Source organism: Dactylosporangium sp. CA-139066 (genome assembly GCF_050936175.1).
Taxonomy (GTDB): Bacteria; Actinomycetota; Actinomycetes; order Mycobacteriales; family Micromonosporaceae; genus Dactylosporangium.
The window spans coordinates 279,594-505,782 of the sequence record NZ_JBNJNH010000002.1 but is presented as its reverse complement, the minus strand read 5'-3'; the positions used below and the strand labels follow the sequence as shown (position 1 = coordinate 505,782).

Genomic DNA, 226,189 nt, shown 5'->3' with positions numbered 1-226,189 from the left:
TGGGCTGAACGTGCTCTCTGCTGCGAAGGTCGACGCCGTGCTGCTACGCCTCGAGGTCGCCAACCATCGCTCGATCGGCGCCCCGGTCGAGCTCTCGATGATTGCCGTCGACGAGGACCGGCCCGCGGCGCGCAAGTTTGAGCTGCTCAATGAGCACGTACTGACAGTTGCCGGCGTGTACGGCGCCAACGCCTCCGGGAAGTCGAACGTGCTCGCCGCGTGTGCGTGGCTGTCGGACGCGGTTCGCCACTCGCTCCGGTCGTGGACCGACGTCATACCGCGGGAGCCGTTCAAGTTCGGTGAGGGCCCGTTCTCGTCCTCCAGGTTCGAGATCGACATGCTTGTGGAGGGCGTGCGGTACGCGTACCAGATCGAATTCGACGACTCGACCGTGCTGCACGAGGCGCTGTACAGCTACCCGAAGCGCCAGCCGCGCACGTTGTTCGAACGCGAGGACGCTGATCTGTCGCTGAGGCGCGGGCTGGGCCGGCTGTCCGGGGTCCGCGAGCTGCTGACGCCGACGACGCTGGTCCTGTCGGCGGCCATGCGCTTTGACGAGCCGGAGGTCCGGCCGTTCGCGCGGGCGCTGGCCGGCATCGGCACGCTCGGCCTCGACCGTCGACGCGCGTTCCACGCGACCGCGCAAATGTTTCCGGCCGAACCGGCCGGGCTGCAACTGCCCGACGGCTTTCCGATCGATGCCGCGTTGGAGCTGCTGCGATTCGCGGACCTCGGGATCAACGACATCGATGTCGGCGAGCGGCCGATCGTCAATCGCGACGGCACGGTCGCGACGCAACCGCACATCCGTCTCGTGCATCAAGTCGGCGAGCAGCTTGTGCCGTTCGACTCCTGGGACGAGTCCGACGGCACGCTGGCCTGGTTCGCACTCATCGCACCGGTCCTGAACGCGCTGGGCTCCGGTCAGGTGCTGCTGTTCGACGAGATCGACGCCAGCCTTCATCCGAAGTTGTCCGCCCGGCTGGTGGAACTCTTCCAGGATCCGGCGACGAACCCGGCGGCCGCGCAGCTCATCTTCACCACCCACGACACGAGCCTGCTCAACCACCTCAACCGCGATGAGGTGTGGTTGACCGAGAAGGGTCCGTCAGGGGCGACGAGCCTGACGGCGCTGGCCGAGTTCGGCGGCGACAAGGTCCGTCGCTCGCTGAACCTCGAGCGCGCCTACCTGCAGGGCCGGTTCGGCGGCGTTCCCGAACTCGATCAGCAGCGGCTGCGAAGAGCGCTGGGGCTGGTCGCCTGATGGCCCGCGGTCGGCAGCCACCGGCATCCCTGCGCCGCAGGGTCGGCGATCGCCGGCCGCGCAAGACGCTCGTCGTGCTGTGCGAGGGGATACGCACCGAGCCGGAGTACCTCGAGGCGCTCCGGCGTGATCCCGAGGTCCGCGATGCCGCCGCCGTCGACATCCGCATCGAGCGGGGCGCGAGCGGCGCCGTGCCGCTCACGCTGGTGCGGCGCGCCATCGAGATCCGCGAGCGGGCGCGACGCGAAGAGGGCGAGATCGACGAGGTCTGGTGCCTGTACGACGTCGAGTGGCCGGTACACCATCCGTCGCTCGCCGAGGCCCGCGACCTCGCGGCCCGGCACGGTATCAACCTGGCGGTTTCCAATCCGTGTTTCGAGCTGTGGCTCGTGCTGCATTTCCGGGACCATCGACGGTTCCTGGACAACGACGAGGCCCGCCGGGTCCGCCGCGAACACGACGGATCCGCGGACAAAGGGCTCGCCGGCGAAACCTACATGCCACGCAACGGGACGCCGCGCGTCGCGCCGCCGCGCTCGAGACGTACCACCGTAAGAACGGCAACCAGCCGCCGGACGACAACCCGTCCTCCGGCATGCACCGCCTCGTCGAGTCGGTCCTGCCGGCACCACCTGCAGCCTGAGTCAGGCGGCCTGGAGTACCTCCCATACGTCGACCCAGGTGCCGTCCTCGTCCGTTGAGCGCGCCAGCAGGTGGCGTCCCTCGTGGCAGAACGCCGTGCTCACCCGCCGGCCCGGGGTCAGGTCGGCGCGGAAGACCTCCGCCTCCGTCTCCAGGTCGCGCACCGACAGCGTGCCGTCCGACGCGGCCGCGCGCAGGCGGCCGTCCGGGCTCTCCATCTGGGCGGCGAAGGCGTCCGCGCGGCTCGTCTGCGTGTAGCCGGCGAAGCGGCGCGGCAGGTCCTCGCCGACGACGCGGTCGATGCGGGCGCCCGTGGCCAGGTCCCATACGGTGGCGACGTCCCGGCGGTAGCGGCCGACGCTCGCCGCGCCCTCGCCCGTGGTGACGAGGCGCCATTCGGATTCGTTCAGGAGTACCGCATCCGGCTTGTGAACGTCGGAGAAGCTGGTCATCAGGCGGCCCGAAAGCACGTCCCACACCGAGAAGTGGCCCTCGGCGTCCCAGGTGACGAGGGCCAGCTGGCGGCCCGGGCCCAGGGCGACCTGCGCGTGCTGCGGGCGGCCGGCGCCGCGGCCCGGACGCAGCTCCGTGACCAGGGCGCCGGTGTCGATGGCGCGGACCTTGACGTACTCGCCGGTGCGCGCCCACTCGACCAGCGCCCGGCGGTCGGGCGTGAGCAGCCAGTCGCCGGCCACGCGCAGGTGGTGGCGCTTGGCCAGCTGGAACCGGTCGGCGCTCGCCGGCTCCAGGCGCGCGTGCGCGGCCACGGCGCCGGAGACGACCATGTCGCCGACGGGGACGCGCTGCTCGAGCAGGATGCCCTCGACGCGCCCGGCGGTGAGGTCGTACACCTCGTCGTCCGCCGTGCGCACCTGCGCGATGGCGGCGCCGCCCGCGTACCCTTCGCCCTCCTTGACCAGCCACCGCACCAACCGGCCGCGGCCGCCGGGGATCGTCCACGACAGCGGCTCGACGCGCCACGACGGCGGGTCGGCCGGCACCGCGCGGGCCGAGCGGGCGCGGGCCCAGGCGGCGGCGCCGCGCAGCACGGCGAGGTCGGGGTCGGCGGGGCGGGTGACCGGGCGGCCGAGCCCGTTGTGCAGCGCCGGGCCGATCGCGGGCAGCCGCGACGCGCCGCCGACGAGCAGCACGGCGGCGATGTCGGCCGGCGTGAGCCCGGCCCGCGCGACGACCGCCCGGCAGCTGGCGACGAGCCAGCGGGTCGCCGGTTCCGTGAGCTGGTCGAGCAGCCGGCGATCCATCCGGTACGCCGGGACGCCCGCCTCCACCTCCTCCGAAGCTTCCGGGGCGTCGGCCAGCCGGTGCTTCAGGCGCCGCACGATGTCCAGGGCGTGCAGGTTGGCGCGCACACTCGTGTCGCCGCCGGCCGCGAACGCCGGCTCCACCCACTCGCCCAGCGCCGAGCGGAGGTCCGCGGCGAGCACCACGTCGATGTCGCGACCGCTGCCGGAGCTTTCCTGACTCAGCGGTACCGCACGGCCGCCCTGCATCCGCGCCACCGCCGCCGTCCACGTCGCGCCGAGGTCGCACACGAGCACGTGCCCGCCCTCGGCCACCTCGAGCAGCGTCGACGGGTCGAGCACGGCCGCGCTCGCGTCGCCGACGAGCTCCGCGTCGGGGAAGCCGGCCAGGGCCGCGGCCGCCACGAGGGTTTCCCTTCGGGGATCATGGCTGCGGTACCCCACGGGCGCGCTCAACACCAGCCGCCCGACCGGCCCGTGGAGGCGCCGGGCCTCGCCCGCGATCGCCTCCAGCGCCGCGCCGACCAGCTCCACGCCGTTGACGAGCTGGTCGCCGAGCCAGATCGGGGCGTTGGCGTCGACGGCCCGGCGGACGCCGTCGACGTACTGCCGGGGATGCTGGTCGCGGGCCTGCTCCGCCGGGACGCCGACGGCCAGCCGCGGCCGCCCGCCCCCGGTCGTGACGAGCGTGGCGCCCCCCGGCCAGCGCAGCGCGCCGGTGATGGGCTCGCGGATCGGGTGCAGCTGATCGGGCAGTACCACGGCGGCGGACAGGGCCCACGACCCGATGTCCACGACCAGGATCGGTTCGGTCACAGCGCTCTCCCGGCGTCGATAGCCGCCGATGCTAGGCCCCGCTCGTTGCGCCCGTGTTAACCGCTCCTGGTGACAACCTCGACATACTCCTTGCGCCTGTGCCCCGTGCTGGCTCTGCGCGGCTGTGTCCATTCGCCTGCGTCGGTGCGGCGTCGTTCGCGGCTGCGTCCATGCGGCTGCCTCGGCCGCGGTCTCGTTCGTGGCTGGGTCGACACGCTTCGTCGTGGTGGCCTCGGCACTTCGAAGAAGTGTCAGACCCCTGAACTACAGTTGTGCCCGTGCTGGTGATGGTGGTGGACACGGCGACGGCGGCGGTGACCGCGGCGCTCGCGCGTGTCGATGACGACGAGGTGACCCTGCTCGCGGAGCGGGTGACCGTCGACGCCCGCGGCGCCGGCGAGCTGCTGGCCCCGCAGATCACCGCGGCCCTGGCCGAGGGCGGTGCGACACCCGGCGACCTGACGGCGATCGTCGCCGGCGTCGGCCCCGGCCCGTTCACCGGCCTGCGCGCGGGCATGGTCACGGCCACCGCGATGGCCCACGCCCTGGCCCTCCCCGTCTACGGCGTCTGCACCCTCGACGCGATCGGCCTGCGCCTGCCCGGCCGCGCCCTGGTCGCCACCGACGCCCGCCGCAAGGAGATCTACTGGGCCGTCTACCAGGACGGCACCCGCCAGTCCGGCCCCGACGTCGCCCGCCCGGCCGCCATCGCCCTCGACGGCATCGAGCGCGCGGCCGGCGACGGCGCCGAAAAGTACGCCGAAGTGCTCAACCTCCCGCTCGCCCCCCTCCGCTACCCGTCCGCGCTCGCCCTGGCCGAGCTCGCCGCCGACCGCATCCGCGCCAAGTCCCCCGGCGAGACGCTGACGCCCCTCTACCTGCGCCGCCCGGACGCGGTGCTGCCCGGCGAGCGGAAACCGGCCCTGCAGTGAGCGTCGAGCTGGCCGAGCTGCGGTGGTTCCATATCGAGGAGCTGCTGCCGATCGAGGATGAGCTGTTCGGGGAGGAGCGCTGGTCGGCCGGCATGTTCTGGAACGAGCTCGCCAACGGCCACCACTACATCGTCGCCGTGGACCGCGCGCCTTCTGAGCATGACGCCTTGACGCCCGCGGACGCCGCGCCTTCCGTCCACGCCGGCTCGCCGGCCGCGGGCCGCGCGCCGTCTGACCACGACGTCTCGACGCCCCCGAACGCCGCGCCTTCCGATCACGCTGCTTCTTTGCCCGCGGATGGTGCGCCTTTCGTTGTCCGCTCCGTCGCTGCGGGACCCGCCGTCGGGCAGGGCGCCGCGGCCGGGTCCAGCGAGGGCCGAATTGTCGGATATGCCGGACTCGCGGTGATGCCGCCGGACGAGGCGTGGGTGCAGAACATCGGCGTGCGCTCGGATGCGCAGCGGCGGGGGATCGGGCGTCGCCTGCTTGAGGCGCTGCTCGACGAGGCCACCCGGCGCGGGGCGCGGCAGATCCTGCTCGAGGTCGCCGTCGACAATGCGCCGGCCCAGAAACTCTATGCGCAGTACGGGTTCGAGGCCGTCGGCATCCGCCGCGGCTACTACCAGCCCAGCAACACGGATGCACTGGTGATGATGCGTGAGCACTAAGACTGAACCGCTCGTCCTCGGGATCGAGACGTCGTGCGACGAGACCGGCGTCGGTATCGTCCGCGGGCACACGCTGCTCGCGGACGAGATCGCGTCGAGCGTGGACGAGCACGCGCGGTACGGGGGCGTCGTGCCCGAGGTGGCCAGCCGGGCGCACTTCGAGGCGATGGTCCCGACGATGCAGCGGGCGCTGGACAAGGCGGGCGTGACGCTCGCCGACGTGGACGCCGTCGCGGTCACGGCCGGGCCGGGGCTCGCGGGGGCGCTACTGGTCGGCGTCGCGGCCGCGAAGGCGTACGCGCTGGCGGCCGGCAAGCCGATCTACGGCGTCAACCACCTGGCCGCGCACGTCGCGGTCGACACCCTCGAGCACGGCGCCCTGCCCGAGCCGGCGATCGCGCTGCTGGTCTCCGGCGGGCACTCCTCGCTGCTGCGGGTCGACGACCTGGCCAGCGGGGTGGTACCGCTCGGCGCGACGATCGACGACGCCGCCGGCGAGGCGTTCGACAAGGTGGCGCGGCTGCTGGGCCTGCCGTTCCCGGGCGGCCCGCCGATCGACAAGGCGGCCCGCGAGGGCGATCCGGCGATTCAGTTCCCGCGCGGCCTGACCGCCCCGCGCGACCTGGCCGAGCACCGGTTCGACTTCTCGTTCTCGGGCCTGAAGACGGCCGTGGCCCGCTGGGTCGAGGCGCGCCAGCGGGCGGGCGAGCCGGTCCCCGTCCCCGACGTGGCGGCGAGCTTCCAGGAGGCGGTGTGCGACGTGCTGACCGCGAAGGCCGTCGACGCCTGCCGCGAGCACGGCGTGCACACCCTGGTGATCGGGGGCGGCGTCGCGGCCAACTCGCGTATTCGGTCGATGGCTCAGGAGCGCTGCGACAAGTACGGCATCACGCTGCGCGTGCCGCGCCCGAAGCTCTGCACCGACAACGGCGCCATGGTCGCGGCCCTGGGGTCGCACCTGGTGGCCTCCGGCGCGGCGCCCGGGTCGCTCGGCCTGCCCTCGGACTCCGCGATGCCGATCACACTCGTCACGGCCTGACCTCGGCCGCGACGCCGGCAAGCGCCGCTACCACGGCGACCCGGCCTGGCGGCGCCGAGCGGGATCGGGCCGCGGCGTGACCACGCAAGGTGGCCACGGCGGGTCCGTGGCCCGAGTCCGAGCCTGGCGACGAGCCGAGAGCCGTACGAATGCAAGCCGGTGAATGGCTGGCGACGGTCGACCATGGTCAACAGGGGGAGGCGAGATGGGAGTAGAGTCCAGCGCCGTGATCGTGCGCATGTGGGAGGTCAGGGCGCACCCGGAGGCGTTCGGGGAGCTGTTGTCCTGGGTTTGCGAGGCCATGCTGCCCAAGGTCGAGGTGCACCCCATGCACATGAGCAGCGAGGTGTACGCGTCGACGGATCAGCGGCTGGTCGTCGTGTCCAAGTGGCGGGGGAGCACGCCCGAAGGGTTTGCCGAGCCGCCGTCGCATCTTGTGTCGCGCAAGCCACAGTTCTGGGACTTCACGCAGGTCGACCGGTGACGGGCGCGAAATTGTAAGGCGCTTGGGGCGGAAGTCCAGTTACGGTCCATTACCGTGCGCAGACTGCCCCTCGACGACCCGCTGGAGCCAGACAGGCGGTCGGCCGCGCGGTACCTGCTCTGGCTCGCCCGGCAGCAGCTCTCCCTGATCGCGGGCGGGGTGGGCTTCGGGGTCCTCTGGATGGTCAGCCAGGCGCTCGTGCCGGCGGCGATCGGGGCCGGGGTGGACGCCGTCGCGCGGCGGGACAAGGCGGGGCTGCTGGTCGCGGCGCTCGAGGTGCTCGGACTCGGGATCGTCACCGCGATCGGCGGGACGATGCGGCACCGGTTCGCGGTGTCGAACTTCCTCAGCGCCGGGTTCCGCACGATGCAGGTGACCGTCCGCCACGCCGCGCGGCTGGGGGCGGCGCTGGAGAAGCGCGTGAGCACCGGCGAGGTCGTCAGCATCGGTACGACGGACTTCGACCACATCGGGTACTCGATGGATATCTCCGCGCGGGGCAGCGGCGCGGTGGTGGCGATCATCGTGGTCTCCGCGCTGCTGCTGCGGGTCTCGGTGCCGCTCGGGCTCGTCGTCGTCATCGGGGTACCGGTGCTCGTCGCCGTGGTCGGGCTGCTGCTGCGGCCCCTGCACGAGCGGCGCCGCCACCAGCGCGATCTGTCCGGGCGGCTGACCGGGCGCGCCAACGACATCGTCTCGGGGCTGCGGGTGCTGCGCGGGGTCGGCGGCGAGGCGGTGTTCTCCGCGCGGTACCGGGAGGAGTCGCAGCGCGTGCGCCGCGCCGGCGTGCGGGTGGCGCGGGTCGAGTCGCTGCTCGAGGCCGCGCAGATTCTGCTGCCGGGGTGCTTCGTCGCGCTGGTCACGTGGCTCGGCGCCCGGTTCGCGGTGGCCGGGCGGATCAGTCCCGGCGAGCTGGTGGCGTTCTACGCGTACGCGGCGTTTCTGATCTCGCCGCTGCGCACCGTGACCGAGTTCGCGGACAAGGTGACCCGCGGGCTCGTCGCCGCGCGCCGGGTGGTCGACGTCCTGCGGATCGAGCCCGATTTTCAAGAGCATCCGGATTCGGTACCCCTGGAGCCAGGCGACCTCGACGACCCCGACTCGGGCCTGGTCGTCGCCGCGGGCGCGTTCACGGCGATCGCGGCCGTCCGGCCCGAGGATGCCGCGGGCATCGCCGAGCGGCTGGCGCTTCTGGCGCCGGGGTCGCAGGCGCGGCTTCACGGGGTACCGCTGCGGAAATTGCGGCTCGAAGAGGTGCGGCGGCACATTGTGCTGGCCGACAACGACGGGCGGCTGTTCCGTGGGCCGCTGCGCGACGAGATCGGCGGCGGCGCGACCCTGGACGCGGCGGCGGCGCGGGACATCGTGGACGCGCTGCCCGGCGGCCTCGACACCGAGATCGCCGAGCGCGGCCGGGACTTCTCCGGGGGCCAGCAGCAGCGCCTCCGCCTCGCGCGGGTGCTCGCGCTCGACCCGCCGGTGCTGGTACTGGTCGAGCCGACCAGCGCCGTCGACGCGCACACCGAGGCGCGGATCGCCGACCGGCTGCCCGCCGCGCGCGCCGGCCGCACGACGGTGGTCTGCACGACGAGCCCGCTGCTGCTGGACCGGGCCGACACGGTCGCGTTCGTGGACGCCGGCGGCCGGGTCGCCGCGACCGGGCCGCACCGGGCGCTGCTGGACGGCTGCCCGGAGTACGCCGCGACCGTGACCCGCGGGGAGGACTGACCGATGTCGTTGCTGCCGATCGCCGGCCGCGCCGAGGTGCGGGCGTACCTGCGCGGGTTGTTCGCCGCCTACCCCGGCCGGCTGGCCGGCGTGCTGACGCTGCACCTGCTGGCCGCGGCGGCCGGCCTGGCCGCGCCGCCGCTGCTCGGCACGCTGGTCGAGCGCGTCGCCGCCGGCACCACGACGTGGACGGTCGACCGGATCGCGCTGGCGATCGCCGGGTTCGTGGTCACGCAGGCGGTGCTGGTGCGGTACGCGCGCCTCGCCTCCGCCAAGCTGGCCGAGCTGGTGCTGGCCCGCCTGCGCGAGGAGTTCGTCGACGGCGTCCTGGCCATCCCGCTGTCCACTGTGGAGCGGGCCGGCACCGGCGACCTGCTCAGCCGCGCGTCGCGGGACGTGGCGCTGACCTCGGACTCGATCCAGTCGGCACTGCCCACGATCATCGTCGGCGTACTGCAGATGCTGCTCACGATCGGCGCGATCGCGCTGGTCGCCCCGATCCTGCTGCTGCCGTCCCTGGTCGCGGTCCCGGTGCTGTACGCCGCCTCGCGCTGGTACTTCCGCCGCGCCCCCGCCGGCTACCTGCGCGAGAGTGCCGCGTTCGCCCTCATGGCCGACGGCCTCGCCGAGACGGTCGAGGGCGCCCGGACGGTCGAGACGCTGGCCCGCCAGGACGCGCGGGTGGCCCGCACCCAGGAGCAGCTGACGGGCCTGTACGCCGCCGCGCGCTACACCCTGAGGCTGCGCACGGTGTGGTTCCCCTCGACGGAGTTCGGTTACGCCCTCCCGCCGGTCGCGACGCTGCTGGCCGGCGGCTGGTTCGTCGTGGAGGGCTGGGCAACGGTGGGCCAGGTGACGGCCGCGGTCCTGTACTGCGTCGCGATCATCGACCCGCTCGACCGCGTCCTGTCCTACTTCGACCAGCTGCAACTGGGCCTGGCGTCGTTCGCGCGCCTGGTCGGCGTGCGCTCGGCGGCCACCCCGCCGGTGGGGCCGGGCCCGGACCCGGTCGACGAACGCCTGGTGGCCAAGGACGTCCGATACTCCTATGTGGACGGCCGCGACGTACTGCACGGCATCGACCTGGCCATCCGCCCCGGCGAGCGCCTGGCGATGGTCGGCCCGTCGGGCGCCGGAAAGTCCACGTTGGGCCGCCTGCTGGCCGGCATCCACGCCCCGCGCGCCGGCTCGGTCGAGCTGGGCACGGTCCCCCTGACCGAGCTCCCCCTCGCCGCGCTGCGCGGCCACGTGGCGCTCGTGACCCAGGAGCATCACGTCTTCCTCGGCACCCTGCGCGACAACCTGACGCTGGCGAGGGCGGACGCGACGGACGAGCAGCTGTACGCGGCCCTGGCCACCGTGGACGCCCTCGACTGGGCCACGGCGCTCGGCCTCGACGCGACCGACCTCTCCCTGTCGCCCGCCCAGGCCCAGCAGCTGGCGCTGGCCCGCCTCGTGCTGGCCGACCCGCACACGCTGGTCCTGGACGAGGCGACCTCGCTCATCGACCCGCGCGCGGCCCGGCACCTGGAACGCTCGCTGGCCGGCGCCCTCGAGGGCCGCACGGTCGTCGCGATCGCCCACCGCCTGTTCTCGGCCCACGACGCCGACCGGGTCGCGGTCGTCGAGGACGGCCGGATCACCGAGCTCGGCAGCCACGACGAGCTGGTCGCGGCCGGCGGCGCGTACGCGGCGCTCTGGCGCAGCTGGCACGGCCGCTGATCCCCGCCCCGGCCGCGGCCCCGACGCGCGTCCGCCCGACGCGAGCCCGGCCCGGCCCGTGCCTGCCCGATGCCCGACGGCAAACCCGTGCCCGGCGCCCGACGGCACGCGCGCGCGTGACGCCTGACGGCAAGCCCGAGCCCGGAGCCCGACGGCACGTCGTGCGCGGGTCAACCGCGCGCGCGGGCGTGAGGGCGTTGGAGGCAGGGGCTGAACCGGCTGAATGCTCCGGCGCCGTGCCCATGCCCCGATGAGCGAATCGGGAGGGCGCGAGGTCCGGTGGGGTGCTCCGCTTTGTTCTTTGACCACCCTAACAGGCCCGAAAAAACTGGATCATCGCGAAATTCGCACCGTCACCGGTGGGTTGCGCTGTGTCAGGGGTGGAAGAGGGCGTACGCGGTGCCGATCAGGGCCACGGCGACGATGGCCAGGGCGAACGTCCACAGCAGGGCGCGGCCGTCGTGGGGTTCGGGCGGCGAGGGGGGAGCCGAAGGGCGCGGCGCCACGGCGGGGAGGTCGACCACCGCGGCTCGCAGGTCGTCGAGGGTCTTCGCGGCGTACACCGAGCCGACGCGATCCGAGAACTCGTCCAGCGTCAGGCGGCCGGCCTCGGTGTGGTGTTGCAGCATGCCGATGACGCGGCGGCGGTCCTCGTCCGATGCCCGCACGTCGACCATCGTGTCAGTGGGTGGCGATCGGCGCCAGCGTGGCGCCGGTGACCTGGACCAGGTCGGCCGGCGTCAGCTCGATCTGCAGGCCGCGGCGGCCGCCCGAGACGTACATCGTGGACAGCTCCTCGGCGGAGGCGTCGATGACGATCGGGAGGCGGGAGCGCTGGCCGACGGGGGAGATGCCGCCCGTGACGTATCCCGTGGCGCGCTCGGCCGCGGCGGGCTCGGCCATCGCGGCGCGCTTGCCGCCCACCGCGGCGGCCAGGGCCTTCAGGTCGAGGGAGGCGGACACCGGCACGACGCCGACCGTGAGCTGGCCGTCGACCGTGGTGACCAGGGTCTTGAACAGGCGCGACGGGTCGACGCCCAGTGCGGCGGCCGCGGCCTCGCCGTAGGAGGCGGCGCGCGGGTCCACCTCGTAGGCGTGCGGGGTGAACGCGATCTTCTGGCGCGTCAGCAGTGCGGTCGCCGGGGTGCCCTTGCTCGCCACTGGCCCACAATAGCGGCATGCAGATCGGTGCCGTCCACTTGTACCTCGGCCACGGCCACCTGTTCCTCGGCGCGTCGAACGCGGTCGACCTGGCGGTGTTCGACGGCGACGGGGCGGTCACGGCGACCGAGCATCACGTGCGCATCGCCGCGCGGCCGCAGGTCGGGCCCGTGCGGGTGCGGCTGTGGCAGGGGGCCGGGCCGCGGGTCGGGCGGCTGGTGTTCGACGGGCTGCTCAAGCTGCCCGATGCGAAGTTCTGCGTGGAGGAGGGCTCCGGCGCGTCGCGGTACGTCACCAAGGTGAACAGCTACAGCCCCCGAGTGCTGATCGCGGTCGACGACCCGGGGCACGCCTCGCGGGTCGAGGTCGTGCTGGAGCCCGAGTTCGTGCCGCGCAGCGCGCAGGTGTGGACGGCCGGCGAGCCGCCGTTTCCGAAGCTGACGGTGTCGCCGACGGCGCCGCGGCACCGGGCCGACGCGTTCGCCGACGCGCTCGCCGGCTACGACTTCCCGCGCAAGCGGCTGGCCGCGGCGCTGCTGGTCGTGTCCGAGGAGCGGCGGCAGCGCAACTCCGAGCAGAGCGTGGCCTTCTACATCAACGACATCGTCGAGTGGCTGCGCTGGCTGAACGACCGCCTGACGTACGAGATGTGCCGCGACACGGGGCGCCACCTCCTCGGTCAGCTCGGGCTGCGCACGCCGGACCTGCTGGCCGAGGACGTGCTCAGCGACCTGCAGCGGCGGCTGGGGCATCCGCTGGTCTGAGCAGCAGGGCGGCCGGCTCGCCGGCGATGCGGGTCAGGGCGAGCACGGCGTCGCGGGAGCCCTCGAGGCGCAGCTGGCGGCGCAGTTCCTCGACGTCGTGGGCGGAGCCGCGCTTGAGGATCTGCAGGGAACCGACGTCGAGCGCGCGCAGGGCGGCGCGCAGCTTCTTCAGCGCGATCGGCAGCCGCTCCTCGACGAGGTAGCAGCGAGCAAAAGGTACAGAAGTCGCCACGGAGGTGGTCACGTACGCGATCGTCGGGTCGAGCAGCGTCCCGCCGACCGACGTGGCGAGCTCGGCGACCAGGTGGGCGCGGACCACGGCGCCGTCGGGGTCGTAGAGGTAACGGCCGAGCGGGCCGGCCGGGGCCTGCTCAGAGCCGGAGCCGGTGAGCTCGTGGACCTCACCGCCGCGCAGTACCGTGGCCCGGCGCGGGGCGCGAGCGAGCGGGCCGCACCACAGCGCCGCCTCGACCAGATCGCCGTCGACCGAGACCCACTCGGCCTCGGCGCCGGGCGGCAGCAGCGCATGGTCGATGCCCGGCGCCAGCTTGAGCACCGTGTGCGGGACCCGCGCGGGCAGGGACATCACGAAGTCCCAGGGCGGGGAGTAGGCGCGCGGGTCGAACACCCGCCGGCCGCCCGACGTGCGGCGGGCCGGGTCGCAGAACACGGCGTCAACGGCGTCGAGCGGGGTTTCGGTGGCGTCACGGGCTTCCAGGTGTACCGCATCAGCCAGATCCAGCGCCCTGACGTTGGCCTCCGCCACGGCGGCCGTGGCGGCGGATGCGTCGACGGCCAGCACCCGCAGGCCGGCTCGGGCGAACGCGATGGTGTCGGCGCCGATGCCGCACCCGAGGTCGGCGACGTGGCGGGCGCCCGCGGCGGCCAGGCGGGCGGCCCGGCGGCGGGCGACCGCGGAACGGGTCGCCTGCTCCAGGCCGGCGCGAGTGAAGAGCATCACGGCGGCGTCCGGGCCGAACTTCGCGGCGGCCCGGCGGCGCAGCGCGGCCTGGGTCAGCGCGGCCGCGGCGAGGGCCGGGGCGAACCCGCGGGCGCGCAGCGCGGAGGCCGCGGCCAGCGGGTCGCCGTCGGGCAGTTCGGTCGCCGCGGCGAGGGCGGCCCGGCCGGCCTCGGTGTCCAGGGCCAGCACGTCGTCGAGCTCCACCCGACGATTATCCCGGCGGTGAGCCCGGGGTGATTTCGCGGCGTGTCTGGCACTCTAGTTGACGGAGTGCTAGCCGCCGACATAACCTCCGATTAGCACTCTCGTGTCGAGGGTGCCAGTCAACCCGGCCGGGGCCGGCACCCGCGACGACGGCTTCACCGGGCACTCGATAAGCAAGCTCGATACCCCAGGAGGGTATGCCCGTGACTACCGCGACGCAGGTTGCGATCAAGCCGCTCGAGGACCGCATCCTGGTCCAGGCCAACGAGGCTGAGACGACCACCGCCTCGGGCATCGTCATTCCGGACACCGCGAAGGAGAAGCCCCAGGAGGGCACTGTCATCGCGGTCGGCCCGGGTCGCATCGACGACAAGGGCAACCGGGTGCCGATCGACGTCAAGGTCGGCGACACCGTCATCTACTCGAAGTACGGCGGCACCGAGGTCAAGTACGCCGGCGCGGAGTACCTCGTGCTTTCCGCCCGCGACGTGCTCGCCGTCATCGAGAAGTGATCAAGTCCAAATAAGCAGTGGCCACCGCCCCGGACCCGTGCGCAGGCGCGAGGCTGCCGGGGCGGTGTCGCTTTGAAGGGAATCCACAAGCATGGCGAAGATTCTGAGCTTCTCCGACGAGGCGCGCCACCTGCTGGAGCACGGCGTCAACCGCCTGGCCGACACGGTCAAGGTCACGCTCGGCCCCCGGGGGCGCAACGTCGTCCTCGACAAGAAGTTCGGCGCCCCCACCATCACCAACGACGGCGTGACGATCGCCAAGGAGATCGAGCTCTCCAACCCGTACGAGAACCTTGGCGCGCAGCTGGTCAAGGAGGTCGCCACCAAGACCAACGACGTGGCCGGTGACGGCACCACCACGGCGACGGTCCTGGCCCAGGCGCTCGTCCGCGAGGGCCTGCGCAACGTGACCGCCGGCACCAACCCGGCCGGTCTCAAGCGCGGCATCGACGCGGCCTCGGCCGCCGTCGTGAAGGCGCTCAAGGACAAGGCCACCCCGGTCGCGAGCCACACCGAGATCGCCCAGGTCGCCACCATCTCCGCGCAGGACGCCACCATCGGCGACCTCATCGCATCGGCGATGGAGCGCGTCGGCCGCGACGGCGTCATCACGGTCGAGGAGGGCTCGACCCTCACGACCGAGCTCGAGGTCACCGAGGGCATGCAGTTCGACAAGGGCTTCATCTCCCCGCACTTCGTCACCGACGGCGAGGCGCAGGAGGCGGTCCTCGAGGACGCGTACGTCCTCATCACCACCCAGAAGATCTCCGCCATCGAGGAGCTGCTGCCCCTCCTGGAGAAGATCGTCCAGAACAACAAGCCGCTGCTGATCATCGCCGAGGACGTCGAGGGCCAGGCCCTGTCGACCCTCGTCGTGAACGCCATCCGCAAGACCTTCAAGGTCGTCGCGGTCAAGGCCCCCGGCTTCGGCGACCGCCGCAAGGCGATGCTGCAGGACATCTCGATCCTGACCGGCGCCGAGCTGGTCGCGCCGGAGCTCGGCTACAAGCTCGAGGGCGTCGGCCTGGAGCAGCTGGGCACCGCCCGCCGCGTCGTGGTCACCAAGGACCTCACCACGATCGTCGACGGTGGCGGCGACCAGAGCGAGGTCGCCGCGCGCGTCGAGCAGCTGCGCAAGGAGATCGAGGCCTCCGACTCCGACTGGGACAAGGAGAAGCTCAACGAGCGGGTCGCCAAGCTCGCGGGCGGCGTCGCGGTCATCAAGGCCGGCGCCGCGACCGAGGTCGAGATGAAGGAGCGCAAGCACCGCATCGAGGACGCGATCTCCGCGACGAAGGCCGCGGTCGAGGAGGGCATCGTCCCCGGCGGCGGCGCCGCCCTGGCCCAGGTGCTCCCGGTCCTCGACGGCGACCTCGGCCTCACGGGCGACGAGAAGGTCGGCGTCTCCATCGTGCGCAAGGCCCTGGTCGAGCCGCTGCGGTGGATCGCCCAGAACGCGGGCTTCGACGGGTACGTCGTGGTCGGCAAGGTCTCGGCGCTGGACTTCGGCCACGGCCTGGACGCCGCCACGGGCGAGTACGTGGACCTGGTGAAGTCCGGCATCGTCGACCCGGTGAAGGTGACGCACAGCGCCGTCTCCAACGCCGCGTCGATCGCCGGCCTGCTGCTGACCACGGAGAGCCTGGTCGTCGACAAGCCGGCCGCTCCGGAGCCGGCCGCCGGCGGCGGTCACGGCCACTCGCACGGTCACGGCCACTCGCACGGCCCGGGCTTCTGATCCCGGCAGCAACGCGCGACACAGCGAGCCCCGGGCGTTTTCGCTCGGGGCTCGCTTGTAGAAACATTAGGGACCCATTACCGGGCTTGGTGGCGCAGGGATGATCGCCGCATGCTAGGGGCGTGCAGACTCGCAGGTTCGCCGCGCTGGCCGGGCTCGCCGCCGCCGGTGTCGCGCTCGGGGTCGCCGAAATCGTGGCGATCCTCACCGGGGCCACCACCTCGCCGCTGGTCAGCGTCGGTGGCGTCGTCATCGACAGCGTGCCGGCCGGGGTCAAGGACTTCGCCGTCCGGGTGTTCTACACGTACGACAAGCTGGCCCTCAGCATCGGCACGATCGTCCTGCTCGCAGTCTTCGCCGCCGTCATCGGCATCCTCGCCGCGAGACGCGCATATATCGGGTACATCGGGTTCGCACTCTTCGGGCTGATCGGCATCCTCGCCGCGATGACCCGGCACAACGCGCCCTGGTACGCGTTCGTGCCCACGCTCGTCGGCACCGTCGCCGGCGCGGCGGTGCTGCGGTGGCTGCTGCAGCACGAAGCCGGGGAGAGCGCCACCGAGGAGCAGCGGCGCTGGTTCCTGCGGACCGCCGGCTACACGCTGCTCGGCGCCGTCCTCGCCGGGTTCGCCAGCCGCTGGTGGTCCACCCGGCGCGGCGTCGAAGCCGACCGCGCCACGGTGACGCTGCCCACCGTGCCGCCGAACACGGTCGCCCCGCTGCCGCCCGAGGCCGACGCCGCCCTGCCCGACCTGGCCCCGTTCGTCACCCCGAACAAGGACTTCTACCTGATCGACACCGCCCTGGTGGTACCGCAGCTGACCAGCGGGGACTGGAAGCTGCGCATCCACGGGCAGGTCGAGAAGGAGATCACCGTCACCTGGGACGAGCTGCTCAAGCGCCCCATGATCGAGCGGTACATCACCCTCGCCTGCGTCTCGAACGAGGTGGGCGGCGGCCTCGTCGGCAACGCCAAGTGGCAGGGGGTCCGCGTCGCCGACCTGCTGGCCGAGGCGCGGCCCAAGGCGGGCGCCGACCAGGTCGTGAGCCGCTCGATCGACGGGTTCACCGCGGGCACCCCGACGGCGGTGCTGCAGGACGGCCGCGACGCGATGCTGGCCATTGCCATGAACGGCGAGCCGCTACCGATCGAGCACGGTTTTCCGGTGCGGATGGTGGTGCCGGGATTGTACGGATACGTGTCCGCGACAAAATGGCTCGTAGAACTCGAGCTGACGTCGTTCGCCGATTTCGACGCATATTGGATCAAGCGCGGGTGGGCGGCCAAGGGGCCGATCAAGACCGAATCGAGAATCGACACCCCGCGCGACGGCGGCAGCCCACGGGCGGGCGACGTCATGATCGCCGGGGTCGCCTGGGCGCAGCATCGGGGCATTTCCAAGGTCGAGGTGCAAATCGACCAAGGACCGTGGCAGGTGGCGACGCTGCTGCCCGTACCGTCGATCGACACGTGGCGGCAGTGGACCCTCAAGTGGTCGGCCACCCCCGGCCGGCACCGGCTGACCGTGCGCGCCACCGACAACGGCGGGGACACCCAGACCGACGCCGTGGCGCCGCCCGATCCGGACGGCGCCACGGGGTGGCACTCCATTGAGGTACAGGTCAAGTAGCCCTTAGCGGGCCGCGGTACGCGACCGGGAGTTCCCGGCCGTGATCTGCGGCCGGCGCTGCGACGGCACGCCCGGGGCCGGGTGCGTCGGCAGCGGGCGGCCGTTCACCGCGCGCAGCGGCTGCTGGGCGCCCGCGTTCACGGCCGGCGCCGGCGTCGGGCGCAGGCCCAGCTTGGCCTCGAGGCGCGTTACGTCGACCCGGGTGCGGCGCCGGTCGGCGGCGTCCTCCCAGCCCAGGGCCAGCAGCCGCAGCCGCTCGCCCTCGGTGAACCCGCCCCACACCCCGTACGGCTCCCGCGTGGCCAGCGCCTGGGCGGCGCATTCGGCGCGGACCGGGCAGGCCCGGCACACGTTCTTGGCGGCGGTCTCCCGGCGGCCGCGCGACGCGCCGCGCTCGCCGTCGGGGTGGAAGAACTGCGCGCTGTCGCGTCCCCGGCACAGGCCGAGCCGCTGCCAGTCCCACACGTCCGCGATGGGACCGGGCAGGCGAGTCACATTCGTCATTCGCTCCTCCTTCCAGGCGCGCGGCCTGGAATTCGCGCGTCGCACATTTCCGGTACAACGCGCGAGACCGCCGCGGGTAACGGCATGTCTTCGGTCAATTTCTCGTAGGCCAATCGCGGCGAAACCGCGTCTAGATCTCGCCTTTTCGTGTTTCTCTCTTTGAGAGAGAGGAGCACGACGGTGCGGACGATTTTGGTGTGTGTGCGAACACAGGTCGCGGCACAGACGGTTGCCGCAGCCGCGGCCAGACTGGGGGTGGCACACGCGGTGCGGACCGCCGTCACGATGGTCGAGGCCTTGGCGCGACTCAGTGAGCAGCCGGCCGACCTGGTGCTTGCGGATCCGTCGCTGTCCCGCCCGGACAGTGCGGAGTTCTCGCGGCGGGTCCTGGCCGTCGCGCCGGGGGCGACGGTGGTCTTCTTCGGCACGGAGGAGCCCCGCGCCGCCGCCGCCGCGATCGCGGCCGGGGCCAGGGCGGTCATCCGGGTCGACACGGCCGACCCGGTGACGACGCTCGCGAAGGCCGTACTGCTGGTCCTGAGCCAGGTCGGCCGCGGCAACGGCGAGCCGGTGCTCCAGGCGCGCGTGGGCGCGCCGAGCCAGGCCAACGGCGGCGTGCTGCAGGCCGGCCGGTTGCCCGCCGGCGCGCGCACCGCGGTCGGCGTGCCGGGGGCCAGGGTCGCCGGCGCCGGTGTACCGCAGCAGCGCGGGGACGTGCCCGCCGAGCCGCCCCGCCGCCGCGTCGAGCTCACCGAGCGCGAGCTGCAGGTGCTGCGCGGCATGGCCGACGGCAAGAGCAACGCTGAGATCGGGCGCGAGCTCTTCGTCTCCGAGGACACGGTCAAGACGCACGCTCGCCGGCTGTTCCGGAAGCTGGGTGCACGCGACCGGGCACACGCCGTAGCTGCGGCGTTTCGCGCCGGGCTCGTGAGCTAGGCGCGCTCACCACGGCGTTCGGGCAGGCCATCGAGGGCATGCCGCAGCGGTACCCGCCGCGCGCGAAACCTAAACGAGAGCCTGCTCAGCCGTCGTTGTCGTCGGTCGCGCTCGCCAGCGCGTCGTGAACACCGTCAGCGTAACCCCGCGCGTACTCCCATGTGACGTAATGGTCCGGGTCGGGGTCGAAGGCGGGCTCGTGCACGCGCGGCCGGCCGGACGTGAGCAGGTGCTTCAGGTTTCCCCGCAGCAGGTCCCAGTCGAAGTAGTGCGGCTCGTGGCAGTCCTCGCACTCGATGACCAGCCCACGAACGCCGATCGCCGTGAGCAGCGCCTGGTAGATCTCGAGGTCGGCAAGGTCCTCGAGAACGTCCTGGCGCTCGGCGGCGGTCAACGGGTCGTCGCTCCCGCTGTCGTCGAGCTCGGCCGAGGGATCGGCCGGGTCGCCGGCGAACGGGTCGATGGGCTCTTCGTGCACGCCTCAACGGTAGCCCTAATCAGCCCCGGTGTGGGCCCGGGCACGGCTCTGCCATGGCGGACGGGTGTGGCGCCCGGGCGGAAGTACGATGAGACGCACCCGCCGGACGACCGAGAGCTGGGATGCGCTTCATGGATTTCTCGCGACCTGACGTGCTGCCTTTGGGCCTGACCTTCGACGACGTGCTGCTGCTTCCGGGCGAATCGGACGTAGTGCCCAGCGCGGTGGACACCTCCAGCCGGGTCACCCGCAATATCACCCTGCGCATCCCGCTGGTCTCCAGCGCGATGGACACGGTGACGGAGGCCCGCATGGCGATCGCCATGGCGCGGCAGGGCGGCATCGGCACCCTGCACCGCAACATGTCGATCGAGGACCAGGCGCAACAGGTCGACCTGGTCAAGCGCTCGGAGGCCGGCATGGTCACCAACCCGGTGACCTGCTCGCCCGACGCCACGCTCGGCGAGGTGGACGAGCTCTGCGGGCGGTACCGCATCTCCGGCGTGCCGGTCACCGACGCCGAGGGCCAGCTCGTGGGCATCGTCACCAACCGCGACATGCGCTTCGTGTCCGACCCGTCGATCCGGGTGCGGGACATCATGACCGTGGCCCCGCTCATCACGGCGCGGGTCGGCGTCAGCAAGGACGAGGCCCTCGCCCTGCTGCGCAAGCACAAGGTCGAGAAGCTGCCGATCGTCGACGACTCCGGCCGGCTGCGGGGCCTGATCACCGTGAAGGACTTCTCCAAGAGCGAGAAGTTCCCGCACGCCACCAAGGACGAGGCCGGCCGCCTGCGCGTGGCCGCCGCGGTGGGCGTCGGCGACGACGGCTACAAGCGGGCCCGCGCGCTGATCGACGCCGGCCTGGACATCGTGATGGTGGACACCGCGCACGGGCACAACCGCATGGTTGCCGAAATGGTCCAGCGGCTGAAGAAGGAGACCGCCGTCGACGTGGTCGGCGGCAACGTGGCCACCTACGAGGGCGCCAAGGCGCTCGCCGAGGCGGGCGCCGACGCCGTCAAGGTCGGCGTCGGCCCGGGCTCGATCTGCACCACCCGCGTCATCGCCGGCGTAGGTGTGCCGCAGATCACGGCGATCATGGAGGCGTCCCGCGCCTGCCGCCCGCTCGGCGTTCCGGTCATCGCCGACGGCGGCATGCAGTATTCCGGCGACATCGCCAAGGCGATCGCCGCCGGCGCCAGCACCGTCATGCTGGGCAGCCTGCTGGCCGGGTGCGAGGAGAGCCCCGGCGACCTGATCTTCATCAACGGCAAGCAGTTCAAGACGTACCGCGGGATGGGCTCCCTCGGCGCCATGCAGTCCCGGGGCCAGGCGCGCTCCTACTCCAAGGACCGCTACTTCCAGGGCGACGTGAACTCCGACGACAAGCTGGTGCCCGAGGGCATCGAGGGCCAGGTGGCGTATCGCGGACCCCTCGCCGCGGTCGCCCAGCAGCTCATCGGCGGACTGCGCTCCGGCATGGGCTACGTCGGCGCGCCCACCGTTCCCGAGATGCACGAGCGCGCCCGGCTCATCCGGATCACCGCGGCCGGGCTCAAGGAGAGCCACCCGCACGACATCCAGATGACGGTCGAGGCCCCGAACTACCACTCGCGCTGAGCGGTGGACATTTCTCATCTATCAGGAGCTGACAATGCGTGACGTGGTCGAGATCGGGCTGAGCAAGAGCGCCCGGCGTGGCTACCACCTGGACGACATCGCGATCGTCCCGACGCGCCGCACGCGCGACGTCGACGACGTGTCGACCAACTGGCAGCTCGACGCGTACCCGTTCAAGATTCCCTGCGTGGCGCACCCCTCCGACGCCACCATGAGCCCGGCCACCGCGGTCGCGCTCGGCAAGCTCGGCGGCCTCGGCGTGCTCAACGTGGAGGGCCTCTGGACGCGGTACTCCGACCCGACCAAGATCCTGGAGGAGCTGGCCGACCTCGACGACGAGGCCCCCGCCACCCGGCGCCTGCAGGAGGTCTACGCCGAGCCGATCAAGCCCGAGCTGATCGGCGAGCGGGTCAAGGAGATCCGCGACGGCGGCGTCACGGTCGCGGTCCGCGTCTCGCCGCAGCACACGCTCGCGCTGGCCCCGGTGATCCTCGACGCCGGCGTCGACATCCTGGTCATCCAGGGCACACTCGTCTCCGCCGAGCACGTCTCGACGACGGACGAGCCGCTCAACCTCAAGGAGTTCATCGCCGACCTCGACCTGCCGGTCATCGTCGGCGGCTGCACCAACTACCAGACCGCGCTGCACCTCATGCGCACCGGCGCCGCCGGCGTCATCGTGGGCATCGGCGCCGACGAGTGGTCCACCACCGACCGCGTCCTCGGCATCCGCGTCCCGATGGCGACCGCGATCGCCGACGCCGCCGACGCGCGCCGCGACTACCTGGACGAGACCGGCGGCCGCTACGTGCACATCATCGCCGACGGCAACATCCAGACCTCCGGCGACATCGCCAAGGCACTGGGCTGCGGCGCCGACGCCGTCATGGTCGGCGAGCCCCTCTCTCGCAGCGAGTCGGCCCCGGCCGGTGGCGCGTGGTGGCACTCGGCGGCGAGCCACCCGAAGCTGCCGCGCGGCTCCTTCGGCGCGGCCGAGCCGACGCTGGGCAGCCTGGAGAAGGTGCTGTACGGCCCGTCGGAGGACCCGGACGGCGCGCTGAACCTGTTCGGCGGCCTGCGCCGGGCGATGGCCAAGTGCGGCTACCGCGACCTGAAGGAGTTCCAGAAGGTCGGCCTGATCCTCGACAAGTAGCTCTCTGTTCGAAGACCGCCACCGCACTTCTCGCCGGTGGCGGTCTTCTTTTGTATCCGAAAAATCACGACGCTGGCGCGTCATAATTTTTCGGATTTTTCGCCTGACGGCGCACAAATCGGACACACGTCGTTTCGTCCGGTCCCGCCAGCGCCGCGGCCTTCAACGTGCCTGCCGGCGTTGACGGCCTTGGTGACACGCGTTGACCGGCCTCGGCGTTGTCATTCCGCGCGAACAGTTCCGGGTCGCACGATGGTCGGCCGCCGGGGCCGTGTGACGGCGGCCGGCCGCGCGGGTCGGGTGATGGCGGCCGGTCGCGCGGGTCGGGTGATGGCGGCCGGTCGCGCGGGTCGGGTGATGGCGGCCGGTCGCGCGGGTCGCATGATGGCCCGCCGGGCCGCGTTGATGGCCGGGCAGCAACCCGGGTGAAATCACCCGCGAGCGGGCGGCGGCGCGGCGAAGTGCGCCCACAACGATTCCAGGAGCAACGGCGAAAGCACGGGGACATCGCCACGAGCCGGCGATGACGGCGCTGACCAGCGGGTTCGGCAGCGGCACGGGCGAGGCGGACGGCGGCAGTCGGATTGAGGAGCCACCCGAGTGCAGGCGGCGTCGGAGCGCCGGCCGAGTGAGGGTGTGCGTGGTGGAGGACGGCGCAGCCTAGGCGGGGCGGCGCCGTCCGTGCCGAAGTACAAGTCGGTGAAGGTGGCGGTGCCTCGGCCGACGGGACGGATGGGTCAGCGGGGCAGCGCCTGCTGCAGCTCGGCCCGCAGCGCCGGAGTCAGCATCTCGCCGGCCTGCTTGGCCAGGCGGGCCATCTCGTAGCCGACCACGCCGATGTCCGCCTCGCGGCCGGCCAGCGTGGCCAGGATCGAGCCGTCGCGGATCGACATGACCAGGAAGAAGCCCTGGCCCATCTCGACCACGGTCTGCTTGACCTCGTCGCCGTCGAAGATCCGGGCGGCGCCGCTGGTGACGCTCACCAGGCCGGACGTGACCGCGGCCAGCTGGTCGGCGCTGTCGCGGGGCAGGTGGTCGGAGACGGCCACGAGCAGGCCGTCGGAGGAGACCACCACAGCATGGGCAATGCCGGGCACCCGCTCGGTGAACGCGTTGATCAGCCAGCTCAGGTCCCGTGCTTGTTGGCTCAGGGTCACGCCGTGCTCCCTCGATGTTCGTTGATCGGCACCGTGGGCACCTCGTCCTCGTTCGCGGCCCGGTGCACACCACTGTAGAACCGGGTGAGCATGCTCCCCACGCTAGCCGGATCCGGTTCGTTGTTGGTGACCGTGATCGCCTGCGTCTGCTCCGGCGGCGCCGCGGGCACCTGGCCCGTCGGGTCGCCGGGCAGCTGGGCGAGCGGCACCCGGATCGGCAGGCCCGCGCTGCTGGTGCCGGCCGTGACCGGCTCGCGCTGCGCCGGGATCGCCGGGGTGGGAGCGGGCGCCTCGGCGCCGCCACCGCCGCCGCGGGACCACCAGCGCGTGCCCTTCGCCGGTGGGGCACCGTTACCCCGCGACGCGGCGCCCAGGACGTCCTCGGCCCGGGCCGGCCCGCGCCGGGCGGCCGGACCGGCGTTCGTCGCGCGGTTCGCCGGTGGAGTGGAAGCGGGCGCCGCGGACACGGGCGCCGCCGAGACGGGCGCCGCCGAGACAGGCGCCGCGGACACGGGCGCCGCGGACACCGGCTCAGACGCGCCATCCGAAGCGACGTCGTCCAGCGCAATGTCTTCCGAAGCGGCGTGATCCGAATCCGAAGCGACGTCATCCGAGTCCGAAGCGGCGTCATCCGCATCCGCAGCAGCGTCGCGGGAGGCGACCGGCCAGGTCGTGACCGGCGACGGGGCGCCCGGCACCGGCAGCGCGGCGACCGCGGGCACGCCCGAGACCGGGTGGGCCGCGTCGGAGCCGTTGACGGCGGTGCCGTTCGTGCCGGCGCGGGCCGGCAGCGCCGGAAGCACCGCGGTCGGACTGTCGACGGGCGCCGGGCCGGCGGCCGCCGCCGCGGCGGCCTCCTCGACCGGGATCGGCAGGCGGGCCGCGCCCGCGAGCCGGTTGGCCGCGTTGCCGTAGAGGCCGACGCCCTCCGGCGGGGTGGCCAGCAGCCGGGCCGGCAGGGTCACGTACGCGGTGACGCCGTCGTCGGTCGCCGTCAGCCGGACGGAGACGCCGTGCCGGTCGGCGAGGTGGCCGACCACGACGAGGCCCATCCGCTCGGAGGCGGCCACGTCGATGGCGATCGGGCTGGTGACGCGCTCGTTCGCCTCGATGAGGCCGGACTCGGTCATGCCGATGCCCTTGTCCTCGATGACGATCGTCGCCTCGCGGGCCTGCTGGGCCGGCCAGCCCGTCACCGTGACCACGGTGTCCGGCGGCGAGAACGTGGTCGCGTTCTCGAGCAGCTCGGCGAACAGGTGCACGACGTCGGAGACGGCGTGGCCAACGACGTAGATGTCGTTGGAGACGTCGTGGCGGATCCGGGCGTACTGCTCGATCTCCGCCATCGCCGCGAGCATCACGGCGGACAGCGACACGGGCTGCGCCCACCGGCGGGTCGCCTCGCTGCCGGCGAGGACCAGCAGGTTCTCGTCGTTGCGGCGCATGCGGGTGGCCAGGTGGTCCAGCCGGAACAGGTTGGCCAGCTGGTCCGGGTCGGTCTCGGCCGACTCCAGCTGGTCCAGCAGCTGCAGCTGGCGCTCGACGAGGGTCTGCGATCGGCGGGCCAGGTTGACGAACATCGAGTTGACGTTGCGGCGCATGACGGCCTGCTCGACGGCCAGGCTGACGGCGCTTCGGTGCACGGCGGTGAACGCGTCCGCCACCTCGCCGATCTCGTCGGAGGAGCGGACCCGCGTCGTCGTGTCGACCGTGACGGTCTCGCCGCGCGGCAGCGTCCGCAGGCGCTGGATGGCCTCGGGCAGGCGGTGCTGGGCCACGTCGAGCGCCTGGGCCCGCAGCTGGCGCAGCGAGCGGGCCATCGACCGGCCGATCAGCCAGGACAGCAGCAGGGCCAGCAGCATGACCAGCACGATCGCCGAGGTGGCCAGGATCGCGTTGGTGCGCTGGGTGGCGCTGCGGTCGCCGGCGCCCTTGATGGCGTCCTCCAGCATCTCCTTCTCGATGCTGCGCAGGTAGTCCAGCTCCTGGGTGCTGGCCCGCCACCAGTCCTCGGCCGACAGCTGCACGGCGGCGCCGCGGGAGCGGGCGATGACGTCCTGCTGCAGCCGGGCGACGGTGGAGACGGCCGACTGGCGCAGGTTGCGGTCGTAGAGCGCGATGTGGCGCGGGCTCGCCGAGGCGCGGAAGCGCTCGATGGCGGCCACCTGCCGGGCCTGGATCTCCGAGAACGTCTCGAAGTCGTCGGGCGCGAACTTGCCGGCGCTGGCCGCGGCGAAGATGCGCCCGCGCAGCTGGTCCTTGAGCTCCTTGGCCTGGGCCAGGTCCAGGAGCGAGGAGACCTCGGCGACCGACTGGGAGTCGCCGCCGATGTCCGGGCGGTCCGGCACCAGGTCGAACAGGTGCTGGATCGTCACGGAGTACTGGTCGAAGACCGCCTCCTCGCGCAGCCAGCGCGACTTCACGCCGGCCCGCACGAGGGCCAGGTCCTGGAAGTCGGCGGTGACGCGGTTCTGGGTCTGGCTGAAGAGGGGGTTGCGCAGCAGCGGGCGGGCCTGGATGGAGAAGGCCTGCAGGGCGGCGTCGGTCGCGGCGTAGGCGGGGGCGAGCTCCTCGGCCGCGGAATTCGGGCCGGACGGCGGGCCGGCCGTGGTCGACTTGGCGAGAACTCCGGCCGTTCGGTCCCTTTCCAGCTGCAACTGGTAGATCAGATCGGTCAGTTGGCGGCCGACCTTGACTCCTTGGGCGAACTGATCCAGCTTTGTCGCGTCCTGCACTGATAGGTTGATCTGCACGCCGGCGATGACCAGGAAGGCCACGGCGGGCAGCACGAGGACGGCCGCCAGCTTCGTGGGCACGCGCCAGTCGCGCACCCGAAACAGCGATGCGCTGCGCCGCTGCGGCTCCCCGGGCCGCCTGCGGCGATGGCTGTTCACCTTCATCACGACGGCAGGGGCCCTCGAGGAAGGCGGCGAAGCGAAGGTCTGCACCCCTCCACACCTTTCGCATGCGTCATCGCGCTGCCGGAGCAGCGTGCGGCCCTTATCAAACCAGGGTTGCGACCGCAGGCCAACCGAGTCATAGTGGCGCAGGTCACAATACTCGAAGCCGGACAGCGGACTTGCTAGGCATTGATCAGAGAGGAAGGATACGGCCGTCCGACCTCCCGCGCGTCGCAAGGAGTCTTTCGCCGTGCTCACCCGGGGCCTCCGGCCCGCAGCGACCGCTCTGGTGCTGGCATCGGCGTTACTCATGTCGGCCTGCACCGGCGGGGGTGCCCCCGCGGCGCCGACGCCCTCGACCGTCGCCATCGGCCTGCTCGTGCCGACCAGCGGCGCCAACGCCCAGATCGGCCAGCAGGCGACGCTGGGCGCGAGGCTCGCGATCGAGCTGGTCAACCGCGACGTGCCGGCCCAGCCGCTGCCGCTGCCGCTCGGCCCCGGCGCCGGGCTGCGCAACGGCACCAAGCTGACGCTGATCACCGGCAACACCGAGAGCGCGCCGGAGAAGGTCGAAAAGGAGGCCAACCGGCTGGTCCACGACGGCGCCGCCGGCGTGGTCGTGGCCGACTCGATCGACGTGGCCATGACGACGGGCCGGGTCACCGATTTCCTGGGCGTCGCGCTGGTCGACGCGATGAGCACCTCGGACACGTTCGGCGAGCTCAACCGGGTCGGGCACTTCCGCATCCAGCCCAGCGACCGCAAGATGGTCACCGCTGCGCTGGACATGCTGTACCGCCAGCGCGACTCCAACCGGTTCCGGCGCATCGTCACCGCGGCCGGCGCGCCGACCGGAGCGCTGGGCGACGAGGCGGCGAGCCTCAAGAACTCGATCGAGGACCTCAGCCGGGCCTCCGGCTACGAGGTGGCCGGCAAGGACCACATCGTGCCGCTGTCGGGCCCCGACGCCGGGCAGCCCGGCGGCCTGGTCACCAAGGACGACGCGGTGCTCGCGATCGTGACCAGCCCGGCCGAGGCGAGCGTGGCCAACGACCTCGCGGTCCGGCTCAAGGGCACCGCCCCGGTGATCGCCATCGGGCCGGCCGTCTCCGCCCTGGACGGGGTGAAGAGCCCGACCGCCCTGCGCGCGTCCGGCTGGTCCAACGAGTTCGCCGCCCGCAACCCGATCGCCCAGGTCATCGGGGCGATGTACGAGCAGGCGTTCCACACCAAGCTGACCGAGGTCGCCGCCGACGCCTTCATGGCCACGCTGGTCATGGCGATGGCGATGGACCAGTCGGTCGACTACACCAAGCAGTCGGTCCGCAACGCGGTGCAGGCCCTGACGCTGCCGGTCACGCAGACGATCATGCCGTGGAACGGCGTGCGCTTCGACGGCAACGGCGTCAACCAGCTCGCGGCCGGCGTCGTCGAGCAGCGCACGCAGAACGGCTACCTCGTCGTGCATCCGGCCGAGCTGGCGACCAACCCGAGCCTGAGCCTCTGACGGCTGCCTAGCCCAGGTGGGCGCGCAGCGCCAGCGGGTCGCTGCGGACCAGCTCGTTGAGGTCGATCACGCCGTGCGGTCCCGCCAGGCGCCGGGGCAGCAGCGGGTGCTCGCGCCGCCAGCCCTGCCGCAGCATCGCGTACTCCACCACGACGGCCAGCAGCGCCGCCCCCATCCACGGCGGCGCGGAGGCGTCCTCGTCCCCCTCGCCGGCCGGCAGCCCCTTGCGGGCCCGCTCCACGTCGACCGGCCGGCGCAGCAGCGTGCCGGCCAGCTCGTCGCGGCCCTCGGGCGGGCGGCCCAGCACGGTGTTGACGGCCTCGACGTACTGCCGGGCGCGCCGCTCGACGTCGGGCAGGTAGGCCTCGACCGGCAGCTCGGCGAGGCGGACCCAGGGCTCGTCGGGGGCCTGGACCGCGGCCGGCAGCACCGCGGCGGCCAGCGTCTTCGCGGCGGCCGGCCCGAGCTCGTCCAGCGCGACGGCGTCCGGGTCGATCGTGACGAGCGGCCCGCCGGCGCCGTTGCGCAGCTCCTCGGCCAGCCCCGGGTGGAGCGCGGCGAGGTCGGCGCGCAGGGCGCTGACGTCGTGGGCCGGCGCGCCCCAGCGCGACAGCCGCAGCCGCCAGCCCTCGTGCAGGTCCTCGGCCCGGATCGGGCCCGCGGTGGGCAGCGAGCCGGTCGCGAACGCCGAGATCGTGCCGGAGGCGAGCGGGGCCGCGGCGAAGGCGGCGAACGCCCGCTCGGTCGCGGCCGCGCGCAGCAGGGCCCGGGCCGCGTCCTCGACCGCGGAGAGCCCGCCGCCGGCCGCGGTCACCGCCGCCGCGTCGCGGACCTGCTCGGCCTCGGCCCGCAGCGCCTCGGTGGCGGTGAGCAGCCGGGCGTGACGGGTGGCCGCCCGCTCCGAGTCCGGCGCGCGCAGCCGGGCGTTGAGCAGCCCGCGGACCAGCTCGGGGTGGCGCGACGGCGGCAGCGCGAGCTCGTGGGTGAGCACGACCCGCAGCTCGTCGGCCGACAGGCCCCACGCCAGCGGCAGCCCGATCACGAGCACCCCGTCGGCGGTGCTCACGGTGGCGGGGCCGCCGAGATGTACCGAATGCGGGGGCGGGGCGTCGGCGAACTTCAGTGCGTCGAGGACCACTGAGTGCAGCGCCGGGTGATGGTTGGCGTCGACGGCCGGCAGTGCGGGCCGGCCCCCTGGCTTGGACATTGCCGCGGCCGGGCTGCCGATCAGCCGCCGACCACGCCAGACGGCCAGCCCGCCGGGAAGTCTCGCCATGATGACAGTCTGCCGCAGACCGCTCTTCCCCGTAAGTTACCCGTGAGTCACTATGGGGCATGCGCTACGACGTTGTGGTCATCGGCTCCGGCTTCGGCGGCAGCGTGAGCGCGCTGCGCCTGGCCGAGAAGGGGTACTCGGTCGCGGTTCTCGAGGCCGGGCGGCGCTTCGCCGACGACGAGTTCCCGAAGACCTCCTGGGATGCCCGGCGCTTCCTGTGGGCGCCGTCCCTGGGCTGCTACGGCATTCAGCGGATCACCATGCTGCGCAACGTGCTCGTGCTGGCCGGAGCCGGCGTCGGGGGCGGTTCCCTGGTGTACGCCAACACGCTGTACCGCCCGCTCCAGCCCTTCTACGACGACCCCCAGTGGAAGGACATCGCCGACTGGCGGGCCGAGCTCGAGCCGTTCTACGACCAGGCCGAGCGGATGCTGGGCGCGACCACCTACGCCCGCACCACGAGCGCCGACCGGGCCATGCGCACGGTCGCGGAGCGGATGGGCGTCGGCGAGACGTTCCACGCCACGCCGGTCGGGGTCTACTTCGGCCGGTCCGGCGTCGACCCGTACTTCGGCGGCGCCGGCCCGCAGCGCCAGACCTGCGAGCACTGCGGCTCGTGCATGACCGGCTGCCGCGTCGGCGCGAAGAACACGCTCGTGAAGAACTACCTCTACCTGGCGGAGCGGCTGGGCGCCGAGGTCTTCGCGCTGACCACGGTCACCGCGGTGCGCCCGGCGGCGGGCGGCGGCTACACGGTCGAGACCCGCGGCACCGACCGCCGCGGCCGCCGAAGGACCTTCGAGGCCGGCCAGGTGGTCCTCGCCGCCGGCGCCCTGGGCACCCAGCGGCTGCTGCACCGCATGCGGGCCGGCGGCGTCCTGCCCAACCTCTCGCCCCGGCTGGGCGCGCTCACCCGGACCAACTCCGAGTCGATCGTCGGGGCCCGGTCGCTGCGCAAGGGCACCGACTTCACCGACGGCGTGGCGATCACCAGCTCGTTCCACCCGGACGCCAACACCCACATCGAGCCGGTCCGCTACGGCCCCGGCTCCAACGCGATGGGCCTGCTGCAGACCGTGCTGACCGACGGCGGGCCGTGGCGGCCGCTGCGCTGGTTCGGCGCCTTCTTCCGCCACCCGATCCGGCACCTGCGGGTCCTGTCGGTGTACCGCTGGTCGCACAAGACGGTGATCGCGCTCGTCATGCAGTCGCTGGACAACTCCCTCGACGTGCAGTACCGGCGCTCCTGGACCGGCCGGCGGCGGCTGACCACGACGCAGGGGCACGGCGAGCCCAACCCGGCCTGGATTCCGGCCGGCAATGAGGCCGTGCGCCTGCTGGCCGAGGAGATCGGCGGGCTGCCCGGCGGCAGCTGGTCGGAGGTCTTCAACATCCCGCTGACCGCGCACATCCTCGGCGGCGCGGCGATCGGGGACTCGGCGGCGAGGGGGGTCGTCGACGCGTACCACCGCGTCTTCGGCCACCCGGGGCTGCACGTGGTCGACGGCGCCGCCGTCTCGGCCAACCTGGGGGTGAACCCGTCCCTGACCATCACCGCCCAGGCCGAGCGGGCGATGTCGATGTGGCCCAACCGGGGCGAGCCCGACCCGCGGCCGGACCTGGGCGCGCCCTACACGCCCGTGGCGCCGATAGCTCCGTCACGTCCGGCGGTCCCGGCCGAGGCTCCGGCCGCGCTCCGACTAGGCTTTTCGACATGACCACGCCGCCGCCGGTACTCGTCGTCGACTTCGGTGCCCAATATGCGCAGCTGATCGCGCGCCGGGTGCGCGAGGCCCACGTCTACTCGGAGATCGTGCCGAGCTCGATGCCGGTCGCGGACATGCTGGCCAAGCGCCCGGCGGCGATCGTCCTGTCGGGCGGCCCGTCGTCGGTCTACGAGGAGGGCGCGCCGCAGGTCGACCCGGCCTTGTTCGAGGCGGGCGTGCCGGTCTTCGGCATCTGCTACGGCTTCCAGGCGATGGCCGTCGCCCTGCGCGGCGAGGCCGCCCACACGGGGCAGCGCGAGTTCGGCGGCACCCCGATCACCCTGTCGGCCGCCGGCGGCGTGCTGCTGCGGGACCTGCCCGGCGAGCAGTCGGTCTGGATGAGCCACGGCGACTGCGTCACCGCGGCCCCGGCCGGCTTCACCGTCACCGCCGCCTCGCCCGGTGCGCCGGTCGCCGCGTTCGAGCACGCCGAGCGGCGCCTGGCCGGCGTGCAGTTCCACCCCGAGGTCGCGCACACCCCGCACGGGCAGGAGGTGCTGCGCCGGTTCCTGTACGACATCGCCGGCATCGAGCCCACCTGGACCTCCAACAACATCATCGAGGAGCAGGTCGAGGCGGTCCGCGCGCGCGTCGGCGCGAAGCGGGTGCTGTGCGCGCTGTCCGGCGGGGTGGACTCCGCGGTCGCCGCCGCGCTCGTCCACCGGGCCATCGGCGACCAGCTCACCTGCGTCTTCGTCGACCACGGGCTGCTGCGCGCCGGCGAGGCCGAGCAGGTCGAGAAGGACTACGTCGCCGCGACCGGCATCAACCTCAAGGTCGTCGACGCCTCCGCGCAGTTCCTCGGCGCGCTGGCCGGCGTGACCGACCCGGAGCAGAAGCGCAAGATCGTCGGCCGGGAGTTCATCCGGGTCTTCGAGCAGGCCGCGCGCGAGATCGACGCCGAGGGGCACGTGGAGTACCTCGTGCAGGGCACCCTGTACCCGGACGTCGTCGAGTCCGGCGGCGGCACCGGCACCGCCAACATCAAGTCGCACCACAACGTCGGCGGCCTCCCCGACGACCTGCAGTTCCAGCTGGTCGAGCCGCTGCGGACGCTGTTCAAGGACGAGGTACGCCAGATCGGCGCCGCCCTCGGCCTGCCCGAGGAGATCGTCATGCGCCACCCCTTCCCGGGGCCGGGCCTGTCGATCCGGATCATCGGCGCGGTCGACGAGGAGCGCCTCGCGATCCTGCGCGCCGCCGACCTCATCGCCCGCGAGGAGCTCACCGCGGCCGGGCTCGACCGCAGCGTCTGGCAGTTCCCGGTGGTGCTGCTCGCCGACGTGCGCAGCGTCGGGGTCCAGGGCGACGGCCGCACCTACGGTCACCCGATCGTGCTGCGCCCGGTCTCCAGCGACGACGCGATGACGGCCGACTGGTCGCGCCTGCCGCACGAGCTCATCGCGAAGATCTCGACCCGGATCACGAACGAGGTCCGCGAGGTCAACCGCGTGGTCGTGGACGTGACGTCCAAGCCGCCCGGCACTATTGAATGGGAGTGAATCACCCTTCAGGTGGGTCTCGCCCTTGCGACGGCTTGTAAAAGCCGGACAATTTATCGACGTGACTCCTGCGTTACAGCCGCTGCGGCGCATCGCGGCCTACTGCGTGTGCGCCGACGGCGACACCTTCCTGCTGGTCCGGGCCTCGGCGAAGTCGGGCACGCCCGGCGCCTGGTCGCTGCCCGGCGGCGCCGTCGACCACGGTGAGAACCCGGTCGACACCGTCGTGCGGGAGACCGCGGCCGAGACCGGCCTGTCCGTCGCCGTGGTGAAGCTGAGCAACGTGCTCGCCGACATGCGGGCGGTGCCGGCGCGGGGGCTCACCATCCACACCGACCGGCTGATCTACGAGGTCTCGGTGCGCGGCGGCGCGCTGCGCGACCGCGTCGGCCAGCCCACCGACCTCGCGCGCTGGGTCACCCTCGAGGAGGCCAAGACCCTGCCGCTGCGCCGGTTCACCGCCGACGCGCTCGGCCTGCCCGACGCCGAGGCCGACATCCGCCCCGACGGCGTGCCCGAGGTGCCCTCCTTCTACGCCGTGCCCGGACCGGACGGCCTGCACCGCGCGCAGCGCTTCGCGGCCTACGCCGTGTGCACCGACCGGCGCGGCCGGGTCCTGCTCACCCGCATCGCCGACAACTATCCGGGCGGCGGCTGCTGGCACCTGCCCGGCGGCGGCACGGACTTCGGCGAGCAGCCCGGCGTGGCGCTGGTGCGCGAGCTGGTCGAGGAGACCGGGCAGGAGGGCCGCATCGTCGAGCTGCTCGGCGTGGCCAGCCACCGCGACGCCGCCCAGCTCGGCCCCGAGGGCTACCCGATCGACTGGCACGGCGTGCGGGCGTTCTACCGGGTACAGGTGGCCCGCTCGAGCCGGCCGACCATCCACGACGTCGGGGGCTCGACCGCCGAGGCGCGCTGGTTCGACCCGGACGAGCTCGGCGAGCTGCCATTGACGGAGGTCACGGAGGAAGCGCTTCGCGGCGTCGGCCTACGCTGATCACATGACGCAGACACGGGTGATCACCGTCTACGGCCGGCTGCCCGGCGCGACCGACGACATCGGCGGGCCGATCCGGCACGGGGAGAACCCGGCGTCCGCGGTGGTCCGGCTGTTCCGGGACCAGGCCGGGCTGCCGGTGGTGGTTTCGTCGGTACGCGAAGTGCGTGCCCTGATCGCCCCCGACCTCCACGAGGACCGGGTCGTCTACGACGTGGTGCCCGCCGGCGCGGGGGTGGCGGCGCCGGCCCCGCCGATTTCCGAGGGCGTGCCCGAGGGCGGGTCGGAGCTGCCGAAGGGGCAGCGGTTCGCGGCGTACGGCCTCGTCACCGACCCCGCCGGGCGGGTGCTGCTGACCGAGATCGCGAGCGGCTTCCCGGGCGCCGGGCGCTGGCACCTGCCGGGTGGCGGCACGGACGTGGGCGAGCAGCCGGCCGAGGCGCTGGTGCGGGAGCTGTACGAGGAGACCGGGCAGCGGGGCGAGATCGTCGGGCTGCTCGGGGTGACTCATCGGCGCAGCCATGGACTTGTCGGCCCGGAGGGGTACCCCATGAACTGGCACGCCGTTCGGGCGCTCTATCGGGTGCTGGTGCCCGAGCCGTCCGTACCGAGCGTGACGGAGGCGGCCGGCGGATCGACGGCCGCGGCGGCCTGGTTCGACCCCGCCGAGCTGCCTGGTCTGGCCACAACTGAGGTGGTCCAGTGGGCCGCGGCACTACAAGTAACGGGGGAGTGACCGACCTCGTTAAAATGGACTAGAGGTTAACAAATAACTACACTGAGTAGTTCCGCGGTTCGCCTTTGATGGCGGTTTCCTTTCTGAGGCATCGCCAACCGCGATCCGATATGGGATCGTGTAGATCGCGAGACGGTCTCGCTAAACGGACACCGAGGGGCAAAAGCCCCCGGAAAGCGACCGTGGGAACCTCGTTCCTACATGGAGGATCAGTGCCGAGCACACCTTGGCAGCGACGACGCGCCACGGACAGTCCGCGCCCCGGAGGGGGCCGGCAATGGGCGGGAAGGCTGCGGCGCAGCGGCTCCCTCGCCCGCCAGGTGCTCTTCGCCGGACGCGCCGGCCGCCGCGGTGACGGCAACATCGCCGGCGCGACGTCGCTGCTGGTGCCCCCCGCCGAGACCGACACGCGCACCGGCCGGGTCCGGCTGCCGCGCCTGCGGATGCGCCGCCGTGACGGACTGTCACGAGACCTCTCGGCCGAGGCGATCTCCGTCGCGCCCGTCAGCCCGGCCGTCGCCGGCCAGGCCGACACGGTCCACGCCGACGAGCCGGCGCCGCTGGCCATCCCGCTGCTGCCCGGCGAGCGCACCCTGGCCCGCCGCATCCGCTTCGCCCTGGTGAACGCGTGCACGCTGAGCAGCCTGATGCTGGGCCTCTCGGCGATCTTCATCGCGGTCAACCACGGCGACGTGCGGCTCGCGGCCGGCCTGCTGATCGCCTGCGTCGTCTTCGACGGGCTCGACGGCTTCCTGGCCCGCCGCCTGGGCGTGGCCAGCCCGTTCGGCGCCCAGATGGACTCGCTCGCCGACATGTGCTCGTTCGGCCTGGCCGCGCCCGTCGTGGTGTACGCCTGGCTCAACGGCTCGGCCCCCACGGGCCTGCTCGTGCCGGCCTGCGCGCTGGTCGCGGCGGCTGCGGCGATCCGGCTGGCCCGGTTCAACGTGTCGCCCAAGGACGGCCGCTTCTTCTGCGGCGTGCCGACCACGATGTGCGCCGCGGTCTTGGCCCTGAGCACGCTGATCGCGCCGCAGATGCCGCCCGTGCTGCGGGTGGCCGGGGTGGCGCTGCTCGGCCTCGCGATGGTGTCGAGCTTCCCCTACGCCAAGCTCGCCCGGCTGGTGAAGCTGCCGCCGTGGCTGCTGGTGCTGCCGCTCGTCGGCGCGCTGGTCGACTTCCGGATCACGTTCGTCGTGGTCGTGCTGGCCTACCTGGTCAGCGGCCCGCTGCTGTGGCTGCTCCAGCGCGGCAAACAGCACGCCTGACGCTTTCGCGGAAGGGCCCCACCGCACTGCGGTGGGGCCCTTCTTGCTGACTGAGCGCGGACGCCGCGGGCCCGGGAGTCACGGACCGGCAAGCGCAACTGGCGCTCGTTCCGCGCGGGCGTGCCGGGGGTCCCACCGCGGACGCCGCAGGCCCGGGAGTCACGGACCGGCAAACGCAACTGGCGCTCGCTCCGCTCGGGCGCGCCGGGGGGTTCCCACCCCGGACCCCCCATGCGCGCTCCGCGCGCACCAACCCCGGTCAGCTCCAGGTGGCGATGACCGTCTGGCCGCCGACGACCCGGTCGCCCGGCGCCACCGCGGGGCTGGCCTTGTCGGCCGGCAGGTAGACGTCGGTGCGCGAGCCGAACCGGATCAGGCCGAAGCGCTCGCCCTTGGCCAGCAGCGAGCCGATCGGCGCCCGCTGCACGATCCGGCGGGCGATCAGGCCGGTGCGCTGCACGACCGCGACCGGGCCGTGCGCCGTCTCCAGCAGCGTGTAGGCGGCCACGTTGTGCTCGGCCTCCGGCTTCATCGCCGCCGCGTAGCCGCCGTCCTCGACGAAGTAGTCGATGACCTTGCCGGCCACCGGGGACCGGTTGACGTGCACGTCGAGCACCGACAGGAACACCGAGATGCGCAGGAACTCCATGTCGCCGAAGCGCTTGTCGGGCATCCGCTCCACGCCGAGGACCTTGCCGTCGCTCGCGGCCACCACGGCCCGCGGGTCCTCCGGCACGTCGCGCTGCGGGTCGCGGAAGAACGCGGCGACCGGGGCGGCGGCCAGCGCCGGGACGAGCCACAGCTTCGACTTCGGCCGGGCCGCCTTGGCCAGCGCCGCGAGGCCCAGCGCGATGCCGGCCGCGGCGACGCCGTTGGAGTCGATGTTCATGCCGCGGGTCAGCGGCACGCTCGAGGGCCGCAGCGCGGGCAGCATGCCGGCCGCGGCGGCGTGGTCGGCCGGGGTGTGCCGCAGCCGGTGGATGCGCACCGGCGGCACGTTGCGCAGTACCAGGTCGCTGCCGACGCCGTAGAGCGCGGCCTGGCGCTCGACCTCGTCGGCGGCGCCGCTGGGCATGCGGGTGGCCGGCACGACCACGGTCAGCACGCCGCCGGGGGCGACGAGCTTGGCGAGGCCGGCGAGCACCTCGCGGGCGTCCTCGGCGCCGCCGGTGATCGCCTCGGCGTGGATCACGATGTCCGAGGGCTCGGCCGCGTCGACCGACTCCAGGACGCGGGTGCGCTCGGAGACCCAGCGGCCCTGGCGCTCCACGTGCTCGCGCAGGGCGGCCGCGGCGCCGGGGCCGGTGCCGACCACGGCGAGCCGGTCGTCCGGCAGCAGCGCGTCGATCGCCGCGGCCAGGGCGGCCGAGCCGGCCGACGCGCCGATCACCAGGCCGGTCTTGGGCCCGCTGTGGCGGGCGAGCTCCGAGGCGAGAACCCTTGCGGCTCGGTCACCGATCTGGATCGGGCGGGGTGCGCTCATCTTCTATGGGCTCCTCGAGAAGTAGTGCTGGCCGGCGGGGACACGTTGCCCCGCCGGCCAGCATATTCCGTGGCGCGATCGCTCAGTGGACGTCCAGGTCGTCGTCCAGCGAATCCGTGCCGTTCCCCCCTGCCTTGCCGCGCACGGACGGCTTGTCCGAGCGCAGCGCCCCCAGCAGGCCGAGCCCCCCGAACAGGATCAGGCCGACGGCCACGATCCAGCCCGCGTTGAGGTGTACCGAGACGGCCTGGTTGAACAGCCAGACCACCACGATGCCCAGAAAGATCAGGCCGAACGTCAGCGAGACGCCGTCCAGACGGTGTGGCTTCATCGGGTCACCCTCACATCGCCCCATTGCAGGTCCAGGTTGAGGTGGAGGTGCCCACCGCCCTGGCCGTCGGTGCCGTAGTCCGTAAACGAGCTGGTCTGCTTGAACCCGCCGCAGTTGTTGCCGAACACCTTGCAGTCGCCGCCCTGGATGTGCACGTCGACCGTGACGTCGACCTTCGGCGGCACCACGATCTCGATGTTGCCCGCGCCGACCCGGAACTCCACGTCCACGTCCTGCTCGGAGAAGTCCACCCCGGTGAGATCGGCGCTGACGTTGCCGATGTCGGTGTTGTAGGACGGGGCGAGCTCGTTCACCGACGTCGGCATGATCGTGATGTTCTCGCTGCGGTGCGGCACGGACGTGCCCGCCGCGGTCGCGATCGCCAGCGCGATGCTCAGCAGGGCGCCGAGCAGGATCAGCACCCGCGCCCGGCCGAGCCACGCGCCGGTGATCAGGCCCAGGGCGGTGATGGCCAGCGGTACCGCGAAGAACGTGCTCACCTTGAAGTCCGCCACGGTGACCTCGAGCGCGGCCAGGACGCCCAGCGAGAGCAGGATCAGCGAGAACGTGATCCGGCCCAGCTTCGAGCGCTCCTTGGGCGGCTTCGGCGGCGGCGGTACGGGCGCCAGGCCCGGGTAGGGCGAGATCGGGACCCCGGGCGGGACGCCGAGACTCGCCGCGTACGGGCTGCCGCTGCCGGCGAACGGCCCGTGCGGCGCGAACGGCGGCCGGTAGCCGCCCGGCATCGGCGGCAGTGGCGGTACGGGCGGCATGGGCGGGAACAGGGGCGTCGTCGGCGGCGGCTCTGGCGCCGTCGCGGGCTCCTGCACCGTGGGCCCGCCGAACGCCATGGGCCCGAATGACGGCGAGCCGTAGGAGGGCGAGCCGTAGGAGGGCGAACCGGACGAAGGCGAGCCCGACGGCGCCGGCCCGAACGACGGCGGCCCGAACGCCCGCGGCGGCGGCCCGAACGGCGCGCCGGCCGGCGCGAACGGCCCGGGCGGCGGGTTGGGCACCGCCGGCGGCGTGAAGGGCCCGCCCGTGGCCGGCTGGTTGCTGCCCTGCTGCCCGCGCACGACGAGGGCGACCACGCCGACGACGACCAGCAGGCCGATCATGGCGGCGCCGAAGTTCTGCGACATGACGAGCAGGAACGCGAGGACCGCGCAGACGCCGATGATGATCGCCAGCGGCGCCGAGGTGGCCGAGCGGCCGCGGCCGAGCAGCGCCTCCAGCGGGGAGCCGGTGTCGCCCTCGGCGGGCAGCAGCAGCCAGCCGAGCAGGTAGGCGACGATGCTCACGCCGCCGGCCAGGGTCAGCACGGCGAAGATCACGCGCCACAGCGTCGGGTCGGTGTTGGTGGCCCGGCCGATCGCCGCGCAGACGCCCGCCACGTATCGGCCCTGCAGCGGCCGGACGAGCAGCGCCCGGTTGAACCCGGCCCGGAACGGCGGCGGCTGCTGCTCCCCGTAGGGCGGAGGCGGCGGCATCGCGCCCGGTGGCGGCGGGGGTGGCGGGGGCGTCTGCGCGCCCGGCTCCTCGGAAGGCGGCGGGGGCGTCTGCGCGCCCGGCTCCTCGGCCGGCCACGGCGGGGGCGTGTCGTCCGAGGCCGTGGCGTAGTCGGCCTCGTAGCTGGGGGAGTCGTCCTCGCGCTTCGGCGGCAGTTCGGCGGTGTGGTCCGGGGGGTTTTGCGGCTCCGCGGCCCGTTCCGCGGCGGCGTTGTCGGCCGGCTCGTCGGCGGCAGGCGGGTTCGTCATGCTGTCCATGCTCGCGGACCGCGCCTGCACCCGCCTCCGGCGTCGACCCTGACACCACCCTGATTCTGCGGCTCCGGGGCGCTCGGAGTGGTCCGGCCGTCGCCATTCGTGTGACGATCTGAGGTACCGAATCCGTCAACCGAGACAGAAACGAGCGCGATGAGCAGCCCAGTCCCCGTCCGACGCCTCTACCGCGAGCCCGCCGACCGGGTCGTGGCCGGCGTCGCGGCCGGCATCGCCGCCCACCTGGGCGTGTCGGTGCTGGTGGTGCGGGCGGGCTTCGTGGCGCTCGCGGCGTTCAACGGGCTCGGCGCCCTGCTCTACGCCGCGTTCTGGGCGGTCCTGCCGGCGCAGCCGCACAGCCGCCCGGGCGCGCGCAACGTCAACCAGTTCTTCGCGTTCCTCGCGCTCGGCGCCGGCGTCGTGATCCTCTGGCAGCTGCTGAAGCCCGACGACAGCCTGCAGACCGGGATCGGCTGGCTCGCCGCGATCATCGCGCTCGGCGCCGGCATCATCTGGCACCAGGCCGACCCGAAGCGCCGCCAGCGCTGGTCGTCGACCGTGCCCGGCATGCCCTGGCTGGGCGTGGCCATGGACAACAGCCGCCGGTCGTACCTCGTCCGCTTCGTCGGCGGCGGCCTGCTCGTCGTCGCCGGGATCATCGGCGTGTTCGTGGCCGGCGTCTTCCCCCTGCGCGGCGTGCCGTTCTCCTCGATCGGCTACGGCCTGGGCTTCGCCGCCGTGGCCCTCGCGGGCGTCGGCCTGGCCCTGGCCCCGCTGCTGTACCGCATGTTCACCCAGCTCAGCGCCGAGCGCGAGGCCCGGGTGCGCGAGCAGGAGCGGGCCGAGCTGGCCGCCATGATCCACGACCAGGTGCTGCACACGCTCGCGCTGATCCAGCGCAACGCCGGCGACCTCAAGGAGGTCCAGCGCCTGGCCCGCGGGCAGGAGCGGACGCTGCGCAACTGGCTGTACAAGCCGACGGCCTCGCCGATGGAGAAGTTCAGCGCCGCGCTGGAGGAGGCCTCGGCCGAGGTCGAGGACACGTTCGCGGTCGCGGTCGAGACCGTGGTCGTCGGCGACGTGGACGTCGACGAGAAGGTCGGCGCGATCGTCGCGGCCGCCCGGGAGGCGCTGGTCAACGCGGCCAAGCACGCGAAGGTGCAGACCATTTCGCTGTACGCCGAGGTCGAACCCGACTGCGTCAGCGTCTTCGTGCGCGACCGCGGCGCCGGCTTCGAACTGGCCGCCGTCGACGACGACCGCCACGGCGTGCGCGGCTCGATCATCCTGCGCATGCAGCGCCACGGCGGCAAGGCCGAGATCCGCAGTACCCCCGGCGAGGGCACCGAGGTACGCCTGAGCATGCCGATCGAGCCCGAGAGCCGTCGCCGCCGGGCTGCCAATGCTTTTGAACAGAGCGCTAGTGGAAGCGGAGAGCGATGAGCACCGAAGAGACCCAGCGGCTGCGCGTCTTCCTGGTCGACGACCACGCGATGTTCCGCGCCGGCGTCCGGGCGGAACTGGGCCTGCACGTCGACGTCGTGGGCGAGGCGAGCGCCGTGGCCGAGGCGGTGCAGAAGATCTCCGCGCTGGAGCCCGATGTGGTACTGCTCGACGTCCACATGCCCGACGGCGGCGGCCGCGCCGTGCTCGAGGCGATGCGCCGCTCCCATCCGCAGGTCCGCTTCCTGGCCCTGTCGGTCTCGGACGCCGCCGAGGACGTCATCGGCCTGATCCGCGCCGGCGCCCGCGGCTACGTCACGAAGACGATCTCCCCGGACGAGCTGGCCCAGGCCATCCGCCGGGTCGCCGACGGCGATGCGGTCTTCAGCCCGCGCCTGGCCGGGTTCGTCCTGGACGCCTTCGCCGCCCGCCCCGACGCCCCGGTGGCGGACCCGGAGCTGGACCAGCTGACGAACCGGGAGCGCGAGGTGCTGCGGCTGCTGGCCCGCGGTTACGCGTATAAGGAGATCGCCAAGGAGCTGTTCATCTCGATCAAGACGGTCGAGACCCACGTCTCCAACGTCCTGCGCAAGCTGCAGATGTCGAACCGGTACGAGCTGTCGCGCTGGGCCGCCGACCGCCGCCTGGTGTAACTGCCCGCCCGCGCGCCCGCACCCGGCGGGCGCGCACGAGGGGGGAAGCGCTCGTCAGGCCGTGTGGAAGATCGAATACCCCTCGGCCAGGCGCCCGTCCGGCAGGCCGCCGGCCCGCGCGAACATGGCGTGGCGCTCGCGAAGCAGCTCATCGAACCCGTCCAGGTGTGACGTCTGCGACACGTGGGCCCGCAGGGCCGCCAGCTTGCGCGGGAACACGTCCGTGATGTCGACGTAGTGGTCCGGGTTGGGGCCGCCGCTGTACCACACCTCGCGCACCGTCCACGGATCCAGGCCGATGTCCGTGAACGTGAACGGGTTGCGCGAATCCGGATATACCGCGCAGGTCGTGGCCTCGCCCGCGGCCAGGTGGTCGGGGTGGCTCGGGCCGGCCAGGCGGTCCCAGCGGCGCAGCGGAGAGCTGGTCAGCACGCGGTCCGGGCGGAAGCGCCGGATCGCGGCGGTGATGTCCCGGCGCAGGGCGATCGTCGGCTCCAGGACGCCGTCGCGGTACCCCTCCAGGAACTCCACCTGCTTCACGCCCACGGCGGCCGCGGCGGCGCGCTGCTCCGACTCGCGCAGCAGCGGCATCTGCTCCCGGGGCGTGTCGTCGAATCCGCCGGCGTCACCCCGGGTCACGAGCAGGTATGCCACCTCGAGCCCGGCGTCGACCCAGGTCGCGACCGTGCCGGCCGAACCGAAGTCGACGTCGTCGGGGTGCGCGAGTACGCACAGGACGCGCTGCACATCGGTGAGCGGCGCGGCCGAAGGAGGAAAGGTCATGCCCCTATTACAGCGGACCGCGGCCCGCGCGCAGGATGAGCAGCGCCAGCTGCGTGCCGTCGGCGCCGAGCTCCGCGCTGAAGCGCTCGAGGATCTCCCGCTCGCGGGAGAGCACCAGCCGGGTGCCGCCGGCGGCGACGCGGGTCTTGCCCACCTCCTGCGAGATCGCCGCGCGCTCCTTCCAGAGCGCGACGATCGCCGCGTCGATCTCGTCGATGCGGTTGCGCAGGCCGGCAATGTGCTGGTCAGGGGTGGTCTGCTGTTCCATGGTGACGGCGGCCATCTCTCTTCGTTCCTTTTCGGTCGGGTCCGCGCGATCCGGGCCCGGGAACGCGAACGCCCCGGGCTTCGGGGCCCGGGGCGTCGGTAGGCTTTGCGATCAGGCGCGACCTACGGCTGCCGGACTCCGGTAGCCGTAAAAAAAGTAGGAGCGCACCTGCTCGATCACGTAGCCGAGTATGGCACGCCCGCGATCGTCGCGGAAAGTCCTACCGAAAGTTGGGACGCGTCGGTTTTCGGTCACCAGTACGACCGGGCATAGACTCGCCCCTGCGATGCAATCTCTCTTCGAGGTACCCCAGTCTCGCCCGCCCGCGCCCGAGGCCCCGGCGGCGCCGCCCCGACCCCCCAAGCGCGACCTGCTGGAAGGGCTCAACGGCCCCCAGCGCGACGCGGTGACCCACGAAGGCCAGCCGCTGCTCATCGTGGCCGGCGCCGGGTCCGGCAAGACCAAGGTGCTCACGAGCCGCATCGCCTACCTGCTGGCGGCGCGCAACGTGCATCCGGGCGAGATCATCGCCATCACGTTCACCAACAAGGCCGCCGGCGAGATGAAGGAGCGGGTCGCCAACCTGGTCGGCAACCGCGCCCGGCTGATGTGGGTGTCCACGTTCCACTCGGCCTGCGTGCGCATCCTGCGCGCCGAGCACGACCACGCCGGGTTGAAGTCGACGTTCTCCATCTACGACGCCGACGACTCGCGAAGGCTGATGCAGCTCGTCGCGCGCGAGCTCGACCTCGACCCGAAGAAGTACCCGGCCCGCGGCCTGGCGACCCAGGTGTCCAACCTGAAGAACGAGCTCATCGACCCCGAGACGTTCGCCGGCACGGCGAAGGGGCCGGCGGAGCGGGCGCTGTCGGAGGCCTACACGCTGTACCAGCAGCGGCTCTTCGAGGCCCACGCGCTCGACTTCGACGACCTGATCATGCGGGTGGTGCACCTGCTGCAGAGCCACCCCGAGGTCGCCGAGAGCTACCGCCGCCGCTTCCGCCACGTCCTCGTCGACGAGTACCAGGACACCAACCACGCGCAGTACATGCTGGTGAAGGAGCTGGTCGGGGACACCGGCGAGCTGTGCGTCGTGGGCGACGCCGACCAGTCGATCTACGCGTTCCGCGGCGCCACCATCCGCAACATCCTCGAGTTCGAGCGCGACTACCCCAACGCGCACACGATCCTGCTCGAGCAGAACTACCGCTCCACCCAGACGATCCTCAACGCGGCCAACGCCGTCATCGGGCGCAACAGCGACCGCAAGCCCAAGCGGCTGTGGAGCGACCAGGGCGCCGGCGAGCAGATCGTCGGCTACGTCGCCGACACCGAGCACGCCGAGGCCGACTGGGTCGCCCGCGAGATCGACCGGCTCTCCGACAACCAGGGCGTCCGCCCCGCCGACGTGGCCGTGTTCTACCGGACCAACGCGCAGTCCCGCGTGTTCGAGGAGATGTTCATCCGCTTCGGCCTGCCCTACAAGGTCGTCGGCGGCGTGCGCTTCTACGAGCGCAAGGAGGTCCGCGACGCGCTGGCCTACCTGCGCGCCGTGGTCAACGAGGACGACACCGTGAGCATCCGCCGGGTGCTCAACACCCCGCGCCGCGGCATCGGCGAGCGGGCCGAGGCGTGCGTGGAGGCCCTCGCCGGCCGCGAGCGGATCTCCTTCGGCGCCGCCCTGCGCCGCGCGAGCGAGGCGCCCGGCATCTCCACCCGCGCGGCCAACTCCATCGGCGACTTCGTGGCCCTGCTCGACGACCTGCGGGCCCTGGCCGAGACCGCCATGCCAGAGGAGGTGCTGGAGGCGGCGCTGGAGCGCTCCGGCTACCTCGGCGAGATCGAGGAGAGCACCGACCCGCAGGAGGCGGGCCGCGTGGAGAACCTCCAGGAGCTCGTCAGCGTCGCCCGCGAGTACACCGAGCGCACCGAGGCCACCGTCGCCGTCGCCGCCGAGGCGGGTGACGCGACCGCGGTCCCCGGACCCAGCGTCGCCGGCTTCCTCGAGCAGGTGTCGCTGGTCGCCGACGCCGACCAGATCCCCTCCGACGACCCCGACCACACCGGGGTCGTCACGCTGATGACCCTGCACACGGCGAAGGGCCTGGAGTTCCCGGTTGTGTTCCTCACGGGCCTGGAGGACAGCGTCTTCCCGCACCAGCGGGCGATGAGCGACCGCAAGGAGCTGGAGGAGGAGCGCCGCCTGGCGTACGTCGGCATCACCCGCGCCCGCCAGCGCCTCTACATCTCGCGCGCCGTGACCCGCTCGGCCTGGGGCCAGCCCTCGTACAACCCGCCGTCGCGCTTCCTGGAGGAGCTGCCGCCGGAGCTCGTGCGGTGGGAGCGCACGGACGCGGCGTACACGAGCTGGTCCGGCCGCGCGGGCGTCGGCGGCCGCGGCTCCGGCGCGACGCAGAGCCGCACGTCGTCGTTCGTCGGCGGCACCCCGAAGGCGTCGCAGCTGGCGGCGAAGCTGGGCCTGGACGCCTCGAAGCTGTCCACGGCGAGCGAGCTGCAGCGCGACGTGCCGTCGCTGGCGGTGGGCGACCGTGTCAACCACCAGCGCTACGGCCTCGGCCGGGTCCTGGCCGTCGAGGGCGCCGGCCCTCGCGCGCAGGCCCAGATCGACTTCGGCGACCAGGTCATGTGGATCGTCCTGCGCCACGCCGCGGTGGAGAAAATCTAAGACAAGGCCAACCGTCGTGGCCAAGATCCTACGAGTACGCGGTCTCTGAGTGGTGCTGGATATCGACGCCGTGGCGGAGCATGAACGCCAGCGGTTCGATCGGCTTGCCGTCCTGGCGCACCTCGAAATGTAGGTGCGAGCCGAACGAGTGGCCGGTGTTCCCGACCAGCGCGACCCGGTCGCCGGCCCGTACCTGCTGGCCCTCGTGGCAGAGCAGCTTCGACGCGTGCCCGTAGACGGTGACGACCCCGCCCCCGTGGTCGATCATCACGTTGTTGCCGTACCCGGCGTTCCACCGGCACAGCACCACGGTTCCGGCGGCGACGGCCGTGAACGGCGTACCCTCGGCCGCCCCGAGGTCCACGCCCGGGTGCAGTTGCCCCCAGCGCTGCCCGAACATCGACGTCAGCGTGTACTTGTGCATCGGCAGGATCCACACGTCCGGGGCCGGCTGGCCGGCCCGCGACGACGTCGACCGGCTCGCCCGGTCGCTCGAATGGGTGGTCACGTCGTCGTAGTTGCCGGCCGACTCGATCGTGAGGTCGTCGGTGTGCGGCTCGGGCAGCGCCGCCGCCGTGCTCAACGCGACCACCGCCGAGCTCACGACGGCCGTGGTCAGCAGGGCCAGGAACCGGTGCCGCGGCGCGGGCTGGCGGCGCCGTCCCCGATAGTTCGCGCGTTGCGCGAAGGCGCGGGCACGCAGCTGCGCGGGCGCGGATCTTGCATTCAACGCGGTGAACCTCCGATTCCCGGCGAAATGCGATTCGGCAGCGATTGTGCGGTATTCCGGTATTCGCCGGAAGCGAATGCGAATAGAAGTGCGCACAACGGGTGGCGCGTTTGTGCCCGGCCGGTTGGTTCTGCGTAACCGCGGCCGTCGCGCGGTCGTTGCCCGTCCGCTCCAGGTGCTGCGGTACCTTCGGACTGGGTCCGCGACGATGCGGATCCGAGCCCATGGGCCGCCACGAACGGCCAGGGCCGACAAGGAGGGACAGGGAGGACGGCAGGATGAGCGCGCGGACCCGCGTCGTCATCGCCAAGCCTGGCCTCGACGGACACGATCGAGGCGTGAAGATCGTCGCCCGCGCGCTGCGCGACGCCGGCATGGAAGTCATCTACACCGGGCTGCACCAGACGCCCGAACAGATCGTGGAGACCGCGATCCAGGAGGACGCCGACGCCGTCGGGCTGTCGGTGCTCTCCGGCGCGCACATGACGCTGTTCCGCCGGGTCATCGAGCTGCTCGCCGAGCGCGGCGCCGCGGACGTGACCGTCTTCGGCGGCGGCATCATCCCCGACGAGGACGTGCCCGAGCTGCAGCGGCTCGGCGTCGCCCGCATCTTCACGCCGGGCGCCACCACGCAGTCGATCGTCGAATGGGCTCAGGAAAACCTCAAAAGCTGAATTGTCCGCGCTCGATCGCGGCCAATGACCCGGAAAAGGCAAAGGGAGGGGCCGGACGCACCCCTCACACGTCCGGCCCCTCTATTGCACGATGCCCCGCCGCCACCCCTCGACCGACAGGGCATCGGCCGTTCTTGGTGCCGGCCCTACCCGCGGGCTTTCCCGTGGGCGGGCCGACACTGCACTCAACGACGGGCCGCCGTGGCGGTTACGCGCTCACCGCCGTGTCACCTGGAAGTGAGCATTCGCGGCCGAAGTGGGCCCAGAGTGGAATCGGGCACATCGCCGAACCCACGCGAAGCTGACCGACGGCGGCGCGGCTAGGCTGCGAACCGTTGAGCCGTCCTCGCGATGGGGCAGGCGGCACGGTTGACGGAACGGGACCAACTGTGGACCTGTACGAGTACCAGGGGCGCGCCCTCTTCGCGAAGCACGGCCTGCCCGTGCTTGGCGGCGGTGTCGCCGAGACCCCTGAAGAGGCCAGGGCGATCGCCGAGGAGCTCGGCGGCCGGGTCGTCATCAAAGCCCAGGTGAAGGTCGGCGGCCGCGGCAAGGCGGGCGGCGTCAAGCTGGCGGAGGGCGCCGACGAGGCGACCGCGCACGCGACCAACATCCTCGGCATGGACATCAAGGGCCACACGGTCCACAAGGTCATGGTCACCACCACGGCCGACATTGCCGAGGAGTACTACTTCTCCTACCTGCTCGACCGCGCGAACCGCACGTTCCTGTGCATCGCCAGCGTCGCCGGCGGCATGGAGATCGAGACCGTCGCGCACGACGCGCCGGAGAAGGTGGCCAAGGTCGCCATCGACGCCGTCAAGGGCGTCGACGAGGCGACCGCGCGGCAGATCGTCGAGCAGGCCAAGTTCCCGGCCGACGTCGCCGACCAGGTCGTGGCGATCGCGGTCAAGCTGTGGCAGGCGTTCGTCGCCGAGGACGCCACGCTGGTCGAGGTCAACCCGCTGGCGAAGACCACCGACGGCACCGTGCTCTGCCTCGACGCCAAGGTGACGCTCGACGCGAACGCCGACTTCCGCCAGCCCGACCACGAGGCGCTGGAGGACAAGGCCGCGACCGACCCCCTCGAGCAGGCGGCCAAGGAGAAGAACCTCAACTACGTGAAGCTCGACGGCAACGTCGGCATCATCGGCAACGGCGCCGGCCTGGTCATGTCGACCCTCGACGTGGTCGCCTACGCCGGCGAGGGGCTGGGCAGCAAGCCCGCCAACTTCCTCGACATCGGCGGCGGCGCCAGCGCCCAGGTCATGGCCAACGGCCTGGAGATCGTGCTGGGCGACCCCGACGTCAAGAGCGTCTTCGTCAACGTCTTCGGCGGCATCACCGCCTGCGACGCGGTGGCCAACGGGATCGTGCAGGCGCTGCAGCTGCTGAGCGAGCGCGGCGAGGCGGTCACCAAGCCGCTCGTCGTCCGCCTCGACGGCAACAACGCCGAGGAGGGCCGCCGCATCCTCGACGAGGCGGCCAACCCGCTGATCGAGCGGGTGGACACGATGGACGGCGCGGCCCGCCGGGCCGCCGAGCTCGCAGCGAGTGGGGTGTAACGACCATGGCGGTATGGCTGACCGAGTCCAGCAAGGTCATCGTCCAGGGCATGACCGGCGCCGAGGGCTCCAAGCACACCCGGCGCATGCTCGCCGCGGGCACCAACGTGGTCGGCGGCGTCAACCCGCGCAAGGCGGGCCAGCAGGTCGACTTCGACGGCACCAAGCTGCCCGTCTTCGCCAGCGTCGCCGAGGCGATGGAGCAGACCGGCGCCGACACCAGCGTGATCTTCGTCCCGCCGGCCGGCACCAAGTCGGCCGCGCTCGAGGCGATCGACGCGCAGATCCCGCTCGCCGTGGTGATCACCGAGGGCGTGCCGGTGCACGACACCGCCTCGTTCTGGGCCCACGCCTGCGCGACCGGCAACAAGACCCGCATCATCGGCCCCAACTGCCCCGGCATCGCGAGCCCCGGCAAGTCCAACGCCGGCATCATCCCGGCCGACATCACCGGCCCGGGCAAGATCGGCCTGGTCAGCAAGTCGGGCACGTTGACGTACCAGATGATGTATGAACTGCGCGACATCGGCTTCTCGACGGCCATCGGCATCGGCGGCGACCCGGTCATCGGCACCACGCACATCGACGCGCTCGCCGCGTTCGAGGCCGACCCGGAGACCGCGGCGATCGTCATGATCGGCGAGATCGGCGGCGACGCCGAGGAGCGCGCCGCCGACTTCATCAAGTCCAACGTGCGCAAGCCGGTGGTCGGCTACATCGCCGGCTTCACCGCCCCGCCCGGCAAGACGATGGGGCACGCCGGCGCGATCATCTCGGGCTCGGCGGGCACCGCCGACGCCAAGAAGCTCGCGCTGGAGGCGGCCGGCGTCGCCGTCGGCAAGACGCCGACGGAGACCGCCAACCTCATGCGGGACATCGTCACCGCGCTGTAAGGCACCCGCGGTGACGCCGTCACCGCGCTATATGCCGCGAAGTCCGGACGGCCGGGGTTAGTGACCGGCCGTCCCGACTTTGGCAAAGTGAATGCCGATGCCGACCACCCCAGACGAACACGACGACGGGGCGCAGACCCGGCTCGCCGACCGCGAGACCGTCCGCCTGCCGATCCAGCGGCGCTCGGTCCGCGGCAAGGACCCGTCCCGCCGCCCCGCCCGGCGCGCCCCGCTGGCGCTCGCCGCCGTGGTCAACTCGCTGTGGGCGGCGCTCGTCTCGCTGCTGCCGACCGCCGTCGTGGTCTGGCTCCTCTTCGCCATGGACAGCGGTGGCACCCCGTTCGGGCAGGTGCTCCGCCTCGGCGTCGCCGGCTGGCTGCTCGCCCACTGGGTACCGCTGCAGACCAGCATCGGCCCGGTCTCCCTCGCCCCGCTGGGGCTCACCCTCATCGCCGCCTGGCGGGTGTACCGCGCCGGCGTGCACACCGCCCGCGCCGTCGGCGCCCGGGCCCACCACCGCGGCCGCCCCTGGTCGCCGTGGCCGGCCGCCCGTGCCGGCCTCGCCGTCGGCGTCGTCTACGCCGCGCTCGGCACCGCCGCCGCGTTCGCCCTCGGCGACCAGGGCCTCGAGGCCTCCGCGGTCCGCGCCGCCCTTACCTTCGCCGCGTTCGGCCTGGCCGGCGGCTCGCTCGGCGCGTTTGCCGAGGCCCGCGGGATCGCCCGGCTGGCCGGGCGCACGCCCCGGGTGATCCGTGACGCCACCCGCACCGGCGCCGTCGCCGCGCTGCTCGTGCTCGGGGCGGGGGCGGCCACGACCGGCATGGCGGTCGCGTTCAGCGGCGGCGACGCGAGCCAGATCATCGACGACTACCACACGGGGATCGCCGGGCAGGTCGGCCTCGTCGTGGTCTGCGGGTTCTTCGCCCCGGACGTCACCGCGTGGGCGGCCAGCTACCTCGTCGGGCCCGGCTTCACAATCGGGTCGGAGACGTTCATCAGCGCGGCGCACGTGTCGGTGGGGCCCCTGCCCGCGGTACCACTGCTGGCCGGTCTTCCCTCGACCCCGGCGACCGGCTATGCGCCGCTGCTGCTCGGCCTGCCCCTGGCCGCGGCCCTCGTCGCGGGCTGGCTGCTGGCCCGGCGGTCGCTGCGCAACGACGCCGACCGCCCGTGGCTGCCGCTGCTCGGCGCGGCCGCGCTGGCCGGACCGGTGGCCGGGGTGCTGCTCGCGCTCGTGTGCGCCGCGGCCAGCGGCTCGCTCGGCGCCGGCGGCCTCGCCGACGTCGGCCCGCACGCCGGGGCGGTCGGCTTCGTCGCGCTGTTCATGATCTCGATCGGCACGCTGCTGTCGACGACCGCGACCAAGCTGGCCCTGCGCGCGAAAAGGGCGCGCGAGTAGCTCGCGCGCCCCTCTTCGCGAACCGGACCTATTAGTAGTAGGTCAGGTTCGCCATGTTGAGGCCGAAGACCAGGATCAGCCACAGCAGCTCAAGGCCGGCGCCGATGGCACCGCAGATGATGCCGGCGAGCGCCATGCCGCGGTTGTTGGCCAGGCCCTGCTTCACCTTGTTGAGGCCCAGGTAGCCGAGCACGACGCCGGCGATGCCCAGCGGCAGGCCGATGTAGCAGCACATCATCGGGATCGAGGCGATGCCCAGGATCATGCCGACGAGGCCGAGCGTGTTCTGCGGCTGCGGGCCCGCCGGGCCGAAGCCGGCCGCCGGGTAGGCGCCGCCGGAGGTGGGGTATGCCCCGCCGGAGGTCGGGTATCCGCCACCCGAGGTCGGGTACGGCGTGCCGGAGACCGGCGGCTGCTGCGCATACGGGTCCTGGTAGGCCGGCTGCTGCGGCTGCGCGTAGGGGTCCTGGTACGCGGGCTGCTGCGGCTGCGCGTAGGGGTCCTGGTACGCGGGCTGCTGCGGCTGGCCGTACTGGGGCTGGCCGTACTGCGGCTGGCCGTATTGAGGCTGCTGGCCGTAGGGGTCCTGGCCGGGCTGCTGCCCGTACGGATCCTGGCCCGGTGGTGGGTAGCCCATGGCTATGGCTCCTAAGGCTGAGGACGTTTCCTGGTACGTGGTGGTCGCACCAGGGTAATCCCGGGGGGATACGGAACCACGGCAGCCTACTTGCCCCGATCAAGTCCGGACTACATGTCGCCGGCATTTGTCTGTTTTTATGCAGAATGCGGACAGGCCCGCCGCTGAGCTGGGCGGACCCGGTCGATACAGTTTCGTGGTGACAGTTCGGCTTGTCGTGCTCGTGTCCGGTTCCGGGTCAAACCTGCAGGCCTTGCTCGACGCCGCCGAGGACCCGTCGTACGGCGCCGCGGTCGTCGCGGTCGGCGCCGACCGCCCCGCCATCGAGGGCCTGGCCCGGGCGGAGCGCCGGGGCGTGCCCACGTTCGTTGTCCGAGTGGGTGACTTCGCCACGCGCGACGAGTGGGACGAGGCCCTGCTGTCGCGGGTCAGCGAGTTCGAGCCCGACCTGGTCGTCTCGGCCGGGTTCCTGAAGCTCGTCGGCCCGCGGTTCCTCGGCCGGTTCGAGGGCCGTTACATCAACACACACAACGCTTTGCTCCCGGCGTTTCCGGGTATCCACGGCCCGCGCGACGCACTCGCGTACGGCGTGAAGCTCGCCGGCGCCACGCTGCACTTCGTCGACAGCGGCGTCGACACCGGGGCGATCATCGCGCAGGTCGCGGTGCCGGTCCTCGACGAGGACACGGAGGACACGCTCCTGGAGCGGATCAAGGAAGCCGAGCGCCGCCAGCTGGTCGACACGGTCGGGCGGATGGCGCGCGAGGGCTGGACCGTCAACGAACGAAAGGTCAGGCTGGGCCGTGGCTAACCGCCGTCCAATCAGGCGCGCGCTCATCAGCGTCTACGACAAGACCGGGCTCGAGGAGCTGGCGCGCGCGCTGGCCGGGGCCGGCGTCGAGCTCGTCTCCACCGGGTCCACCGCCGGCCGCATCGAGGCGCTCGGCCTCCAGGTGACGCGGGTCGAGCAGCTCACCGGCTTCCCGGAGACGCTGGACGGCCGGGTCAAGACCCTGCACCCGCGCGTGCACGCCGGCCTGCTCGCCGACCTGCGCCTGGAGACCCACGCCGCGCAGCTGGCCGAGCTGGGCATCGAGCCGTTCGAGCTGCTGGTCTCCAACCTGTACCCGTTCACCGAGACGGTCGCCTCCGGCGCCTCCGACGACGAGTGCGTCGAACAGATCGACATCGGCGGCCCGGCCATGGTCCGCGCGGCGGCCAAGAACTTCGCCAGCGTCGCCGTGGTCACCTCGCCGGCTTCCTACGCAGCGGTACTGCAGGCCGTGGCCGACGGCGGCTTCACGCTGGACGAGCGCCGCGGGCTGGCCGCGCAGGCGTTCGCGCACATCGCGGAGTACGACGTCGCCGTCGCCGCCTGGTTCGCCCGCGACGACCAGCAGTTCGCCGGCACCGCGCTGCGCCAGACGGCCACGCTGCGCTACGGCGAGAACCCGCACCAGTCCGCCGCCCTCTACGAGGACCCCGCGGCCGCCCCCGGCCTGGCCCAGGCCGAGCAGCTCGGCGGCAAGGAGATGTCCTACAACAACTACGTCGACGCCGACGCCGCCTGGCGCTCCGTGCACGACTTCACCGACCCGTGCGTCGCCGTCATCAAGCACGCCAACCCGTGCGGCATCGCGATCGGCGCCGACGTCGCCGAGGCCCACCGCAAGGCCCACGCCTGCGACCCGGTCAGCGCGTTCGGCGGCGTGATCGCCGTGAACGGCCCGGTCACGGCCGAGCTGGCGGCCCAGATCGCCGAGATCTTCACGGAGGTCGTGGTCGCCCCGGCGTACGACGACGAGGCTCTGGCCCTGCTGACCGCCAAGAAGAACCTCCGCGTCCTGCGCGCCCCCGCCTGGCGCCCCGAGCCGATCGAGCGCCGCCAGATCTCCGGCGGCGTCCTCGTGCAGGCGGCGGACCGCATCGACGCCGAGGGCGACTCCCCGAAGCACTGGACCCTGGTCACCGGCGCCCCCGCGGACGCCGACACCCTGCGCGACCTGGAGTTCGCCTGGCGCGCCGTGCGCTCGGTGAAGTCCAACGCGATCCTGCTCGCCGCGGACGGCGCCGCGGTCGGCGTCGGCATGGGCCAGGTCAACCGCGTGGACTCGGTGCGCCTGGCGATCACCCGGGCGGGCGAGCGCGCGGCCGGCTCGGTGGCGGCCTCCGACGCCTACTTCCCGTTCCCGGACGGCCCGCAGACCCTGATGGACGCCGGCATCCGCGCGATCGTGCAGCCCGGCGGCTCGATCCGCGACGAGCTGACGATCGAGGCGGCGAAGGCGGCCGGCGTCACGATGTACTTCACCGGCACCCGCCACTTCTACCACTAGACGGCTGTGCGCCCGGCCCTCGCCACGGCAGCGTGACGGGGGCCGGCTGTGTTAGCCGGCTCGCCGCGCTCGCCCGGGGGGAGCTTCGCTCCGGCGGCGCCGGTCCTACGCCGGGTCGTCGGCCTTCGTCACGGCAGCGTGACGGGGGCCGGCACCTTTGCCCCGAAGTACGTCGCCACCGCGTCGCTCACCGCGTGCGCCCCCTTTTCCAGGGTCCCGCCCGGCGGCTGCTCGTACATGGCCGACACCACGTAGCGCTCGCCGTCCCCGGCGAACCCGACGGTGTGCGTCATCCACACGTTCTTGCCGTTGACCGGCTTCTCCACCCACCCGTCCTTGTTGCCCGGCTTGAACCCGGACCCGGCCGCCCAGACCCCCCAGTGCTGGTTGCTCGCCACCTTGCGCAGGGTCGTCACGAGGTAGGCCCGGCTGGTGCCGTCGGTTTTCTCCAGGACGTACGACATCAGGTTTTGCAGGTCTTCGGCACTGCACCGAAGGTTGCGCCAGAACGTGTCCATGCCCTCGACAACGGCCAGGCTGCTCATCCCGAACCTGGACCGGAAGCGCTCGAGCATCCCGGCCCCGTCGTACCTGTTCCACAGTGCCGTGGCCGCATCGTTGTCCGAGTTGATCAGCGCCTTGTCCAGGTTCGCGCGATCGGTGGCGTCGAGCGTGATGAGCTTGGCCTGATTACGTTCGAGCAGGTCGGTGGCGATCGCGAGCTTGATCGTCGAGGCCGTCCAGGTCGTCGCCCGGGTGTCACCGGCCTTCCACACGTTGCCGGTCACGCGGTCCCGGATGATGATCCCGAACGTCCCCGGCAGCTTCTGCACGAACGCGGCGGCCTGCGCCGTCTGGTTCTTGGCGCTGGCCGCGGGCGAGGCCCCCCTGCTCCCCAGCCCCGCGACGGCCCCCGGCTCCCCGTCGACCTGCCGCCCCTGGCTCTCGCTCGCCCCCACGACGGGCTGCGGTTCGCTGGGCGGAGTGGCAGAATCGCCACACGCGGTCAACGTGATCAGGGTGAGAAGGGCTACTACCCCGCGCCGGACAAGCACGCACTGAACTCTAATGGCAGGATCGGAAGCCGTGACGGCAACGATTCTCGACGGTAAGGCAACGGCGACCGCCATAAAGGACGAACTGCGTGCCCGCGTGAGTTCGCTGAAGGCCGCCGGCATAGTGCCCGGCCTGGGCACGATCCTGGTCGGCGACGATCCCGGTAGTCACGCCTACGTGGCCGGCAAGCACCGCGACTGCGCCGAGGTCGGCATAGCCTCGATCCGCTGCGATCTGCCCGCCACCGCCACCCAGTCCGAAGTGGAGTCCGCGGTGGCGTCCCTGAACGCCGACCCCGCGTGCACGGGCTACATCGTGCAGCTGCCGTTGCCGAAGGGCCTCGACGAGCAGCGCATCCTGCAGCAGATCGACCCGGACAAGGACGCCGACGGCCTGCACCCCACGAACCTGGGCCGCCTGGTCCTGAACATCCCGGCCCCGCTGCCGTGCACCCCGAACGGCATCGTCGAGCTCCTGCGCCGCTACGACATCCCGATCAACGGCGCCGAGGTGACGGCCATCGGCCGCGGCACCACCGCCGGCCGCCCGCTGGGCCTGATCTTCACCCGCAAGTCCGAGAACGCCACGGTCACGCTGTGCCACACCGGCACCCGCGACCTGGCCTCCCACACGCGAACCGCCGACATCGTGGTCGTCGCCGCCGGCTCCGCCGCCTTGCTGACCCGCGACATGGTGAAGCCCGGCGCCGCGGTCCTCGATGTGGGCGTAACCCGCGTGGTGGACGAGTCGGGAAAGGCCCGCCTGGTCGGCGACGTGGCACCCGACGTGGCCGAGGTGGCCGGGTACTTGGCCCCGATGCCCGGCGGCGTGGGCCCAATGACGAGGGCCATGCTCCTGACCAACGTCGTCGAACTCGCGGAACGCCAGCTCACGGCATAGTTCGCCGCTCTGCCCTTGTGCTCGTGGCGCCGCGCCCGGGAGCGCCGCACTCGCGCTCCCGGGCCCGTCACGCCACGGCAGCGTCGGTCGCCTCGCGGTGCGGCGGTTCCCAGAAGTCCGTCGCGGTCGTCGCCGCCCATGGTGGCGGTCGCGGCACGTCCGCTCGTAGGAGTCCGTCGCGGTCGGGCTGCTCGGAACGTCTGTCGCGGTCGCCCGTTGATGGTGGTCACGGCGCGGCCTCTCGTTGAAGCCCGGGGAACCGGGCGAGCCGGACGCGCGGCGGAGGGCGTCGCCGTTCGGGCTCGCGGCGCCCGCCGGCCAACAAGGTCGCACACGCCGGCTAGACGCGCCGGTAGCCCGGTCGCGGCCTTGTCCCGCCTGCGCTAGCCGACGCCTTGGGTGGCGTTTGCTCCAGGGCGGCCGCGCGGTGCCTGCTGTGCGCCCGGCGCGGGCCGCGCTTCGGGTGGCCGTGCGGTGCTTGCTTCCGGGCGATACTGCGGCCGGTGCGGGCCGTGTCGGGTCAGGTGATGCTCAGGTACAGCTGCGTGGCCTTCTCCTCTCGAGTGGCGATCACGGCGTGGGCGCCCGACGCGGCGACGAAGGCTTGCGGGCAGCGGGTGTTGCACGCGATCGCGCGCTCCTCCTGGGTCGCGCCGTCCTTCGTGGCGACGGTCAGCAGGCGCAGCGCGCCGGCCCGGCTGCGCCACAGCACGTAGGCGTGGCCGTCGGCCGCCACGCCGGCGACCGGCTGGTCGCCGCCGAGGCCGGCCAGGCTCACGTCCCACTGCTTGGCGCCCGTGCGGGCCTCGACCGCGGTCAGGTGGGCCTGGGCGCTGCCGGGGTCGGCGTAGATCAGGCTCGGGCCGGCGGCCACGGAGAGCGTGCCCACCGCGTCGTGGCGGGCGCCGACCGAGCCGGTGATCGCGTCCATGTAGGTGGCCCGCTGTGGCGCCGCGCCCGTCAGCGTGACGAAGCCGGCGCCCATGGAATACACCCGGAGCTCGCTGCTGCCCCGCTGGATCGCGTGCCACGACCAGCGCTCCACGCCGTCCGCCGCGGCCAGGCCGACGGCCACGTCGTCGACGCCCTGCGCGCGGCAGCGCATCGCGACCGCGATCGTATCGGCCGTGCCGGCCAGGTCGGTCACGTCGCAGGCGGCGCCGTCGCGGGCCGGCGTCCACCGCCAGCGTTGCGCGCCGGTCCGCGCGTCGAGCCCGAGCAGGTCGCCGACGCCGACGCCGGTGCCCGACAGCACCGCCGTGCGGCCCGCGGCCCGCACGGTCGCGACCTTGCCCGACTGGTAGCGCTGGGAGAACCGCTGCGCCCCGGTCGCCGCATCGAGGCCGGTCACGAGCACGCCGTCATCGGTGCCGAACGCCACCACCACGCCGTCGTCGACCAGCCCGGCCGCCTGGCTGGGCAGGTCGGAGCGCAGATACTGCCAGGCCGTCGCGCCGTTGCCGAGCCACACCGCGCGGATTCCGTCGGCACCGCGCAGTACCGCCAAATCTCCCTGCACACCGACCAGCTCCACGCCGGTGTACGGCAGCGAGGTGACGACCGCCTGCGTCGCGGGCGCGGCCCCGACCGTCGTGGCGTCGACGAACCGCCCCTCGCGGGCCCAGTCGACGGCGAGCCCGCCGGCGATCAGCAGCACGACCACGACCCCGCCGACCCCGGCCCACGGCCGCCAGTCGCGCCCCGGCAGCTTGCCCGCGCCCGTGACCACCAGCGTCGCCCAGCCCACGACGAGCAGCGCGGATCCGACCACCGTGACCGGGCCGCCGAGGCCGATGCCCGCGCTCGGCTCGACCAGCCGCGCCAGCGCCGCCGCGATCACCGCCGCGGCCAGCCCGGCTACCGCCGCCACCGCGCCGATCCGCCGCGACCGGCGCGGCTCGGTGCGCGCATACGCCACGCACAGCGCGCTCAACAGCGGCCCGAGGAACGCGATCCCGGCGATGGTGACCAGGTCGGGGTGCCGGCCGCCGGTCATCGTCCACGGCAGCGCCAGCCCGGCGATGGTGGCGACCATGCCGAGTCCGATGACGACGATGCCTGCGGCGCGTGCGAGGAGGTTCACGAGGACAGGATGACGGGTGGGTACGACGATTTTCATCCGGGCTGGTGGCGGCGCTTCTGACGGTAAGCGGCCGACTTCGCTCTGTTCTGACAGGCGAGCGAACAGAAGCGGCGGCGAGGTAGTACGCGTCGCAGGCGTCGGCCGAGCACAGGCCGAGCCGGTGCGTCTGCCAGGTGCCGACCAAGAAGGCCAGCGCCGTCGCCGACTCCGCGGCCCACGCATCGACGATGGGCGCCTCGGCTGAGCAAGTTCGGGGGAGAGGACGACAGCGGCCCCACCCCCTGTGCGAGGGCGGGGCCGGTGCAGTGGTCGTGGATCAGGCGCCGAGGCGCTTCGAGAGGTTCTGGTCCAGCGCGTTCATGAACTCGTCCGTGGTCAGCCACGGGGCGTCGCGCGAGATCAGCAGCGCCAGGTCCTTCGTCATCTGGCCGGACTCGACGGTGTCGATGCAGACCTGCTCGAGGGTGTTGGCGAAGTTCGTGACCTCGGGGGTGCCGTCGACCTTGCCACGGTGGGCGAGGCCGCGCGTCCAGGCGAAGATCGACGCGATCGGGTTGGTCGACGTCTTCTCGCCCTTCTGCCACTGGCGGTAGTGGCGCGTGACGGTGCCGTGCGCGGCCTCGGCCTCGACGGTCTTGCCGTCGGGGGTCATCAGCACGCTGGTCATGAGGCCGAGCGAGCCGAAGCCCTGCGCCACGGTGTCCGACTGCACGTCGCCGTCGTAGTTCTTCGCCGCCCAGACGAAGCCGCCCTCCCACTTCAGGGCCGCGGCGACCATGTCGTCGATGAGGCGGTGCTCGTAGGTGATGCCCGCCTTCGCGAACTCGTCCTTGAACTCGGACTCGAAGATCTCGGCGAACAGATCCTTGAAGCGGCCGTCGTACGCCTTGAGGATCGTGTTCTTCGTCGACAGGTACACCGGGTAGCCGCGGTCCAGGCCGTAGCGGAACGACGCGCGCGCGAAGTCGCGGATCGAGTCGTCGTAGTTGTACATGCCCATGGCCACGCCGCCGCCGGGGAAGTTGGCGACCTCGAACTCCATCGGGGCGCCGCCGTCGGCCGGGGTGTACGTCACGGTGACCTTGCCGGGGCCGGGCACCACGAAGTCGGTCGCCTTGTACTGGTCGCCATGTGCGTGACGGCCGATGATGATCGGCTTGGTCCAGCCGGGGACCAGCCGCGGCACGTTCGACATGATGATCGGCTCGCGGAAGACCACGCCGCCGAGGATGTTGCGGATCGTGCCGTTCGGCGAGCGCCACATCTTCTTGAGCGAGAACTCCTCGACGCGCGCCTCGTCCGGCGTGATCGTCGCGCACTTGACCCCGACGCCGTGCTCCTTGATGGCGTTCGCCGCGTCGACCGTGACCTGGTCGTCGGTCTGGTCGCGGTACTCGATCGACAGGTCGTAGTACTTCAGATCGACGTCGAGGTACGGCAGGATCAGCTGCTCGCGGATCTGCTTCCAGATGATCCGGGTCATCTCGTCGCCGTCGAGCTCGACGACAGGGTTGTTTACCTTGATCTTCGCCATCGGCCGGGCGCTCCTCTCGCGCTGCCTGGGGGTCTCCGCCGCCGTGGGCAGTCCTCGCTGATTCCAGCACTCTTCGCTGTGCTCCACCGACGGACGTGCAAAGTCCCCGGCATCGCTTAGCAGTACGAGCGTACTGCATCCGCGGCCCAACCCCGGTCGGCCCCCCGTCGACCGTCCGCCGCCAAGGCTTCCCACGATCACTCAATATCATGAAATGTCCGAAATATTCGGCCTAGCGAAGCGGCCGGACATTTCGTGACGCAAACCACTAAAGAGACCAGGACGGGCCCGAGGGGGTGTCCTGGATCGTGACGCCCGCCGACGCCAGCGCGTCGCGCAGAGTGTCGCTCAAAGACCAGTCCTTGGCGGTACGCGCCGAAGTGCGCAGTTCGACCAAAGCGGACACCAGGGGCGTAAAGCGGTCCGGCCCCGCGAACGAACCCAGGCGCACGAGCATCTGGCGCAAAGCCGAGCGGGCCTGCTCGCGCTCGTCGGAGACGTCCGTGTCGGCGATCCAGTCCTGCAGGGCCTGCTCCAGGTCGAGCGCGGCGGCCACGCAACCGTCGGCGTCGCGGGCCTCGTGGCAGGCGTCGAAGCGGGCCGTCGTGGCCAGCGTCGACGCGGCCAGCGAGGTGAGCGGGAGCGGGTCATCGCGGTCGGCGGCGGCCGGCGCGGCGGGAGCGGCGGGGGCGAACGACGAGCCGTCGGTGAAGGCGTCGAACGGCAGCGTGGTGCCGGCCGGCCACCACTGCGAGACGCCCGCGCGGCGCAGGGTCAGGCCGCCGTTGCCGACGACCCGGACCGTCCGGGCGGCCAGGTCGAACAGGCCGGCCGTGTGCTCGTCGATGCCGATGATGAAGGCGTCGGGCGGCAGCGTGGGCTCCAGGGCGGACAGGCGCCGCTCGCCGAGGTAGCAGAAGCGGGTGTCGTGGTGGCCGCCCTCGGCGTTGTCATAATGCGGAATGAGCACCGCGGGCAGGCCGGTGACCTGGTGGAACAGGTCGAGGCCGGGGACCCAGTGCGGGTCGGTGCCGGCCTTGTAGATCTCGTACACCGGGATCGTGTGCGAGCCGAGGGTCAGCGCCGCGGCGCTTGCGAAGCAGACGACCTTTCCCGTGCCGAGGGCCTCAGCGAGTACACCTGGGAACTCTGTATCCGTCCACTGCCGCAGGGCATAGGTCGGGCTCCCCGGCCCGGCGAACAGCCAGCCGGCCTCGCGCAGGACGGCCAGCGCGCGCTCCCGCGGGAGGCCGGGCTCGGGTGCGGTGCGCCAGCCGACGACGCTGAGCTGCCGGCCGGTGCTGTCGGCGAAGTACTTGACGGCCTTGGCGGAGATGTCGTCGGCGTTTTCCTGGAAGCCGTACGGCGTGTCGATCAGCACGGCCGGGCGGTCACCGCAGCGCTGGAAGATCTCCCGGTGCGGCTTGACCATCGTGGGCGCGGTCTCGCCGGAGCCCATGATCACCAGCAGCCCGCTCATGCGAGGCTCAGCAGGTCGGCCGCGACGGACGCGGGGTGCTGGGCGTGCAGGTCGTGGTCGCCGCCGGGGTACGGGCGGATCTTCACGTCGCGCAGCCCGGCCAGGTCGGGCGTCTTGCTGCCGGCGGGGATTGCGAGGACCGGGGCGTCGATGCGGCCGAAGTACTGCTGCGGCGGGTCGTCCCACATGCTGCGCACGATCTGCATGTGCTGCGGGATCGGCAGCCGGCGGCTGAGGCGGTCGTCCGGCCCGGTGGCCAGGTTGAAGATCGTCGCCTCGATCGCCCAGGGCTCCCAGTCCGGATGACCGGATCGCAGGCGCTCGCGCAGGTGGGCGGCGGTGAGGCCGGTCACGTCCGGCGGGCGCAGCCGCGCCGCGCACGACTCCCAGTCGGGGAACTGCGCGGCGAGGTTGATCCAGCCCCCGTCGACGAGGGCCAGGCCGTGCACGCGTTCGGGGTGCCGGGCCGCCAGTTGTACGACGACATTGCCGCCCCAGGACTGACCGGCCACGACGGCGGGCGGCAGGGCGAGCTCGCCCAGCAGCGCATCGAGATCGGCGGCGGCGGTCGCGGTGTCGTAGCCGTCGGGCGGGCTGGGCGACTCGCCGTGGGAGCGCAGATCGACCGCGTACGCGGGGTGGCCCGCCGCCACCAGGTGGCCGGCCACCCCGTCCCAGAGCCGCGCGTTCGACGACAGCCCGTGTACGAGCAGGAATGGGGTCTTCGTGAGGTCGCCGCCGTGCACCCGAACGTGAAGCCTCATGGCGACGAGCCTAGATCCCGCGGCCCCTCCGGTGGAGGGCTCCGAGCACGCTTTCGACCTTGACGACGCCGGTCACGGCGGCCAGGGCGATCGCCGCGCGCGGCTCGCGCCAGTTGGAGCGCATCGCCGCCTTCGTCCACCGCCACGCGTCGCGGCGGTTGCCGGTCGCCGCCGACCAGCAGGCGAGCTGCCCGTACACGCGGCCGGCGCCGGTCGTGGACGCGGCGATCTCGGGGTGGCGGCCCATCATCCAGCGTAGGGAGGCCATCTTGGTGGCGTACTCGTACGCGAACAGCGACGACCGCCCCCACAGCACGCGCACGAGCGGCTCGTCGACGTGGACGATCTCGCCGCGCTTGACCGCCCGCAGCAGCAGGTCCCAGTCCTCGTTCTGGCTGCCCGGGGCGTCCTCGGCGACCAGGCCCAGCTCACCCCGGGCGAACGCGGAGCGGCGGACCAGGAACGTCGAGGAGTGCAGCATCGACATCCGCGAGCGGACCAGGTCGTCGAGGCCAACCAGCGACGCGCCGGCCAGCCGCGGGGTCAGCCGGTCGGCGAACTCGACCTCGATCGCCGACGTGCAGAACTCCGCCTGCGGGCGCTGCTGCAGGGCGTGCACCTGCCGGCGCAGCTTCGTGGGCAGCCACACGTCGTCGTCGTCGCAGAACGCGACCAGGTCCGTGTCGAGCGCGACGATGCCGGTGTTGCGCGCGCCGGCCAGCCCCGGCCGGCGCAGGTTGGGCAGCACGTCGAGCGGGCGCTCGCCGCCGCGGCACAGGCTCGCGTCGGTCTCGTGCTGGTCGAACACCACGATGGTGCGCACCGGCCCGGGGTAGTCCTGCGCCACGATCCCGGCCACCGCGCGCCGGAGCAGTTCGGGGCGGTTGCGCGTCGGGATCACGACGCCGACGCTCGGCCAGTGGGCGCCGGCGCTCATCGCGCGCCCCGGTAGCCGTACGCGCCGAGCAGGGGAGCGGTCAGCGCGCTCACGACCCGCCGCTGCCGCCCCGGCAGCGCCGTGCGCCAGGCGTCGTCGCGGCGCAGGGCCACCGGGCCGACGGTGAAGCGCATCGGGTTGCCGGCGGCGCTGTGGCAGGTGCCGAGGTGGGCCACGCCGTCGCGCACGAAGCCCATCTCGCCGGGCTTGATGTCGATGAAGTCGGACAGGTCGCCCAGCACCTTGGTCGGCTCGTCCAGCAACTCCTCGTACCGCACCCGCTTCACCGGCACGCCGCAGCGGTGCAGCGCCGAGAACGCGACGTTGTGCGCGTTCCACAGCAGGGCCGAGCGGCCCGGAGAGTACCGCGTCATCTCCTCGGCGTTGTCGGTCTCCGGGCGGGAGACCTTCTTCGTCCAGGAGTACGCCACCCCGCGGCTGTCGCGGACCATGTGCACGACGCGCAGGTCGATGCTCGGGGCGAAGCGCAGGCAGTAGGCGAGCGCCGCGTGCTTGGAGGAGTCGACGAGCACATCGGCGCCGGAGACGATCGCGGCGGCCTCGTAGAGGCGGGCGTACCAGTCGGCGTACTCCTCGACGAGCAGCCGATGCGCCGGGCTCATCCGCACGCTGGCCAGCTTCGGGATGTGCCGGGTCCGCTCGACCGCGTGCTTGAGGGCGAGCACCCGCCAGACGTCGACGTGCTGCCAGCCGCCGAACGCCTTCTCGCCGACGGCCTGCCAGAAGTCGCACTCGGAGAAGTGGGTGCCGCACGCGCAGCGCTCGTCGCCGGCGATGTCGCGCTCCCACAGGTGCACGACCTCCCCGAGCGGGCGCACGCCGGGCAGTTCCCCCAGAAGGCGTTCCAGCAGCGTGGTGCCGCTTCGACCCAGCCCCCCGAGGAACAGAACGCGTACCAAAGCGTCCTCCTTGGTCGTTTTGGTAGATATGCCAGTTTCGCTGGCATCTGGGTCTAACGAGGAATTGCGGACGAACGATGCTGCGCAGCTACACGCACACCCGGCGGGTCCCCGTCGGTGGCCTGTCCATCGACCCGCTCACCGAGGACGAGGTCGTGGCCCGCGTCCTGTCGGCCCTCGAGCGCGGCCGCGGCGGCTGGATCGTCACCCCGAACGTCGACATCCTGCGCCAGGTCGCCGCGGACGCCGCCCTACGAGCTCAACTCAGCGCCGCCGACCTGGTCGTGGCCGACGGCGCCCCGCTGGTCTGGGCGGCCCGCCTGGCCGGCCGCACCCTGCCGGCCCGCGTCGCCGGCTCGGACCTGATCTGGTCCCTCTCCCGGGGCCTGGCTCCTCGCGGCGGCAGCGTCTTTGTCCTGGGCGGCGCCCCGTCGACGGACGGCGAGCCGGACGGCGCCCACCGCGCGGCGGCGCGCCTGGCCGCGTCCTGCCCCGGCCTGCGCATCGCCGGCGCGTACTGCCCGCCGTTCGGCTTCGACCGCAGCCGGCGCGCGCTGCGCTCGGTGTGCGCCCGGGTGGTCAAGGCGCGCCCGCAGATGGTGTACGTCGGGATCGGCTTCCCCCGGCAGGAGCACCTGATCGCCTCGCTGCGCGCCGACCTGCCCGGCACGTGGTTCCTCGGCTGCGGCGCCGCGGTCAACTTCGTCGCCGGCGACGTGCAGCGGGCCCGGCCGGCGCTGCAGAAGGCGGGCCTGGAGTGGCTGGACCGCCTGGCCCGCGAGCCGCGGCGCCTGGCGCGGCGCTACCTGCGCGAGGACGCACCGTTCGCCGCGGCGCTGCTGGCTCGGTCGCTGCACCACCGCCTGACGCGCCGCCCGGCCCACCGCGCTTAGGGGCGGGCATTGCCGCCAAGGTCCACGCCCACGACTCGACCCGCGCCGCGGCATCCGCCGCGCCATCCTGGAACGCGCCGACCAGGTCGCCCGCCTGCCGATCATCCCGGCTTCGCGCGAGCCTGGTCAGGCGCGCAGGCGGTCGTTTCCGATGCCGGGGGAGCTTCGCCGCCGGCCCGCATCCGGCCGCCGCGGCCGGCGGCGGGCCGTGGACTCGGCCGTGACGATGACCGCGAGCGCGACCGACAGGTGCTGGTGACGGCGACCTCGGGCGTCGCTGCGCGAGGATGCGACGTGGACTCGGCGGGTGCGCGCGCGAGGGCGCCGAAGGCGGATGTGGTCGAGAGGCGGTTGCCGAATCGGGGCGGGGCTGTGACGTCGGGGTCGGAAGGCGGCTTGGTCGGCGGCGGTTCCGGCTTGTTCACCGTAACCCACGGCACCTAAACGATCTTTGAATCGGTTGCGGAGCGTTATGGGCGTTAACTGACCGGTGGTTGGTGGCGTTCTGCGGTGCGGACGGACTCCATGTAGGCGAGGGCGGCCTCGCGCAGGGCGGCCTCGGCGTCGATGCCGGCCGCGCGGGCCTCGGCCACCTTGGCCAGCAGCTCGGTGCCCAGCGACGTGGGGGGTGGGGGAGGGGTGTCCAGGCCGGCGCGCTCGACGCGTTGGAGGAGCTTGGCGGCCAGGGCGAGGGACGGCTGGGAGAGGGCGACGCCGTCGACCGCCGAGGCGCGGGACTTCTCGGCCTTCTTGATCTGCTCCCAGTTGGCGATGATCTCGTCGATGCCGCCCACCTCGGTGTCGGCGAAGACGTGGGGGTTGCGGCGGATCAGCTTCGCGACCAGGTCGCCGGCCACGTCGTCGATGGTGAAGCCGGCCGTCTCCTCGGCGTGCCGGGCGTGGATGGCCACCTGGAGCAGGACGTCGCCGAGCTCCTCGCGGATCGCCTCCATGTCGTCGTCGCGGATGGCGTCGTACAGCTCATACGCCTCCTCGAGCAGGAACGGGGCCAGCGTCTCGTGGGTCTGGGCGCGCTTCCACGGGTCGCCGCCCTCGGGCTGCATGAGGCGGTCCATCACCGTGACGACGTCCAGCAGGCGGGCGCCCGCCGGGTCCCACGAACCGTAGAGGAGCTCCAGCTCGGCCAGGCCCGGCTCACGGGCCAGGCGGAGGCCCAGCTCGCGGGCCAGCTGCTCGTCGCCGTCCGGAGCGGCCAGCCAGACCACCGTTTCGTGCTGGGCGGCCGCGTCGAGGAGGGCGTTGACGGTGCCGGCGGCGGACGGGGCGGCGAGCAGGGACGGGTTGGAGGGCGGGACCACCGTGACCGTGGCGCCGGCGGCGCGCAGGGCGGCGGACTGCTCCGACTCGGCGGCGGTGAGCACCGGGTGGGCGCGCACCAGGTCCCAGGCCTGCGCGGTCAGGATTCCGGCCGGCAGGCGCGGAGATGTCACCAGGAGCACCACTCGAGCCAACGTCAGCCTCCTCCTTCAGGGACGTGCCGGCCGCACCCGGTGGGCGCGCAAGAGACGTGGCGCGGTCACTGCTTCGCCGCGGGGGCCGAAGCGGCGACCGGCTCGCCCAGCACGGTGGTCAGCAGCTCGGCCGCCCACTCGAGCAGCGCCGTGTCCCGCATCGGCTCGCCGCCGACGCGGCGGGTCGACGGGCGGGGCAGGGAGACGGTGTCGGCGGCGGACTTGTACACGGACTCGGGGTAGAGGCGCTTCAGGCGCATCTGCTTCGAGTCCGGCAGCTGCAGCGGGCCGAAGCGGACGTGCTTGCCCTGCAGGGAGACGTCCGTCAGGCCGTAGGAGCGGGCCAGGTGGCGGAAGCGGGCGACCGCGATCAGGTTGGCGACCGGGAGCGGGGGCTCGCCGTAGCGGTCGCGCATCTCGGCGACGATCTCGTCCAGGGCGGGGCCGTCCTTGGCGCCGGCGATCTTGCGGTAGATCTCCAGGCGGAGGCGCTCGGCCGCGATGTACTCCAAGGGGAGGTGGGCGTCGACCGGGAGGTCGATCTTGACGTCGGGCTCCTCCTCCTCGGGGCGCTCGCCCTTGAACTGCTGGACGGCCTCGCCGACCATGCGCACGTAGAGGTCGAAGCCGACGCCCTCGATGTGGCCGGACTGCTCGCCGCCGAGCAGGTTGCCGGCGCCGCGGATCTCGAGGTCCTTCATCGCGACATACATGCCGGCGCCGAGCTCCGTGTGCTGGGCGATCGTGGCCAGGCGCTCGTGGGCATGCTCGGTCAGCGGCTTGTCCGGCGGGTAGAGGAAGTAGGCGTAGGCGCGCTCGCGGCCGCGGCCCACCCGGCCGCGGATCTGGTGCAGCTGGGCCAGGCCGAGCAGGTCGGCGCGCTCGACGATCAGGGTGTTGGCGTTGGGGATGTCGATGCCGCTCTCCACGATCGTGGTGCAGACGAGGACGTCGTACTCCTTCTCCCAGAAGCCCACCATGATCTTCTCGAGGGCCTCCTCGGACATCTGGCCGTGCGCGACGGCGACGCGGGCCTCGGGCACCAGCTCGCGCAGCCGGCGGGCGGCGCGCTCGATCGACTCGACCCGGTTGTGCAGGTAGAAGACCTGGCCGTCGCGCAGCAGCTCGCGGTGGATGGCCGCGGCGACCTGCTTGTCGTCCTGGGCGCCGACGAACGTGAGCACCGGGTGGCGCTCCTCCGGCGGAGTGGCGATCGTCGACATCTCGCGGATGCCGGTGATCGCCATCTCCAGGGTGCGGGGGATCGGGGTGGCCGACATGGTCAGCACGTCGACCGAGGCCCGCAGCTGTTTGAGGAACTCCTTGTGCTCCACGCCGAAGCGCTGCTCCTCGTCGACGATGACCAGGCCCAGCTGCTTGAACCTCGTCGCGGTCTGCAGCAGCCGGTGGGTGCCGATGACGATGTCGACGGTGCCGTCGGTGACCTTCTCCAGGGTCAGCTTCGTCTCGGTCGGGGTCTGGAACCGCGAGAGCTGGCGCACCTCGACCGGGAACTGCGCGACCCGCTCGGAGAAGGTGTTGAAGTGCTGCTGGGCCAGCAGCGTGGTCGGCACGAGCACGGCGACCTGCTTGCCGTCCTGCACCGCCTTGAACGCCGCCCGCACCGCGATCTCGGTCTTGCCGTAGCCGACGTCGCCACAGATCAGCCGGTCCATCGGGACCGCCTTCTCCATGTCGCCCTTGACCTCCTCGATCGCGGCCAGCTGGTCGGGGGTCTCGTGATAGGGGAAGGCGTCCTCGAGCTCGCGCTGCCAGGGCGTGTCGGGGCCGAAGGCGTGGCCCTGCGAGTTTTGCCGGACGGCGTAGAGCTGGATGAGCTGGGCGGCGATCTCCCGGACCGCCTTGCGGGCGCGGGACTTGGCCTTCTGCCACTCGGAGCCGCCCATCTTGTGCAGCGTGGGCGTCTCGCCGCCGACGTAGCGGGAGAGCTGGTCGAGCTGGTCGGTGGGGACGAAGAGCCGGTCGCCGGGCTGGCCGCGCTTGGACGCCGCGTATTCGATCACGAGGTATTCGCGGTCGGCGCCGTTGACGGTGCGCTGGACCATCTCGACGTAACGGCCGATGCCGTGCTGCTCGTGCACCACGAAGTCGCCGGTGCGCAGCTCGAGCGGGTCGATCTGGTTGCGCCGCCGGCTCGGCATCTTGCGCATGTCCTTGGTGGACGCGCCCCGGCCGCCGGAGATGTCGGCGCCGGTGATGACGGCCAGCCGGGCGTCCTCGTCGAGGAAGCCCAGCTCGAGCGAGCCGGTCGTGATCGTCACGACGCCGGGGTCGGGCGCCCCCTCGAGCGACTCGACGAGCGCGACGCCGAGGTCGGCGCCGCGCAGCACCTCGGCGGCGCGCTGGGCCGGCCCGGTGCCGGCGAAGACCAGCGCGACCCGCCAGCCCTCGCCGGTGAGCCGCTTGAGGTCGTCGACGACGCGGGCGGTCTCCCCGTGATACAGCGGGACGGCCTGCGCGGGCAGCGTGATCGTCACCGCGTCGTCGGAGACGACGACCGGCTCGGGCTCCTCGCCGACCAGCCAGGGCTCGACCGGGGCGACCGAGTCGACGGTGGCCGCGAACGGGCTCAGCGACCACCAGGGCTGCCCGAGCGAGGCGGCCGCCGCCCGGACGTCGCCCAGGTGGCGGAACGCCGCCGCGCCGAGGTCGATGGGGGCCTTGCCGCCGACCGCGGCCGCCGCCCAGCTCGCCTCCAGGAACTCGTCGCTGGTGCGGACCAGGTCGTGGGCGCGGGTGCGGATGCGCTCGGGGTCGCACAGCAGCACGTGGGTGCCCGGCGGCATGGTGTGCAGGACCAGCTCGAGCGAGTCGGTGCCGCCCAGCAGGGCCGGGGCGAGGGACTCCATGCCCTCGACCGGGATGCCGCCGGCGAGCTTGTCGAGCAGCTCGGCCAGCTGCGGGTGGTCGGTGGACAGGGCCGCGGCCCGGGCCCGCACCTCGTCGGTCAGGAGCAGCTCCCGGCACGGCGGGGCCCACAGCCGGTCGACCTTCTCGATGGTGCGCTGGTCGGCGACCGCGAACGAGCGGATCTCCTCGACCTCGTCGCCCCAGAACTCCACCCGCAGCGGGTGCTCCTCGGTCGGCGGGAACACGTCGAGGATGCCGCCGCGGACCGCGAACTCGCCGCGCTTGGTGACCAGGTCGACCCGCGTGTAGGCGAGCTCGCCCAGCCGGGCGGTGAGCGCGTCGAGGTCGGCCGAGCCGCGCGGGCGAAGCTCGATCGGCTCGAGGTCGCCGAGGCCCTTGAGCTGCGGCTGGAGCACCGAGCGGACCGGGGCGACGACGACTCGCGGCCGGGGCGCCTCCGCGGTCGGGTGGGCCAGGCGGCGCAGCACGGCCAGGCGGCGTCCTACCGTGTCGGAGCGCGGCGAGAGCCGCTCGTGGGGCAGCGTCTCCCAGGCCGGGTAGACGGCGACCGAGTCGGGGTCGAGCAGGCAGCCCAGGGCCGCGGCCAGGTCCTCGGCCTCGCGGCCGGTGGCGGTCACCGCCAGGACGGGCCGCTCGGCGGCGATCGTGGCGGCCACGAAGGCACGCAGGGCCGGCGGCCCGGTCAGGTCGACCTGGTCGGAGTGCCCGGCGCGGGCCAGGTCGCGCGCTCGGGTGAGAGCGGGGTCGTCGAGGATGGCGGCGCAGAGACCGGCGAGCTTCATGGCCGAGTTGCCCCCACAGAGAAAGAAGACACGACAAACTGCCCCGGCGCCCAGGCAGGGCGGGGGTGGTCAATGCACCTCAAGCCTAAGTCGATGCACGTACCAGCCTATCTGGCGGGTATGACAAGAATGACCGGGGCAGTTGCTGTTACATGACTCACCGCAGCGCCACGGGCCGTCGCTGGAGCCGATACGATGCCTGCAACGATCAGAAAACGGACAGCGCCGTCCCCCAGCCGAGCCGATAACACCGTCCGGAGGGGACCGAATCATCATGTCTGCTGAAGCCCTCGAAGCGGCGAGCGTCGCCGACGCCGCGCTGCGGGCCGACATCCGCCGACTCGGCTCGTTGCTCGGGCAGAGCCTCGTGCGCCAGGACGGCCAGCAGCTGCTGGACCTCGTCGAGGAGGTCCGCGCGCTGGTCCGCAGCGACCCCGAGACGGCCGCCGAGCGCCTGCACGGGCTCGACGTGGTCACGGGCACGCAGCTGGCGCGGGCCTTTTCGACGTACTTCCACCTCGCCAACATCACCGAGCAGGTCCACCGCGCCCGTGAGCTGCGTCGCATCCGCGTGCGCGAGGGCGGCTGGCTGGAGCGGGCCGCGAAGCTCATCGCCGACCGCGGCGTCGGCGTGCGCGAGATCGGCTCGGTGGCGTCCAAGCTCGCCGTGCGCCCGGTCTTCACCGCGCACCCCACCGAGGCGGCCCGCCGCTCGATCCTGACCAAGCTGCGCGCCGTCGGCGACGAGCTCGAGGCCGAGGCCGTGGCGACCGCGCTGGACGGCTCGGCCGAGCCGGACAAGTCGCGCACCGCCCGCACCGACCGGCGCCTGGCCGAGCTGCTCGACCTGCTGTGGCAGACCGACGAGCTGCGCCTGGAGCGCCCGGAGCCCAGCGACGAGGCCCGCAACGCCGTCTACTACCTCGCCGACCTGGCCGAGGGCGCCGCGCCGCAGGTCCTTGACGACCTCTACGAGACGCTGCGCGACCTCGGCGTACAGCTGCCGCCGACGGCCCGGCCGCTGACCTTCGGCTCGTGGATCGGCGGCGACCGCGACGGCAACCCGTTCGTGACGCCGGCGGTGACCCGCGACGTGCTGCTGATCCAGCACGAGTACGGCATCCGCATGGCCGAGGGCGTGATCGACGCCCTGATCGACGAGATCTCCGTCTCCAAGCGCCTGCGCGGGGTGTCGCTGGACCTCTCCGCGAGCCTCGCCGCCGACCTGGACAACCTGCCGGAGCTGCCGGCCCGCTACCGCCGGGTCAACGTGGAGGAGTCCTACCGGCTCAAGCTGCGCTGCATCCGGCTCAAGCTCGGCCACACCCGGACGCGCCTGGCCACCGGCACCCCGCACAAGCCGGGCCGCGACTACCTCGGCACCTCCGAGCTGATCGCCGACCTCGAGCTCATGCGCGCCTCGCTGGCCCGCAACGGCGGCCAGCTCGCCGCCACCGGCAAGCTCGCCTCGGCGATCCGCACGCTGTCCGCGTTCGGCCTGCAGCTGGCCACGCTCGACGTGCGCGAGCACGCCGACGCCCACCACGAGGTCCTCTCGCAGCTGTACCGCCGGGTCGGCGAGGTCGACTACCCGTCGCTGGACCGCGACGCGCGCCGGCAGCTGCTCATCGACGAGCTCAACGGCCGCCGGCCCCTCGCGACCCGCGACACCGGGCTGAGCGACAGCGCCCGCAAGACGTTCGACGTCTTCGCGGCGATCCGCGAGGTGCAGGAGCGCTTCGGGCCCGAGGTCGTCGAGACGTACATCATCTCGATGACCACCGGCATCGACGACGTGCTGGCCGCGGTCGTGCTGGCCCGCGAGTGGGGCCTGGTCGAGGTCAGCGCCGGGGCCGGCTTCGGCGGCGCCTCGATGGAGTCGGCCCGCGCCCGGGTCGGCTTCGCGCCGCTGCTGGAGCAGGCCCGCGAGCTGGAGATGGCCGGCGAGCTGCTGGACGACCTGCTGTCGATCCCGGTGTACCGGGCGATCGTGCGCGCCCGCGGCGACGTGCAGGAGGTCATGCTCGGCTACTCCGACTCCAACAAGGACGCCGGCATCACCACCTCCCAGTGGATGATCCACAAGGCCCAGCGGCAGCTGCGCGACGTCGCGGCCCGCCACGGCGTGCGCCTGCGGCTCTTCCACGGCCGCGGCGGCACGGTCGGGCGCGGCGGCGGCCCCACCCACGAGGCGATCCTGGCCCAGCCGTGGGGCACGCTGGACGGCGCGATCAAGGTGACCGAGCAGGGCGAGGTCATCTCCGACAAGTACACGCTGCCCGCCCTGGCCCGGGAGAACCTCGAGCTGACGCTGGCCGCCGTGCTGCAGAGCGCGCTGCTGCACACCGAGCCCCGCCAGCCCGCCGACGCGCTGGCCCAGTGGGACGCCGCGATGGAGACCGTGTCCTCGGCCGCGTTCGCCAACTACCGGGCGCTGGTGGAGAACCCGGACCTTCCGGCGTACTTCTGGGCGGCCACCCCCACCGAGCTGCTCGGCGCCCTCAACATCGGCTCGCGCCCGGCGAAGCGGCCCAACGCCGACGCCGGCCTGTCCGGCCTGCGGGCCATCCCGTGGGTGTTCGGCTGGACGCAGTCGCGCCAGATCGTGCCCGGCTGGTTCGGCGTGGGCAGCGGCCTCAAGGCGGCCCGCGAGGCCGGCCTCGGCGACGTGCTGCGCGAGATGCACGAGAAGTGGCACTTCTTCGCCACGTTCCTGTCCAACGTCGAGATGATGCTGGTCAAGACGGATCTTGAGATCGCGTCGCGGTACGTCGAGACGCTCGTGCCGGCGCAGCTGCGGCCGATCTTCGACGTGATCCGCGAGGAGTACGAGCGGACCGTCGCCGAGGTGCTCGCGATCACCGGCGAGACGCGGCCGCTGGACCGCCAGCCGGTCCTGCAGCGCACGCTCGAGGTCCGCGACAGCTACCTGCAGCCGCTGCACCACCTCCAGGTGACGCTGCTGGACCAGTACCGCGCCAGCAAGACGGCCGACAGCGGCGCCTGGCCCGGCGGCCGGCGCTCCTCGCCGGACCCGGCGCTGGAGCGGGCGCTGCTGACCACGATCAACGGCATCGCGGCGGGCATGCGCAACACCGGATGAGCGCTGTGGCAGGCTTGCAGCCGTGTCAGCTGTGGATGGATTGGGCCCAGAAAAGTGGGTGCTGCCGGACGATGTGTTGCGAGACGCTCCGACCTATACGCCCAAACCGTCCGAACTCGCGGACCTGGAGCTGCTGCTGTCAGGGGCCTACACGCCCCTGACCGGCTTCCTGGGCTCCGCGGACCTCATCGCGCTGCGGCGCACCGGCCGGCTCGCCGACGGCACGACCTGGCCGGTGCCCGTGACGCTGGAGATCCCGCGCACGCTCGCCGAGCACCTCGACGTGACCAACCCGCTACGGCGGGTGCTCATCCTCGCCGACCTTGAGGGCGCACCCGTCGCGGCGCTGGACGCGACCGAGCTCTACCCGGCCCGCAAGACCACGTTCGGCGTCGCCGGTCGCGTCCGCCGCCTCGGCGACGGCGGCCACGGCGCCTTCCGCCGGATGCGCCGGACCCCGGCGGAGGTGCGCGGCTCGCTGCCCGCGGGCCGCATCCTCGGCGTCATCGCCGACCGGCCGCTGCACCGCCCGCAGCTGGCCCAGATCGCCCGGGCCGCCCGCACGCTCGCCGCCCACCTCATCGTCCTCGTGCCGGTCGACGGGCCCGGCCCGGACGGGCTGGCCCCCGAGGCGCTGGTGCGCTGCGTGCTCGCCGCCCGCGACCGGATGCCGTCCTCGACGATCGTGGCCCTGCCGCTGCCGCACCACGAGGGCGACGACATCCGCGACGCCATGCTGCGCACCCGGGTCGCCGCCGCCTACGGGGTCACGCACCTGCTGGCCTCCAGCGAGTCCATGCTCTCCGGCGGCGGGCTGCGGGTGCTGGTACCCCGGGAGCTGGCCTACGACGGCCGCGACGGCCAGTGGCGGTCGCTGGACGACATCCCGCCCAAGCACCGGCGCCTGCCGCTGACCGTGGCGGAGATCGAGGACCACCTCGACCGGGGCACGATCCTGCCCGAGTGGCACACGCCGCCGGCCGTGGCCCGCGAGCTCGGCCGGGCCCGGCCCCCGCGCCGCCAGCGCGGCCTCGTCGTCTTCTTTACCGGCCTGTCCGGCTCCGGCAAGTCCACGATGGCCACCGGCCTGGCCGACGCGCTGCTGGAGACCGGCGAGCGGACCGTCACGCTGCTCGACGGCGACATCGTGCGCCGCCACCTGTCGGCCGGGCTGGGCTTCTCGGCCGAGGACCGCGACACCAACATCCGCCGCATCGGCTGGGTCGCCGCCGAGGTGGGCCGGCACGGCGGGGTGGCGATCTGCTGCCCGATCGCGCCGTACCGCGACGCCCGCGCCGCCGCCCGCCAGTTCGCGCACAACGCCGGCGCCGGATTCGTGCTCGTCCACGTCTCCACACCGCTGGCCGAGTGCGAGCGGCGCGACCGCAAGGGCCTCTACGCGAAGGCCCGGGCCGGGTTGATCAAGGGCATGACCGGCATCGACGACCCCTACGAGGACCCGCTGGACGCCGAGCTCACGATCGACACGACCGACCTGTCGCAGGGCGAGGCCGTGACGCGCGTGCTGCGGTACCTCGGCAGCAACGGCTGGCTGGATCCCCGCCCAATACCCTGACACGGGTGAACCGGGGCCTATGTCCCATTACGTCCGCGCGACCCCTGGCGTTAGAGGCTGGAGAACCTGACGCCGAAGGGGCCGCCGCTTCATGGACGCCAACCGCCTGCACTCCGCCGAACCCGACTCCCCTGGTGTCGATCTGCTCGGCATGGCCCGGCGCCATTGGTGGCTGGTCCTGGTGCTCGTGCTGCTCGGCGTGGCCGGCGCGGCGCAGTTCACCACGATGCAGAGCAAGGTCTTCGAGTCCTCGACGTCCGTGCTCGTCTCGCCGATCGGCAACGGCCAGGACGCCAACTCCACGAGCGGGCGCACCAAGGGCGACATCAACCTCGACAACGAGGCGCAGCTGGTCACCTCGACGACCGTGGCCACCGACGCCGCCGCGCTCATGCGCTCGACCACCCCGCCGGACACGCTCGCGGCGAGCGTGCGGGTGGAGGTACCGCCGAACACGACCTTCCTGCTGATCACGTTCTCCGCCGACACGGCGCAGCAGGCCCAGGCCGGCTCGCACGCGTTCGCCGAGGCGTACCTGCGCAACCGCGAGGAGTCGGCCAAGGCCGACGTCGCCGCGCGCATCGCGATCCTCAACGACAAGATCAACCAGCTCAACGCCGGGCTCACGCAGATCAACAGCAAGCTGGCGACGCTCAAGCAGAACGACCCCAACCGGCCCAACCTGGAGAGCCAGCGCAGCACGGCGACCGCGCAGATCAACACGCTCGCCGGCCAGCTGAACCAGCTGCTCACCACGACCGTCAGCGCCGGCAAGATCACCCGCGACGCGGACCTGCCCCGCACCCCGGTCAAGCCCAACCGCCTGCTCAACCTGGCCAGCGGCGCGATGGTCGGCCTCCTGCTCGGCGTCGGCGCGGCCATGCTGCGCGAGCGGCTCGACCAGCGCCTCCGCCGCGCCTCCGACCTGCCGCGGCGGGTCGACGTGGCCGTGCTGGCCGCCGTGCCGAGCCGGGTCAAGCCGCGCCTCGACGACGTGTTCGCGCCGTTCGGCGCCGGCGGGCGGATCTTCAACCGGCTTCGCAACGAGGTCCTGGCGAGCATCCCGGCCCCGGCCGGCGGCGACGCCCGCGTCGCGCTCGCCGGCCAGGTCGTGGTCGTCGCCGGGGCGAGCCGCGGCGCCGCCTCCACGGTCGTCGCGGCCAACCTCGCCGCCGCGTTCGCCCGCACGGGCGCCGAGACCGTGCTCGTCTGCGCGCACCTGCCCGACAGCCTCGTCGACACCGCCTCCGTGCACCGGATGCTCGGCGTGCGCGCGGTGCCGGGCCTGTCCGACGTGCTCGCCGGGCGGTTCTCGCTCAGCAGCGCCACCCAGCGCGCGCCGCGGCACCCGAACCTCAGCGTCGTCACCACCGGCGGCACCGCCAGCGCCGGCGGGCTGCTGCAGTCGCAGGCGCTGCGGGACACCCTCGCCACGCTGCGCGAGCGGGCCGCGTACGTCGTCGTCGAGGCGCCGTCGACCGCCACCAGCGCCGACGCGCAGAGCCTGGCCGCGCTCGCCGACGCCGCGATCGTCTCCGTCGAGCTGCGCCGCACCCGCAACACCGAGATCGCCGACGCCGCCGACCAGCTGCGCCGGGTCGGCACCCCGCTGCTCGGGGCGGTCGTGCTGCCCAAGCTCGCCGCGCCGCGCGGCGGCGACGAGCGGGCGGCGACCGCGGCGGCCACGGCGGTCGTGCCGGCCGACGACATGACCGCGGTGCTCGACAAGCTGCCGCCGAAGGAGCCCGTCCGCGAGGAGGAGCCGGTGTCCAAGCGGATCCGCACGGCGCCGTCCGCGCCGTCCGCTTCCGCGGCCCCGTCCGCGCCGGCCGCCCCCGCCAAGGCCGCCGCCCCGGCCAAGGCCGCCGTCGCGCCGGTCAAGGCGTCCGCCGTGCCGGCCCCGGCCTCCCCGCCCGAGCCGCCGAAGCCGCCGAAGCGCGTGACCCACACCATCTCGGTCACCCGCATCCCGACCGAGGCCCCCAGCGAGAACGGCGCCGACAAGCGCCGATGACGACCCTCGCGAGCCACCCCTCCGCCCGGCCGATGGCCGAGCCCGCCGCACCACCGCGGCCGTTCAAGCCGGCCCACCGGCTGCACGCCTGGCCGCTGACCGGGATTTTGCTGCTGTACCCGCTGTGGTGGGCCCTCGGCCTCGGCGTGCTGATCTTCTTCATCGCCGCGGTGCCGATGCTGTGGGCCCTGGTGCGCCACGCCGCGGCCGGGCACGTGGTGAAGCTGCCGCCCGCGTTCCTGCTGTGGCTGCTCTTCCTGGCCGTCGTCGGCTTCGGGCTGTTCACGCTCGGCGCCGACCCGGCCGGCACGGTCCCCGGCACGGCGGCGAGCCGCCTGGTGTCGTACGCGTTCCGCCTCGGCGGCTACGGCGCGCTGACGGTCCTGCTGGTGTACGCCGGCAACCTCGACCGCCGCGCGGTGACCCAGGAGCGACTGGTGCGCCTGCTCGGCTGGCTGTTCATGGTCACCGTGGCGGGCGGCCTGCTGGGCATGCTCGCGCCGCGCTTCGAGTTCACCGCGCCCTTCGAGCTGCTGCTGCCGGCCCACGTGCGCCACGACGGCTTCGTGCAGTCGCTGGTCCACCCGACCGCCGCCCAGGTCATGAACCTGCTCGGCGGGGAGGCGCCGCGGCCGGGAGCGCCGTGGGGGTACACCAACACCTGGGGCAACAACGTGTGCCTCCTGGCCGGCTGGCTCGCCGTCGCGGGCTTCACGATGGCGCGCACCCGGCGGGCCAAGCTCCTCGCCGCCGCGACGCTGCTCGTGTCGATCGTGCCGATCGTGTACTCGCTCAACCGCGGCCTGTGGATCGGCCTCGCCGCGATGGTGGTCTACGTCGCCGTGCGCCTGGCCCTGCGCGGCCGGCTCGCCGCGCTCGGGCTGGTCGCCGTCGCCGGGGTCGCGGTCGCCGTGGCCCTGGCCGTGACGCCGCTCGGCGACGTGGTCAACGCCCGGGTCGAGCACGGCAAGTCCAACGGCGTGCGCATGTACACCACCCAGAAGGCCATCGACGGCATGCGGGAGTCGCCGCTGATCGGGTTCGGCTCGACCCGCACCACCATCGGCGGGCGCAACTCGATCGCGGTCGGGGAGAGCGCGAACTGCGAGCGCTGCGGCAACTTCACCATCGGGGGCAACGGCCAGCTCTGGCAGCTGCTGTACGCCCACGGCCTGCTCGGCACCCTCACGTACGCCGGCTTCTTCCTGGCCGGCCTGTGGCGGTTCCGGCGCGACGCCACGCCGATCGGGCTGGCCGGCGGCGCCGCGCTCGTATCCAGCTTCACGGCGATGCTCTGGTACAACTCGCTCGTCACCCCGCTGGCCCTGACGTTCCTGGCCTATGCCGTCCTGTGGCGCAACCAGCAGAGGGGTTTCACGCAGCCATGAGTCCGATCAAGACCGCCCCCGCCGCCCTGCGGGCCGACGACGAGCAGCTGCGCGCCCGGTACATCGACGAGGTCCTCGGCCTGCTGTACCCGGGCGATTCCCCGGCGGCAACCGGCGGGCCGTCGGTGGAGTACCTCGTCATCCCCAACGCCCGCAAGCCGCGGCTGCTGGTGCCGGCCGACGACCGCCGGGTGGCCGCGGCCGCCGTGCGCCGCTACGCCGAGCCGCAGGGCCGGCTGGCCCGGCTCAAGCGCGACGCCGTCGTCACCGCGCTGCGCACGGGCCTGTCCGGGCTGCTGCTGCGCGACCGGCTGCGGATCCGCCCCGGCGGCGACACCATCGACGCCTACCTCGACCGCGCGCTCGGCCCCGGCCTGCGCCTGAGTGTCCACATCGGACCGGCGCGGGCCAACCGCAAGCCGGTGCTGCAGCTGCTCGACGCCGAGGGGCACACGCGCGCCTTCGCCAAGCTCGGCACCTCGGCGCTGACCCGCACGCTGGTGCGGGCCGAGGCCAACGCGCTCGCCGCGGTCGGCGCGGCCGGGCTGCGCACCGTCCAGGTGCCCGACGTCATGCACGCCGGGCAGTGGGGCGAGCACGAGGTCCTGGTGCAGTCGGCGCTGCCGGTGTGGCGCCCGCGCGCTCCGCTGACCGCGCCACGCCTGGCCGCCGCGATGCTCGAGGTGGCCCGCTGCTGCGGCACCAGCCACGGCACGCTGGCCGGCAGCGGCTACTGGACCCGGCTGCGAGAGCGGCTGGCCGCCGTCGCCGGCCACGCCGAGGGCGCCGCGCTCTCGTCCGCGGCCGAGCGGATCGTCCGCGCGACCGGCAACGTCAACCTGTCGTTCGGCTCGTGGCACGGCGACTGGTCGCCGTGGAACATGGCCGGCGTCGAGGGCGCCGTGCTGGTCTGGGACTGGGAGCGGTTCACCCCCGGCGTGCCGATCGGCTACGACGCTCTGCACCACGCCCTGCAGGTCGGCATCGGCCGCTCGCCGAGCGCCGGGCAGGCCGTCAACGACCTCGTCGCGGCGGCGCCCGACCTGATGCTGCCCTTCGGCGTGGTGCACCGCCAGGCGGTCGAGGTGACGGCGCTGCTGTACCTCGTCGACCTGGCCACCCGGTACGTCACCGACCGGCAGGCGGAGGCCGGCGCCCGGCTGGGCGTCCTCGGCAGCTGGCTGCTGCCCGTCCTCGTCGCGCGAGTGGAGGCGCTGTAACCATGCCCGTGCAGGTTCCCGAGACGATGAAGCGCATCGTCCACTTCGGATCGCGCAACTACGGCCAGCTCACCGCCGGGCGCCGGATGCTGCCGTCGTTCCTCATCTGCGGCGGGCAGCGCTGCGGTACCACGTCCCTCTACCGGGCCCTCGCCGCGCACCCCGCCGTCATCAAGGCGGTGCTGCACAAGGGTGTGCACTACTTCGACGTCGGCTACCACCGCGGCCTGCGCTGGTATCGCGGCCACTTCCCGCTGCAGCGGCGGGCCGAGCGGGTGCGGGCCGAGTTCGGGGTGCCCGCGCAGACGTTCGAGTCCAGCCCGTACTACATGTACCACCCGCACGCGCTGGCCCGCATCGCCGCCGACCTGCCCGGCGTGCGCCTCGTCGTGCTCGTGCGCGACCCGGTCGAGCGGGCGTACTCCCAGCACGCCCACGAGGTCGCCCGCGGCTTCGAGACCGAGATGGACTTCGGCCGGGCGCTCGAGCTCGAGCGGGACCGCCTCGACGGGCAGCGCGAGCGGCTGCTGACCGACCCGTACGCGTACAGCTTCTCCCATCAGCACCACGCCTACCGGGCGCGCGGCGAGTACATCGAGTACATCGAGCCGATGGCCCGCCTGCTCGGCCCCGATCGCGTGCACGTGGTCGACAGCGGCGAGTTCTTCACCAACCCGGAGCCGGTCTACGACGCCGTCGTGGACTTCCTCGGCCTGCCGCACGTCAACGCCTACCCGGCGTTCGAGCGGCACAACGCGCGGCCCCGCAACCGCCTCGACGACTCGATCGCCCAGCAGTTGGCCGAGCACTACGCGCCCTACGACGAGCGGCTCGCCGACTTCCTCGGCCGCCGGCCGTCCTGGATGATGCCGTGACCGCAACGCTGGAGCGGCCCGCGATCGAGTCGCCCGGCGGAATGCTGCGCGGCGCGGCCCGCGGCGGGATCGCCAACCTCGCCGGCACCGTGTGCACCGGGTTCGCCGGGGTCGGCGTCACCTGGCTCGCGGCGCGGGCGCTCGACCCGCATGCGGCGGGCGCCTTCTTCGCCGCCACGGCGACGTTCGGCCTCGGGGTCACCGTGGCCAAGCTCGGCGTGCAGACGTCGCTGGTGTACTGGCCGGCGCGGATGCGCGCGGTCGGCGACCTGTCCCGGTTCGCCGAGTGTCTGCGGGTGGCGATGGTCCCGGTGGCCGTGGCCGCCGCCGTCATCGCCGCCGGGCTGTTCCTGGCGCCGGAGCTGGTGCCGGGGCGGCCCGACCTGACCCGGGCGCTCGCGGTGTTCCTGCCGGCGGCGGCCTTCACCGACGTGCTGCTGTCCACCACCCGCGGGCTGCGCGCGATGCGCCCTACGGTGCTGCTGGACCGCGTGCTGCGCCCGGCCGCGCAGCTCGTGCTGCTCGCGCTGGTGTGGGCGGCCGGCTGGGGCGAGGATGTGTTCGCCGCGCTGTGGGCGCTGCCGTACCTGCCGGCGGCGCTGCTGGCGGGCTACACGCTCCAACGGCTGAAAGCGCGGTTGAGCCCCGAGAAATCGGATACCACCGACTTCACGCCGAAGCGTTTCTGGGTCTTCACCGCGCCCCGGGCGGTGGCGAGCTTCGCCCAGATGGCGCTGCAGCGGGTCGACGTGCTCATGGTCGCCGCGCTGGCGGGCCTGGCCCCGGCGGCCATGTACGCGGTGGCCGGGCGGTTCGTCATCCTCGGGCAGTTCGTCAACCAGGGCGTCTCGCAGTCCGTGCAGCCGCGGCTGGCCGAGCGCCTCGCCGTGCGCGACCTCGACGGGGCGAACCTGCTCTACCGGCAGGCGACCGCATGGGTCGTGCTGTGCTGCTGGCCGATGTACCTGCTCGTGTTCGCCTACGCCCCGCTGTACCTCGGCGTCTTCGGCGAGCACTACGAGAACGGCGTCGGCGTGGTGCGCGTGCTGGCCGCCGCGATGATGGTGGCGACCGCCTGCGGCATGGTCGACGTCGTGCTCGCCATGGCCGGGCGCACCTGGTGGAACCTCGTCAACGTGGCGCTGGCGCTGCTGGTCATGCTCGGCGTCGACGCGCTGCTCATCCCCCGCAGCGGCGCATTCGGCGCGGCGGTGGGCCTCGCGGCCGCGGTGCTCGTGAACAACCTCGTCCCGCTCGCGCAGGTGATGCGCGGGCTGGGGCTGCACCCCTTCGGCCGGGCGACCCTGCTCGCCTGTGCCATGGCGACCGGATGTTTCGCCGTACCCCAGCTCGCGCTGGCGGCCGGGCACCCGGGCCTGGTCGTCAAGTTCGTCGCCTCCGGGGCGGGTGCCGTCCTGTACTGCACGGCGGCGTGGAAGTTCCGAAAAGTGTTGCTGCAAGGGAAACGCTGAAACGCACGGGGGAAGAACAATGGGGGGAACGAATTGAGGACTGACTACGCGGAGGTCTTCCAGTCGGAGGCGGCGGTCGACAAGTACGAGCGGGTCGTCTACGCGCCGGAGACGTACGCGACGGCGGTGAGCGGCCGCCAGCGGGCGTTCCTGCGCCGGCTCGTGCGGCGGGAGTTCACCGCCCGGCGCCCGGTCCAGCACGACTTCGCCTGCGGCACCGGGCGGGCGATCAAGCTCCTGCACGGCGTCGTGCGGGCCGCGCACGGATACGACTCGTCGGCGCAGATGCTCGCGAAGGCCGAGGAGGCGGGCGTCTACGCGAAGCTGCACCAGGTGACCGAGGACGGGCCGGTGCCCGAACCGGCCACTGTGGAGGGACCGGCGCTGGTGACGGTGTTCCGGCTGCTGCTCAATGCCCCGAAGGACGTGCGCGACCGGGCGATCGCGTTCGCCGCGCGGATCCTGCCGGAGGCGGACTCGGGGCTGCTGGTCGTGGAGAACCACGGCAACCGCTCGTCGCTGCGCCACCTGCGCCACCGCCGGCAGAGCGGCAACGCGTGGTTCGCCGAGCTGCAGCACGCCGAGGTCGAGCAGCTGCTGGCCCGGCACGGGTTCGAGGTCATCGACCGGCGCGGCTTCGCCGTGTTCCCGGCCGGGGCGTACCGGAGGGAGTGGCTGCGGCCGATGGCCTGGCGGGCCGACGACCTCGCCACCCGCTCGCGCCGTCTCTCCGCGGTGGCCACGGACGTTCTCTATGTAGCGAGGCGCATCCCGAAGTAACCACCGGGGAGTGAGTGCATGAAGCGGATCGTGCTGACGATCGCCGTGGTGGCCGCGACAGTGGCGGCCGCCGCGGCGGTGACGTGGACGGTGCTGGACCGCGGCCACCAGCCGCGGCCCCCGTCCGCCGGGCCGTCGTCCACCGTGGACAGCGGCTCGCCGCCGGGCATCGCGACGTCCGTCGGGCCGTTCGCGGCGGGCCCGGTGGCGCCGCCCAAGCACGGGTCGTACCTCGGCGCGTGGGTGCGCCCGCAGAGCCTGACCGAGTCGGGCCGGGTGACCGCGATGACGGCGTGGGAGCACTCGCTGGGCCGCAAGATGGCGATCGTCAACACGTACCGCCGCTTCGACGAGAACTTCTTCAACGAGTCCGACCGTCAGTTCACGGCCCGCGGCAGCACGCTGATGCTGTCGTGGGCCGGCGGCGACACGCGGCTGATCACCATGGGCCGCTACGACGACCTGATCCGCCAGCGCGCCCGCGAGCTCAAGGCCTTCGGCCGTCCGGTGCTGCTGCGGTACCGCTGGGAGATGGACCGCCCGAACCTGCGCGCGCAGATGTGGTCGGGGGCGGACTACGTGGCGGCGTGGAAGTACGTGCGCAACATCTTCACCCAGGAGGGCGCGACGAACGCGTCGTGGGTCTGGTGCCCGACCGCCGAGGGCTTCGCCAACGACGCCGCGGACTTCTACCCCGGCGACGACGCCGTCGACTGGACGTGCGTCGACGTGTACGCGGGCACGAAGTACGGCACCATCGGCGCCCTCATGCGCGGCTTCCTCGAGTTCTGCGCCAAGCACCCGAGCAAGCCGGTGATGGTCGGCGAGTTCGGCATCGCCCGCAGCTGGGGCACCCAGCAGCGGGCGGCCTGGCTCGCCGACGCCTCGGCCACGTTCAAGGCCAACCCGCAGATCCGGGCGGTGCTGTACTTCGAGTCCGACCCCACCGACAACAAGGGCCCGACGAACCAGTTCATGGTCTCCGACGACCCGGACGTGTTCGCCGCGTTCCGCTCCTCGCTCGCCCAGGACGCCTACTACAAGCCGATGGCGTCAAAGGGTTAGCGCGCGCCCCTGCCGCTCGGCCGCGGCCAGCACCGGGACCCACCGCTCGGCGTCGAACACGTTGCCGCCGATGGCCTCCATGGTGTCGTCGTCGGGCTCGATGAGCACGAACCGCGGGTCGAGCGCGTCGCGCTGCAGCAGCGGCATGCGCGGCGCCACCACGTACACCTGGTCGTAGTCGGCGGCCAGGTCGGCGTTGGTGCGCGAGCGCAGCCCGCCGTCCATGTAGCGCGACCCGTTGACCGGGATCGGCGGGAAGATGCAGGGCACGGCGCAGCTGGCGGTGACGGCGGGCACGAGGGGTACACCGGAATGCTCGTCCCAGACCACCGGCTCACCGGAAGCGGTGTCCACGGCGGTGACCACCAGCCGCGCCGGCCATCCCTCGATCGGCAGCCGCCGCGCGAACGCGGCCAGCCACGGATCCGGCGGCCCGACCTCGGCCTGCAGCGCGATCGCGCCGATCTGCTTGCGCATGTCCTCCGGGGCCAGGGACTCGTCCTGCAGCAGCGAGAAGGCGACCGCGCCGCGCTCCCAGTCCGCGCGCATCGGCGGGTCGCCGGGCCCGAGCGGGGCCTCGATCGCGGCGGCGGTGCGCGGGTCGCCGAACGCGGCGATGAGCGCGCCGGTCATGGCGCCCGCGGAGGTACCGAGGATCAGGTCGGACCGGCCGAGGTCGATGCCCCGGTCGTGCAGTCCGACGAGGATGCCGAGTTGCCAGGCGACGCCGGTGATCCCGCCGGCGCCGAGGACGAGCGCAGTGCGTTCCATGCATCCTGCTTAACACGTACGGCCGCCAGTGCCAGCCCGGCGCCCACGAGCAGCACCCCGGCCACCTTCGCCGGCGCGGGCGCCTCCCGGTCGACCACGGCGGTGGTGACCAGGGCGAATACCGGCACCAGGGCCACGAACAGGCCGGCGCGGTCCACGCCGAGGCCGGCCACGCCGGTGTACCAGAAGATGAATGCGACCACGGTCAGGAACAGGCCGAGAAACGCCAGCGCCGCGGCCTCGCCGGCCGTGGGCCACCGCGGCCGCTCGCCGGTCAGGGGCAGCAGGAGCAGCAGCATCGGTACCGCAAGAGCCGTGCTCCACGCCGAAACGCGCACCGGGCCGAGGCGCGGCAGCAACGGGGCCGCCAGCAGGGAGAACGCGGCCTCGCAGCACAGCACGCCGACGGCCGCGGCCAGCCCCGGCCCGTCGGCGACGCCGAAGCCCTCGACCAGCCCCGCGCCGGCCACGACGACCGCGGCCGCGGCGAGCAGCCGCGGTGCCGGCCGGCGGCGCTCCTGCAGCGGCCCGAGCAGCGCCAGCACCAGCGGGCTCACCCCGACGATGGTCCCGATGACCGCCGGTTCGGCGTGCCGCAGCGCGAAGAGCAGCAGCACGTTGAACGTCACGAGCCCGGTCGCCGCCACCAGCGCCAGCCGCACGAGCTCTCGCCCGGCCGGGTGAACCCACGGCCGCCGCCGCGCCACGAGCGCGAAGAGGGCCAGCGCGGCGAGCGAGTATCGAAGCGCCTGGCCGGTGAGGATCGGAAAGTCGACGATCGAACGGCTCACGGTGAACGACCCACCGAGGATCGCGCAGGTCATCACGCAGAAGAGCGCATAGCGGCGGTTCATGAAGGGGAACTTACGAGCGCAGGTGGTCCACGCTACAGTGCCACCGAGCGCTGCTTTTAGGGGGCCACTTTGTCGGTTTGGGAGGCGTTGGTCGAGCTTGACCGGACCCGCCCGCGGGTCGGCGACCAGCTCGTCGGCGCGCTGCGCGAGGCCATCACCCGCGGCCGCCTCGCCCCCGGCACCCGCCTGCCCTCGACCCGCGACCTGGCCCTGGACCTGGGCGTCTCCCGCGGCCTGGTCGTCGGCGCCTACGAGCAGCTCGCCGCCGAGGGCCGCCTGGTCTCCCGCCGCGGCTCAGGCACCGTGGTCGCCGAGGTCGTGACCGCCCTCCCGCGCCAGCGCGGCGAGGCCGTCGAGCGCCGCACCGCGGTGGCCCCCCTGCGCCCCGGCGTCCCCGACCTGGGCGCCTTCCCGCGCACCGCCTGGCGCCGCGCCTACGAGACGGCGCTGACCAGCGCCCTGGACGCCGACTTCGACTACGGCGACGCGACGGGCGTGCCGCGCCTGCGCTCGGAGCTCTCGGCCTATCTCGGCCGGGTGCGCGCCGCACTGGTACCCCCCGAGGGCCTCATCGTCACCGCGGGCGTCACCCAGGGCCTGGCGCTGCTGGCCCGCGTCCTGCTCGCCCGCGGCCACCGCCGGATCGCCCTGGAGGACCCCGGCCCCGCCGCGCTGCGCGACCACCTGCGCCGCCTGGGCATGGAGGTCGTCCCGGTACCGGTCGACGAGGACGGCGTGGACATCGGCGCCCTGTCCCGCACCCGCACCCGCGCGGTCGTCCTGACCCCCGCCCACCAGTTCCCGACCGGCGTGGTCCTGGCACCCGGCCGCCGCGCCGACGTGATCGCATGGTCCCGCCGCGTCGACGGCCTGGTGATCGAGGACGACTACGACGCGGAGTACCGCTACGACCGCGAGCCCGTGGCCTGCCTGCAGGGCCTGGCCCCCGACCGGGTCGCGCTGGTCGGCTCGGTCAGCAAGGTCCTGGCCCCCGGCCTGCGCCTGGGCTGGCTGGCGGCGCCGCCCCCGTGGCTCACCGACCTGTGCGCCGCGAAGCACGACGCGGACAACGGCGGCCCCGCGCTGCAGCAGCTGGCCTTCGCGGAGTTCCTGTCGGGCGGCGGCTACGACCGCCACCTGCGCCGCGCCCGCCGCCTGCACCGCGAGCGCCGCGACGCCGTGGTGGCGGCGCTGCGCCGCCACGTGCCGCGGGCTCGCATCGGCGGGATCGCGGCCGGGCTGCATCTGGTGATCGAGCTCCCACCCGGCACGGACGATGTGGCGCTGGCGGAGCGGGCGGCGGAGGAGGGTTTGGCGCCGTTGGCGCTGTCGACGCTGCGAATCCGCAAGGGCGGCACCCGCGGGCTGGTCCTGGGTTACGCCGCTCACACCCCGCACGAGCTGACGACGGCGGTCCGCAAGCTGGCGACGCTGCTCTGACGGTCGCGCTGATCGTGGCCCGCGCTTGACCCGCCCGTTGGCCCGTCCCGGTTTTGGCGCGACAAGTCGGGCACTCCGTGCCACGACTTGTCGGATTTTTCGCCTGTCGGGTCATAAATCGGGCATGAGCGGCTTTCGCGCGGCCGCGGCGGTGGTCGCGGGGCGGGAGGCGGGCGGCGGCGCCGCGGGGCGTGGAAGCGGCAGGCGGCCGCGCAGCGGGGAGGCCGCGCAGCGGGGAGGCCGCGCAGCGGGGAGGCCGCGCAGCGGGGAGGCCGCGCAGGGCCGCGCAGCGGGAAGGCCGCGCAGCGGGGAGGCGGCGCCGTGGGCGCGGCGCGGCGAGGGAGGCGGCGGTGGCCGCGGCGGTGGCGGTGGCCGTGGGAGGCGGCGGTGGCCGCGGGGGGGGTGGCGGTGGCCGCGGGAGGCGGGGGTGGAGGTGAGTGGCGGTGGGTGCGGCCGTCACGGCGGGCGGCGGCGCCGTGGGCGCTGGCGCGGCAAGGGAGTCGGCGGTGGACGTGAGCGGCGGTGAGTGCGGGCGTAGTGGCGGGCGGCGGTGGGCGTGGTGGCGGCGGCGCTGGGGAACTGGCGCAGCAGGGAGGCGGCGAGATCGGGGACGAGAGGCAGCGGCGCGACGAAGTGGAGGTGGCGGGGCGCGACGAAGTGGAGGTGGCGGGGGGCGACGAAGCCGAGGTGGCCCGGCGGGGAATGAGGGCCCGTGAGCACGGAAAAGGCGGGACCCGGCGCGGCGGAGCGCGGTCGAGTGGACGAGCGCCCACGGCGGCGAAACGGCGGTTCGACGTGATGGGGCACGAAACGACGACGGGCAGGCGATACCGTCGACGCATGTCGCAGGATTTCGTGCCTCTGGCCGAGCACATCGCTGACGCGCTGCTCGAGTGTGCGCCCGGCCTTGCCGCCAGCGCCGGCGATCACCGGTTCGACGACCGGCTGCCCGATTACTCCGCCGAAGGGGTTGCCGCCGACGTCGAGATGTTGCGCGACGCGTCCGCGGCGTTGAGTCAGGTCGACGTCGACGAGCTCGACGTTCAGGACCAAGTCGACCACGCGGTGCTGCTCGCCCGGGTCGAGCGGATGCTGTTCGAGCGGACCGAGATCCGCGAGCACGAATGGAACCCGCTCGTGCACAACCCCGGCACGCTGCTGCACGGGCTGATCTCGCGGACCTTCGCGCCGGCCGAGGAGCGGCTCATGTCGCTCGCGGCGCGGCTGACGAAGATTCCCGACGCGCTCGCGACCGCGCGGGAGGTGCTCGGGGACGCGCCGCGGGTGCACGTCGAGACCGCCATCGGGCAGTTCGCCGGGACCGCGCGGCTGGTGCGCGACGAGCTCGACGAGCTGTTCAAGGAGGCGCCGGGGATGGCCGAGGTGGTCGGGCCGGCGCAGGAGCGGGCGGCCGCCGAGCTGGACGCGTTCGCCGACTGGCTGCGCGGGCGGCTCGACACCGCCGAGCGCGACCCGCGGCTCGGGCGGCGGCTGTGGGAGGCGCGGCTCTGGCACACCCTCGACACCGAACTCGGCGCCCGGACCGTGCTGGAGCGGGCCGAGGCCAACCTCGAGCGGGTGAGCGAGGAGCTGGCGGAGCTTGCCGGCGGCCGGTCGGTGCGGGAGGCCCTGGCGCTGGCCGCGGCCGACGTGCCGGACAACGACACGATCGTCGAGCTGGCGAAGGTGTCGCTCGACGAGGCGACGGCGTTCGTCCGGGAGCACGACCTGGTCACGCTGATCGACGACCCGCTGGTGATCATGGAAATGCCGGAGTTCGCGCGCGGGGTGGCGGTCGCCTACTGCGACCCGCCCGGGCTGCTCGAGCCGGCCGAGCTGCCGACGTTCTTCTGCATCTCGCCCACGCCGACGGACTGGTCGGCGGAGCGGGTCGCGTCGTTCTACCGCGAGTACAACACGCACATGCTGCGCGACCTCACGGTGCATGAGGCGACGCCGGGGCACTTCCTGCAGCTGGCCCACGCGCGGCGCTTCCGCGGCCGCACCCGCGCCCGGGCGATCGGGTGGTCGGGGCCGTTCGTGGAGGGGTGGGCGGTCTATGCCGAGGAGCTCATGGCGCGCCTGGGCTTCGGCGGCCCGGAGGTGCGCCTGCAGCAGCTGAAGATGCAGCTGCGGATGAGCATCAACGCGATCATCGACCAGCGCGTGCACTGCGACGGGATGGCCGAGGACGAGGCGATGGCCCTCATGATGGAGCGTGGTTTCCAGGAGGAGGGCGAGGCGGCCGGCAAGTGGCGGCGCGCCCTGCTCAGCTCGACGCAGCTGTCGACGTACTTCGTGGGCTACACCGAGGTGCGGCAGATCGCGGATGAACGTCCGGCGAACGTTACGCTCCGCGACTGGCACGATCGCATGCTCGCCCACGGCTCGCCGCCGCCGCGCCACCTGCGCACGCTGCTGGATCTCTAACCCGAGGCGCAAGCAAGATCGGCCCGAGCGATAGGCTCGGGGTGCCGCACCGTGGCGGCCGACCAACCTTTTTCGGCAAGGAGTGACACGACAGTGGCCACTATCGAAGCAATCGGCGCGCGGGAAATCCTCGACTCGCGGGGCAACCCGACGGTCGAGGTCGAGGTCGTCCTCGACGACGGCACCCTGGCCCGTGCGGCGGTCCCCTCGGGCGCCTCCACCGGCGCCTTCGAGGCCAACGAGCTGCGCGACGGCGACAGCAAGCGCTACCTGGGCAAGGGCGTCGAGAAGGCCGTCGAGAACGTCAACGAGCGCATCGCCGAGGCCGTGCGCGGCTTCGACGCGACCGAGCAGCGCCTCATCGACCAGGCCATGCTCGACCTCGACGGCACGCCGGAGAAGTCGGGGCTGGGCGCCAACGCCATCCTCGGCGTCTCGCTCGCGGTGGCCAAGGCCGCCGCCGACTCGGCGGGCCTGAGCCTGTTCAAGTACCTGGGCGGCCCCAACGCGCACGTCCTGCCGGTGCCGATGATGAACATCCTCAACGGCGGCGCGCACGCGGACTCCAACGTGGACATCCAGGAGTTCATGATCGCCCCGATCGGCGCCCCGACGTTCCGCGAGGCGCTGCGCACCGGCGCCGAGGTGTACCACACCCTCAAGTCGGTGCTGAAGAAGAAGGGCCTGGCCACCGGCCTGGGCGACGAGGGCGGCTTCGCCCCGAGCCTGCCGACCAACGCCGCGGCGCTCGACCTGATCGCCGAGGCCGTCGAGAAGGCCGGCTACTCGCTCGGCAGCGACGTCGTGCTCGCGCTCGACGTGGCCGCCACCGAGTTCTTCAAGGACGGCTCGTACGGCTTCGAGGGCGGCAGCAAGTCGTCCGACGAGATGATCGCGTACTACACGCAGCTGGTGGACTCCTACCCGATCGTCTCCATCGAGGACCCGCTGTCCGAGGAGGACTGGGACGGCTGGAAGGCGATGACCGACGCGCTCGGCGGCCGGATCCAGATCGTCGGCGACGACCTGTTCGTCACCAACCCGCAGCGCATCGCCCGGGGCATCGCGACCTCCACCGCCAACGCGGTGCTGGTCAAGGTGAACCAGATCGGCTCGCTCACCGAGACGCTCGACGCCGTCGACCTGGCCCACCGCGCCGGGTTCCGCACGATGATGAGCCACCGCTCGGGTGAGACCGAGGACACCACGATCGCCGACCTGGCCGTGGCGCTGGGCACCGGCCAGATCAAGACCGGCGCGCCGGCCCGCTCCGAGCGGGTCGCGAAGTACAACCAGCTGCTGCGCATCGAGGACGAGCTCGACGACGCGGCGCGCTACGCCGGGCGCGGGGCCTTCCCGCGGTACCGTTAACAGATTTCGATCAAACGTTTCCGAAAAGGGTGAAGGGGCATGCAGCAGCGCACTCGGCCCGGCGGGCGTGCACCGCGCGGCCAACGCGCCGGGTCCGGCCGTGCCCCCTCCCGCCCCACGGTGGCCCGCCGTGCGGTCTCGACCGGTGGGGCCGCGATGCGCACACGCGCGCCGCAGCCCCGCCGGTTCACCAGCCGGGCCGTCCTGCTCAGCCTGGTGCTGCTGGTGCTGCTGCTCGCCTACGCCTACCCGGTCCGGGTGTACCTCGCCCAGCAGGCCGAGATCGAGGCGATGGAGGCCAGCCAGCAGCGGCAGGAGCAGAAGGTCGCCGAGATGCAGGCCCGGGCCAAGAAGTGGGACGACCCGGAGTACGTGATCTCGCAGGCCCGCCAGCGGCTGCACATGGTGCTGCCGGGGGAGAAGCCGGTCGTGGTGGTCGACCCGGCCAACAGCCAGGAGACCGACCCCACCGAGATCCCGGGCGCGCCGAAACCACCCCGGCCCTGGTACGGCAAGCTCTGGTCCAGCGTCGAGGCGGCAGACAAGCAGTGACGTCCCCCGAAAAAGCATTCGAAAAGGCCACCGAAGAGGACCTCGCGGTCGTCGCGGCGCAGCTCGGGCGCACGCCTCGGGGCACCCGCGCGGTCGCCCACCGCTGCCCGTGCGGCCTGCCCGACGTCGTGGAGACCACGCCGCGCCTGCCCGACGGCACGCCGTTCCCGACGCTGTTCTACCTCACCTGCCCGCGCGCGGTGCACGAGTGCAGCCGGCTCGAGTCGTCCGGGCTGATGCGCGAGATGGGCGCCCGCCTGGCCGAGGACCCGGAGCTGGCCAAGGCCTACCAGCGGGCCCACGAGGACTACCTGGAGCGCCGCGAGCGGGTCGGGCACGTCGAGGAGATCGCCGGGGTGTCGGCCGGCGGCATGCCGACGCGGGTGAAGTGCCTGCACGTCCACCTCGGCCACGCGCTGGCGGTCGGCCCGGGCGTCAACCCGTTCGGCGACGAGACCCTCGAGCGGGCCGCCGAGTGGTGGCGCGGCGGGCCGTGCGTCTCACTCCCGGACCGATCAGTCCAGGGCCAGTCACTCGATCTCGATGCTGGTGACGACCGACCGTAGGATCTCCCAGCCCTCGGCGTCGTCCTGGGTGCCGGTGTGCGGGCGGCGGAAGCGGCGTACCTCGACGGCGATGTCCGCCAGCGCCCACCGCAGCTGAAACAGCATGATCGTGGACGGGCGCACGAGCACGCCGGTGGCCTCGGCGTAGGCCGCGAAGATCGACCCGTCGCCGGGCTCGATGAGCCACAGGTCGCGCTCGGGCGGCGAGACGAGCACGGTGTCCCAGTCGATGAGCCGCCACCCGGTCGGGGTGCGCATGGTGTTGCCGGAGTGCGGCTCGCCGTGGGTGAGCACCGCGCGCACCGGCTCGGCCCGGCTCTGCAGCACCAGCTCGTCGTAGCGGGCGAGGACCCGCTGCAGCGGACGCCGGTGCTCGGCCAGGAGATCCGCCGCCGGTACGGCATAGGGCCCGCACGGCTCGCCCGGCCGGCGCAGCGCCGCCTCGACCTCGTCGCGGTGCGGCACCGCGAAGTCGTCGGCCCGCGCGTGGCGGCGGGCGACCGGCGGCGCGGTGTGCAGCCGGATGATCATGTCGAGGGTGGCCTGGCGGTGGGCCGGCCCGGTGAACGCGTTCCACTCGAAGCTGGCGCCGTCGACGAACGGGTAGACGGCGACGGTGAACGGCCCGCTGTGCACGGCGGCCGTGGCGGCCAGCGTGGGCACGGGCGCCACGACGAAGGTGTGCCCGGTCGCGTAGAGGTCGGCGGCGACGCGGAGCGAGGCGTCCAGCTTGGCCGGGTCGGCCGGCTCGTCGACGGTGACGAACCACCGGGAGCCCGCGGTGTCCACGAGCTCCCAGTGATGGCTGCCGAAGCCGACCGGCCGGTACGTCAGCGACTTGACCGGAATGCCCCATTCCCGCGCGAGGAGCGCCCCGAGGGTCTCCTCGGGCAGCCCGGCGGGTGGCGTCAACACCCCGACAAGGTACGTCAGTTGCCCGGCGTCGGCGGGGCCGTGTTCTCGACGATCTGCGCGCCCTTCGGCGGAACGAACGCCTGCGGGTCGGCCTTGTCGCTGTACTTCGTAAGTTCCACGCCGATCGCCTTGTCGTCCGTGCCGACCCCCTTGAACCGCGTGAGCAGGCCGTTCTCGGAGACGCAGACGTGGAACTCCTTCGCCGTGACCGCGTTGGGGTCCTGGTCCTTGGGGATGCCGGTCACGTCGAGACAGTCGCTTTTCTGACCGGCGATGGTCGCCGAATTTTCTTCGATCTTGACGCCGGGCACCACGGCGGCCGCCGTCATGAGCGCGAATGCCATCTCGGCGCTGATGAACCCGCCGCCGGCGACCGCGGAGATGTACGCCGCCCGGTCGGACTTGGACAGGTCCCCGGTCTGCACCGGGCTCTTGTTGCACACGATCTTGGTGCCGGCCTTGCCGGTGCACTGGTACAGCGAGTCCTCGGTCAGGATGAACCGCCCGTCGGCGCCCAGGTAGGCGGCCTTCGGGGGTTGCTGTACGACCGTCGTCGTCTTGCCGTCGTCGGTCTTGTAGTCGGCGGTGAAGGTGAGCTCGCCGGACTTGCCGAGGCGGTCGGCCAGCTTGCCGATCGCCTGGACGTTGTCGGCGGCCTGCTTGACCTGGCCGAGGACGCCGCACCCCAGGGTGCCGGCGCCGAGCAGGATGGCGGCGCCCGTGGCGAGCAGCCGGGATGCGGTTCGAGGCATGCGACACAATGTGGGGCCGCGCGGCCGGTCCGGCAACGATCTGTCAGCAGGGCGACCCGTTCACCGAGCAACTCGTCGGCTCGGTCGCATCACCCTTCGCCTCGAACCCCATCCGTATCGCCCCGCCGGCCTCGAGATAGGTGTTGTACGCCTGGGACCGCAGCACCAGCTTCCCCGGCGACTGCTCGGCCTTGGCGCCCCACGTCGAGGTGACGTCGACGCTCTTGGGCAGCTCGAGCTGGACCATCCAGCCGGTCAGCGGCTGGCTGCCGAGGTTGGTGACGGTCACCTCGGCGTTGAAGCCGTCCTTCCACTTGCTGCGCACCGCGTAGGCCGCCTTCACCGTGCCGGGGGCCGCGGTGCCCTTGACGCTCGGGCCGGCGCTGCTCGCGGGGGTCGGGGCGCTGGCGCGCGCCACCGGGTTCATCGGGCGGGGAGCGTCGGGCTTCGTGAAGTACAGAACCGTCATCGTGCCGGCCAGCACCGTCATCACCGCGGTGGTGATCATCAGCACCCGGTCGCGTGTCAGATGCCACATCCGCGCGCCACTACCCTTACGGCCATGGAGGTAACCGTCCGGCGGGCGCGAACCGCCGACGTGCGGGGGATCCGTCGGCTCGTCGCGATGTACGTCGCCGACCGCCGCCTGCTGTCCAAGCCGACCGTCGCGCTCTACGAGGCCGTGCAGGAGTTCTGGGTGGCCGAGCGCGCGAGCGACGGCACGATCGTGGGCTGCGGCGCCCTGCACGTGATGTGGGAGGACCTCGCCGAGGTGCGCACGGTCGCCGTCGACCCGCTCCTGCGCGGGCACAAGATCGGCCACCGGATCGTCGCCGAGCTGCTCGACGCGGCCCGGCAGATCGGCGTGCGCCGGGTCTTCGTGCTCACGTTCGAGACGCGGTTCTTCGCCTCGTTCGGGTTCGTGCCGATCGACGGCACGCCGGTCACCCATCAGGTGTACGAGGAGCTCCTGCGCTCCTACGACGAGGGCGTCGCGGAGTTCCTCGACCTCGAGCGGGTCAAGCCCAACACCCTGGGCAACCACCGCATGCTGCTGCATTTGTAGGCTTCCACCCGTGACGACCGAGAGCACCGTGAAGCGGGTCGCGGCGATCGACTGCGGCACCAACTCCGTCCGGCTGCTGGTGGCCGACGTGTCGGAGGCGTCCGGGGTCACCGACGTGACCCGCCAGATGCGCATCGTCCGGCTGGGCGAGGGCGTGGACCGGACCGGCCGGCTGTCCCCGGAGGCGATCGAGCGGACCCGGGTGGCGCTGGCCGACTACGCCGGCGACATCGCCCGGGCCGGCGTCGACGCGGCCCGCATGGTCGCCACCAGCGCGTCCCGCGACGCCGAGAACGCCGCCGACTTCCAGGCCATGGTGTTCGACACGCTGGGCTTCGCGCCCGAGGTGATCACCGGCGACGAGGAGGCCCGGCTGTCCTTCGCCGGCGCCGTGCGCGGCCTGGCCGCCGAGCCGCCGTTCCTGGTGGTCGACATCGGCGGCGGCTCGACCGAGTTCGTGGTCGGCTCCGAGGGCGTCGACGCCGCGCTCAGTGTGGACATCGGGTGCGTCCGCATGACCGAGCGGCACCTGAGGTCCGACCCGCCGACCCCGGCGCAGATCGCCGCGGCCGAGGCCGACATCACGGCGGCCGTCGAGCGCGCCCTGGCCGCGGTCGACGGGGGCCGGGCCCGCACGCTGGTCGGTCTGGCCGGCTCGGTGACGACCGTGGCCGCGCTGGCGCTCGGGCTGCCGGAGTACGACCCGAAGCGCATCCACCGCGCCCGGATCTCCGCCGCCGACGTGGCCAAGGTCACGGCCGACCTGCTCGGCAAGACCGCCGAGCAGCGGCTCGCGAACCCGGTGATGCACCCGGGCCGCGCCGACGTCATCGGCGCGGGGGCGCTGATCCTGCGCATCATCGTCGAGCGCTCGGGCGCGGACTCGGTCATCGCCTCCGAGTCGGACATCCTCGACGGGATCGCGCTGTCGCTTACCTGAGAAGGTTCACGAGAATGTCATGAACGGGGTTATCCGGTGCGCCGGACCTCGGCCCGCGACTGCTCGCGCGGCTCCGCATCGTCGCGGGACCACCACCAGCCGTAGGTGAGGACCCCGTCGCTCGGCATCGTGATGATGATTTTGGCGGGCAGGGCGCCCTCGTAGGCGCTGAACACACCCGGCTCACTCTGCACGAACCGCGTCACTCCGGGCAGTTCGAGGCACGTGACGTGCAGCTCCAGCCGGCCGGCCTCGCTCGCGGTGAGGATCGTGTGCTCGACGTGCTGCAGGCCCTTGCTGTCGCTGACCGCCTCGTAGTCCAGCGTGATCGCGTTGCCGCGCACCACGGACGTCACCTTGATGCGGGCGACGAAGGGGCCGGACTCCAGCCCGTCACCCCGCCCGCGATACACGCCGGGGGCCGCGGCGAGGCGTTTCAACAGATCGGTCACGGCGCACACCGTAATACGGGCACGCTCAGAAGTGCGCGGGTTGGCCCAGGCCCGTTATCGTGAGCCGATTCCGTCGGGCCGGGAGGGTGGTTTTCCAAGCTCAACGGTCATATCGCCCGATAGGGTGATCTTTGCGGCATACCCCGGAAGGAACAGCATGTCTGATCAGTACCCGCCGCCCGGCAGCTACCCGCCTCCCGGTGGCGGGGGTTACCCGCCCCCCGGCGGTGACCAGCCCCAGTACGGGCAGCAGCCCCAATACGGGCAGCAGCCTCCCTCGGGCAACCCCTACGGCCCGCCGTCCTCCGGCGCGCCCTACGGGCAGCCGACCTCGGGCAACCCGTACGACCAGCAGCCGCCGGCCTACGGCCAGCAGCCCGGGTACGGCCAGCCGCCGATGTCGGGCAACCCGTACGACCAGCAGCCCCCGCCCTACGGCCAGCAGCCCCCGCCGTTCGGCGCTCCGGGCGCCCCGCCGTTCGGTGCGCCGCCGCCGCCGAAGAAGAGCAACGCGGGCAAGATCATCGGCATCATCGCCCTCGTGCTGGTGGTCGTCTGCGGCGTCTGCGTCGCGGTCAGCTGGAGCAAGATCAAGGACGCCATCGACAGCAGCAGCAGCAACGCGAAGGTCGGCGACTGCCTGGCCGGCGACTCGATCTCCGACAACTCCGCGAAGGACGTCAACGTCAAGATCGTCAAGTGCGACTCGGCCGACGCGAAGTACAAGGTCGTCGGCATTCACGGCGGCGTGTCCCGCGCCGAGTCGCTCGCGGACGAGACCAAGGTCTGTGACTCCTACACCGACGCGAAGTACGTGCTGTGGCAGGGCACCAACCCCAGCAGTGGTGACGCCCTCTGCCTCGACGACAAGTAACAGGCCGCGAGCCTTCTCAAGGGCGGTCCGCTCCGGGCGGGCCGCCCTTTTCGTGTCCTGGTGTTCCGCGCTTGATACTACTGTGCATTGCGTACTACTGTGCTTCACGTGGACACCACCCAGCTGCTCAAGGGGGTGCTCGACCTGGCCGTCCTGGCCGTGCTGCGCGACGAGGACGGTTACGGGTACGACATCCTGCGCCGCCTTCGCGCGGCGGGCCTCGACGACGTCGGGGACGCCTCGGTGTACGGCACCCTGCGCCGGCTCTTCCAGGCCGGCACGCTGACCACCTACGTGGTCCCGAGCGAGTCGGGACCCCACCGCAAGTACTACGCGCTCAACGCCGCCGGCCGCGCCCAGCTCGCCGCCTCCGGCAAGGTGTGGCGCGGGTTCGCACACACGATGGACCAGCTCGTCGGGGAGTCCGCATGACCGCGCCCACGCCCACGCCCGCGCCCACTGGCAGCACCCTCGAGATCGACTACTACCTCGAGCGGGTCGGCGCGGCGCTCGCCGACCTGCCGGCCGACGTGCGCGACGACCTGATGGAGGACCTGCCGGCGCACTTCGCCGAGGTGCTCGAGGAGCAGGGCGGCCCGCTGGTCGAGCGGCTCGGCCCGCCCGCGGAGTACGCCGCCGAGCTGCGCGCCGCGGCCGGCCTGCAGGACGACCCGGCCCGCCGGGGACTGCCCGGGCTGCCCGGCCTCGAGGCGCGGCTGGCGCGGATGCGCCGCCGGCTGGGCGAGGCCGACCGGCGCGCCGGCACCGTGATCGGCTACGAGCGGGCGAGCGACTTCGTCCGGCTGCTGCGCCCGGCGTGGTGGGTCGTGCGCGGGATCGGCCTCGTCGCCGTGGTCTTCGCGCTGGACATCATCCCGCGCGACCGCTTCGACGACCCGGTCGGCTGGGTGCTCGTCGCCGCCGCCGTGATCGTCTCGGTCCGCATCGGGGCGACCGGCCGGCCGCACATCCCGCGCTGGGTCGGCTACGGGCTCACCGCCGTCGCCGCGATCGGCGTGCTGACCGTCATTGCCAACGCCGACCGCTTCGACTCGTACACGTACACGTCCGACGGCGGCGGCAACCCGTACGGCTACGTCACCGACGTGTACCCGGTCGACCGCAACGGCCACCCGATCCAGGGCGTCACGCTGCTCGACCAGAACGGCAACCCGATCCAGCTCGGCGACCCGTGGCGCTGCGCGACGGCCGACCACCAGCCCCCGGACACGCCGGCCTACCCGATGTGCCAGCAGGCCAACGGGGAGAGCCCGAGCAGCTCGCCGTCGCCGTCGGTCTCGCCCTCGGCCGAGGCGCCGGTCCAGGCGTCGCCCTCGGTGTCGGCATCGCCCTCGCCGTCACGCTAACGTTCGGCAGGTGGAAGACGCACTCGACCGGCTCGACGCCGAGATCTCCGAGTGCCGCCGCTGCCCCCGGCTGGTCGCCTGGCGCGAAGAGGTGGCGGCGACCCGGCGGGCGGCGTTCCGCGACGAGGAGTACTGGGGGCGCCCGGTGCCCGGCTTCGGCCCGCACCGGGCGCCCATCGCCATCCTCGGGCTCGCGCCGGCCGCCCACGGCGGCAACCGCACCGGCCGCATCTTCACCGGCGACCGCTCCGGCGACGTCCTCTTCGCCGCCCTGCACCGCGCAGGCCTCGCCAACCAGCCGACCAGCACGTCGCGTGACGACGGGCTCAGGCTGACCGCGACGCGGATCTTCTCCGCCGTTCGCTGTGCGCCGCCGGACAACAAGCCGACCCCGCTGGAGCGCGACACGTGCGCGCCGTTCCTGCACCGCGAGCTGCGCGAGATCGCGCCCGACCTGCGGGTCGTCGTGGCGCTCGGCGCGTTCGCGTGGGCCGCCTTCTGGCCCGCGGCGCGCGCCGTCTACGGTGTAGCACCGGCACGGAAGGTGCCGTTCGGTCACGGCACTCTGTGGCAGGCCGACGGTGCCCCCGCGTTGCTCGGTTGTTACCACGTGTCTCAACAGAACACCTTCACAGGTCGGCTCACGCCAGGAATGCTTGACGAGGTTCTCGCCCGGGCCAAACAGATCGCCGGGCTTCCATAGAGCGACGAGGATGTGATGGACCGCACCTTCAACCGATGGTTGCCGGTGCTGGGCGTCGTGGCCGTCCTCGCCGTCGGGGCCCTGGCCGCCTCGATGTCCTCGCCGGAGATTACGAACGTGCCGGTGCCGGCACCGGGCACGGACACGCCGACAACCGCCGCGGCCACGACCGAGGTCCAGCTGTACTCCGAACAGCCCCTCCCCACCAGCAGCGGCGGCAGCGGCGGCACCGACTGGCTGCTGTACATCGCCGGCGGCTTCTGCGCGCTCGCGGCCGTCGTGCTGATCGGGAGCCTGGTGTGGTACCTCCTGCGAAACCGCGCCCCGAAGGCCAAGCCGCGGCTGTTCGTCGAGCCCGAGGCGCCCCGCCCGATGACCACCGCCGCCGCGGGCGACGAGGTCATGGCCGCGGTCGAGGCCGGCCTGGTGGAGCTCAGCGACACCGACGCCGACCCGCGCCGGGCGGTCATCGCCTGCTGGGTCCGCCTGGAGCGGGCCGCCGCCGCGGCCGGCACCCCGCGCCTGGTCGGCGACAGCCCGACCGAGCTCGTCACCCGGCTGCTGGCGGCCCACCAGGTGAGCCGCCCGACGCTGGAGGGGTTCGCCGAGGTGTACCGCGAGGCCCGCTACGCCACGCACCCGGTCGGCGAGCGGTCCCGCCACGACGCGATCACGGCCCTGCGACAGATCCGCGCCGAGCTCTCCGGCGTCGGGCGCGTGCCGAGCGGAGGTGGCCCCGGTGCCGCGTGAGCAGGAGCAGGTCGTCGGCCTGGACGAGCTCTTCGACGTCGGCCGGTCGGCGCCGCGGCCCGACGCCCGCCCGTCCCGCCGCCCGTCCCGGCCCTTCGACACCCGCTGGTGGATCCGCCGGCTCTTCATCGCCGTCGCGCTGACGGTGGTCGGCTGCGGCGTGCTGTACGTGGCCGGCTACCAGGTGTCGATCCCGCTCGTGCTGCTGTCCATCGTCGCCGTCCAGGTGATGCGCCAGATGCTCGTCCAGGTCCACGCCGACGACCTGCCGCCCGCGGTGACCGGCTCCGGGCTCGCCCCGGCCCGCCTGGAGCCGCCCGGCCGGCCCGAGCGGACCGGGCGCCGGGAGCTGCGCGACGCCGTGCCGTCCGGCGACGGCATCCTGCTGGCCGTGGCCAAGTGGGACGACCGCTTCGTGTGGGGCGAGCGCGACCCGGGGCGCTTCGCCGCCGTGGTGGTGCCGCGCTTCACCGACCTCGTCGACGCCCGGCTGCGCCAGCGCCACGGCATCACGCTGGCCGGCGCGCCCGAGCAGGCCCGCCGGCTGGTCGGCGAGGAGCTCTGGCAGCTGCTGCACTACACGCCGTCCCGCGTGCCCAGCCCGCAGGACATAGCATCGATCGTCGCAAAGGTGGAGGCGCTATGAAGACGCTCGCACCGGCCGAGGTGGGCCGGATCGCCAAGGTGGTCCTGGACCAGGTCGGCACGGTGGTCGTCGGCAAGCGCGACTCCCTCGAGCTCGTCCTGGCCGGCATCCTGGCCGGCGGCCACGTGCTGCTGGAGGACCTGCCGGGCCTGGGCAAGACGCTGACGGCGCGCTCGTTCGCCCAGGCGCTCGGCATCGGCTTCCGCCGGCTGCAGTTCACCCCGGACCTGCTGCCGGCCGACGTCACCGGATCGTTCCTGTACGACCAGCGCAACCACGAGTTCACGTTCCGGGCCGGCCCGGTGTTCACCAACCTGCTGCTGGCCGACGAGATCAACCGGACGCCCCCGAAGACGCAGTCGGCGCTGCTGGAGGCGATGCAGGAGCGGCAGGTGTCCGTCGAGGGCGCCACCTACCGGCTCGACGCGCCGTTCCACGTGCTCGCCACCGCCAACCCGATCGAGTACGAGGGCACGTATCCGCTGCCCGAGGCCCAGCTCGACCGGTTCCTGCTGCGCGTGTCGTTCGGCTATCCCGAGGCCGACGAGGAGTGGGACGTCCTGCGCCGCCGGATGTCGCGCCGCCAGGAGGAGGCCAACCTCGAGCCGGTCGTCGACTCCGAGACCCTGCTGGCCATGCAGGCGGCGCTCGAGGACGTCATGGTGGAGGACTCCATCGGGCGGTACATCGTCACCCTGGCGGCCAACACCCGCGTCCACCCGCACGTGCTCGTCGGGGCCTCGCCCCGCGGCTCGCTCGCCCTGCTGCTGCTCTCCCGCGCGTCGGCCGCCATGAGCGGGCGCGACTACGTCGTCCCCGAGGACGTGAAGGCGGTCGCCGTCCCGGCGCTGTCCCACCGCATCTCGCTGCGCCCGGAGATGTGGCTCAAGCGCATCGACCCGCGCGCGGTGGTCGGCGAGGTGCTCGCCCAGACGCCCGCGCCGGCCAGCGGCGCGATGCCGACCTATGGCGGAAGGCGCGGCTGAGGCCCGATGAGTGAGCAGGCCGCACCCCGGTCCCACGCGCGGGCGTTCGAGCCGACCCGGGCGCTGGGCCGGGCCGTGCTGGTCGCCGGCGCGCTCGTCTTCGTCGCCGTGCTCATCGGGCAGTACGAGCTCGTCATCCTGGCCGTCCCGTTCGCCCTCGGCACCGCGATCTCGCTCGTGCGCCGGCCGCGGCGGGCCCCGGTGGTCGAGGTCGTCGCGGCCGAGCCGTTCCTCGTCGAGGGCAACGACCTCGGCGTCTCGATCAACCTGGGCAACCCCAACCCGACCGGGTTCGACCTGGTCGTGGTCCGGGCGGCGGTACCGCGCTGGGTCCGCCTGCGCCACAGCGACCGCCCGTACGCGGTGAACGTCGACGCGGGCACCATGGCCGGCGTCGAGCTCGACGGGCGGATCCTGCGCTGGGGCCGCCACCCGCTGGGCCCGGTCACCGCGCACGCGGTCGCCTCCGACGGGCTGCTCATCAGCCGCGGCGTGCAGACGCCGCAGCTGGCGCTCAAGGCGTACCCGGCGACCGAGCACTTCGACGCCGCCGAGGCGATGCCCCGCGCGGCCGGCCACGTCGGCGGGCACCGCTCCCGGCGCACCGGCGAGGGCGGCGAGCTCGCCGGGGTGCGCCGCTTCGGCCCGGGCGACCGGCTGCGCCGCATCGACTGGCGGGTCTCGCTGCGCACGCGCGAGATCCACGTGGTCAGCACGCTGTCCGACCGCGACGCCGAGGTCGTCGTGCTGCTCGACGCGCTGCACGAGGCCGGGCGCTCCGGCGGCATCGACGGGCGCGCCTCCGTGCTCGACATCACGGTGCGCGCCGCGGCCGGCATCGCCGAGCACTACCTGCACCGCGGCGACCGGGTGGCGCTGCTGCAGTACGGCGGCACCGTGCGCCACCTGCGCGCGGCCAGCGGCCGGCGGCACTACATGACGGCGCTGGAGTTCCTGCTTGACGTCGAGGCCGGCCAGCAGGACGACGAGCCGCCGCCGTCGTCGTTCGGCCCGCACATGGTCCAGGCCAACGCGCTGGTGATGGTGCTCACGCCGCTGCTGGACGTGCGGTCGGCGGCGATGCTGGCCAACCTGGCCCGCGCCGGGCGGTTCGTGGTCGCCGTGGACACCCTCGCCGATCCGGTACTGCGCCTGCGCGCGACCGGCCGCTGGGGCGACGTCGCGCAGCGCATGTGGCGGCTCGAGCGCGAGGCGATCATCGGCCAGCTGCGCGAGCACGGCGTGCCGGTCGTCGCCTGGGGCGGCGCGGGCAGCCTCGACGAGGTGCTGCGCGGCGTGGCCCGGGTGGCCGTCGGGCGGACGGTGACGACCTGATGTTCGAGGAGCTGCAGGAGTACTTCTCCGGCCGGGCCAACCGCGTGCGCGACGTGGCCGACCGGGCCGCCGCCGGGCCGCTGCTCGTCCGGCTCTTCGTCACCGTGTTCGCCGCGCTGAGCCTGGTCGTCGCCTTCCCGGCCGAGCTGCTGCACAACGTCATCGCCATCGGGCTGGCCGGGTTCCTGGCGCTGCTGCCGGGCGTCTTCCCGCGCGGGCGGCTGGTCGGCCTGACGATCTTCCTGTGCGTCTTCGGCTGGCTGCTCGCGACGCTGGTGTACGGCGAGCCGCTGTCGGTGGTGCGGCTGATCGGGCTGGCCACGGCGATGTACCTCATGCACTCCCTCGCCGCGCTGGCCGCCGTGCTGCCGTACGACGCCGTGCTCTCCCCGGGCGTGCTGAGCGGCTGGCTGCTGCGGGCCGGCGGCGTGGTCGCGGCGAGCGCGATCGTCAGCGTCGCCCTGATGCTCATGGTCCGGCTGACGGCGGGACCGGTGTTCCTCGTCGCGTCGCTCGTGGGCGTGCTGGCGGCGGGCGGGCTGGCGTACGTCATCGCGCGCCGGGCCTGATTTCCACCCCGCGATCGACGAGCTTCTGTCCACTGTGGCGGCCGTTACAGCCCTGGTAACGCTGGTTACATGTCCTTGGCCTGACTGATTTCGGGGTGCTCACGTGGCTAGCGTTGAATCGTGGCTGCAAAGCGAATCCTGATCGTCGGTGCCGGGCACGTCGGGCTGTATGCCGCCCTGCGCCTGTCCAAGAAACTCAACCTGCACGAGGCTGAGGTCACCGTGGTCGACCCCCAGCCCCACATGACCTACCAGCCGTTCCTGCCGGAGTCGGCGGCCGGCAACATCTCCCCGCGGCACACCGTCGTGCCGCTGCGCCGCGAGCTCAAGCGCTGCCACGTGCTGTCCGGCACGGTGACGAGCATCGAGCACGCGCGCAAGGTGGCGATCGTCCAGCCCATCATCGGGCCGGCCCGCGAGGTGCCGTACGACCACATCGTCGTGGCCCCGGGCTCCGTCTCCCGCACCCTGCCGATCCCCGGCCTGCGCGAGCAGGCGGTCGGCTTCAAGACCATCGGCGAGGCCGTCTTCCTGCGCAACAGCGTGCTGGACCGCCTCGACGTCGCGGCGACCACCGTCGACCCGGCCACCCGCCGGCGCGCGCTGGCCTTCGTCTTCGTCGGCGGCGGCTACGCCGGCGTCGAGGCGCTCGCCGAGATGGAGGACATGGTCCGCGGCGCGCTGCGCTACTACCCGGAGATCCCGCGCGACGAGGTGCGCTTCATGCTCGTCGAGGCGGCCAACCGGATCCTGCCCGAGGTCGGCGCCGAGATGGGCGCCTACACGGCGGTGCAGCTCACCCGCCGCGGCATCGACATCCGCCTCGGCACGCGGCTCGAGTCGTGCGTCGACGGCCTGGTCAAGCTCTCCGACGGCGACGCCTTCGAGGCCGACACCATCGTGTGGACGGCGGGCGTGAAGCCGCACCCGATGCTCGAGGACACCGACCTGCCGCGCAACCAGCGCGGTGCCATCACCTGCCGGCCGACGCTGCAGGTCGTCGACGCCGAGGGCAACGTCGTCGAGGGCGCGTGGAGCGCCGGCGACTGCGCCGCGGTGCCGGACCTGACCGCGGACGACCCGGGCGCGCTGTGCTCGCCGAGCGCGCAGCACGCCGTGCGCCAGGCGGCCAAGCTGGCCGACAACATCGCCGCCGTCGTGCGCGGCCGGGAGCCCGTCGACTACCGGCACAAGCACGTCGGCTCGGTGGCCGGGCTCGGGCTCTACAAGGGCGCCGCGCGCGTGTACGGCATCAAGGTCCGTGGGCTTCCGGCGTGGTTCATGCACCGGACGTACCACCTGAGCCGCATCCCGACCCTGAACCGCAAGATCCGGGTGCTCGTCGACTGGACCCTGCAGCTGGTGCTGCGCCGCGAGGTCGTCGCGCTCGGCTCGCTGCACGAGCCGCGCGAGGCGTTCACCGAGGTCGCGGTGCCGATCCCGCTGCCGGTGCGGCCGTCCGGCCCGCCGTCGGCGGGCAAGCGCGCCGCCTAGGGAGCCGCTTCAGACGCGGGCGCGCCAGACCCACACGCCGGCGACGCGTTCGCCGGGCCCGAGCAGGGCGTCGAGGGTGCTCTTGAGCGCCTCGGCGCCCTTCTGCCCGTCGGCGAGCACGAACGCCGAGGCGTGCCAGTAGGCGATGTCGCGGCGCAGCGCCACGCGGTCGTTGTCGCTGAGCGCGGGCGCCGTGTCGTTCACCGCCGCCCGGTGCAGCAGCTGCGCGGTCGGCCGGGGATAGATGCCCACGGCGGCGCGCCCGTCGCGGCCGTACGGCCCGATGAACCAGCCCTGCGGCGTGGCGAACGCCACCCCGGTCGCCGCCGCCCAGCGCATCGCCTGCGGGTCCTGCGAGTCCGGCAGCGGCACGGGCACGATGGTGCCGTCGCGCGGGGCATAGCCGCGCCAGTACCCCTCCGTGAAGAACGCCGGCACGGGCGCGCGCGGCACCGTCGGCAGCGGCATCGGGGCCAGCGGCACGAGCGAGGCGACCACGGCGACGGGCACCAGCAGCTTGAGCGTCTCGGTCTGCGTCAGCGCCGCGTGCACGACCTGGGCCAGCACGAACGCGAGCAGCGGGATCGCGGCGAGCGCGAAACGGGCCGGCAGCGCCCACTCGAACACCGGCAGCCCGTCGAGCAGCGCGTACGGCCCCCACTGGGCGGTCCGGTGCCGCCCGACCACGATGTGCGGGCCGAGCGACAGCGCGAGCAGCACGACGGACACGACGGTGGCGGCCACGACGGCCGGGCGCCGCCACATCCACACCGCCGCCCCCAGCACCACGATGAGCACGGGGGCGCCGAAGAAGGTGGTGTACTCCGCCGGGCCGCTCGCCAGCCGCGCCGCGCCGTCGCCGCCGGCCAGCGACAGGGGCGAGACGGCGGCGAAGCTCTTGAGGTCGGCGGAGTAGAAGTCCGGGCCGAACACCCCGCCGGCCGCGCTCTGCGGCCCGCGGAACTGCACCCACAGCGGATACGCCAGCAGCGCCAGGGCGACCGCGGCGGCGACGCCCAGGCCCGCGCCGAGCGACGGCAGCACGGCCCGCGGCGCGGGGCGGGCGGTCGCGGCGAACGCCAGGCAGAACAGCCCGAGCGCGATGGCCGTCAGGAACAGCACCTCCTCGCCGAGGAAGTACTGCGCGGCGGCGAGCGCGCCCAGCAGCGCGCCGCGCCTGATCGCCGGCCGCCACGCCGGGCCGCCGCGGGCGAGCTTCACCACGCACCAGACCATCGGCGGCACCAGCCACGCCGCGGTCATGTGCAGGTGGCCGTTGGACTGGCTCACCATCCCCGGGGCGAAGCCGCAGAAGGCGCCGCCGACGAACGCCGCGAGCCGGTGCAGGCCGGCCGTGCGGGAGAAGAGGAGGTACCACCCGGCGCCGTTGGCCGCGAGGTTGAGCCCGGTCGCGACGGCGAACGTCACCGGCGCCCCGAAGGCGAGGGTCAGCGGGGCGAACAGCAGCCCCAGGCCGATGAGCGAGGCGTTGCCGAGGATGTTCACTCCGTCGGGCGCGTTCAGCGCACCGGTCACGAAGCCGAAGTCGCCGCGATACGCTCGGGTTGCGTATGCGAGGAACCACTCGTCGAGCGCCTGGTCGTTCTGGTTCAAGCCGAGCGCGCGGGTCGCCGGATCGGGCCAGAAACCGCGCGTGACCAGGGCAGCGGCCAGCACCAGGAGCACGACCGCGGCGGCGTCCTTAATCCATGGACGCCGAAAGCGCATCGGCGGAGCGGCCGGTGTTGGGTGCTCAACCGGCGCAGTGTCGGCCTCGTCGGTCTGCGGGGCGCTGGTCACCCGGATGACAGTAACGGCCATCCCCTTGTCGGTGTTGATGGTTCGTCATACGGGCTACCGTGAGACGCGTTTCTACGCCCGGGTGGTGGAACGGCAGACACGGCCGCCTTAAAAGCGGCTGCCGCGAGGCGTGCGGGTTCGAACCCCGCCCCGGGCACCGGCTTCGGTCCGTGACCGTCACGCTGCACTGTATGGTGCCGGTTTCCCTCGGGCTCGTTCGCGGTACCCTGGTGCTACACGTGAATGAGAGCCCCTGGAGGCCGATCGTGCAGAGTTCCAACCCGGTGCTCACCCGCCTTGGTGAGGCGGCGCGGGCTTCGCGTTACGAGACCGGGTATGCGCCCGGCTATCCCGGTGTGCAGCCCCGCACCATGACCATGGACGACGTCGTCGTCCGCACCGTCGCCCTGCTCGCCATCACCGGCATCTTCGGCGCCGGCGCCTGGGTGCTGCTGCCGGCCACCAGCGTGGTCACCTACTTCGCCGCGTTCATGGCCAGCATCGCCGGCCTCGTCCTCGGCCTGGTCATCTCGTTCCGGCAGATCACCAGCCCGGCCGTCATCATCCCCTACGCCGCGCTGCAGGGCGTCGCCCTCGGCGTCTACAGCCGGGCCTTCGAGAGCTGGTATTCCGGCATCGTCGTCCAGGCGGTGGTCGCGACCTTCGGCATCTTCGCCGTCATGGCCGCGCTCTACAAGCTCAAGGTGCTGCGGGCGACGCCGCGGTTCACGAAGTTCGTCATCGGCGCGCTCATCGGCGTCGTGGTGCTGAGCTTCGCCAACTGGCTGTTCTACCTGTTCGGCCTCAACCTGGGCCTGCGGGAGTACAGCGTCAACGGCCACGTCGGCTGGGTGCCGATCATCTTCAGCATCGTGATCATCGCGGTCGGGGCGCTCACCTTCATCCTCGACTTCGACGCCATCGAGCAGGGCCAGCGCTACGGCCTGCCGGAGCGCTACGCCTGGTACTGCGCCTTCGGCATCCTGGTCGGCCTGATCTTCCTGTACTACGAGATCCTGCGCCTGCTGAGCTACCTGCGACGCTGATGACCGACTCCGACCAGCTCGACGTCGCCGTGCGCAAGCTGATCGGCCAGGTCTCGCACTGGACGCCGCCCCGGTGGGCGGCGTCCAGCCTGTCCGGGGCCAGCCGGGCCGACCTGATGCACGACCTCGTGCAGTGGATGGCCGACCGGTGCGCCGAGGCCGAGGGGCGCCCGGCGCGGCCCGTGCCGCGCCTCGACAACGACCTGGCCCTGCCCGACCAGCTCAGGGTCGTCGCGGCCGATCTGCGCCGTTTCGCCCCGGCCGCTGTGCAGCAGGATGCCGCGGACCGCATCAGGGCGGTCCGCGGCTCCTTCAACTAGGTCAGGTGCGCCAGCAGGTCCTGGCGCGTGATGACCCCGGCCGGCTTGCCGTCGATGAGCACCACGGCGGCGTCGGCCTTCTCCAGCAGCGCCACCGCCTCCCGCACCGGCTGGCCGCCGCCGATCATCGGCAGCGGCGAGGTCATGTGCCGCTCGACCATGTCGTGCAGGTGGGCGTGGCCGGAGAAGAGCGCGTCGAGCAGGTCCCGCTCCGCGATCGAGCCCGCCACCTCGCCGGTGACGACCGGCGGCTCGGCCTTGAGGACCGGCAGCTGGGAGACGCCGTACTCGCGCATGTAGTCGATCGCGTCGCGGACCGTCTCGTTCGGGTGGACGTGCACCATGCCCGGCACCCGGCCGTCCTTGCCGACGAGCAGGTCGGCCACGGTCGGGGTCTGGTCGGCGGTGCGCAGGAAGCCGTAGCGGGCCATCCAGTCGTCGTTGAAGATCTTGGAAAGGTACCCGCGGCCGCCGTCGGGCAGCAGGACCACCACGACGTCGTCGGGGCCGGCCGCGCGGGCGACCTTCAGCGCGGCGGCCACGGCCATGCCGCACGAGCCGCCGACGAGCAGCCCCTCCTCGCGGGCCAGGCGGCGGGTGAGGTCGAAGGAGTCCTTGTCGGAGACCTCCACGATCTCGTCGCAGATGTCACGGTCGTACGTGGTCGGCCAGAAGTCCTCGCCGACGCCCTCGACCAGGTACGGGCGGCCGGTGCCGCCGGAGTACACCGAGCCCTCCGGGTCGGCGCCGACGATGCGGACGCGGCCCTCGGACGCCTCCTTGAGGTACCGCCCGGCGCCCGAGATCGTGCCGCCGGTGCCGACGCCCGCCACGAAGTGCGTGATCCGGCCTTCGGTCTGCTCCCACAGCTCGGGCCCGGTCGTCTCGTAGTGCGAGCGCGGGTTGGCCGGGTTGGCGTACTGGTCGGGCTTCCAGGCGCCGGGGATCTCCCGGGCCAGGCGGTCCGACACGTTGTAGTACGACCGGGGGTCTTCCGGGGCGACCGCGGTCGGGCAGACGACCACCTCCGCGCCGTAGGCGCGCAGCACGTTCTGCTTGTCCTCGCTGACCTTGTCGGGACACACGAAGACGCAGCGGTACCCGCGCAGCTGGGCCACCAGCGCCAGCCCGACGCCGGTGTTGCCGGAGGTCGGCTCGACGATCGTGCCGCCCGCGCGCAGCAGCCCGGCCTTCTCGGCCTCCTCGACCATCTTCAGCGCGATGCGGTCCTTGACGCTGCCGCCCGGGTTGAGGTACTCGACCTTGGCCAGGACGGTGGCGGAGATGCCGGAGGTGACGTTGCGGAGCCGGACGAGGGGCGTGTTGCCCACCAACTCGACGACGTTGTCGTAGTAGCGCACACCGCCAGCGTATCGGGCGGCCCCGGACTACCCGAGCACGACTAGCTGACCACGTGGCCGTGGACGACGCTGTCGCGCATCCGCTCCCACTCCAGGAACCGCTCGAGCTCGTCCATGAGGGCGCCGGCGAAGTACCCGGCCACGGCGAGGTCGTCGACCAGGCCGAAGACCAGCAGGAAGGCCTCGGGCACGGCGTCGATGGGGGAGACGATGTAGACGCCCGCGGCGGCGAGCATCATCAGGCGGGAGCCGCCGTCGTACTCGCGGCGGAGGGTCGCCTTGATCATCCTTGGCAGCGCGGCCAGCCGCTTACCGACACCGGGCGTGTCCGACCGGAACACGCGCAGCAGTGCCGTCCACGCCATCCGCCGTCGCAGCGCCCTGTCCGCCATGGTGACCGCCCTCTCTCCGTGTATTCGAATGTAGCGTTACCCGTCACCCCGCGCCGCGGTAAGAATGGCGACATGGATCTCGACGCGGCTCGGGCCGTGATCAACGAGCAACACCAGGCCGTTCTGGCCACCCGCCGGGCCGACGGCGGGGTGCAGATGTCTCCGGTACTTGCCGTGGTCGACGCCGAGGGGCGCGTCGCGGTCAGCAGCCGGCTGCCGGCGTACAAGGTGCGCAACCTGCAACGCGACCCGTGGGCCGCCCTGTGCGTGCTGCCCGACGGCTTCTACGGCCGCTGGATTCAGGTCGAGGGCTCGGCCGACATCGTGCCCCCGCCGGACAGCGTCGAAGGTTTGGTCGACTACTACCGCCGGGCAACCGGTGGGGACCACCCCGACTGGGAGGACTACCGGGCGGCGATGCTGCGGGACCAGCGGGTCCTGATCCGCATCACCCTGCACCGGGCCGGGCCCGATCGGTCGGGATGAGGACGATCGGGAACAGGACGAATCCCGGCGAATACTTGGAAGGCGGGGATTAGCCTCGGGACTTGCGCACGGGGCAAGGGGAGGAAGGTACGGGGCGGTGAACGTGCAGTCGGAGCGGGTGCGGCGGATAGCAACGGCGGCGGTGGTCGGCGGCGGGGGTGTGGCGGGCGCCGGGGTGATCTTCTACGGTCTGGTGATTGGACAGGCGCTGCTGGCCCGCAAGACGATTCCACAGGTGGTGAGCCCGCCACCGCGCGCGGACGGCGTCTACGGCGCCCACTTCGACGGCGAGCCGATCCGCCTGGTGGTCCTGGGCGACTCCTCGGCCGCCGGCTACGGCGCTGAACGCCCCAGCGAGACCTTCGCCGCCGCGGTCGCGGCCGGCCTCGCCCAGCACCAGCACCGCCCGGTCCGGATGCGCTGCCTGGCCGTCGTCGGCGCCGAGTCGAAGGGCCTCCCGCCGCAGGTGGAGGTGGCCCTGCGCCAGCGCCCTGACATCGCCGTCATCTGCATCGGCGGCAACGACGTCACCCACCGTGTGCGCACGGCGACCGCGGTGCACCACCTCGTCGACGCCGTGCGCACCCTGCGCGGGGCCGGCGTCGAGGTCGTCGTCGGGACCTGCCCCGACCTGGGCACGATCCGCCCGATCCAGCCCCCGCTGCGCTGGCTGGCCCGCCGCTGGAGCCGCCAGATGGCCACGGCCCAGACCATCGCGGTCGTCGAGGCCGGCGGCCGGACGGTGTCCCTCGGCGACCTGCTGGGCGAGCTCTTCTACGCCGAGCCGGACCGCATGTTCAGCATCGACCGGTTCCACCCGTCCGGCGCCGGCTACCTGGCCGCCGCCCGGGCGGTGCTGCCGACGGTCATCGCGGCGCTCACCGAGCCCGTGCCGGCCCCGGCGCTGGGCGTGCCGCTGAGCGCCGGCGAGGGCGTGCGCTCGCTGCCGCAGGCCGCGATGGAGGCCGCGCAGCGCCCCGGCACCGAGGTCAGCGCGGCCCAGGTCGCCGGCCGGGAGCGCGGGCCGGCGGGCCGCTGGGCCCAGCTGCGCCACCGCGTCTGGCACCGCCTGCCGCAGCAGGCCGCCCGCACACCCGAGCCCGCATGACCTTTGGGGTTTGCCGGTTACGCTCGTGATGCGTCCGGAAATACCCCTGATGTACCCGGAACGGAGGAGGTGACGACGTTGAGCGTCGTCAAGCGACTCGCCAAGCTCGCGACGGTGACCCTGGTCGCCGGCACCGTGGGCGGGGCGGCCGTTCTCACCGCGCAGGCGGTCGCCGCCCGCACCCGCAACTACGCCAAGCCGGACATGCGCCTCGCGATGCGCTCGTCCGTCGGCGCCGTCGGCAAACCCCCGATGCGCCTGGTCCTGCTCGGCGACGCGACCGCGCTCGGCGTCGGCGTCGAGCGGGTGGCCGACACCGTCGGCGGCCAGCTCGCGGCGCTGCTGGCCGAGGGGGCGGCGGGCCGGCGCGTCGAGCTGTCCAGCGTCGCCGTCGCCGGCTCTCGCTCGTCCGACCTCGCCACGCAGGTCGCCCGGGCCCTGGTCGGCCCGGCGCCCGACGTGGCGCTCGTGCTCGTGGGCACCAACGACGTGACCCACCTCGGGCTGGCCGCCGAGGCCGCCGAGCACCTCGGCGCTGCGTGCCGCCGGCTGCGCGACGCGGCGATCCCGGTCGTTGTGGGCACGTGCCCCGACTTCGGCGCCCTGCGCGCGTTCGCCCCGCCGCTGCGGCAGCTGCTGGGCCTGCGCAGCCGCCGGATGGCCCGCCTGCAGGCGAGCGCGGCCGGCGCCGCCGGCGCGGTGGTCGTCGACCTGGGCGCGCGCACCGGCGCGGTGTTCCGGGCGGATGCGGGCACCCTGTGCCACGACGGCTTCCACCCGTCCGCGGACGGCTACCGCGTCTGGGCCCACGCGCTGCTCCCCGCCGTCGAGGAGGCCGCCGCCCTCCGCCCCGGCGTGTGATGTTTGTGCAGGTGCTGTGACAATTCTGGCGGCCGGACGCGCATCGGCGGGGGTTACCCGAAGGTAGCATCGTGGCATGCCGGAAGCTGTCATCGTTGCCACCGCCCGGTCCCCGATCGGCCGTGCCGTCAAGGGATCGCTGCGCGACATCCGCCCCGACGACCTCGCCGCCACCATCGTCCGCGCCGCGCTGGACAAGGTGCCGCACCTGGATCCGCGGGAGATCGAGGACCTGTACCTGGGCTGCGGCCTCCCGGGCGGCGAGCAGGGCTTCAACATGGCGCGGGTGGTGAGCACCCTGCTCGGGTTCGACCACCTGCCGGGCGCCACCACGACGCGGTACTGCGCATCCTCCCTCCAGACCACCCGCATGGCCTTCCACGCGATCAAGGCGGGCGAGGGCGACGTGTTCATCTCGGCCGGCGTGGAGTGCGTCTCGCGGTACGCCCGCGGCAACTCCGACGCCCTCCCGCCCGACGCGCAGGCGGCCGTCGGCGGCCCGTGGCAGAACCCGGCCTTCGCCGACGCCTACGCGCGCACCAACAAGCGGGCCGAGGGCGGCGCCGAGGCCTGGCACGATCCGCGCGAGGACGGCAACCTGCCCGACATCTACATCGCCATGGGCCAGACCGCCGAAAACCTGGCCGAGATCGAGGGCGTGACCCGCCAGGACATGGACGAGTTCGGAGTGCGGTCGCAGAACCTGGCCGAGGAGGCGATCAAGAACGGCTTCTGGGCCCGCGAGATCACCCCGGTCACGACGCCGACCGGCGAGACGGTGTCGGCGGACGACGGCCCGCGCCCCGGCGTGACGTACGAGGCCGTGGCCGGCCTCAAGCCGGTGTTCCGCCCCGACGGCCGGGTGACCGCCGGCAACTGCTGCCCGCTCAACGACGGCGCCGCCGCCGTGATCGTCATGAGCGACACCCGCGCGCGGGAGCTCGGCATCACACCGCTGGCCCGCATCGTCTCGACCGGCGTGACGGCGATGTCGCCGGAGATCATGGGCATCGGCCCGGTGGAGGCTTCGCGCAGCGCCCTGCAGCGCGCCGGCATGACCATCGACGATGTCGACTTGGTCGAGATCAACGAGGCTTTCGCCGCCCAGGTCATCCCGTCGTACCGCAAGCTGGGAATCCCCCTGGAGAAGCTCAACGTCAACGGCGGCGCAATCGCAGTCGGCCACCCTTTCGGCATGACCGGCGCCCGCATCACGACCACACTGATCAACTCCCTGACCTGGCACGACAAGTCAATCGCCCTCGAAACAATGTGCGTCGGCGGCGGCCAGGGCATGGCAATGATCTTGGAACGCCTGAGCTAGCTGGCTGGTTTGCTAGCTCGCTTCGCTCGCCCGGGGGAGCTCCGCTCCACCCGAACCCCCTCAAAACCGCAGCGGCGCGCTCTGGTGCCGAGCGGGCAGCCTGTTCTCTCGGCGGCCCGCTCGGCATCGGTCGTTGATCAGCTCGACGCGCCGTCGGTGATCGTGGTCGCCGGTCGGAGCGGCCGGGCATTGCTAGCCCGCGCCCCTCGCCGTTCCCGCGCGTCCCCTGCCGTGCGTCCCGGCGTGCCTCGTGCCGCGCCCGGCGTGCCTCGTGCCGCGCCCGCCGGCTCGTGCCGCGCCCGCCCCACGTCGGCGCCGTGCCGCTTCCCGTGTCGCACCGTGCCCGCGATGCCCGTCGCGTTGTCGGCCGCCTCGCGCTCGTGGACCGCGTGCCTCCGCGGCGCCGTGGCCCGCCCGGCCTGAAGTCGCCCCACGCTCGCGAATGCCGTGCCTGCGCGCGCCGCGCCATGTCCGCCCGGAAGCCGCCCCGCGCCCGTCCCGGTAGCCGCCTCACGCCGGCGGACGTCGAGTCCCGCGCCGCCTCGCGCCCGCAGATGCCGAGCCCGCGCGATCCCGCGCCGCGTGCTCGCGATGCTGCGCTGCGCCGTGGCCTGCCCGGAGCCGTTCAGTGCCCGCGAAGCCGTTCCGGTCCCGTGCCCGCGAAGCCGCCCAGTGGCAGCGAAGTCGCGCCCCGCGCCTCGGGGTGTTTCGCGCGCGCGGGCGAGCTGCTGCCGCAAACCGCCGAGTGGCCGGCCGACGAGCCGTCCCGTGAGTCCGATCCAGTGACGAGCGACGCGCCGGAGAGCGGCGGCCGTTCTATCCCCTCCTACGCTACAGGACCCGAAAAAACTGGATCTTGCGATTTCACTCCTTGTGGTCGATTCGATGCGTTGGGTTGGCTCAGTCGAGAGGGGCTGGGATCGCCACCACGTCGACCAAGGCGTCCTTGCGCAGCACCGTGATCGGCAGGCGGGTGCCGATCGCTGGGCCCAGCATCAGGCGCAGGACGTCCTGTACGCCCGTGATGGGACGGCCGCCCGCCGTCAGGATCACGTCGCCGACGTAGAGGCCGGCCTGGCCCGCGGGGCTGCCGGGGACCACCTCGGCCAGGCGCAGGCCCCGCGACTGGCCCAAGCGCTCGGCCAGCGGCTTCGGCAGCGGGACCGTGGCGCCTGCGACGCCGAGCCAGGCGCGGCGGACGCGGCCCGTCGACATGAGCTCGGACATGATCAGGCGGGTCGTGCTGTTGATGGGGACGGCCAGGCCCAGGCCTATGCCGGCGACGGCCGTGTTGACGCCGACCACGCGGCCGGCGGAGTCGGCCAGGGCGCCCCCCGAGTTGCCCGGGTTGAGCGCGGCGTCGGTCTGGATGACGTCGTCGATCAGGCGGGTGCGGCGGCCGTCGCGGACCGGGAGGGAGCGGCCCAGGGCGCTGACCACGCCGGCGGTGACCGAGCCGGCCAGGCCGAGCGGGTTGCCCACGGCGACGACCAGCTGGCCGATGCGCAGCTCGTCGGCGTTGCCCAACGTTGCGGGCGGGCCGCCGGGCTCGCGGATGCGCAGCACGGCCAGGTCGGAGAGGGGGTCGGCGCCGACCACGTCGAAGCGGGTCTGGGTGCCGTTGGTGAACTCGGCGATGCCGCCCTCGGCGAGGGCCACGACGTGGGCCGAGGTCAGCACGAAGCCGTCGGCGGTGAACACGACGGCGGAGCCGGCGCCCTCGCCGCGGCGGCTGCGCACGGTCAGGCTGGCCACGCTCGGCAGTAGCGACGCCGCCACGGTGGAGACGACCCGGCTGTATGCGTCAAGCGCGTCGATTTCGGGGTCCATGCCGAGCGCAACAACCGCACGGGCCGTGTGCATCCCGCTGCGTTATGCCAACAGCGATACCGCCGGCAGGTCGAACCAGCGCAGCGCCTCGAAGTTGGCCGAGACCACGCCGCTCTCGAATCCCTCCGTGGGCAACGAATCGAACAATTCACGGGCATACCGTAAATATCCGGACAAGTCGGATTCGGGGGCGCGCTCGTGGCGCGATGGCCACGTCAGCTCGCCGGCGGCGTCGTACGAGAGCTCCGACAACCGTAGCGGCGGCTCCACGACGCCGTCGCGGTGGCGCCACAGGCCCGTGTACGGGTCGAAACGATACTGCGGCAGCAGCGCCCATCCGTGGGTCGCCACCAGGTGCACGGCCTCGACGATGTAGTTGAAGACCGTCGAAGAGATGAAGTAGTTGAAGCTCACCCGGACCCAGCCGGGCTTGATGCCCTCGCAGCCGGCGATGATCTCCTGCTCGAAGCGGTGCGAGCGCTCGATGTCGATGCCCAGCAGCCGGTGGCCGTAGGGGCCGGCGCACGAACAGCCGCCCCGCGACTGGATGCCGAACAGGTCGTTCAGCAGCGAGACGACGAAGTTGTGGTGGAGGTACCGGCCGCCGGGCTTCTTGATGACGAACGAGACGATCGACAGGCGCGAAGCGTCCAGGTTGCCGAGGATCTCGATGTTGGGGTTGGTCTTCCACGACGCGATCGCCTCGCGCAGGAAGCCCTCCTCAAGGGCCCGGATGGTGTCCGTGCCGACCGCCTGCTTGAGCTGGAACACCAGGCCGGCCCGGATCGACTCGACGATGGCCGGGGTGCCGCCCTCCTCGCGGTGCGCCGGGTCGGCGATGTAGTGGTGGTCGGTCGGGTTGACGTAGTCCACCGTGCCGCCGCCGGGAACGGTCGGCACCCGGTTGGTCAGCAGCGCCCGGCGCACGACCAGGACGCCGGGGGTGCCCGGGCCGCCGACGAACTTGTGCGGCGAGATGAAGACCGCATCCTTGTCGTACATCTCGATGTCGACGTACGGCGCGGCCGCCGCGAAGTCCCAGAACGACAGCGCGCCGTGCTCGTGCAGCAGCGCCGAGATCGCGTGCGTGTCGGTGACGATTCCGGTCACGTTCGAGGCCGCCGAGAACGACCCGATCTTCAGCGGCCGGTCCGCGTGGCGCGCGAGCTCCGCGCGCAGCCGGTCCAGGTCGATGTGGCCGTTGTGATCCTCGGGGATCACGACCACGTCCGCGATGGACTCGCGCCACGGCAACTCGTTGGAGTGATGCTCGAACGGGCCGATGAACACCACCGGGCGGTCGGCCGGCGGAATGTGCGCCGAGAGGTCGTAGCGGTCCTCCAGCGCGGCCGGCACCCGCAGGCCGAGGATGTGCACCATCTTGTCGATCGCCGCGGTGGAGCCGGACCCGGTGAAGATCACGACCGTGTCCGCGTCGCCGCCGACGGCGTCGTTGACGATCTGGCGGGCGTCCTCGCGCAGGCGCGTGGTCTGCAGGCCGGTGCCGGACGACTCCGTGTGCGTGTTGGCGTACCGCGGAAGCACCTCGTCCCGCACGAACCGCTCGATGAAGTCCAGCGCGCGCCCCGAGGCGGTGTAGTCGGCGTAGGTGACCCGGCGAGCGCCGAACGGCCCCCACATGACCTGGTCGTCACCGATGACGGAGGCGCGGATGCGCTGCAGGAGGGGGCTTTCCATGGGGGCCATTATGCGCGGACGCCACGCCGACCTCTTTCGTGTGGTCGGGAGCATGTCGCACTCGTTGTCCGCTCCGGCCAACCCCCCGACTGTTTAACGTTTCGTCCGGAGGTGCTCAGGAAGCCTCAAGGAGACTGGGGGTAGGGAAGTTGGTCAGTGTTGACCAGTCCGAGCCAACAGACGTCGTCGATCGACTCTTGTGGCGGGACGCCACGCAGATCCTGAGTCGGCACAGCGAGTCCGACGAAGCGGGCCTGTGCCTCTGGTGCGGCCGCGAGTGGCCCTGCGCGCCGCGCCGGCTCGCCGAGAACGCGGCCGAGGCCTCGCGCCGGCCGTGGAACGAGGCCTGGACGGCCCGCCACGACCTGTACAGCCTGCGGACGATGCCCGAGTGGCGCATCGACCTGGGCCGGCCGAGCGCCGGACGCGGCGGTTGGCACCGGGCGGGCGGGAATCGGGGAACCTTCCTCTGACACGATCGTTGTTCCAAGCGGAGACTCCGGCGCGCCCCGCCAGTGCAACGCAGTCCCGCAGCACAAAGACCCGCCCGGACACGGTTGCCGGCATGCCTCCGCCGGCTCCGAACGCCTCCGGCCAGGCGTCCTCCCCAGGGATCGGGCGGGTCTAACCGGCAGGCGAGGGCACACGTCGTGGTTCCCCCGCATATATCGCGATACGTGCCCTCGCCTGCCAAAACCCTCATACATGTACCTACGACACGGCCCGGGAGCCTCAGCTCCCGGGCCGTTTCGTCATGCTCGCCCGGCTCCGTCCAACAGATGTCATATGGCCGTATTACCCAATTTGCTCCGAAAAGTCCACGACCGCCATACATTGCTAGGAGATGGCGCGTCGGCACCCACTGCTGGCGCCTCGCAACGGAGGGTTTCGCAATGATCGACGCATGCAACTCGCGCGACCGCCGGGCCGGGCCCAGACGCGGCCTGCTCGGCTCGGCGGCCGTGCTGGCGGCGACGGCCGGCGCGCTGGCAGTAGCCCAGCCGGCCAACGCCGCCGCGTTGGCGGAGTATTCGGTTACGCTCACGCCGGGTCCACTGTCCATTCAGGTGGACTTCCAGACCACGGACCCCGCCTCCGGCGGCGGTGACAACGTCGGCAGCTTCGTCGCCACGGCCAAGGCCACCGGCCAGCCGGACAAGACGTGCACCGCCACGACCGCGGACGGCGGCGCCACCACGGCGACCTGCTACCTCACCGGCCTGGTGGCCGGCGCGACGTACACGGTCACGTCCGTCGCCCGCAACCTCACGAACACGTCCAACCTGAACGGCGTGACGGCGACCCCGGCCACGCAGACGGCCGTGCCGACCAAGCTGAACGCACCGGCGTCGGTCACCGCGGTCCCGAACGGCAAGACCGGCGAGGTCGACGTCTCGTGGGTGCCCGGCACCAACGCCAACGCCAACGTCACCAACTTCACCGCGACGGCGTACCTGGGCACCAACTCCACCGGCAAGTCGTGCACCAGCGAGAGCGGCTCGGTCTACGCCTGCACAGTGACGGGCCTGACCGACGGCACGCCGTACTCGTTCAAGGTCGTCGCCAACGGCCCCGCCGCCTCGGCGAACTCGAACGCGACCGCGTCCTCCGGCACGGTGACGCCCGGCGTGAAGCCGGCCGCGCCGACCAACGTGGTCGCGAGCACCAACGCGGCGGGCGCGGTGACGGTGTCCTGGACGCCGTCCACCACCGCCGGCGCCACGTACTCCGTGACGGCGTACGAGGACGGCGTCACGCCGGCCGGCACCGTGCTCGACTGCACCACGCCGCTGACGGCCGCCTCGAACTCCGTGACCTGCAGCGGCAGCGGCGCCGTCGCGGGTAAGGAGTACGTCTTCAAGGTGGACGCCACCAAGGACGGCCTCACGTCCGACGTGGCGACCTCGAACTCCATCTTCAAGGTGTCGGCCGCGCCGTCGCCGACCGGCGTCACCGCCACCGGCGGCGACACGGAGCTCACCGCGTCGTGGACCGCTCCGACCACCGGCACGATCACCAACTACCGGGTGAACGCGGTGGGCGGCGGCGACCAGTTCGCCTGCACGACCACGGGCCTGACCTGCAAGATCACCGGGCTCACCAACGGCACCGCGTACACCGTCACGGTCGAGGCGATCAGCTCGACCGGCACGGCTTCGGCGGCGGTCGCCGCGACCGGTTCGCCGGTCACCCCGGCGATCGTGCCCAAGCCGGACGCGCCGACCATCACCACGCCGGCGCAGAGCGACATCACGGCGAACGCGGCCACCATCTCGTGGACGCCGGCCGCGGCCGTCTCGGGTGCGGCGGTTCAGTACTACATCGCGACCGCGACCCCGAAGGCCTCGGGCTCGGCGGCCGGCGCCACGCCGGACGCGGGCAACCCGAGCTGCACCGCCGTGGCTCCGGCCACGACCTGCACCATCAACGGCCTGCTGCCGGGCACGCAGTACAACGTCAGCGTGGTGGCCTACGCCAGCGCGACCGCGTACAGCACGGCGGGCACCCTCTCGATCACCACTTCGGGCTCGCCCGCGCCGAGCGGAGGCGGCATGAGCGGACCCGTGGTGACGAACCGTGAGGGCAAGTCGCAGATGTTCGCCCGCGGCGGCGACGGCAACCTGTACACGAACGTCCGCGACGCCAGCGGCAACTGGGGCCAGTGGACCTCGCTCGGCGGCCTCATCGGCAGCGAGCCGGTGGCCGTCGTGAACGGCAGCGGCACGTCCGCCCGCCTGCAGGTGTTCGTGCTCGGTGCCGCCGACCACGCGGTCTGGTTCCGGCTGCAGAACGCCAACGACACCGGCTTCGGCCCGTGGACCCACGTCTCCGGCAGCCGCTGGATCTCGAAGATCGAGGTCCAGAAGAACCAGAGCGGCACGGTCCAGGTCTTCGGCCGGGGCGCCGACGGCAACCTGTACTACTCGGTGCAGACGACGGCCACCGACCCCGGCACCTGGCAGGACTGGGTCAGCCTCGGCGGCCTCATCGCCAGCGACCCGACCGTGGTGCAGTGGGCCGACGGCACCCTCGAGGTGTTCGCCATCGGCGCCGGCGACGGCCAGATCTGGCACCGTTGGCAGACCAAGCCCGGTGACAACACCAGCTGGGCCTGGTGGGCGCACGTCGCCCCGTCGACAGCTCAGAACATCGGGCTGTGACCTGACGCTCCACTAGCGACAGTCCACACGCGAACGCCCCGGGCGGATCTCCGCTCGGGGCGTTTCGCTGTCTCGGGGTTGCCGATTTTGAGGAACTTTCAGTAATTGCACTGCTACTTTAAGTGACGAAATGGGCGCCGAGTGTCTCCGTGTCAGGTGATCCGCACCCATCGATCACTCCCAATTCCGTGGTACCCGACTGGAGGAAACCACAAGTGCACGTCAAGACAAGAAGCCTCGGCACGCGAACGGCGATACGCGCCGGCGCCGTGCTGACGCTCGTGGCCGGCGGCCTGGTGGCCACGGCAGGGGCCGCGTTCGCGGCGGCGACGCTGAACATCACGCACGGCCCGAGCGGCGGCGGCTACAACATCGTGCTGACCGAGAGCTCCGCCGGCACCTTCACCTCCGCCGGCGCGGCCAGCATCACGGTCCAGTTCAACAGCGCGGGCACCTGCCCCGGCGCGCCGGCGACCGCCAACGGGTTCGGCTGGAGCGGCTCCGCGGTCACCGGCGCCGTGCAGACGACCGTCACGACGCCCGGGTCCGGCACGACGCTGACGGTGCCGGCCCCGGCGACCCTGACGCTGCCGGCCGCCGCCACCGCTCCGGCCACCCTGTCGGTCTGTGCCTACGACGGCACCACGCTGCTCACCGCCGGTAGCATCGACGCCGGGTTCAAGCTCGACGCCGACGTCACGGCCAACCCGGCCAGCGGCGCCAGCGGCGGCGGCTACACGGTCGCGCTCTCGTCGACCAGCTCGCCGTTCACCGCGAACAACTCCGCCGCCCACCAGGTGCAGTTCCAGGCGATCACCGCCACCGTGACGCAGTGCGCCGCGACGGCGCCCGGCGCGGTCACGCCCACCGCCTCGAACGCCACCACCATGACCGGTGGCGTCGTCGCCGTTCCCGCGACCGCCGTGCAGGTGCCGGCGGCCAACAAGATGAACGTCACCGTGCCCGCGGGCCTCGCCCAGCCGGCGAACCCGCTGGTGTTCAGCGCCAACTACCTGATCTGCGTCTACAACGCGGCCGGTACGACGCTGCAGGCCGAGACGGACCAGAGCAACGCGTTCAACCTGCAGGGCAACACCGCCCTCAGCACGACCGCGGGCTCCAGCGCGGGCGGCAATACGGTCACCCTGACCGCCGCGGCGCCGATCTTCACCTCCGGCGTGCAGAACGTGAAGCTGGAGGCCGTGGCCGACAACGCGACGTGCGCGGCCACGTGGGGCGCCGTCGCGGGTACGAACAACGTCACGATTCCGTCGGCCAACGTCCGGTTCGTGTCGACGTCGAAGATCGCCATCACGATGCCGACCGGCAGCGTCCTGCCGAGCTCGACCACGGCGTTCAACGTCTGCGCCTACGGCGGCGGCGCGAGCGTCGCCGCCGGCAGCCCGCTGATCGCGGCGAGCTACGGGCCGTACACGGTGGGCCAGGTGCCGACCATCGCGTCGGTGTCGCCGGCGACCGGCCCCGCGCAGGGCGGCTCGACGATCACCGTCACCGGCACCAACTTCCCGGCCACCGGCTCGTTCACGGCCACCGTCGGCGGCACGCCGCTGATCAACCCGACGCAGGTCGACTCGTCGCACTTCACCGCGGTCGTCCCGCCGCACACGCCGGGCGGCCCGTTCTCGATCGCCGTCACCACCGCCGGCGGCACCGTCACCATGACCGGCCTGTTCACCTTCTCCAACGGCATCACGGTCACGCCGAAGACGGCGCCGAACTCGTCGATGGCCCCGACCGGCATTGACATCACCGGCGTCGGCTTCCAGGACCTGACCTTCAACACGGCGAGCTCGACCAACGGCAACAGCCAGAGCGCGCACGTGTACCTGGTCAAGGGCACCTACAGCGCCGGCACCACGCTCAGCGCCACGGCCGTCAAGCCCAACGGGCAGACCACCGAGTGCATCGACGTGCTCGTCGTGGGTGACACCGAGCTGCTGTGCAACCTGTACCTCGGCGGCAACCTCAACCCGGCGCCGACCGCGGTCACCCGGACGCTGTCCAGCTGCGCCTCGTACCCGTCGGCCGTGGCCACCGCGCCGCTGGCCACGCCGGTGGCCTCCGCATACATCGGCCCGTCGAGCGGCACCGTGACGACCTGCGCGTTCACCCAGGCCGACGTGGGCTCGAAGATCACGGCCGGCGCCAGCGGCGCCGCGATCGCCGACAACACCACGACGATCACGGCCGTGAGCGCGGCCGGTGTCGCGACGCTGTCGAAGAACTCGACCGCGGCGCTCACCGCGGCCACCACGCCGATCTCGCTGTCCAGCACCCGCACCGTCACCGACGGCGCGATCACGCTGGGCTCGACCAACCTGACCTCGACGCTCGCCCCGTTCGCGGCGTCGGACGTCAACCGGATGATCACGGGCCCCGGCCTGCCCTACGGCACGTACATCGTCAGCGTCGCCGGCGGTGTGGCCACCCTGTCCAACGCCGCGACCAGCGCCTCGACCGCCGGGTCGTTCGCGGTCTTCGCGGCCACGCCGGTGCCGAACGGCACGTACACGGTCACCGTGGTCAGCAACGGTGAGCCGGGCGCGCCGGCCCGCACGACCATTCCGTACTACCAGTCGATCATCTCCAGCGGATCGACCTTCACCGTCGCCGACTACATGCACTAGTCGACCACGGCACGACAACGGCGGCCCGGGGGCGAACGCTCCCGGGCCGCCGCTTGCTGATCGCGGGCTCGCGCCGATGTCGCTGACCTCCGGCGCCGTCAGCCCCGGGGAATTTCGTACGCGAACACACCCACCCAGAACAGCGCCCAGACCACGAAGGCCAGCGCGGCGAGCAGGATCGTCGCCGCGACCAGAAGGCTCAGGAAGCCACCGGAAAGCGACAGCACCCTCCGCCAGCGGGGAGGGCGGGGCTCGGCCTCCTCGTCCTTCATATCGAACACGATCATGACAACAATGTAAGCCGTGCCAGCTGATCCGTGTGCCCGCGCGCGCCGGCATCGCCCGGCGCCCGTGCTCAATCTGGTGTGCGGCGTGCGGTCAGGACGGCAGGGTGCCGACGCCGATGGGGCAGGTCATGCCGTTGGGGCCGTGGTTGCAGTACCCGTACGGGTTCTTCGAGTCCGACAGGTACTGCTGGTGGTAGTCCTCGGCGTAGTAGAACGGCCCGGCCGGGGCGATCTCGGTCGTGATCTCGCCGCGGCCGGTCGAGCGCACCACCGGCGCGAACAGCTCGCGCGAGGAGGCGGCCGCAGTGGCCTGGGCCGGGGTCGTGGTGTAGATGGCCGAGCGGTACTGCGTGCCGACGTCGTTGCCCTGCCGCATGCCCTGGGCCGGGTCGTGGTTCTCCCAGAACGCCTTCAGCAGCGTCTCGTAGGAGACCTTCGCCGGGTCGTAGACGACCTGGACGGCCTCGGTGTGGCCGGTCTGCCCGGAGCAGGTCTCCTCGTACGTCGGGTTCTTGGTGAAGCCGCCCTGGTAGCCGACGGCGGTGGAGTACACACCCGGGATCTGCCAGAAGATCTTCTCGGCGCCCCAGAAGCAGCCCATCCCGAAGTAGGCGACCTCCAGCCCGGCCGGCCAGGGCCCGCGCAGCGGGGTGCCCAGCACGGTGTGCTTCGCGGCGACCGGCATCTCGGCGTCGCGCCCGGGCAGAGCCGACTCGGCCGTCGGCAGGTCAAGCTGCTTGTTCAACCGCAGGAACACGATCCGCTCCTTAAAAACTTGAGGTGCTTGGACTCAAGTTTGCCGCGCAATCCGTCGTAAGGCCTTATGAGCTCATTACGGTGGAGATCTTCTCCGCAAACGACAACGCTTCATCGTCCGACTCGTATTTCGTGCGCGGCCAGAAGAAGCCCTTGAGCCCGTCGCCCTTGGTCCGCGGTACCACATGGGTGTGCAGGTGGGCGACGCTCTGCGACACCCGGTTGTTGATCGCGACGAACGTCCCGCCCGCCGACAGGCCGGTCTCGACCGCGCGGGCCAGTTGCTGGACGAAGCCGAAGTACGCCGGAATCTCACCCGGATCGAGATCGCTCAGCGTGACGACGTGCGTCCTGGGCACCACGAGCACATGGCCCTTGAACACCGGGCGGATGTCCAGGAATGCGGCGGCGGTAGGGGTCGTCGCCACCATGAAGCCGGGCGTCGCGCCCGACGCGATGGAACAGAACAGGCAGTCCGACACGCCCGCCAGCCTAGTCGCCGTTAGGGTCGAGCCCATGACCCACGGCTTCGAGACGCTCGCCATTCACGCCGGCCAGGAGCCGGACCCGGCCACCGGCGCGGTGGTGCCGCCGATCTACCAGACCAGCACCTACGCGCAGGACGCCGTCGGGGCGCCGCGTCAAGGATATGAATACAGTCGCACCACCAACCCGACCCGCGACGCGCTGCAGGAGTGCCTGGCCGCGCTCGAGGGCGGCCGCCGGGCGCTCACCTTCGCCTCCGGCCTCGCCGCCGAGGACACGCTGCTGCGCACCGTGTGCCGGCCCGGCGACCACGTCGTCATCCCGGACGACGCCTACGGCGGCACCTTCCGCCTCTTCTCCCGCGTGGCCGAGCGGTGGGGCCTGAACTGGACCGCCGCCTCGATCCACAGCGTCGACGCGGTGCGCGCCGCAATGACCGAGCGGACCCGGATCGTCTGGGTCGAGACCCCGACCAACCCGCTGCTCGGCATCGCCGACATCGCCGCGCTGGCCCAGGTCGCCCACGACCGCGGCGCGCTGCTCGTGGTCGACAACACCTTCGCCTCGCCCTACCTGCAGCAGCCGCTTCACCTGGGGGCGGACGTCGTCGTGCACTCGACGACGAAGTACCTCGGCGGCCACTCCGACGTCGTGGGCGGCGCCCTGATCGGCACGGACGAGCAGCTCATGGGCGAGCTCGCCTACCACCAGAACGCCATGGGCGCGATCAACGGGCCGTTCGACGCCTGGCTCACGCTGCGCGGGATCAAGACGCTCGGCGTGCGGATGGACCGCCACTGCGACAACGCCGAGAAGGTCGTCGAGTTCCTGTCGAGGACCAAGGGCATAACCCAGGTGTTGTACCCCGGGTTGCCCGACCATCCGGGGCACGAGACGGCGGCGAAGCAGATGCGCCGGTACGGCGGCATGGTCAGCTTCCGCGCCCAGAGCGAGGAGCACGCGGTGCAGATCTGCAACCGCGCCCGCCTCTTCGTCCTCGGCGAGTCGCTCGGCGGTGTCGAGTCGCTCATCGAGCACCCGGGCCGGATGACCCACGCGAGCGCCGCCGGCAGTCCGCTGGAGGTGCCGGGGGACCTCGTCCGGTTGTCTGTCGGAATCGAGACGATCGACGATCTTCTGGCCGATCTGGAGTACGCGCTCGCTCGTTGACACACTTGACCGCACCGCGCCGTCGCACGCGACGGCCTACGGGTACGGAAGGGTGTTCGGCATGCTGCACCGCTCCACCACCTGGGTCGGCGCCACGGCCAGGGAGATCGCGCGCGCAGTGCGCCGCGGTGACACCTCGGCGACGGCCGTCGTGGCCGACCACCTCGACTCGATCCGGGCGTACGACCGCATCGTCGGCGCGTTCCGCGAGGTCCGCGCCGCCGAGGCGATCGCCGAGGCGGAGATGGTCGACGAGCAGCCCGGGCTCGGCAACCTGGGCCTGGCCGGGGTGCCGGTCGCGGTCAAGGAGAACACCCCGGTCGCGGGCCTGGCGACCTGGAACGGCTCGGACGCGGCGCGCCGCCCGGTCGCCGACACCGACCACGAGGTCGTCCGGCGGCTGTGCGGCGCGGGCGCGATCGTGGTCGGCGTGACCCGGATGCCGGAGCTGGGCGTCTGGGCCACCACCGACGACGGCGCCGGCATCACCCGCAACCCGTGGCGGACCGACCGCACGCCCGGCGGCTCGTCGGGCGGGTCGGCCGCCGCGGTCGCGTCCGGGCTCGTGCCGATCGCGCACGGCAACGACGGGCTGGGCTCGATCCGGATCCCGGCCGCCTGCTGCGGCATCGTCGGGCTCAAACCGGGCCGGGGCGCGGTGCCGGCCGGCATCGGCGCCAATGACTGGTACGGCCTCACCGAGAATGGCATCCTGGCCACCACGGTTGCCGACGCGCATCTCGGATTTTCGGTGCTTTCCGGGCGTACACCCCAAACCCTGACACCACCGGGCACCCTCCGCGTGGCGGTCTCGCTGCGCAGCCCCGTCACCGGCGTCTTCCCGGACGCCGGCGCGCGCAAGGGCCTCAGCGACGCCGTCCGGCTGCTGCTCGCGCACGGGCACGGCGCGGTACGGGCCGACCCGGCCTATCCGCCGGCGCTGGCCGCCCGGGTGCTCGCCACCTGGTTCGCCGCGGCGAGCCTCGATGCCACCGAGCTCGACCGGGCCCAGCTGCAGCCGCGCACCCGGCGGCACGTGGCGCTCGGCGAGGCGGCGCTGCAGCGCGGCCTGGTCCGCGAGGCCGACCGCGCGGGCTGGCGGGAGCGCTGCCGCAACTGGTTCGACGACGGCGGCTTCGACGTGCTGATCACCCCGGCGCTGGCCACCGCGCCGCCGGCCGCCGAGCGCTGGTCGGCCCGGTCGTGGGCGGCGAACATGCTCGTCAACACCCGGTACGCGCCGTACGAGGCGCCCTGGAACTTCGCCGGCTTCCCCGGCCTGGTGATTCCGGTCGGGGTGCGCCCGGACGGGCTGCCGGTCGCCGTGCAGCTCGTCGGGCGGCCGGGCGCGGAGACGCTGCTGCTCGGCGTGGCCGGGCAGATCGAGCAGGCCGCGCCGTGGCGGCGGCACGCGCCGGGCTGGCCCCGGATGGCGGCCCGGCGCCGGTGATCCGGGCGCTGTCGACCTGGGCGACGGTGGCGATGGCCGCGGTCGCCGGCACCGCGCTGGTGTACCTCGCGATCACCCTCCTGCCGCTGGTCGACCTGTGGGCGGCCCGCCATCCCGGCCCGGGGCGGGCCGCGCTCGCCGGCGCGCTGCGCATCGCCGGCTGGGTGCTGCTCGCCGCGGTCGCCGCGCTCAGCGCGGTCGCGGCCGGGGTCTGGGGCGCCCGCGCCCGGTCCAACCTGGCCGCGTTCGGGGTGCGCACGCGCCGGCTCGCCCACGGCAGCGTCGGGCGCTCCCCGGGGCTGCGCCGGCGCGTGACGGCGCTGGTCTGGTCGCTGTGGGGTGCCCTGCTCGCCGGCGGCGCGGCGACGGTGCACGGCGTGCTGGCCGGCCTGCCCAACCGGGCCGAGATCGGCGCCGTGCGCGAGGGGGTCGCGGCCGGCGGCCCGGTCGACCGCGCGCTGGCCGCCGACCTGTTCGGCCGCCAGCTGGTGCTCGGCCTGCCCGGCGCCGCCCTGTTCGTGCTGGCCGCGGCGGCCGCGGTCACGCTGATCGCCGCGGTGACGAGCGCGCAGTACGGCCGGCTGGCCCGGCTGCGCGCTCCGGACCCCGGCGATGGTGGCACGATCGGGGCATGACCGACGCCGTCCCATCGGAGCTCGTGACGCTCGCCGATGTCGAAGCGGCAAGGCGACTGCTGGCAGGCGTGACCCGCCTGACCCCGGTGGAGCCCTGCCGGCCACTGACCGCCAAACTCGGCGGCCCGACGTGGCTCAAGTGTGAGAACCTGCAGCGCGCCGGCTCGTTCAAGGTGCGCGGCGCCTACGTGCGGCTGGCCCGCCTCGGCGACGCCGAGCGCCGCCGCGGCGTCGTGGCCGCCAGCGCCGGCAACCACGCGCAGGGCGTCGCGCTCGCCGCCGGCCTGCTCGGCATCGCCAGCACCGTCTTCATGCCGCTCGGCGCCCCGCTGCCCAAGATCGCCGCGACCAAGGGCTACGGGGCCGCCGTCCAGTTCGCCGGCTCCACCGTCGACGAGGCCCTCGTCGCCGCGCAGGAGTTCGCCGAGCGCACCGGCGCCGTGTTCATCCACCCGTTCGACCACCCGGACGTCATCGCCGGGCAGGGCACTATCGGGCTGGAGCTGCTCGAACAGGTACCGGAGGTCAAGACCGTGCTGGCCGGCACGGGCGGCGGCGGGCTCATCTCCGGCCTCGCCGTCGCGATCAAGGCGGTCCGCCCCGACGTGCGCATCATCGGCGTGCAGGCGGCCGGCGCGGCCGCGTTCCCGCCGTCGCTCGCCCAGGGCCGCCCGGTGCGCCTGGGCGCGTTCGGCACGATCGCCGACGGCATCGCGGTCGGCCGCCCCGGCGACATCACGTTCGCCCACGTCGGCAAGCTCGTCGACGAGATCGTCACGGTCACCGAGGAGGACATCTCCCGGGCGCTGCTCATGCTGCTCGAGCGCGGCAAGATGGTGGTCGAGCCGGCCGGGAGTGTCGGCGTGGCCGCCCTGCTCGCCGGCGCGGTGCAGGTCGAGACGCCGGTCGTGGCCGTCCTCTCGGGCGGCAACATCGACCCGATGCTCATGGTCCGGGTCATCGAGCACGGCCTGGCCGCCGCCGGGCGGTACCTCACGTTCACCGTGCGCTGCGGCGACCGGCCGGGCCACCTGGCGAAGCTGCTCACGTACATCGCCGAGCAGGGCGCCAACATCGTCGACGTGGCACACCGCCGCCAGGACCCGCGCCTGCAGCTCGGCGAGGTCGAGCTCGGCCTGTCGGTGGAGACGCGCGGGTCCGAGCACTCGGATCGGCTCGTCAACGCGCTGCGATCAGCCGGCTACACGGTCACGTTCGGCGTGTAGCCGGCTGCCTCGCGGGTCTTGGCCTTGCTGCTTGGCGGGTCTTCCTTCGCCCGTCTCAGCTGCTCTTGGCCGCTCTCGGCTGCGCTCAGCCGCCGAAGGGCTCGAAGTCGACGATCGTCACCTTGATCGCCGCCCCGCTCGGGGCGGTGTAGGTGACCGTGTCGCCGCGGTTGGCCTCGAGGATCGCCTTGCCCAGGGCGGACTCGGGGCTGTAGACCTTCAGGTCGGTGGTCGCGGCGATCTCGCGGGAGCCCAGCAGGAACTTCTCGGTGTCGTCCTCGTCATCGTCGAACTGGATCGTCACGACGGTGCCGGGCGCGACCGCGTCGGAGGTGGGCGCGTCGCCCACGACCGCCTTGCGCAGGAACTCTTTCAAGTACAGGATCCGGCCCTCGGCCTTGCCCTGCTCCTCGCGGGCGGCGTGATAGCCGCCGTTCTCGCGCAGATCGCCCTCTTCGCGGCGTGCGTTGATCTCCGCGGCTATCGCCGGACGGTTGGCGATGAGCTCGTCGAGCTCGGCCTGCAACCGGTCATAGGCGTCCTGCGACAGCCAGGTGGTGGCCTGTCCGCCGTCGGTGGTCGACACTGAGAATCTCCTTACGGCACGCTCGGTTCCAAACCACCAAGGTACCAGTGACTCGCATCACCGCGGCCACTTGAATTTGCCGAGGCGTTACCAACGGGTCAACTTCACCTCGACTGCAGCGGCCCGCAGGCCGGTACCTCCACAGTGACGGGCCGGTCGCTCGTTGCGAGCCTGTATGTGACGAACGCCTCGGCTCCGGTCGGCACGTCGACCTGGGCCAGCCCGACCTCCTGGCCGCTGGCCGAGCGGGCCCGCACGCTGCAGGTGGCCCGCTGGTCGGGCTCCTTGCGCACGACGAAGTCCACCGTGATGCCGTCGTCGCTCACGTTGTAGAAGCGCTGGACCTGCGGTTCGTAGTCCTGGGGGCCGTACTGCGTGTAGAGCTGCCAGGCGATGGCGAGGCCGGCCGCGGCGACGACGCCGGCGAGGGCGAGCACGAGCCAGCGGCGGCGCGGCTGAGGCTCCCGCCGCCGGCCGTAGCGGCCCGGCGGGTACTTGGTCGATGTGGCGTGCGTCTCGTTCAGGTCGGTCACGGGCGTGCGTCCTCGTCGTTTTGTCGGAGGTACAGACCACAATAGGGTCGTTAACCGGGGCGGACCCCGAGCGGGGCCCGGACACATGTTGAGGAGAGCTCGTGAGCGAGCAGCTGCGTTTGATGGCGGTGCACGCACATCCCGACGACGAGTCGAGCAAGGGCGCGGCGGCCATGGCGAAGTACGTGGCCGAAGGGGTCGACGTCCTCGTCGTCACCTGCACCGGCGGCGAGCGCGGCAGCGTGCTCAACCCGAAGCTGGACCGGCCGGAGATCTGGGAGAACATCGCCGAGATCCGCCGGGCCGAGATGGACCGGGCGCGCGAGATCCTCGGCGTGCGGCAGGAGTGGCTCGGCTACGTCGACTCCGGCTACCCGGAGGGCGACCCGCTGCCCCCGCTGCCCGAGGGCTGCTTCGGCCTGGTCGACCCCGAGGTGGCCGCGGAGCCGCTGGTCGCGCTCATCCGTAAGTTCCGCCCGCACGTGATCACCACGTATGACGAGAACGGCGGCTACCCGCACCCCGACCACGTGATGACCCACAAGATCACGATGGTGGCGTTCGCGGCGGCGGCCGACCCGGAGCGCTTCCCGGAGGCGGGGGAGCCCTGGCAGCCCCTGAAGCTGTACTACAACATGGGCTGGTCCCGCACCCGCATCCAGCTGCTGCACGAGGCGATGCTGGAGACGACCGGCGAGTCGCCCTACACGGAGTGGATGAAGAACTGGGACGAGCAGGGCGAGCGCCCCGACCCGTCCGAGCGGGTCACCACCCGGGTGCCCTGCGGCGAGTTCTTCGAGACCCGCGACGACGCGCTGCGCGCGCACGCCACCCAGGTCGACCCCGACGGGTTCTGGTTCGCGGTGCCGCTCAACATCCAGCAGAAGATCTGGCCCACCGAGGACTACGAGTTGGTCAAGTCCTTCGTCGAGTCGAGCGTGCCCGAGGACGATCTGTTCGCGGGCGTAAGGTAGCCGTATGGGCGCGTTGGACGTTCTGGCCGAGAACAACTTCGGCGACACCCGGTCCGGTGGCCTGGCCGGCCCCATGGGTCTGCTGATCATCGTGCTCCTGGGCATTGTGACGATTTTCCTGATCCGCAACATGACGGCGCGGATCCGTCGCCTCCCGGCCGAATTCCCCGACCCGGACGCCGACCGCAAGGCGGACGACCAGAAGTCGGCGGATCCGACCGGCTCCGACCCCGATCAGCTGGACAAATCGACGCCCGCTTGAGCAACGTCAGCCGATGATCTGAGTTAGAAACGCATCGCTGACCACTGTTGTCCCTTTCCTTCGTGCCTTAGCCTTCACGGGGTGCGCGTTCCATTTCGCCGGGCGTGCACCCCTGTGGGGCAGGGAAGGGGGCAAATGGTGAGCGCCCCGACGCGCGCCCATCCGGTCGCCGGACACTCGCCGCTGCACGGGCGCCGATGTGTTGCGCCCTGCTCGTCGGCCTTGCTGTCCGCGCCGCCCGCTTTGTTCGTTTCGCCCCCGCGGCCCCCTTCGACCCCGCCGGCTGCGGCTTCGGCCGTCGCGCCCGGGCTGCCGGCTGCGGGGTTCGCGGCGCCCGCTTTGTCTGTTTCGCCGCCCTGGCCCGCCCCGGCCGGCCGGCCCGCTGCGTCCGTTGCGCCGGCTGCGTCCGTTGCGCCGGCTGCGTCCGCTGCGTCGGTTGTGCCCGCTTCGGCGGTCCGGTCCGCTTCGGCGGTCCGGTCCGCTTTGGCCGCCTGGCCCGCTTTGGCCGCTCCTTCCGATTTGCCTGCCTCGAGTGGTCGGGGCGGTTTGCCTGTTCGGGCTGCCCTGGCTGGCTCGTGTGCGTTGTTCGGTCCGGTCGCCTGGTTCGGTTCGGCCGTTCGATGAAGCCGCTGCCGCCGCGCCTCGTCGCCGCCCTTGTCGCTGCTGCCCTGCTGTCGGTCGTCGGGGCGCTCGTGGCGGCCACGCGGCTGTCGGAGGGCGCCGTCGACACGGCGTTGAATCGGTTCAGTATCGGCGGGCTGCCCGCCGTGCCGGTCGCGCTGCTGACCGGCGCCGCGGTGGCCATGATCTCGCAGCTGGCCCGGCTGCGGGTGCGCATCGGCGGCGGCCTGGCCCGGCTGGCCTGGGGCGAGGCCGCGGTCGTGCTGCTGTGCGCCAGCCTGCCGCCCGCCGTCGTACCGCCGGTCGCCCTGGTCGGCTTCGGCGCCGCCCACGCCGCGCTGCACGCCATCGACTCGCGCCACGGCCGCGCGCGGCCCGTGCGCGAGAGCATCTACGGCGTCGCCGCGCTCACCGTCGCCGCCGCCCTCGCCGCGCTGGTCGTGGCCGCCGTGTGGGGCGGCGAGATCCGCAACGGGATTGCGCCGCTGCACATCGGCGCGCTGGTCGCCGCGGCCGTCGTGTACTACCTGGTGACCGGCGCGTTCCTGGTCACGCGGATCGTCGCGGCCTCCGGCGGCCCGATCCGCACGGTTGCCTGGCCGATCTTCGGCGGCAACCTGCTGATGCTCGTCGGCAACGTCGCCGCCGGCCTGGTCATCGTGTGGGCCTGCACCACCAACGCGTACCTGCTGCTGCTCGTGCCGCCCGTGCTCTGGCTGATGCACCAGTTCTACGCCAACCGCCTCGGCGAGGACGAGGAGCGGCGCACCTGGTCCGAGTTCGCCGAGGTCGCCCGCGAGCTCAACCGCCTCGACGAGCGCGACGCCGCGCAGGCCGGCATTGCCGGGGCGGTGCGGCTGTTCGGCGTACGGGCGGCGCAGGTATCGCTGGCCGGCGGGCGCACCTACGGCGAGCTGCCCGGCGGCCCCATCACCACCCGTCCGCTGGCCGTCGGCTCGGCCACGGTCGGCGAGCTGCGCCTGGCCGGCCCGGAGCCGCAGCGCGCCCGCGACCGGCTCATGCTCGCCACCTTCGGCGACGCCCTGGCCGCCGCGCTGCACGACGCGATCACCCACGGCGAGCTGCGGGCGATGAGCGAGCGGACCACGTACGACGCGGTGCGCGACCCGCTCACCGGCCTGTACAACCGCGCCGCCCTGCTCGCCCGCGGCAACGTGCGCCTCGGCCGCCGCCCGCCCGGCGAGCCGGTCGCCCTGCTCCTGCTCGACGTGAACGACTTCAAGGAGGTCAACAACGCCCTCGGCCACACCGCCGGCGACGAGGTCCTCCGCGTCATCGCCGGGCGCGTCCAGGAGGCCGGCAACGCCGGTGACCTGCACGCCCGCCTCGGCGGCGACGAGTTCGCGATCCTCATCACCGACCTGGCCGTCGGCGGCGCCGACCTCGCCCTGGCCGCGGCCGTCGAGCGGGCCCGCAAGCTCGGCGCCCACCTCGCCGCGCCCATGCGCATCGACGGGGTCGCCCTGTCCAAGGAGCCGTCGATCGGCGTGGTCGTCGCCGAGGCCGGCTCGGCCGACCTGACGGAGCTGCTGCGGCGGGCGGACATCGCGATGTACCAGGCCAAGGACGGCGGCCAGCCCGTCGCCTGGTACGACCCGTCCCGCGACGACGCCAGCACCGACCGCCTGGCCCTCCTCGCCGAACTGCGCGAGGCCCTGGCCGCCGCCCCCGGCGAGGACCAGCTCACGCTCGAGCTCCAGCCCGCGGTCGCGCTCGCGGGCGGCTCGCTCGCGGGCGCCCTGTCGGGCGGCGCGCTGCCCGGCCCGCTCGCCGGCGGCCAGATCACCGGCGTCGAGGCCCTGATCCGCTGGCAGCACCCCCGCCGCGGCAAGCTGTCGCCGGCCCAGTTCCTCCCCGCCGTCGAGGCGAGCGAGCTCATCGCCCCGCTGACCCACTGGGTGCTCGAGCGCGCCATCATCCTAGCCTCGGGCTGGCGCCGGGCCGGCCTGGCGGTCCCGGTGGCGGTCAACATCTCGGCCCGCAGCCTGGCCGAGCGCCAGCTCCCGGAGACGATCGGCGAGCTGCTGACCCGCCACCGCCTCCCGGCGGAGCTGCTCGTCCTCGAGATCACCGAGACCGTGATGCTGTCGAGCTCGCCGGTGATCGACGACGTCCTGTCCCGCGTACGCCGCCTGGGCGTCCAACTCGCCGTCGACGACTTCGGCACGGGCTTCTCGGCCTTCACGGTCCTCACCCGGGTACCGGTGCAGGAGGTCAAGATCGACCGGGAGTTCGTCGCGCAGATGCTCGACGCCCCGAAGCACGGCGCGATCGTCCAGACCACCGTCGACCTGGCCCGCCGCCTCGGCCTGCGCGTCGTCGCCGAGGGCGTGGAGAACCCGGAGCAGCGCGCCCGCCTGACGGAACTCGGCTGCTCGGCGGCCCAGGGCTTCCTGTTCTACCCGCCGCTCTCCCCGGACGGCCTGCTGGCGGTCCTGCGCGAGCGCCGCCAGGTCCAGCGCCGCCACCTGCGCGCCGAGGGCACCGGCTGAAAACGGATAAATCCCGCCGCTCCGCGACAGGATTTATCCGACATTTCGCATTATTTCCGGTCGTCGGCGCGCCGCGTCGAAGCGTGCCCCGCTAAATGCTGATAAGTCCGATAAGTCGTGGCGCGGAGCGCCCGACTTATCGTGATTCCGCTACGCCCGCGAGACCAGCATTCAGCGACGCCCGCGAGACCCGGCATTGAGCGACGCCCCGCGAGACCCGGCATTGAGCGACGCCCGCGAGACCCGGCATTCGCTACGGGCCCGCAAGAGCGGTAATCCGCGACGCCCGCCGAGAGCGGAAGGCTTCCGCGGCTCGGCTGTTGACCACCCGTCGCCCAGCCGTGGGACCGCTCTGCTGATTCCGCAACGCCCGCCGTCCGGCCATCGGGTGCGCGACCACGCGAGATCCTGGCATCGACTCTATTGGAATAGAGCATTCCGTTCTGATAGAGTCGTAGACACGAGGGCGAGCGCCTGTGAGTGAGGAGCAGAGAAGCGATGAACGAGCAGCTGACGAGCACCTGGGCGGTTCTGGACGAGGCGCACCGTGTGCTGCGGGGCGTTGTCGGCGGGGTCAAGGACGGCGACTGGGAGCGGGCGACGCCGTGCGCGCAGTGGAACGTCACCCAGGTGCTGCAGCACGCGGCGGGCGACCAGCTCGGCTTCGCGGCGACGATCACGGGGGAGGGCTGGCCGGCGTACGACCCGTTCGCGCCGGACGGGCACCTCCACGGGCAGGACCCGGCCGAGTTCGCCGAGGCGGCCATGCGCGCCTCCGCCGCGGCCTGGGCGACGATCCCGCAGGACGCCACCGACGCGCCGACGCCGCTGCCGCAGGGGCGCATGGCCGGGTGGCTCGGGGCCGGGGCGTGCGCGCTCGACGCGGCCGTGCACGCCTGGGACATCGCCGTGGCGACCGGGCAGCCCTCGCCGCTGACGCCGGAGCTGGCCCGGGACCTGCTGGCCGTGGCCCGTGAGATCGTCGAGCCGCTGCGCCAGTGGGGTGCGTACGCGGCGGTCGTCCCCGGCGACGAGAGGGATGACGAGGTGGCGGCGCTGCTGCGGTACCTCGGACGAGACCCCCGCTGGACCGCCTGAAAAGACGGCACGAGACACACCGGCGGCGTGCACGGGGCTAGCCGCCGGTGTGGCTTAGCGTCACCGAGTGTGAGCGGACGGGGGCTTGCGAGCGTGCTCGGGTGCGCGGTGGCGGCGGTGGGGGCGTTTGTCGTACTGGATCACTTCGGCGGCCGGGACCACTTCGCCGACCTGCCCGGCGGCGCCGACGTGCGCATGGTCGGGCGCTTCACGCCGGCGCAGATCGACCGGCTCGCCGCGCTGCCCGAGGCGGTCGCGGTGGAGTGCGACGACACGCTGTACGACGTCGGGATCGCCACCGGCCGCATGACGCTGCGCCAGGCGACGGTGCTGACCGCGCTGCGCAGCCCGGGGTTGCAGCGCTCGGCGCTCGTGCAGGGGCGCAACCCCAACGGCGACGGCGAGCTATTGGCCGTCGACGGGCAGGGGCTGCGGCTCGGCGAGCGGGTCACGCTGACCCGCGGGTCGCACGGGCTGGCCGGCACCGTCGTCGGCGTCGCCGCCCGGCCGTCCGGGCAGGTGGACGCGGTCGCGCTGCTGCCGGCCGGCGCCGTCGCCCGGCTCGAGGCCGCGCCCTGCGCCGAGCTCGCCGTCCAGCTGCGCCGCCCGAGCGCGGCCACGGCGTTCCAGCGCAGCGCGAAGGGCGTGCTGGGCGGCAGCCTTGACGTCACCTACGACGAGTCACTGCGCGGCCACGTCTGATCCGGGCGTGCCGGACCACGTCATCGACAGGCCGGTCGCGGCCCGCTCGGCCCTGACCTCCATCGCGTCGCCCAGGATCACCGCGCGGTCGGCGACCACCGCGGCGCCGTCCAGCGCGTACGTCACGCGCTCGCTCACGAACACGGGCGTTCCGGCGGGCTCGTGGAGGTACACCCGGGAAGGGGCCTCGAGGAGGGCGGGCCTGATGGTCTCCGCGGCCCGCGCCACGGCGACGCCGATGTCCGCGAGCGCGGCATAGAGGGCCGTCGCGGCGAAATCGACGGCGAGGAGCCGTTCGGCAAGCGGAGCGGGGACCCAAGATATCTGGTGTACCGAGGGACGCCCCGCAAACTCCCGGACGCGCTCGAGCCGAAGTGCCCCCGGACCGAACTCGGCCGACGCGGCGAGCCCGGAAGACACCACGACCGTCCGCACGGCGTGCCCCTGTTCGCGCAGGTCATCGGCGAGGCTGCGCAGAGACCCCAGCCGATACGCCAGGTGCGGCGGCGACACGAACGTGCCCCGCCCCGCCTGCTGCACGATGAGCCCCTCGTCGCTGAGCTGGCGCAGGGCCTGCCGGAGGGTCATGAGCGTCACGCCGTACGCGCCGCTGAGCTCCCGCTGGGCCGGCAGGGCGGACCCGGCCGGATACTCGCCGGCGTGGATCTTCGCGGCCAGGTCGGCGGCGATGGCGCGGTAGCGGGGCTCGCCGTCGCGGACCAATCCTCACCCTCCTGACATCGCCGCCTTCAGCTCGCGCACGTACGCGCCGGCCTCGGCCGGCCCCGCCCCGTCGAGCACGCGGCGCATGACGGCGGCGCCGACCACGACGCCGTCGGCCAGGCTCGCCGCCTCGGCCGCCTGCGCGGGCGTGGAGATGCCGAATCCTAACAAGACCGGCAGTTCGGTCCGGGCCTTGAGGCGGCCGGCGAGATCTTTGGCGGTAGCGGCCAGCTCGTGGCGCTCGCCGGTCGTGCCCATGACCGTGACGGCGTACACGAACCGCTTGCTGCGCCGCCCGATCTCCGCCAGCCGCGCGTCGGGCGTGGCGGGCGAGGCGAGCAGCACGAGATCGATGTGCGGCTCGACCTCGCCGCACTCCTCGAGCGGCAGGTCCGGGACGATGACCGCCGTCGCCCCCGCCCGCCTGGCCTTCTGCCCGAATGTTGCGGGACTTTCGCGGATGACGAGGTTGGCGTACGTGCTGAGGACGATCGGCACGGATGACGAAATCCCGGACAGGTCATGAAGAATGCGGTCCAGCGTCGCCCCGCGCGACAGCGCAACGGTCGTCGCCTCCTGGATCGTCGCCCCGTCGAGCGTCGGATCGGAGAACGGCAGCCCGACCTCGACCATGTCGGCCCCCGCCGCGGCGAACGCGTGCACATACGCGGTCCAGTCCGCGGTGATGCCCGCCGTGATGTACGGCATGAGCAGCTTCACAGCGCCTCCCGCAGCGTCGCCAGGTCCTTGTCCCCGCGCCCCGACAGCGTCACGAGCACGGTCGCGCCGGCCGGCAGCTCCCCGCGCAGCACCCAGGCCAGCGCGTGCGCCGACTCGAGCGCGGCGATGATCCCCTCGGTGCGGGCCAGGCGCACCGCCGCCGCGACCACCTCGTCGTCGGTGACCGCGACGTACCGCGCCCGGCCGAGGTCGCGCAGGTGGACGTGCTCCGGCCCGATCCCCGGGTAGTCCAGCCCGGCGGCGATCGAGTGCGCCTCGACGACCTGCCCGTCGTCGTCCTGCAGGAACATCGAACGCACGCCGTGCAGTACGCCGAGCCGCCCCCGGCCGGCCCCCGCGCCCCCGTCCGCCTCCACGCCGACGAGCCGGGCGGCCGTGTCGACGAACCCGGCGAACGTCCCCGCCGCGTTCGACCCGCCGCCCACGCACGCGACGACGTAGTCCGGCACCGCGGCCCGCAGCTCGGTGGCGCACTGCCGCCGCGCCTCGTCCCCGATGACCCGCTGGAACTCGCGGACCATCCACGGGTACGGCGCGGGCCCGAGCACCGACCCCATGCAGTAGTGCGCCTCGTCTACTGTCCCGACCCAGTACCGCATGGCCTCGCTGGTCGCGTCCTTGAGCGTGCGGGCCCCGCTGCGCACGGGTACGACCTCGGCCCCGAGCGTCCGCATCCGGAACACGTTGTGCTCCTGCCGCTCGATGTCCCGTTCCCCCATGAACACGGTGGCCTGCAGCCCGAACAGCGCCGCGGCGGTGGCCGTGGCCACGCCGTGCTGCCCGGCCCCGGTCTCGGCAATGAGCCGCGTACGCCCCATCCGCTTGGCCAGCAGCGCCTGCCCGAGCACGTTGTTGATTTTGTGCGACCCGGTGTGCGTGAGGTCCTCCCGCTTGAGCAGCAGGGTCACCCCGAGCTCCGCGGACAGCCGCAGCGCCGGCGTGAGCGGCGTGGGCCGCCCGGCGTAGGTGGCGAGGAGCCGGTCGAGCTGCCCCCGAAACCCGGAGTCCGCCCAGGCCTCGCGGAACGCCTCCTCGACCTCCCGGCAGGCCCCGATGAGCGACTCGGGCACGTACCGCCCGCCATAGTCCCCGAACCGCCCCAGCGCACCGGGATCCCCCATGACCTCCCCGCGAACGACACCCCGCCGCGGCCGGATGAGCACCTCTTCCACGCCACCCCTCCACAGTTCTAGAACTGTCAACTGTTCTAGAACTGTGCCATGCGATCGTGGCGCTGTCGACCCCTTAGCGACGACCGGCGCCCGTGAGAGGGTTGGGGCATGGCCAATCGTCTCGGTGGGGCGACCTCGCCCTACCTGCTGCAGCACAAGGACAACCCGGTCGACTGGTGGCAGTGGTCGGCCGAGGCGTTCGCCGAAGCGCGGCGGCGGGACGTGCCCGTGCTCATCTCCGTCGGGTACGCGGCCTGCCACTGGTGTCACGTGAGCGTGTGTAACATGGCTTCATGCCCCCACGCAGAGCGCTGGCCGTCATCCGCCTGTCCCACCTGACCGACGCCACTACCAGCCCCGGCACACAGCGACAGGTCATCAAGCGCGAGGAGTCCGACGAGCTTGAGATCGTCGCGTGGGCGGAAGACCTGAACATCTCCGCGGCCGACTTGGCGCCAGCGGAGCGACCGAAGCTTGGCCCATGGCTGACCGATCCCGAGAAGATCGCTCAGTACGACGTGATCATTTGGGCCAAGATGGACCGGGCTATCCGGTCTGTGGTCGATCTGTACTGGCTGCTTGACTTCTGCAAGCGTGAGCGCAAAGAGATCATCTTCGCCAAGGACAAGCTAGACACGACTACGCCCGTGGGGCGCATCGTGGCTACGCTCTTGGCCGCTGTGGGCGAGATCGAGATTGCCAACATGGTTGAGCGGCGAGAGCGCGCGAGCGAGCATCTCCGGACAACGAACCGGTGGCCAGGCGGACCGGCGCCGTACGGGTACAAGGCGGTTGATGCGCCGGACGGCAAGGGCAAGGTGTTGGAGCTGTCGGGGCCGGAGGCAACCATTGCGCGCGAGATCGTAGGCCGAGTCATCACGGGGGAGTCGCGAGAGGAGATCGCTCGGGATCTCAACGACCGAAACATTCCGACGAGTCGGACGAGGGCTAAGCCGCGCGAGCGAAACACGCTCGAAGTCAAGGGCTGGTCAAGCGCCGTCCTCGGTCGCATGCTGCGTAGCCGTGCCTTGCTCGGGCAGAAAGAACAGCAGGTGCTCGACGCGAACGGCAAGGCGACGGATGAGCGCCGACTTCTGCTCGACCCGTCCGGGAACCCGATTCAGATGGCAGAGCCGCTCATCACCCTTGAGGATTTCGGCCGTCTCCAGGCAGCGCTAGATCTCGCGGCAAAGCCGCAGCCTAGGGGCAAGAAGCCCAACCCATTAGCGGGCATTCTCCTCTGTGGCGAGTGTCAGCGCCCATTGCGGCACCATGGGGCCGCAACGAGGCCCGAGCATACGCACGCGTTCCGGTGCTACGGCGACGGTTGCCGTGCCGTGAAGCAGTACAAGGAAGTCGTGTGGTCGGGGCTTAACGATGTCTTCATGGCCACGCTCGGTGACGCGCAGGTGATGCGCCGGGTGTACGTCCCCGGGGAGGACCACACGGCCGAACTGGAGGACGTGAAGAAGCGCACGAAGAGCCTCCGTGACGCGCGCTACGTGCGCGGCGAGTTCGACGGAGAGGAAGACGAGTGGGATGCCCTGATGAGCGCTCTGCGCGCCCGTAGGATTGAGCTAGAGGCGCTGCCGCAGCGCGCGGGGGCTTGGACCTACGTCCCCGAAGAACGGACCTACGGCGCTGTGTGGCAAGCGTCAGATCCGGAAGCGCGGGGCGATCTGCTCAAGCGGAGCGGGATCAAGGTTTGGCTCATGCCCACCGAGGGGCGCCGGGCGAACATGCGGCTTGAGATCCCGGACGACTTGCTTGAGCGCCTCGGCGTAGGCGCCTGAACGCACGAACGCCCACCGGGTTGATCCGGTGGGCGCCCTCTGTGCGTGTGAAGTTGTGGCGCCGAAGCGCTGTCAAGACTAACTTTCAGACCGGTGAATCGGCCCTCAGGACGTAGCAGAACCACCGTTCGATGTGCCGGAGGTTGTGCCGCTCGGCGAATCGCTCGGCGCCGCGCTTGGTCCAGAAGAACGACACGTGCCGCTCCCACGAGGGGATGCCCACGCCGAACTCACTCGGCCGGCGAACGACCTTCCACCGCTTGAGCTTCATGGCCGGCCGCTAGACGTGGAGGCCGTTCGTGCGGCCGATCTCCTCCACCGCCTCCTTGGCCTCTCGCAGCCCGAGGCCGGTCCGCTCGCGGTAGAGCTTGATGGCCTGGATCTTGCCCGCCGTACGCAGCTCTCGCACCACGGCCGCGGTCAGGTCGGTGTCGATGACCTCGGTCACCGTTGAGTAGTCGCGCAGCAACTCGCGCTCCGTCAGCGTGACGTTGACCTCGGTGTTGCTCCAGTTGCCATCGCCGTTGCGGCGCCAGTGCGGAGCGTAGCTCTCGCCGTCGTTGACCGTCTCGACGTCGAGCGGGATGCTTCCCTCACCCAACCGGAACACCCGCGGCTCGCGCGTGCCCTCCGGGTAGTCGAGGAACCTGATCCCGGACACGTCGCGCTTCAGGAGCCTGTACTCCGGGTGGTCCGAGTACTTGAGGACACCGCCGAAGACCGCGCCGAGGGCCTCACCGATAGCCTGCATGTGCCCGCGGGGGCTCGCCTCGGGCGATCCGCCCACGAAGGCGTAGATCACGTGGAGCGTGCGCGCCTCCTCCTCGCTCAGCTCCAGGACGATGACCGGCTTCGTCTCGACGGTCTTGACTTCGATCTCGCGAATCTCGCGCTTGGCAGTGGTCATGCAGTCTTGCTCCGATCCATGGTGCGCAGGGCGTTCTTGAGGGTTGCGTACTTGCCACGGCCACCACGGCGCCCACGGCGCCGGTCAGCCCGGTTGGGAAGGATGAACTCGATGTCTTCAAGGTCGGGCGTCTCGTCCGGCTCCATCAGACGGCCACCCCCGGCGCGCTGACGAGCGTCACGCTCTCCGCACGAACGTTGCTTAGCTCGATGCTCTCCGGCTCCTCGGGGAGGGAGAGGAAGAGGCGCGTTCCGATGCCGAGCGCGTAGCCCTCGTGGGTGCCGGACACGACGTACACGCCGTGCTTCTCCGGAATCGAGCCGTGGTAGCGGACCAGCTTGCCAACCAGCGCGGCGGGCGTCACGCGAGTACCTCGAACGCGTAGCCGTTCGCCCGGTCGGTGAGGTGGTCGACGTACCCGGCGTACATCTCGTGCGTGTGGTCGACCTCGCGGCGCACGATGTCCGCCAGGCGCTCGACGGTGTTGTGCCCGACGTCCTTGCCGATCATCCGCGCGATGTCGGCCTTCACCGTGGCGTAGCGCTCGGCTGACGCCTCCCGCACGCTGGCGGTCTCGATGTCCTTGATCAAAAGGGCTCCCTCGAAGCTCGATCCACGGAGGCGATCCGGTGTCACCGGACGCTCGGGGCGAGTGGCTCGGCCACTTCGCCTAGGCCATGACCTGCGGCCTTGTGTTTCAAGACTAACCTTCGAGAGATCAAACTGTCAAGACAAACCATGAGGCACGAAGAAGGGGCGCCCGACCGCGCCCCGACTTCTTGGTGGGGGCCTCCCTCAGCATTGGGAGACCCCCGTTCCCGTGCCCGCTGAATCCCTGGAAAGGCAGGACGGGAGCACCGTGGTTGTGTGGGGCCTCCCCGCGGGAACGAGAGGCCCGCATCCCCGACCGCTGAACCTCGAAAACGAGACGATCTGGGAGCTTCTTCAGTTGGTGGGGCCGGCCGCAGCGACAGCCGGCCCCGTTTCCCGTGACCGCCGTATCCCTCGTTGGTCGTGAGGCCGGACCGGGAGTCTTACTGTTCGGCAAGCTTCGCCGCAGCGTCGGCGAACGCCTGCCAGTTCCTCGCGCTGAAGGCGAGCGTCGGGCCGTTCGGGTCTTTGCTGTCGCGCACCTCAACGGTGCCGTCAAGCTGGCGGACCTCCACGCAGTTGCCGGAGGCGCCCCCGCTACGGGTACTCTTGCGCCACCGTTCATCAAGTGACATCTATGATCTCCTGGCCTGTAATGCGGCAATGGCACGCTCGATCCGCTCAACGGATGCGTTCGGCGCGAGCGCTGCCGCGCGTAGCTCGTCAAACGCCAGGGTATACCGGACAACATCAGTGCCCTCAACGTAGATATCGCCCGCGAGACCCTCGATGTAGACGAGCGTCCCGTACTCCTCCGGCATCTCGATGACGCTGAACGGCCCGTTGACCGCAGGGTGCGCGCCTGCCTCGAACGGCAGGACTTGCAGCGTGACGTTCTGTGCGCTCGCCGCTTCGATCAAGCGCTTGAGCTGCGCAATCATCACGTCCGGTCCGCCAACCTGGCGCAGAATCGCGGACTCATCCAGGATCGCCCACAGCCGAACGGCCGGCGTGTCGTCGTCGCCAGGGATGAGCCGCTTCTGTCGCTCCATCCGGACCTTGACCCGCTGACGCGTGACGTCCTCGGGCTCCTTGGCCTGGCGCAGGAGGTCAAGCGCGTAGTCCTCGGTCTGTAGTAGTCCGTGAATGACGGAGGACTCGTAGGCGAGCAGCCGCGTAGCGGCTTGCTCAAGCCCGATGTACGTCGAGTACGCCCTGTTGAGGATCGAGGCGTGCCGGCTCCACCAACCCTGTTGTCGGCCTTCGCGCGACAGCTCTTCGAGGCCCTGGCGGTAGCCCTGATCGGTGACGCCGTAGAGATCGAGAAGCGCGCGTAAGTCACTCAGGCGGATGCCCGTCTTGCCGGTCTCGATGCGGCTGATCGTTGAGTATGAGGTATCGATGGCTTTCGCAGCCTCGTTGCGGTCGACGCCGGCAGCCTCGCGAAGCCGCTGCAACTCCATGCCGAGCCTGAGCCGACGTGCGGTAGGGCTCGCGGGCGAACTGGTCATAAAGGATGTTGTACGCCGTGCAGGACGCGAGAGCAACCCGCGAAAGGCGAATTGACCGCGACTGCTTGCATATGCAGTTGAGATGTGTCAAGGTCGATGCGTTGGCGCACGGCAAGGCCACCGTTGCTCTGTGTATGCATATCCGGGGTGGCGGCGTGATCAGCCGTGGGCCGGCCGTCGAGGGTGGCGGCTATTCGTGCCGCGGGCCGTCACCCTCCTCAAGGCTAAGGACGAGGACAGCGAGCGCGTGGAGGGACAGCCATGGGCCAGCAGCCCAAGGAGTTGGCGCCACACGAGTCCGGGCGCCACTTCCTAGGCGCCGAACTGCGGACGTGGCGTGAGCGGCGGGGCCTCTCGGCTGCACAGCTTGCGGCGTTGGTCTTCACGAGCAGCGACTTGGTTCTCAAGGTCGAGCGGGCGCAACGGCGGGCGACGTCAGACCTGATCCGACCCTGCGACGAACAGCTCAACACCGGCGGTGCGCTCGGCCGGCTGCTCGCGTTCATCGAACACTCGGAGCGGCTGGACGACGTGAAGCGTGGGCTCGTGCCGCAGGGCGCGCCGACAGAGATCGTCCTCAGGGTCATTGCAGAGACGCTGCGCGACGATGAGCCGCGCCAGCAGTCGCCATGGCCTGCCAACGGGGCCATTGCGAAGGTGTACCAGTTCAGGAGGCGAGATGGGCGCGACTGACATTGTGTTAGTCGGTGAGTCTGCATACCGGCGTCAAGAGGCGTACAGGGTCAACGGCAACGCCATGGCGCTTCTTGAGGGGGCGCAGCTCGAACTTGAGCGCCATCGGATGGACTCCGAAACCGGTCGGTGCCTCGGATGCGGCAGCGTGGGCGAGTGCCCGCACCGCGAGGCCGCGGTTTCCACCTTCTCCAGATACTTCCGGTACGCGCTGCCAGCGCGCCCGCGCCCGGTTCGGGTGCCTCCACGCCGGGTGTGGTGACGGGCCAACGCGCGGCAGCATCGGGCGGTCTCCCTTCCTGGTCGGAGGCTCCCGCCCTGATGTCCGTCCGACCGCGGACGCGTACCGAGAAGGGAAAGGGGCGCCCCCACGTCGCTGCGACCGCAGGGCGCCCCTTCTCCAAAGCTGCTGGCATGCGGGCCGCCGCCGCCCCCTGTAGGCGACCGGGGGCATTTATGCGCCCCGTGTGGCGCATCGGCCGTTGAGCCGGAACTGCGGACCCCTGCATGCCGGTACAGAGAAAGGGGCGCCCCAACAAGGGCGCCCCTTTTGCTTAGTCGCTGATGACCCGCCGGAGCTTCCATCGCAGCGTCTCGGCCGCCATGAGGTTGAACATCACAGCCGCCGCGTGATCCTCGTCCGTCTCGCCGGCCATCCACTGCATGAAGTGCCGGAAGGCCGAAGAGAGCATCCGCTCAAGCTCGGCCTCGCTGTCGGCCTGCTCCCAGTTGCGCGCGGCGTACTTCTCGGCACCTCGGGCCATGAGCGCGGCGAACCGCGTCAGCATCTGCTCTCTGAACGGCACGCCCTTGGGCATCAGCAGATCGAACCGGGGCTTGCCCTTCTCGGTGTCCCGAACCATCCCGCTCGCGAACTGCGCGCGCTCGCCGCTGTCCTTCGTCTCGAAGTCAGTCATCGGTGAGCCCCTGTCCGTCGTCCACGATGTACGGCGCGATCCGTCCGAACTCCGGGTGTGCGAACGGCTCCCACACCACGATGGGCATCTCCAGCGCCCACGCGATGTGGTGCTCCAGCGTCGCGCCCTTCGAGCGCTCCCACCCGGGGAGTAGGCACAGCGCGTCAGCGCGGCTCAGGTGCCGCATGTCGCGCCGCATGTAGTACGCCCACGGGTGCTTGCCCTCACGGGCGTTTGCAACGGCCCTAGACAGGCTAGGACCGTCGTTCTTGGCTGGGTTGATGGGTCGGTAACCCTCCCGCTTCAAGAAGCGCTCTACGGCAAAGAAGAGGGGAAAGTTCCAGTCCTCCATGCCGGTCATCGGGCCAGCGATGTAGACCGACATGCCGGGCGCCAGGACGGCGCCGTGCGCCGTGCACGTGGTCACGCCGCGAGGCCCTTCGGCCGGTCATCGCTCTCAAGAAGAACCTTGAAGTACGCCTGAGCGGCCGTGTGGTAGATGATGACCCCTTCGGGCCGCATGAACCCCGGCACGAGAACCGAGCCAAGCTCGGTCAGGTCTTCCAGGGCCTCGGCCGCGGAGTCGTTGACTCGCGCCGCATTGGTGCGCCGCAGGACCGGCACGACGTCCACGCCGGACGGCAGCTCGATGCCGGCCCACTTGTCCGCGTTGAAGAGCGCGAAGCGCTTCTCCGTCAGGCCGTAGCCGCGTTGGATACCCTGGCCGTACCACTCGCCGTAGTGGAGTCCGGGGCCGAGGCGCACGAGGTCTTCCGCGTTCGCGTACACCCACGCGGCAAAGCCGAAGTTGTCGGTCTCCTTGCCGGGCGTGAGCCAGCGGTTGCGCGAGCCGGCCCGTACGTGGAACTCGAACTCCGGGAGGCCGTCGATACCCACCGGGCCACCCATGACGAGGGCGTACGGCACGTCTTTGAGGAAGCCGGTAGGCGTGTCCTTGAGGGCCGCGGCGAACGGGTGGCGCTCGATAGAGATCAGACCGTTGGTGCCGTCGATCTTCTCCGTGATGATGACCTCACGGTTGAAGCGAGGGATCTTCTTGAAGGAAGGGAAGTTCACGCGATCGTCCTCATTCGTTCGAGGCGGGAAATCAGGTAGTCGATCTCTTCAGGCCGGCACAGGTGGAACACCTGGCCGTCCTCGTTGGCGATGTCCACGCCGCGCACCCCGCGGCGCAATGAGGGCAGCGTCCGGAACGTTGCGGGCCGGAACGAGCCACTCTCGGCCGCGCGGTCCGTGTCGGACCGCATTTGGTTGATCCGCCCCTGAAGCTCGGGGTACGGGCACGCGTACTCAGCCATCGGTGCCCCGTCCGATGAGCGCCTGAGCGGCAGCGTTGCTCATGGCGCGGCGCGAGCCCGGGTGACCGCGCATCGCGAGCGCCTCAGCCTGCGAGACGCTGTAGGTGTTCACAAGCTCCGTCAGCTTGTGTACGGCCCGGTCGAGCCGCTTGCGCTCGGCGCTGCCGGCCTCCGGCACGATGCCGTCCGCGTACCGCGAGAAGATGGCCGATGCATCGCCTTCGCCCAGCTCGGCGACCGCGGCCCGGATGTCGAGGGTCACCTCAATGCCGTCCATACCGGTGGCCTTCAGGCTGGCGCCGTCCGCGGGGACGTGGGCCTTGAGCCACGTCTCGCTGTCATCGAACGCTGTTTCGAGGATCTTGCGGACGTCCGCGGGGGTGTAGTCGTACTGCACGCACGACTGAAGGGCCTCGGTCCGCTCCTTGCGCGCGATGATGTGCGCGGCCCGGTACAGGATGTACCGACAGCCGGCCACCTCGTCCGTCTTGAGGTAGCTCGCGTTCTCCAGCACCCACACGCACAGGGACTGATACACGTCGTCGCTGTCGACCCCGGGGTACTCGCGGGCCACGGCGCGGGAGGCCGACTCGATGACCGGAAGGAGGGTCATCAGGGTGTCGCTCATTCTTCGATTCCTTCGATGGTCAGGGAGGTTCCCTCGGTTCGGACCCCCGGCGCCAGGACTTCCAGCTCTCGCACGGCTTCGCGCAGGGTGCCGAGAATCTCGGCAAGGCGCGCGTGGTCACCGAGTCGGTAGGTGCCGGTGACGGTCACCTTGATGAGCTGGCTCACGCGGCAGCGCCCCGAATGTCGGTGCCGTCGTGCCGCTTGCCCTCACGGCTCCACGTGCCGCACGCGCGGCACTGGTACCGCTGGAAGCGGCCCACCTGCGTGTAGGCGAAGCCCTCACGGCGCAAGTCCGCCGAACCGCAGTTCGGGCAGCCCTCACCGTCGCCGTAGAGGCGCCGGTTGGGGTGCGTCGTGATCCACGGGAGAAGCACCCGATGCAGCTCTTCGAGAAGCGCCACGTCCTGCTTGTTGTACTTCTCCATCTCGCGCCAGGCTTTCGGGTCTCCGGCCAGGCACAGAGTCCACATCTCGTGACCCTGGTGCTTGACCTTCGCCCCGATGCCGAGGGCCTGCGAGACCCACTCCAGCTTGTTGGAGGCCATCCGGAACCGGCGCTTTACGACCTCCAAGAAGTCGAGTTGCTGGTACGGCGCCGGGGGCATCATGCCCGCGATGACGAACTCCCGGTTGAGGTGCGGGATGTCGAATCGCTTGCCGTTGTAGTGGGCGACCACGTCAGCCTCAGTCAGGAGCCGGTGGGCCTGCTCCACCATCTCCTGTCGGCCGTGGTGATGCTCCGAGTAGAACTCGATGCCCTTCTGTCCCTGCCACTTCGCGGCGAAGCACATGACGCGCGTGGAGTCGCGAAGCTGGTTGAGGCCGATGTTCTGGTTGAACAGGCCCCACACGTCCGCCACGTGGGGAGACGTCTCGATATCGATGTACAGCGTTTTTATGGTGCGCTCGCTCTCAAGACTAACCTTCGGGGTAAAAGGGGACTACTAGGGTTTTGTTAGGTCTGTCGATGCGCGGCGGTGACGAGGGTGACGTGGGCGCCGATCATTGGCTTCGGTTGTCACGCCGGTCGATGACATGAAGCATATTGATCAGCTTCCGGCTATGGGATAGTGTTCGCGTCAGATGGCACATTCATCGCTGTGCATCGATCTTATGGGGGGCTCTTGATGCTTCGATCATCCTCGCAAAGCCGTGTGTCGCGACTGCTCATGGCCGTACTGACAGCCGCCGTGCTCGTCGTCGTGGCGCCACAGGCCGCCTCGGCGACACCCGTCTACCTGCACATGAAGAACGTCAGCGTCGGCGCATGCGTCGTTGAGATACCGGGTGACGTCGCGGTGATGACTACCTGCAACTCGGAGTGGGACCGGGTGTTCGAGTTCCAGACCGTCTGGTGGAACGGCCCCCAAGCCGTGTACATAATCAAGAGTCGGAACGGCAACTGCCTTGACACCAACATCTCCGTGCTGACAAGTGGCGCGTGCAACGGCACTCGTTCCCAGCAGTGGATCGGGGTCACGCAGCCGAATGGTTCGCTCGTGTTGGTCAACAATTACGCCCGACGCTGCCTCACCGCGCAATATAATTACTGGGTGTATGTCCTGAATTGCTCGACCTGGACGAACGGTGTGGCTGGCACCCCGGACCAGCAGTTCGAGATCTTCTGACGGTTTGACCCGGTTCACCCCGGCAGGTGTCGATCGCGGCGCGTGCCGGGGTGCAGGTTGGGAGCGCCGGCCCGGCGCCATGGAAATAGGCGCGTCGACAGCCCGGCGCGGACCGGCGATTCGTGAGCGGCGGGCTGTCGCCACAGCTACCCCACCGGTTGTCCTGGTTGGTGCGCTCGCAGTGCACCTCACCGCACACGTCGTGCGTGCGCGTCCACATCTGCGCGTACGTCTCCGGCATTAGAGCCCGATCCTCTCTCGAAGTGCGTCCGGGCCGTGCGCCCGATAGAAGCTGTTGACGTCGTGGCCCTCCGGCATGGGCACGACGGCCGTGTTGCGTACCGTCTTCGCGATCGTCTCCGCGAACTGCTCGCCCGCGGACGGCGCCCGCTTGGCTGGCTTGTGGCACGTTGGGCACTCCGGCGTCTTGAAGAGCGCGCCCTTGCAGGTGCCGCACCGGTACCGCGGGCTTTCGTCGCTGTCGCGGAGGACGAAGACGCGCTGATACCAGCGGAGCGCCCTGGCGAAGAACGGCTCCCACGCCTGCGCCCCGGGAATCCCGATCGCAGGCAGGCCGGCTACCGCCGTGGTCCACGTATCCGACTCGCCTTCGCAGATACAGATGAAAGGCTCTGGCCGCTCCAGCGCCCGGGGGTTGTAGATCCGGCCGACCTCCCCGGCGAGGCTGAGCATCTTCGGCTCTCCCGCGCCAACGACTCGGAAGCGCATCGAGACGACGCCCGAGGCCGTCACGTAGGGGATCGCGATCCGCCCTCGGTAGTCCTCATGCCCCACCACCGGCTCGGCGACGTAGCCGAGACTGAAAGAGGCTTGAACCTCTCTCGTAATCCCGCGCTCCGTCGTCAAGTACTCTTCGGCGACGCTGCCCGGCAGGGCCTCGGCGTACCTCTGGCACGCTTCCGCCAATGCTGCCCTCGTAGAAGTCGAGGGCACCAGCGAAGTCAACCGCGTCTCCTCTCGCGATGATCAGGGAAACGGCGTCGCCAGCCATGTCGCATCCATGGCACTTGAACGCCCCTCCGTCTTCGAGCGTCACCCGCGCCGAAGCGTGGCTGTCGCTGTGGAACGGGCACCGCACTGCGAACCATCCGGAGTCGCGTCCGGCGTTCAGCGTGAGCCCGTAGAACTCCAGGACAGGCGCGATATCGAGTCGCGCGCCCTGCGCCCCTCCGCGCCTGCGCATCTACTGCGCTACCGAGAAACGCAGCCACCGAAGCGTGTCCGGGAACTCCTCTTCCCGCGTGTACGCCAGTGCGTGAACCCCGCCCCGCATGAAGCCGATGACCGCGGACATGGCCTCCATCGGCGCCCGCCTGAGCGCATCGCTCAGCGCCCCGACCGCTTCGAGCCCGCGGCCGGCCTCGGACAGCTCGACCGAATCGAGCAACAGGGCCACGATCGGAAGCTGTGCGTCGGTGAACCTCGGCACGATCGAGCCGTCTACAGGCTCGGTCCCTTCTTCAGCCACGGGCTTGAGCCCCTTCCTCGGCGCCGTGGGCGCCGCTTGACGTTTGCTTGTTCGGATGCCTGAACCTCGCCGATGGCTTGGATCGCCGGAGGGCTGTCCAAGTAGTCCGCGGCAGCCCGGAGGATCTCGGCTCTGTCCTTGGCCATCGCCAGGACTCCGGAGTTGCACACGGTGCACAGGAGCCCGCGCACGAGGTTGGTTGCGTGGTCGTGATCGACGGCTAACTTCTTGGTCCGCGGCTTCATGCCGCAGATCGCGCAGCGCCCGCCCTGGTGGTCGAGGATCGCTTGGTACTGCTCGACGCTGAGGTTGTAGACCGTCTTGAGCCGGTAGGCCGCGCCCTTGCTCCGCGTGCACGGAATGCAGTAGGCGCCGCTCTTGAAGCTGGCTAGGCCCTTCTCGGTCTGGCAGGCAGAGCACCACTTCTTGCCCTCTGCCGCCTTGACGCGTAGCCGACGCTCACCCGGTGGAGCGGGCGGCTCCACTGTGGACGTGGCCCACGCCGGATTGACGATGGCCTTGCACTCACCGCAGTACCGTTGCCCCGGCCCGGGAAGCTTGACGCCCCCGCACCGGTTGCACGGCTTAGCCAAGCGACCGGATGCCCGCGGCCACGATGTCCCGTGCGGCCGGAGGCGTCACAGCGTTGCCCGCCAGGCGGACGCGGTCCCGCTTCGACCCCTGCCACAGGTAGTGGCCCGGGAACGCCATTGCAGCGGCGTACTCCTCCGGTTGAAGCATCCGGAAAGAGCAGTCCTCCACTCGGTACGCGACCTCGGGGATCAGCCCTGCACTGTCCACGGTGGTCACGGTGGGGAGCGGCTCACCGGCACTTCGGGGAAGCGATGCCGACCGGTACGGCACCACGAGCCCGTGATGGTTCCCGGACGCGGTGACAGTCGCCAACGGCTCCCCGACCGGACGAGTGGTGCTCCCGCCGCCCCGAAGCTCCGCGATGAACGCAAGCCCAGTCTCGGCCCTGGTCGTCACGGTGCGCATCGGCGCATCGAGACCGAACGGCAGCTTCCCGTCTCGCCCCTCCACGGGGATGAGAGCCGCAGGGCCGAGCTTGTCGAGCCCGAGCCGAATCCGCGCCAACGTCTTGTCGGCAAGGCCCTTCATCCCGAGCGCCTGGCGGTCCCCGATCCGGACGGCCGGAAGCGTCCAATCGATGATGTCAGCAGCCGGCCGAACGTAGGGCTCCATGACGCTGCCGCAGTCACGGCACCGGTAGACGTACTGCGCCCGGTACTTCCCGGCGCGCTTCTTCGGGTCCTTCCAGTGCTGCCGCGCAGTGGTCGTGCGTTCGCAGTAGCCGCAAAGACCCTGCGGTGAGGTGATCGAGTCCGTGTCGGGGCATGCGGTGCCCTTCGGGTGCCCGATGCAGTACCAGCGGTCGCGCCACTGGTTCGCGGCATCGCCCCCGATCGACGCGTGAGCCGAGTTGAGGAACACCTCGTGTAGGCAATACCCGGTGTCCTCCATGGACACTCGCCACCCGCGGAAGCCGGCCCACTTGCGAACCTCAACCACGTTCTCCACGAAGACCAGCCGGTACCGGTGCTGCTCGGCGAACCGCTGAACGTCCCACATCGTTGCCCGACTGCGCTCCGCGTCCACGTCCTCCGGATCGGCGACCTTGCCGCGAGCGACGCTGTGGTTGGTGCACGACGGAGAGGCCCACAGGCCATCGGTGCGGGGGTAGCGCCGAGGGTCGACCTGCGACAGGTCCGCGCAGTCGTGATCGGCCTCGGGGTGATTGGCGTTGTGCGTGTCCACGGCAAGGCGCCAGTGGTTGGCAGCCATCCGGACGGTCACGCCGGGGACTTGGGTAGCCCCCTCCGAGGAACCGCCCCCTCCGCAGAAGAGGTCAGTAAGCGAGAACAACGGTCTTCCTTTCAAGACGAACCATGAGGGCGCGCAGAAGCCAGCACCCGACCTGATGGGGCGGGCTACTCGGCGAAGCGGTAGACCCTCACGCCCTTGGATTCGGCGTAGTCGGCACAGTGCTTTGTGCCGCGGTTGCGTGCTCCGGGCTCGAAGAACGCAAGGCCGATGTCCGGCCTGCCCTCATCGACCATCCGGACGTTGCGCCGCGGGCCGGCCGCTCGGTTGTGCGTCGCCCAGTCGGCCTCGAAGACTCGCTTCTCATAGCCGTAGTCGTCGGCCCAGTCGCGAGCGTGAGCGTCCGCCCCGGTTTCGCAGTCGCCCACGATCAGCTCAAGCTCTTCACGTCGGCTCATTTCCGCGTAGCGAGCGAGGCTGTTCAGCGTGCCGCGTATGAAGTCCCGATCCGAGTAGTCGCGCGAGCCCGTTACGAGGACTCTCACAACAGGTCTCCGAAGTACATCCGCTCAGGCCAGAAGGGGACCGGCACGATCAGGCCCCCGCCCGGATCGGCCTTGTTGCCGTTGTTCTTCACGACGCAGATGCGCGTCTCGTTGGAGCCCACCGGTCCCCTGTGGAGGGTCAGGGCAAGGCGCACGTCCTTAGCGCACTTGCCGAGAATCCCGTTGAGGGGGATCGGCGTGTATCCGTCCTCGTACTGGCCGGTGGCGTGGTGGAGGATCAGGACCGCGGCGCCGATCTCCTGCGCAAGCTCCTTGAGGGCCGCAACAACCCGGTCGTACCGGACCCAATCGGAGTCCCCGGCGCTTCCGCCGTCATCCCACACGTTCTTGAGGTTGTCGATGACGATCAGCTCGGGCCACTCGCCCCGGACCGCGGCGTACGCCTTCACCTCGTCCTCGATGTCATCGAGGCTCGGGGCCGGTTCCCACGAGAACCAGAGGTTCCGTGTGTTGCTGTCGATGAGGGCGTACCACTTGTCGCTCTCAGGCCCGGTGAGGCCAGCCTCCACCTCGTCTTGCGTGCGCCGGGTGAAGTGCGCGCCGAGGCGCTTCCCGATCTCGAATCGGTCCGTGTCCGCGCTGAAGTAGAGGGTCTTGGCGCCGGACCGCAGCGCCCACACGAGGCCGACCGCGCTCTTGGCGCCGCCGGGCGCGGCCACGATGAGCGCGACTTGCCCGTACCGAAGCCTCGCCCCCACGGCCTCAAGGCCCGAGAACGCCCCTGGAAGGGCGCGCCCGTCTTGGCCCTGGCCCTTCATGGCTCTCACGAGCGTCTGCACCGACTCACCTCCGTTCGGGTCACCAGGCGGGGGCGGGAGGCCCCCGCCACGTCTTTCAAGACAAACCTTGAGCGCAAAGGAAAGCCCTCAGATGCGCACGCCGACGCCGTGCCGGATCTGCTTGCCTAGCGAGATCCAGTAGCGCGACCGATCGCGCGTCACCTCGGGCCGCTCGTCGCTGAGGCGCGGCTTGTCGCCGGTCATCGTGGTGTACTTCGTGCTGTGCTTGCGCATGTCGTGGCTCCCTCGGCCTAGTTGATCCACACGGCCTTGCAGGCGTTGGGGTCCTTCCAGTTGGCCGCAGCCAACGGGCACTCCCACAGCTTCTTGCCGGTCTTGGTCTGCTTGAACTGGCGCTGACCGTGCTCGCAGCTCGGCGCGTTGCCGGGCGAAGCGGCGGCCGGCTGCGCCGGGGGCTGCCAGTTCGCCGCGGACGGCGCCGACGATGCGGGGCCGTTCATGGCCGCGCTCGCGTTGCCCGCGGCCGTGATGACGTTGAGCGCTTCCGCCACCTGGCCGGAGACGTCCGCCAGGTCGCCGAGGGCCTGCACGACGGACTGAACGTCCTCGCCACGCACGTTGATGAGGGTGTCACCGATCTTCGGCGAGATCTGAACGGCCCACTGATCTGTCACTTGCGTTGGTTCCCTTCGGTCGGGCTTGCTGTGTGGCTTCGCTGAATGGGTTAGAAGGAGACGGAGTTGACGTAGCCCGCGGTCTCCGCATCGGTGTCGTAGTCGTCGGTGGCGTCGGCCAGCTCCGCGGCGAGGGTCTCCAGGAAGGCCGTGACGCGCGGCTTCTGCGCGTAGTGCTCGGGGAAGTCGGCCAGACCCAACAGGAGTCGGGCCTCCTTGTGGCTCAGGGTCAGGGTGACGGTGGTCTTCTTCTTGGCCTTGACCTTCATGTGCTTCCTTTCAAGACAAATCTTGAGGGCTGAAAAAAGAGCCGACCTCTGAGCAGTAGTCGGCCACCGAACAGGTTCCGCAGGCGTCGCCCACGTTGGGGAGGAAGACGCCGGCCGTGATGCCGCGGTCGAGCCGATGCATCAGCTCGGAGACGTAGCCGAGCGTGTAGCGGCTCAAGTCGTGCGGGCCGTTGATGTCCCCCTTCTTGCTCATCCAGTAGTCGCCGTGGTTGATATCGAAGCCGAGGGCCGCGAGCGCTGCGAGCTTGTAGACGCCAAGCTGAAGCAGGCCCGGAAGCTTGCTGCCGGTCTTGTAGTCGCGCACTCGCATCGAGCCGTCCGACCACCGGAGGATGGCGTCAATCGAGCCCCTCAGGCCGAGCGTCTCGCTCAACCGGAACTCGAACGGCACCTCTGTGGCTGGCGAGCCGTCCGGAAGCTCAGCAAGCCTCCAAGGCGCCTCAAGGGCGTGAGCCCTGTACGCGGCCACCTGTTCCTTGCCCTTGGCATATCGGCCGTCGATGTCCGTCTCAGGCTTCCAGCGCGGCGGCCGAAGCCACCGCGAGATGTCCGGCTCCTGTTCCTTGAGCCGACCGATCTCCTGCCAGTAAGCGACCTCGAACGCGTTGACGATGTCGATCGTGCGCCCCGACGTCTCCCACTGGTCCACGGCCTCGTGGAAGCCGATGCCGCCTGCGATCCATGCCGCGGGGCGACCCTTGACCTTCTCCACCTTCTCGATCCGGAACGCTTCGCTGCACCGGGCGTAGGTGCCGAACTGGCTAACGCTGCGCCAGTGGAACTCTGGCGCGTCGGTCACACGCACTCCAGGGGGCACGCTCGACCGTCCGGACACTCGGGGCCGTGGCCATCCTTCGCAGCCTTCACGTACGCGCTCAGGGCCTTGTCGAACCTGTCCGCGGCGTGGTCGTGCTCGAAGGAATCCGAGGCCGTCAGACGGCCGCTGAGGGCCTCGTTCGCGTAGGCCAGATACAGCGCGGCATTCATGACTTCCTGCCTCGCCTCGATGAGCCGGCGGTTCACGCGATCAACGCCTGTAGTGCCATCGGAATGCCGAGAAGATCCCCGCCCACCGATTCGAGCTGGTACACCGTCGCATCGAACGGCAGCTCCTTCCGGAACGCTGCCCATTCCTCGCGCGTGATGTCCGGTGAGAACGTCAGCTCAAACGAGCTAACATCGCCGGTCCGAATCTCAGCCAGGACCCAACGCCCGATCTCATCCGATTCGGTGATGCGGACGATTTCAGGAGTCGATTCCAGGTCCTGGCGATCGACCTCCGATATGGTCACCGAAATACCCCGCTCTCCCGGTTGCGCTGACGTTTTCCCTCATGCTTCAAGGTTACTCTTGAAAGGGATCTCCGTCAAGACAAACCTTCGAGCTGGGAAGCCGTGGGGAGGCACCCCATTTGCAACCTGGCCAGAGCATCGGCTGCAACCGGAAGGAACCTTAGGAGTTTGGGTAACGGATGCGTGACTCTCCGTCAGAGTCGAGCCGTTCCCGGTAAACGAAACCCCCGTAAATGGGACTTGCGGGATTAGGTCCGGCATCGGGATCGTAGTCAACTACTACTTTCAGCCGATCAAGCTCATCCAACCAGATGTCAAGCGATCGGCTCTTTTGAGCGGGCAGCTCTTCGCCGCGCTCGCGACGCGCCAGAGCCCGCAGCATGATGGCCGGCCTGGTCTGCTCGTGCTCCTTCTTCAGGGTCCACGGGTGGGACTTCGGCGGGCGCGCCTTCGTGAGGCCGGCCGCGTTGAGCTGCTTGTAGACCGCGACCTCAGAAACCCCGTATTCGTCGGCAATTTCCTTAATGGTCATGGTGCGGCGCATCTGCGCAAGCGTTCCCGAGTCGGGAAGAATGTTCGGCGCTGGCATCGGATGCCCCTTCGAGGCTCGGTCTGACCGGGATCGGACTGCATATGCATTCCTGTCCGCTTCCAACTCAAGGCTACGGGTGCAACTTGGTTGCTGTCAAGACGAACCATGATGGTTCCACTTGACATCACCCCGGTCTTCGTGTGGTGCTGAAGATTTCTAGCGCATACTTGCAGGTCAGCGCGCGCGACACGCCCGGTTTGGGTCGGCAAGCCCTCGTGAGTGAATTCGGCCACGGCGCCTGGACATGAAGAAACCCCGGAGAGCAAAGCTCCCGGGGGTCTTCAGGTTCCTTTCAGGAAGTGCTTCGGTGCGCGTAAGCCGCACCGCGCCCGTGCATCAGGACGGACACTGAGTCCGCCAGCCTGGCCATCTCCTCGAACTGCATATGCGCTGTGCGCATGCGCTCGGCGTAGAGTTCCTTGTCGCCATGCATGTAATCGGCCGCAGCGCGGCACGCGTCCACGTAGTTCTTGATCGCCTCGTTGCGAGTCATGGCCGGCTCCCTTATCGCGTGTTCTCGATCGCGAACTGTTCGGCGATTTCCGCGCACCGCGCCTCAAGGCGCGTGAACTCGAAGCCGATCGCGAGCCAGAAGGCACCCATCAGGACTGCAAAGACGTAACCGAGAACTGCGAGCATGACGGGCTCCTTCGGGCCGTTCACGTTGATCGCTTACATTTCAAGACTAACCTTGGAGGATCAGCCTGTCAAGACTAACCATCACTCCCAGAAGCAGAGGCCGGCGCTCGCCCCGAGGTGCTCCGCGGCAACGTCTCGCCGCAGGCCCTGAAGCTCACCGCGGAACGTCGGCCCAACCCGCACGAGCGCGGTCGGCGCCCCGGATTCGTTGGGCTCAAACCGGATGTCGATCGGAGCGTCTTTGACGCCCTTGACGCGCCCGAAGCGCGCGAGCCGCGCGCCCTGAAACGCGACCGTGCGCGGCAGCTCGGCCGGCTCGCATGAGGGCTCCAGGAGGGGCAGGACGACGCGCCAGGCTTCTGACGCTTCGAGGGCTCGCGTCTCCGTCTCCTCCTCGCCAACCGTGAGCACAAGCGAGATTTCATCGAGCGCGAGCGACACGGAAGCGTTGCGCGCAGAGCGCGCGGCCTTTTCGATGGCCTCGGCACCCTCGTCGGTAACCTCGAAGTAGAGAGGGAAGTCGCCCACGTTGCCGATCTCGTCTCGGCCAACGGCGTAGTCATCGAAGCCGGCGAACGCTACGCCTGTCTCGCTCAGCTCGACGTGCACGACGTCGGGCGCGTACTCGGCCTTGCTGTCCACGAAGAGCCGCGCGTTGCTGATCGCTCGCGCGATCTCGCTTCCGGTAGCTACGAAGGTCACACGAACCCCCGCCAGCAGAACATCAGGCGCCAGGATGCGCCGGTGAACATCACGCCGCACACCGTGCGCCAGGACGCATGCCCACGAAGCACGGGACCGCCGTTGGCGTCCGCGTGCATGACGGTCACTGGCCCCCACAGTCGAATGATGCGGCCCGTTTCAAGCTCCACTCCCATGCCGCGGAGCCGCGCGCGGCGAGTCGTCCTCGTCATTCCGGCTCGACCCCCGTCGCGTCCCACTCCTCGGCTTTGGCCTTCATCGCCTCTAGCTCGTCTTCGAGGCGCGACAGGCGTAGCTGCTTCCGCGTGATCTCGCGCTGAAGGTCGATGAGATCGACCTCGGCTCGGGCGATCATCCGCCGGAGTCCTGCAAGGCTCATTTCGCCCCCTTCGCCGCGCGAGCGGCAGCCATGCGCGCGCTTGCTGCGCGTCGGTCCGAGTGGCCCTCGTCGGTGGACCACAAGCCGTCCTCGAACCAGAGGCTGTACTCCGATCCGTCCGGCGTCGCGGGCGGAATGACCATGCGGCTCCCGATGCTCACGATGCACGAGCGCCGGTCCACGGGGCCGACGCGGTGTGCGTCGAAGTGCGAAACGGCCGTGAACGTCTCGTGACAGGCCGTGCAATGAGCCTGAGAGCCGCTCGGCGTGACGCACTTGCGGAGGACGCAGGCCCTCATTCCTGCTCGCTCTCGTAGCTCACGCCGGCCTGCTCGATCCGCAGAGCGTAGGCAAGCATGCCCTCCTTCTCCCACGCCGAGAGAACCTCGGTCGTGCGGAGGACGAGCCACGGCTCACCGGTCGTGACGTCGATTACCTCGGCGATAACGATCGCCTTCGTCACCAGCCGGTCGGGGCCGAAGATCTGCTGAACTGCCTCGGTCGTGCGGGCGAAGCCGTTCGGCTCCTCGATTTGCTCGCTCATCTGGTCTCGCTCCTAGCTCCAGTAGTGCCCTTTACGTGACTTCATGACGTCGCTCCTCTCAAGACAAACCATCAGGGCAAGAAAAGACCGTGCCGGCCACCCTGCACACCCATCCGTCCGGCGCCCATCGCATCGGCGAGCCGCAGCAAAACGGGGGATCTCGGTCCGGCCTGCCTTCGAGCGGCCCGCCCTCCGGGAGGTGCTCGTGGCAGGTCGCGTACTGTCCCAGCTCAAGCGAGCACTTGAGTTGAGAATAGACGTTGACCATGTTCGGCTGGTCGCGAAGCTCGTTCAGCCAGTCCCAGAGGGATTTGTCCTGAGGGACGTTCTGTAGCCCGGCAACGCTGTTCATCTTCCCGAATCCGTACGACCACTCGTTGAGTGTCGGGCCGGCGCGATGTGGCTGAAACTTCTCGCCGCACCAACGGCACTTGTACGTGAGGATTGGCCACGCTTCCAGGGAACCGACCGGAGAACACTCCGGGCGGGGCGCCTCGCGGCGCCTCCTCGCGCGGCTCAGGATGCCGCCCTGATCTGATCGCGGCACGGGTAGATGTGGTGCTCGGGAATGTCCCAGTACGGGCGCCCGTTGGCATCCTCGCGCACAACGTAGAAGTTCAGGTGCTCGAAGAACCATGACCGCTCGGTGATGGTGCCCTCAACCTCGATGCCGCGGTAGTCGACGGCCTTGACGCGAAGGCCGACCGGGAGGGTCTCGGTGTTGGTGATGGCGCTCATCTTGGGCCTCCGGTCGGTTGAGCGGCTGAACACTTTCAAGACTAACCTTCACGCCCGAGGGCTGTCAAGACAAACCTTCAGCGCTGCTGACAGGACTGGCGACGGCTCGACGGCCAGGGGTACGGCTAGAAGCGTGCTCCTGGCGCCCTGCACGAGCCGTAGACGCACGTCCGCGGCTCCAGGGTGCATCGCTAGTACCCCGTGTAGCCTGGCCAGCATGGTGGGCGTGCAGGCTTCCGCCGGTACGTCCACTGTGTACGCCGGGAAGTTTGGGGGGTCGCTGACGCAGAGCCCGAGCATCTCCTCTTCGTGCTGCATGAGGTCGGGCCGGCTCCACTCGTCGCCCGGCGCCTCAGGATCGGGCCGGGCGTGTGCGCTAGCGCCCGCGCCGAGGCGCTCGGCCAACAGGTCGAACTGACCCGACTCCTCCGCGCGCTTGCGCGGCAAGACCTGATCGATGGCATCGCTCGCCATGTCTGCGAGGCCCTTGCGGGGTTGCCCGAGCGAATCGAACGCACCAGCCTTGATGAGGGACTCGACGGTCTTCTTGTTGAGGACCGCGGGTGGCACACGTCGAAGGAAGTCGAAAAAACTCGAGAATTTTCGATCTTGTCGCGCTGCCATGATGGCCTCAACGACTCCGGCGCCAACGTTGCGGATCGCGGCCAGGCCGAAGCGGATCGACCGGCCAACCGGCGTGAAGGAGAGCCCCGACTCGTTGACGTCCGGGCTCATCACCTTGATGCCCATGGCCTCCGTTGCGCTCAGGTACGCCGTGAGCTTCTCCCGGTCGTCGCCAACCGAGGTCAGCAGCGCCGCCATGTACTCCGCGGGGTAGTTCGCCTTGAGGTACGCAGTCCAGTAGGACACGAGGCCGTAGCCGGCCGTGTGCGCCTTGTTGAAGGCGTACTCCGAGAAGGGCACGAGGACTTCCCACAGGGCCGATGTCGCTTCGTAGGAGTAACCGTTCTCGCGCATGCCGGCCTCAAAGCCCGGATATTCAGCATCGAGAACCTCCTTCTTCTTCTTGCCCATGGCGCGCCGTAGCAGGTCCGCTTGCGCGAGCGTGTAACCGGCGACTCGCTGAGCAATGGCCATGACCTGCTCTTGGTAGACGATGAGGCCGTACGTCTCGCTCAGGATGTCGGCTAGGGGCTCCTCAAGCTCAGGGTGGATCGGCGTGATTTCCTGGCGCCCGTTCTTCCGGTGCGCATAGTCCGTGTGCGCTCCGACGCCCATCGGTCCGGGGCGGTAGAGTGCCAGAACTGCCGATATGTCCTCGAAGCACGTCGGCACCATGGAGGTGAGTAGCCCGGTGATGCCGGGGGAGTCGAGCTGGAACACCCCGAGCGTCTCGCCGCGGGCGAGCATCGCGTACGTCTTCCGGTCGGTAAGCGGCAGCGTCTCAAGCTCCAGCTCGATGCCGCGGTTGGCACGGATCGACGCTAGGGCATCCTCGATCACCGTCAGGTTGCGCAGGCCGAGGAAGTCCATCTTCAGGAGCCCGATCGACTCGCAGGCCGTCATGTCCCACGAGGTCACGATGGCGCCGTCCGCGGGGCGCTGCCAGATCGGCAGCACGTCAAGGAGCGGCTCGCGCGACAGGATCACGCCGGCCGCGTGCACACCGACCGAGCGCTTAAGCCCTTCAAGGCCAAGCGCCGTGTCGATGACTGCCCGCACCTCGGGATCGGCCGCGTACGCGGCTCGCGTGGCCACGGCCTCGCGCTTGGGACTGTCGCTTATCACCTTGGCAAGCGGAGTGTCCTTGCCCATGATGACGGGCGGCAGGCCAGCCACGATCCGCTCACCGAGCATGTACGGCTTGCCAAGAACGCGCGCAGCATCCTTGACGGCCGCGCGGCTCTTGATCGTGCCGAAGGTCGCGATCTGCGCCACGTACTCAGCGCCGTAGCGCTGCGTCGCGTACTCGATCATGTAGCCGCGGTGACGCTCGTCAAAGTCGAGGTCGATGTCTGGTGGGCTCACCCGGTCCGGGTTGAGGAAGCGCTCGAACATCAGGCCGTGTGCCATCGGGTCGAGGTCGGTGATGCCGAGGGCGTACGCCACGAGGCTGCCCGCGGCCGAGCCGCGCCCCGGGCCTACCCGAATGCCCTTGCTCTTCGCGTGGCCCACGATGTCCGCCACCACGAGGAAGTAGCCGGGGAAGCCCATGCGCGCGATCGTGTCCAGCTCGAACCGCGCCCGAGCGTGCACCTCGGCGCCCCCGAGGTTGCGCCGTAGGAGCCCTTTCCGCACCTCGTGCTCAAGCCAGGAGTCCTCATTGTGGCCCGGGGGTACCTCAACCCTAGGCATGAGGTTACGGGCCGCGAAAACGCTGCTGTAGTCGCCCACGCGCTCCGTGATGGACAGCGTGGCGTCGCACGCTCCGGGAAGCTCGATGTCCCAGTACGCGCGCATCTCCTCAGCGCTCTTGATGTGGTAGCCGGCGCCGTCGAAGGAGAACTTCGGCTCATCGAGGGTCGAGCCGGACTGAACGCACAACAGGGCAGCATGCGTGCCAGCGTCGGCCGCGGTGACATAGTGGCTGTCGTTCGTGGCCACGGGCTCGATGCCGACGTACCGGCCGATGTCCAGCAGGGCACCCCGGATCGCCCGTTCCTTCGCAATGCCGTGGTCCATGACCTCAAGGAAGAAGTTCCCCCGGCCGAAGATGTCACGGAACTCCCCGGCGCTCTGCCGGGCGCGCTCGATATTGCCGATGCGCAGCCAGGTCTGTACCTCGCCACCGAGACAGCCGGTGGTCGCGATGAGGCCCTTGGCGCAGCGCTGGAGAAGCTCCCGGTCGGCGCGCGGCTTGTAGTAGGTACCTTCAAGGCTCGCGAGCGACTGGAGCCGGAACAGGTTGCGCAGACCCTCGGCGTTCTCGGCCAGGAGGGTCATGTGGGTGTAGGCGCCCCCGCCCGAGACGTCGTCCTCGCCCCCGTCGTTCCAGCGGACGCGCGTCCGGTCCTGGCGCGGCGTGTTCGGCGTGAGGTAAGCCTCCATGCCGAGGATCGGCTTCACGCCGGCCGCGAGCGCCTGCTTGTGGAACTCGTAGGCCCCGAACATGTTGCCGTGGTCCGTGATGGCGATGGCCGGCTGTCCGAGACGGTTGACCTCAGCAAAGAGCGGCCCAAGTCGGGCCGCTCCGTCGAGCATCGAGTAATCCGTATGGACGTGCAGGTGTACGAACTGCTTCACGCGGCCACGCTCGCGCCGTTGGGGAAGTACACCGCCGAGGCGCGGCCGAGCGCGTCAACCTCGATCTCAAGGCCGTACGCCTCCACCGTCTCGACCGCCACGCGGGCGCCCTCGATGTCCACGACCTCGATGCTGTCCGGGTACAGCTCGGCGAGCCGCTCAGCAAGCTCGGGGATCTTCTTGTGCGCGGCCTTGGGAAGCACCTCGGCGAGGATCTCGCGAATGTCGTTCATGCGGAGCACCTTCTTGGTCTGTGCTGGAGTCGAAACCACGTAGGCGTCACGGCATCCGCCGAACGCTGCCGAGCGGCCATCAGGAAACTTCGTGACGCGGTGCACGAGGCCCACGCGCTCCGCGGCGTCAAGGGCGTTGCCGTGCAGCACGCCCTTGGGAAGCTTGGTACTCATCAAGAGCATGTTGGCGTTGGGCGCGTGGCCGTGCCGGCGCGTCAGTTCGAGGATCGCCTCAACGGCGTGCTCCGGCTCAGTTCCCCACGGCGTGCTCATGCTGTCAAGACTAACCTTCATGCCGGATGCTGTCAAGACAAACCTTGAGCGTGAGAACTAGGTGCCGGGCGCTGGTACACTGCCGTTGTCGCTCGCGTGCCCATGTAGTTGCCGCCGGCGAGACGCTTGGGCAGCAGGGAACGCATCAACGGCTCGGGTATGTCGCAGGGGCTGAACCCCTCCGGCTTTATCTATTTGAAGCTCCTGTAGGGCGATCAACTAAAAAGGGTGATCGAAATAAACTAAAGGCCGTCAGTGTGGGGAATGTTTTTCGCAGGAAGGAGGGTCTAGCGTGCAAACATCATTCGCGCGCTAGGTAGCCAACCGCATGAGAGAGATCGTGGCGTACGCCGCGGTTCTCTTTCTCGGCGTAATACTCGGTGCCATGGTTCTCGTGTCGAGCCTAAATAGATCACGAAGCAGGCAGAGTCTTACGTTCGAAGCGGAAGCTACGGCGCTAAAAGCAGGCGGAAAGATTCGAATCGTATTCGGGGGCTCTCAGGAGAGTCCGCAGGACCCATCGCCTGAGCCGGCAAACGGCTCACCACCCGTGTTGCCTCCGGGAGGTGATGGCTAGAAGGCTTCGGGGCGCGCCGCGAGACGGCCGCCCCTCTTTCTTTTGTGCGGCCCACGCTCTACCGGCTCTCTGTGATGAGCGCCCTGATGCGTGCCAGGCGATCCTCAGCCGACCGGCTCTCGTCCTCGGCGATAGTCAGGATGCGCCCGAGTAAGAACGCCATGTCATGGGGCGAGCCGTTGGCCGCAGCCGGAACCTTGATCATGGTCGCAACGTAACGCTCGCCGGCCCACGTCTTCTGCCGCTCGATCTGGCCCTGAAGCGTGAAGCCCTCGGCGAGGAGCCTCTCAACCCGCCGCTGAGCTAGCTTCAGGGTCCCTTCCCGCACGGTCTCAACGCTGCGTTCTGCCATGGTCGCGCAGTGTACGCCTGGCGGAAGGCGCCAGGGTCAAGCATTGCGGAATAGGGTACGATCGTTCGCGTGTAGGGACTGTCGCCCGCGTGGACAGGGCCATATCGGAAATGTTCCACGGAGGAGAAGGGTCGCGGTGAAACGCGATTTGATTCTCCAGGCGACGCACCAAACCCCGACGTTCAGGCCCCAGGCGGCGCCCGACGCTCCTACGTCGTAGGAGTCTCGGCGCGGTTTCTTAGCGTCAGTTCTGGCAGTCCCCTATACGACGATAGTACGTCCCAGAAGTTAACCAAGAAGCTGACGGAGAAAGGGGCTGGCGTGAGAACATCGTTCCCGCGCTAATTAGGAGTCCGTATGGGGGTTATCGTGGCGTTGATCGCCGCGGTTTCTCTCATTTCAGTAGTGATACTCACGTACCGGTTTGCACTGGGCCTCACGGAGAATGCATCCGGACACGAGTACACCATTGAAACGGAAGCTAAGGCGTTCACAGTAGGATTTCGCGTATCAATCACATTTCGGGGGCCTCCAGTAGGTCCGCATGACCCATCACCCGAGCCGGAATCCGGCTCGATCAACCCGGCGCTACCGGGGGGTGATGACTAGGAAGCTTCAAGGGGCGCCTCTCGGCGCCCCTCTTTCTATGCCCTCCTGCGCCCGCCTGTCCGGTTCGAGAGCTCTCAGCATGTGAACTGCGTCACAAGCTGTCTCGGATCTCGCCAGAGACCACTAATTACTAGTGCATAGAGCGAGCGAAGCGAGCGATCAACCATCACAAGCGCTACAAAGCGCTTGCTCTTAATACTTCTTATCGGGCCTCCCAAAGAGGCCCTCTTAAGAGTCGCCTTACGGCTCTCCTAGTAACGGCGCCTGAAGGGCGCCTTCTAGTTCTGATCGAGCCGAGGCGAGAGGGCCTCCTACTTTTGGAGGCCCTTAATACTTCGGGGGCCGAGGCCCCCTCTTAACGGGCGCCCCCTTCAAAGGGGCGCCCTTCTCGTTGGCCCCCTCTGCTGATACCCCCTGTATCCGCACCCCTAACAGGGCCTACTACAAAGGGCCTTGATACAGGGCCTCATACGGAGGCCCTTATATGGCGGGGTATGCGGGCAGTACTCGAAGAGAACGCCTGCCAAGTAACTGGCCTGCACTTCGTAGAGCTGTACTCAAGCGGGATAAGCGAGAGTGTCAGTGGATAACGGTGCATGGTACGAAGTGCCTTGCACATGCTACTGATGTGGACCACATAACACCGGGTGATGACCACTCGATGAATAACCTTCAAGCCTTGTGCTCTTATCACCACGATAAGAAGTCGGGCTCTGAAGGGGGACAAGCAAAGAAACAAAAATCTTTGCGAAGTGCAGAGCGCTCACATTACACGCATCCTGGTCTGACCGGCTAAGCCTCTGGCTGTGCATGGGGGTGGGGGAGTACCCCTTCCCCTGGCCATGGAGACCGCTACGTCATAGCAAGAGCCGCTGACACCGACTCTGGGATTTCCCAAGATCGCGGGTTGAGGGCGGCCATGCACGAGCCGATGCCCTGCTCACGGGCCGTCGAGCGGCCCTGAGCCCTTGCGCTGAAGCGTGCAAAATCCTGCAACCCCTCCGAGGGGTTCTCCGGCGCCTGTCGGGCGCCCTGGCCCTGTCTACGGGCCGTCGCAACGAGGCCCGGAGGCCGAGCATGAAGTACCACGTCGGCCGCTGCAAGGTCTCGCGACTCTGGCTCGTGAGCTACGCCGGCCGCGAACTCTGCCTCCACCGTTCGTGGGCCGATGCGGTTTCCTGCGCCCTGGCCTACGCCAGGGTTCACCCATTCCTCAGCCGCTGGTAAAGCTCGAAAGGGGCTCTGATGGCCGGAAACGGCTTCGCCCCGAAAGAGGGCGGCAAGCACGGCAACTTCGTGAGCGACCTTGAGAAGCCGCTCGAAACCCTCACCGCCGATGGTGAGGTGAAGGCGCCGACGCTGCCGAGGTACCGACAGCGCCACGCACAGACGCGCCATTGGTGGGACCGATGGACGCGCTCGCCGATGGCAGCGACGTTCTGTGAAACGGATTGGTCGCGCCTCGTGGCGCTGGCGCCGGTTGTCGACGCATTCCACCGGCTGACCGATGCGGCCGACGTTGCGGCCGATGAGTGCAACTTCGAGGGCATGGCCTCCTACACCAAGGAAGCGGCGAAGTTGCTAGCCGAGATTCGGCTCAACGAGTCGCTCCTTGGCGCGACGCATCTTGACCGGCTTAGGGGCCGGATCAAGATCGATCGCGAAAAGCCTTCGGCTGACGATGGCGAGCTGCCGGAAGACGTCGCAATTCTGAATGACTACCGCAAGGCGGTAGGCGGTTAGCGCTATGTCGACTTCTGGCGCTTTCTGCGGGACTCGACGTTACGAAGAACAACGCCCACCTCTATGTTTAGAGAGTCTCCGTAAGGGATTCTTACCCAGTACGACCTCCGTGCGTCCGCCAGCGAGACCTGATATCCGTTCGGATAGCGGAACATCTCCACAACACGAAGTTCAATATTTCGCCCAACTTCGGCACGCACGGCGAGTATCGCGAGATGCTCTAGAAGTTGGCGCTCCCTCCGTGTACTGAGGCCACGTCGTATCGTAAACAGCGTAGATTTTATTGCCGCGTACGCGGCATTTCCGGCGACGCCGCTTGCGACCGCGGTGCTGACAAACTGCACAACCGATTCAGCATAGTGAAAGAGTTCGATCTCGGCCGTAGCCAGGTCGAGTTTATAGGCAACATGTCGTTGAGGTGGGTCGTCGTCCATGCCGGGCAGTGTATCTGAGGGCTTCTAGTAGGCGTGGACAGCATTTATGGTAAATTTCGCAGTGAAAGGCGCAAATATTGCGTTACGACGAACGACTTCTCACCGGCTCGACCGACCCCAACGCGAAGGTCACGGTCGAGCTGGTCACCGGCACCGCGCTGGAGCCGGGTGATTCCGCGGCCGGCACGGTCCTGGCGAGCTACACCACGTACGCCAGCAAGACCGGCCTTTGGTCGATCGGCCTGAAGACCAACGAGAGCGTCACCCCCGCGGGCACGCACTACAAGGTCACGGAGTACGAGGCCGTCCCGCAGGTCCGTACCTGCGTCATCACCGCGGGCGCCACGGCCGTGACGCTGGACAGCATCGCCGGCACCGTCGCTGAGCCGACATTCAGCGTCGTCACGATGGCCGAGGGCGGCAACGTCGTGGCCGGCACCACGACCGGCACGAAGGTGGGCACCTCGGCGACGCAGAAGCTCGGCTTCTTCGGCGCGACCCCGGTCGTGCGTCCGATCGGTACGCCGGCCAATGCTTCGGACCTGGCCACCGCTCAGGCCCTCGTGAACGACCTCAAGGCGAAGCTGATCGCGCTCGGCCTGATCTCATAACCCTTCCCGATCCATCCCTCCGGGGCTCCCGTCACGTCCGCGGGAGCCCCGTTTGCTGTCCCCCTGAAACGGAGCGCGCCGCATGGCGAAGGAATCCTCGTGGCCTGGCCTGCCCGTCAGCGCCTCCGGGCTCGTCACCAAGGGCTCGCTCGTCATCAACGCCGCTGACGTGCCGTACGGCGCCGTTGGCGATGGCGTGGCCGACGACACCGCGGCCATTCAGGCAGCGATCAACGCTGCCGCAACCTCCCGGGGCTCAGTGCTCCTGCCGGCCGTACACAAGGTAACGGCCTCCATCACCGTTCCTGCGAACGTCGAGGTTCGCGCGCTCGGCGCGTCCGCGAAGGTCTCCGTTCCGGCAGGCTTCAACTTCCCGGTGTTCGTGATCGACGGCGTTGCCGCCCGGATCAACGGGCTTCGCATCATCAAGGCTTCCGGCGCTGCCGCGGGAGCCAACGGCAACGCAGTGCGCATCACCGGCAACAGCGACGGCGCGAGCGTCACCGACGTCTACGCCGAGGGCATGTCGAGCGGCTTCTACGTGGCCGGCTGGCTCGGCGCGGTGCCAGGCACCGCCAAGCGCGTGGTCCTCACGCGCTGCCAGTCCAAGGACGCGGCCGTCTTCGGCTTCGAGTTCGACAACTGCGACGGCGTAGAGCTGGCGAACTGCGTGTCCAACGGCTCGGGCCTCGATGGCGTCAAGCTGCGCCGCAGTACCAAGAACATCCGCGTCATCGGCGGCTACTTCACCGGCGCCATCGGTGGCGACGGCATGGACTGCTACGCCGGTGGCGATACCTTCGTCATCGACGGCGCGGCCTTCATCGCCAACGGCCTCAACGGCTTGGTCGTCAAGAATGATGACCTCAACGACGACGGACACGGCGACCCCGCGACGTACGGAATCGTTCGGAACCTAACGGTCTCAAACGTGCTCGCGACGGGCAACGGCGGATCAGGGATCGCGATCCATCGCTCGTCGGGCAACCCGGACGATCCAACCGAGCCGCTCGTTTCTCACGTCTCCGTCATCGGTTGCCAGACGCACGGCAACGCCAACTACGGCATGTACCTGAACGCTCGGGCGGTCACCGTCACCGGACTTCAGGCTCGGCGCAACGGGCTCGATGGCTTCTACATGGAGCCCGGATGTGTCGACGTGACCCTTGTCGGTGTCCACACATCAGGCAACAGCGTCACGACGCCCGGCGCACGCGACGGCCTACACATCAACGGGTCTCACGTCCGGATCATCGGCGGCTCTGCGATCGGCACCGATCCCGATCAGGCCACGTCGGACGCTGACCTTGCAGCCGGCACCAAGACGCAGCGCTACGGGCTGCGCGTCGAGGCCACCGCCACATCGGTGGACGTGTTCGGCTTCAGCGCGCGGTACAACCTCACCGCCGACATATCCGACGCCGCCAACGTCGTTCGGTGGGCCGGCCAGATGCCCGGCTTGCCGCTCATCGCTGGCTACTACATCGCGCCGGGCGGCACGCGGGCCACGATCGCGATGGCGCAGAGCGTGGAGTACGCCGTACCGGTCTACATCTCGCAGCCTGGCGTGATCACCAAGCTCGGGTGCGAGGTCACCGCGGTTGGTGCCGCGGGCACCGTGGTTCGCCTTGGTGTGCGCGCCAATACGGGCGGGCTCCCGGGCGCTCCGCTTGGTGAGGTGACCGTTGCGGGCGACGCCACGAGCCCGAACGGCGTCGAGGGCACGGTGTCGATCGCGATCCCCCGTCCTGGCCTCTACTGGTTCACCGCAGTGAGCCAGGGCGGGGCCGCAACGGTGCGCTCGTGCACCGGTCCTACGGGCATGGCCTCGGGCTCGCCGAGCCTCACGGGCGCCGTTGGCGCCACCCCGAACGGCGGCTACCTCACCGCGAACAGCGTCACGGGAGCGCTGCCCGCGACCTACACCGTGAGCACTCGCGCAGGCGCCCTGCCGCTTGTCGTCGCTCGAACCTGACCACAAGGGACACTGACCGGGGGTTGCTGTGCAAACAGGCAACCTCCCCTCAGGGCTGCCCGAGGACGTGGGTCTCTACACCCTCGGTTGGGCTGTGCTCGCATGGTGTTCCAAGCACCTAGTACAGCCTGACGGCCCGGACGCCGGTCAGCCGTTCCGCTTCACGCCTGAGCAAGTCCGCTTCGTGCTGTGGCTCTATGCCATCGACAGCCGCGGACGGTGGGTCTACAACATCGCCGTCTTGCGCCGCATGAAGGGTTGGGGCAAGGGGCCGATGACGGCCGCGCTCTGCCTCGTGGAGCTGCTCGGCCCGTGCCGCTTCGGTGGCTGGCGCAAGGACGGCCAGCCACGCGTAATCAAGCACCCGAAGCCATGGGTACAGATCGCCGCGGTCAGCGAGAAGCAGACGGCGAACACCTTCACCATGATCCGCTCGATGATCGGCGAGCGGACCGAGATTGATGGCATACCCGTCGACTCTGGCCTGACGCGCATCTACGCGGGCAGGAACAACGATCGCAAGCTAGAGCCTGTTACAACGGCCAGCAAGAGCCTTGAGGGCAATCAGATCTCGTTCGCCGTCATCGATGAACCGCACCACCTGTTCGAGACCAACGGCGGCAAAGAGCTAGTCAAGGTCTGCAAGCGAAACGCCGCGAAGTCTCGTGAGGGCTCGGCGCGATGCATGCTGACGACCAACGCACATGCCCCTGGCATGATGTCGGCCGCAGAAGACGAGTACCTCGCGATGCTTGCGGCCAAGGAAGGCCGCACCAAGCGCAACCGGCAGCTTTACGACTGCATCGAGGCGCCTCCCGTCACGGACTACGCCGATGAAGACGAGATGCTCGCCGCGCTCGCGGTAGCCCGTGGCGATTCGACCTGGCTCGACCTTGAGCGGCTGCTCGATGACTTCTACGATCCGGCCGTCCCGATCGAGGACTCGATTCGGTTCTACCTGAACCAACTCGCGGCCTCCGCGGACGCGTGGACCACGCAGCAGAACATCGATCGGGCGTGTCAGCGGGACATCCCGTTACCGCCCAAAGATGCGCTGATCGCCTTGGGCTTCGATGGCTCATTCTCGGACGATGCCACGGTCCTGATTGGCTGCGACATCAAGTCTGGCCACACCTTCGCGGTGAAGATCTGGGAGAAGCCAGACGGACCGGAGGCGAAGGACTGGGAGGTTGACCGCGAGGACGTAGACCGTACGGTCCGGTGGGCCTTCGCCCACTGGGATGTGTGCGCCTTCTTCGCGGACGTCCACCCCTTCGAGTCCTATGTAGACGCATGGGCCGAAGCGTTCCGCGAGGTGCTCTGCGTCAAGGCTGGCCCGAAGCATTCGGTCGGTTTCGACATGCGTAACCGCGTGCAGGACTTCACCCGTGGCGCCGAAGCCATGCGGGCAGCCCTTGATGAGGGCACGGTCACGCTCGGCGCGGTCGAGCCGCGTTACCTCGAAACGCTGAAGCGCCACTTCGCCAACGCGCGCAAGCGCCTCAACCAGTACGGAACCAGCTTCGCCAAGGACGGCAGGGAGAGCCCCCGCAAGGTCGATGGGGCCGCTGGCGCCGTGCTCGCGCGTCTCGCGCGCCGCGCGGCCATTGAGGCCGGCGTACTCACCAAGCGCCGTCGTCGGCGCGGCAACTACAAAGCCGGAGGGTTCTCCTAGTGTCTGTCGAGGCTCTCGGCGTACTGCTCAACTTCCGGGCTGAAGAGAAAGACCGGCTTGACTACGTGCGCCGGTACGTCAAGGGTGATCATGATCTGCCCTACATGCCCAAGGGCGCGCGCCAGGAGTACAAGGGCATCGTCGCCAAGTCGGTGGCCAACTGGCTGCCGCTCATCCCGACCGTCATCGCACAGAACCTCTTCCTTGAGGGCTACCGCAACCCCGAGGACGTGGGCGAAGACGGCTCGAAGAGCGTCGCTCAGTGGGCGTGGGAGGTCTGGACTGCCAACGGCATGGAGGCGCGGCAGAGCGCCGTTCACCGCGGCGCGCTGACCTACGGCGTTCACTATGCCATCGTGTTGCCGGGCGAGCCCGTGCCCGTCATCCGCCCTGCGTCGGCCCTGAACATGACGGCCGTCTACGACGGTGAGGACGACGAGTGGCCGATCTTCGCGGCGAAGTTCTCCCGGGCCTACGCCAACGGCAAGATGGTTCGCCGTGTCGAGCTGTACGACGACACCGAGATCATCACCTACCACGGCCCCACGAGCGACACCCGCGACGCTTCGGCGTTCACGGAGGTCAAGCGCGAGAGTCACGGCATGGGTGTGTGCCCGGTCGTGCGCTTCCGCAACGAGTGGGAGGACTCCGAGGACGAGCCCATCCGCGGCGAGGTAGAGCCGTACATCCCGATCCAAGACCGGCTCAACGAGACGACGCTTGGTCTGCTGATGGCGCAGAATTACAGCGCCTTTATTCAGAAGTGGGTAACCGGCCTCGCGATCCCGGAGGACACGAACGAGTTCCTCTCGGACGGCACCACGCCGAACCCCAACTTCGGCAAGCCGATCGAGCCGTTTCAGAGCGCGGTCGATCGCCTGTTCTTCTCCGAGGACCCGGAGACGAAGTTCGGCAACTTCGATCAGACGGACCTGTCCGGCTTCCTGGCGAGCCTCGAAGCGGGCATCAAGCACCTGAGCGCCATCGCTCAGATTCCGCCCCACTACTTGCTCGGGGCGATTGCCAACCTGAGTGCCGAGGCTCTCGCCGCGGCTGAGACTGGCCTCACCCGCAAGGTGGGCGAGCGGAAGAGCCTCTTCGGTGTCTCGTGGGCGCAGGTGCTCAGGCTCGTGTGCATCGCCGCGGGCAAGGCCGCGGACACCTCGGCCGTGGTGCTCTGGCGCGACGCTGAGGCCCGAAGCCTCGCTTCGACCGTGGACGCGTTCGGCAAGCTCGCGCAGATGCTCGACGTGCCCAAGGAAGCGCTGTGGGAGCGGATTCCTGGCGTCACCATGGCGGACGTCATTGCGTGGCGCGCGCTCAAGGAGAAGCAGGCCGAGGCCGACCCGATGGCACAGCTCGCCAACAAGCTGGCCCAGCAGGGCGCGGAGTTGGCTACCACTCCGGCACAGCCGGCGAACGGGGCGCCCGATGGCGGTAACGCCTGAGGGCGCGGCCCTGACGCGTGACTACGTGCGGGGCCAACTCGCGCTCACGAAGTCCGTCATCACGGACATCCAAGCCGTCTGGCCCATGCTCGATCCCAAGGCGCTTGACGCGTCGTTCCCGCGCTACTTCACCTCGGCGCGGGCGATCGTGCTCGACGCACGGCACAGCATGGAGTCGCTAACGAGCCGGTACTACACCGCGTTTCGCGCGGCCGAGGGGGCAACCGGCCTAGAGCCGCTCGTTGAGCTGGCTCAGCTTGAAGCTGAGCGACTTTTGACGGCCCTGGTAGTAACAGGACCCTCCGCGGTCAAGACGGCCGTACGCGACGGTGTAGACCTCGATCGCGCGATGCGGTTCGGGTTCACGGCGCAGGCCGGCGCAGCAAGCCGGCTCGCGCTCGACGCTGGCAGGGACCGGCTCGACCGGTCCGTACGCGCGGACGATGCCGCGCTTGGCTGGCACCGTGTCACCTCGGGCAAGGCGTGCTACTTCTGCGCGATGCTCGCGAGCCGCGGGGCCGTCTACAAGACGGCTCGGTCCGCGGGCAGAGATCACCGGTATCACGACCACTGCGCATGCACGCAGGAGCCGATGTTCTCGCGCAAGAGCGCGATGACGCCGGAAGCGGAGCGGTACCGCGCGCTCTGGGATCAGAGCACCCAGGGCAAGTCAGGCGCCGAGGCGGTCAACGCCTTCCGCCTGGCCCTCGAATCGCAGTAACCGGGCGCCCCTGGCGGGCTCCCGCGCAACCCCCACTCGGCGTCCCCGGAGGGCGCCTTTTCCATGACTCCAGGAGGGTCACAAATGGCGGACGAAGAGACCCCTACGGCCGAGGTCGAGACTCCCTCAACGGCGAGCGAGCCGGAGAACAAGGAGCTGACCCCGGATGAGCTGAAGGCGGCTCTCGCTGCCGCTCGCAAGGAGGCGGCCGGCTACCGCACCAAGCTTCGCGAGGCTGAGCCCTACGTGGCCAAGGCCCGGGAGCTTGAGGAAGCCCAGAAGTCGGACGTCGAGAAGCTCACCGCGGCGCAGGCTGCCGCGCTGGCTCGCGCCGAGAAGGCCGAGGCCGAGCTTCTGCGCCTGACGGCCGCTCGTGCGGCCGGCCTCGATCTGGACATGGCCGACCGGCTGAAGGGCTCGACGCTCGAAGAGCTGACCGCGGACGCCAAGGCCCTGGCCGAGAAGTTCCCCGCCAACGAGACCCCCGCGGTGCCGCGCAAGCCGCACAAGAGCGTCCGCGAGGTCGCCCCCGTTCCCCCCGGCGCTGCCGATGACGAGTCGCCTGCGGCTCTCGCGTCGCGCATTCGCGGCCGGCGCCGATTCTGACCCTCTGAACAACTAGGACACATGCAACATGGCACATGACCTCAAGAAGAACGCGCCCCTGATCATCAAGGCCGCGCTCGGTCTGCTCGAAGAGGAGCTGACCCTCGGGCAGCTCGTGTACCGCGACTTCGACAGCGATTTCGCGGGCAAGCAGGGTGACACCGTCAACGTCAAGCGGCCGGCTCGCCTGACCGCTGAGGACATCGGTTTCCGGTCGAGCAACCGACAGGTCACCGGTCAGGATCTCGTGGAGAGCACCTTCCCGGTCAAGCTCCGTGAGTACCCGGTCAACGCGGTCGACCTGTCCGACGAAGAGATGACGCTCGACGTCGAGAACTTCGGCTCTCAGGTGCTTCAGCCTCAGGTGGAGGCCATCGCCCGGTACATCGAGGCGCGGCTTGCCTTCGAGATGCAGGCCAACACCGTCACGGGCGCCCTCGGCGCCAAGACGGACGGCTCGGACCTGCTCGCGAAGATCACCCGGGCGCGGAAGCTGCTGAACGATCGGAACGTCTCGCGGGGCGGCCGAATCCTGCTCGTCGGCTCGGCCGTCGAGGAGGCCCTTCTCAACCTGGCCATCCTGACCGAGGCCGACAAGAGCGGCACCACGGAGGCACTCCGTGAGGCGATCCTCGGCCGGCTGCGCGGCTTCACCGTCGTGGGCTCGAACCAGATTGACGAGGACGTCGCCATCGCGTACCACCCGACCGCGTTCGCGCTGATCACCCGCGCCCCGGTCATCCCGGACGGCGCGAGCTTCGGCGCGGCCACCTCGTACGGCGGCTACGCCATGCGCTGGATCAAGGACTACGACGCGAGCCGTCTGTCTGACCGGTCCGTGCTTGGCACCTTCATGGGCATCGAGCCCATCAAGGACCCGGTGGACCTGGCCGACATCGACGGCGCGCAGAGCATGCAGCGCGCGGTTCGGATCGACCTGGACGTTGCGCCGTAACGCAACCGCCTCTTTCGGCCCTGAAGGTTAGTCTTGAGATGGCGGGGCTTCGGCCCCGCCTCTCCGGTGAGGAGATCGCATGGCTTACGCGACGGTCGCAGAGATGGCCAAGCTTCGGCCAGGCGGCATCGACGCTGAGGACGAGGACCGGGCCGAGGCCCTGCTAGACGAGGCTTCCCAGCTTGTAGACGAAGCCACGGGGACGACGTGGGTAGCTCCTGCTACCCCTCCGCGGGCCGTCAAGTCTGTGGTAATCCAGGTGGCGCTACGCGTCTTCGACAACCCGAACGAGGTCTCCGGCGAACAGCTCGGGGCCTACAGCTACCAGAAGCCACAGGATCGGGTCACCGGTCTTGAGCTGAGCAAGTCCGAGCGTAGGCGAGTCCTCGCCGCGGTCGGCAAGGTCACCGCCGGCTCTGTGCGCGCGCCGCTTGGCTACGACGTAACGAGCCTGGCCGGCTTGACGGCCATCGGCGATGGGGGCGATCCCCTGTGATTTCGCCGCTTCTCCGTCCTCACCGGGTGGTCATCGTGACGCCCGGCACCGAGGCCGATCCCTACGGGGGCATGCGGTCGAGCTGGACGACGGCCACCCGGACCACCGTTCGCGGGTGGCTGCAAGAGAGCGTGGCGCCCGAGGCGCCGGACGACTCGCGCACCGATGACGCGTCCGGCTGGACGCTCATCCTCCCGGGCAATCCGCCGATCGATGAGCGGTGCCGCGTTGAGGCCAACGGCGAGACGTTCCGGATCGTGTTTCGCCCCCGCGTGGTCAACAGTCCCCGAGGGGTGCACCACGTAGAGGTCAAGGTCATGCCCTTGGGGCCGACCTGATGGCGCGCGTCGAGGTTGACGAAGAGGGGGTGCTCGAAGAGACGCGCAAGCTCGCGATGGCCTGGCTCACGGCCAAGGCCGTGCAAGCGGCCGGCATCGCTGCCTCAACGGCACCGAGCGACGACGGCACGTGGTCTCAGTCCTTCTCGGTGAAGAAAGGCCGTTGGGCCGTGTGGGTGGTCTCCAGCGACCCCGCGGCCGTGCAGAAGGAGCTAGGCGCTCGGCACGGCAAGAACCCCAAGTTCCGCACGATGGCGAAGGCCCTCGAAGCCGTCAGGGAGGCGTGATGACGTCGCCGTACGTCGCGTTTCCCGACGCTGAGATTGCGGTTCTGGATTACCTCCGGCTCGCGATTCCCGGCATCCTCTGCAACGTCGAGGCGCCGGACGGCTACCGGCCCGATGACGGCGTGTTCGTGCGCGTCGAGCGCATCGGCGGACAGCCCAACTTCCCGGTCAGTGATTACCCGTTGCTCGACATCGAGGCGTACGGGCCGACGCGCGACGCAGCGTCGCAGGGGCTCGCCGAGGCCCTCGCTGTGCTCGCGGTCGCGAGGTATCGCGCGGATGCCGCGGTTGCGTTCGGCGAGATGACCGTCATCACCGGCGCGCAGTTCGTGCGCGATCCGGTCACGAAAGAGGACCGCTGGCACGCCATGGTCTCGATCGGCATTCGCGCTAAGCGCGTCTGACACAACCCGCCTTCCACCCCGCAGCCACGCCGGCTAGCGGGGTTCTCTCCGTGGAGCATCCATGACCGCAATCACTCAGTTCGACCCCGACGCGATTCGCGTCGCCAACAACGGCATCATCGTCGTGGCTGCCACCGGCACGACCATTCCGGCGCTGACCCACTCTCAGCACGCGCTCACCGCGTGGGCCGATCCCTTCGTGTCGCTCGGCACGTTCAACGAGGACGGCGTGGAGCACGAGTTCTCCGAGGACACCGAGGACATCAAGACGTGGCAACTCGGCCTCGTCCGGACGATCGTCAAGGGCCGCTCGGCGACCCTGAAGATCGGCGCCGTCGAGTCCAGCAAGGCCACCCTCGAACGGTTCTACGGCGCTGAGTTCGTCGTGACCGGCGCGTCCGGCTCCGAGATCGCCAAGCTCACCGTGACCAACACTGCCCCGCGGCCGGCTGAGCTGTACGTCTTCGAGTGGCTGGACAGCGCCACCGGCGCCGTCTGGCGCTGCGTCTTCGAGCGCGGCCAGGTCGGCAAGGTCGAGAGCCCGAAGTTCAACGCCAAGGGTGCCCTTGAGTGGGGCATGACCCTGAGCGCTCTCGGTGGGTCGGCCAACTCGACCCTCATGTACTGGGAGACCAACGATCCGGCTATCGCCGTCGCCGGTAGCTGATACACCACCGCGTCCGCAAGCCGGGCGCGGTCTTCAGGGGCTAGGGCATTCGCGCAGGGGTGCCCTAGCCCTTCTTCTTGCCCTCACCCTGCGCGCCCCTGAAAGGAACCCTGCGCAAGATGTCTTCTCCGAACCGCAAGCGTTACAAGCTGTCCGAGCTGCGTCAGAACGCCGAGGCCAAGAACGGCTCGTGCATCTACTTCGAGGCGCCGGACGACACCGAATACGTCATCCCTGCCCCTGGCTTCTGGCCGGACGAGGTTCACGAGGCCATGCGTTCGCAGGATGCGCTGAAGATCGCGCAGGCCCTGCTTGGTGCCAAGTACGCGGACTTCGTGGCCTCCGGTGGCCGCGCCGATGACCTCGGCATGGTGCTGGAGTCGTGGGCCTCGGACCAGGGGGCCGACGTCCCAAAATCCTGAGCCTGCTCGATTTCCTCGAACAGCACTTCGAGGACGTCGAGTTTGACCTCAGGCGCTACCTCGGCGTGAACCTCGTTGAGGAGATCGGCTCGGAGAGCCTGACGTGGCGCATGTTGGGCTCTTTCATCGAGCGTCTCCCGCTCGACAGCGCGCTTGCGCTGGCTCAGGCCAAGCCTGAGGAACGGCAGTGGGACATGCGCAATCACCTCTTGGCCACGATCGCCGATCGGCTCGCGGTCTCGAACTGGCTCGCGGGCAACATGCTCTGCGCCTGGTCAAAGGAGGGGTCGGAGAACCCCGTTCCGAAGCCCGAGCCGATCCCTCGCCCCGGCGTTGAGGCGCCGAAGAAGCAGCGAGGCATGAAAGCACTGGTTCGCGCGATGGGTGCGCCTGTCTAGAAAGGATGACGCCACGTGGCGTTTAAGGCAGGCGCTGCCTATCTTGAGCTGAAGGTCGGGGATACCTCGGTCCTTCTGCACGGCGTGCGACAGGCCGCGGTCACCGCGGCGCAGGCTGCCGAATCCAGCCTCTCCAACCGGATGACGGCCGCACTGTCCAAAGTGGGCGACAAGGCCAAGCAGGTGGGCCAGGCGATGACGCTTGGCATCACGCTGCCCGTCGTCGGCATCGCTGCCGCGGTCGGTCGCTCCGCGTTCTCGATGGCGAGCGACCTACAGGGCGCGGAGATCAGCTTCACGAAGCTGACCGGCTCGGTGGACAAGGCCAAGGCCGTGGTCCAGGACTTGGCGCAGATCGCCGCTACTACGCCGTTCAGCACAAGCGCTGTCATCGACGGTGTTCGCGGCTTCGCTCAGCTCGGCCTGAGCATCGATGACGCCAAGCGGTACCTCCTGGCGTTCGGCGATGCTGCCGCAGCGAACGGCGCCTCTTCGCAGGGCCTCGAACTGGCCCTCTTGGGCGTGCGGCAGATGATGCTGAAGACCAAGGTCTCAGCCGAAGAGATGAACCAGATCACCGAGAATGCCTCCATTCCCGCGTGGTCTGAGATGGCCAAGGCGACGGGCAAGCCGGTGGCCGAGCTGATGAAGCTCGGCGAGCAAGGGAAGCTCCTCACCAATGACGTTCTTCCGGCGTTCATCACCCAGCTACAGAAGGACTACGGCGGCTCGATGGCGAGCCAGGCCGGCCGACTGAGCGCCGCGTGGGAGACCTTCAAGGAGACGTTCACCCTCAAGGTTGCGAACGTCCTACTGAAGTACGCGCCGCAGATCACGCAGGCCATGGCCGACATCGGCAACAAGGCCGGCCCCGCGCTCGACAAGGCCGTACCCGGCCTGATCGGCGTAGGCAAGGCCGTTGGCAGCCTCGTGGGCGGCATCGGGAGCCTGCTCGGCCGCTTCGCCAGCCTCAACCCGCAAACGCAGAAGTGGATCGTCTACCTGATCGCGGGTGCGGCTGCCGCCGGCCCCATGGTGCGCATCCTCGGCAGCATCACGAGCGTTGCCTCTGGCGCCGTGAAGGGCGTCAGCGCGCTTATCGGCGTGACGCAGGGCCTCACCGCGGCCATCCGCGGGCAGGCTCTCGCGGAGGGCGCCTCCAGGGCAGCGACGATCGCGCACACGGTGGCCACGAAGATTGCGACCGCGGCACAGTGGCTCTGGAACCTCTCCCTGTGGGCCTCGCCGATTACGTGGATCGTCGTCGGCATCGTCGCACTTGTCGCGGTCTTCGTCCTGCTGTGGGTCAAGTGCTCGTGGTTCCGGAACTTCTGGATTGGGCTCTGGAACATCATCAAGAGCGCGGCCCTGGCCGTAGCTCGATGGTTCGCCGGCCCGTTCGCGTCGTTCTTCGTCGCCATCTGGAACGGCCTCGTAGCCGGCGCCATGTGGCTGTGGCACGGCCTCAAGGCCGTGTGGGATGCCGTCGTCTCGGCGGCCATGTGGCTGTGGGGCGCGCTCAAGGCGGTATGGGACGCGATCGTTGCCTCCGTCCGGTGGGTTGTCAACGCCGCGCTTGCGGTCTTCCACTTCTTCCTCCCCGGCATCAAGCTGGTCTTCGGCCTGATCGCCGCGGTTGTGAGCACCGGGTGGGCCGTCGTGACCGCGCTCTTCGCGGTCGCGCGGACGCTGATCATTGACCCGATCATCGCCGGCTTCCGGCTCATGTGGTCCAACATCGTGTTGGCGTTCGAGCTGATCAAGGCCGTGGCCGTCGCCGTGTGGGGCTTCCTGTCGCCGTACATCATCGGCGCTGCGCGAGCGATCTGGTCCTTCCTGGTGACCGCGTGGAACGCCATCTCCGGCGCCGTTCAGGCGGCATGGGGCTTCATCGCCCCGTACGTCATCGGTGCGGCACAACGGATCTGGAGCTTTCTCACCGCGGCGTGGAACGCGATCTCTGCCGCCGCAACGTTCGTGTGGAGCCTCATCAGCGGGGCAGTCTCCGCGGCGTGGAGCTTCATTGTCTCCATCGTCACGGCCTCAGCCACGCGGGTGTGGTCCTTCCTCACGGGCGTGTGGAACGGCATCTCCTCGGGCGCGTCCGCGCTATGGAACGGCATCAAGACGGCCGCATCCGCAGCATGGAACTTCGTCGTTGGCCTGGTACAGGCCGGCGTGGAGCGCATCAAGGCTTCGATCGACGGCTTCAAGGTGATGCTCGACAAGGTCAAGAGCTTCTTCAACCAGCTCAAGGACGCTGCGAACGGTGGCACGGGGAGCCTGATCTCCTTCGTGGCCGGCATCCCGGGCCGTGTGGTTGACGCTCTCGGCGACCTCGGCGGCAAGCTCTACAACTCGGGCAAGAGCCTGATTCAGGGCTTCGTCAACGGCATCAAGGACAAGATGGGCGAGGCCGTTGATGCGGCTCGCAACGGGCTCAACAAGGTCCGTGACCTCTTCCCGTTCTCGCCCGCGAAGACCGGCCCCTTCTCCGGTAAGGGTTGGGTCTACTACAGCGGTCAGAGCGTGTCTGAGGGCTTCGCCGAGGGCATCCAGGAGCGCGCCGACATCGCACAGGATGCGGCGCTCAACCTGACCGCGGTCACTCAGTCCGCAGTCGGCACGAGCGGCAGCGCTCGACCGGCGCCGGTCACGTACGTGACGGTCCGGATTGGCAACGAAGAGTTCAGGGGCTACGTCGAGACCGTGGCTGACGAGCGCGCCGACGCGCGCAACGAGGCCACGGCCCGGAAGCTGCTCGGCCGGTAAGGGGGCGCGATGCCAGCAACACTCACCATCACGCCCAACACGGCGGATGCGAGCTTCTCGATCACCGCGGGGTCGCTCAGCGGCATTACGTCGCTGAGCCTCACCCGGAACGATCCGGACGGCTCCTCAAGCCCCGTCCGCTCGGCCACCAACGTGGTCACGGGCGGGGCCACAACCCTGGCCTTCTTCGACTACGAGGCGCCGCTTGACTCCACGGTGTCCTACACGCTGACGCCCAACACAGGATCGCCGGTCACGTCGGCTACGTCGTCCATCGTCACGGACGGTCAGACGTACTGGTTGAAGAACGTCGCGCAGGAGACGCTGAGTCGCAAAGTCGAGGTGGCGGACATGAGCGCCGTCGTTCGGCCGGCTCGAATCCTGGCCACGTATCCCGTGCTCGGGCGCAAGAATCCGGTCGTCATCTCCGACGTGCGCTCGGGGCGCGTAGGCATGATGAAGCTCAACACGTATACCGCGACGGAAGCGGCGGACCTGCGCGAACTCTTCGCCATGGGCCTGCCGCTGCTATTCCAGGCGCCCGCGCTGACGGGCTTCGCGGATATGTACTTCGTGGCCGGTGACCTTGCCGAGATCTGGCCCGGTTCCGCGCTCTCTCCTGAGCGACGGTGGGAGATCCCGTTCACAGAGGTCGACTCGCCAACCGATGACCTGGTGGCGATCGGCAACAACTCGTGGGCCAAGGTCGCGCAGTTCGGCACAGGCTCCCGACTCCTGGCCAAGCGTACGTCGTGGCTCGACGTGCTCAACCGGCCGTTCACTCAAGCCGACGCATAAGAGCGAAGGACCGCCAACCCTTGCCGGGCTGGCGGTCTCGGCGCTTACTCGTCCTGCTTCGCTGCTTGCACCTTGCGGGCATGCCGCTCTCGACGCAGGAGCAGGGCCATCACGTGGAGGGCGGCCTGCCGCCGGCCTCCGTGTTTGCTGTAGACGGCGGTGATCGCCATTGCGGAGACCGTGACGGCTCTAATGCTGGCAGTCAGCGCGTACGCCGCTAAAAGCGCCGGTAGGGCGCTGTGAGCCAAATCCATGTGACCTATGCCTTCTTCGTAGAGGCGCTAAAGGCGCCTCTCCACAGCGGATCTCGGCCACGCGCCGATCGTAGGCCGCGATCTCTCATGATCGCCAGAGGCCCTCAGGTGGAGTTTCTTGTACCCAATCTCTGACACCATGGCCGAGGCCCTGCGCCAATCGCAGGTAGTCAAGACCACCGTTGACGTCTGGTTCAACGGCTCCTATGTGGCCACGCTGCCCGTTACGTCGGGCTCGGTCACCATCGACCGCACCGCGGCCACGCGCCGACAGTGCTCGATCACCATCGGCGATCCGGACTTTGTGCCGACCTACGCCAACTCGCCGCTCGCGCCTTACGGCGCTGAGCTTCGGCTGTTCCAGGGCGTCACCTACATGGACGGCTCGGACGAACAGGTGCCGCTTGGCGTCTTCCGAATCGAGGAAGTCAAGTGGGACGAGGCAACCGGCTCGCTGCCCACGGTGGCCGCGTTCGACCGCTCCAAGGCGGTTGCGGATGCCAACTTCCTCATGCCGGCCGACATGTCCGGCCGCTCGGCCATGTTCGCCATCAAGCAGGCCGTCAACGACGTCATCGACTGCGATGTGCTGTTTGACCCGACGCTGAAGGACTACACGCTTCCGGGCGGCAGCGTCTTCGACTCGGACCGTTGGGGCGCCGTGCAGACCATGGCCAACGGCATGGGAGCAGAGGCGTACTTCGACGTGTACGGCAACCTCGTGGTCACCGCGATTCCGAGCCTGACGCAGAGCACGCCGCAGTCCGCGGCTGTGTGGACGGTGGACGCTGGCGAAAACGGCGTACTGGTCTCCGCTGCTCGTGGCGTCACCCGGTCCGGCGTGTACAACGCCGTGGCCGCTCAGGGCGTCTCCACGGACGGCAACGGCGCGCCCCCGATGGGCTTCGCTGCCGACACGGACTCGCGGTCACCGACGTATTGGGGGCCGGCCTCCGCGCTGCCGTACGGCCCGTACGTGCGGACCCCGTTCGGTCAGGTGGTCTACCGCTACACGAACAACCTGCTGACCACGCCGGAGATGTGCACCACCGCGGCCATCGGCCAACTCGCGAACTTCCTCGGCCTGGCTCGGTCGCTGGACTTCACGTGCGTGCCCAACCCGGCGCTCGATGCCGGAGACATCGTGCTCGTGAAGTACCTCAGCGGTCAGTCGGAACTTCACCTGCTCGACAAGATCAACCTTCCGCTCGGCCCCGGGGGCACCTTCGGCGGAAGCACGCGAACGCTTACGTACCAATCGTCAGGGGGTAGCTGATGGCGGCATCGGATGACGCGCTCATTGATGCCCTCGGGCAGTACATCGGCAGCGTCATGGGTGACAGCGGGGCGAACACCCCCACGGTGCGCTACTACCTCGGCACGTGGGCCGGCGCGGAGGCGAGCGACTCGAACCTGAGTCAGGTCATCTTGCAGGGCGGCACCTGGTGCCGCTTCGTACCGAAGAAGGCCCACGTCACCGGCCTCACGGCCGGTAACACCGTGATCCTGTGCTCGTCACCCACGATCCCGCTCCACATCGACGGCATCCTGAGCGGCAACATCTCGGTGGCAACCGCGGTCTCGAACGACTCGCAGCCCCCGACCGTCCCGACCTCGCTCACGGTCGGCACCGTGACCACGTCATCGGTCGCGTTGTCGTGGATCGCCTCCACGGACAACATCGCGGTGACGGCGTACGACATATTCGTCAACGGCGTGTACAAGCTGTCGGCCATCACCAACTCGGTGACGGTCACCGGATTGGCCTCTTCCACGGCCTACACATTCACTGTGAGGGCTCGGGACGGCGCGGGCAATGTCTCACCCCAAAGCGACTCTGTCAGCGCCACTACGTCAACGCCAGCGGCCCCACCGGCAGGCACGGTCACGTCGTACACGGGCATCTACCCCGCGACGTGGAGCCGCACCTACAACAACCACGGCGGCAACGAGTGGGACTCCTGGTACGGCTCCGAGGCTCATCAGGGCCAGTACTCCGGGGACAACGAGCGGAGCCTCATCGGCTTCGACACGGCGAAGATCGCCGCTGACCTGGCGGGCGGCACGCCGGTGGCCGCAGCCATCCGGCTGACCTTCTTCCACTGGTGGGCCAACTCGGGCGGCACCGCGGTAATCGGTACCCACGGCTACAGCTCCCCGCCGGACACCTACTCCACGCAGAACCCGAACCGGTGGCAGTCCGCCGGCTGGCCGCGGGGCGGCACTCGCTCCGTAGACCTCGGCGCCTCTGTGTGCGCAGAGTTCCAGGCCGGCACGTCCAAGGGAATCATCCTCGGCCCGGGGCCGAGTAGCTCGACTCAGTACTACGGCAAGGCATACGGCGCCGGTTCCGGCGTCTACGTGCCGACGCTCTACCTGACCTACACGAGGACGTCTTAGCGTGTCGCTCAACACCCCTTGCTCGGCCATTCCTTATGCGGAACTGACCGACATCCCGAACATGCAGACCATCACGCAGAACATGGCGACTGCGCTGGACACGAAGGTAATCCCGAAGTTCGCCAGCAGCACCGCGCGCAACGCTGCGATCCCCTCGCCGGTCACCGGCATGGCCTGCTACCGCACCGATACGAAGCAGTTCGAGCTGTACGACGGCACCACGTGGCGCATCGTCGTTCCGGACGGCCCCCGCGGCATCCTGGCGCGCCGCGCCCGTACGACGGCCTCAACTGGCACCACGAGCGAACAGGGCGTGATCCGCCTCGCCGCGAGCGTTGTCTCTGGCCGCGCGTACCGCATTTGGACGAGCCCGCTCGTCTACCTGTCCAACACCGCGAACGACGTTGTTGCGGGGCGCCTCCGGTACACCACGGACGGCAGCAACCCCACGACAAGCTCAACGATTCTGACGCAGGGCTCGGCCATCGAGCCGGCCAGCATCTCGGAAGCGTCTGCGATTGCCGTTCCGTACTACCCGGCCACGAGCCACACGCTAACCGTGATGCTCTCGTGCGTCCGCATCGGTGGTACGGGCACGGTTTCGCTCAACGTCGGCACCGCAAATCCGACGATCGACCTTGTCATTGAGGATATGGGGTTGGCCGTCGCCAACTCCGGAACGGATCTCTGATGGCTGAAGGCGTTGATTACGCGTGGGACCGACCGAACCTCGATCAGCTCTGGAATGCGGGTAAGCGGTTTGTCTGCCGCTACCTCGCATACCTCCCGAACGGCAAGGTTCTGTCCGACTCTGAACGGCGGAGTCTTCACGCCAAGGGCTTCTCGATCGTGCTGAATTGGGAGCAAGCCGCGGGCGACATGTTCAAGGGTTATGCGACCGGCCAGGCTCACGCCCGTGAGGCCCTGCGCCAGGCGAACGCCGTCGGCGCTCCGGCAAGCGTGCCCATCTACTTCTCGTGTGACAAGGACGTCACGACGGCCGCTCAGATGAACGCTGTCGCCGATTACCTCGATGGTGCTGCCTCGGTCCTCGGGCGCAGCCGCGTGGGCGTCTACGGCGAGTACAGCGTCATTGAGGCGATGGTTCCGAACCACGCCGCGTGGGGTTGGCAGACCTACGCATGGTCGGGCGGCAAGACGTCGGCCAAGGCGCACTTCAAGCAGTACAGGAACGGCGTTCAGTTGGCCGGGGCTGACCTCGATCTGAACGTCTCGCTCAAGTCGAACATCGGCGCATGGCTTCCCCCGAGCGTCGAACACGTCACGGAAGAGGAAGACATGAACCTGACCGACGTCGTTACCCTGCCGGCCGACGCCTACCCGGAGGCCGGTAGCTCGGCCACCGTGGGCGTCATCCTCGGCTACACCAACGGCCGCATGGTGCGCGTCGAGGGAGCCGTTGCCGCCATCAAGGCGCAGGTTGCCGACATGGCCGCGAAGGTCGACGCGCTGAGCGTGCCGGCGCCCGCGCCGGTCACCGTGGACGCTGACGCGCTGCGAGCCGTCCTGACGGAGCCCGCGTTCCTCGCCGCTCTGGCGAAGGCGGTCAACGACGATGCCGCACGGCGCATGGAGAGCTAATGCGCACGGCTGACGTGCTGGAGATCCTCGGCGCCCTCGGCGCCGGGGGCGCCCTCAAGGCTGGCGCGGATCGATTGCTCAGCCGGCGCAAGAACCAGGTCGACGTAGCCGCTCAGGCAATGGCCATCGCCGCTCAAGCCCTCGGCGAGGTCGCCGAGCTGCGCGCCGAGCTTGCCGCCGCGCACGTCGAGATCGACAGCCTGAGGCGCCAACTGCGCGCCTGCGTTACCTGCCCCCTCCGAATCGACAGGAACCCATCATGAGCAAGAGCTTCCGCATCTGGACTGCGGTCCTCGCCGGCTGTCAGGTCGTGGTTGCTGGCGCGGCCCTGGCCGATCTGGTGGGCGCCCGCTATGCGGCTGTTGCAGCCCTGGCGGTTGCCGCTGCTCAGGCTGGCACAGCGGTCTACCGCAACGGTGACGTGACGGAGCCCGAGGCGGACTAGCCTCGGGCCGGTCACGACAGGAACAGGTGCTTACCCAGCAGCGCGGCTGTCACGGCCCACGCGATGACGGGCAAGCCCCACGTCAGAAACCACCCATCGTTGGTGTCCGCCTCGCGCTCATCCTTCTTGGGAAGCAACGGGGCGGACGGCTTGTCCCCGATGCCAGCCAGGATGTAGGGCGCAACGCGGCGCAGCGTGGGCGCTCCGGCGTAGCAGATTACGAGTAGGCAGAACGCAAGCCACGAGAGCCGCCAGACGGTAGACGGTCGCGTTGCGAGCTTCTCGACTAGCGCCAAGAGGCCGGTCATGCCCGACCACCGGAGGCGCGCTGGGTGTTGGCCAAAAATGACCCCTCTCAAAGGACTTTAGATCCTTCAGGGGGCTCAGCCTTACCCCGTCTCCGTCTGGTTCAAGATGTTGACAGTCTGTCAAGGTCTAACGCAAGCAGCACCGGACAAGTGGAGTAGAGCAAGGCAATCGCTCACCGAGTACGCATAGACTGCCCCCGAAGAGGAGAAGACTCCTGTTTGGGGGCCTTTTTGCGTTTCTGGCGTTTGTCTCACCTGAGGATGACCACGGCGAGCCCGAACAGCCCAGTCGCGAGAGCCGCTGCAAGCGCGAACGTGTGGAGGAGGAAGATCATCACGCGCTTGCGCCTGGCGCCGGTCCGCCTGGCCGGGGGAACCCGGATGTAGACGGCATTCAGGGGATGGCTGTAGGGGCCGGGACCGGCATTGCTTTGGGAGGATGGCATGTGATCACCTCAGGCTGACTACGCGGATTGCATATGCACGACGCTAGCAGCAATCCGCATTGATCACAGCCCGAGTGCGGGATGGCTCCCGGCGGATGACATGCTGGCCGCATGGCTCGGACCGCTGATGAGGTGTTGGAGATCGCTCGCGACGTCTTGGGTATCGCCCAAAGGAAGCTAAGCGATGCGTCCGATTGGCTGAATACGCCCGATCTGTTGGCCTCCGCCGAGCAGCGCGAGCAGATCGACAGCATGCTTCGCCAGATTGAGGCAGCGCAAGCCCTCATCAGTGAGGCCGGTAGGCTTGCGGTATGAACCGGCTAGAGCCTGTTGGCGACGCCAACGGCCAGGGTGATCCGGTGCCCCGGAATCGGCTAGGTAGCGCGACCTCGCCCTACCTCCTTCAGCACGCCAGCAACCCCGTTGACTGGTGGCCGTGGGGAGGTGATGCCTTCGCGGAAGCCAAGCGGCGAGACGTTCCAGTGCTGATCAGCATCGGATATGCGTCTTGCCACTGGTTACACCCGCGTACATAACACTGGTGTCACGTCATGGCGCACGAGTCGTTCGAGAACGACGGCGTGGCCAGGGTCGTCAACGAGCTCACGGTGCCGATCAAGGTCGACCGCGAGGAGCGGCCCGACGTCGATGCCGTCTACATGACCGCCACGCAGGCCATGACCGGGCAGGGTGGGTGGCCGATGACGGTGTTCGCCACGCCCGACGGGCGGCCGTTCTACTGCGGGACGTACTTCCCCCGCGACGCCTTCGTGCGGCTGGTCCGGGCGGTGTCCGACGCCTGGCGCGACCAGCGTGACGCCGTCGAGCGGCAGAGCGGGGCCGTGGTCGACGCCGTGCGCAAGGTTGCCGAGCGGCCGCCGTCGAATCCCATGGACGAGTCGGTACTGCACAAAGCCGCCGAAACGCTCATGGACTCCTACGACGAGCGCCACGGCGGTTTCGGCGGGGCGCCCAAGTTCCCGCCGCACATGGCCCTGCTGTTCCTGCTCCGCCAGTTTCAGCGCACGCGCGACGACCGGGTGCTCGACGCGGTCCGGCACACCTGCGAGCGGATGGCCCGCGGGGGCATGTACGACCAGCTCGCCGGGGGCTTCGCGCGGTACGCCGTGGACGGCACCTGGACCGTGCCGCACTTCGAGAAGATGCTGTACGACAACGCCCTCCTCCTTCGCGTGTACACCCACCTCGACCGCGTCGCCGGCAGCGGGACCGCGCGGCGGGTCGCGCACGAGACCGCCGCGTTCCTCGCCAGGGACCTGCACGACGGGCACGGCTTCATCTCTGCCCTCGACGCCGACGCCGACGGCGAGGAGGGGCTCACCTACGTGTGGACGCCCGCGCAGCTCGACGAGGTGCTCGGCGAGATCGACGGGGGCTGGGCGAAGTACCTCCTCCAGGTGACGCCGGAGGGCACGTTCGAGCACGGCAGCTCCGTGCTGCAGCTGCCCGAGGACCCGATGAACGCGGAGCGCTGGGCGGACATCCGGGCCCGCCTGCTGGCCGCCCGCGCCGTGCGGCCGCAGCCGGCGCGGGACGGCAAGGTCGTCGCGGCCTGGAACGGGCTCGCGATCACCGCGCTGGTCGAGTTCGGCAAGGCGTACGGCGACGCCGGCGCGCTCGACCTCGCCGTGCGCACCGCCGAGTTCCTGGCCGGCACCCACCTGGTCGACGGGCGCCTGCGCCGCGTGTCGCGCGACGGCGTGGTGGGCGAGCCGGCGGGTGTCCTGGAGGACTACGGCGCGGTCGCCGAGGCGTTCTGCGCGGTACACCAGGCCACCGGCGACGGCCGCTGGCTCGACCTCGCCAAGCAGCTGCTCGACGTGGCCCTCGAGCGGTTCCGCGACCCCGGCAGCGGCGGCTTCTTCGACACCGCCGACGACGCCGAGGCGCTCGTCGCGCGGCCGGCCGACATCACCGACAACGCCACCCCGTCGGGCCTGTCGGCGGTCGCGGCGGCCCTCGTCGCGTACTCCGCGCTGACCGCCGACCCGTCCTACCGCGAGGCGGCCGAGCGCGCCCTGGCGACCGTCGCCGTCGTCGCCGCGACCCACGGGCGGTTCACCGGCTACGCGTGCGCGACGGGCGAGGCGCTGCTCTCCGGGCCGTACGAGATCGCCATCGCCACGCCCGATGCCGACGACCCGCTGGTAGCGGCCGCCTGGTGGCACGCGCCACCGGGGGCCGTCGTGGTCGCGGGCGAGCCGGACCGCCCCGGCGTGCCGCTGCTTGACGGGCGGCCGCTGCGGGACGGGCGCCCCACGGCGTACGTCTGCCGGGGCTTCGTCTGTGACGCGCCCGTCACGGCGCTGGAGGACCTCGTCGCCAAGCTGGCCTGACTCCCCGCGTTCACTGCAGGCGAACGCTTAGGTCTTGGCGTCTCTTTGCAAGGGTGTAATGGTGTAATCAACGTTGCACGAGCAAAGGGGTAACCAATGATGATGCGACGAGGAGACGTGCCCTGGGGTCGCGGCGGCGGCCCCCGCAGCGAACCCCCGCCCGCCGACGACGCCACCGCCTGGATCGGCGGCGCGCTGCCGGACGGCTGGTTCCAGGGCCCGGCCGAGGTGACCATCGACCGCGACGAGATCCTGATCGTCGGCCGCCTGAGCGAGCCGGCGCTGGCCGAGGACGCCACCGACGCCGACCGCGCGGCGGCGAGCCAGGGGCGCATCGCCGGCTTCCGCGAGACCACCCGCGACCAGCGGATCGGCATTGCGCAGCAGCTCGAGCGGCGGTATCGGCGCAAGGTCTCCTGGGGTGTCCAGGTGGGCGACACACGCGAGCTGTTCACCACCCACTCGGCGCCGGTGATGACCCGCCTGCGCCAGGCCGAGCGCCAGGTGCTCGACACCCTGGTCGACTCGGGGGTGGCTCGGTCGCGATCCGAGGCGCTGGCCTGGTGCGTGGCCCTGGTCGGCCAGCACGCCGACGCCTGGCTGACCGAGCTGCGGGAGGCCATGGAGTCGGTCGACGAGCTGCGCCGCCGCGGCCCGGCGGTCTGAGCCCGCCGGCGAGGCTGCGGGAGGCCATGGAGTCGGTCGACGAGCTGCGCCGCCGCGGCCCGGCGGTCTGAGCCCGCCGGCGAGGCTGCGGGAGGCCATGGAGTCGGTCGACGAGCTGCGCCGCCGCGGCCCGGCGGTCTGAGCCCGCCGGCGAGGTCGGTTTCGATAAGTCGGGCGCTGGCGCGCCACGACTTATCGGACTTATGCCCTGTCGGGAGATAAATCGGATAAGTCCAGATCGCGCAGCGATCTGGACTTATCTGCGTTCGGCCACACGCGCGGTGAGGCTGCGTTCGGCCACACGCGCGGTGAGGCTGCGTTCGGCCACACGCGCGGTGAGGCTGCGTCCGGCCACACGCGCGGTGAGGCTGGGTTCGGCCACACGCGCGGTGAGGCTGCGTTCGGCCACACGCGCGGTGAGGCTGCGTTCGGGCGGCGCGCGGTGAGGCCGCGTTCGGCGGCGCGCGCCGTAAGGCGATCTGGACTTCCGCGTTCGGGGCGGACGCGCCGTGGGACGCTTGGGCTTCGGCGTTCGGGGCGGACGCGGCGTGGGGTGCTTGGCTTTCGCGTTCGGGCCGCACGCGCCGTAAGGCGGACGAGAGCCTCTTGCACGCGCAGGAAGGCGAGCTGGACTTTCGCTTTCGGGTCGCACGTGCCGTAAGGCGGACGGGAGCCTCCGCGAGCGGGCGCCCTCGCCGCAGCGGATAGGCTGGCCAGCCTATGGACACCCGAACCGGACTTCCCGTCGTCGGCATGGTGGGCGGGGGGCAGCTGGCCCGGATGACCCACCAGGCGGCGATCGCCCTCGGCCAGTCGCTGCGCGTGCTCGCCGTCTCCTCCGACGACGGCGCCGCCCTCGTCGCCGCCGACGTGCAGATCGGCCGGCACGACGACCTCGAGGCGCTGCGCGAGTTCGCCAAGGGGTGCGACGTGGTCACGTTCGACCACGAGCACGTGCCCGGCGACTTCATCCGCACGCTCGCGGCCGAGGGGCACACGCTGCTGCCGGGGGCCGACGCGTTGCAGTACGCGCAGAACAAGCGGGCCATGCGCGAGCACCTCGGCTCGCTCGGCTTCCCGATGCCGCGCTGGACCGCGGGGGACGCGCGGGCGTTCGGCGACGAGGTCGGCTGGCCGGTGATCGTGAAGACGGCGACCGGCGGGTACGACGGGCGCGGCGTGTTCGTGGCCGAGTCGGCCGCCGACATCCCCGCGGACGTCGAGATCATCGCCGAGGAGCGGGTGCCGCTCAAACGCGAGCTGGCCGCCGTCGTGGCGCGTTCGCCGCTGGGGCAGATCGCGGCGTACCCCATCGTCGAAACCGTCCAGGAGGGCGGCATCTGCGTGGAGGTGCTCGCGCCCGCCCCCGGCCTGGACGAGGACCTCGCGGTGCGGGCCCAGCGCCTGGCCATCGACATCGCGACCGGGCTCGGCGTGGTCGGCGTCCTGGCCGTCGAGCTGTTCGAGACGACCGACGGGCGGCTGCTCATCAACGAGCTCGCGATGCGCCCGCACAACTCCGCCCACTGGACCATCGAGGGCGCCCGGACCTCGCAGTTCGAGCAGCACCTGCGGGCCGTGCTCGACTACCCGATGGGCGACACCCGCCTCACCGCGCCGGCCGTGGTGATGGCCAACGTCCTGGGCGGCGAGCCCGGCGGGATGTCGATCGACGAGCGGCTGCACCACCTGTTCGCCGAGGAGCCCGGGGCCAAGGTCCACCTGTACGGCAAGCAGGTCCGGCCCGGCCGCAAGATCGGCCACGTGACCGTGCTGGGCGACGACATGGACGACTGCCGCCGGCGCGCCCGCCGGGCCGCCCGCATTCTCGAGGAGGGGTACGAGCATTGATCGAGGTCGGCATCATCATGGGCAGTGACTCGGACTGGCCGGTCATGCGGCTGGCCGCCGAGGCGCTGGACGAGTTCGGCGTCGGCTACGAGGTCCGGGTGGTCTCGGCGCACCGCACGCCGCACCTCATGCTCGACTACGCCGGCGAGGCCGTGGGCCGGGGCCTGAAGGTCATCATCGCGGGGGCCGGCGGCGCCGCGCACCTGCCCGGCATGGTCGCCTCGGCGACGCCGCTGCCGGTGATCGGGGTGCCCGTGCCGCTGAAGTACCTCGACGGCATGGACTCCCTGATGTCGATCGTGCAGATGCCGGCCGGCATCCCGGTCGCCACCGTGTCGATCGCCGGTGCCCGCAACGCCGGCCTGCTCGCGGTGCGCATCCTGGCCGCCGCCGATCCGGCGCTGCTGGCGAAGGTCCGCGAGTTCCAGGAGTCGCTGCGGGCCATGGTCGCGGAGAAGGACGCCGCCCTGTCGGCCTCCCTCATCGCGCCGGCCGACGCGGAAGCGCCAGCGCCAGGAGCGTGAAAATCTGAGGCGGCGGGCGGCGGGGCCGCCTACCCTCGGCGGGCATGGGGCAGCTGCTCAACGTGATCGATGTCGAGGCGACGTGCTGGGAGGGGCAGCCGCCGCCCGGGCAGGTCAACGAGATCATCGAGATCGGGGTCTGCGTCGTCGACCTCGGCGCGCGGGAGCGCGTGGCCCGGGACCGGATCATGGTGCGGCCCGCGCGGTCGACGGTGAGTGCCTTCTGCACCGAGCTCACCGGCATCACCGCCGAGGAGGCGGCCGGCGGGATCTCCTTCGCGGAGGCGTGTGAGCTGCTGCGGCGCCGGCACCGGGCGGACTCGCGGGCCTGGGCGAGCTGGGGGGACTACGACCGCAAGCAGTTCGAGCGGCAGTGCAACGGGCCGCAGCGGTACCCCTTCGGCTCGACGCACATCAACGCCAAGGCCCTCTTCGCCGAGGGGCACGGGGGCCGCCGACAGGGCATGGCCGGCGCCCTGAGGACGGCCGGCCTGCCCCTTGAGGGGCGGCACCACAACGGTGCCGATGACGCGTGGAACATCGGGGCGCTCGTGCTGTACCTCGTCGAGCGCGGCGAATGGGGCTACGGGGTCTGACCGGCGCGGTCGACGATCGCCACCTTCAGCACGGCCGAGGACGCCCAGATGTCGCCCTTGCGCAGGCCGTCCTGGTCGCGGACCATCACCGAGCGCGTGCCGAGGAAGCCGTGGTTCTTCTTGTCGAAGATGAGCTCGGTGCGCATGCCCTGCACCTCCGTGAGCGCCACCGCGACCCCGGGGCGGCCGGCGTCGTCGGTCACGTCGCCGACCACGTCCACGCCGGGGATGCGGGCCACCGCCTCGAACACCGCGGCGAGCGCGGCGGGCGGGACGTACGACTCCCTGATCAGGTCGGCGGCGGTGGTGAACGCCTGCTGGTCGCGCGGGTTGCCGCCGGACGAGTGCGTGTACAGGTAGTCGAGCATGGCGTCGGCCGTGGTCGGCAGGCCGGCCAGGTAGGCGGGGATCGGCGTGCAGCTGGTGGTCTCCGACTTGCCGCCCTTGCTCTGGGTCTGCCGGCCGTTCTGGCAGCCGTCGATCATGAAGGTCTCGTTGTTGCTGCGCACCAGCCCGTCCCTCTCGCCGCCGGCCGACAGCCACGCCGTGCGGTGCACCTTCTCCAGCTTCGGCTTCGACGTCGGGCTCCCGTAGTTCGTGTTGGTGCCGATCGACTCGACGTACACGAACTGCTCCGGCCGCACTTCGAAGACCGGCTGCTGGCGGGCCTCCTCGGCGGCGCTGTGCAGGATCTCCGACGCCGCCGCCGACGCGGGCGGCGTGTGGCCGCCGATGCCGATAACCTGGGCGGCCAGCACGCCGGCGGTGATGGCCGCGGCGAGGCCGCCGGCCAGGGCCAGCCGGGGCAACCGCCGGCGGCGCGCGGGCGCGGCGGCCGCCGACAGCACCCGGTGGCGCAGCCGGGCCGGCGGCTCCGGGTCCGCGGGGTCGAGCGCGGCGCCGAAGTTCTTCAGTTCCTGCAGGTCGTTCATCGCTCCACCTCAAGCTCCAGGGCGCCGAGCGCCGCGCGGATCTGCCGCCGCGCGCGGTGCAGCCGCGAGCGGACCGTGCCGAGCCGGATGCCCAGCGTCTCGGCGACCTCCTCATAGCTGCAGTCGCCCCAGGCGACGAGCAGCAGCACGTCGCGGTCGCCCCGCGACAGCCGGGCCAGCGCACCGGCGAGCGGCCGGCTGAGCGCCTGCGCGCTCACGGCGGCGTCCACCCGGTCGGCGAAGCCCGGGACGATGTCCTCGACGCCGGCGCGGGCGAACGCGCGGTACCGCGCGCTCTCCGTGCGATGCCAGCGGGCCAGCTCCCGGGTGAGGATCCCGAAGAGCCAGGGCCGGGCGCCGGCCCGTCCCGCGTCGTAGCGGTCGCGGCGGCGAAACGCGGCGAGGAACGTGTCCGCCACCGCGTCCTCCGCGAGCTCCGGCCCCACCCTGCGGTACGCGTACCGGTACAGCTGGGCCGAGTAGCGGTCGTACAGCACCGCGAACAGCTCCGGGTCGCGCAACGCCGCCGCGTCGTCGACGCCCGGTTCCATCAGCACCACGGTTCCATCCCTGCGTCCCTCCCGTCCGAGCGCAACATGTGACGTCCATGTCTCTGCGCGAGGGCGGCAGTGAGTTCACGCCTCCTCCCGGGCAACCCGGAGGCGCGCGGCGCCTATAACGACGCCGGCGAGGGCGATCGGACAGACCGGGCGTGATCGCCCGCTTCAGCCGATGCGGTCGCGCAGCCAGGCGATCAGGGCGGGGTACTCCGCGAGGACCCGGTCGACGCCGGCCCGGTCGTCGGCCCGCAGCCGGTGCTGCTCGGCGACGCATGCCGCCTGCTCCGCCTGCAGGCGCTGAGCCTCGGCGTCGTTGCTCGCGGAGACCGCCCGGTTGCGCAGGCGGGTGTAGCACGCGATCGCCTCGTCGATGGCCTCCAGCGCCGCGTTGTATCGGGCCGCGTCGCGCCGGCTCCACTCATAGGACTCGACCCCGCCGACCGCCGAGTAATCGGACATCGATCCCCCTCACCGTCCCGTGTCGCGGTCACTGTACCGCGGGGCCGTGGCTGCGAGGAGTCACGCTCGGCGCTATGACCAAGGGGATCATCGATCGGCGGTGCGGTGCTCTCCGCGCCTTGCCGGGGCGGCCGCGGGGAGCGTGACCTCGACCCGCAGGCCGTCGCGGCCGGTGGAGGACGCCGCGATGGTGCCGTCGTGCGCACGGGTGATCGAGCGGGCGATCGCCAGGCCCAGCCCGGCGCCGCCGCTGTGGTCGATGCGCGCCCCGGTGCGCCGCCGGAACGGCTCGAACAGCGCCGAGACCTCGTCGGGCGGGACGTCGTCGCCGGTGTTCACCACGACGAGGGCGGGCTCGTCGCCGACCTGCACGTCGATGGTGCCGTCGGCGCGGTTGTACTTGATGGCGTTCTGCACCAGGTTGGCGACCAGGCGCTCCAGCAGCACCTGCTCGCCGAGCACAATTCGCGGGCGCAGCCGGCTGGTGACGGTGACGCCGGCCTCGGCGGCCCGGCCGCGGTGGGCGTCGAGCACGGCCTCGACGATGTGGTCGAGCCGCAGCGGCGACCAGGACATCAGGCCGCGATCGCTCTCGCTGAGCACGAGCAGGCCCTCGATGAGGCGCTCGTTGCGCTCGTTGGTCTCCAGCAGCTGCGCGGTCAGCAGGGCGAGCTGGTCGGCGGTGAGGTCGTGGGCCATGCCGACCTCGATGAGCGTGCGCTGTACCGCGAGCGGCGTGCGCAGCTCGTGCGAGGCGTCCGCGGCGAAGCGGCGCTGCGCCTCGTACCCGACGGCGATGCGGTCCATCATCTCGTCGATCGCGCGGCCCAGGACGGCCAGCTCGCCGCGGCCCGGTCCCGGGCGCAGCCGGTGCCCGAGGTTCTGCGGGCCCACGTCGGCGATCAGCGGGGCCAGGTCGCGCACGGGCCACAGGCACCAGCGCACCGCCGGCACGCAGCACGCGACCAGGGCGGCGAGCATCAGCGTCCTCGTCAGCGTGTAGGGGATGCTCGGGTGATGGAACAGCTGGGCGCAGACGAACGAGCTGTCCGGCGGCAGGCGGTACTCCGGCCGGGCGCACCACGACGGGCCGAGCGCCCGCCACAGCGCGAGCGCCAGGTCCGCGGCCAGCGGCACGAACTGGGCGACGACGAGGGCGATCGCGAGGACGAGCAGGATCCGCCGCGCCGGTGAGCCGACTCTCATGAGCCCAGCCGGTAGCCGATGCGCGGCACGGTGTGGATCAGCGGCGGGTCGCCGAGCTTGCGCCGCAGCGTCATGATCGTCACCCGGACGGCGTTGGTGAACGGGTCGGCGTGCTCGTCCCAGGCCTGCTCCAGCAGGTCCTCGGCGCTGACGACGCGGCCGCCGGCCCGCATGAGCACGTGCAGTACGGCAAACTCCTTCGGCGACAGCGAGAGGGTGAGCCCGTCACGCGCGGCGGTGTGGCGGGTGATGTCCAGCACGATTCCGTCCTGCTCGAGCACCGGCGGCAGGGCCGGGGCCGAGCGCCGCGACAGCGCCTGCAGGCGGGCGACCAGCTCGGCGAACGCGAATGGCTTGGTCAGGTAGTCGTCCGCGCCCAGGCCCAGGCCCTCGACGCGGTCGCGGATCCCGACCGCCGCGGTCAGCATGAGCACTCTGGTGCCGGCGCCGGAGCTGGTGATCAGGCGGCAGACGTCGTCGCCGCTGCGCCCGGGCAGGTCCCGGTCGAGCACGGCGACGTCGTAGCGGTTGACGCCGAGCCGCTCGACGGCGCTGTCCCCGTCGTACACCACGTCCACGGCCATGGAGAACCGGCGCAGCCCCGCCGCCAGCGTGTCGGCCAGCATCCGCTCGTCCTCGGCCACCAAAACCCGCACGCCGCATCCTCTCGCTCGCCGGGTAAAGCTTTCATAAGGACGCCGCTGATGGGCGCCGAACGGTCCGATCCCGAGCATGGAGCGTCGTGACAAAGCTCCTCATGTTGACGTTGGTGGTCCTGGCCGCGATCGCCGGGCCCGCGGAGCCGGCGTGGGCGATCGCGCACGGCGAGGACGCGCCCGCGGGCGACTATCCGTTCTCGGTCCGCCTCACCATGACCGGCATCCCGACCGCCGACAGCGGCGCCCGCGACAGCTGGTGCTCCGGCGCGCTGGTCGCGCCCCGCTGGGTCATCACCGCCGGCCACTGCTTCCGCGACGCGGGGGACCAGCGGGTGAGCCGCCCGGTGGCGCGGCGGACGACCGCCACGATCGGCCGCGGCGACCTGTCCCGCCCGGGTGGTCACGAGGTCGAGGTCGTCGCGGTACGCCAGGCCGAGACCGCCGACGTCGCCCTCGCCGAACTCGCCACCCCCGTCACGGACGTCACCCCGCTGCTCGTCGGCGACGCCCCACCGGCGGCCGGGGAGACGGTGCGCCTGACCGGCTTCGGCCAGACCGACGCCGACTCCGGGGCGCCGGCCCGGCTGCAGACCGGCGAGTTCGTCATCGGCCGGATCGGCGACTCGGACCTGGAGGTCTCCGGGCGCAGCCCGCGCCCCGACACCAGCGCCTGCCCGCACGACTCCGGCGGCCCGTACTTCCGCGAGGCGCCCGGCGCCGCCCCCGTCCTCGTCGGCGTGGTCAGCAACGGCCCGACCTGCCCGCACAAGGGCGCGGACGTGAGCGCCCGGACCGACAACCTGGCCGGCTGGATCGCCGGCGTGACCGGGGCCCGGCCCAACCCGCTGCTGGACCCGTCGCTGTGGCTACGGCTCGGCGGCGGCGCGCTCGCGCTGCTGCTGGTGGTCCTGGCCATCCGGGCGGGCCGGCAGCGCACGACCGGCGCAGCGGTACGGCGGGCGTAGTTCGCGCTTCTTTGAAGCCTCAGCCATCAGCTCCGCAGCACGTGCTGCTGGAAGCGCCGGGCGTGCCCCTCGAGGTCCGGGTCGACGCGGCCCGGCACCGCGGTGTCCGGGCCGGTGAGCACCACCCGGACACAGCCGCGACCGGAATGGCGACGATCGAGCCGATCGAAACGGCGAGACCGACCTGCGTCAGCGACAACGGGGTCAAGCGCAGAAAATAGAGCAGGGGGACGGGAACCCAGATGCGGGCGGCCGGGGGTCCGTACGGACGCGGCGAATTGCCCCGGCCTCTATACTTTGCCGACGCTCAGCCGCGGATCAGCGGTCCGGCGTCACCCAATCGTCTGACGAGCCAGGAAGCCGAATCGTGGCCATGAGCATGCCTCAATCCTCGTCCTTCAGCCCGGCGAGCGGTTACCGGACCGACACGGTCGCCGCGGAAGCCCAGCGGGCGGCCGATGCTACGAAGGTCCGGCTCGCGGGGCGGATTGTGCTGTGGCGTACCTTCGGCGGCCTCGTCTTCGGCCACATCCTCGACCGCAGCGGCCAGATCCAGATCTCGCTGCGCCGCGACGAGCTGGGCGCGGAGACGTTCGCCAGCTGGTCGCGCGCCGTGAAGGTCGGCGACTTCATCGGCGTGGCCGGCCAGATGTACACCAGCAACAAGGGCGAGCCGACCGTGGCGGTCGCGGAGCTGACGGTCCTCAACCGCTCGCACCGGCAGATGCCCGACAAGTGGGCCGGCATCAGCAGCGCCGAAGTCCGTTACCGCCGCCGCTATCTCGACCTGATTGCGAACGCCGCCACTCGCGAGCGATTCCGGGTGCGCTCGCGGGCGATTGCGGAGATTCGCGCCTACCTTGACGGGCTTGATTTCACCGAGATTGAGACGCCGATTCTGCAGGACGCGGCCTCCGGCGCCGCCGCCCGTCCGTTCATCACCCACCACAACGCCCTCGACGAGGACCTCTACCTGCGGATCGCGCCCGAGACCTACCTCAAGCGGGCGGTCGCGGGCGGAATGGAGCGGGTGTACGAGATCGGGAAGCTCTTCCGCAACGAGGGCACCGACGCCTCGCACCTGCAGGAGTTCACCAGCCTGGAATGGTATGCGGCGTACTGGGACTACCGCGACAACATGCGGGTCATCCGCGAGATGATCATCACGGTGATGACCAAGGCCCTCGGCAGCACCAAGGTCACCTATCAGGACGTCGAGCTGGACTTCGGCGCCGATTGGCCCGAGATCGACTACCGCGAGGCCGTGCTGGAACGCACCGGCATCGACCTCACGCAGATCCAGGAACTGCCGTCGCTGCGCGAGCGGGTGGCCGCCGTGTTCCCAGGGTCCGACATGGTGGAGGCGCCGTCCTACGCCGGGCTGGTCGACCTGCTCTACAAGCGCACCGTCCGCCCGCGTCTCATCCAGCCCTGCTTCCTGCTGCATCACCCGGTGGAACTCGCGCCGCTGGCCCGCCGCAGCGACGAGGACCCGACCCGCCTCGACATGTTCCAGGTGCTCGTGCACGGCTGGGAGCTCGTGAAGGCGTACTCGGAGCTGGTCGACCCGGTCGACCAGCGCAACCGTCTGGTCGAGCAGATGAACATGCGCGCGGCCGGCGACGACGAGGCGATGATGCTGGAGGAGGACTTCCTGGAGGCGATGGAGTACGGCATGCCGCCGATGTCCGGGCTCGGCATCGGCATCGACCGGTTCGTCGCCCTGCTCACGGACGCGCCGAACCTGCGGGACGTGGTGCTGTTCCCGGCCATGCGGCGAGACGTCGGCTGACGGAGCCCGCCCCGTCGAACACTGCAGACACCGGCTGCACATCGATACCGTCGTGGCGCGAGACGAGATGCGCCGCGACGGGGGGAGCCGCCGGTCACGCCGCGGGCAGGTGATCTCCGGGTGGCGTTTGGAGCAGCCACGCGAGAGGCATCTGTGCTTTCCGCTCGTAGGTGCCGGCTGGGCCGAGTCCGTACAGGGTCACGGTCTGCGCCGCGTCGCGGGCGACGGTCTACTTTCCCGGTCCGATCGGGATGGGACGCCGGCGGAAGGTGCTTCGATGCGGTGCGCGAATCCCGGCCGCGCCATGTTTGATTACCGTATGTAGATATTTGACTGAGGCATCCGCATGCATGCCTCGCGAGGCGAGGATTTCGCCAGAATGGCCGATCAGTGACCGTGGCCGCCCGAGGCCAAGTTGAAGATCAACCTCGGGCGGGCCGGTAGTGCTTACGTGCCGAACCTTGCCCCGCAGTTCAGCAGCCGCCGCGTCATGCCGGGTCGGTCGCCGACCGGATGGGCCGTGCGCCGGGAACGCTTTGCCTCAGCCCTTCAGGAGCTGCCTCGCCATCACGATGCGCTGGACCTGGTTCGTGCCCTCGTAGATCTGGGTGATCTTCGCGTCGCGCATCATGCGCTCCAGCGGGAAGTCCTTCGTGTAGCCGTAGCCGCCCAGGAGCTGGACCGCGTCCGTGGTGATGGACATCGCGGCGTCCGAGGCGAAGCACTTCGCGGCCGCGCCGAAGTACGTCAGGTCGGCGTCGCCCCGCTCCGACTTCGCCGCCGCGGCGTAGGTGAGCTGGCGGGCCGCCTCCAGCTTCATGCCCATGTCGGCCAGCATGAACTGGATGCCCTGAAAGTCCGAGATCGGCTTGCCGAACTGTTTGCGCTCCTGCACGTAACCCAGTGCGAAGTCCAGAGCGCCCTGCGCGATGCCCAGGGCCTGGGCCGCGATCGTCACCCGGGTGTGGTCCAGGGTGCGCATCGCGGTGGAGAAGCCGGTGCCGGGCTCGCCGATGATGCGGTCCGCGGGGATGCGCACGTTGTCGAGGTACACCTCCCGGGTCGGGCTGCCCTTGATGCCCAGCTTCTTCTCGGGCGCGCCGAAGCTCACCCCGGCGTCGGACTTCTCCACGACGAAGGCCGAGATGCCGCGGGAGCGCGCGGCCGGGTCCGTGATGGCGAAGACCGTGTAGTACTCGCTCACCCCCGCGTTGGTGATCCACCGCTTGACGCCGTTGAGCACCCAGAATTCGCCGTCGCGCTCGGCGCGGGTCTTCATGCCGGCGGCGTCGCTGCCGGCGTCGGGCTCGGACAGGCAGTAGGAGAACATGGCCTCGCCGCGGGCGACCGGGGGCAGGTAACGCTGCTTGAGCTCCGCCGAGCCGGCCAGCAGCAGGGGCATCGTGCCGAGCTTGTTGACGGCCGGGATCAGCGACGACGAGGCGCAGGCGCGGGCCACCTCCTCGATCACGATCGCGGTCGCGAGGGCGTCCGCGCCGGCGCCGCCGTACTCCGCCGGGATGTGCGGAGCGTGAAAGTCCGATGCGCGCAGCGCATCGTAGGATGCCTGGGGGAACTCGCCGGTCTCGTCGGCCGCAGCGGCGTTGGGCGCCACCTTGCCGTCACATACCGCACGCACGGCCTCACGCACCGCCTCGTGCTCCTCCGGCAGCTGATAGACCTCGAACACGGCAAACCCCCTCGTCGCAGCATCCCTGAACCGCCGTTCAGCGGCTCGCCCGATGTGAGCATACCGACGAGTAACGAATCGGCTGGAGGCGCAGGGGCGGCCGAGGGACTATCCTCGCCGTGGCGACGTCGGCCCATCCAACAGGACCCGGCCACGGCGCGGACATCGATCGAGCGGAGACAAGGCGTGACCATCGCGTACCCGAGCACCCCACCCGTCGTAGCCCCGCCGTCCGGATCGGCGAGGCCCCGGCTGACCTTCCTGGGCACCGGCTACCTCGGCGCGACCTATGCCATCTGTTTCGCCGAGCTGGGGTACGAGGTCATCGGCTTCGATATCGACGAGGCCAAGATCGCCAAGCTCGCCGGCGGCGACGTCCCCTTCCACGAGCCCGGCCTTGACGAGCTGCTGCGCAAGAACCTCTCCGCCGGTCGCCTGCGCTTCAGCACCTCCTACGAGGAGACCGCGGAGTTCGGCGACATCCACTTCATCTGCGTCGGCACCCCGCAGCGCGCCGACGGCATGGCCGCCGACCTGTCGCACGTCGAGAGCGCCGTGACCAACCTGGCGCCGCACCTGACCCGCAAGGCCCTCATCGTCGGCAAGTCCACCGTCCCGGTCGGCACCGCCGAGTGGATCGAGCAGCTCGTCGAGCGCAACACGCCCGAGGGCCTCGGCGTCGAGGTGGCCTGGAGCCCCGAGTTCCTGCAGGAGGGCGTGGCCGTCGAGGACGTGCTGCGGCCCAACCGGGTCATTTTCGGTGTGAAGTCCGAATGGGCTACCGGCATGCTCTACTCCGCCCACAAGGGCGTGTTCGACCTGGCGGTCACCGAGGACCGCGAGGTGCCGGTCGTCGTCACCGACTTCGCCACCGCCGAGCTCGTGAAGGTCGCCGCCAACGCCTTCCTGGCCACCAAGATCTCGTTCATCAACGCGATGGCCGAGGTCTGCGAGGCGGCCGGCGCCGACGTCACCCAGCTGGCCCGCTCGATCGGCTACGACGCCCGCATCGGCAACAAGTTCCTGCGCGCCGGCGTCGGCTTCGGCGGCGGCTGCCTGCCCAAGGACATCCGCGCGTTCCAGGCCCGCGGCCAGGAGCTCGGCGTCGGCGAGGCGCTGCGCTTCCTGCACGAGGTGGACCTGATCAACCAGCGCCGCCGCCAGAAGGTCGTCCAGCTCGCCGCCGAGCTGCTCGGCCGCGGCTACGGCCCGGCCGGCCCGGACCTGGCCGGCACCCGCATCACGGTGCTGGGCGCCACGTTCAAGCCCAACTCCGACGACGTGCGCGACTCGCCCGCCCTCTCGGTGGTGCGCAAGCTCGCCCGCTCCGGCGCCGACGTGACCGTCTACGACCCGGAGGGCATGGACAGCGCCCGCGCCGACATGCCGGACGTCGCCTACGCCAAGACCCTCACCGATGCGGTCACCGGGGCCGACCTGGTCTGCGTGCTCACGGAGTGGGAGGAGTTCCGCAACGCCGACCCCAACGCGCTGGCCCCGCTGGTCGCCGCGAAGAAGGTCATCGACGGCCGGAACTGCCTCGACCAGGCCGTGTGGGTGGCCGGCGGGTGGGAGTACCGGGGCATGGGGCGCCCGGTCGTTTCATAGAGAAACTCCCGAACGAGCGCTTCGCTTTCGTAGCACGGCGAAACAAGGCATTCTTCCCAGTAGGGCGTGAACGGCCGGGGAACCGCACCGCGGTGACCCGGCCGACAGCACCGGGGGAGGAGTGGCGTGGATACGTATCCGTGTCCGGCGTGCCATGGGCCGGCCACCGAGGCCACCGGCTGCCGTAACTGCGGCCGGCCGCACGATCCGGACGCCATGGCACTCGCCCTGTTCCAGCGCACGGTCGCGGCGCTCGAGCAGAAGAAGCGCGACCTCACCGACGACACCCAGGCCCTGCGCAAGCAGCTGGCCCACACCACCGCGCAGCGCGACAGCCTGCGGCGCAAGGTCCGGGCCTCACTCGACGCCGAGCAGGCGGCGAAGGCCAAGCGGCCGCTGCTGGGCCGCGCCCGGGAGACGGCGCCGCCCGCGGTCACCGCGCCGACGAGCCCCAACCCCCAGCAGCGGTACTCCCCGAGGGCCCCCCACGCGATCGAGAGCGGCCACGCCACGGACGGGCCCGAGGGCGGGACGTCCCGCCCGGTCATCGCCCCGGAGCGACCCCGGACCGGCCAGGTCCCGCAGATGCGCCGCCCGCCCGGCGGGGGCGGCGGCGGGGGCGGCGCCGACCAGCCCGAGGCCACCCGCTCCAGCATGCAGGCGTCCGTCCTGGCCCTGGGCGGCCTGCTGCTGGCCGGCGCGGCGATCGTGCTCACCGTCGACGCGTTCGGCACCGTCGGCACCTTCGGCCGGGTCGTCTCGCTGGCCGCCATCACCGCCATCGCGCTCGCGCTGCCGCTGGTGCTCGTCCGGCGCGGCCTGAGCGCCACCGCGGAGACCGTCGCCTCGGTCGCTCTGCTCCTGGTGCTGCTGGACGGCTACGTCGTGCGCTCGGAGAAGCTGCTCGGCGCCGACGTACCCCGGTTCAGCACCTATCTCGGCATCGTCTGCCTGCTGACCGCGGGCGTCGCCGCCCTATACAGCCTGCAAAGCCACCTCATCGCCTCCCGCTACGCGACCCTGCTGGCCCTGCAGCCGGTCCTGCCGCTGCTCGCCTTCGAGCAGATCCACGGCCCGACCGGCTGGGCGGTCGCCCTGTCCGGGGTCGCCGTCATCGACCTCGGCTTCGCCGTCGCCCTCAAGCGGTCGGTCCAGCGGCGCATCGACGCCCACCACGAGCACGCCGAGGCCGAGGACGAGCCGGCGCACACCGGGCGCACCAACCGCATCGCCGATGGGCTCATGCGCGACCTCGCCTGGGGCCTGTTCGCCGTCGCCTGCGCGCTGGCGCTGCTGTGCGCCGCGGTGGGGCTGGCGAGCACCGCCGAGCCGCTGCCGACGCTGCAGGCGGCCGTCGCGATGCTGATCGCCGCGGCCCTCGGCGTCGGCGGCTCGCTGGCCTGGCGCCGCGGCGCGCTGCCCGACGTCACCGCCGGCATCGCCACCGCCGCGGTGATCGTGGCCATCGCCCGGGTCGGCGCCGTCTGGCTGCCCGGCTCGACGCCGCTGTTCCTGGCCCTGGCCGTGACCGTCGCCGCCGCCGGCGTGCCGTTCCTGCCGGTCGACGCCCGCCGCGGCCCGCGCTATGCGGTGTCCGTCTCGGCCGCCGGCGCCACGATGCTGGTGCTCGCCCGGGCGTTCCCGGGCGTGGCCGCGCCGCTGCGGGCCGCGTGGCCGGTCTGGGACGCCGACCTGAGCCGGTACACCGCCCGCGTGCACGAGGCGGTCGGGGCGGACGGGTGGCAGTACGTCATCGCCGTCCTCCTGCTCACCGGCGCCGGCGTGCTCATGCTGAGCGGCCGCAGCGAGCCCGTCGGGATGCCGCTGGGCGTGCCGTGGAGCCCGGCGGTCCCGTCCGAGGAGCTGCGCGCCGACGTCGCCGTCATCGGCGGCGCCCTCACCCTGCTCATCGCCCCGGCCGCGCTCGGCCTGAGCTGGTTCGCCGTGCCCGCGCTCGCGGTCAGCGCGGCGATCGCGGCCGGCGCGCTCGCCCTGCGGGTCCGCGCCGCCCACACCGCCTGGGCCTGCCTCGGCGCCGCGCTCGGCCTGGGCCTGTACGCGGCCGCGGCCAGCCTGGCCGGCCCGGCCGCCACCTCGGTCACCCTCACCGCGATCACCATCGCCGGCGCCGCGATCGCGCTGCTGCCCAGCCCGCACCAGACCGACGGCGGCCGGCTCGCGGTCACCCGCCGGGTCACCGACGCCGCGGGCGGCGGCGCGCTGTTCGCCCTGCCCGGCGCGGCCGCGGCCGGCGCCGCGATCGTCTTCGGCGACCTGCCCGGCGGCGCCACCGTGGTGCTGGTCCTGAGCTTCCTCGCGCTCGCCGTCAGCCTCGGCGTCGCCGCGCTGACCCAGGTCGCCCGCAGCGAGCCGAGCCCGCCGCTGCTGGCCGGGGCCACCGCCGGCGCGATCGCGGTCGGCATCGCCACCGTGGCCGCCCGCGGCGCCACCACGATCGACCTGGTCATCGGCCTGCTCATGCTGATCGCCGCGGTCATGCTGTGGGCGGCGCCACGGATGGACGACCGGCAGACCTTCGGCATCGACTTCAGCGGCGCCGACGCCGCCGCCGCGGCCGTCACGATCGCCGCCATCAGCGCCGTGGCCCGCGCGGTGTCGCTGGCCGCGTCCGGCATCGAGGTCGTCACGCTCGCGCTGCTCGTCTTCATCGCCGCGGTCGGCGCCCGGACGCTGCCCGAGGAGTGGCGCCGCGGCCCGGTCGCCGGCGCCGCCTTCGTCGGCTTCGGCACCGGCCTCTACGCCGGCGCCCTGTCCGTGGTCGCCGCCGTCGGGGTCATCCGGGCCGCGAGCCCGCCGTGGGCCGCGCCGCTGGACGCGACCTGGGCCGCGACCGCGCACGGGCTGGTCCAGTTCGGCTGGCAGGTGCCGATCGCCCTGCTGCTGCTCGCCGGCGCGGCCGCGATCGCGCTGCCCCAGCCGTACGGCGACGACACCGCCGCCAGCGCCGTCGTGCTCGCCGCGCTCGGCGCGCCGATCGGCCTCGGCCTGGGCTGGTCGGCCCCCATGCTCATCGGCTGGGCCGCGGCCACCGGCGTCGGGGTCTGGGCGAGCTTCGCCCGCAGCTGGCGCGGCGCCTACACCCGGCTCGGGGCGGCGCTCGTCGCCGGCGCCTACGCCGCCGGGGCGAGCCTGGTGCGCCCGGGCGCGACCGCCGGCACGCTGGCCGCGCTGGGTGTCAGCGGCGCCCTGGTGGCCGGCCTGGCCCGCGTGGTCGCGCTGCGCCGCGGCGACGTCGACGAGGACGAGGACTCCGGGGAGACCGTCGGCGGCCCGCTCACCGTCGTCGGCGGCGCGGGCGTGGCCGGCGCGCTGTTCGCGTTCACCGGCGCGGCCGCGGCCATGGTCGGCGGGCTGTACCCGGAGCGGGCCAGCACGATCCTGATCGCCGCGCTCGCCACCGCCGCCCTCGGGCTCGCCGCCGCGGCGGCCGGGGCGCAGCAGGCGCCGGGGTACCTGCCCTACGTCAGCGGCGGCGTCGCCGTGTCGGCCACCACGACCGCCGTCGCCGCGCTCATCGCGCAGCGTCAGGGCGCCGTCGTGTACGCCGCCGCGGCCGCCCTGCTCGGGGTGCTCGCCGAGCTGCTGCGCGCCAACTGGTACCGCCCGACCCGCCTCGAGCCGGCCCGCGGCTTCCGCCCCGACCGGACCAGCCGGCCGGTCACCCGCTGGCGGCAGTCGACGGTCCCGCGCAACTTCGCCCTCGGCGTCGCCGCGGCCGCCGGGGTGCCGGCCGGCATCGTCGTGGTCTTCCTCGCGCCGGCGCTGCTGGCCGCGCTCGCCGGGCCGTACCGCTGGATCCAGCATCCCTGGACCGGCACCCCGGCGACGGCCGCGGACCTCGGCTCGTACGCGCATGACGCCGGCAACAGCACGCACGTGCTGGGCGCGTTCCTGCTCACCGTGGCCGGCGCGCTCATGGCCGTCGGGCTCGGCGGCAGCGGCCAGGCGGTGGCCAACCGCGCGGTCGCGATCGTGGTGCCCGGCATGTCGCTCACCCTGCTCATCGCCCCGGCCGCGATGCACGCGCCGTGGCCGGTGCAGCCGACCCTGGCCCTGATCGTGGCGACGATCGCCGGCCTCGGCCTCGCGCTGACCTACCCGCCGTCGGACGACAGCCCAGACGGCCGGCTGCTGATCCACGCCCGCCGGCTGGTGTTCGTCATCGCCGTGCTGGCCGCCGGCGCCGGCGGGGCGGGCAGCCTCGCCACCCGTACGCAGACCCTCACCTGGCTCGCCGGCTCGGTCGTGGTCGGCGCCATCGGCGGCATCTGGGGCAAGACCGTCAACGGCCGGATGCTCGGCTGGCACGTGGCCGCCTCGACCGCCGAGGGCTTCGCGGTCGCGGCCGGCCTGGCCGCCGGGCTGAGCCTGAAGCAGTGCGCGTTCCCGCTGCTCATCGTGGCCACCGGGCTGCTGGTGCTGGGGGCGGCGCTGCCGCGGCTGCGCCCGAGCGACTCCATCAACCGGGAGGCGCTGACGATCGAGGCGGCCGGTTACGCCGGCGCCGGCATCTCGGTGCTGCTCACCCTCGGCTCGCCCGCACTCACCGCGGCCGCGTTGACCGCGGTCGGGGCCGTGCTCGGCCTGTCGGCGGCGCGCAAGGGCCGCAGCCCGCGGCAGCGCACGATCCTCATCATCGCCGCGTCGGTCGCCGAGCTGATCGCGATCTGGCTGCTGCTGATCACCGTGCGGGTCGCGGTGGTCGAGGCCTACACGCTGCCGTTCGCCGCGCTGGCCCTCATCACCGGCCTGATCGAGATCCGCAACCGCCCGGAGCTGGGCAGCTGGCTCGCCTACGGCCCGGCGCTGGTCGCCGGGTTCGCGCCCAGCCTGGCCATCGCGGTCGCCCAGCCCGACTCCCCGGAGCTGCGGCGGGTCCTGCTGATCCTGGCCGGCGTGGTCACGGTGGCGGTGGGCGCGATACGCCAGCAGAAGGCGCCGGTCGCCGTCGGCGCCGGCGTGACGGTGATCGCCACCGTCAACGAACTGGTCCGCATCGGCCTGCCCTGGTGGATGATGCTGCTGCTGTTCGCGGGCACGGGCGCGCTGCTGGTGAGCCTGGGGGCCACCTACGAGCAGCGCCAGCGCCTGGACCGCCTGCGCGGGGTGTACCGCGGGATGCGCTGACGGTGTGACCGCCGCCACGCAGGCGGCGGCTCACGCCCGGCGGCCCGGCCCCGTCCTGGTGGGCATGAAGACCTTCCAGATCGTCGTTCTGGGCGCCGGCTACACCGGCCTGATGGCGGCCCTCGGCGCCGCCCGGCGCACCCGCCGGCTCGGCGGCCGGGTGACCCTGGTCAACCCGTCGAGCCGGTTCACCGAGCGGCTGCGCATGCACCAGATCGCGAGCGGCCAGCGCCTTGCCGACCGCCCCATCCCGCACCTCATCGCCGGCTCCGGCATCGAGTTCGTCGAGGGCCGGGCCGAGCGGCTCGACCCCGCGCGCCGGACGATTTCCGTCGTCGCGGCGGACGGCGCCGAGCGCGAGATCGGCTACGACGTGGCCGTCATCGCCCTCGGCAGCGTCGCCGACACCGTCACCGTGCCCGGCGCCGACGCTCACGCGTTCACCCTGGACAGCCCGCACACCGCGGCGCGCCTGGCCGAGAGGCTGGCGGCCGAGCCCGGCGGGACCGTTGCCGTCGTCGGCGCCGGCCTGACCGGCGTCGAGGCGGCCGGCGAGATCGCCGAGCGGCACCCGGGCGGCGAGGTCGTGCTGCTCGGCCGCGAGGAGCCCGGGCCGATGATGTCCGCTCCGGCGCGGGAGTACCTCGGCCGGGCCCTGGAGCGCCTCGGCGTGCGCGTCCGCGCGGGCGTGGCGGTGGCCAGGGTCCGGCCCGACGGCGTCGAGCTGGCCGGCGGCGAGGTCGTGCCGGCCGCCGCGGTGCTGTGGACCACCGGCTTCTCGGCCCGCCCGCTGGCCCGCGAGGCCGGCCTGGCCGTCGACGAGAAGGGCCGCGTGGTGGTCGACGACACGCTGCGATCGGTGTCGCACCCGGACATCTACGCCGTCGGCGACTCGGCGGCGATCCGCCAGGCCTGGGGCACCATCCACGGCACCTGCCAGAGCGGCATCCCCACCGGCGCGTACCGCCGCCGACGCCATCGCCCGCCGCCGGCGCGGCCGCCCGGTGAAGCCGTTCCGCTTCGGCTACTTCCACCAGCCGGTCTCGCTGGGCCGCCGCGACGCGGTCATCCAGTTCACCCACCCCGACGACTCGCCGAAGCGGTTCTTCCTGAAGGGCCGGGCGGCCGTGCTCTACAAGGAGCTGGTGACCAGCAGCCCGCCGCCCTTCTACCGCATGGCGCGGCGGGTCACGCTGCCCTACGCGGCCTTCGTCCTCAACCCCGGCCGCGCGCGTCGAGCGTGAACGGCGGCAGGTAGCGGTGGCGCGCCCGGGCCACCGCTACCTACTCGGTGTCGCGATGGGCCTGCTCGAGCTGCTCAAGCAGCCAGCGGGCCCAGTCGCGCTGCATCTCGAACCAGCGCCGGCCGAACTCGGCGGCGAAGCGGGCATAGCCGTGCGGCTGGCCCGCCGGCGTCGCGTCCTCGATCTCCTTGATGGTGTGCCCGAGCTCGACGGCCTGCCGGTCGCTGGCCGCGGCCATCTGCTCGGCCAGCACGCGCACGTCGGGCAGGTCGAGCGAGGAGAGCATGAACAGCCGGAGCACGAACTCGTTGCGCGCGGGCGCCTCGCCGAGCGGGCTGAACATCCAGCGGCGCAGCTCCGCGCGGCCGGCCTCCGTCACGCCGTACACCTTGCTGCCGCGCGAACCCTCGTCGACGACCTCGGCGAGGCCGTCGGCCGTCATGCGCTTGAGCTCCGGGTAGATCTGGCTGTGGCCCGCGTTCCAGGCGTAGCCGGCCAGCGTCTCCTCGACGCGCTTCGTCAGGTCGTAGCCGGTTTGCGGCCGGTCGGCGAGCAGCCCCAACAGGGCGTGACGCAGGGACATGCAAGAAGCTTAACCTGCCGTAAGTGACATGTCGAGTTCGTCATGACGGTGTTGACATGTCGTGGATGACATGTCAGTCTCGTCATATGGATGACGACAAGCCCGGCTTCACCACCCCGGTGCCGGACGAGATCGATGCCCGAGACCTTGCGGTCGACGGCGCTCTTCCGTTCGAGCTCACCGGGCGGTACTTCCGCAACGGCCCCAACCCGCGACCGGGCGACGTCGCCCCGCACTGGTTCATGGGCCACGGCATGATCCACGGCGTGCGGCTGCGCGACGGGCGCGCCGAGTGGTACCGCAACCGCTGGGTGGAGCCGAACACCTCCGTGCTGGACCACGCGGGCCGGCTCTTCGCGCTGGTGGAGAACGCGCCGCCGGTCGAGATCGACCGCGACCTCGGCGTGCTCGGCCCCTGCGACTTCGGCGGCCGGCTCACCACGGCGATGACCGCCCACCCGAAGGAGGACCGGGACACGGGGGACCTGCACTTCTTCGGCTACGGCGCGGTGGCGCCGTTCCTGACGTACCACCGGCTGGACGCCGGCGGCCGGCTCGTCGAGAGCCGCGAGGTCGCGGTGGCGGGGCCGACGATGATGCACGACTTCGCCATCACCGAGCACCACGTCGTCTGGCTCGACCTGCCCGTGGTTTTCGACCGGGAGCTGCTGGGCAAGACCATGCCGTACCGCTGGAGCGACACCTACGGCGCCCGGATCGGCGTCATGCCGAAGTCCGGCGCATCTGTTCAGTGGTTCGAGGTCGAACCCTGTTACGTCTTCCACGTCGGCAACGCCCGCGAGGACGCGGCCGGGCGGGTCGTCCTCGACGCCGTGCGCTACAGCCGTCCGGCCTGGATGCGCACGTGGGCGGGGATTGGCGGCGCGGCCGAGGGGGACGCGCCCGCCACCACCCGCCTGTACCGCTGGACCCTCGACCCGGCCACCGGCGCCGTGGCCGAGGAGGAGCGCGACGACCGGGCCGTCGAGTTCCCGACGCTGAACGACGCGCGGACCGGCCGGGCCAACCGCTACCTCTACGCGGTCCACGGCGACACCCTGGTCAAGTTCGACGAGGCGGGCGGCCCGGCCCGGACCGACTCGCTCGGCGAGGGCTGGCACCTCGGCGAGGCCGTGTTCGTGCCGATCGAGCCGGAGTCCGGCGCGCAACCGGCGGAGGACGAGGGCTGGCTGGTGTCGATCGCCACGCATGACCAGCCCGCCGTCGCGTCCCGGCTGCTCGTGCACGACGCTACCGACGTGGCCGCCGGCCCCGTCGCCACTGTTCACCTCCCGCGCCGGGTGCCGGCGGGGTTCCACGGTCGCTGGATCGGAGACGCTCGATGAGCAAGAACGTCGGTTTCCTGGCCATCCTCAAGTCCCTGCTGTGGGACGTGGGCCTGTCCCTGGCCGCGTACTTCGTCGCGCACTGGCTCGGCGCCAGCGACTACGTCGCGCTGCTGGCCGGCTCGCTCGTGGCGGCCGTCCGGGTCCTCTGGGTCGCCGCCCGGACGCGCAAGTTCGACCTGTTCGCGGCCGTGATGCTCGGCGTGTTCCTGGTCGGCCTGGGCCTGTCGTTCCTGACCGGCAGCCCGAAGTTCCTGCTCATCAAGGAGTCCTTCGGCACCGGCATCGCCGGCCTGGCCTTCGTCGTCTCCTGCTTCGTCGGCCGCCCGCTGATCTACCACGCCGCCCTGCGCATGCAGGAGGGCGACGCGGACCGCGCCGCAGAGTTCGAGCAGAAGTGGCGCGACCTGCCGCAGTTCCGGCGCGTCTTCCGGACCATGTCGGCGGTGTGGGGCACCGGCCTGCTCTTCGACGCGATCGTGCGCATCCCGCTGGTGCTGGCGCTGTCCACGTCGGCCGCGGTCACCACCTCGACGGTGCTGTTCATCGCGACGATGGTGCTGCTCACGCTGTGGACCGTCCGCTTCGCGAAGGCCGCCCAGGCCCGGGGCGCGCGGCACGAGGCCGAGGCCGAGACCGCGGCCCAGGCCCAGGCGGCCCAGGCCTGAGCGCCGGATCCGGGGTCAGGCCGGCTCGGGGGCCAGTTCGGGCTCCCGGGCCGGCTCCGTCTCCGGCCGGACGCGCGTGCAACCGCTCAGCTCGCCGCGGATCGTGCCGATAGCAGGGCCATGTCGAGCACCCCTGAGCGCTGGTTTGCCGCGGGCCACAGCACGGCCGCCGACTCGGCGAAGGCCGGCTCCGAGGCCGCGGCCGCGGCGATCGCCGGACGCCCCGCCGCCGCGGTCTTCGTCTTCTGCTCCGGCGGCCACGATCCGGCCGCGGTGCTCGCGGCGGTCCGCGCGGAGGCGGGCCCGGGCGCGGTCGTCGTCGGCGGTACGGGCTTCGGCGAGCTCTCCCCGGCCGGCGCGACGCAGCACGGGGTGGCCGTCGCGGCCCTCGGCGGCCCCGGCTTCACGGTCCGCGCGCACGCGGCCGGCATCGCCGAGCTGGGCTCCCGGGCCGCGGGCGCGGAGGCGGCCCGGGTCATGGCCGAGGTCGACGCCCCGCACACCGCGCTGCTGCTGCTCTGCGACGGCACCGCGATCGGCCCGCACGAGATCGTCCGCGGCGCGTACTCGGTCGTCGGCGCGGCCGTCCCGCTCGTCGGCGGCCTGACCGCGGACGCCCGCCAGCTCTTCGGCGACGAGGTGCTCACCAACAGCGTCGTCGGCGTCGCGATCGGCTCCGACCGCCCGATCGGCATCGGCATCGCGCACGGCTGGCGGCGCACCGAGCCCCCGCTGATCGTCACCCGCAGCGCGAACGGGCGCATCTACGAGTTCGACGGCGAGCCCGCCCTCGACGTGCTCATGCGCCGCTGTGGCGTGTCGGGCACCGCGCGGGACCTCTTCGCGGACGGCGTCAACCTGCGACCGCTCGGGCTGTCCCGGCGTAGCGGCGAGGACATCCGTTCCCTGCACGCCGGCGACGATCAGGAGCGATCCGTCTTCGGTACCGCGGAAATCCCCCAGGGCGCCCTCGTCTGGCTGATGGAGAGCGAGCGCGACGAGCTCGTGGCCGGCGCCGGCGTCGCCCTCGACGAGGCGGTCTCGGCCCTCGGCGGCGCCGACCCCCTCGGCGTGCTGGCGTTCGACTGCGGCGGCCGCAAGATCCACCTCGGCGAGGACGGCATCGCCGAAGAGGTCGCCGCGATGCGCGCCGCCCTCGGCGACGTGCCGTTCGCCGGCTTCTACACGATGGGCGAGATCGCCCGCGTGCGCGGCGCGTCCGGCATGCATCAGCTGACCCTGGTCGCCCTCGCGCTGGCCTGAGGGGGACGCTCGTGGCCAACTGGTCGACGCAGCAGTTGACCGAGTACTTCGCCGCCGTCAACAACGCCCCCGGCGAGCCCGAGGCGATCGCGCTCGCCGTCGAGCGGGCGGCCGAGGTCGTCGAGGCCGAGGTCGGCGTCGTGGCGCTCGACGGCGGCCTGCACGGCGCGTGGGGCTTCGGCGCGGCCGCGCCCGCGCCGCCGCTGCTCGCGCTGCCCGCGGCCGGCGGGGTCGTGCAGGTCGCCGGTCTCGGCGCCATCCATGCCGTGCCCAGCCAGCTCGCCGCCGGTCTGGCCGGCGCGCTGATCCTGGGCCGGCTCGACGAGCCGTTCGCGCCCGAGGAGCGGCAGATGCTGCAGGGCATGGCGCAGATGCTCGGCGCCGCCGTGCGCAGCATCCGGGCGCTGGCCGCCGAGCGCACCGTGCGGGCCGAGCGCGAGCGCGAGGCCCGCTTGGTCGAGACACTGCTGACCATCCAGCGGTACATCACCAGCCGCCGCCCGCTGCAGGAGATCCTCGACGCCGTCACGACCGGCGCCGCGGAGCTGCTCGGCGGGGCGTACGTGATGCTGATCCTCACCGACCCCGGCCCCCGCATCGCCTCGGTCTCCACGCCCGGCGTCCCGCGCGACGAGCGGCACTGCGCCCTGGCCCGCGAGGCCATGACGGCCGGCGCGCTGTGCGTGCGCGACGTGCCGGGCGGCAGCGTCGTCGGCGCGCCCGTGCAGGTCACCGGCGAGGCGGCCGGGAGCCTCGTCGCCCGCTTCGACGGCGCGGCCGGGCACCACGCCGAGCAACTCGCCGCGTTCGCGCAGCAGGTCGGCCTCGCGCTCACCGACGCGCGGACGGTCGAGCAGGTGCAGCAGGCCCACCGCGACCCCGTCACCGGCCTGCCCAACCGGGCCCTGTTCCTGCGGATCTTCCGCGAGCGCCCCGGATCGAGCGTGCTCTTCATCGACCTGGACCGGTTCAAGGCGGTCAACGACAGCCTCGGCCACGACGCCGGCGACCAGCTGCTCGCCGCCGTCGCCGGCCGCATCCGCGGCTGCGTCCGCGCCGCCGACGCGGTCGCCCGCCTCGGCGGCGACGAGTTCGCGGTCCTGCTGTCCGACGTCGACCCGGACGCCGTCGTCGCGGCCGGCGAGCGCGTCATCGCCGCCGTGCGCGAGCCGTTCCGGCTGCTCGGCCGCAACGTGTACATCGGGGCGAGCGTCGGCGCCGCACTCCCGGGCGACGCCGGCAGCGCGCCGGAGGAGCTGCTCAACAGCGCGGACCTGGCGATGTACCGCGCGAAGAAGGACGGTCCCGGCCGCGTCGTGGTCTACGAGCCCGCGATGCGCGCGGCCGCGCTCGACTACCTCTCGCTGCGCGGCGACCTGCAGCGGGCGCTCGCGGCCGGCGAGTTCGGCCTGCAGTACCAGCCGCTGCTCCGCCTGGACACCGAAGACCCGGCCGGGGCGCTGGTCGGCGTCGAGGCCCTGCTGCGATGGCACTCGCCCGCGCGCGGCACGGTCGCGCCGGCCGAGTTCCTGCCGATCGCCGAGGAGTCCGGGCTGATCGCCGACATCGGCCAGTGGGTGCTGGCCACCGCCGCCCGCCAGGTCGCGGTGTGGCGGCGGCGCCGGCCCGACCTGCGGCTCAACGTCAACGTCTCCGGCCACGAGCTGGTCCGCCCCGGCTTCGCCGGCCAGGTGACCCGCGCCCTGGCCGCGGCCGGCCTCCCCACCGGCGCGGTCACGCTCGAGCTCACCGAGTCGGTGCTGCTGAGCGACCCCCGCACCGCCGTCGCCGCACTGGCCGACCTCCGCGCGCTCGGCGTACAGCTGGCGATCGACGACTTCGGCACCGGGTACTCGTCCCTGGCGTACCTGCGCGAGCTGCCGGTCGACGAGCTCAAGGTGGACCGCGCCTTCATCGCCCGCGCCGAGCTCACCGGCCGCGACCTCGCGCTGGTGTCGACGATCATGGAGCTGGGCCACATCCTCGGGCTGCGGGTCGTGGCCGAGGGGATCGAGAACCAGGCCCAGCTCGATGCGGTACGCCGGCTGGGCTGCACCCTCGGCCAGGGCTACCACCTGCACCGCCCGCTCGACCCCGCCGAGCTGCCGACGCTGCTCGCGCCGCCGTCGGCGCTGTCATCCGCGGCGTAGCCCGGCCTGCCGACACGGTTCGCGCCGCCGACACTGTTTGCGCTGTCACCCGCGGCGTAGGCCGACCTGCCGATATGTCCGCCACTTCGTGACGGACATATCGGATTTTTCGGTTATGCGCGGGTTGCCGGATCGGCGGGCACGGACAAGGGGCCGAGCGGCATGCTCGGCCCCTTGTCCGTTCGTTCGCGGTCAGCGGCCTTCGAGCGACTTCACGTTGTCGCCGAAGGTCCAGCCCTTCGAGCCGTCCCAGTTGATCGACCAGTCCATCAGGCCCTTGATCTGGCCCGACACGCCGTTCCAGGACTGCGAGACCAGCGACGGGGCCATGTAGCCGCCGCCGGCGCCGGACTGGGCGGGCAGGCCGGGGACCTGCTTGTCGTACGGGACCCGGATCGTGGTGCCCTGGATCGTCAGGCCGGAGTTGAGGCAGTTGGTCTGGACCGTGAAGCCCTGGACCGTGCCGGCCGAGTACGAGTCACCGGAGCAGCCGTACATGCTGCCGTTGTAGTACTGCATGTTCAGCCACCACAGGCGGCCGTTGTCGACGTACTTCTTGATGATCGGCAGGTAGGCGCCCCAGATCGAACCATAGGTCACGCTGCCGCCGGTCACGTACGCCGTCTCCGGCGCCATGGTGAGGCCGAAGTTCGACGGCATCTGCGCGAGCACGCCGTCGATGATGCGGATGAGGTTGGCCTGCGACGTCGACAGCGTGCTGATGCTGCCGCTGCCCGACAGCCCGGTCTCGATGTCGATGTCGATGCCGTCGAAGTTGTTGGCCTTGAGGATCGGCACGATCGTGGACACGAACCGGTCCGCGACGGTCGACGAGCTCAGGTCGATGCCCGCGGCGGCGCCGCCGATCGACATCAGCAGCGTCAGGCCGCTCGCCTTGGCCTGGCACATCTCGGCCGGGGTCGGCACCTTGACGCCCGAGTCCATGCCGTTCTCCCACAGCACGGTCCCGTCCGAGCGGATGACCGGGAAGGCCAGGTTGACGACGTTGTACCCGTGCTGGCCGATCCGCGAGTCGGTGATCGGGATCCTGCCGAGGCCCGGGTGCACGCCGTTGGAGGCGCCGTCCCAGTTCTCCCAGTAGCCCTGCAGGACCTTGCCGGCCGGCCGGGACTTGACGCCGCAGGCGCCGCCGGTCGGCGAGCTCGACGGCGAACTGGAGGGCGACCGGCTCGGGGAAGCCGACGGCGAGGGCGATGACGTGCGCGACGGCGACGGCGAGGCGGTCGGGGTGCTAGTGCCGCCTCCGCCCGTGCAGGCGCCGAGGTCCTTCCACAGCGACGGCGTTGCCGCCGGGTTCCAACCGGCGCCCACATAGGCGGTGTGGGTCACCAGCGCCTGGTACGTGTGCCCGTTGTAGGTCACCTGCTGCCCGGCCGTGTACGTGTTGCCCTCGGCCCAGTTCGGGGCCGAACACGCGGCGGCGGCCGCGTTGGTGGCCGCCTGGGCGCCGAGCACGGGCGCGAGAGCCAGCGCCGTCACGACGGCCGCGACCGCGCCGAGGACCAGGGCGAATTTGCGACGACGAGATCTCACGGGACCTCCTGCCCATCGATGGATCGATGAGCAGGGACGCTATCAGTTAACACTATTAAATGTAAGGGTCGGGAACCTTAAAGAGGCGGCGCTGTGTTTCCAGCTCGCTTCGCTCGCGCCGGGGGAGCACGCTCCACCCGGACCCCCTCAAGACCTGCGGCGGCGCGCCCGGCGGCGAACGCCGCCTCGATGGCGGAGGGGGCGTGAGAGCTGGCGCTTCCAGCTCGCTTGCACCCGATCGCCGCAAAACCTGCAGCGGCGCGCCCGGCCACGAGCGCCGCCTCGATGGCGGCGCGGCGTGAGAGCCGGCGCCCTACAGCGGCGGCAGCTCGATCCGCAGCGCGGCGATGCTCGCCGGGTCGCCGACGATGTCGATCGCCGTGATGAGGCCGGCGTCCACGGTGAACAGGAAGATGCCGTACACGACGCCGCCCGGCGCCCACGCCCAGGCCGCCGCCCCGTTCACCATCGCCGGCTGCGCACCGCGGGCCCGCCCGGTGAACGCGCGCGATGCGCCCCGCCCCCGTCTCGGCCCGGAACACGCCCGTGGCGAGGGTCGCCGCGTCCGGCCGCAGCTCGGCCCCGGGCGCAAGTAGCGCCAGCAGCCCGTCGAAGTCCCCGGCCCGGGCCGCCGCGAGGAACGCCGCGACCACGTCGTTGCGGCCGGTGCCGCCGGCGACCGGGTCCCGCGGCGGCCCCTGTACCCGCCGCCGGGCCCGGCTGGCCAGCATCTTCGTCGCCGCGGTGCGGGACTATCTGCGCTCGACGTCCCGCCGCCGCTGGGTCCTGCCGCTGTGGGTCCCGGGCATGTCGAAGGTCAGCCGGGGCGCGCTGCTGCCGCGCCCGCCGTACACGGCCGGCCGGCGCACGTTCGCCGAGTACCTCGGCGAGTCCGGCGGCCACCGCTGAGCCGGGCCCGTTCGCGCGAACGGCCCCGTCGCCACAGCGGGCGACGGGGCCGTTCGTCGTCGAGCGTCAGCCCTGGCCGCGCGGCGGCTGGGACCACGGCGAGTTGGACGGGCCGTCGCGGCGCGGCTGCGCATCGAGCGGCCGGGTGGCGTCGGGGTCCGCGGCCTCGTCGGGCGCGTCCGCCGCCGCCTTGCCGCCGGGCTCGGCCGGCCCGAAGCCGAAGTTGGCGGTCGCCTCGGGATCGGCGACCGGCGCCTGGATGTGGGTGGTCGGCTCGCCCTCCCCGCCCGGTACGGCGGGCCCGGACCCGGTCACCCCGAACGCCGGCGCGGGCTTGAACGCGCCTTCCGGCCCGGCGGCGGGCGGGGCCGACAGGACGGTGGTCGCCTCCTCGGTCGGCGCCATCGGCTGGAAGCGGCTGCGCGGCCCGTCCTCGACCCCGGCCGGGGCGGCGGGGTTTTCCCCGGTCGCCGCGTGCCGCGGACGCGTCGGTACGGGCGCCTGCCGCCCCGGATGGAACGCCTCGGTCTCGTCGTCCTGCCCGGGCCGGATGTCCTCCCGGCCGGAACGCGCCGGCACGGCGAACCCGTCGAACGAGGGCCCGTCGAGGATCGACTGCTCGTCGGGCACCGGACCGCGGGCGGCCCGCGAAGGCAGCCCGCTCGGCATCTCGGCCGGCGACCCGGTCGCGCCGCCCGCCGACAGCGGCCGGGTGGCGTCCTCGTCGACCGCGTCCGCCTTGCCGCCGGGCGCGGGAATGACCGGCCAAGAGCCGGACGGCCCCAGGTCGCTCGACACCGGCGGTGGAGAAACCGGCGGGGCCGAGACCGGGGGCGGGGAAACCGGCGGGGCCGAGACCGGGGGCGGGGAAACCGGCGGGGCCGAGACCGGGGGCGGGGAAACCGGCGGGGCCGAGACCGGGGGCGGCGTGGTCGCCCCGCGGCTGTACGCGATGGCTCCCGGGGCCGTTCCCTCGCCGGGAGCCGGCGCGGCCGGGGGCGGGAGCGGGGGCGGGGATGCGGGCGGGGCGATCGGCGGCTGCCCACCCCCGTACGGCGGAGGAGACGACACCGGCGCCGTCGGCGGCCGCATCGGCAGCTCACTCGAAGGGGCGCCCCACGCCGGAGGCGGCGGCGGGACGGCAGCGGGCGGCGGCGGAGCCGAATCGGGCGTCAACCAGGTCGGACCCGCGACCCCCGCCGGTGGCCCAGAGACCGGCGGGCCAGGGACGGCCGGGGGACCGGGGACGGCCGGGGGACCGGAGACGACCGGGGGCGCGGAGACCGCCGATGCCGGCGGCGTGGAAACCGGGAAGGCGGGCGCCCCCGAAACGGCGCCGGCCGGCGGTCCCGACACAACCGGCGACGGCGGACCGGAAACGGCCGCGGGCGGCGGGGGCGCGTACGACGGGTAGCCGCCGCCGACGCCCGGCGCGCGCACCGGCTGCGTCTCGTCGCTGCCCGGCCCCGGGTAGCCGGCCGCGGACGGCAGCACCGAGGTGGCCCCGCCCGCGGGGAAGACGGTGGTGGCGCCGGGCGGCGTCGCGCCGTACGGCGGCCGGGCGGCCACCGGCGGAGGGGCGGACGGCCCCTGGCCCAGCGGGTACTCGTGAATGTCCGGCGTCTCGGGCCCGGCCGGCGCCAGGGCCACCCCGGCGGGCCAGGCCCGCCAGCGCTTCACGCTCGCGGCGGCGACCAGCAGGGCCAGGCCGAGCACGGCGGTGGTGCCGTTGACGACCGGGATTCGCAGGTCGGCCTCGAGGCTGCCCATCTTGATCGGCTTGAGGCTGTTGAAGAGGGAGAGCGGGTCGACGAAGAGGCTCACGTACGTGCCCAGCATCGCCAGGCCGGCGACGATCGGGCCGACGGGGGAGATGCGCAGGGTGGCGATCAGGCCGAGGAGGAGGCCGGCGCCCAGCAGGTACGCGGCGGGCTGCAGCAGGTCGACGGAGTCGAAGGCGCCGCGTCCGACCCATGTAGCCACCGTTACCGAAGACTTCTGCTGACCTATGGCGATCAGCAGCCACGCGAGGGGGGCGATCAACATCCCCGCGATCAGGCTTCCGACGTGTCGCATGGGTCGCACCGTACCGTCTTTGCCATGACCGAGCACACCGTCCGACCGCCCAGCCGTCCGTCCGGTTACTCACGGGTCACGCTGAGCCGGATCATGACCGCCGTGGACGTGAACCTGTACGGCACCGTGCACGGCGGCGTGATCATGAAGTTCATCGACGACGTGGCCGGTGCGGCGGCGGCGCGGCACAGCGGCGGGACCGCGGTGACCGCCTCGATCGACGAGATCGCGTTCCTCGAGGCGTTGCGAGTCGGCGATCTCGTGCACGCGTATGCGCAGGTCAACTGGACCGGGACGACATCGATGGAGGTTGGCGTGCGCCTCGACGCCGAGCGGTGGGACGAGGTGAGCGAGTCCGAGCCGCTCGTGGTCGCCACCGCCTACCTCGTGTTCGTGGCGGTCGACGCGGACGGCAAGCCCCGGCCCGTGCCGGCGGTCGTGCCCGACTCGCCGGAGAACGAGGGCCGGTGGCGAGAGGCAGAAATCCGACGCGAGCACCGTCTCGCCCGCCGCGAGGCTATTCAGCGCCATCGAAGCGGAGAGCCGGGGGCGGGAACGCCGAGGCCAAGAAGTAATGCCAATAAATCCGAATAAGTCGTGACCGCGCAGCCGTCATGACGTATCCGGGTCGGCAGCGTGGCCAGGACACACGAGTACAGGAAGTCGCATAGGGGCGAGCCACACTGAGCGATCGTTCGGGCGTGCCGCAAGATGGTCTGATGGCGAAACTGCTCTGGCAACCCCCGGCGGACGTGCTCGACCGCACCCGGATCGGGGCGTTCGTGCGCTGGCTGGCGGCCGAGCGGGGCGAGGCGTTCGAGGACTACCAGGCGCTGTGGCAGTGGTCCGTCGACCACCCGGCCGAGTTCTGGCGCGCGATCTGGGACTACTTCGAGGTCATCTCGCATGTGGCGCCGACCGCCACCCTCGCCGACGCGCGGATGCCCGGCGCGAAGTGGTTCCCGGGCGCGCGGATCAACTACGCCGAGCACGTGCTGCGCATGCCCGGGGTCGGCGACGACGAGCCGATCGTGCTCGCCCGGTCGCAGACCCGCGGGCCGGTCGACCTGACCGCGGCCGAGCTGCGCGAGCAGGTCCGCCGCGCGCGGGCGGGGCTGCGCCGGCTGGGCGTGGGGCCCGGCGACCGGGTCGCCGCCTACGCGCCGAACATCCCGGAGACGTTCGTGCTGCTGCTCGCGACGGCGAGCCTCGGGGCCATCTTCTCCAGCTGTGCGCCCGAGTTCGGCACCCGCTCGGTGGTCGACCGCTGGCTGCAGATCGAGCCCAAGGTGCTGGTCGCCGTCGACGGGTACCGCTACGGCGACAAGGCCATCGACCGCGCGGGCGAGGTCGAGGCGATCCGGGCCGCGCTGCCGTCCCTCGAGCACGTGGTGCGCATCGGGTACCTCGATCCCGCGGCCAACCAGGACTGGGCCGACCTCACCGCGGAGACCGACGAGCCGCTCGAGTTCGAGGCGGTGCCCTTCGAGCACCCGCTGTACGTGCTGTACTCCTCCGGCACCACCGGCCTGCCCAAGCCCATCGTGCACGGCCACGGCGGCATCCTGCTCGAGCACCTCAAGATGCTCGCCCTGCACCACGACCTCGGCCCCGGCGACCGGTTCTTCTGGTACACCACGACCGGCTGGATGATGTGGAACTACCTCGTCTCCGGCCCGGCCGTCGGCGCGGCGATCGTGCTCGTCGACGGCAACCCGGCCCACCCGGACCTGGGCTGGCTGTGGCGGGTGGCGCAAGAGTCGGGCATGACGTACTTCGGCACCTCGGCCCCGTTCCTGCTCTCCTGCCGCAAGGACGGCCTGGTGCCGCGGGACTTCGCCGATCTCAGCCGCCTGCGCGGGGTCGGCTCGACCGGCGCGCCGCTGCCGCCGGAGGGCTTCGAGTGGGTGTACGAGGCCGTGTCCGAGAACGTGCTGCTGGCCTCGGCGTCCGGGGGTACCGACGTCTGCACCGCCTTCGTCGGCGGCGTGCCGTTGCTGCCGGTCCGGGCCGGCGTGATCGCGTGCCGGGCCCTCGGCGCGCGCATCGAGGCGTTCGCGGCCGACGGCACCCCGGTCATCGGCGAGCTCGGCGAGCTGGTGATCACCGCGCCGATGCCGAGCATGCCGGTCGGCTTCTGGGGCGACGCGGACGGCTCCCGCTACGCCGACGCGTACTTCGGCACGTACCCCGGCGTCTGGCGGCACGGCGACTGGATCACCATCGACGAGTCCGGCGCCTGCGTCATCACCGGCCGATCCGACGCCACGCTGAACCGGGGCGGCGTCCGCCTGGGCACGAGCGAGTTCTACTCCGTGGTCGAGGGGCTGGACGAGGTCGTGGATTCCGTGGTGGTACACCTGGAAGACCCCGAAGGCGGCGCCGGAGAGCTGCTGCTGTTCGTGGTCCTGCGCGACGGCGTGGCCCTCGACGACGCCCTGCGCGCCCGCATCGCCCGGGAGCTGCGCACCGCGCTCTCCCCGCGCCACGTGCCCGACCAGGTGTTCCAGGTCGACGCGGTGCCGCGGACGCTGTCGGGCAAGAAGCTCGAGGTACCGGTGAAGCGGATCCTGACGGGCACGCCGATCGACCGCGCGGCCGCCAAGGGCGCCCTGGCCAACCCCGAGTCCCTGCGCTACTTCGCCGACATCCGCGCCGCCCGCGACTGAGTCAGGGTGTCGCGGACGCCGACGGCGTGGCCCCGGGCGGCCCGCAGCCGCTGATGCCGCGCTCCTGGGCGGTGGTCGGGAAGGTCCAGTGGCTGAACGCGGCTGTGGCGTGCTGCTGCAGGTAGTTGAGGTACCTCCCCTGGTCCTGGATCGAGTTGGAGACGCTGGCCGGGGCCGCCCGGGTGGTCTGCAACGCCACCAGGCCCTCCCCGCACGGGTTGCCCGGGTAGCTGATGACGGGCGCCTTGACGGTCGGCGAGTCCTTCGTCAGGAAATGCTCCGTGGTGGAGGCGAGCACGATCAGCTGGCGGTTTCGGTCCCACGAGTAGCGCGCCTCGATGAAGCGCAGCCGGTAGGCCGGGCACTTGTCGAACCAGGTGGGCGGCTGGATCGAGTACGGGTCGCCGTTGAGCACCCCGGAGCCGAGCACATAGGGGTCGCCATAGGCGGCGCCGTCCGGGGGCGTCGCGCAGGTGGACGGCTTCGCGGTGGCGCTGCCGGCGGGTCCGCCGACGGCCGCGCCCGGCGAGCCGGCGGCGGCCGGCGCCGAGCTCGGGACCGCCGCGGCGGATGCGCTCGGCGAGGCGGAGTCGGAGATGGCCGGCTCGGGCGGTCGCGGCGGCGCCCCGCGGTCGAGCGTGGGCAGCAGGGCCACCGCGAGCACGGCGACGGCCGCGGCGACCGCGGCGACCGCCACCTTCCGGCGCTTGCGACGGCGCAGGACGCCCGGGATCGACTCCGGGCCGGGCGGGCGCGCCGTGCGCACCGACTCGTCCCGGAACGCGTCGAAGCGCTCCCGCAGCGGATCCCGCTCAGCCATTGGCCGACCGCCCGTCGTCCAGGCTGAGCAGCTCGTTCAGCATCGTTCGCGCGCGGTGCAGGCGGGCCTTCACGGTGCCCTCCGCGGCGCCGGTGAAGGCCGCGATGTCGCGCACCGGCAGGTCCGCAACATAGTGCAGGATGACGGCCTGCCGGTAGATCGGCGGCAGCTTCCCGAGCGCGCGGGTGAGGTCCAGCGAGAGCCCGTCCGGGCCCTCGACGTCGGCCGGCACGAGGTCGCGCCGGAAATGCAGCAGCCGCCGGGCGCGCCGCCAGCGGCTGATCGCGAGGTTCCAGGCGACGCGCCGGACCCAGCCGACGGGGTCCTCGAACTTCGAGATCGCCGCCCACCGCGCGAAGGCGCGCGTGTATGCCTCCTGGACGAGGTCCTGCGCCTCGGCCCGGTCGCCGACGAACGCGTGGAGCTGCGTGAGGAGTTGCGGGAACGTCGCCGCGTAGAAGTCGGCGAATTCGGGGGCGACGACCAACGATGCGGTACTCCGGTCGGGAACGAGACCCATGCAGCCTAGATCGACCTCGTTGGCCGCGGAGCCCCGTGCCGCCGCGACCATCGAAGCCGTCCCCTGTCCAAGAGGGTGGTGGCGGCCGCCGGTCCGCGGCCGTCACCCATCGACACGCCGGCCGGCGCGGAAGGTTGCGAGCGATTTCTAGATTTCTGTCGCCTGCTCGGCGGCGGCGCGTCCGGGCAGCTTGGCCGGGTCGCTGTTGACGCTCAGCACGATGCTCGCGCCGGCCGCGAGCGGGCCCACGAGCCACTCCACCGGGTCGGGGTGGGCGACCGCGTCGACGAGCAGGCGGCCGCCGGGCAGGCCGAGCGCGCGGGCGCGCGCGACGAGGTCCTCGGTGCCCGCGCCGCCGACCGGGCCGGGGTAGTGGTCGCCGTGCTGGCGTACCTCGGCGACGTAGTCGGCCCAGCCGGCCGGCACCCCGCCGCGCATGGGCAGGCCCATCGGGGCGAGGCCGAGCACGTAGCGGTCGGCCGGCCCGGGCGCGCCGGTCTCGGCGGCGGCCAGCGACGCGAACTCGACGTCGGCCCCGGCTCCGGTCGGCTCGCCGTACGCCACGCTCAGCCCGGCCGTCCACGCTCCCAGCAGGATCGCCGCGGTCTGCCAGTGGGGCGGCAGGCGTACCGCGGCGACGTCGCCCGGCCCGAGGCCGCACCCGTCGACGAGCAGGTTCGCCGTCTTCGACACCCAGTTGGCCAGCGTCGCGCCGGAAAGCTCGGTCCGCTCGCCGGTCGCGTCGTCGTAGAACGTCAGGAACGGAAGTGACGGGTCTTTACCGACAATTGCCGCGAAGAGTGAAGGAATTGTATTCCCCATATGTCCAAAAAATCCCTTCCATAGCATCGCACCCGAGTTCTAGGGAAATGGGGCGGGCGAGATGGGTGTCTGGGCAACGCGACGATACCGGCGCGGGAAGCTGCTCGCCGTCGCCGGCTGCTCGCTCGCCCTCCTGGCGGCCGGTATCACCGCCGGTAGCGCCTCGGCCCGCCCGACCGAGCCGCCGGTCGCGCCGCAGAGCCTCGCCGCGCCCGTCGAGTGGGTCAACCCGGCCGGCCGCGCGCCCGGCGGCGAGGGCGTGCCGACCCGGGTCGCCCGCGTCGACCTCGGCGACTTCGACCGGCCCGCCGCGGGCGCGGTCGCGCAGGCCGGGACGCTCGCCGGCGTGCCGCTGGCCGAGGACTATCACCGCGGTACGCGCAGCCGCACCCTCACGGTCACCCGCGCGTCCACGGCGCCGTTCAGCGCGGTCGGCGTCACCTGGCGCGAGAGCGCGCGGGTGGGGGCGATCTCCGTTGCGGTACGCCATCACGTCCCCGGCGGCGCCTGGAGCGCCTGGCGGGCCGTCGGCGCCGGCGAGGCCGACCGCGACCCGGTCACCGTCACCGTCCAGGGCCCGCACGGCCGGCCCAGCACCGCGCCGGTCGCGCCCGCCTCCGGCCGCGTCGAGCGCGGCGGCGCGGACCTCGTCTGGGTCGGCCCGAGCGACGGCGTGCAGATCGCGGTGAGCGCGGCGAGCGGCCCGCTGCCGCACGACGTCACCGCCGACCTCATCGACCCCTCCGACTCGCCCGCCGACGCCACGCCGCCGCCCCCGCCGGCGGCCGAGGACGCGCCCGCCGCCCTGCGGCCGCTCATGCCGCAGATCAACCGGCGCGCGGCCTGGGGCGCCGACGAGCAGGTCATGGACTGGCGGCCGCAGTACGCCACGTACGTCAAGGCCGTGGCCGTGCACCACACCGCGACCGGCAACGACTACACAGAGTCCGACGTGCCCAAGATCCTCCGCTCGATCTACCAGTACCAGACGGTCAGCCGGGGCTGGGGCGACATCGGGTACAACGTGCTGGTCGACCGCTTCGGCCGGCTCTGGGAGGGCCGCTCCGGCGGGCTGTCCCGGCCCGTCGTCGGCGCGCAGGCGGGCGGCTTCAACACCGGCACGGCGGGCATCGCGATGATCGGCGACTACCGCACCACCGCCGTGCCGCCCGCCGTCGTCGAGTCGGCCGCGCACTACGCCGCCTGGAAACTTTCGCTCAGCCAGGCCATCGACCCGCGCGGCAGCGTGACGCTCACCGGGGGCGGGTCGACGTCGAAGTACCCGGCCGGGACCGCCGTCACCGTGCCGCGGATCTTCCCGCACCGCCAGACCAACCCGACCGAGTGCCCGGGCGCGAAGGGTATGGACGCCCTGCCGGCGATCCGCTCCCGCGCCGCCGAACTGCTCGGCGACCTGGTGAAGCCGGGGACGGTGCGGGCGGTGCTGGCCGCGTACCGGCCGGTCGACGGCACCGTGCGGCTGGCGGGCGCGCCCGAGCCCATTTTTACTTCGGGCCCGAACGAGATCGCGGCGCCGGCCGACTACGACGGCGACGGCAAGACCGACATCGCCACCTGGTCGCCGACCACCGGAAACTGGACGATCCTGCTCAGCGGCGAAGGGCGCACGACGGCCCAGTGGGGCCTGCCCGGCGACGTGCCCGCGCCGGCCGACTACGACGGCGACGGCAAGGCCGACCTCGCGGTGTTCCGGCCGGCCAACGGGGTCTGGTACATCAAGGGCGTCGGTGAGCTGCAGCTCGGCCAGCCCGGCGACCAGCCGGTGCCCGGCGACTACACCGGCGACGGGCGGGCCGAGCCGGCGATCTGGCGCCCGTCGACGGGACTGTGGGCCATCCGGGCCATCCGCGAGTGGCAGTTCGGCGAGCCCGGCGCCATCGCCGTGCCGGCCGACTACAACGGCGACGGCACCGTCGAGCCCGCGATCTGGTCCCCGTCGACGCAGCAGTTCACGGTCGAGGGCCAGGCCCCGGTGCGCCTCGGCGACCCCGGCGACCTGCCCGTGCCCGGCCAGTACGACGGCGACGGCCGCGCCGATCTGGCGGTTTACCACGACGGACGGTTCGACGTGCGCGGCGTGGGCAGGTACGAAGTGGGTGCGCCGGGCGACGTGCCGATGCCGTTGTTCTGACCCGTACGATTGCGGCCATTGCCCGCCGGGCATGCTTGATCACACGCGGCGATGAACTGAACACATGAGTTGATTCAGGCTGAATCCTGGGTGGAACTCACGTCCCCAGTCGCGTCGTGGACATCGATCATCGGTGGATCGGGCGTAGGCTTTGGCGCAAGACGTCGCATCGAGCCCAGAAGGAGTCGCCAAGTGACCCCCGGCCGTCCGCCACGCGTGCTTGTTGACGCCACGAGTGTCCCAGCCGACCGAGGCGGCGTAGGACGCTACGTCGACGGCCTGTTAGGTGCGCTCGGCGCCTTGGAGGCCGACCTGGCCGTCGTCTGCCAGCGCACCGACGCCGAGCGCTACGGCCGGCTCCTGCCGAATGCGCGGATCATGTCCGCCCCGGCCGCGGCGGCCCACCGCCCGGCCCGCCTCGCCTGGGAGCAGACCGGCCTGCCGATGCTCGCCCAGCAGGTCGGCGCGCAGGTGCTGCACTCGCCCTTCTACACGTGCCCGCTGCGGGCCGGCTGCCCGGTGACCGTGACCGTTCACGACGCCACGTTCTTCACTGAGCCGGAGCACTACGACAAGTCCCGCCGCACCTTCTTCCGCTCGGCGATCAAGACGTCGCTGCGCCGCGCCAGCCGGGTCATCGTGCCCAGCAAGGCGACCCGCGACGAGCTGATCCGGCTGCTCGACGCCGATCCGACGCGGATCGACGTGGCGTACCACGGCGTCGACCCCCAGGCCTTCCACGCGCCCAGCGAGGACGAGAAGGCGCGCGTGCGGGCCCGGCTGGGGCTCGGCTCCACGGAATATGTGGCCTTCCTGGGCGCCAAGGAGCCCCGCAAGAACGTTCCGAGCCTGATCCGCGGCTGGACCGCCGCCGTGCGCGACCGCCAGGACCCGCCCGCGCTGGTCGTGGCCGGCGGCCAGGGCCACGACGACGAGATCGACGGCGCCATCGCCGAGGTCCCGAGCCACCTGCGCCTGCTGCGCCCCGGGTATCTGCGCTATGCCGACCTGCCCGGCTTCCTCGGCGGCGCGGTCGTGGCGGCCTACCCGTCCTTCGGCGAGGGCTTCGGCCTGCCGATCCTGGAGGCCATGGCCTGCGGCGCGCCGGTGCTCACCACGCCTCGGCTGTCCCTGCCCGAGGTCGGCGGCGACGCCGTCGCCTACACCGGCCCCAGCCCCGACGAGATCGCCCGTGACCTGGCGGCACTGCTCGACGACACGGAGCGACGTAACGCTTTGGCAAAGGCCGGCGCCGCGCGCGCCAAGGAGTTCACCTGGGAGTCCAGCGCCGAGGTCCACCTCGCCGCCTGGGCCAGGGCCGCCGGCCCGCGGGGGTATTAGCCCCGGGTGACGGCAAACGTCACCCTCCGCAAGTGGAATAGGCGAAACTGGTTGTGAAGGCAACACCCCCGAGTTGTGGAAGGGCGCCCTCGACTGGGCATGATGTGCCCGTGTTCTACGCGGTGATTCCTGCAGGTGGCAGCGGCACGCGGCTCTGGCCGCTGTCGCGAGCCGGCCATCCGAAGTTTCTCCATGCCCTCACCGGCACCC

General features: G+C 71.4%; 219 protein-coding genes, 1 tRNA gene and 6 pseudogenes (1 of these 226 running past the window's edge). 126 read left to right on the top strand and 100 right to left on the bottom strand.

Annotated elements, in window-relative coordinates:
* Positions 1-37: 37 nt before the first annotated feature.
* Both ACQEVU_RS46940 and ACQEVU_RS46935 read left to right on the top strand, forming a co-directional pair.
* Positions 38-1,264, top strand: coding sequence for an AAA family ATPase (locus ACQEVU_RS46940; protein WP_433336309.1), 1,227 nt, complete (start codon positions 38-40; stop codon positions 1,262-1,264).
* The gene (locus ACQEVU_RS46935; protein WP_433336307.1) at positions 1,264-1,965 is read left to right on the top strand and encodes an RloB family protein; all 702 of its coding nucleotides are present in this window, start codon (positions 1,264-1,266) and stop codon (positions 1,963-1,965) included. The genes ACQEVU_RS46940 and ACQEVU_RS46935 overlap by 1 nt, the downstream gene beginning before the upstream one ends.
* Here the strand turns inward: ACQEVU_RS46935 and ACQEVU_RS46930 are convergent.
* Positions 1,909-3,984 (bottom strand): Hsp70 family protein, encoded by a 2,076-nt coding sequence (locus tag ACQEVU_RS46930; protein WP_433336305.1) that lies wholly within the window; start codon positions 3,982-3,984, stop codon positions 1,909-1,911. The two genes, ACQEVU_RS46935 and ACQEVU_RS46930, sit on opposite strands and share 57 nt — an antisense overlap.
* 278 nt (positions 3,985-4,262) lie before the next feature.
* Between ACQEVU_RS46930 and tsaB the strand changes: the two genes are divergently transcribed.
* The 7 genes and pseudogenes from tsaB (at position 4,263) to ACQEVU_RS46895 (ending at position 10,557) form a co-directional block, all read left to right on the top strand.
* On the top strand, positions 4,263-4,916 hold the full coding sequence (tsaB, locus tag ACQEVU_RS46925; RefSeq protein WP_433336303.1) for a tRNA (adenosine(37)-N6)-threonylcarbamoyltransferase complex dimerization subunit type 1 TsaB: 654 nt from the start codon (positions 4,263-4,265) through the stop codon (positions 4,914-4,916).
* Positions 4,913-5,059: pseudogene (locus ACQEVU_RS46920) on the top strand (ribosomal protein S18-alanine N-acetyltransferase); the annotation flags it as partial. The gene tsaB and the pseudogene ACQEVU_RS46920, both read left to right, overlap by 4 nt.
* Before the next feature lie 144 nt (positions 5,060-5,203).
* On the top strand, positions 5,204-5,584 hold the full coding sequence (gene rimI / locus ACQEVU_RS46915; RefSeq protein ID WP_433339696.1) for a ribosomal protein S18-alanine N-acetyltransferase: 381 nt from the start codon (positions 5,204-5,206) through the stop codon (positions 5,582-5,584).
* Positions 5,574-6,623, top strand: coding sequence for a tRNA (adenosine(37)-N6)-threonylcarbamoyltransferase complex transferase subunit TsaD (tsaD, locus tag ACQEVU_RS46910; RefSeq protein WP_433336301.1), 1,050 nt, complete (start codon positions 5,574-5,576; stop codon positions 6,621-6,623). Before rimI ends, tsaD begins: the two co-directional genes overlap by 11 nt.
* Positions 6,624-6,849: 226 nt before the next feature.
* Positions 6,850-7,107, top strand: coding sequence for a hypothetical protein (locus ACQEVU_RS46905; protein ID WP_433339695.1), 258 nt, complete (start codon positions 6,850-6,852; stop codon positions 7,105-7,107).
* 54 nt (positions 7,108-7,161) lie between these two features.
* A complete protein-coding gene (locus ACQEVU_RS46900) occupies positions 7,162-8,835 on the top strand; it encodes an ABC transporter transmembrane domain-containing protein (RefSeq protein WP_433336299.1) in 1,674 nt (557 codons plus the stop codon).
* A gap of 3 nt (positions 8,836-8,838) precedes the next feature.
* Positions 8,839-10,557 carry an ABC transporter ATP-binding protein gene (locus tag ACQEVU_RS46895; protein ID WP_433336297.1) on the top strand — a complete coding sequence of 573 codons (1,719 nt, stop codon included), beginning with the start codon at positions 8,839-8,841 and terminating at the stop codon, positions 10,555-10,557.
* Between the two features lie 374 nt (positions 10,558-10,931).
* On the opposite strand, the gene ACQEVU_RS46890 is transcribed toward ACQEVU_RS46895, so the two are convergent.
* Both ACQEVU_RS46890 and ybaK read right to left on the bottom strand, forming a co-directional pair.
* Positions 10,932-11,234: a DUF1707 SHOCT-like domain-containing protein gene (locus tag ACQEVU_RS46890; RefSeq protein ID WP_433336295.1), complete on the bottom strand. Its 303-nt coding sequence runs from the start codon at positions 11,232-11,234 to the stop codon at positions 10,932-10,934.
* Between the two features lie 4 nt (positions 11,235-11,238).
* Positions 11,239-11,718 (bottom strand): Cys-tRNA(Pro) deacylase, encoded by a 480-nt coding sequence (ybaK, locus tag ACQEVU_RS46885; RefSeq protein WP_433336293.1) that lies wholly within the window; start codon positions 11,716-11,718, stop codon positions 11,239-11,241.
* A gap of 17 nt (positions 11,719-11,735) precedes the next feature.
* Between ybaK and ACQEVU_RS46880 the strand changes: the two genes are divergently transcribed.
* Complete coding sequence (locus ACQEVU_RS46880; protein WP_433336291.1) at positions 11,736-12,482, top strand: hypothetical protein; 747 nt, start codon at positions 11,736-11,738, stop codon at positions 12,480-12,482.
* On the opposite strand, the gene ACQEVU_RS46875 is transcribed toward ACQEVU_RS46880, so the two are convergent.
* The gene (locus ACQEVU_RS46875; RefSeq protein WP_433336289.1) at positions 12,442-13,647 is read right to left on the bottom strand and encodes a THUMP-like domain-containing protein; all 1,206 of its coding nucleotides are present in this window, start codon (positions 13,645-13,647) and stop codon (positions 12,442-12,444) included. The genes ACQEVU_RS46880 and ACQEVU_RS46875 overlap by 41 nt on opposite strands.
* A 197-nt stretch (positions 13,648-13,844) precedes the next feature.
* On the opposite strand from ACQEVU_RS46875, the gene groES reads away from it, so the two are divergent.
* The 3 genes from groES (at position 13,845) to ACQEVU_RS46860 (ending at position 17,528) form a co-directional block, all read left to right on the top strand.
* Positions 13,845-14,159, top strand: coding sequence for a co-chaperone GroES (groES, locus tag ACQEVU_RS46870; RefSeq protein WP_344616035.1), 315 nt, complete (start codon positions 13,845-13,847; stop codon positions 14,157-14,159).
* A 91-nt stretch (positions 14,160-14,250) separates the two neighbouring features.
* A complete protein-coding gene (gene groL, locus ACQEVU_RS46865) occupies positions 14,251-15,897 on the top strand; it encodes a chaperonin GroEL (RefSeq protein WP_433336286.1) in 1,647 nt (548 codons plus the stop codon).
* Between the two features lie 122 nt (positions 15,898-16,019).
* Positions 16,020-17,528 carry a molybdopterin-dependent oxidoreductase gene (locus ACQEVU_RS46860; protein WP_433336284.1) on the top strand — a complete coding sequence of 503 codons (1,509 nt, stop codon included), beginning with the start codon at positions 16,020-16,022 and terminating at the stop codon, positions 17,526-17,528.
* A 165-nt stretch (positions 17,529-17,693) separates the two neighbouring features.
* Here the strand turns inward: ACQEVU_RS46860 and ACQEVU_RS46855 are convergent.
* Positions 17,694-18,032: pseudogene (locus ACQEVU_RS46855) on the bottom strand (WhiB family transcriptional regulator); the annotation flags it as partial.
* Between the two features lie 180 nt (positions 18,033-18,212).
* Between ACQEVU_RS46855 and ACQEVU_RS46850 the strand changes: the two are divergent.
* Complete coding sequence (locus ACQEVU_RS46850; protein ID WP_433336282.1) at positions 18,213-18,968, top strand: LuxR C-terminal-related transcriptional regulator; 756 nt, start codon at positions 18,213-18,215, stop codon at positions 18,966-18,968.
* A gap of 85 nt (positions 18,969-19,053) precedes the next feature.
* Here the strand turns inward: ACQEVU_RS46850 and ACQEVU_RS46845 are convergent, their stop codons facing one another.
* On the bottom strand, positions 19,054-19,446 hold the full coding sequence (locus tag ACQEVU_RS46845) for a DUF5319 domain-containing protein (RefSeq protein WP_433336280.1): 393 nt from the start codon (positions 19,444-19,446) through the stop codon (positions 19,054-19,056).
* Positions 19,447-19,568: 122 nt separating this feature from the next.
* Between ACQEVU_RS46845 and guaB the strand changes: the two genes are divergently transcribed.
* Together guaB and ACQEVU_RS46835 are read left to right on the top strand one after the other, a co-directional pair.
* A complete protein-coding gene (guaB, locus tag ACQEVU_RS46840) occupies positions 19,569-21,068 on the top strand; it encodes an IMP dehydrogenase (RefSeq protein ID WP_433336278.1) in 1,500 nt (499 codons plus the stop codon).
* Positions 21,069-21,102: 34 nt separating this feature from the next.
* Positions 21,103-22,221: a GuaB3 family IMP dehydrogenase-related protein gene (locus ACQEVU_RS46835; RefSeq protein WP_433336276.1), complete on the top strand. Its 1,119-nt coding sequence runs from the start codon at positions 21,103-21,105 to the stop codon at positions 22,219-22,221.
* A gap of 737 nt (positions 22,222-22,958) precedes the next feature.
* Here the strand turns inward: ACQEVU_RS46835 and ACQEVU_RS46830 are convergent.
* Entirely contained in the window at positions 22,959-23,378 is a 420-nt protein-coding gene (locus ACQEVU_RS46830) for a roadblock/LC7 domain-containing protein (RefSeq protein ID WP_425556692.1), read from the bottom strand.
* Positions 23,375-26,209: a sensor histidine kinase gene (locus ACQEVU_RS46825; RefSeq protein WP_433336274.1), complete on the bottom strand. Its 2,835-nt coding sequence runs from the start codon at positions 26,207-26,209 to the stop codon at positions 23,375-23,377. Before ACQEVU_RS46825 ends, ACQEVU_RS46830 begins: the two co-directional genes overlap by 4 nt.
* A 319-nt stretch (positions 26,210-26,528) precedes the next feature.
* Here ACQEVU_RS46825 and ACQEVU_RS46820 point away from each other — a divergent pair, with 319 nt between their 5' ends.
* Entirely contained in the window at positions 26,529-27,785 is a 1,257-nt protein-coding gene (locus ACQEVU_RS46820; RefSeq protein ID WP_433336272.1) for an ABC transporter substrate-binding protein, read from the top strand.
* A 7-nt stretch (positions 27,786-27,792) separates the two neighbouring features.
* Here ACQEVU_RS46820 and ACQEVU_RS46815 read toward each other — a convergent pair whose 3' ends face one another.
* The gene (locus tag ACQEVU_RS46815) at positions 27,793-29,061 is read right to left on the bottom strand and encodes a hypothetical protein (RefSeq protein ID WP_433336270.1); all 1,269 of its coding nucleotides are present in this window, start codon (positions 29,059-29,061) and stop codon (positions 27,793-27,795) included.
* 59 nt (positions 29,062-29,120) lie between these two features.
* Here ACQEVU_RS46815 and ACQEVU_RS46810 point away from each other — a divergent pair, with 59 nt between their 5' ends.
* The 5 genes from ACQEVU_RS46810 to ACQEVU_RS46790 all read left to right on the top strand — a co-directional run bounded on the left by ACQEVU_RS46810 (position 29,121) and on the right by ACQEVU_RS46790 (position 35,327).
* Complete coding sequence (locus tag ACQEVU_RS46810) at positions 29,121-30,779, top strand: FAD-dependent oxidoreductase (protein ID WP_433336268.1); 1,659 nt, start codon at positions 29,121-29,123, stop codon at positions 30,777-30,779.
* Positions 30,776-32,329, top strand: a complete 1,554-nt coding sequence (gene guaA / locus ACQEVU_RS46805; RefSeq protein WP_433336266.1) for a glutamine-hydrolyzing GMP synthase — start codon at positions 30,776-30,778, stop codon at positions 32,327-32,329. Before ACQEVU_RS46810 ends, guaA begins: the two co-directional genes overlap by 4 nt.
* Before the next feature lie 61 nt (positions 32,330-32,390).
* Positions 32,391-33,326 carry an NUDIX domain-containing protein gene (locus ACQEVU_RS46800; RefSeq protein WP_433336264.1) on the top strand — a complete coding sequence of 312 codons (936 nt, stop codon included), beginning with the start codon at positions 32,391-32,393 and terminating at the stop codon, positions 33,324-33,326.
* 4 nt (positions 33,327-33,330) lie between these two features.
* Complete coding sequence (locus tag ACQEVU_RS46795; RefSeq protein WP_433336262.1) at positions 33,331-34,062, top strand: NUDIX hydrolase; 732 nt, start codon at positions 33,331-33,333, stop codon at positions 34,060-34,062.
* A gap of 290 nt (positions 34,063-34,352) precedes the next feature.
* The gene (locus ACQEVU_RS46790; RefSeq protein WP_433339694.1) at positions 34,353-35,327 is read left to right on the top strand and encodes a CDP-alcohol phosphatidyltransferase family protein; all 975 of its coding nucleotides are present in this window, start codon (positions 34,353-34,355) and stop codon (positions 35,325-35,327) included.
* Positions 35,328-35,586: 259 nt separating this feature from the next.
* On the opposite strand, the gene ACQEVU_RS46785 is transcribed toward ACQEVU_RS46790, so the two are convergent.
* The 3 genes from ACQEVU_RS46785 to ACQEVU_RS46775 all read right to left on the bottom strand — a co-directional run bounded on the left by ACQEVU_RS46785 (position 35,587) and on the right by ACQEVU_RS46775 (position 38,898).
* A complete protein-coding gene (locus ACQEVU_RS46785; protein ID WP_433336260.1) occupies positions 35,587-36,810 on the bottom strand; it encodes a phosphatidylserine decarboxylase in 1,224 nt (407 codons plus the stop codon).
* An 82-nt stretch (positions 36,811-36,892) separates the two neighbouring features.
* A complete protein-coding gene (locus ACQEVU_RS46780) occupies positions 36,893-37,141 on the bottom strand; it encodes a hypothetical protein (protein WP_433336258.1) in 249 nt (82 codons plus the stop codon).
* Positions 37,138-38,898, bottom strand: coding sequence for a PspC domain-containing protein (locus tag ACQEVU_RS46775; protein WP_433336256.1), 1,761 nt, complete (start codon positions 38,896-38,898; stop codon positions 37,138-37,140). Before ACQEVU_RS46775 ends, ACQEVU_RS46780 begins: the two co-directional genes overlap by 4 nt.
* Positions 38,899-39,057: 159 nt before the next feature.
* Here ACQEVU_RS46775 and ACQEVU_RS46770 point away from each other — a divergent pair, with 159 nt between their 5' ends.
* Together ACQEVU_RS46770 and ACQEVU_RS46765 are read left to right on the top strand one after the other, a co-directional pair.
* Entirely contained in the window at positions 39,058-40,344 is a 1,287-nt protein-coding gene (locus tag ACQEVU_RS46770) for a PspC domain-containing protein (protein WP_433336254.1), read from the top strand.
* Positions 40,341-40,997: a response regulator gene (locus ACQEVU_RS46765; RefSeq protein WP_433336252.1), complete on the top strand. Its 657-nt coding sequence runs from the start codon at positions 40,341-40,343 to the stop codon at positions 40,995-40,997. The genes ACQEVU_RS46770 and ACQEVU_RS46765 overlap by 4 nt, the downstream gene beginning before the upstream one ends.
* Positions 40,998-41,051: 54 nt before the next feature.
* Here ACQEVU_RS46765 and ACQEVU_RS46760 read toward each other — a convergent pair whose 3' ends face one another.
* Both ACQEVU_RS46760 and ACQEVU_RS46755 read right to left on the bottom strand, forming a co-directional pair.
* A complete protein-coding gene (locus ACQEVU_RS46760; protein WP_433336250.1) occupies positions 41,052-41,780 on the bottom strand; it encodes a PIG-L deacetylase family protein in 729 nt (242 codons plus the stop codon).
* A 7-nt stretch (positions 41,781-41,787) separates the two neighbouring features.
* Positions 41,788-42,069, bottom strand: a pseudogene (locus ACQEVU_RS46755) (chorismate mutase); the annotation flags it as partial.
* A gap of 265 nt (positions 42,070-42,334) precedes the next feature.
* Here ACQEVU_RS46755 and pcrA point away from each other — a divergent pair.
* Positions 42,335-44,734, top strand: a complete 2,400-nt coding sequence (gene pcrA / locus ACQEVU_RS46750) for a DNA helicase PcrA (RefSeq protein WP_433336248.1) — start codon at positions 42,335-42,337, stop codon at positions 44,732-44,734.
* Positions 44,735-44,762: 28 nt separating this feature from the next.
* Here the strand turns inward: pcrA and ACQEVU_RS46745 are convergent, their stop codons facing one another.
* Positions 44,763-45,464, bottom strand: coding sequence for a M23 family metallopeptidase (locus ACQEVU_RS46745; protein ID WP_433336246.1), 702 nt, complete (start codon positions 45,462-45,464; stop codon positions 44,763-44,765).
* 278 nt (positions 45,465-45,742) lie between these two features.
* Between ACQEVU_RS46745 and ACQEVU_RS46740 the strand changes: the two genes are divergently transcribed.
* The 4 genes from ACQEVU_RS46740 to ACQEVU_RS46725 all read left to right on the top strand — a co-directional run bounded on the left by ACQEVU_RS46740 (position 45,743) and on the right by ACQEVU_RS46725 (position 49,995).
* Positions 45,743-46,138 (top strand): cobalamin B12-binding domain-containing protein, encoded by a 396-nt coding sequence (locus ACQEVU_RS46740; protein ID WP_433336244.1) that lies wholly within the window; start codon positions 45,743-45,745, stop codon positions 46,136-46,138.
* A gap of 389 nt (positions 46,139-46,527) precedes the next feature.
* The gene (sucC, locus tag ACQEVU_RS46735; RefSeq protein WP_433336242.1) at positions 46,528-47,703 is read left to right on the top strand and encodes an ADP-forming succinate--CoA ligase subunit beta; all 1,176 of its coding nucleotides are present in this window, start codon (positions 46,528-46,530) and stop codon (positions 47,701-47,703) included.
* A gap of 5 nt (positions 47,704-47,708) precedes the next feature.
* Positions 47,709-48,596: a succinate--CoA ligase subunit alpha gene (gene sucD, locus ACQEVU_RS46730; protein ID WP_433336240.1), complete on the top strand. Its 888-nt coding sequence runs from the start codon at positions 47,709-47,711 to the stop codon at positions 48,594-48,596.
* A gap of 97 nt (positions 48,597-48,693) precedes the next feature.
* Entirely contained in the window at positions 48,694-49,995 is a 1,302-nt protein-coding gene (locus tag ACQEVU_RS46725; protein ID WP_433336238.1) for a cell division protein PerM, read from the top strand.
* A gap of 31 nt (positions 49,996-50,026) precedes the next feature.
* On the opposite strand, the gene ACQEVU_RS46720 is transcribed toward ACQEVU_RS46725, so the two are convergent.
* Positions 50,027-50,632 (bottom strand): DUF4190 domain-containing protein, encoded by a 606-nt coding sequence (locus ACQEVU_RS46720; RefSeq protein WP_433336236.1) that lies wholly within the window; start codon positions 50,630-50,632, stop codon positions 50,027-50,029.
* A gap of 199 nt (positions 50,633-50,831) precedes the next feature.
* Here ACQEVU_RS46720 and purN point away from each other — a divergent pair, with 199 nt between their 5' ends.
* Both purN and purH read left to right on the top strand, forming a co-directional pair.
* Complete coding sequence (gene purN, locus ACQEVU_RS46715) at positions 50,832-51,443, top strand: phosphoribosylglycinamide formyltransferase (RefSeq protein ID WP_433336234.1); 612 nt, start codon at positions 50,832-50,834, stop codon at positions 51,441-51,443.
* Positions 51,436-52,968, top strand: a complete 1,533-nt coding sequence (gene purH / locus ACQEVU_RS46710) for a bifunctional phosphoribosylaminoimidazolecarboxamide formyltransferase/IMP cyclohydrolase (RefSeq protein WP_433336232.1) — start codon at positions 51,436-51,438, stop codon at positions 52,966-52,968. Before purN ends, purH begins: the two co-directional genes overlap by 8 nt.
* Before the next feature lie 128 nt (positions 52,969-53,096).
* On the opposite strand, the gene ACQEVU_RS46705 is transcribed toward purH, so the two are convergent.
* Positions 53,097-53,927 (bottom strand): serine hydrolase, encoded by an 831-nt coding sequence (locus ACQEVU_RS46705; protein WP_433336230.1) that lies wholly within the window; start codon positions 53,925-53,927, stop codon positions 53,097-53,099.
* 127 nt (positions 53,928-54,054) lie between these two features.
* On the opposite strand from ACQEVU_RS46705, the gene ACQEVU_RS46700 reads away from it, so the two are divergent.
* Positions 54,055-54,924 carry a bifunctional methylenetetrahydrofolate dehydrogenase/methenyltetrahydrofolate cyclohydrolase gene (locus tag ACQEVU_RS46700; protein ID WP_433336228.1) on the top strand — a complete coding sequence of 290 codons (870 nt, stop codon included), beginning with the start codon at positions 54,055-54,057 and terminating at the stop codon, positions 54,922-54,924.
* Positions 54,925-55,444: 520 nt separating this feature from the next.
* Here ACQEVU_RS46700 and ACQEVU_RS46695 read toward each other — a convergent pair.
* From ACQEVU_RS46695 to ACQEVU_RS46670, 6 genes are all read right to left on the bottom strand, one after another.
* Complete coding sequence (locus ACQEVU_RS46695; RefSeq protein ID WP_433336226.1) at positions 55,445-57,007, bottom strand: hypothetical protein; 1,563 nt, start codon at positions 57,005-57,007, stop codon at positions 55,445-55,447.
* Between the two features lie 316 nt (positions 57,008-57,323).
* Positions 57,324-58,541 (bottom strand): NADP-dependent isocitrate dehydrogenase, encoded by a 1,218-nt coding sequence (locus tag ACQEVU_RS46690; RefSeq protein WP_433336224.1) that lies wholly within the window; start codon positions 58,539-58,541, stop codon positions 57,324-57,326.
* Positions 58,542-58,809: 268 nt separating this feature from the next.
* The gene (locus ACQEVU_RS46685; protein ID WP_433336222.1) at positions 58,810-60,021 is read right to left on the bottom strand and encodes a hypothetical protein; all 1,212 of its coding nucleotides are present in this window, start codon (positions 60,019-60,021) and stop codon (positions 58,810-58,812) included.
* On the bottom strand, positions 60,018-60,785 hold the full coding sequence (locus ACQEVU_RS46680) for an alpha/beta fold hydrolase (protein ID WP_433336220.1): 768 nt from the start codon (positions 60,783-60,785) through the stop codon (positions 60,018-60,020). The genes ACQEVU_RS46685 and ACQEVU_RS46680 overlap by 4 nt, the downstream gene beginning before the upstream one ends.
* A gap of 10 nt (positions 60,786-60,795) precedes the next feature.
* A complete protein-coding gene (locus ACQEVU_RS46675; protein ID WP_433336218.1) occupies positions 60,796-61,722 on the bottom strand; it encodes a glycosyltransferase family 2 protein in 927 nt (308 codons plus the stop codon).
* Entirely contained in the window at positions 61,719-62,642 is a 924-nt protein-coding gene (locus tag ACQEVU_RS46670) for a sulfotransferase (RefSeq protein WP_433336216.1), read from the bottom strand. The genes ACQEVU_RS46675 and ACQEVU_RS46670 overlap by 4 nt, the downstream gene beginning before the upstream one ends.
* 77 nt (positions 62,643-62,719) lie before the next feature.
* Here ACQEVU_RS46670 and ACQEVU_RS46665 point away from each other — a divergent pair, with 77 nt between their 5' ends.
* On the top strand, positions 62,720-63,535 hold the full coding sequence (locus tag ACQEVU_RS46665; protein WP_433336214.1) for a WecB/TagA/CpsF family glycosyltransferase: 816 nt from the start codon (positions 62,720-62,722) through the stop codon (positions 63,533-63,535).
* Between the two features lie 479 nt (positions 63,536-64,014).
* On the opposite strand, the gene ACQEVU_RS46660 is transcribed toward ACQEVU_RS46665, so the two are convergent.
* Together ACQEVU_RS46660 and mfd are read right to left on the bottom strand one after the other, a co-directional pair.
* Positions 64,015-64,986 carry a MazG family protein gene (locus ACQEVU_RS46660; RefSeq protein WP_433336212.1) on the bottom strand — a complete coding sequence of 324 codons (972 nt, stop codon included), beginning with the start codon at positions 64,984-64,986 and terminating at the stop codon, positions 64,015-64,017.
* Between the two features lie 86 nt (positions 64,987-65,072).
* Entirely contained in the window at positions 65,073-68,681 is a 3,609-nt protein-coding gene (gene mfd, locus ACQEVU_RS46655; RefSeq protein WP_433336210.1) for a transcription-repair coupling factor, read from the bottom strand.
* A 274-nt stretch (positions 68,682-68,955) separates the two neighbouring features.
* Here mfd and ppc point away from each other — a divergent pair, with 274 nt between their 5' ends.
* The 9 genes from ppc to ACQEVU_RS46610 all read left to right on the top strand — a co-directional run bounded on the left by ppc (position 68,956) and on the right by ACQEVU_RS46610 (position 82,174).
* A complete protein-coding gene (ppc, locus tag ACQEVU_RS46650) occupies positions 68,956-71,784 on the top strand; it encodes a phosphoenolpyruvate carboxylase (protein WP_433336208.1) in 2,829 nt (942 codons plus the stop codon).
* A gap of 73 nt (positions 71,785-71,857) precedes the next feature.
* A complete protein-coding gene (cysC, locus tag ACQEVU_RS46645; RefSeq protein WP_433339693.1) occupies positions 71,858-73,360 on the top strand; it encodes an adenylyl-sulfate kinase in 1,503 nt (500 codons plus the stop codon).
* 91 nt (positions 73,361-73,451) lie between these two features.
* Positions 73,452-75,374 carry a Wzz/FepE/Etk N-terminal domain-containing protein gene (locus tag ACQEVU_RS46640; RefSeq protein WP_433336206.1) on the top strand — a complete coding sequence of 641 codons (1,923 nt, stop codon included), beginning with the start codon at positions 73,452-73,454 and terminating at the stop codon, positions 75,372-75,374.
* A complete protein-coding gene (locus ACQEVU_RS46635; protein ID WP_433336204.1) occupies positions 75,371-76,762 on the top strand; it encodes an O-antigen ligase family protein in 1,392 nt (463 codons plus the stop codon). Before ACQEVU_RS46640 ends, ACQEVU_RS46635 begins: the two co-directional genes overlap by 4 nt.
* On the top strand, positions 76,759-77,982 hold the full coding sequence (locus tag ACQEVU_RS46630) for a hypothetical protein (RefSeq protein WP_433336202.1): 1,224 nt from the start codon (positions 76,759-76,761) through the stop codon (positions 77,980-77,982). Before ACQEVU_RS46635 ends, ACQEVU_RS46630 begins: the two co-directional genes overlap by 4 nt.
* Positions 77,983-77,984: 2 nt before the next feature.
* Positions 77,985-78,857 carry a sulfotransferase family protein gene (locus ACQEVU_RS46625; RefSeq protein ID WP_433336200.1) on the top strand — a complete coding sequence of 291 codons (873 nt, stop codon included), beginning with the start codon at positions 77,985-77,987 and terminating at the stop codon, positions 78,855-78,857.
* Complete coding sequence (locus ACQEVU_RS46620) at positions 78,854-80,329, top strand: polysaccharide biosynthesis C-terminal domain-containing protein (RefSeq protein WP_433336198.1); 1,476 nt, start codon at positions 78,854-78,856, stop codon at positions 80,327-80,329. Before ACQEVU_RS46625 ends, ACQEVU_RS46620 begins: the two co-directional genes overlap by 4 nt.
* A gap of 33 nt (positions 80,330-80,362) precedes the next feature.
* Positions 80,363-81,109: an SAM-dependent methyltransferase gene (locus tag ACQEVU_RS46615; protein ID WP_433336196.1), complete on the top strand. Its 747-nt coding sequence runs from the start codon at positions 80,363-80,365 to the stop codon at positions 81,107-81,109.
* A gap of 18 nt (positions 81,110-81,127) precedes the next feature.
* Positions 81,128-82,174, top strand: coding sequence for a glycoside hydrolase family 26 protein (locus ACQEVU_RS46610; protein ID WP_433336194.1), 1,047 nt, complete (start codon positions 81,128-81,130; stop codon positions 82,172-82,174).
* Here the strand turns inward: ACQEVU_RS46610 and ACQEVU_RS46605 are convergent.
* Together ACQEVU_RS46605 and ACQEVU_RS46600 are read right to left on the bottom strand one after the other, a co-directional pair.
* Positions 82,163-82,945 (bottom strand): patatin-like phospholipase family protein, encoded by a 783-nt coding sequence (locus ACQEVU_RS46605; RefSeq protein WP_433336192.1) that lies wholly within the window; start codon positions 82,943-82,945, stop codon positions 82,163-82,165. The two genes, ACQEVU_RS46610 and ACQEVU_RS46605, sit on opposite strands and share 12 nt — an antisense overlap.
* Complete coding sequence (locus ACQEVU_RS46600; protein WP_433336190.1) at positions 82,831-83,799, bottom strand: DMT family transporter; 969 nt, start codon at positions 83,797-83,799, stop codon at positions 82,831-82,833. The genes ACQEVU_RS46605 and ACQEVU_RS46600 overlap by 115 nt, the downstream gene beginning before the upstream one ends.
* 69 nt (positions 83,800-83,868) lie before the next feature.
* On the opposite strand from ACQEVU_RS46600, the gene ACQEVU_RS46595 reads away from it, so the two are divergent.
* From ACQEVU_RS46595 to ACQEVU_RS46575, 5 genes are all read left to right on the top strand, one after another.
* The gene (locus ACQEVU_RS46595; RefSeq protein WP_433336188.1) at positions 83,869-85,239 is read left to right on the top strand and encodes a PLP-dependent aminotransferase family protein; all 1,371 of its coding nucleotides are present in this window, start codon (positions 83,869-83,871) and stop codon (positions 85,237-85,239) included.
* 840 nt (positions 85,240-86,079) lie between these two features.
* Positions 86,080-87,669, top strand: coding sequence for a DUF885 domain-containing protein (locus ACQEVU_RS46590; protein WP_433336186.1), 1,590 nt, complete (start codon positions 86,080-86,082; stop codon positions 87,667-87,669).
* Between the two features lie 93 nt (positions 87,670-87,762).
* Positions 87,763-89,040 (top strand): phosphopyruvate hydratase, encoded by a 1,278-nt coding sequence (eno, locus tag ACQEVU_RS46585; protein ID WP_433336184.1) that lies wholly within the window; start codon positions 87,763-87,765, stop codon positions 89,038-89,040.
* Positions 89,041-89,196: 156 nt separating this feature from the next.
* Positions 89,197-89,592: an FtsB family cell division protein gene (locus tag ACQEVU_RS46580; RefSeq protein WP_433336182.1), complete on the top strand. Its 396-nt coding sequence runs from the start codon at positions 89,197-89,199 to the stop codon at positions 89,590-89,592.
* Positions 89,559-90,158, top strand: coding sequence for a DUF501 domain-containing protein (locus ACQEVU_RS46575; RefSeq protein ID WP_433339692.1), 600 nt, complete (start codon positions 89,559-89,561; stop codon positions 90,156-90,158). The genes ACQEVU_RS46580 and ACQEVU_RS46575 overlap by 34 nt, the downstream gene beginning before the upstream one ends.
* On the opposite strand, the gene ACQEVU_RS46570 is transcribed toward ACQEVU_RS46575, so the two are convergent.
* Genes ACQEVU_RS46570 through ACQEVU_RS46560 form a run of 3 tightly spaced genes read right to left on the bottom strand, consistent with a single transcriptional unit; the run spans position 90,123 to position 92,363 of the window.
* Positions 90,123-91,073 (bottom strand): phosphotransferase, encoded by a 951-nt coding sequence (locus ACQEVU_RS46570; RefSeq protein WP_433336180.1) that lies wholly within the window; start codon positions 91,071-91,073, stop codon positions 90,123-90,125. The genes ACQEVU_RS46575 and ACQEVU_RS46570 overlap by 36 nt on opposite strands.
* A 14-nt stretch (positions 91,074-91,087) precedes the next feature.
* Positions 91,088-91,825, bottom strand: a complete 738-nt coding sequence (locus ACQEVU_RS46565; RefSeq protein WP_433336178.1) for a hypothetical protein — start codon at positions 91,823-91,825, stop codon at positions 91,088-91,090.
* 43 nt (positions 91,826-91,868) lie between these two features.
* Positions 91,869-92,363 carry a cellulose binding domain-containing protein gene (locus ACQEVU_RS46560; RefSeq protein WP_433336176.1) on the bottom strand — a complete coding sequence of 165 codons (495 nt, stop codon included), beginning with the start codon at positions 92,361-92,363 and terminating at the stop codon, positions 91,869-91,871.
* Positions 92,364-92,387: 24 nt separating this feature from the next.
* Here ACQEVU_RS46560 and ACQEVU_RS46555 point away from each other — a divergent pair, with 24 nt between their 5' ends.
* A complete protein-coding gene (locus tag ACQEVU_RS46555; protein ID WP_433336174.1) occupies positions 92,388-92,891 on the top strand; it encodes an amino-acid N-acetyltransferase in 504 nt (167 codons plus the stop codon).
* A 10-nt stretch (positions 92,892-92,901) separates the two neighbouring features.
* Positions 92,902-93,831, top strand: a complete 930-nt coding sequence (locus ACQEVU_RS46550) for an exopolyphosphatase (RefSeq protein WP_433336172.1) — start codon at positions 92,902-92,904, stop codon at positions 93,829-93,831.
* A gap of 29 nt (positions 93,832-93,860) precedes the next feature.
* Here the strand turns inward: ACQEVU_RS46550 and ACQEVU_RS46545 are convergent, their stop codons facing one another.
* Positions 93,861-94,283: a hypothetical protein gene (locus ACQEVU_RS46545; RefSeq protein ID WP_433336170.1), complete on the bottom strand. Its 423-nt coding sequence runs from the start codon at positions 94,281-94,283 to the stop codon at positions 93,861-93,863.
* Positions 94,284-94,440: 157 nt separating this feature from the next.
* Here ACQEVU_RS46545 and ACQEVU_RS46540 point away from each other — a divergent pair, with 157 nt between their 5' ends.
* The 10 genes from ACQEVU_RS46540 to ACQEVU_RS46495 all read left to right on the top strand — a co-directional run bounded on the left by ACQEVU_RS46540 (position 94,441) and on the right by ACQEVU_RS46495 (position 103,007).
* Positions 94,441-95,157 (top strand): LppU/SCO3897 family protein, encoded by a 717-nt coding sequence (locus ACQEVU_RS46540; RefSeq protein ID WP_433336168.1) that lies wholly within the window; start codon positions 94,441-94,443, stop codon positions 95,155-95,157.
* Between the two features lie 108 nt (positions 95,158-95,265).
* Positions 95,266-95,589, top strand: coding sequence for a PadR family transcriptional regulator (locus ACQEVU_RS46535; protein ID WP_433336166.1), 324 nt, complete (start codon positions 95,266-95,268; stop codon positions 95,587-95,589).
* Positions 95,586-96,524: an HAAS signaling domain-containing protein gene (locus tag ACQEVU_RS46530; protein WP_433336164.1), complete on the top strand. Its 939-nt coding sequence runs from the start codon at positions 95,586-95,588 to the stop codon at positions 96,522-96,524. Before ACQEVU_RS46535 ends, ACQEVU_RS46530 begins: the two co-directional genes overlap by 4 nt.
* A 10-nt stretch (positions 96,525-96,534) precedes the next feature.
* Complete coding sequence (locus ACQEVU_RS46525) at positions 96,535-97,227, top strand: uracil-DNA glycosylase (RefSeq protein ID WP_433336162.1); 693 nt, start codon at positions 96,535-96,537, stop codon at positions 97,225-97,227.
* Between the two features lie 15 nt (positions 97,228-97,242).
* Positions 97,243-97,977, top strand: a complete 735-nt coding sequence (locus ACQEVU_RS46520; RefSeq protein ID WP_433336160.1) for a DUF4129 domain-containing protein — start codon at positions 97,243-97,245, stop codon at positions 97,975-97,977.
* Entirely contained in the window at positions 97,967-98,623 is a 657-nt protein-coding gene (locus ACQEVU_RS46515; protein ID WP_433336158.1) for a hypothetical protein, read from the top strand. Before ACQEVU_RS46520 ends, ACQEVU_RS46515 begins: the two co-directional genes overlap by 11 nt.
* Entirely contained in the window at positions 98,620-99,609 is a 990-nt protein-coding gene (locus ACQEVU_RS46510) for an AAA family ATPase (RefSeq protein ID WP_433336156.1), read from the top strand. Before ACQEVU_RS46515 ends, ACQEVU_RS46510 begins: the two co-directional genes overlap by 4 nt.
* 6 nt (positions 99,610-99,615) lie before the next feature.
* Complete coding sequence (locus ACQEVU_RS46505; RefSeq protein ID WP_433336154.1) at positions 99,616-100,944, top strand: DUF58 domain-containing protein; 1,329 nt, start codon at positions 99,616-99,618, stop codon at positions 100,942-100,944.
* Positions 100,944-101,513, top strand: a complete 570-nt coding sequence (locus ACQEVU_RS46500; RefSeq protein WP_433336152.1) for a hypothetical protein — start codon at positions 100,944-100,946, stop codon at positions 101,511-101,513. Before ACQEVU_RS46505 ends, ACQEVU_RS46500 begins: the two co-directional genes overlap by 1 nt.
* A 120-nt stretch (positions 101,514-101,633) precedes the next feature.
* Positions 101,634-103,007, top strand: coding sequence for an NAD(P)/FAD-dependent oxidoreductase (locus ACQEVU_RS46495; protein ID WP_433336150.1), 1,374 nt, complete (start codon positions 101,634-101,636; stop codon positions 103,005-103,007).
* Positions 103,008-103,016: 9 nt separating this feature from the next.
* On the opposite strand, the gene ACQEVU_RS46490 is transcribed toward ACQEVU_RS46495, so the two are convergent.
* Positions 103,017-104,693 (bottom strand): hypothetical protein, encoded by a 1,677-nt coding sequence (locus ACQEVU_RS46490; protein WP_433336148.1) that lies wholly within the window; start codon positions 104,691-104,693, stop codon positions 103,017-103,019.
* 190 nt (positions 104,694-104,883) lie between these two features.
* Between ACQEVU_RS46490 and ACQEVU_RS46485 the strand changes: the two genes are divergently transcribed.
* The 3 genes from ACQEVU_RS46485 to ACQEVU_RS46475 all read left to right on the top strand — a co-directional run bounded on the left by ACQEVU_RS46485 (position 104,884) and on the right by ACQEVU_RS46475 (position 106,173).
* A tRNA-Leu gene (locus tag ACQEVU_RS46485) sits at positions 104,884-104,964 on the top strand.
* 109 nt (positions 104,965-105,073) lie between these two features.
* Complete coding sequence (locus ACQEVU_RS46480) at positions 105,074-105,853, top strand: Bax inhibitor-1/YccA family protein (protein WP_433336146.1); 780 nt, start codon at positions 105,074-105,076, stop codon at positions 105,851-105,853.
* A complete protein-coding gene (locus ACQEVU_RS46475) occupies positions 105,853-106,173 on the top strand; it encodes a hypothetical protein (RefSeq protein ID WP_433336144.1) in 321 nt (106 codons plus the stop codon). Before ACQEVU_RS46480 ends, ACQEVU_RS46475 begins: the two co-directional genes overlap by 1 nt.
* On the opposite strand, the gene ACQEVU_RS46470 is transcribed toward ACQEVU_RS46475, so the two are convergent.
* Complete coding sequence (locus tag ACQEVU_RS46470; RefSeq protein WP_433336142.1) at positions 106,170-107,534, bottom strand: cystathionine beta-synthase; 1,365 nt, start codon at positions 107,532-107,534, stop codon at positions 106,170-106,172. The genes ACQEVU_RS46475 and ACQEVU_RS46470 overlap by 4 nt on opposite strands.
* A gap of 41 nt (positions 107,535-107,575) precedes the next feature.
* A complete protein-coding gene (locus ACQEVU_RS46465; protein WP_433336140.1) occupies positions 107,576-107,926 on the bottom strand; it encodes a YkvA family protein in 351 nt (116 codons plus the stop codon).
* 72 nt (positions 107,927-107,998) lie between these two features.
* Between ACQEVU_RS46465 and ACQEVU_RS46460 the strand changes: the two genes are divergently transcribed.
* From ACQEVU_RS46460 to ACQEVU_RS46445, 4 genes are all read left to right on the top strand, one after another.
* Positions 107,999-108,412: a PPOX class F420-dependent oxidoreductase gene (locus ACQEVU_RS46460; RefSeq protein WP_433336138.1), complete on the top strand. Its 414-nt coding sequence runs from the start codon at positions 107,999-108,001 to the stop codon at positions 108,410-108,412.
* A 97-nt stretch (positions 108,413-108,509) separates the two neighbouring features.
* Positions 108,510-109,520, top strand: coding sequence for an SGNH/GDSL hydrolase family protein (locus tag ACQEVU_RS46455; RefSeq protein WP_433336136.1), 1,011 nt, complete (start codon positions 108,510-108,512; stop codon positions 109,518-109,520).
* 69 nt (positions 109,521-109,589) lie between these two features.
* On the top strand, positions 109,590-110,381 hold the full coding sequence (locus ACQEVU_RS46450) for an SGNH/GDSL hydrolase family protein (RefSeq protein WP_433336134.1): 792 nt from the start codon (positions 109,590-109,592) through the stop codon (positions 110,379-110,381).
* Between the two features lie 76 nt (positions 110,382-110,457).
* A complete protein-coding gene (locus tag ACQEVU_RS46445; protein WP_433336132.1) occupies positions 110,458-111,705 on the top strand; it encodes an acetyl-CoA C-acetyltransferase in 1,248 nt (415 codons plus the stop codon).
* 900 nt (positions 111,706-112,605) lie between these two features.
* Here ACQEVU_RS46445 and ACQEVU_RS46440 read toward each other — a convergent pair.
* The gene (locus tag ACQEVU_RS46440) at positions 112,606-113,535 is read right to left on the bottom strand and encodes a S1C family serine protease (RefSeq protein WP_433336130.1); all 930 of its coding nucleotides are present in this window, start codon (positions 113,533-113,535) and stop codon (positions 112,606-112,608) included.
* A gap of 42 nt (positions 113,536-113,577) precedes the next feature.
* The gene (locus tag ACQEVU_RS46435; RefSeq protein WP_433336128.1) at positions 113,578-115,233 is read right to left on the bottom strand and encodes an aminotransferase class V-fold PLP-dependent enzyme; all 1,656 of its coding nucleotides are present in this window, start codon (positions 115,231-115,233) and stop codon (positions 113,578-113,580) included.
* Positions 115,234-115,430: 197 nt separating this feature from the next.
* Here ACQEVU_RS46435 and ACQEVU_RS46430 point away from each other — a divergent pair, with 197 nt between their 5' ends.
* The 3 genes from ACQEVU_RS46430 to ACQEVU_RS46420 all read left to right on the top strand — a co-directional run bounded on the left by ACQEVU_RS46430 (position 115,431) and on the right by ACQEVU_RS46420 (position 121,042).
* A complete protein-coding gene (locus ACQEVU_RS46430; RefSeq protein ID WP_433336126.1) occupies positions 115,431-115,706 on the top strand; it encodes a hypothetical protein in 276 nt (91 codons plus the stop codon).
* A gap of 420 nt (positions 115,707-116,126) precedes the next feature.
* Positions 116,127-118,394 (top strand): fibronectin type III domain-containing protein, encoded by a 2,268-nt coding sequence (locus tag ACQEVU_RS46425; RefSeq protein ID WP_433336124.1) that lies wholly within the window; start codon positions 116,127-116,129, stop codon positions 118,392-118,394.
* A 269-nt stretch (positions 118,395-118,663) separates the two neighbouring features.
* Positions 118,664-121,042, top strand: a complete 2,379-nt coding sequence (locus ACQEVU_RS46420) for a beta strand repeat-containing protein (RefSeq protein WP_433336122.1) — start codon at positions 118,664-118,666, stop codon at positions 121,040-121,042.
* A 98-nt stretch (positions 121,043-121,140) separates the two neighbouring features.
* Here ACQEVU_RS46420 and ACQEVU_RS46415 read toward each other — a convergent pair whose 3' ends face one another.
* From ACQEVU_RS46415 to ACQEVU_RS46405, 3 genes are all read right to left on the bottom strand, one after another.
* Entirely contained in the window at positions 121,141-121,329 is a 189-nt protein-coding gene (locus ACQEVU_RS46415) for a hypothetical protein (protein WP_433336120.1), read from the bottom strand.
* 91 nt (positions 121,330-121,420) lie between these two features.
* Positions 121,421-122,086 carry a peptide-methionine (S)-S-oxide reductase MsrA gene (msrA, locus tag ACQEVU_RS46410; protein ID WP_433336118.1) on the bottom strand — a complete coding sequence of 222 codons (666 nt, stop codon included), beginning with the start codon at positions 122,084-122,086 and terminating at the stop codon, positions 121,421-121,423.
* A 64-nt stretch (positions 122,087-122,150) separates the two neighbouring features.
* Positions 122,151-122,567, bottom strand: a complete 417-nt coding sequence (locus ACQEVU_RS46405) for an HIT family protein (protein ID WP_433336116.1) — start codon at positions 122,565-122,567, stop codon at positions 122,151-122,153.
* Positions 122,568-122,601: 34 nt separating this feature from the next.
* Here ACQEVU_RS46405 and ACQEVU_RS46400 point away from each other — a divergent pair, with 34 nt between their 5' ends.
* The 4 genes from ACQEVU_RS46400 (at position 122,602) to ilvA (ending at position 127,052) form a co-directional block, all read left to right on the top strand.
* Positions 122,602-123,741 (top strand): cystathionine gamma-synthase, encoded by a 1,140-nt coding sequence (locus ACQEVU_RS46400; RefSeq protein WP_433336114.1) that lies wholly within the window; start codon positions 122,602-122,604, stop codon positions 123,739-123,741.
* A 61-nt stretch (positions 123,742-123,802) separates the two neighbouring features.
* Positions 123,803-125,191, top strand: coding sequence for an amidase (locus ACQEVU_RS46395; RefSeq protein ID WP_433336112.1), 1,389 nt, complete (start codon positions 123,803-123,805; stop codon positions 125,189-125,191).
* The gene (locus ACQEVU_RS46390; RefSeq protein WP_433336110.1) at positions 125,140-125,826 is read left to right on the top strand and encodes a hypothetical protein; all 687 of its coding nucleotides are present in this window, start codon (positions 125,140-125,142) and stop codon (positions 125,824-125,826) included. The genes ACQEVU_RS46395 and ACQEVU_RS46390 overlap by 52 nt, the downstream gene beginning before the upstream one ends.
* On the top strand, positions 125,823-127,052 hold the full coding sequence (gene ilvA, locus ACQEVU_RS46385; RefSeq protein WP_433336108.1) for a threonine ammonia-lyase: 1,230 nt from the start codon (positions 125,823-125,825) through the stop codon (positions 127,050-127,052). The genes ACQEVU_RS46390 and ilvA overlap by 4 nt, the downstream gene beginning before the upstream one ends.
* Before the next feature lie 85 nt (positions 127,053-127,137).
* Here ilvA and greA read toward each other — a convergent pair whose 3' ends face one another.
* Together greA and ACQEVU_RS46375 are read right to left on the bottom strand one after the other, a co-directional pair.
* Complete coding sequence (gene greA / locus ACQEVU_RS46380; RefSeq protein WP_433336106.1) at positions 127,138-127,638, bottom strand: transcription elongation factor GreA; 501 nt, start codon at positions 127,636-127,638, stop codon at positions 127,138-127,140.
* Positions 127,639-127,742: 104 nt separating this feature from the next.
* Positions 127,743-128,171 carry a DUF4307 domain-containing protein gene (locus ACQEVU_RS46375; protein WP_433336104.1) on the bottom strand — a complete coding sequence of 143 codons (429 nt, stop codon included), beginning with the start codon at positions 128,169-128,171 and terminating at the stop codon, positions 127,743-127,745.
* A gap of 101 nt (positions 128,172-128,272) precedes the next feature.
* Between ACQEVU_RS46375 and mca the strand changes: the two genes are divergently transcribed.
* The 5 genes from mca (at position 128,273) to ACQEVU_RS46350 (ending at position 134,341) form a co-directional block, all read left to right on the top strand.
* Entirely contained in the window at positions 128,273-129,145 is an 873-nt protein-coding gene (mca, locus tag ACQEVU_RS46370; RefSeq protein WP_433336102.1) for a mycothiol conjugate amidase Mca, read from the top strand.
* A gap of 4 nt (positions 129,146-129,149) precedes the next feature.
* Complete coding sequence (locus ACQEVU_RS46365) at positions 129,150-129,407, top strand: hypothetical protein (RefSeq protein WP_433336100.1); 258 nt, start codon at positions 129,150-129,152, stop codon at positions 129,405-129,407.
* A gap of 620 nt (positions 129,408-130,027) precedes the next feature.
* Positions 130,028-132,541: a putative bifunctional diguanylate cyclase/phosphodiesterase gene (locus ACQEVU_RS46360; RefSeq protein ID WP_433336098.1), complete on the top strand. Its 2,514-nt coding sequence runs from the start codon at positions 130,028-130,030 to the stop codon at positions 132,539-132,541.
* A 498-nt stretch (positions 132,542-133,039) separates the two neighbouring features.
* Positions 133,040-133,639 carry a TIGR03086 family metal-binding protein gene (locus ACQEVU_RS46355; protein ID WP_433336096.1) on the top strand — a complete coding sequence of 200 codons (600 nt, stop codon included), beginning with the start codon at positions 133,040-133,042 and terminating at the stop codon, positions 133,637-133,639.
* 69 nt (positions 133,640-133,708) lie between these two features.
* Positions 133,709-134,341: a hypothetical protein gene (locus ACQEVU_RS46350; RefSeq protein WP_433336094.1), complete on the top strand. Its 633-nt coding sequence runs from the start codon at positions 133,709-133,711 to the stop codon at positions 134,339-134,341.
* On the opposite strand, the gene ACQEVU_RS46345 is transcribed toward ACQEVU_RS46350, so the two are convergent.
* From ACQEVU_RS46345 to trpB, 3 genes are read right to left on the bottom strand one after another with little or no spacing between them, the layout of a single operon-like run.
* A complete protein-coding gene (locus ACQEVU_RS46345) occupies positions 134,321-135,064 on the bottom strand; it encodes a GntR family transcriptional regulator (protein ID WP_433336092.1) in 744 nt (247 codons plus the stop codon). The genes ACQEVU_RS46350 and ACQEVU_RS46345 overlap by 21 nt on opposite strands.
* 3 nt (positions 135,065-135,067) lie before the next feature.
* The gene (gene trpA / locus ACQEVU_RS46340) at positions 135,068-135,784 is read right to left on the bottom strand and encodes a tryptophan synthase subunit alpha (RefSeq protein WP_433336090.1); all 717 of its coding nucleotides are present in this window, start codon (positions 135,782-135,784) and stop codon (positions 135,068-135,070) included.
* Positions 135,781-136,926 carry a tryptophan synthase subunit beta gene (gene trpB / locus ACQEVU_RS46335; RefSeq protein ID WP_433339691.1) on the bottom strand — a complete coding sequence of 382 codons (1,146 nt, stop codon included), beginning with the start codon at positions 136,924-136,926 and terminating at the stop codon, positions 135,781-135,783. Before trpB ends, trpA begins: the two co-directional genes overlap by 4 nt.
* A 159-nt stretch (positions 136,927-137,085) precedes the next feature.
* Between trpB and ACQEVU_RS46330 the strand changes: the two are divergent.
* Positions 137,086-137,250, top strand: a pseudogene (locus ACQEVU_RS46330) (DUF255 domain-containing protein); the annotation flags it as partial.
* Between the two features lie 20 nt (positions 137,251-137,270).
* Positions 137,271-138,770 (top strand): recombinase family protein, encoded by a 1,500-nt coding sequence (locus tag ACQEVU_RS46325; RefSeq protein WP_433336088.1) that lies wholly within the window; start codon positions 137,271-137,273, stop codon positions 138,768-138,770.
* 85 nt (positions 138,771-138,855) lie between these two features.
* On the opposite strand, the gene ACQEVU_RS46320 is transcribed toward ACQEVU_RS46325, so the two are convergent.
* From ACQEVU_RS46320 to ACQEVU_RS46290, 7 genes are all read right to left on the bottom strand, one after another.
* Positions 138,856-139,041 (bottom strand): hypothetical protein, encoded by a 186-nt coding sequence (locus tag ACQEVU_RS46320; RefSeq protein ID WP_433336086.1) that lies wholly within the window; start codon positions 139,039-139,041, stop codon positions 138,856-138,858.
* 9 nt (positions 139,042-139,050) lie between these two features.
* Entirely contained in the window at positions 139,051-139,677 is a 627-nt protein-coding gene (locus ACQEVU_RS46315; RefSeq protein WP_433336084.1) for a ribosomal protein L7/L12, read from the bottom strand.
* Positions 139,674-139,823, bottom strand: a complete 150-nt coding sequence (locus ACQEVU_RS46310) for a hypothetical protein (RefSeq protein WP_433336082.1) — start codon at positions 139,821-139,823, stop codon at positions 139,674-139,676. Before ACQEVU_RS46310 ends, ACQEVU_RS46315 begins: the two co-directional genes overlap by 4 nt.
* Positions 139,823-140,041: a hypothetical protein gene (locus ACQEVU_RS46305; protein WP_433336080.1), complete on the bottom strand. Its 219-nt coding sequence runs from the start codon at positions 140,039-140,041 to the stop codon at positions 139,823-139,825. The genes ACQEVU_RS46310 and ACQEVU_RS46305 overlap by 1 nt, the downstream gene beginning before the upstream one ends.
* A complete protein-coding gene (locus ACQEVU_RS46300; RefSeq protein WP_433336078.1) occupies positions 140,038-140,268 on the bottom strand; it encodes a hypothetical protein in 231 nt (76 codons plus the stop codon). Before ACQEVU_RS46300 ends, ACQEVU_RS46305 begins: the two co-directional genes overlap by 4 nt.
* A gap of 443 nt (positions 140,269-140,711) precedes the next feature.
* The gene (locus ACQEVU_RS46295; protein ID WP_433336076.1) at positions 140,712-140,903 is read right to left on the bottom strand and encodes a DUF397 domain-containing protein; all 192 of its coding nucleotides are present in this window, start codon (positions 140,901-140,903) and stop codon (positions 140,712-140,714) included.
* Complete coding sequence (locus ACQEVU_RS46290; protein WP_433336074.1) at positions 140,904-141,779, bottom strand: helix-turn-helix domain-containing protein; 876 nt, start codon at positions 141,777-141,779, stop codon at positions 140,904-140,906. It abuts the gene before it with no gap.
* A 261-nt stretch (positions 141,780-142,040) separates the two neighbouring features.
* Here ACQEVU_RS46290 and ACQEVU_RS46285 point away from each other — a divergent pair, with 261 nt between their 5' ends.
* Positions 142,041-142,472 (top strand): helix-turn-helix domain-containing protein, encoded by a 432-nt coding sequence (locus ACQEVU_RS46285; protein ID WP_433336072.1) that lies wholly within the window; start codon positions 142,041-142,043, stop codon positions 142,470-142,472.
* Between the two features lie 554 nt (positions 142,473-143,026).
* Here ACQEVU_RS46285 and ACQEVU_RS46280 read toward each other — a convergent pair.
* From ACQEVU_RS46280 to ACQEVU_RS46250, 7 genes are read right to left on the bottom strand one after another with little or no spacing between them, the layout of a single operon-like run.
* A complete protein-coding gene (locus ACQEVU_RS46280) occupies positions 143,027-143,389 on the bottom strand; it encodes a dATP/dGTP diphosphohydrolase domain-containing protein (RefSeq protein WP_433336070.1) in 363 nt (120 codons plus the stop codon).
* Entirely contained in the window at positions 143,382-143,774 is a 393-nt protein-coding gene (locus tag ACQEVU_RS46275; protein ID WP_433336068.1) for a DUF4406 domain-containing protein, read from the bottom strand. The genes ACQEVU_RS46280 and ACQEVU_RS46275 overlap by 8 nt, the downstream gene beginning before the upstream one ends.
* 38 nt (positions 143,775-143,812) lie before the next feature.
* The gene (locus ACQEVU_RS46270; protein WP_433336066.1) at positions 143,813-144,466 is read right to left on the bottom strand and encodes an RNA ligase family protein; all 654 of its coding nucleotides are present in this window, start codon (positions 144,464-144,466) and stop codon (positions 143,813-143,815) included.
* Positions 144,463-144,708: a hypothetical protein gene (locus ACQEVU_RS46265; protein WP_433336064.1), complete on the bottom strand. Its 246-nt coding sequence runs from the start codon at positions 144,706-144,708 to the stop codon at positions 144,463-144,465. Before ACQEVU_RS46265 ends, ACQEVU_RS46270 begins: the two co-directional genes overlap by 4 nt.
* Positions 144,701-145,336: a hypothetical protein gene (locus tag ACQEVU_RS46260; protein ID WP_433336062.1), complete on the bottom strand. Its 636-nt coding sequence runs from the start codon at positions 145,334-145,336 to the stop codon at positions 144,701-144,703. The genes ACQEVU_RS46265 and ACQEVU_RS46260 overlap by 8 nt, the downstream gene beginning before the upstream one ends.
* Positions 145,333-145,503, bottom strand: coding sequence for a hypothetical protein (locus ACQEVU_RS46255; protein WP_433336060.1), 171 nt, complete (start codon positions 145,501-145,503; stop codon positions 145,333-145,335). Before ACQEVU_RS46255 ends, ACQEVU_RS46260 begins: the two co-directional genes overlap by 4 nt.
* Entirely contained in the window at positions 145,500-146,189 is a 690-nt protein-coding gene (locus ACQEVU_RS46250) for a ribonuclease H-like domain-containing protein (RefSeq protein ID WP_433336058.1), read from the bottom strand. The genes ACQEVU_RS46255 and ACQEVU_RS46250 overlap by 4 nt, the downstream gene beginning before the upstream one ends.
* Before the next feature lie 303 nt (positions 146,190-146,492).
* Here ACQEVU_RS46250 and ACQEVU_RS46245 point away from each other — a divergent pair, with 303 nt between their 5' ends.
* Positions 146,493-146,966: a hypothetical protein gene (locus tag ACQEVU_RS46245; protein WP_433336056.1), complete on the top strand. Its 474-nt coding sequence runs from the start codon at positions 146,493-146,495 to the stop codon at positions 146,964-146,966.
* Between the two features lie 240 nt (positions 146,967-147,206).
* Here ACQEVU_RS46245 and ACQEVU_RS46240 read toward each other — a convergent pair whose 3' ends face one another.
* From ACQEVU_RS46240 to ACQEVU_RS46120, 25 genes and pseudogenes are all read right to left on the bottom strand, one after another.
* Positions 147,207-147,932, bottom strand: a complete 726-nt coding sequence (locus ACQEVU_RS46240; RefSeq protein WP_433339790.1) for a hypothetical protein — start codon at positions 147,930-147,932, stop codon at positions 147,207-147,209.
* Positions 147,933-147,972: 40 nt separating this feature from the next.
* Positions 147,973-148,170, bottom strand: a pseudogene (locus ACQEVU_RS46235) (CHC2 zinc finger domain-containing protein); the annotation flags it as partial.
* Positions 148,171-148,383, bottom strand: a complete 213-nt coding sequence (locus ACQEVU_RS46230; RefSeq protein WP_433336054.1) for a hypothetical protein — start codon at positions 148,381-148,383, stop codon at positions 148,171-148,173.
* Between the two features lie 44 nt (positions 148,384-148,427).
* Positions 148,428-148,940 (bottom strand): endonuclease VII domain-containing protein, encoded by a 513-nt coding sequence (locus tag ACQEVU_RS46225; RefSeq protein ID WP_433336052.1) that lies wholly within the window; start codon positions 148,938-148,940, stop codon positions 148,428-148,430.
* A 100-nt stretch (positions 148,941-149,040) separates the two neighbouring features.
* On the bottom strand, positions 149,041-150,342 hold the full coding sequence (locus tag ACQEVU_RS46220) for a DNA cytosine methyltransferase (RefSeq protein WP_433336050.1): 1,302 nt from the start codon (positions 150,340-150,342) through the stop codon (positions 149,041-149,043).
* A gap of 65 nt (positions 150,343-150,407) precedes the next feature.
* Positions 150,408-150,785: an SLOG family protein gene (locus ACQEVU_RS46215; RefSeq protein WP_433336048.1), complete on the bottom strand. Its 378-nt coding sequence runs from the start codon at positions 150,783-150,785 to the stop codon at positions 150,408-150,410.
* Positions 150,782-151,585, bottom strand: a complete 804-nt coding sequence (locus ACQEVU_RS46210; RefSeq protein WP_433336046.1) for an AAA family ATPase — start codon at positions 151,583-151,585, stop codon at positions 150,782-150,784. Before ACQEVU_RS46210 ends, ACQEVU_RS46215 begins: the two co-directional genes overlap by 4 nt.
* Before the next feature lie 87 nt (positions 151,586-151,672).
* Positions 151,673-151,819 carry a hypothetical protein gene (locus ACQEVU_RS46205; protein ID WP_433336044.1) on the bottom strand — a complete coding sequence of 49 codons (147 nt, stop codon included), beginning with the start codon at positions 151,817-151,819 and terminating at the stop codon, positions 151,673-151,675.
* 17 nt (positions 151,820-151,836) lie between these two features.
* Complete coding sequence (locus ACQEVU_RS46200; protein WP_433336042.1) at positions 151,837-152,220, bottom strand: hypothetical protein; 384 nt, start codon at positions 152,218-152,220, stop codon at positions 151,837-151,839.
* Between the two features lie 50 nt (positions 152,221-152,270).
* Positions 152,271-152,489, bottom strand: coding sequence for a hypothetical protein (locus ACQEVU_RS46195; protein ID WP_433336040.1), 219 nt, complete (start codon positions 152,487-152,489; stop codon positions 152,271-152,273).
* Between the two features lie 10 nt (positions 152,490-152,499).
* A complete protein-coding gene (locus ACQEVU_RS46190; RefSeq protein ID WP_433336038.1) occupies positions 152,500-153,309 on the bottom strand; it encodes a PD-(D/E)XK nuclease family protein in 810 nt (269 codons plus the stop codon).
* Positions 153,306-153,533, bottom strand: coding sequence for a hypothetical protein (locus tag ACQEVU_RS46185; RefSeq protein ID WP_433336036.1), 228 nt, complete (start codon positions 153,531-153,533; stop codon positions 153,306-153,308). Before ACQEVU_RS46185 ends, ACQEVU_RS46190 begins: the two co-directional genes overlap by 4 nt.
* Entirely contained in the window at positions 153,530-153,802 is a 273-nt protein-coding gene (locus ACQEVU_RS46180; protein WP_433336034.1) for a hypothetical protein, read from the bottom strand. The genes ACQEVU_RS46185 and ACQEVU_RS46180 overlap by 4 nt, the downstream gene beginning before the upstream one ends.
* Before the next feature lie 160 nt (positions 153,803-153,962).
* On the bottom strand, positions 153,963-154,391 hold the full coding sequence (locus ACQEVU_RS46175; RefSeq protein WP_433336032.1) for a hypothetical protein: 429 nt from the start codon (positions 154,389-154,391) through the stop codon (positions 153,963-153,965).
* Between the two features lie 295 nt (positions 154,392-154,686).
* Complete coding sequence (locus tag ACQEVU_RS46170; protein WP_433336030.1) at positions 154,687-154,887, bottom strand: hypothetical protein; 201 nt, start codon at positions 154,885-154,887, stop codon at positions 154,687-154,689.
* Between the two features lie 11 nt (positions 154,888-154,898).
* A complete protein-coding gene (locus ACQEVU_RS46165; protein ID WP_433336028.1) occupies positions 154,899-155,033 on the bottom strand; it encodes a hypothetical protein in 135 nt (44 codons plus the stop codon).
* A gap of 81 nt (positions 155,034-155,114) precedes the next feature.
* Entirely contained in the window at positions 155,115-155,735 is a 621-nt protein-coding gene (locus ACQEVU_RS46160; RefSeq protein ID WP_433336026.1) for a hypothetical protein, read from the bottom strand.
* A 208-nt stretch (positions 155,736-155,943) separates the two neighbouring features.
* The gene (locus tag ACQEVU_RS46155; RefSeq protein WP_433336024.1) at positions 155,944-156,114 is read right to left on the bottom strand and encodes a hypothetical protein; all 171 of its coding nucleotides are present in this window, start codon (positions 156,112-156,114) and stop codon (positions 155,944-155,946) included.
* Positions 156,111-156,413, bottom strand: coding sequence for a hypothetical protein (locus tag ACQEVU_RS46150; RefSeq protein WP_433336022.1), 303 nt, complete (start codon positions 156,411-156,413; stop codon positions 156,111-156,113). Before ACQEVU_RS46150 ends, ACQEVU_RS46155 begins: the two co-directional genes overlap by 4 nt.
* Positions 156,410-156,658: a hypothetical protein gene (locus ACQEVU_RS46145; RefSeq protein WP_433336020.1), complete on the bottom strand. Its 249-nt coding sequence runs from the start codon at positions 156,656-156,658 to the stop codon at positions 156,410-156,412. The genes ACQEVU_RS46150 and ACQEVU_RS46145 overlap by 4 nt, the downstream gene beginning before the upstream one ends.
* 58 nt (positions 156,659-156,716) lie before the next feature.
* Complete coding sequence (locus ACQEVU_RS46140; protein WP_433336018.1) at positions 156,717-157,010, bottom strand: hypothetical protein; 294 nt, start codon at positions 157,008-157,010, stop codon at positions 156,717-156,719.
* Positions 157,011-157,174: 164 nt separating this feature from the next.
* Positions 157,175-157,396, bottom strand: a complete 222-nt coding sequence (locus ACQEVU_RS46135) for a hypothetical protein (protein ID WP_433336016.1) — start codon at positions 157,394-157,396, stop codon at positions 157,175-157,177.
* A gap of 48 nt (positions 157,397-157,444) precedes the next feature.
* Positions 157,445-160,600 (bottom strand): DNA polymerase III subunit alpha, encoded by a 3,156-nt coding sequence (dnaE, locus tag ACQEVU_RS46130; RefSeq protein ID WP_433336014.1) that lies wholly within the window; start codon positions 160,598-160,600, stop codon positions 157,445-157,447.
* Positions 160,597-161,142 carry a hypothetical protein gene (locus tag ACQEVU_RS46125; RefSeq protein ID WP_433336012.1) on the bottom strand — a complete coding sequence of 182 codons (546 nt, stop codon included), beginning with the start codon at positions 161,140-161,142 and terminating at the stop codon, positions 160,597-160,599. Before ACQEVU_RS46125 ends, dnaE begins: the two co-directional genes overlap by 4 nt.
* Positions 161,143-161,741: 599 nt before the next feature.
* Positions 161,742-162,035 (bottom strand): hypothetical protein, encoded by a 294-nt coding sequence (locus tag ACQEVU_RS46120; protein WP_433336010.1) that lies wholly within the window; start codon positions 162,033-162,035, stop codon positions 161,742-161,744.
* A gap of 1,854 nt (positions 162,036-163,889) precedes the next feature.
* Here ACQEVU_RS46120 and ACQEVU_RS46115 point away from each other — a divergent pair.
* Positions 163,890-164,387, top strand: coding sequence for a hypothetical protein (locus ACQEVU_RS46115; protein ID WP_433336008.1), 498 nt, complete (start codon positions 163,890-163,892; stop codon positions 164,385-164,387).
* 2 nt (positions 164,388-164,389) lie between these two features.
* Here ACQEVU_RS46115 and ACQEVU_RS46110 read toward each other — a convergent pair whose 3' ends face one another.
* Entirely contained in the window at positions 164,390-164,821 is a 432-nt protein-coding gene (locus tag ACQEVU_RS46110; protein ID WP_433336006.1) for a hypothetical protein, read from the bottom strand.
* 77 nt (positions 164,822-164,898) lie between these two features.
* Here ACQEVU_RS46110 and ACQEVU_RS46105 point away from each other — a divergent pair, with 77 nt between their 5' ends.
* The 16 genes from ACQEVU_RS46105 (at position 164,899) to ACQEVU_RS46030 (ending at position 179,394) form a co-directional block, all read left to right on the top strand.
* The gene (locus ACQEVU_RS46105; RefSeq protein WP_433336004.1) at positions 164,899-165,432 is read left to right on the top strand and encodes a hypothetical protein; all 534 of its coding nucleotides are present in this window, start codon (positions 164,899-164,901) and stop codon (positions 165,430-165,432) included.
* An 82-nt stretch (positions 165,433-165,514) separates the two neighbouring features.
* Positions 165,515-167,407 (top strand): right-handed parallel beta-helix repeat-containing protein, encoded by a 1,893-nt coding sequence (locus ACQEVU_RS46100; protein ID WP_433336002.1) that lies wholly within the window; start codon positions 165,515-165,517, stop codon positions 167,405-167,407.
* Between the two features lie 67 nt (positions 167,408-167,474).
* Entirely contained in the window at positions 167,475-169,082 is a 1,608-nt protein-coding gene (locus tag ACQEVU_RS46095; protein WP_433336000.1) for a terminase, read from the top strand.
* Positions 169,082-170,530, top strand: a complete 1,449-nt coding sequence (locus ACQEVU_RS46090; protein WP_433335998.1) for a phage portal protein — start codon at positions 169,082-169,084, stop codon at positions 170,528-170,530. Before ACQEVU_RS46095 ends, ACQEVU_RS46090 begins: the two co-directional genes overlap by 1 nt.
* The gene (locus ACQEVU_RS46085) at positions 170,514-171,251 is read left to right on the top strand and encodes a hypothetical protein (RefSeq protein ID WP_433335996.1); all 738 of its coding nucleotides are present in this window, start codon (positions 170,514-170,516) and stop codon (positions 171,249-171,251) included. Before ACQEVU_RS46090 ends, ACQEVU_RS46085 begins: the two co-directional genes overlap by 17 nt.
* Before the next feature lie 84 nt (positions 171,252-171,335).
* On the top strand, positions 171,336-171,857 hold the full coding sequence (locus ACQEVU_RS46080; protein WP_433335994.1) for a hypothetical protein: 522 nt from the start codon (positions 171,336-171,338) through the stop codon (positions 171,855-171,857).
* Positions 171,858-171,885: 28 nt separating this feature from the next.
* On the top strand, positions 171,886-172,812 hold the full coding sequence (locus ACQEVU_RS46075; protein ID WP_433335992.1) for a P22 phage major capsid protein family protein: 927 nt from the start codon (positions 171,886-171,888) through the stop codon (positions 172,810-172,812).
* Positions 172,813-172,891: 79 nt separating this feature from the next.
* A complete protein-coding gene (locus ACQEVU_RS46070; protein WP_433335990.1) occupies positions 172,892-173,308 on the top strand; it encodes a hypothetical protein in 417 nt (138 codons plus the stop codon).
* Positions 173,309-173,334: 26 nt separating this feature from the next.
* Positions 173,335-173,646, top strand: a complete 312-nt coding sequence (locus tag ACQEVU_RS46065; RefSeq protein ID WP_433335988.1) for a hypothetical protein — start codon at positions 173,335-173,337, stop codon at positions 173,644-173,646.
* Positions 173,646-173,933 (top strand): hypothetical protein, encoded by a 288-nt coding sequence (locus tag ACQEVU_RS46060; RefSeq protein WP_433335986.1) that lies wholly within the window; start codon positions 173,646-173,648, stop codon positions 173,931-173,933. The genes ACQEVU_RS46065 and ACQEVU_RS46060 overlap by 1 nt, the downstream gene beginning before the upstream one ends.
* On the top strand, positions 173,933-174,337 hold the full coding sequence (locus ACQEVU_RS46055) for a hypothetical protein (protein WP_433335984.1): 405 nt from the start codon (positions 173,933-173,935) through the stop codon (positions 174,335-174,337). The genes ACQEVU_RS46060 and ACQEVU_RS46055 overlap by 1 nt, the downstream gene beginning before the upstream one ends.
* 61 nt (positions 174,338-174,398) lie before the next feature.
* Positions 174,399-175,004, top strand: a complete 606-nt coding sequence (locus ACQEVU_RS46050; RefSeq protein WP_433335982.1) for a hypothetical protein — start codon at positions 174,399-174,401, stop codon at positions 175,002-175,004.
* Between the two features lie 119 nt (positions 175,005-175,123).
* Positions 175,124-175,426, top strand: coding sequence for a hypothetical protein (locus tag ACQEVU_RS46045; protein WP_433335980.1), 303 nt, complete (start codon positions 175,124-175,126; stop codon positions 175,424-175,426).
* Positions 175,387-175,824, top strand: a complete 438-nt coding sequence (locus ACQEVU_RS46040; protein WP_433335978.1) for a hypothetical protein — start codon at positions 175,387-175,389, stop codon at positions 175,822-175,824. The genes ACQEVU_RS46045 and ACQEVU_RS46040 overlap by 40 nt, the downstream gene beginning before the upstream one ends.
* A 15-nt stretch (positions 175,825-175,839) precedes the next feature.
* Positions 175,840-178,596, top strand: a complete 2,757-nt coding sequence (locus ACQEVU_RS46035; RefSeq protein ID WP_433335976.1) for a tape measure protein — start codon at positions 175,840-175,842, stop codon at positions 178,594-178,596.
* A gap of 9 nt (positions 178,597-178,605) precedes the next feature.
* Positions 178,606-179,394: a hypothetical protein gene (locus tag ACQEVU_RS46030; RefSeq protein ID WP_433335974.1), complete on the top strand. Its 789-nt coding sequence runs from the start codon at positions 178,606-178,608 to the stop codon at positions 179,392-179,394.
* Between the two features lie 44 nt (positions 179,395-179,438).
* On the opposite strand, the gene ACQEVU_RS46025 is transcribed toward ACQEVU_RS46030, so the two are convergent.
* The gene (locus tag ACQEVU_RS46025) at positions 179,439-179,564 is read right to left on the bottom strand and encodes a hypothetical protein (RefSeq protein ID WP_433335972.1); all 126 of its coding nucleotides are present in this window, start codon (positions 179,562-179,564) and stop codon (positions 179,439-179,441) included.
* 223 nt (positions 179,565-179,787) lie between these two features.
* Between ACQEVU_RS46025 and ACQEVU_RS46020 the strand changes: the two genes are divergently transcribed.
* The 6 genes from ACQEVU_RS46020 to ACQEVU_RS45995 are packed head-to-tail and all read left to right on the top strand — an operon-like array spanning position 179,788 to position 184,095.
* Positions 179,788-180,924 carry a DUF5047 domain-containing protein gene (locus ACQEVU_RS46020; protein WP_433335970.1) on the top strand — a complete coding sequence of 379 codons (1,137 nt, stop codon included), beginning with the start codon at positions 179,788-179,790 and terminating at the stop codon, positions 180,922-180,924.
* Positions 180,924-182,048, top strand: a complete 1,125-nt coding sequence (locus ACQEVU_RS46015) for a fibronectin type III domain-containing protein (protein WP_433335968.1) — start codon at positions 180,924-180,926, stop codon at positions 182,046-182,048. Before ACQEVU_RS46020 ends, ACQEVU_RS46015 begins: the two co-directional genes overlap by 1 nt.
* A gap of 1 nt (position 182,049) precedes the next feature.
* Positions 182,050-182,739 (top strand): hypothetical protein, encoded by a 690-nt coding sequence (locus tag ACQEVU_RS46010; protein WP_433335966.1) that lies wholly within the window; start codon positions 182,050-182,052, stop codon positions 182,737-182,739.
* Complete coding sequence (locus tag ACQEVU_RS46005) at positions 182,739-183,650, top strand: DUF1906 domain-containing protein (protein ID WP_433335964.1); 912 nt, start codon at positions 182,739-182,741, stop codon at positions 183,648-183,650. The genes ACQEVU_RS46010 and ACQEVU_RS46005 overlap by 1 nt, the downstream gene beginning before the upstream one ends.
* Positions 183,650-183,913 (top strand): hypothetical protein, encoded by a 264-nt coding sequence (locus ACQEVU_RS46000; RefSeq protein WP_433335962.1) that lies wholly within the window; start codon positions 183,650-183,652, stop codon positions 183,911-183,913. Before ACQEVU_RS46005 ends, ACQEVU_RS46000 begins: the two co-directional genes overlap by 1 nt.
* Positions 183,910-184,095, top strand: a complete 186-nt coding sequence (locus ACQEVU_RS45995) for a hypothetical protein (protein WP_433335960.1) — start codon at positions 183,910-183,912, stop codon at positions 184,093-184,095. The genes ACQEVU_RS46000 and ACQEVU_RS45995 overlap by 4 nt, the downstream gene beginning before the upstream one ends.
* An 11-nt stretch (positions 184,096-184,106) precedes the next feature.
* Here ACQEVU_RS45995 and ACQEVU_RS45990 read toward each other — a convergent pair whose 3' ends face one another.
* A complete protein-coding gene (locus tag ACQEVU_RS45990) occupies positions 184,107-184,403 on the bottom strand; it encodes a hypothetical protein (RefSeq protein ID WP_433335958.1) in 297 nt (98 codons plus the stop codon).
* Positions 184,404-184,654: 251 nt separating this feature from the next.
* A complete protein-coding gene (locus tag ACQEVU_RS45985) occupies positions 184,655-184,849 on the bottom strand; it encodes a hypothetical protein (RefSeq protein WP_433335956.1) in 195 nt (64 codons plus the stop codon).
* Positions 184,850-184,960: 111 nt separating this feature from the next.
* Here ACQEVU_RS45985 and ACQEVU_RS45980 point away from each other — a divergent pair, with 111 nt between their 5' ends.
* The 6 genes and pseudogenes from ACQEVU_RS45980 to ACQEVU_RS45955 all read left to right on the top strand — a co-directional run bounded on the left by ACQEVU_RS45980 (position 184,961) and on the right by ACQEVU_RS45955 (position 190,843).
* Positions 184,961-185,164 (top strand): hypothetical protein, encoded by a 204-nt coding sequence (locus ACQEVU_RS45980; protein WP_433335954.1) that lies wholly within the window; start codon positions 184,961-184,963, stop codon positions 185,162-185,164.
* Positions 185,161-187,206 (top strand): annotated as a pseudogene (locus ACQEVU_RS45975) (thioredoxin domain-containing protein). Before ACQEVU_RS45980 ends, ACQEVU_RS45975 begins: the two are co-directional and overlap by 4 nt.
* A gap of 117 nt (positions 187,207-187,323) precedes the next feature.
* The gene (locus ACQEVU_RS45970) at positions 187,324-187,872 is read left to right on the top strand and encodes a hypothetical protein (RefSeq protein ID WP_433335952.1); all 549 of its coding nucleotides are present in this window, start codon (positions 187,324-187,326) and stop codon (positions 187,870-187,872) included.
* Between the two features lie 720 nt (positions 187,873-188,592).
* Positions 188,593-189,723, top strand: a complete 1,131-nt coding sequence (locus tag ACQEVU_RS45965; RefSeq protein WP_433335950.1) for a 5-(carboxyamino)imidazole ribonucleotide synthase — start codon at positions 188,593-188,595, stop codon at positions 189,721-189,723.
* A complete protein-coding gene (purE, locus tag ACQEVU_RS45960; RefSeq protein ID WP_433335948.1) occupies positions 189,720-190,247 on the top strand; it encodes a 5-(carboxyamino)imidazole ribonucleotide mutase in 528 nt (175 codons plus the stop codon). Before ACQEVU_RS45965 ends, purE begins: the two co-directional genes overlap by 4 nt.
* A gap of 44 nt (positions 190,248-190,291) precedes the next feature.
* The gene (locus ACQEVU_RS45955) at positions 190,292-190,843 is read left to right on the top strand and encodes an exonuclease domain-containing protein (protein WP_433335946.1); all 552 of its coding nucleotides are present in this window, start codon (positions 190,292-190,294) and stop codon (positions 190,841-190,843) included.
* On the opposite strand, the gene ACQEVU_RS45950 is transcribed toward ACQEVU_RS45955, so the two are convergent.
* The 5 genes from ACQEVU_RS45950 to ACQEVU_RS45930 form a co-directional block, all read right to left on the bottom strand.
* Positions 190,831-191,775 carry a CU044_5270 family protein gene (locus ACQEVU_RS45950; protein ID WP_433335944.1) on the bottom strand — a complete coding sequence of 315 codons (945 nt, stop codon included), beginning with the start codon at positions 191,773-191,775 and terminating at the stop codon, positions 190,831-190,833. The genes ACQEVU_RS45955 and ACQEVU_RS45950 overlap by 13 nt on opposite strands.
* Positions 191,772-192,326 (bottom strand): RNA polymerase sigma factor, encoded by a 555-nt coding sequence (locus ACQEVU_RS45945; protein ID WP_433339690.1) that lies wholly within the window; start codon positions 192,324-192,326, stop codon positions 191,772-191,774. Before ACQEVU_RS45945 ends, ACQEVU_RS45950 begins: the two co-directional genes overlap by 4 nt.
* A gap of 174 nt (positions 192,327-192,500) precedes the next feature.
* Positions 192,501-192,794: a hypothetical protein gene (locus tag ACQEVU_RS45940; RefSeq protein ID WP_433335942.1), complete on the bottom strand. Its 294-nt coding sequence runs from the start codon at positions 192,792-192,794 to the stop codon at positions 192,501-192,503.
* A gap of 87 nt (positions 192,795-192,881) precedes the next feature.
* A complete protein-coding gene (locus ACQEVU_RS45935; RefSeq protein WP_433335940.1) occupies positions 192,882-194,000 on the bottom strand; it encodes a sensor histidine kinase in 1,119 nt (372 codons plus the stop codon).
* Entirely contained in the window at positions 193,997-194,656 is a 660-nt protein-coding gene (locus ACQEVU_RS45930) for a response regulator transcription factor (RefSeq protein WP_433335938.1), read from the bottom strand. The genes ACQEVU_RS45935 and ACQEVU_RS45930 overlap by 4 nt, the downstream gene beginning before the upstream one ends.
* 101 nt (positions 194,657-194,757) lie before the next feature.
* Between ACQEVU_RS45930 and ACQEVU_RS45925 the strand changes: the two genes are divergently transcribed.
* Entirely contained in the window at positions 194,758-195,624 is an 867-nt protein-coding gene (locus ACQEVU_RS45925) for a S1 family peptidase (protein WP_433335936.1), read from the top strand.
* A gap of 373 nt (positions 195,625-195,997) precedes the next feature.
* Positions 195,998-197,416, top strand: coding sequence for a lysine--tRNA ligase (gene lysS / locus ACQEVU_RS45920; protein WP_433335934.1), 1,419 nt, complete (start codon positions 195,998-196,000; stop codon positions 197,414-197,416).
* 541 nt (positions 197,417-197,957) lie between these two features.
* On the opposite strand, the gene ACQEVU_RS45915 is transcribed toward lysS, so the two are convergent.
* The gene (locus ACQEVU_RS45915; RefSeq protein WP_433335932.1) at positions 197,958-199,106 is read right to left on the bottom strand and encodes an acyl-CoA dehydrogenase family protein; all 1,149 of its coding nucleotides are present in this window, start codon (positions 199,104-199,106) and stop codon (positions 197,958-197,960) included.
* A 186-nt stretch (positions 199,107-199,292) separates the two neighbouring features.
* On the opposite strand from ACQEVU_RS45915, the gene ACQEVU_RS45910 reads away from it, so the two are divergent.
* The 3 genes from ACQEVU_RS45910 (at position 199,293) to ACQEVU_RS45900 (ending at position 207,120) form a co-directional block, all read left to right on the top strand.
* Positions 199,293-200,714, top strand: a complete 1,422-nt coding sequence (locus tag ACQEVU_RS45910) for a UDP-glucose dehydrogenase family protein (protein ID WP_433335930.1) — start codon at positions 199,293-199,295, stop codon at positions 200,712-200,714.
* A 216-nt stretch (positions 200,715-200,930) separates the two neighbouring features.
* Complete coding sequence (locus ACQEVU_RS45905; RefSeq protein WP_433335928.1) at positions 200,931-205,862, top strand: SCO7613 C-terminal domain-containing membrane protein; 4,932 nt, start codon at positions 200,931-200,933, stop codon at positions 205,860-205,862.
* A 4-nt stretch (positions 205,863-205,866) separates the two neighbouring features.
* The gene (locus ACQEVU_RS45900) at positions 205,867-207,120 is read left to right on the top strand and encodes an NAD(P)/FAD-dependent oxidoreductase (protein WP_433335926.1); all 1,254 of its coding nucleotides are present in this window, start codon (positions 205,867-205,869) and stop codon (positions 207,118-207,120) included.
* A 26-nt stretch (positions 207,121-207,146) separates the two neighbouring features.
* On the opposite strand, the gene ACQEVU_RS45895 is transcribed toward ACQEVU_RS45900, so the two are convergent.
* Entirely contained in the window at positions 207,147-207,689 is a 543-nt protein-coding gene (locus ACQEVU_RS45895; protein ID WP_433335924.1) for a PadR family transcriptional regulator, read from the bottom strand.
* An 86-nt stretch (positions 207,690-207,775) separates the two neighbouring features.
* Here ACQEVU_RS45895 and ACQEVU_RS45890 point away from each other — a divergent pair, with 86 nt between their 5' ends.
* The 4 genes from ACQEVU_RS45890 to ACQEVU_RS45875 all read left to right on the top strand — a co-directional run bounded on the left by ACQEVU_RS45890 (position 207,776) and on the right by ACQEVU_RS45875 (position 213,116).
* Positions 207,776-209,035 carry a carotenoid oxygenase family protein gene (locus ACQEVU_RS45890; RefSeq protein ID WP_433335922.1) on the top strand — a complete coding sequence of 420 codons (1,260 nt, stop codon included), beginning with the start codon at positions 207,776-207,778 and terminating at the stop codon, positions 209,033-209,035.
* On the top strand, positions 209,032-209,703 hold the full coding sequence (locus ACQEVU_RS45885; RefSeq protein WP_433335920.1) for a VC0807 family protein: 672 nt from the start codon (positions 209,032-209,034) through the stop codon (positions 209,701-209,703). The genes ACQEVU_RS45890 and ACQEVU_RS45885 overlap by 4 nt, the downstream gene beginning before the upstream one ends.
* 120 nt (positions 209,704-209,823) lie before the next feature.
* Entirely contained in the window at positions 209,824-210,966 is a 1,143-nt protein-coding gene (locus ACQEVU_RS45880) for an FIST signal transduction protein (protein WP_433335918.1), read from the top strand.
* Positions 210,967-210,977: 11 nt separating this feature from the next.
* A complete protein-coding gene (locus tag ACQEVU_RS45875; protein WP_433335916.1) occupies positions 210,978-213,116 on the top strand; it encodes a putative bifunctional diguanylate cyclase/phosphodiesterase in 2,139 nt (712 codons plus the stop codon).
* A gap of 192 nt (positions 213,117-213,308) precedes the next feature.
* Here ACQEVU_RS45875 and ACQEVU_RS45870 read toward each other — a convergent pair whose 3' ends face one another.
* Complete coding sequence (locus ACQEVU_RS45870; RefSeq protein ID WP_433335914.1) at positions 213,309-214,670, bottom strand: carbohydrate-binding protein; 1,362 nt, start codon at positions 214,668-214,670, stop codon at positions 213,309-213,311.
* Positions 214,671-214,983: 313 nt separating this feature from the next.
* Positions 214,984-215,139, bottom strand: a complete 156-nt coding sequence (locus ACQEVU_RS45865; protein WP_433335912.1) for a hypothetical protein — start codon at positions 215,137-215,139, stop codon at positions 214,984-214,986.
* Between the two features lie 77 nt (positions 215,140-215,216).
* Between ACQEVU_RS45865 and ACQEVU_RS45860 the strand changes: the two genes are divergently transcribed.
* A complete protein-coding gene (locus tag ACQEVU_RS45860) occupies positions 215,217-215,579 on the top strand; it encodes a hypothetical protein (protein WP_433335910.1) in 363 nt (120 codons plus the stop codon).
* 66 nt (positions 215,580-215,645) lie between these two features.
* Here the strand turns inward: ACQEVU_RS45860 and ACQEVU_RS45855 are convergent, their stop codons facing one another.
* Entirely contained in the window at positions 215,646-217,655 is a 2,010-nt protein-coding gene (locus ACQEVU_RS45855) for a hypothetical protein (RefSeq protein WP_433335908.1), read from the bottom strand.
* Between the two features lie 24 nt (positions 217,656-217,679).
* Here ACQEVU_RS45855 and ACQEVU_RS45850 point away from each other — a divergent pair, with 24 nt between their 5' ends.
* Together ACQEVU_RS45850 and ACQEVU_RS45845 are read left to right on the top strand one after the other, a co-directional pair.
* The gene (locus ACQEVU_RS45850; RefSeq protein WP_433335906.1) at positions 217,680-218,249 is read left to right on the top strand and encodes an acyl-CoA thioesterase; all 570 of its coding nucleotides are present in this window, start codon (positions 217,680-217,682) and stop codon (positions 218,247-218,249) included.
* A 125-nt stretch (positions 218,250-218,374) separates the two neighbouring features.
* The gene (locus ACQEVU_RS45845; RefSeq protein WP_433335904.1) at positions 218,375-220,324 is read left to right on the top strand and encodes an acetoacetate--CoA ligase; all 1,950 of its coding nucleotides are present in this window, start codon (positions 218,375-218,377) and stop codon (positions 220,322-220,324) included.
* Position 220,325: 1 nt separating this feature from the next.
* On the opposite strand, the gene ACQEVU_RS45840 is transcribed toward ACQEVU_RS45845, so the two are convergent.
* From ACQEVU_RS45840 to ACQEVU_RS45830, 3 genes are all read right to left on the bottom strand, one after another.
* A complete protein-coding gene (locus ACQEVU_RS45840) occupies positions 220,326-221,144 on the bottom strand; it encodes a hypothetical protein (protein ID WP_433335902.1) in 819 nt (272 codons plus the stop codon).
* Positions 221,137-221,664: a SigE family RNA polymerase sigma factor gene (locus ACQEVU_RS45835; protein WP_433335900.1), complete on the bottom strand. Its 528-nt coding sequence runs from the start codon at positions 221,662-221,664 to the stop codon at positions 221,137-221,139. Before ACQEVU_RS45835 ends, ACQEVU_RS45840 begins: the two co-directional genes overlap by 8 nt.
* 147 nt (positions 221,665-221,811) lie before the next feature.
* Positions 221,812-222,486 (bottom strand): TIGR03089 family protein, encoded by a 675-nt coding sequence (locus ACQEVU_RS45830; RefSeq protein ID WP_433335898.1) that lies wholly within the window; start codon positions 222,484-222,486, stop codon positions 221,812-221,814.
* Positions 222,487-222,547: 61 nt separating this feature from the next.
* Here ACQEVU_RS45830 and ACQEVU_RS45825 point away from each other — a divergent pair, with 61 nt between their 5' ends.
* From ACQEVU_RS45825 to ACQEVU_RS45815, 3 genes are all read left to right on the top strand, one after another.
* On the top strand, positions 222,548-224,638 hold the full coding sequence (locus tag ACQEVU_RS45825) for an FG-GAP-like repeat-containing protein (RefSeq protein ID WP_433335896.1): 2,091 nt from the start codon (positions 222,548-222,550) through the stop codon (positions 224,636-224,638).
* Positions 224,639-224,830: 192 nt separating this feature from the next.
* Entirely contained in the window at positions 224,831-225,979 is a 1,149-nt protein-coding gene (locus tag ACQEVU_RS45820) for a glycosyltransferase family 4 protein (RefSeq protein ID WP_433335894.1), read from the top strand.
* A 104-nt stretch (positions 225,980-226,083) separates the two neighbouring features.
* Positions 226,084-226,189, top strand: partial view of a mannose-1-phosphate guanylyltransferase gene (locus ACQEVU_RS45815; protein WP_433335892.1) — the 5' portion only. The gene runs 1,022 nt beyond the window's last position; only the first 106 of its 1,128 coding nucleotides appear in the window; the start codon lies at positions 226,084-226,086; the stop codon falls past the right edge of the window.

Bases quoted from the DNA above. Each gene is read 5' to 3' on its own strand.
- pcrA (WP_433336248.1), top strand. From the start codon at position 42,335: ATGCAATCTCTCTTCGAGGTACCCCAGTCTCGCCCGCCCGCGCCCGAG.
- ACQEVU_RS45980 (WP_433335954.1), top strand. From the start codon at position 184,961: ATGGCTCGGACCGCTGATGAGGTGTTGGAGATCGCTCGCGACGTCTTG.
- ACQEVU_RS45865 (WP_433335912.1), bottom strand. From the start codon at position 215,139: ATGGTGAACGGGGCGGCGGCCTGGGCGTGGGCGCCGGGCGGCGTCGTG.
- ACQEVU_RS45830 (WP_433335898.1), bottom strand. From the start codon at position 222,486: ATGGGGAATACAATTCCTTCACTCTTCGCGGCAATTGTCGGTAAAGAC.
- ACQEVU_RS46685 (WP_433336222.1), bottom strand. From the start codon at position 60,021: ATGAGCGGGCTGCTGGTGATCATGGGCTCCGGCGAGACCGCGCCCACG.
- ACQEVU_RS46395 (WP_433336112.1), top strand. From the start codon at position 123,803: ATGCTGCACCGCTCCACCACCTGGGTCGGCGCCACGGCCAGGGAGATC.
- ACQEVU_RS46005 (WP_433335964.1), top strand. From the start codon at position 182,739: ATGGCTGAAGGCGTTGATTACGCGTGGGACCGACCGAACCTCGATCAG.
- ACQEVU_RS46365 (WP_433336100.1), top strand. From the start codon at position 129,150: ATGGGCGCGTTGGACGTTCTGGCCGAGAACAACTTCGGCGACACCCGG.
- ACQEVU_RS46560 (WP_433336176.1), bottom strand. From the start codon at position 92,363: ATGTGGCATCTGACACGCGACCGGGTGCTGATGATCACCACCGCGGTG.
- ACQEVU_RS46675 (WP_433336218.1), bottom strand. From the start codon at position 61,722: ATGAGCGCCGGCGCCCACTGGCCGAGCGTCGGCGTCGTGATCCCGACG.
- ACQEVU_RS45965 (WP_433335950.1), top strand. From the start codon at position 188,593: ATGGACACCCGAACCGGACTTCCCGTCGTCGGCATGGTGGGCGGGGGG.
- ACQEVU_RS46630 (WP_433336202.1), top strand. From the start codon at position 76,759: ATGAGTCCGATCAAGACCGCCCCCGCCGCCCTGCGGGCCGACGACGAG.
- ACQEVU_RS46025 (WP_433335972.1), bottom strand. From the start codon at position 179,564: ATGGCGATCACCGCCGTCTACAGCAAACACGGAGGCCGGCGGCAGGCC.
- ACQEVU_RS46605 (WP_433336192.1), bottom strand. From the start codon at position 82,945: ATGGAACGCACTGCGCTCGTCCTCGGCGCCGGCGGGATCACCGGCGTC.
- ACQEVU_RS46775 (WP_433336256.1), bottom strand. From the start codon at position 38,898: ATGACGAACCCGCCTGCCGCCGACGAGCCGGCCGACAACGCCGCCGCG.
- ACQEVU_RS46445 (WP_433336132.1), top strand. From the start codon at position 110,458: ATGCCGGAAGCTGTCATCGTTGCCACCGCCCGGTCCCCGATCGGCCGT.
- ACQEVU_RS46315 (WP_433336084.1), bottom strand. From the start codon at position 139,677: ATGACCACTGCCAAGCGCGAGATTCGCGAGATCGAAGTCAAGACCGTC.
- ACQEVU_RS46020 (WP_433335970.1), top strand. From the start codon at position 179,788: ATGGCCGAGGCCCTGCGCCAATCGCAGGTAGTCAAGACCACCGTTGAC.
- ACQEVU_RS46325 (WP_433336088.1), top strand. From the start codon at position 137,271: ATGCCCCCACGCAGAGCGCTGGCCGTCATCCGCCTGTCCCACCTGACC.
- ACQEVU_RS46360 (WP_433336098.1), top strand. From the start codon at position 130,028: ATGAAGCCGCTGCCGCCGCGCCTCGTCGCCGCCCTTGTCGCTGCTGCC.
- ACQEVU_RS46135 (WP_433336016.1), bottom strand. From the start codon at position 157,396: ATGAGCGCCATCACCAACACCGAGACCCTCCCGGTCGGCCTTCGCGTC.
- ACQEVU_RS46690 (WP_433336224.1), bottom strand. From the start codon at position 58,541: ATGGCGAAGATCAAGGTAAACAACCCTGTCGTCGAGCTCGACGGCGAC.
- ACQEVU_RS46415 (WP_433336120.1), bottom strand. From the start codon at position 121,329: ATGATCGTGTTCGATATGAAGGACGAGGAGGCCGAGCCCCGCCCTCCC.
- ilvA (WP_433336108.1), top strand. From the start codon at position 125,823: ATGACCGACGCCGTCCCATCGGAGCTCGTGACGCTCGCCGATGTCGAA.
- ACQEVU_RS46290 (WP_433336074.1), bottom strand. From the start codon at position 141,779: ATGACCAGTTCGCCCGCGAGCCCTACCGCACGTCGGCTCAGGCTCGGC.
- ACQEVU_RS46475 (WP_433336144.1), top strand. From the start codon at position 105,853: ATGACCGACTCCGACCAGCTCGACGTCGCCGTGCGCAAGCTGATCGGC.
- ACQEVU_RS45955 (WP_433335946.1), top strand. From the start codon at position 190,292: ATGGGGCAGCTGCTCAACGTGATCGATGTCGAGGCGACGTGCTGGGAG.
- ACQEVU_RS46080 (WP_433335994.1), top strand. From the start codon at position 171,336: ATGGCGGACGAAGAGACCCCTACGGCCGAGGTCGAGACTCCCTCAACG.
- ACQEVU_RS46625 (WP_433336200.1), top strand. From the start codon at position 77,985: ATGCCCGTGCAGGTTCCCGAGACGATGAAGCGCATCGTCCACTTCGGA.
- ACQEVU_RS46555 (WP_433336174.1), top strand. From the start codon at position 92,388: ATGGAGGTAACCGTCCGGCGGGCGCGAACCGCCGACGTGCGGGGGATC.
- sucD (WP_433336240.1), top strand. From the start codon at position 47,709: ATGGCGGTATGGCTGACCGAGTCCAGCAAGGTCATCGTCCAGGGCATG.
- ACQEVU_RS45845 (WP_433335904.1), top strand. From the start codon at position 218,375: ATGGCGAAACTGCTCTGGCAACCCCCGGCGGACGTGCTCGACCGCACC.
- ACQEVU_RS46530 (WP_433336164.1), top strand. From the start codon at position 95,586: ATGACCGCGCCCACGCCCACGCCCGCGCCCACTGGCAGCACCCTCGAG.
- ACQEVU_RS46055 (WP_433335984.1), top strand. From the start codon at position 173,933: ATGACGTCGCCGTACGTCGCGTTTCCCGACGCTGAGATTGCGGTTCTG.
- ACQEVU_RS46280 (WP_433336070.1), bottom strand. From the start codon at position 143,389: ATGACTGACTTCGAGACGAAGGACAGCGGCGAGCGCGCGCAGTTCGCG.
- ACQEVU_RS46285 (WP_433336072.1), top strand. From the start codon at position 142,041: ATGGGCCAGCAGCCCAAGGAGTTGGCGCCACACGAGTCCGGGCGCCAC.
- ACQEVU_RS46075 (WP_433335992.1), top strand. From the start codon at position 171,886: ATGGCACATGACCTCAAGAAGAACGCGCCCCTGATCATCAAGGCCGCG.
- ACQEVU_RS46155 (WP_433336024.1), bottom strand. From the start codon at position 156,114: ATGAGCCTTGCAGGACTCCGGCGGATGATCGCCCGAGCCGAGGTCGAT.
- ACQEVU_RS46320 (WP_433336086.1), bottom strand. From the start codon at position 139,041: ATGAAGCTCAAGCGGTGGAAGGTCGTTCGCCGGCCGAGTGAGTTCGGC.
- ACQEVU_RS46140 (WP_433336018.1), bottom strand. From the start codon at position 157,010: ATGAACAGCGTTGCCGGGCTACAGAACGTCCCTCAGGACAAATCCCTC.
- ACQEVU_RS46265 (WP_433336064.1), bottom strand. From the start codon at position 144,708: ATGGCTGAGTACGCGTGCCCGTACCCCGAGCTTCAGGGGCGGATCAAC.
- ACQEVU_RS46175 (WP_433336032.1), bottom strand. From the start codon at position 154,391: ATGCCAGCGCCGAACATTCTTCCCGACTCGGGAACGCTTGCGCAGATG.
- ACQEVU_RS45950 (WP_433335944.1), bottom strand. From the start codon at position 191,775: ATGAACGACCTGCAGGAACTGAAGAACTTCGGCGCCGCGCTCGACCCC.
- ACQEVU_RS46795 (WP_433336262.1), top strand. From the start codon at position 33,331: ATGACGCAGACACGGGTGATCACCGTCTACGGCCGGCTGCCCGGCGCG.
- ACQEVU_RS45885 (WP_433335920.1), top strand. From the start codon at position 209,032: ATGAGCAAGAACGTCGGTTTCCTGGCCATCCTCAAGTCCCTGCTGTGG.
- ACQEVU_RS46665 (WP_433336214.1), top strand. From the start codon at position 62,720: ATGCTGCGCAGCTACACGCACACCCGGCGGGTCCCCGTCGGTGGCCTG.
- ACQEVU_RS46540 (WP_433336168.1), top strand. From the start codon at position 94,441: ATGTCTGATCAGTACCCGCCGCCCGGCAGCTACCCGCCTCCCGGTGGC.
- ACQEVU_RS46015 (WP_433335968.1), top strand. From the start codon at position 180,924: ATGGCGGCATCGGATGACGCGCTCATTGATGCCCTCGGGCAGTACATC.
- ACQEVU_RS46435 (WP_433336128.1), bottom strand. From the start codon at position 115,233: ATGGAAAGCCCCCTCCTGCAGCGCATCCGCGCCTCCGTCATCGGTGAC.
- ACQEVU_RS46195 (WP_433336040.1), bottom strand. From the start codon at position 152,489: ATGAAGGTCAAGGCCAAGAAGAAGACCACCGTCACCCTGACCCTGAGC.
- ACQEVU_RS46295 (WP_433336076.1), bottom strand. From the start codon at position 140,903: ATGTCACTTGATGAACGGTGGCGCAAGAGTACCCGTAGCGGGGGCGCC.
- ACQEVU_RS46810 (WP_433336268.1), top strand. From the start codon at position 29,121: ATGCGCTACGACGTTGTGGTCATCGGCTCCGGCTTCGGCGGCAGCGTG.
- ACQEVU_RS46145 (WP_433336020.1), bottom strand. From the start codon at position 156,658: ATGAGCGAGCAAATCGAGGAGCCGAACGGCTTCGCCCGCACGACCGAG.
- ACQEVU_RS46400 (WP_433336114.1), top strand. From the start codon at position 122,602: ATGACCCACGGCTTCGAGACGCTCGCCATTCACGCCGGCCAGGAGCCG.
- ACQEVU_RS46780 (WP_433336258.1), bottom strand. From the start codon at position 37,141: ATGAAGCCACACCGTCTGGACGGCGTCTCGCTGACGTTCGGCCTGATC.
- ACQEVU_RS46165 (WP_433336028.1), bottom strand. From the start codon at position 155,033: ATGCTCGCAGTTCTCGGTTACGTCTTTGCAGTCCTGATGGGTGCCTTC.
- ACQEVU_RS46085 (WP_433335996.1), top strand. From the start codon at position 170,514: ATGGCGGTAACGCCTGAGGGCGCGGCCCTGACGCGTGACTACGTGCGG.
- ACQEVU_RS45945 (WP_433339690.1), bottom strand. From the start codon at position 192,326: ATGGAACCGGGCGTCGACGACGCGGCGGCGTTGCGCGACCCGGAGCTG.
- ACQEVU_RS45835 (WP_433335900.1), bottom strand. From the start codon at position 221,664: ATGGGTCTCGTTCCCGACCGGAGTACCGCATCGTTGGTCGTCGCCCCC.
- ACQEVU_RS46030 (WP_433335974.1), top strand. From the start codon at position 178,606: ATGCCAGCAACACTCACCATCACGCCCAACACGGCGGATGCGAGCTTC.
- ACQEVU_RS45850 (WP_433335906.1), top strand. From the start codon at position 217,680: ATGACCGAGCACACCGTCCGACCGCCCAGCCGTCCGTCCGGTTACTCA.
- ACQEVU_RS46565 (WP_433336178.1), bottom strand. From the start codon at position 91,825: ATGCCTCGAACCGCATCCCGGCTGCTCGCCACGGGCGCCGCCATCCTG.
- ACQEVU_RS46725 (WP_433336238.1), top strand. From the start codon at position 48,694: ATGCCGACCACCCCAGACGAACACGACGACGGGGCGCAGACCCGGCTC.
- ACQEVU_RS46440 (WP_433336130.1), bottom strand. From the start codon at position 113,535: ATGGACCCCGAAATCGACGCGCTTGACGCATACAGCCGGGTCGTCTCC.
- ACQEVU_RS45895 (WP_433335924.1), bottom strand. From the start codon at position 207,689: ATGTCCCTGCGTCACGCCCTGTTGGGGCTGCTCGCCGACCGGCCGCAA.
- ACQEVU_RS46465 (WP_433336140.1), bottom strand. From the start codon at position 107,926: ATGGCGGACAGGGCGCTGCGACGGCGGATGGCGTGGACGGCACTGCTG.
- ACQEVU_RS46460 (WP_433336138.1), top strand. From the start codon at position 107,999: ATGGATCTCGACGCGGCTCGGGCCGTGATCAACGAGCAACACCAGGCC.
- ACQEVU_RS46510 (WP_433336156.1), top strand. From the start codon at position 98,620: ATGAAGACGCTCGCACCGGCCGAGGTGGGCCGGATCGCCAAGGTGGTC.
- ACQEVU_RS46260 (WP_433336062.1), bottom strand. From the start codon at position 145,336: ATGAGCGACACCCTGATGACCCTCCTTCCGGTCATCGAGTCGGCCTCC.
- guaB (WP_433336278.1), top strand. From the start codon at position 19,569: ATGCGCTTCATGGATTTCTCGCGACCTGACGTGCTGCCTTTGGGCCTG.
- ACQEVU_RS46890 (WP_433336295.1), bottom strand. From the start codon at position 11,234: ATGGTCGACGTGCGGGCATCGGACGAGGACCGCCGCCGCGTCATCGGC.
- ACQEVU_RS46770 (WP_433336254.1), top strand. From the start codon at position 39,058: ATGAGCAGCCCAGTCCCCGTCCGACGCCTCTACCGCGAGCCCGCCGAC.
- guaA (WP_433336266.1), top strand. From the start codon at position 30,776: ATGACCACGCCGCCGCCGGTACTCGTCGTCGACTTCGGTGCCCAATAT.
- ACQEVU_RS45985 (WP_433335956.1), bottom strand. From the start codon at position 184,849: ATGCCATCCTCCCAAAGCAATGCCGGTCCCGGCCCCTACAGCCATCCC.
- ACQEVU_RS46110 (WP_433336006.1), bottom strand. From the start codon at position 164,821: ATGGACGACGACCCACCTCAACGACATGTTGCCTATAAACTCGACCTG.
- ACQEVU_RS46815 (WP_433336270.1), bottom strand. From the start codon at position 29,061: ATGGCGAGACTTCCCGGCGGGCTGGCCGTCTGGCGTGGTCGGCGGCTG.
- ACQEVU_RS46580 (WP_433336182.1), top strand. From the start codon at position 89,197: ATGCGCACACGCGCGCCGCAGCCCCGCCGGTTCACCAGCCGGGCCGTC.
- ACQEVU_RS46275 (WP_433336068.1), bottom strand. From the start codon at position 143,774: ATGTCGGTCTACATCGCTGGCCCGATGACCGGCATGGAGGACTGGAAC.
- ACQEVU_RS46835 (WP_433336276.1), top strand. From the start codon at position 21,103: ATGCGTGACGTGGTCGAGATCGGGCTGAGCAAGAGCGCCCGGCGTGGC.
- ACQEVU_RS46785 (WP_433336260.1), bottom strand. From the start codon at position 36,810: ATGAGCGCACCCCGCCCGATCCAGATCGGTGACCGAGCCGCAAGGGTT.
- ACQEVU_RS46680 (WP_433336220.1), bottom strand. From the start codon at position 60,785: ATGAGGCTTCACGTTCGGGTGCACGGCGGCGACCTCACGAAGACCCCA.
- ACQEVU_RS46610 (WP_433336194.1), top strand. From the start codon at position 81,128: ATGAAGCGGATCGTGCTGACGATCGCCGTGGTGGCCGCGACAGTGGCG.
- ACQEVU_RS46205 (WP_433336044.1), bottom strand. From the start codon at position 151,819: ATGCGCAAGCACAGCACGAAGTACACCACGATGACCGGCGACAAGCCG.
- ACQEVU_RS46740 (WP_433336244.1), top strand. From the start codon at position 45,743: ATGAGCGCGCGGACCCGCGTCGTCATCGCCAAGCCTGGCCTCGACGGA.
- groL (WP_433336286.1), top strand. From the start codon at position 14,251: ATGGCGAAGATTCTGAGCTTCTCCGACGAGGCGCGCCACCTGCTGGAG.
- ACQEVU_RS46425 (WP_433336124.1), top strand. From the start codon at position 116,127: ATGATCGACGCATGCAACTCGCGCGACCGCCGGGCCGGGCCCAGACGC.
- ACQEVU_RS45935 (WP_433335940.1), bottom strand. From the start codon at position 194,000: ATGAGAGTCGGCTCACCGGCGCGGCGGATCCTGCTCGTCCTCGCGATC.
- ACQEVU_RS46640 (WP_433336206.1), top strand. From the start codon at position 73,452: ATGGACGCCAACCGCCTGCACTCCGCCGAACCCGACTCCCCTGGTGTC.
- ACQEVU_RS46150 (WP_433336022.1), bottom strand. From the start codon at position 156,413: ATGAGGGCCTGCGTCCTCCGCAAGTGCGTCACGCCGAGCGGCTCTCAG.
- ACQEVU_RS45905 (WP_433335928.1), top strand. From the start codon at position 200,931: ATGGCACTCGCCCTGTTCCAGCGCACGGTCGCGGCGCTCGAGCAGAAG.
- ACQEVU_RS46935 (WP_433336307.1), top strand. From the start codon at position 1,264: ATGGCCCGCGGTCGGCAGCCACCGGCATCCCTGCGCCGCAGGGTCGGC.
- ACQEVU_RS46760 (WP_433336250.1), bottom strand. From the start codon at position 41,780: ATGACCTTTCCTCCTTCGGCCGCGCCGCTCACCGATGTGCAGCGCGTC.
- ACQEVU_RS46170 (WP_433336030.1), bottom strand. From the start codon at position 154,887: ATGACTCGCAACGAGGCGATCAAGAACTACGTGGACGCGTGCCGCGCT.
- ACQEVU_RS45880 (WP_433335918.1), top strand. From the start codon at position 209,824: ATGTCGAGCACCCCTGAGCGCTGGTTTGCCGCGGGCCACAGCACGGCC.
- ACQEVU_RS46115 (WP_433336008.1), top strand. From the start codon at position 163,890: ATGGCCGGAAACGGCTTCGCCCCGAAAGAGGGCGGCAAGCACGGCAAC.
- ACQEVU_RS46880 (WP_433336291.1), top strand. From the start codon at position 11,736: ATGCAGATCGGTGCCGTCCACTTGTACCTCGGCCACGGCCACCTGTTC.
- ACQEVU_RS46050 (WP_433335982.1), top strand. From the start codon at position 174,399: ATGACCGCAATCACTCAGTTCGACCCCGACGCGATTCGCGTCGCCAAC.
- ACQEVU_RS45825 (WP_433335896.1), top strand. From the start codon at position 222,548: ATGGGTGTCTGGGCAACGCGACGATACCGGCGCGGGAAGCTGCTCGCC.
- ACQEVU_RS46060 (WP_433335986.1), top strand. From the start codon at position 173,646: ATGGCGCGCGTCGAGGTTGACGAAGAGGGGGTGCTCGAAGAGACGCGC.
- ACQEVU_RS46100 (WP_433336002.1), top strand. From the start codon at position 165,515: ATGGCGAAGGAATCCTCGTGGCCTGGCCTGCCCGTCAGCGCCTCCGGG.
- ppc (WP_433336208.1), top strand. From the start codon at position 68,956: ATGTCTGCTGAAGCCCTCGAAGCGGCGAGCGTCGCCGACGCCGCGCTG.
- lysS (WP_433335934.1), top strand. From the start codon at position 195,998: ATGAGCATGCCTCAATCCTCGTCCTTCAGCCCGGCGAGCGGTTACCGG.
- ACQEVU_RS46070 (WP_433335990.1), top strand. From the start codon at position 172,892: ATGGCTTACGCGACGGTCGCAGAGATGGCCAAGCTTCGGCCAGGCGGC.
- ACQEVU_RS46310 (WP_433336082.1), bottom strand. From the start codon at position 139,823: ATGGAGCCGGACGAGACGCCCGACCTTGAAGACATCGAGTTCATCCTT.
- ACQEVU_RS45995 (WP_433335960.1), top strand. From the start codon at position 183,910: ATGAGCAAGAGCTTCCGCATCTGGACTGCGGTCCTCGCCGGCTGTCAG.
- ACQEVU_RS45890 (WP_433335922.1), top strand. From the start codon at position 207,776: ATGGATGACGACAAGCCCGGCTTCACCACCCCGGTGCCGGACGAGATC.
- groES (WP_344616035.1), top strand. From the start codon at position 13,845: ATGCCCGTGACTACCGCGACGCAGGTTGCGATCAAGCCGCTCGAGGAC.
- ACQEVU_RS46000 (WP_433335962.1), top strand. From the start codon at position 183,650: ATGCGCACGGCTGACGTGCTGGAGATCCTCGGCGCCCTCGGCGCCGGG.
- ACQEVU_RS46765 (WP_433336252.1), top strand. From the start codon at position 40,341: ATGAGCACCGAAGAGACCCAGCGGCTGCGCGTCTTCCTGGTCGACGAC.
- ACQEVU_RS45840 (WP_433335902.1), bottom strand. From the start codon at position 221,144: ATGGCTGAGCGGGATCCGCTGCGGGAGCGCTTCGACGCGTTCCGGGAC.
- ACQEVU_RS46505 (WP_433336154.1), top strand. From the start codon at position 99,616: ATGAGTGAGCAGGCCGCACCCCGGTCCCACGCGCGGGCGTTCGAGCCG.
- ACQEVU_RS45940 (WP_433335942.1), bottom strand. From the start codon at position 192,794: ATGTCCGATTACTCGGCGGTCGGCGGGGTCGAGTCCTATGAGTGGAGC.
- ACQEVU_RS45855 (WP_433335908.1), bottom strand. From the start codon at position 217,655: ATGCGACACGTCGGAAGCCTGATCGCGGGGATGTTGATCGCCCCCCTC.
- ACQEVU_RS46635 (WP_433336204.1), top strand. From the start codon at position 75,371: ATGACGACCCTCGCGAGCCACCCCTCCGCCCGGCCGATGGCCGAGCCC.
- ACQEVU_RS46720 (WP_433336236.1), bottom strand. From the start codon at position 50,632: ATGGGCTACCCACCACCGGGCCAGGATCCGTACGGGCAGCAGCCCGGC.
- ACQEVU_RS46120 (WP_433336010.1), bottom strand. From the start codon at position 162,035: ATGGCAGAACGCAGCGTTGAGACCGTGCGGGAAGGGACCCTGAAGCTA.
- ACQEVU_RS46355 (WP_433336096.1), top strand. From the start codon at position 133,040: ATGAACGAGCAGCTGACGAGCACCTGGGCGGTTCTGGACGAGGCGCAC.
- ACQEVU_RS46600 (WP_433336190.1), bottom strand. From the start codon at position 83,799: ATGAACCGCCGCTATGCGCTCTTCTGCGTGATGACCTGCGCGATCCTC.
- ACQEVU_RS46500 (WP_433336152.1), top strand. From the start codon at position 100,944: ATGTTCGAGGAGCTGCAGGAGTACTTCTCCGGCCGGGCCAACCGCGTG.
- ACQEVU_RS46045 (WP_433335980.1), top strand. From the start codon at position 175,124: ATGTCTTCTCCGAACCGCAAGCGTTACAAGCTGTCCGAGCTGCGTCAG.
- ACQEVU_RS46895 (WP_433336297.1), top strand. From the start codon at position 8,839: ATGTCGTTGCTGCCGATCGCCGGCCGCGCCGAGGTGCGGGCGTACCTG.
- ACQEVU_RS46520 (WP_433336160.1), top strand. From the start codon at position 97,243: ATGGACCGCACCTTCAACCGATGGTTGCCGGTGCTGGGCGTCGTGGCC.
- trpB (WP_433339691.1), bottom strand. From the start codon at position 136,926: ATGGGGGATCCCGGTGCGCTGGGGCGGTTCGGGGACTATGGCGGGCGG.
- ACQEVU_RS46590 (WP_433336186.1), top strand. From the start codon at position 86,080: ATGTCGCAGGATTTCGTGCCTCTGGCCGAGCACATCGCTGACGCGCTG.
- ACQEVU_RS45925 (WP_433335936.1), top strand. From the start codon at position 194,758: ATGTTGACGTTGGTGGTCCTGGCCGCGATCGCCGGGCCCGCGGAGCCG.
- ACQEVU_RS45990 (WP_433335958.1), bottom strand. From the start codon at position 184,403: ATGACCGGCCTCTTGGCGCTAGTCGAGAAGCTCGCAACGCGACCGTCT.
- mfd (WP_433336210.1), bottom strand. From the start codon at position 68,681: ATGAAGCTCGCCGGTCTCTGCGCCGCCATCCTCGACGACCCCGCTCTC.